This window comes from Methanobacterium bryantii (assembly GCF_002287175.1).
Taxonomy (GTDB): domain Archaea; phylum Methanobacteriota; class Methanobacteria; order Methanobacteriales; family Methanobacteriaceae; genus Methanobacterium_D; species Methanobacterium_D bryantii.
In genome coordinates this window covers 1-230,686 of the sequence record NZ_LMVM01000033.1, presented here as the reverse complement: position 1 = coordinate 230,686, position 230,686 = coordinate 1, and the positions used below count along the sequence as shown (strand labels likewise).

The 230,686-nt window shown below is 31.2% G+C and carries 205 protein-coding genes (1 of these 205 cut by a window edge); 107 read left to right on the top strand and 98 right to left on the bottom strand.

What is annotated here, in order from left to right:
* Positions 1–405 carry the 3' portion of a ribose-5-phosphate isomerase RpiA gene (gene rpiA, locus ASJ80_RS11665; RefSeq protein WP_069583734.1) on the top strand. 267 nt of this gene lie to the left of the window's left edge, so 405 of the gene's 672 nt are visible here — the last part of the coding sequence; the start codon falls outside the window, past its left edge; its stop codon occupies positions 403–405.
* A 71-nt stretch (positions 406–476) separates the two neighbouring features.
* On the opposite strand, the gene ASJ80_RS11660 is transcribed toward rpiA, so the two are convergent.
* Positions 477–1,868, bottom strand: a complete 1,392-nt coding sequence (locus ASJ80_RS11660; protein ID WP_095652087.1) for a cyclic 2,3-diphosphoglycerate synthase — start codon at positions 1,866–1,868, stop codon at positions 477–479.
* 109 nt (positions 1,869–1,977) lie between these two features.
* Positions 1,978–2,316, bottom strand: a complete 339-nt coding sequence (locus tag ASJ80_RS11655; RefSeq protein ID WP_048081157.1) for a UPF0058 family protein — start codon at positions 2,314–2,316, stop codon at positions 1,978–1,980.
* A 969-nt stretch (positions 2,317–3,285) separates the two neighbouring features.
* Between ASJ80_RS11655 and hisD the strand changes: the two genes are divergently transcribed.
* The 3 genes from hisD to aspS all read left to right on the top strand — a co-directional run bounded on the left by hisD (position 3,286) and on the right by aspS (position 6,253).
* Complete coding sequence (hisD, locus tag ASJ80_RS11650) at positions 3,286–4,563, top strand: histidinol dehydrogenase (protein ID WP_069583733.1); 1,278 nt, start codon at positions 3,286–3,288, stop codon at positions 4,561–4,563.
* Between the two features lie 79 nt (positions 4,564–4,642).
* Positions 4,643–4,813: a hypothetical protein gene (locus tag ASJ80_RS17120; protein ID WP_176720244.1), complete on the top strand. Its 171-nt coding sequence runs from the start codon at positions 4,643–4,645 to the stop codon at positions 4,811–4,813.
* Positions 4,814–4,933: 120 nt separating this feature from the next.
* Positions 4,934–6,253 (top strand): aspartate--tRNA(Asn) ligase, encoded by a 1,320-nt coding sequence (gene aspS / locus ASJ80_RS11645; RefSeq protein ID WP_069583732.1) that lies wholly within the window; start codon positions 4,934–4,936, stop codon positions 6,251–6,253.
* A 631-nt stretch (positions 6,254–6,884) separates the two neighbouring features.
* On the opposite strand, the gene ASJ80_RS11640 is transcribed toward aspS, so the two are convergent.
* Complete coding sequence (locus tag ASJ80_RS11640) at positions 6,885–9,308, bottom strand: STT3 domain-containing protein (protein ID WP_069583731.1); 2,424 nt, start codon at positions 9,306–9,308, stop codon at positions 6,885–6,887.
* A 666-nt stretch (positions 9,309–9,974) separates the two neighbouring features.
* Between ASJ80_RS11640 and ASJ80_RS11635 the strand changes: the two genes are divergently transcribed.
* Entirely contained in the window at positions 9,975–11,225 is a 1,251-nt protein-coding gene (locus ASJ80_RS11635; RefSeq protein ID WP_069583730.1) for a BaiN/RdsA family NAD(P)/FAD-dependent oxidoreductase, read from the top strand.
* A 25-nt stretch (positions 11,226–11,250) separates the two neighbouring features.
* On the opposite strand, the gene ASJ80_RS11630 is transcribed toward ASJ80_RS11635, so the two are convergent.
* The gene (locus tag ASJ80_RS11630) at positions 11,251–11,466 is read right to left on the bottom strand and encodes a PRC-barrel domain-containing protein (RefSeq protein ID WP_069583729.1); all 216 of its coding nucleotides are present in this window, start codon (positions 11,464–11,466) and stop codon (positions 11,251–11,253) included.
* Positions 11,467–12,368: 902 nt separating this feature from the next.
* A complete protein-coding gene (locus tag ASJ80_RS11625; protein ID WP_069583728.1) occupies positions 12,369–12,665 on the bottom strand; it encodes a hypothetical protein in 297 nt (98 codons plus the stop codon).
* A gap of 628 nt (positions 12,666–13,293) precedes the next feature.
* On the opposite strand from ASJ80_RS11625, the gene ASJ80_RS11620 reads away from it, so the two are divergent.
* Entirely contained in the window at positions 13,294–14,451 is a 1,158-nt protein-coding gene (locus tag ASJ80_RS11620; RefSeq protein WP_069583727.1) for a tyrosine-type recombinase/integrase, read from the top strand.
* 47 nt (positions 14,452–14,498) lie between these two features.
* Here ASJ80_RS11620 and ASJ80_RS11615 read toward each other — a convergent pair whose 3' ends face one another.
* The 3 genes from ASJ80_RS11615 to ASJ80_RS11605 form a co-directional block, all read right to left on the bottom strand.
* A complete protein-coding gene (locus ASJ80_RS11615; protein WP_069583726.1) occupies positions 14,499–14,816 on the bottom strand; it encodes a hypothetical protein in 318 nt (105 codons plus the stop codon).
* Positions 14,817–14,995: 179 nt separating this feature from the next.
* Entirely contained in the window at positions 14,996–15,730 is a 735-nt protein-coding gene (locus tag ASJ80_RS11610) for a hypothetical protein (RefSeq protein WP_069583725.1), read from the bottom strand.
* 102 nt (positions 15,731–15,832) lie between these two features.
* Positions 15,833–16,675 carry a hypothetical protein gene (locus tag ASJ80_RS11605; RefSeq protein ID WP_069583724.1) on the bottom strand — a complete coding sequence of 281 codons (843 nt, stop codon included), beginning with the start codon at positions 16,673–16,675 and terminating at the stop codon, positions 15,833–15,835.
* 758 nt (positions 16,676–17,433) lie between these two features.
* Between ASJ80_RS11605 and ASJ80_RS11600 the strand changes: the two genes are divergently transcribed.
* The 4 genes from ASJ80_RS11600 (at position 17,434) to ASJ80_RS11585 (ending at position 25,042) form a co-directional block, all read left to right on the top strand.
* Positions 17,434–17,673 carry a hypothetical protein gene (locus ASJ80_RS11600; RefSeq protein ID WP_176720243.1) on the top strand — a complete coding sequence of 80 codons (240 nt, stop codon included), beginning with the start codon at positions 17,434–17,436 and terminating at the stop codon, positions 17,671–17,673.
* Positions 17,674–18,381: 708 nt separating this feature from the next.
* Positions 18,382–19,764 carry an SIR2 family protein gene (locus ASJ80_RS11595; RefSeq protein ID WP_069583722.1) on the top strand — a complete coding sequence of 461 codons (1,383 nt, stop codon included), beginning with the start codon at positions 18,382–18,384 and terminating at the stop codon, positions 19,762–19,764.
* A 26-nt stretch (positions 19,765–19,790) separates the two neighbouring features.
* Positions 19,791–23,684 (top strand): P-loop NTPase, encoded by a 3,894-nt coding sequence (locus ASJ80_RS11590; protein ID WP_069583721.1) that lies wholly within the window; start codon positions 19,791–19,793, stop codon positions 23,682–23,684.
* Between the two features lie 251 nt (positions 23,685–23,935).
* Positions 23,936–25,042, top strand: a complete 1,107-nt coding sequence (locus ASJ80_RS11585; protein ID WP_141705181.1) for a HEPN domain-containing protein — start codon at positions 23,936–23,938, stop codon at positions 25,040–25,042.
* A gap of 186 nt (positions 25,043–25,228) precedes the next feature.
* Here the strand turns inward: ASJ80_RS11585 and ASJ80_RS11580 are convergent, their stop codons facing one another.
* From ASJ80_RS11580 to ASJ80_RS11570, 3 genes are all read right to left on the bottom strand, one after another.
* Positions 25,229–26,146, bottom strand: a complete 918-nt coding sequence (locus ASJ80_RS11580; RefSeq protein ID WP_069583719.1) for a hypothetical protein — start codon at positions 26,144–26,146, stop codon at positions 25,229–25,231.
* An 86-nt stretch (positions 26,147–26,232) separates the two neighbouring features.
* The gene (locus ASJ80_RS11575) at positions 26,233–26,526 is read right to left on the bottom strand and encodes a hypothetical protein (protein WP_069583718.1); all 294 of its coding nucleotides are present in this window, start codon (positions 26,524–26,526) and stop codon (positions 26,233–26,235) included.
* A gap of 651 nt (positions 26,527–27,177) precedes the next feature.
* On the bottom strand, positions 27,178–29,658 hold the full coding sequence (locus ASJ80_RS11570) for an HD domain-containing protein (protein WP_069583717.1): 2,481 nt from the start codon (positions 29,656–29,658) through the stop codon (positions 27,178–27,180).
* A 131-nt stretch (positions 29,659–29,789) separates the two neighbouring features.
* On the opposite strand from ASJ80_RS11570, the gene ASJ80_RS11565 reads away from it, so the two are divergent.
* Complete coding sequence (locus ASJ80_RS11565; protein ID WP_069583716.1) at positions 29,790–30,899, top strand: hypothetical protein; 1,110 nt, start codon at positions 29,790–29,792, stop codon at positions 30,897–30,899.
* Between the two features lie 158 nt (positions 30,900–31,057).
* Here the strand turns inward: ASJ80_RS11565 and ASJ80_RS11560 are convergent, their stop codons facing one another.
* Positions 31,058–31,789, bottom strand: coding sequence for a hypothetical protein (locus ASJ80_RS11560; protein ID WP_069583715.1), 732 nt, complete (start codon positions 31,787–31,789; stop codon positions 31,058–31,060).
* A gap of 608 nt (positions 31,790–32,397) precedes the next feature.
* On the opposite strand from ASJ80_RS11560, the gene ASJ80_RS11555 reads away from it, so the two are divergent.
* From ASJ80_RS11555 to cca, 6 genes are all read left to right on the top strand, one after another.
* Positions 32,398–32,928 (top strand): methyltransferase domain-containing protein, encoded by a 531-nt coding sequence (locus ASJ80_RS11555; RefSeq protein WP_069583714.1) that lies wholly within the window; start codon positions 32,398–32,400, stop codon positions 32,926–32,928.
* An 11-nt stretch (positions 32,929–32,939) separates the two neighbouring features.
* Positions 32,940–33,737 carry a 2-amino-3,7-dideoxy-D-threo-hept-6-ulosonate synthase gene (locus ASJ80_RS11550; RefSeq protein WP_069583713.1) on the top strand — a complete coding sequence of 266 codons (798 nt, stop codon included), beginning with the start codon at positions 32,940–32,942 and terminating at the stop codon, positions 33,735–33,737.
* A 33-nt stretch (positions 33,738–33,770) separates the two neighbouring features.
* Complete coding sequence (locus tag ASJ80_RS11545) at positions 33,771–34,895, top strand: 3-dehydroquinate synthase II (RefSeq protein WP_069583712.1); 1,125 nt, start codon at positions 33,771–33,773, stop codon at positions 34,893–34,895.
* 138 nt (positions 34,896–35,033) lie between these two features.
* On the top strand, positions 35,034–35,975 hold the full coding sequence (locus tag ASJ80_RS11540) for a phosphoenolpyruvate carboxykinase (ATP) (RefSeq protein ID WP_069583711.1): 942 nt from the start codon (positions 35,034–35,036) through the stop codon (positions 35,973–35,975).
* A 5-nt stretch (positions 35,976–35,980) separates the two neighbouring features.
* Complete coding sequence (thpR, locus tag ASJ80_RS11535) at positions 35,981–36,529, top strand: RNA 2',3'-cyclic phosphodiesterase (RefSeq protein ID WP_069583710.1); 549 nt, start codon at positions 35,981–35,983, stop codon at positions 36,527–36,529.
* A 61-nt stretch (positions 36,530–36,590) separates the two neighbouring features.
* Entirely contained in the window at positions 36,591–37,976 is a 1,386-nt protein-coding gene (gene cca / locus ASJ80_RS11530; RefSeq protein WP_083240953.1) for a CCA tRNA nucleotidyltransferase, read from the top strand.
* A gap of 1 nt (position 37,977) precedes the next feature.
* Here the strand turns inward: cca and priS are convergent, their stop codons facing one another.
* On the bottom strand, positions 37,978–38,970 hold the full coding sequence (priS, locus tag ASJ80_RS11525) for a DNA primase catalytic subunit PriS (RefSeq protein WP_069583709.1): 993 nt from the start codon (positions 38,968–38,970) through the stop codon (positions 37,978–37,980).
* Between the two features lie 90 nt (positions 38,971–39,060).
* Complete coding sequence (locus ASJ80_RS11520) at positions 39,061–40,353, bottom strand: DNA primase (RefSeq protein ID WP_245837567.1); 1,293 nt, start codon at positions 40,351–40,353, stop codon at positions 39,061–39,063.
* A 355-nt stretch (positions 40,354–40,708) separates the two neighbouring features.
* Between ASJ80_RS11520 and metG the strand changes: the two genes are divergently transcribed.
* From metG to ASJ80_RS11500, 5 genes are all read left to right on the top strand, one after another.
* Complete coding sequence (gene metG / locus ASJ80_RS11515) at positions 40,709–42,691, top strand: methionine--tRNA ligase (RefSeq protein ID WP_069583707.1); 1,983 nt, start codon at positions 40,709–40,711, stop codon at positions 42,689–42,691.
* 240 nt (positions 42,692–42,931) lie between these two features.
* A complete protein-coding gene (locus ASJ80_RS11510) occupies positions 42,932–44,503 on the top strand; it encodes a DUF530 domain-containing protein (RefSeq protein ID WP_069583706.1) in 1,572 nt (523 codons plus the stop codon).
* Between the two features lie 76 nt (positions 44,504–44,579).
* Entirely contained in the window at positions 44,580–45,050 is a 471-nt protein-coding gene (locus ASJ80_RS11505) for a helix-turn-helix domain-containing protein (protein WP_245837566.1), read from the top strand.
* A 96-nt stretch (positions 45,051–45,146) separates the two neighbouring features.
* Positions 45,147–45,305: a helix-turn-helix domain-containing protein gene (locus tag ASJ80_RS17115; RefSeq protein WP_176720242.1), complete on the top strand. Its 159-nt coding sequence runs from the start codon at positions 45,147–45,149 to the stop codon at positions 45,303–45,305.
* 60 nt (positions 45,306–45,365) lie between these two features.
* On the top strand, positions 45,366–46,337 hold the full coding sequence (locus ASJ80_RS11500) for an MraY family glycosyltransferase (protein ID WP_069583705.1): 972 nt from the start codon (positions 45,366–45,368) through the stop codon (positions 46,335–46,337).
* Positions 46,338–46,354: 17 nt separating this feature from the next.
* On the opposite strand, the gene ASJ80_RS11495 is transcribed toward ASJ80_RS11500, so the two are convergent.
* Positions 46,355–46,849 (bottom strand): hypothetical protein, encoded by a 495-nt coding sequence (locus tag ASJ80_RS11495; RefSeq protein ID WP_069583704.1) that lies wholly within the window; start codon positions 46,847–46,849, stop codon positions 46,355–46,357.
* Between the two features lie 45 nt (positions 46,850–46,894).
* On the bottom strand, positions 46,895–47,335 hold the full coding sequence (locus ASJ80_RS11490; RefSeq protein WP_069583703.1) for a hypothetical protein: 441 nt from the start codon (positions 47,333–47,335) through the stop codon (positions 46,895–46,897).
* A gap of 295 nt (positions 47,336–47,630) precedes the next feature.
* On the opposite strand from ASJ80_RS11490, the gene ASJ80_RS11485 reads away from it, so the two are divergent.
* From ASJ80_RS11485 to ASJ80_RS11475, 3 genes are all read left to right on the top strand, one after another.
* Positions 47,631–48,236, top strand: a complete 606-nt coding sequence (locus ASJ80_RS11485; RefSeq protein ID WP_069583702.1) for a THUMP domain-containing protein — start codon at positions 47,631–47,633, stop codon at positions 48,234–48,236.
* 11 nt (positions 48,237–48,247) lie between these two features.
* Positions 48,248–48,745: a methyl-coenzyme M reductase family protein gene (locus tag ASJ80_RS11480; RefSeq protein WP_069583701.1), complete on the top strand. Its 498-nt coding sequence runs from the start codon at positions 48,248–48,250 to the stop codon at positions 48,743–48,745.
* A 69-nt stretch (positions 48,746–48,814) separates the two neighbouring features.
* Positions 48,815–49,060, top strand: coding sequence for a TIGR00304 family membrane protein (locus ASJ80_RS11475; RefSeq protein WP_069583700.1), 246 nt, complete (start codon positions 48,815–48,817; stop codon positions 49,058–49,060).
* 316 nt (positions 49,061–49,376) lie between these two features.
* Here ASJ80_RS11475 and galE read toward each other — a convergent pair whose 3' ends face one another.
* Positions 49,377–50,345 (bottom strand): UDP-glucose 4-epimerase GalE, encoded by a 969-nt coding sequence (gene galE / locus ASJ80_RS11470; RefSeq protein WP_069583699.1) that lies wholly within the window; start codon positions 50,343–50,345, stop codon positions 49,377–49,379.
* Between the two features lie 860 nt (positions 50,346–51,205).
* On the opposite strand from galE, the gene ASJ80_RS17110 reads away from it, so the two are divergent.
* The 4 genes from ASJ80_RS17110 to ASJ80_RS17105 all read left to right on the top strand — a co-directional run bounded on the left by ASJ80_RS17110 (position 51,206) and on the right by ASJ80_RS17105 (position 54,018).
* Positions 51,206–51,481, top strand: coding sequence for a hypothetical protein (locus tag ASJ80_RS17110; protein WP_069583698.1), 276 nt, complete (start codon positions 51,206–51,208; stop codon positions 51,479–51,481).
* A 534-nt stretch (positions 51,482–52,015) separates the two neighbouring features.
* A complete protein-coding gene (locus ASJ80_RS11460) occupies positions 52,016–52,729 on the top strand; it encodes a hypothetical protein (RefSeq protein ID WP_069583697.1) in 714 nt (237 codons plus the stop codon).
* Positions 52,730–52,923: 194 nt separating this feature from the next.
* Positions 52,924–53,406, top strand: coding sequence for a thermonuclease family protein (locus ASJ80_RS11455; protein ID WP_083240952.1), 483 nt, complete (start codon positions 52,924–52,926; stop codon positions 53,404–53,406).
* A 450-nt stretch (positions 53,407–53,856) separates the two neighbouring features.
* Complete coding sequence (locus tag ASJ80_RS17105; protein WP_176720241.1) at positions 53,857–54,018, top strand: hypothetical protein; 162 nt, start codon at positions 53,857–53,859, stop codon at positions 54,016–54,018.
* A 341-nt stretch (positions 54,019–54,359) separates the two neighbouring features.
* Here ASJ80_RS17105 and ASJ80_RS17690 read toward each other — a convergent pair whose 3' ends face one another.
* The 3 genes from ASJ80_RS17690 to ASJ80_RS11445 all read right to left on the bottom strand — a co-directional run bounded on the left by ASJ80_RS17690 (position 54,360) and on the right by ASJ80_RS11445 (position 55,468).
* Positions 54,360–54,488, bottom strand: a complete 129-nt coding sequence (locus tag ASJ80_RS17690) for a hypothetical protein (protein ID WP_255360685.1) — start codon at positions 54,486–54,488, stop codon at positions 54,360–54,362.
* A 43-nt stretch (positions 54,489–54,531) separates the two neighbouring features.
* The gene (locus tag ASJ80_RS11450; protein ID WP_069583696.1) at positions 54,532–54,843 is read right to left on the bottom strand and encodes an Hsp20/alpha crystallin family protein; all 312 of its coding nucleotides are present in this window, start codon (positions 54,841–54,843) and stop codon (positions 54,532–54,534) included.
* Between the two features lie 166 nt (positions 54,844–55,009).
* Positions 55,010–55,468, bottom strand: coding sequence for a hypothetical protein (locus ASJ80_RS11445; protein ID WP_069583695.1), 459 nt, complete (start codon positions 55,466–55,468; stop codon positions 55,010–55,012).
* Between the two features lie 289 nt (positions 55,469–55,757).
* Between ASJ80_RS11445 and ASJ80_RS11440 the strand changes: the two genes are divergently transcribed.
* Complete coding sequence (locus ASJ80_RS11440) at positions 55,758–56,084, top strand: cupredoxin domain-containing protein (RefSeq protein ID WP_069583694.1); 327 nt, start codon at positions 55,758–55,760, stop codon at positions 56,082–56,084.
* 79 nt (positions 56,085–56,163) lie between these two features.
* On the opposite strand, the gene ASJ80_RS11435 is transcribed toward ASJ80_RS11440, so the two are convergent.
* The 7 genes from ASJ80_RS11435 to ASJ80_RS11405 all read right to left on the bottom strand — a co-directional run bounded on the left by ASJ80_RS11435 (position 56,164) and on the right by ASJ80_RS11405 (position 68,191).
* Positions 56,164–57,519 carry a DASS family sodium-coupled anion symporter gene (locus ASJ80_RS11435; RefSeq protein WP_069583773.1) on the bottom strand — a complete coding sequence of 452 codons (1,356 nt, stop codon included), beginning with the start codon at positions 57,517–57,519 and terminating at the stop codon, positions 56,164–56,166.
* A gap of 763 nt (positions 57,520–58,282) precedes the next feature.
* On the bottom strand, positions 58,283–60,733 hold the full coding sequence (locus ASJ80_RS11430; protein WP_069583693.1) for an AAA family ATPase: 2,451 nt from the start codon (positions 60,731–60,733) through the stop codon (positions 58,283–58,285).
* Positions 60,734–62,017: a DNA repair exonuclease gene (locus ASJ80_RS11425; RefSeq protein WP_069583692.1), complete on the bottom strand. Its 1,284-nt coding sequence runs from the start codon at positions 62,015–62,017 to the stop codon at positions 60,734–60,736.
* Positions 62,018–62,022: 5 nt separating this feature from the next.
* Positions 62,023–63,663, bottom strand: a complete 1,641-nt coding sequence (locus ASJ80_RS11420) for an ATP-binding protein (RefSeq protein WP_069583691.1) — start codon at positions 63,661–63,663, stop codon at positions 62,023–62,025.
* Positions 63,664–63,674: 11 nt separating this feature from the next.
* Positions 63,675–64,784, bottom strand: coding sequence for a DNA double-strand break repair nuclease NurA (locus tag ASJ80_RS11415; protein ID WP_069583690.1), 1,110 nt, complete (start codon positions 64,782–64,784; stop codon positions 63,675–63,677).
* A gap of 320 nt (positions 64,785–65,104) precedes the next feature.
* Positions 65,105–66,481, bottom strand: coding sequence for an MFS transporter (locus tag ASJ80_RS11410; protein WP_069583689.1), 1,377 nt, complete (start codon positions 66,479–66,481; stop codon positions 65,105–65,107).
* 171 nt (positions 66,482–66,652) lie between these two features.
* On the bottom strand, positions 66,653–68,191 hold the full coding sequence (locus tag ASJ80_RS11405) for an FAD-dependent oxidoreductase (RefSeq protein ID WP_069583688.1): 1,539 nt from the start codon (positions 68,189–68,191) through the stop codon (positions 66,653–66,655).
* Between the two features lie 477 nt (positions 68,192–68,668).
* On the opposite strand from ASJ80_RS11405, the gene rbr reads away from it, so the two are divergent.
* From rbr to ASJ80_RS11380, 5 genes are all read left to right on the top strand, one after another.
* Positions 68,669–69,256 (top strand): rubrerythrin, encoded by a 588-nt coding sequence (gene rbr, locus ASJ80_RS11400; RefSeq protein WP_069583687.1) that lies wholly within the window; start codon positions 68,669–68,671, stop codon positions 69,254–69,256.
* 14 nt (positions 69,257–69,270) lie between these two features.
* Complete coding sequence (locus ASJ80_RS11395; protein WP_069583686.1) at positions 69,271–69,657, top strand: desulfoferrodoxin; 387 nt, start codon at positions 69,271–69,273, stop codon at positions 69,655–69,657.
* Between the two features lie 447 nt (positions 69,658–70,104).
* On the top strand, positions 70,105–70,605 hold the full coding sequence (locus ASJ80_RS11390) for a hypothetical protein (protein ID WP_069583685.1): 501 nt from the start codon (positions 70,105–70,107) through the stop codon (positions 70,603–70,605).
* 380 nt (positions 70,606–70,985) lie between these two features.
* Positions 70,986–73,160: a DHH family phosphoesterase gene (locus ASJ80_RS11385; RefSeq protein WP_069583684.1), complete on the top strand. Its 2,175-nt coding sequence runs from the start codon at positions 70,986–70,988 to the stop codon at positions 73,158–73,160.
* 19 nt (positions 73,161–73,179) lie between these two features.
* Positions 73,180–73,722, top strand: coding sequence for a class I SAM-dependent methyltransferase (locus tag ASJ80_RS11380; RefSeq protein WP_069583683.1), 543 nt, complete (start codon positions 73,180–73,182; stop codon positions 73,720–73,722).
* Positions 73,723–73,925: 203 nt separating this feature from the next.
* Here the strand turns inward: ASJ80_RS11380 and ASJ80_RS11375 are convergent, their stop codons facing one another.
* Positions 73,926–74,453, bottom strand: coding sequence for a hypothetical protein (locus ASJ80_RS11375; RefSeq protein WP_069583682.1), 528 nt, complete (start codon positions 74,451–74,453; stop codon positions 73,926–73,928).
* Between the two features lie 445 nt (positions 74,454–74,898).
* Here ASJ80_RS11375 and ASJ80_RS11370 point away from each other — a divergent pair, with 445 nt between their 5' ends.
* Positions 74,899–75,273 carry a hypothetical protein gene (locus ASJ80_RS11370; RefSeq protein ID WP_069583681.1) on the top strand — a complete coding sequence of 125 codons (375 nt, stop codon included), beginning with the start codon at positions 74,899–74,901 and terminating at the stop codon, positions 75,271–75,273.
* 239 nt (positions 75,274–75,512) lie between these two features.
* Here ASJ80_RS11370 and ASJ80_RS11365 read toward each other — a convergent pair whose 3' ends face one another.
* Positions 75,513–76,163, bottom strand: coding sequence for a helix-turn-helix domain-containing protein (locus ASJ80_RS11365; RefSeq protein ID WP_069583680.1), 651 nt, complete (start codon positions 76,161–76,163; stop codon positions 75,513–75,515).
* A 132-nt stretch (positions 76,164–76,295) separates the two neighbouring features.
* Here ASJ80_RS11365 and ASJ80_RS11360 point away from each other — a divergent pair, with 132 nt between their 5' ends.
* Positions 76,296–76,892: a hypothetical protein gene (locus ASJ80_RS11360; RefSeq protein ID WP_069583679.1), complete on the top strand. Its 597-nt coding sequence runs from the start codon at positions 76,296–76,298 to the stop codon at positions 76,890–76,892.
* A gap of 201 nt (positions 76,893–77,093) precedes the next feature.
* Here the strand turns inward: ASJ80_RS11360 and ASJ80_RS11355 are convergent, their stop codons facing one another.
* From ASJ80_RS11355 to ASJ80_RS11330, 6 genes are all read right to left on the bottom strand, one after another.
* Positions 77,094–77,492: an FxLYD domain-containing protein gene (locus ASJ80_RS11355; protein WP_069583678.1), complete on the bottom strand. Its 399-nt coding sequence runs from the start codon at positions 77,490–77,492 to the stop codon at positions 77,094–77,096.
* Positions 77,493–77,840: 348 nt separating this feature from the next.
* A complete protein-coding gene (locus ASJ80_RS11350; protein WP_069583677.1) occupies positions 77,841–78,458 on the bottom strand; it encodes an endonuclease III domain-containing protein in 618 nt (205 codons plus the stop codon).
* 13 nt (positions 78,459–78,471) lie between these two features.
* Positions 78,472–79,380, bottom strand: coding sequence for an exonuclease V (locus ASJ80_RS11345; RefSeq protein ID WP_083240950.1), 909 nt, complete (start codon positions 79,378–79,380; stop codon positions 78,472–78,474).
* A gap of 35 nt (positions 79,381–79,415) precedes the next feature.
* Positions 79,416–79,898 (bottom strand): GTP-binding protein, encoded by a 483-nt coding sequence (locus tag ASJ80_RS11340; RefSeq protein WP_338036868.1) that lies wholly within the window; start codon positions 79,896–79,898, stop codon positions 79,416–79,418.
* Positions 79,899–80,054: 156 nt separating this feature from the next.
* A complete protein-coding gene (aroA, locus tag ASJ80_RS11335; RefSeq protein ID WP_069583675.1) occupies positions 80,055–81,329 on the bottom strand; it encodes a 3-phosphoshikimate 1-carboxyvinyltransferase in 1,275 nt (424 codons plus the stop codon).
* 66 nt (positions 81,330–81,395) lie between these two features.
* The gene (locus tag ASJ80_RS11330; RefSeq protein ID WP_069583674.1) at positions 81,396–84,068 is read right to left on the bottom strand and encodes a valine--tRNA ligase; all 2,673 of its coding nucleotides are present in this window, start codon (positions 84,066–84,068) and stop codon (positions 81,396–81,398) included.
* Between the two features lie 955 nt (positions 84,069–85,023).
* Between ASJ80_RS11330 and ASJ80_RS11325 the strand changes: the two genes are divergently transcribed.
* The gene (locus tag ASJ80_RS11325; RefSeq protein ID WP_218105052.1) at positions 85,024–85,470 is read left to right on the top strand and encodes a response regulator; all 447 of its coding nucleotides are present in this window, start codon (positions 85,024–85,026) and stop codon (positions 85,468–85,470) included.
* A 12-nt stretch (positions 85,471–85,482) separates the two neighbouring features.
* On the top strand, positions 85,483–86,595 hold the full coding sequence (locus ASJ80_RS11320) for a response regulator (protein ID WP_069583673.1): 1,113 nt from the start codon (positions 85,483–85,485) through the stop codon (positions 86,593–86,595).
* A 914-nt stretch (positions 86,596–87,509) separates the two neighbouring features.
* On the opposite strand, the gene ASJ80_RS11315 is transcribed toward ASJ80_RS11320, so the two are convergent.
* The 3 genes from ASJ80_RS11315 to ASJ80_RS11305 all read right to left on the bottom strand — a co-directional run bounded on the left by ASJ80_RS11315 (position 87,510) and on the right by ASJ80_RS11305 (position 90,175).
* Positions 87,510–88,313 carry a metal ABC transporter permease gene (locus ASJ80_RS11315; protein ID WP_069583672.1) on the bottom strand — a complete coding sequence of 268 codons (804 nt, stop codon included), beginning with the start codon at positions 88,311–88,313 and terminating at the stop codon, positions 87,510–87,512.
* A 20-nt stretch (positions 88,314–88,333) separates the two neighbouring features.
* The gene (locus ASJ80_RS11310) at positions 88,334–89,086 is read right to left on the bottom strand and encodes a metal ABC transporter ATP-binding protein (RefSeq protein WP_069583671.1); all 753 of its coding nucleotides are present in this window, start codon (positions 89,084–89,086) and stop codon (positions 88,334–88,336) included.
* A gap of 204 nt (positions 89,087–89,290) precedes the next feature.
* Positions 89,291–90,175: a metal ABC transporter solute-binding protein, Zn/Mn family gene (locus tag ASJ80_RS11305; protein WP_069583670.1), complete on the bottom strand. Its 885-nt coding sequence runs from the start codon at positions 90,173–90,175 to the stop codon at positions 89,291–89,293.
* 121 nt (positions 90,176–90,296) lie between these two features.
* Between ASJ80_RS11305 and ASJ80_RS11300 the strand changes: the two genes are divergently transcribed.
* The 5 genes from ASJ80_RS11300 (at position 90,297) to rfbB (ending at position 94,245) form a co-directional block, all read left to right on the top strand.
* On the top strand, positions 90,297–90,680 hold the full coding sequence (locus ASJ80_RS11300; protein WP_069583669.1) for a CopG family ribbon-helix-helix protein: 384 nt from the start codon (positions 90,297–90,299) through the stop codon (positions 90,678–90,680).
* Between the two features lie 204 nt (positions 90,681–90,884).
* Positions 90,885–91,721 (top strand): dTDP-4-dehydrorhamnose reductase, encoded by an 837-nt coding sequence (gene rfbD / locus ASJ80_RS11295; RefSeq protein ID WP_069583668.1) that lies wholly within the window; start codon positions 90,885–90,887, stop codon positions 91,719–91,721.
* 27 nt (positions 91,722–91,748) lie between these two features.
* A complete protein-coding gene (gene rfbA / locus ASJ80_RS11290) occupies positions 91,749–92,624 on the top strand; it encodes a glucose-1-phosphate thymidylyltransferase RfbA (protein WP_069583667.1) in 876 nt (291 codons plus the stop codon).
* 33 nt (positions 92,625–92,657) lie between these two features.
* Entirely contained in the window at positions 92,658–93,215 is a 558-nt protein-coding gene (gene rfbC / locus ASJ80_RS11285) for a dTDP-4-dehydrorhamnose 3,5-epimerase (RefSeq protein ID WP_069583666.1), read from the top strand.
* 22 nt (positions 93,216–93,237) lie between these two features.
* Positions 93,238–94,245, top strand: coding sequence for a dTDP-glucose 4,6-dehydratase (rfbB, locus tag ASJ80_RS11280; RefSeq protein WP_069583665.1), 1,008 nt, complete (start codon positions 93,238–93,240; stop codon positions 94,243–94,245).
* A 77-nt stretch (positions 94,246–94,322) separates the two neighbouring features.
* Here the strand turns inward: rfbB and ASJ80_RS11275 are convergent, their stop codons facing one another.
* The 6 genes from ASJ80_RS11275 to ASJ80_RS11250 all read right to left on the bottom strand — a co-directional run bounded on the left by ASJ80_RS11275 (position 94,323) and on the right by ASJ80_RS11250 (position 100,802).
* Positions 94,323–94,820: a MarR family winged helix-turn-helix transcriptional regulator gene (locus ASJ80_RS11275; RefSeq protein ID WP_069583664.1), complete on the bottom strand. Its 498-nt coding sequence runs from the start codon at positions 94,818–94,820 to the stop codon at positions 94,323–94,325.
* A 192-nt stretch (positions 94,821–95,012) separates the two neighbouring features.
* On the bottom strand, positions 95,013–96,257 hold the full coding sequence (locus tag ASJ80_RS11270; protein ID WP_069583663.1) for an Ig-like domain-containing protein: 1,245 nt from the start codon (positions 96,255–96,257) through the stop codon (positions 95,013–95,015).
* Between the two features lie 84 nt (positions 96,258–96,341).
* Positions 96,342–97,112, bottom strand: coding sequence for a precorrin-4 C(11)-methyltransferase (cobM, locus tag ASJ80_RS11265; protein ID WP_069583662.1), 771 nt, complete (start codon positions 97,110–97,112; stop codon positions 96,342–96,344).
* Position 97,113: 1 nt separating this feature from the next.
* The gene (locus ASJ80_RS11260) at positions 97,114–98,007 is read right to left on the bottom strand and encodes a DUF166 domain-containing protein (protein WP_069583661.1); all 894 of its coding nucleotides are present in this window, start codon (positions 98,005–98,007) and stop codon (positions 97,114–97,116) included.
* Positions 98,008–98,159: 152 nt separating this feature from the next.
* Positions 98,160–99,752 carry a hypothetical protein gene (locus tag ASJ80_RS11255; RefSeq protein WP_069583660.1) on the bottom strand — a complete coding sequence of 531 codons (1,593 nt, stop codon included), beginning with the start codon at positions 99,750–99,752 and terminating at the stop codon, positions 98,160–98,162.
* Positions 99,753–99,845: 93 nt separating this feature from the next.
* On the bottom strand, positions 99,846–100,802 hold the full coding sequence (locus ASJ80_RS11250; RefSeq protein ID WP_069583659.1) for a glycosyltransferase family 2 protein: 957 nt from the start codon (positions 100,800–100,802) through the stop codon (positions 99,846–99,848).
* A gap of 678 nt (positions 100,803–101,480) precedes the next feature.
* Here ASJ80_RS11250 and ASJ80_RS11245 point away from each other — a divergent pair.
* A complete protein-coding gene (locus tag ASJ80_RS11245) occupies positions 101,481–102,812 on the top strand; it encodes a tetratricopeptide repeat protein (protein WP_069583658.1) in 1,332 nt (443 codons plus the stop codon).
* 26 nt (positions 102,813–102,838) lie between these two features.
* Here ASJ80_RS11245 and ASJ80_RS11240 read toward each other — a convergent pair whose 3' ends face one another.
* The 4 genes from ASJ80_RS11240 to ASJ80_RS11225 form a co-directional block, all read right to left on the bottom strand.
* On the bottom strand, positions 102,839–103,591 hold the full coding sequence (locus ASJ80_RS11240) for a hypothetical protein (protein WP_083240949.1): 753 nt from the start codon (positions 103,589–103,591) through the stop codon (positions 102,839–102,841).
* A gap of 80 nt (positions 103,592–103,671) precedes the next feature.
* Positions 103,672–104,358 carry a fimbrial protein gene (locus tag ASJ80_RS11235; RefSeq protein WP_069583657.1) on the bottom strand — a complete coding sequence of 229 codons (687 nt, stop codon included), beginning with the start codon at positions 104,356–104,358 and terminating at the stop codon, positions 103,672–103,674.
* 12 nt (positions 104,359–104,370) lie between these two features.
* Complete coding sequence (locus ASJ80_RS11230; protein ID WP_069583656.1) at positions 104,371–104,607, bottom strand: hypothetical protein; 237 nt, start codon at positions 104,605–104,607, stop codon at positions 104,371–104,373.
* A 625-nt stretch (positions 104,608–105,232) separates the two neighbouring features.
* Positions 105,233–106,759, bottom strand: a complete 1,527-nt coding sequence (locus ASJ80_RS11225) for a DUF1616 domain-containing protein (RefSeq protein ID WP_083240948.1) — start codon at positions 106,757–106,759, stop codon at positions 105,233–105,235.
* Positions 106,760–107,385: 626 nt separating this feature from the next.
* Here ASJ80_RS11225 and ASJ80_RS11220 point away from each other — a divergent pair.
* From ASJ80_RS11220 to ASJ80_RS11170, 11 genes are all read left to right on the top strand, one after another.
* Positions 107,386–108,228 (top strand): DUF3473 domain-containing protein, encoded by an 843-nt coding sequence (locus ASJ80_RS11220; RefSeq protein WP_069583655.1) that lies wholly within the window; start codon positions 107,386–107,388, stop codon positions 108,226–108,228.
* Positions 108,225–109,388 (top strand): carboxylate--amine ligase, encoded by a 1,164-nt coding sequence (locus ASJ80_RS11215; protein WP_069583654.1) that lies wholly within the window; start codon positions 108,225–108,227, stop codon positions 109,386–109,388. The genes ASJ80_RS11220 and ASJ80_RS11215 overlap by 4 nt, the downstream gene beginning before the upstream one ends.
* 3 nt (positions 109,389–109,391) lie before the next feature.
* The gene (locus ASJ80_RS11210) at positions 109,392–110,012 is read left to right on the top strand and encodes a PHP domain-containing protein (RefSeq protein WP_069583653.1); all 621 of its coding nucleotides are present in this window, start codon (positions 109,392–109,394) and stop codon (positions 110,010–110,012) included.
* Positions 110,013–110,113: 101 nt separating this feature from the next.
* Complete coding sequence (locus tag ASJ80_RS11205; RefSeq protein WP_069583652.1) at positions 110,114–111,253, top strand: glycosyltransferase family 4 protein; 1,140 nt, start codon at positions 110,114–110,116, stop codon at positions 111,251–111,253.
* A 92-nt stretch (positions 111,254–111,345) separates the two neighbouring features.
* Positions 111,346–112,482, top strand: coding sequence for a glycosyltransferase (locus ASJ80_RS11200; RefSeq protein WP_176720240.1), 1,137 nt, complete (start codon positions 111,346–111,348; stop codon positions 112,480–112,482).
* Complete coding sequence (locus ASJ80_RS11195; protein ID WP_069583650.1) at positions 112,483–113,457, top strand: glycosyltransferase family 4 protein; 975 nt, start codon at positions 112,483–112,485, stop codon at positions 113,455–113,457.
* A 4-nt stretch (positions 113,458–113,461) separates the two neighbouring features.
* Positions 113,462–114,166 carry an NB-ARC domain-containing protein gene (locus ASJ80_RS11190; RefSeq protein WP_255360684.1) on the top strand — a complete coding sequence of 235 codons (705 nt, stop codon included), beginning with the start codon at positions 113,462–113,464 and terminating at the stop codon, positions 114,164–114,166.
* 1 nt (position 114,167) lies between these two features.
* Positions 114,168–115,676, top strand: a complete 1,509-nt coding sequence (locus ASJ80_RS11185; protein ID WP_069583648.1) for an alkaline phosphatase family protein — start codon at positions 114,168–114,170, stop codon at positions 115,674–115,676.
* Complete coding sequence (locus ASJ80_RS11180; protein ID WP_069583647.1) at positions 115,651–117,399, top strand: hypothetical protein; 1,749 nt, start codon at positions 115,651–115,653, stop codon at positions 117,397–117,399. The genes ASJ80_RS11185 and ASJ80_RS11180 overlap by 26 nt, the downstream gene beginning before the upstream one ends.
* A 409-nt stretch (positions 117,400–117,808) precedes the next feature.
* Positions 117,809–118,948 (top strand): glycosyltransferase family 4 protein, encoded by a 1,140-nt coding sequence (locus tag ASJ80_RS11175; protein ID WP_069583646.1) that lies wholly within the window; start codon positions 117,809–117,811, stop codon positions 118,946–118,948.
* 92 nt (positions 118,949–119,040) lie between these two features.
* Positions 119,041–119,604, top strand: coding sequence for a hypothetical protein (locus tag ASJ80_RS11170; RefSeq protein ID WP_069583645.1), 564 nt, complete (start codon positions 119,041–119,043; stop codon positions 119,602–119,604).
* Between the two features lie 56 nt (positions 119,605–119,660).
* On the opposite strand, the gene ASJ80_RS11165 is transcribed toward ASJ80_RS11170, so the two are convergent.
* From ASJ80_RS11165 to ASJ80_RS11120, 10 genes are all read right to left on the bottom strand, one after another.
* On the bottom strand, positions 119,661–120,779 hold the full coding sequence (locus tag ASJ80_RS11165) for a glycosyltransferase family 4 protein (protein ID WP_069583644.1): 1,119 nt from the start codon (positions 120,777–120,779) through the stop codon (positions 119,661–119,663).
* Between the two features lie 66 nt (positions 120,780–120,845).
* Positions 120,846–122,069: a polysaccharide pyruvyl transferase family protein gene (locus tag ASJ80_RS11160; protein WP_069583643.1), complete on the bottom strand. Its 1,224-nt coding sequence runs from the start codon at positions 122,067–122,069 to the stop codon at positions 120,846–120,848.
* A gap of 4 nt (positions 122,070–122,073) precedes the next feature.
* Positions 122,074–123,459 (bottom strand): Coenzyme F420 hydrogenase/dehydrogenase, beta subunit C-terminal domain, encoded by a 1,386-nt coding sequence (locus tag ASJ80_RS11155; protein ID WP_069583642.1) that lies wholly within the window; start codon positions 123,457–123,459, stop codon positions 122,074–122,076.
* 23 nt (positions 123,460–123,482) lie between these two features.
* Complete coding sequence (locus tag ASJ80_RS11150; RefSeq protein ID WP_069583641.1) at positions 123,483–124,976, bottom strand: oligosaccharide flippase family protein; 1,494 nt, start codon at positions 124,974–124,976, stop codon at positions 123,483–123,485.
* A 223-nt stretch (positions 124,977–125,199) separates the two neighbouring features.
* Positions 125,200–126,687: a CARDB domain-containing protein gene (locus ASJ80_RS11145; protein ID WP_095652086.1), complete on the bottom strand. Its 1,488-nt coding sequence runs from the start codon at positions 126,685–126,687 to the stop codon at positions 125,200–125,202.
* A gap of 497 nt (positions 126,688–127,184) precedes the next feature.
* Positions 127,185–127,679 carry a DUF1616 domain-containing protein gene (locus tag ASJ80_RS11140; RefSeq protein ID WP_069584086.1) on the bottom strand — a complete coding sequence of 165 codons (495 nt, stop codon included), beginning with the start codon at positions 127,677–127,679 and terminating at the stop codon, positions 127,185–127,187.
* Positions 127,680–128,735: 1,056 nt separating this feature from the next.
* Entirely contained in the window at positions 128,736–129,779 is a 1,044-nt protein-coding gene (locus ASJ80_RS11135) for a heparan-alpha-glucosaminide N-acetyltransferase domain-containing protein (RefSeq protein ID WP_176720267.1), read from the bottom strand.
* 468 nt (positions 129,780–130,247) lie between these two features.
* Positions 130,248–130,736 carry a metal-dependent hydrolase gene (locus ASJ80_RS11130; protein WP_069584088.1) on the bottom strand — a complete coding sequence of 163 codons (489 nt, stop codon included), beginning with the start codon at positions 130,734–130,736 and terminating at the stop codon, positions 130,248–130,250.
* A gap of 1 nt (position 130,737) precedes the next feature.
* On the bottom strand, positions 130,738–131,271 hold the full coding sequence (locus ASJ80_RS11125; protein WP_069584089.1) for a hypothetical protein: 534 nt from the start codon (positions 131,269–131,271) through the stop codon (positions 130,738–130,740).
* 324 nt (positions 131,272–131,595) lie between these two features.
* The gene (locus tag ASJ80_RS11120) at positions 131,596–132,051 is read right to left on the bottom strand and encodes an Hsp20/alpha crystallin family protein (RefSeq protein ID WP_069584090.1); all 456 of its coding nucleotides are present in this window, start codon (positions 132,049–132,051) and stop codon (positions 131,596–131,598) included.
* 730 nt (positions 132,052–132,781) lie between these two features.
* On the opposite strand from ASJ80_RS11120, the gene ASJ80_RS11115 reads away from it, so the two are divergent.
* Positions 132,782–133,045, top strand: coding sequence for an AbrB/MazE/SpoVT family DNA-binding domain-containing protein (locus tag ASJ80_RS11115; RefSeq protein ID WP_069584091.1), 264 nt, complete (start codon positions 132,782–132,784; stop codon positions 133,043–133,045).
* A 150-nt stretch (positions 133,046–133,195) separates the two neighbouring features.
* Positions 133,196–134,956 (top strand): MFS transporter, encoded by a 1,761-nt coding sequence (locus tag ASJ80_RS11110; RefSeq protein ID WP_069584092.1) that lies wholly within the window; start codon positions 133,196–133,198, stop codon positions 134,954–134,956.
* Positions 134,957–135,049: 93 nt separating this feature from the next.
* On the opposite strand, the gene ASJ80_RS11105 is transcribed toward ASJ80_RS11110, so the two are convergent.
* From ASJ80_RS11105 to ASJ80_RS11095, 3 genes are all read right to left on the bottom strand, one after another.
* Positions 135,050–135,661, bottom strand: coding sequence for a hypothetical protein (locus ASJ80_RS11105; protein ID WP_069584093.1), 612 nt, complete (start codon positions 135,659–135,661; stop codon positions 135,050–135,052).
* A 323-nt stretch (positions 135,662–135,984) separates the two neighbouring features.
* Positions 135,985–136,605 carry a hypothetical protein gene (locus tag ASJ80_RS11100; RefSeq protein ID WP_069584094.1) on the bottom strand — a complete coding sequence of 207 codons (621 nt, stop codon included), beginning with the start codon at positions 136,603–136,605 and terminating at the stop codon, positions 135,985–135,987.
* A 12-nt stretch (positions 136,606–136,617) separates the two neighbouring features.
* Positions 136,618–136,854, bottom strand: coding sequence for a hypothetical protein (locus ASJ80_RS11095; protein ID WP_069584095.1), 237 nt, complete (start codon positions 136,852–136,854; stop codon positions 136,618–136,620).
* Positions 136,855–137,968: 1,114 nt separating this feature from the next.
* On the opposite strand from ASJ80_RS11095, the gene ASJ80_RS11090 reads away from it, so the two are divergent.
* From ASJ80_RS11090 to ASJ80_RS11065, 6 genes are all read left to right on the top strand, one after another.
* On the top strand, positions 137,969–138,421 hold the full coding sequence (locus ASJ80_RS11090; RefSeq protein WP_069584096.1) for a hypothetical protein: 453 nt from the start codon (positions 137,969–137,971) through the stop codon (positions 138,419–138,421).
* A gap of 260 nt (positions 138,422–138,681) precedes the next feature.
* A complete protein-coding gene (locus ASJ80_RS11085) occupies positions 138,682–139,353 on the top strand; it encodes a glycosyltransferase family 2 protein (protein WP_069584097.1) in 672 nt (223 codons plus the stop codon).
* A 35-nt stretch (positions 139,354–139,388) separates the two neighbouring features.
* Positions 139,389–140,582, top strand: a complete 1,194-nt coding sequence (locus ASJ80_RS11080) for a DUF1972 domain-containing protein (RefSeq protein WP_069584098.1) — start codon at positions 139,389–139,391, stop codon at positions 140,580–140,582.
* 142 nt (positions 140,583–140,724) lie between these two features.
* Positions 140,725–141,549: a glycosyltransferase gene (locus ASJ80_RS11075; protein ID WP_069584099.1), complete on the top strand. Its 825-nt coding sequence runs from the start codon at positions 140,725–140,727 to the stop codon at positions 141,547–141,549.
* Between the two features lie 66 nt (positions 141,550–141,615).
* The gene (locus ASJ80_RS11070; protein WP_069584100.1) at positions 141,616–142,857 is read left to right on the top strand and encodes a glycosyltransferase family 4 protein; all 1,242 of its coding nucleotides are present in this window, start codon (positions 141,616–141,618) and stop codon (positions 142,855–142,857) included.
* A 257-nt stretch (positions 142,858–143,114) separates the two neighbouring features.
* Positions 143,115–145,325 (top strand): DUF2206 domain-containing protein, encoded by a 2,211-nt coding sequence (locus tag ASJ80_RS11065; protein WP_179288749.1) that lies wholly within the window; start codon positions 143,115–143,117, stop codon positions 145,323–145,325.
* On the opposite strand, the gene ASJ80_RS11060 is transcribed toward ASJ80_RS11065, so the two are convergent.
* Together ASJ80_RS11060 and ASJ80_RS11055 are read right to left on the bottom strand one after the other, a co-directional pair.
* Positions 145,306–146,331 (bottom strand): glycosyltransferase family 2 protein, encoded by a 1,026-nt coding sequence (locus ASJ80_RS11060; RefSeq protein ID WP_069584102.1) that lies wholly within the window; start codon positions 146,329–146,331, stop codon positions 145,306–145,308. The genes ASJ80_RS11065 and ASJ80_RS11060 overlap by 20 nt on opposite strands.
* Positions 146,332–146,333: 2 nt before the next feature.
* Positions 146,334–147,275: a class I SAM-dependent methyltransferase gene (locus ASJ80_RS11055; protein WP_069584103.1), complete on the bottom strand. Its 942-nt coding sequence runs from the start codon at positions 147,273–147,275 to the stop codon at positions 146,334–146,336.
* 720 nt (positions 147,276–147,995) lie between these two features.
* On the opposite strand from ASJ80_RS11055, the gene ASJ80_RS11050 reads away from it, so the two are divergent.
* The 3 genes from ASJ80_RS11050 to ASJ80_RS11040 are packed head-to-tail and all read left to right on the top strand — an operon-like array spanning position 147,996 to position 152,620.
* Positions 147,996–149,237 (top strand): glycosyltransferase, encoded by a 1,242-nt coding sequence (locus tag ASJ80_RS11050; RefSeq protein ID WP_069584105.1) that lies wholly within the window; start codon positions 147,996–147,998, stop codon positions 149,235–149,237.
* Between the two features lie 46 nt (positions 149,238–149,283).
* Positions 149,284–150,744, top strand: a complete 1,461-nt coding sequence (locus ASJ80_RS11045) for a flippase (protein ID WP_069584106.1) — start codon at positions 149,284–149,286, stop codon at positions 150,742–150,744.
* A gap of 4 nt (positions 150,745–150,748) precedes the next feature.
* Positions 150,749–152,620 (top strand): asparagine synthetase B family protein, encoded by a 1,872-nt coding sequence (locus ASJ80_RS11040; RefSeq protein ID WP_069584107.1) that lies wholly within the window; start codon positions 150,749–150,751, stop codon positions 152,618–152,620.
* A 92-nt stretch (positions 152,621–152,712) separates the two neighbouring features.
* On the opposite strand, the gene ASJ80_RS11035 is transcribed toward ASJ80_RS11040, so the two are convergent.
* From ASJ80_RS11035 to ASJ80_RS10985, 11 genes are all read right to left on the bottom strand, one after another.
* Positions 152,713–154,059 (bottom strand): flippase, encoded by a 1,347-nt coding sequence (locus tag ASJ80_RS11035; RefSeq protein ID WP_069584108.1) that lies wholly within the window; start codon positions 154,057–154,059, stop codon positions 152,713–152,715.
* Between the two features lie 132 nt (positions 154,060–154,191).
* A complete protein-coding gene (locus ASJ80_RS11030; RefSeq protein ID WP_083240983.1) occupies positions 154,192–154,746 on the bottom strand; it encodes an acyltransferase in 555 nt (184 codons plus the stop codon).
* 22 nt (positions 154,747–154,768) lie between these two features.
* Positions 154,769–155,308, bottom strand: a complete 540-nt coding sequence (locus ASJ80_RS11025; RefSeq protein WP_069584109.1) for an acyltransferase — start codon at positions 155,306–155,308, stop codon at positions 154,769–154,771.
* A 16-nt stretch (positions 155,309–155,324) separates the two neighbouring features.
* Positions 155,325–156,194, bottom strand: coding sequence for a methyltransferase domain-containing protein (locus tag ASJ80_RS11020; protein WP_069584110.1), 870 nt, complete (start codon positions 156,192–156,194; stop codon positions 155,325–155,327).
* Positions 156,131–157,198 carry an SDR family NAD(P)-dependent oxidoreductase gene (locus tag ASJ80_RS11015; RefSeq protein ID WP_069584111.1) on the bottom strand — a complete coding sequence of 356 codons (1,068 nt, stop codon included), beginning with the start codon at positions 157,196–157,198 and terminating at the stop codon, positions 156,131–156,133. The genes ASJ80_RS11020 and ASJ80_RS11015 overlap by 64 nt, the downstream gene beginning before the upstream one ends.
* Positions 157,198–158,325, bottom strand: a complete 1,128-nt coding sequence (locus ASJ80_RS11010) for a DegT/DnrJ/EryC1/StrS family aminotransferase (RefSeq protein ID WP_069584112.1) — start codon at positions 158,323–158,325, stop codon at positions 157,198–157,200. Before ASJ80_RS11010 ends, ASJ80_RS11015 begins: the two co-directional genes overlap by 1 nt.
* The gene (locus tag ASJ80_RS11005) at positions 158,285–159,466 is read right to left on the bottom strand and encodes a glycosyltransferase family 4 protein (RefSeq protein WP_069584113.1); all 1,182 of its coding nucleotides are present in this window, start codon (positions 159,464–159,466) and stop codon (positions 158,285–158,287) included. The genes ASJ80_RS11010 and ASJ80_RS11005 overlap by 41 nt, the downstream gene beginning before the upstream one ends.
* Positions 159,467–159,478: 12 nt before the next feature.
* Entirely contained in the window at positions 159,479–159,700 is a 222-nt protein-coding gene (locus ASJ80_RS11000) for a hypothetical protein (protein ID WP_069584114.1), read from the bottom strand.
* 11 nt (positions 159,701–159,711) lie between these two features.
* Positions 159,712–160,824, bottom strand: a complete 1,113-nt coding sequence (locus tag ASJ80_RS10995; protein ID WP_069584115.1) for a DegT/DnrJ/EryC1/StrS family aminotransferase — start codon at positions 160,822–160,824, stop codon at positions 159,712–159,714.
* A 12-nt stretch (positions 160,825–160,836) separates the two neighbouring features.
* Positions 160,837–162,432 carry a Gfo/Idh/MocA family oxidoreductase gene (locus ASJ80_RS10990; protein WP_069584116.1) on the bottom strand — a complete coding sequence of 532 codons (1,596 nt, stop codon included), beginning with the start codon at positions 162,430–162,432 and terminating at the stop codon, positions 160,837–160,839.
* A 37-nt stretch (positions 162,433–162,469) separates the two neighbouring features.
* Positions 162,470–163,849, bottom strand: a complete 1,380-nt coding sequence (locus tag ASJ80_RS10985) for a nucleotide sugar dehydrogenase (protein ID WP_069584117.1) — start codon at positions 163,847–163,849, stop codon at positions 162,470–162,472.
* A 610-nt stretch (positions 163,850–164,459) separates the two neighbouring features.
* Between ASJ80_RS10985 and ASJ80_RS10980 the strand changes: the two genes are divergently transcribed.
* The gene (locus ASJ80_RS10980) at positions 164,460–165,431 is read left to right on the top strand and encodes a CPBP family intramembrane glutamic endopeptidase (RefSeq protein WP_095652085.1); all 972 of its coding nucleotides are present in this window, start codon (positions 164,460–164,462) and stop codon (positions 165,429–165,431) included.
* A 49-nt stretch (positions 165,432–165,480) separates the two neighbouring features.
* On the opposite strand, the gene ASJ80_RS10975 is transcribed toward ASJ80_RS10980, so the two are convergent.
* The 5 genes from ASJ80_RS10975 to ASJ80_RS10955 all read right to left on the bottom strand — a co-directional run bounded on the left by ASJ80_RS10975 (position 165,481) and on the right by ASJ80_RS10955 (position 170,133).
* Positions 165,481–166,086 carry a hypothetical protein gene (locus tag ASJ80_RS10975; RefSeq protein WP_069584118.1) on the bottom strand — a complete coding sequence of 202 codons (606 nt, stop codon included), beginning with the start codon at positions 166,084–166,086 and terminating at the stop codon, positions 165,481–165,483.
* Between the two features lie 180 nt (positions 166,087–166,266).
* Entirely contained in the window at positions 166,267–166,971 is a 705-nt protein-coding gene (locus ASJ80_RS10970; protein WP_069584119.1) for a hypothetical protein, read from the bottom strand.
* A 12-nt stretch (positions 166,972–166,983) separates the two neighbouring features.
* Positions 166,984–167,220 (bottom strand): hypothetical protein, encoded by a 237-nt coding sequence (locus tag ASJ80_RS10965; protein ID WP_069584120.1) that lies wholly within the window; start codon positions 167,218–167,220, stop codon positions 166,984–166,986.
* Positions 167,221–167,549: 329 nt separating this feature from the next.
* Positions 167,550–168,551, bottom strand: a complete 1,002-nt coding sequence (locus ASJ80_RS10960; RefSeq protein ID WP_069584121.1) for a glycosyltransferase family 2 protein — start codon at positions 168,549–168,551, stop codon at positions 167,550–167,552.
* Positions 168,552–169,188: 637 nt separating this feature from the next.
* A complete protein-coding gene (locus tag ASJ80_RS10955; protein ID WP_069584122.1) occupies positions 169,189–170,133 on the bottom strand; it encodes an NAD-dependent epimerase/dehydratase family protein in 945 nt (314 codons plus the stop codon).
* A 195-nt stretch (positions 170,134–170,328) separates the two neighbouring features.
* Between ASJ80_RS10955 and ASJ80_RS10950 the strand changes: the two genes are divergently transcribed.
* The 13 genes from ASJ80_RS10950 to ASJ80_RS10890 all read left to right on the top strand — a co-directional run bounded on the left by ASJ80_RS10950 (position 170,329) and on the right by ASJ80_RS10890 (position 184,720).
* A complete protein-coding gene (locus tag ASJ80_RS10950; protein WP_083240984.1) occupies positions 170,329–171,399 on the top strand; it encodes an NAD-dependent epimerase/dehydratase family protein in 1,071 nt (356 codons plus the stop codon).
* 81 nt (positions 171,400–171,480) lie between these two features.
* Positions 171,481–172,530, top strand: coding sequence for a WD40/YVTN/BNR-like repeat-containing protein (locus ASJ80_RS10945; protein ID WP_143747729.1), 1,050 nt, complete (start codon positions 171,481–171,483; stop codon positions 172,528–172,530).
* 26 nt (positions 172,531–172,556) lie between these two features.
* Positions 172,557–173,411 carry a polysaccharide deacetylase family protein gene (locus ASJ80_RS10940; RefSeq protein ID WP_069584124.1) on the top strand — a complete coding sequence of 285 codons (855 nt, stop codon included), beginning with the start codon at positions 172,557–172,559 and terminating at the stop codon, positions 173,409–173,411.
* 13 nt (positions 173,412–173,424) lie between these two features.
* Positions 173,425–174,486 (top strand): GNAT family N-acetyltransferase, encoded by a 1,062-nt coding sequence (locus tag ASJ80_RS10935; protein ID WP_069584125.1) that lies wholly within the window; start codon positions 173,425–173,427, stop codon positions 174,484–174,486.
* A gap of 9 nt (positions 174,487–174,495) precedes the next feature.
* Positions 174,496–175,695: a glycosyltransferase gene (locus ASJ80_RS10930; protein ID WP_069584126.1), complete on the top strand. Its 1,200-nt coding sequence runs from the start codon at positions 174,496–174,498 to the stop codon at positions 175,693–175,695.
* Positions 175,670–176,416: a class I SAM-dependent methyltransferase gene (locus ASJ80_RS10925; protein ID WP_069584127.1), complete on the top strand. Its 747-nt coding sequence runs from the start codon at positions 175,670–175,672 to the stop codon at positions 176,414–176,416. The genes ASJ80_RS10930 and ASJ80_RS10925 overlap by 26 nt, the downstream gene beginning before the upstream one ends.
* 1 nt (position 176,417) lies before the next feature.
* The gene (locus tag ASJ80_RS10920) at positions 176,418–177,548 is read left to right on the top strand and encodes a polysaccharide pyruvyl transferase family protein (RefSeq protein ID WP_176720268.1); all 1,131 of its coding nucleotides are present in this window, start codon (positions 176,418–176,420) and stop codon (positions 177,546–177,548) included.
* Positions 177,548–178,726: a glycosyltransferase family 4 protein gene (locus ASJ80_RS10915; RefSeq protein WP_069584129.1), complete on the top strand. Its 1,179-nt coding sequence runs from the start codon at positions 177,548–177,550 to the stop codon at positions 178,724–178,726. The genes ASJ80_RS10920 and ASJ80_RS10915 overlap by 1 nt, the downstream gene beginning before the upstream one ends.
* Positions 178,723–179,811, top strand: coding sequence for a DegT/DnrJ/EryC1/StrS family aminotransferase (locus ASJ80_RS10910; RefSeq protein ID WP_218105064.1), 1,089 nt, complete (start codon positions 178,723–178,725; stop codon positions 179,809–179,811). Before ASJ80_RS10915 ends, ASJ80_RS10910 begins: the two co-directional genes overlap by 4 nt.
* Before the next feature lie 43 nt (positions 179,812–179,854).
* On the top strand, positions 179,855–180,865 hold the full coding sequence (locus ASJ80_RS10905; RefSeq protein WP_069584130.1) for an SDR family NAD(P)-dependent oxidoreductase: 1,011 nt from the start codon (positions 179,855–179,857) through the stop codon (positions 180,863–180,865).
* Positions 180,858–181,412, top strand: coding sequence for an acyltransferase (locus ASJ80_RS10900; protein WP_083240985.1), 555 nt, complete (start codon positions 180,858–180,860; stop codon positions 181,410–181,412). The genes ASJ80_RS10905 and ASJ80_RS10900 overlap by 8 nt, the downstream gene beginning before the upstream one ends.
* Complete coding sequence (locus ASJ80_RS10895; RefSeq protein WP_069584131.1) at positions 181,402–182,547, top strand: glycosyltransferase family 4 protein; 1,146 nt, start codon at positions 181,402–181,404, stop codon at positions 182,545–182,547. Before ASJ80_RS10900 ends, ASJ80_RS10895 begins: the two co-directional genes overlap by 11 nt.
* A gap of 37 nt (positions 182,548–182,584) precedes the next feature.
* Positions 182,585–184,720 carry a DUF2206 domain-containing protein gene (locus ASJ80_RS10890; RefSeq protein WP_069584132.1) on the top strand — a complete coding sequence of 712 codons (2,136 nt, stop codon included), beginning with the start codon at positions 182,585–182,587 and terminating at the stop codon, positions 184,718–184,720.
* A gap of 35 nt (positions 184,721–184,755) precedes the next feature.
* On the opposite strand, the gene ASJ80_RS10885 is transcribed toward ASJ80_RS10890, so the two are convergent.
* The 9 genes from ASJ80_RS10885 to ASJ80_RS10845 form a co-directional block, all read right to left on the bottom strand.
* Positions 184,756–185,994 (bottom strand): lipopolysaccharide biosynthesis protein, encoded by a 1,239-nt coding sequence (locus ASJ80_RS10885; RefSeq protein WP_069584133.1) that lies wholly within the window; start codon positions 185,992–185,994, stop codon positions 184,756–184,758.
* A 486-nt stretch (positions 185,995–186,480) separates the two neighbouring features.
* Positions 186,481–187,077: a molybdenum cofactor guanylyltransferase gene (gene mobA, locus ASJ80_RS10880; RefSeq protein ID WP_069584134.1), complete on the bottom strand. Its 597-nt coding sequence runs from the start codon at positions 187,075–187,077 to the stop codon at positions 186,481–186,483.
* Between the two features lie 73 nt (positions 187,078–187,150).
* Entirely contained in the window at positions 187,151–188,638 is a 1,488-nt protein-coding gene (gene guaB / locus ASJ80_RS10875; protein ID WP_069584135.1) for an IMP dehydrogenase, read from the bottom strand.
* Positions 188,639–188,832: 194 nt separating this feature from the next.
* Positions 188,833–189,546: a (5-formylfuran-3-yl)methyl phosphate synthase gene (locus tag ASJ80_RS10870; RefSeq protein ID WP_069584136.1), complete on the bottom strand. Its 714-nt coding sequence runs from the start codon at positions 189,544–189,546 to the stop codon at positions 188,833–188,835.
* Positions 189,547–189,716: 170 nt separating this feature from the next.
* Positions 189,717–190,928, bottom strand: coding sequence for an LUD domain-containing protein (locus ASJ80_RS10865; protein WP_069584137.1), 1,212 nt, complete (start codon positions 190,926–190,928; stop codon positions 189,717–189,719).
* 35 nt (positions 190,929–190,963) lie between these two features.
* On the bottom strand, positions 190,964–191,638 hold the full coding sequence (locus ASJ80_RS10860; protein ID WP_069584138.1) for a (Fe-S)-binding protein: 675 nt from the start codon (positions 191,636–191,638) through the stop codon (positions 190,964–190,966).
* 261 nt (positions 191,639–191,899) lie between these two features.
* Positions 191,900–192,178: a hypothetical protein gene (locus ASJ80_RS10855; protein ID WP_069584139.1), complete on the bottom strand. Its 279-nt coding sequence runs from the start codon at positions 192,176–192,178 to the stop codon at positions 191,900–191,902.
* A gap of 211 nt (positions 192,179–192,389) precedes the next feature.
* Positions 192,390–193,403 (bottom strand): glycosyltransferase, encoded by a 1,014-nt coding sequence (locus ASJ80_RS10850; protein WP_069584140.1) that lies wholly within the window; start codon positions 193,401–193,403, stop codon positions 192,390–192,392.
* A gap of 185 nt (positions 193,404–193,588) precedes the next feature.
* A complete protein-coding gene (locus ASJ80_RS10845; protein ID WP_069584141.1) occupies positions 193,589–194,695 on the bottom strand; it encodes a glycosyltransferase family 4 protein in 1,107 nt (368 codons plus the stop codon).
* Positions 194,696–195,040: 345 nt separating this feature from the next.
* Between ASJ80_RS10845 and ASJ80_RS10840 the strand changes: the two genes are divergently transcribed.
* The 3 genes from ASJ80_RS10840 to ASJ80_RS10830 are packed head-to-tail and all read left to right on the top strand — an operon-like array spanning position 195,041 to position 198,294.
* Positions 195,041–196,477, top strand: coding sequence for a flippase (locus ASJ80_RS10840; protein ID WP_069584142.1), 1,437 nt, complete (start codon positions 195,041–195,043; stop codon positions 196,475–196,477).
* A 59-nt stretch (positions 196,478–196,536) separates the two neighbouring features.
* Entirely contained in the window at positions 196,537–197,250 is a 714-nt protein-coding gene (locus ASJ80_RS10835; RefSeq protein ID WP_245837565.1) for a glycosyltransferase, read from the top strand.
* Between the two features lie 15 nt (positions 197,251–197,265).
* Positions 197,266–198,294: a glycosyltransferase family 2 protein gene (locus ASJ80_RS10830; RefSeq protein ID WP_069584144.1), complete on the top strand. Its 1,029-nt coding sequence runs from the start codon at positions 197,266–197,268 to the stop codon at positions 198,292–198,294.
* Positions 198,295–198,298: 4 nt separating this feature from the next.
* On the opposite strand, the gene ASJ80_RS10825 is transcribed toward ASJ80_RS10830, so the two are convergent.
* The 4 genes from ASJ80_RS10825 to ASJ80_RS10810 form a co-directional block, all read right to left on the bottom strand.
* On the bottom strand, positions 198,299–199,477 hold the full coding sequence (locus ASJ80_RS10825) for a glycosyltransferase family 4 protein (RefSeq protein WP_069584145.1): 1,179 nt from the start codon (positions 199,475–199,477) through the stop codon (positions 198,299–198,301).
* A gap of 61 nt (positions 199,478–199,538) precedes the next feature.
* Positions 199,539–199,937: a DUF2304 domain-containing protein gene (locus tag ASJ80_RS10820; protein ID WP_069584146.1), complete on the bottom strand. Its 399-nt coding sequence runs from the start codon at positions 199,935–199,937 to the stop codon at positions 199,539–199,541.
* A gap of 35 nt (positions 199,938–199,972) precedes the next feature.
* Entirely contained in the window at positions 199,973–200,746 is a 774-nt protein-coding gene (locus ASJ80_RS10815; RefSeq protein ID WP_338036867.1) for a glycosyltransferase family 2 protein, read from the bottom strand.
* A 196-nt stretch (positions 200,747–200,942) separates the two neighbouring features.
* Positions 200,943–201,533: a flavodoxin family protein gene (locus ASJ80_RS10810; RefSeq protein WP_069584147.1), complete on the bottom strand. Its 591-nt coding sequence runs from the start codon at positions 201,531–201,533 to the stop codon at positions 200,943–200,945.
* A 299-nt stretch (positions 201,534–201,832) separates the two neighbouring features.
* Here ASJ80_RS10810 and ASJ80_RS10805 point away from each other — a divergent pair, with 299 nt between their 5' ends.
* The 9 genes from ASJ80_RS10805 (at position 201,833) to argB (ending at position 211,678) form a co-directional block, all read left to right on the top strand.
* Positions 201,833–203,050, top strand: a complete 1,218-nt coding sequence (locus ASJ80_RS10805; RefSeq protein ID WP_069584148.1) for an MnmC family methyltransferase — start codon at positions 201,833–201,835, stop codon at positions 203,048–203,050.
* Between the two features lie 465 nt (positions 203,051–203,515).
* Positions 203,516–205,507: a tRNA guanosine(15) transglycosylase TgtA gene (gene tgtA, locus ASJ80_RS10800; protein WP_069584165.1), complete on the top strand. Its 1,992-nt coding sequence runs from the start codon at positions 203,516–203,518 to the stop codon at positions 205,505–205,507.
* Entirely contained in the window at positions 205,504–205,857 is a 354-nt protein-coding gene (locus ASJ80_RS10795) for a nascent polypeptide-associated complex protein (RefSeq protein ID WP_069584149.1), read from the top strand. Before tgtA ends, ASJ80_RS10795 begins: the two co-directional genes overlap by 4 nt.
* Positions 205,858–206,613, top strand: coding sequence for a metallophosphoesterase family protein (locus tag ASJ80_RS10790; RefSeq protein ID WP_069584150.1), 756 nt, complete (start codon positions 205,858–205,860; stop codon positions 206,611–206,613).
* The gene (locus ASJ80_RS10785; protein ID WP_069584151.1) at positions 206,610–207,638 is read left to right on the top strand and encodes an NYN domain-containing protein; all 1,029 of its coding nucleotides are present in this window, start codon (positions 206,610–206,612) and stop codon (positions 207,636–207,638) included. Before ASJ80_RS10790 ends, ASJ80_RS10785 begins: the two co-directional genes overlap by 4 nt.
* Positions 207,639–207,686: 48 nt before the next feature.
* The gene (locus ASJ80_RS10780; RefSeq protein ID WP_069584152.1) at positions 207,687–208,892 is read left to right on the top strand and encodes a hypothetical protein; all 1,206 of its coding nucleotides are present in this window, start codon (positions 207,687–207,689) and stop codon (positions 208,890–208,892) included.
* An 89-nt stretch (positions 208,893–208,981) separates the two neighbouring features.
* Positions 208,982–209,338, top strand: a complete 357-nt coding sequence (locus ASJ80_RS10775) for a hypothetical protein (RefSeq protein WP_069584153.1) — start codon at positions 208,982–208,984, stop codon at positions 209,336–209,338.
* A gap of 104 nt (positions 209,339–209,442) precedes the next feature.
* A complete protein-coding gene (gene argJ / locus ASJ80_RS10770) occupies positions 209,443–210,636 on the top strand; it encodes a bifunctional ornithine acetyltransferase/N-acetylglutamate synthase (protein ID WP_069584154.1) in 1,194 nt (397 codons plus the stop codon).
* Positions 210,637–210,796: 160 nt separating this feature from the next.
* Complete coding sequence (gene argB / locus ASJ80_RS10765) at positions 210,797–211,678, top strand: acetylglutamate kinase (RefSeq protein WP_069584155.1); 882 nt, start codon at positions 210,797–210,799, stop codon at positions 211,676–211,678.
* Between the two features lie 336 nt (positions 211,679–212,014).
* Here argB and ASJ80_RS17505 read toward each other — a convergent pair whose 3' ends face one another.
* Positions 212,015–213,319 carry a transglutaminase-like domain-containing protein gene (locus tag ASJ80_RS17505; protein WP_245837564.1) on the bottom strand — a complete coding sequence of 435 codons (1,305 nt, stop codon included), beginning with the start codon at positions 213,317–213,319 and terminating at the stop codon, positions 212,015–212,017.
* Positions 213,320–214,110: 791 nt separating this feature from the next.
* Between ASJ80_RS17505 and argC the strand changes: the two genes are divergently transcribed.
* The 5 genes from argC to ASJ80_RS10735 all read left to right on the top strand — a co-directional run bounded on the left by argC (position 214,111) and on the right by ASJ80_RS10735 (position 219,541).
* Complete coding sequence (argC, locus tag ASJ80_RS10755) at positions 214,111–215,121, top strand: N-acetyl-gamma-glutamyl-phosphate reductase (protein ID WP_069584157.1); 1,011 nt, start codon at positions 214,111–214,113, stop codon at positions 215,119–215,121.
* 228 nt (positions 215,122–215,349) lie between these two features.
* The gene (locus tag ASJ80_RS10750; RefSeq protein WP_069584158.1) at positions 215,350–215,844 is read left to right on the top strand and encodes a flavodoxin family protein; all 495 of its coding nucleotides are present in this window, start codon (positions 215,350–215,352) and stop codon (positions 215,842–215,844) included.
* 12 nt (positions 215,845–215,856) lie between these two features.
* On the top strand, positions 215,857–216,699 hold the full coding sequence (locus ASJ80_RS10745; protein WP_069584159.1) for a protein translocase subunit SecF: 843 nt from the start codon (positions 215,857–215,859) through the stop codon (positions 216,697–216,699).
* A complete protein-coding gene (locus ASJ80_RS10740) occupies positions 216,696–217,916 on the top strand; it encodes a preprotein translocase subunit SecD (protein ID WP_095652084.1) in 1,221 nt (406 codons plus the stop codon). Before ASJ80_RS10745 ends, ASJ80_RS10740 begins: the two co-directional genes overlap by 4 nt.
* A 404-nt stretch (positions 217,917–218,320) precedes the next feature.
* Positions 218,321–219,541, top strand: a complete 1,221-nt coding sequence (locus ASJ80_RS10735) for a preprotein translocase subunit SecD (protein WP_095652083.1) — start codon at positions 218,321–218,323, stop codon at positions 219,539–219,541.
* Between the two features lie 115 nt (positions 219,542–219,656).
* Here ASJ80_RS10735 and ASJ80_RS10730 read toward each other — a convergent pair whose 3' ends face one another.
* Entirely contained in the window at positions 219,657–220,019 is a 363-nt protein-coding gene (locus ASJ80_RS10730; protein ID WP_069585746.1) for a DUF5518 domain-containing protein, read from the bottom strand.
* 174 nt (positions 220,020–220,193) lie between these two features.
* Between ASJ80_RS10730 and ASJ80_RS10725 the strand changes: the two genes are divergently transcribed.
* Positions 220,194–220,823 carry a tetratricopeptide repeat protein gene (locus ASJ80_RS10725; RefSeq protein WP_069585745.1) on the top strand — a complete coding sequence of 210 codons (630 nt, stop codon included), beginning with the start codon at positions 220,194–220,196 and terminating at the stop codon, positions 220,821–220,823.
* A 263-nt stretch (positions 220,824–221,086) separates the two neighbouring features.
* Positions 221,087–221,506, top strand: a complete 420-nt coding sequence (locus ASJ80_RS10720) for a PepSY domain-containing protein (RefSeq protein ID WP_069585744.1) — start codon at positions 221,087–221,089, stop codon at positions 221,504–221,506.
* 87 nt (positions 221,507–221,593) lie between these two features.
* Here the strand turns inward: ASJ80_RS10720 and ASJ80_RS10715 are convergent, their stop codons facing one another.
* On the bottom strand, positions 221,594–221,959 hold the full coding sequence (locus tag ASJ80_RS10715) for a hypothetical protein (protein WP_095652082.1): 366 nt from the start codon (positions 221,957–221,959) through the stop codon (positions 221,594–221,596).
* Between the two features lie 364 nt (positions 221,960–222,323).
* Here ASJ80_RS10715 and ASJ80_RS10710 point away from each other — a divergent pair, with 364 nt between their 5' ends.
* The 6 genes from ASJ80_RS10710 to ASJ80_RS10685 all read left to right on the top strand — a co-directional run bounded on the left by ASJ80_RS10710 (position 222,324) and on the right by ASJ80_RS10685 (position 226,987).
* Complete coding sequence (locus tag ASJ80_RS10710) at positions 222,324–222,767, top strand: DUF2267 domain-containing protein (protein ID WP_069585742.1); 444 nt, start codon at positions 222,324–222,326, stop codon at positions 222,765–222,767.
* 36 nt (positions 222,768–222,803) lie between these two features.
* The gene (locus tag ASJ80_RS10705) at positions 222,804–223,766 is read left to right on the top strand and encodes a TIGR03885 family FMN-dependent LLM class oxidoreductase (RefSeq protein WP_069585741.1); all 963 of its coding nucleotides are present in this window, start codon (positions 222,804–222,806) and stop codon (positions 223,764–223,766) included.
* Positions 223,767–224,146: 380 nt separating this feature from the next.
* Entirely contained in the window at positions 224,147–224,611 is a 465-nt protein-coding gene (gene pyrI, locus ASJ80_RS10700) for an aspartate carbamoyltransferase regulatory subunit (RefSeq protein WP_069585740.1), read from the top strand.
* 33 nt (positions 224,612–224,644) lie between these two features.
* Positions 224,645–226,339 (top strand): cell wall-binding repeat-containing protein, encoded by a 1,695-nt coding sequence (locus ASJ80_RS10695; RefSeq protein WP_069585739.1) that lies wholly within the window; start codon positions 224,645–224,647, stop codon positions 226,337–226,339.
* A 24-nt stretch (positions 226,340–226,363) separates the two neighbouring features.
* The gene (locus tag ASJ80_RS10690; RefSeq protein ID WP_069585738.1) at positions 226,364–226,642 is read left to right on the top strand and encodes an ArsR/SmtB family transcription factor; all 279 of its coding nucleotides are present in this window, start codon (positions 226,364–226,366) and stop codon (positions 226,640–226,642) included.
* 18 nt (positions 226,643–226,660) lie between these two features.
* Positions 226,661–226,987 (top strand): hypothetical protein, encoded by a 327-nt coding sequence (locus ASJ80_RS10685; RefSeq protein ID WP_069585737.1) that lies wholly within the window; start codon positions 226,661–226,663, stop codon positions 226,985–226,987.
* Positions 226,988–227,052: 65 nt separating this feature from the next.
* Here ASJ80_RS10685 and ASJ80_RS10680 read toward each other — a convergent pair whose 3' ends face one another.
* Together ASJ80_RS10680 and ASJ80_RS10675 are read right to left on the bottom strand one after the other, a co-directional pair.
* Positions 227,053–227,349, bottom strand: coding sequence for a hypothetical protein (locus tag ASJ80_RS10680; protein WP_069585736.1), 297 nt, complete (start codon positions 227,347–227,349; stop codon positions 227,053–227,055).
* Positions 227,350–227,656: 307 nt separating this feature from the next.
* Positions 227,657–228,445, bottom strand: a complete 789-nt coding sequence (locus ASJ80_RS10675) for a succinylglutamate desuccinylase/aspartoacylase domain-containing protein (protein WP_245837563.1) — start codon at positions 228,443–228,445, stop codon at positions 227,657–227,659.
* A 746-nt stretch (positions 228,446–229,191) separates the two neighbouring features.
* Between ASJ80_RS10675 and ASJ80_RS10670 the strand changes: the two genes are divergently transcribed.
* The gene (locus ASJ80_RS10670; protein WP_069585735.1) at positions 229,192–229,506 is read left to right on the top strand and encodes a DUF3892 domain-containing protein; all 315 of its coding nucleotides are present in this window, start codon (positions 229,192–229,194) and stop codon (positions 229,504–229,506) included.
* A 151-nt stretch (positions 229,507–229,657) separates the two neighbouring features.
* On the opposite strand, the gene ASJ80_RS10665 is transcribed toward ASJ80_RS10670, so the two are convergent.
* Entirely contained in the window at positions 229,658–230,011 is a 354-nt protein-coding gene (locus ASJ80_RS10665) for a hypothetical protein (RefSeq protein WP_069585734.1), read from the bottom strand.
* Positions 230,012–230,686 lie beyond the last annotated feature (675 nt).

Genomic DNA, 230,686 nt, shown 5'->3' with positions numbered 1-230,686 from the left:
AATCTGATAAAAGGCGGCGGAGCAGCTCATACAATGGAAAAAATCGTTGACAGCGCTGCAGATAAATTCATAGTTATTGTAGATGATTCTAAAGTGGTCGATAAACTTGGAGCATTCCCTGTACCTGTTGAAGTCATTCCACAAGCCTGCAGAACAGTCAGTGATCATGTAAAGCAGTTTGGAGGAGTCCCTGCTCTGAGAATGGGTCAAAGAAAAGGTGGGCCGGTTATAACAGATAACGGTAATTTTGTCATTGATGTTAAGTTTGAAAGTATTGAAGATCCTGCATATCTTGAAAAAGAGCTTAATTATATCCCTGGAGTTGTAGAAAATGGAATATTTTTTGGAGTAACAGATGAAGTTCTTGTAGGGTCATCTGAAGGGATTAAGTCACTGAAAAAATAAAAATCCTTTTTTCTATATTTAACTTTATTAATACTTAATTTTTAGACCTTTAAAATAAATAGGGGATAGATTTATTCCCTGTTTGCTTTAAAATCAGCAATTGATTTTTCTACAACATTTATTATTGCATCTTGAAGCTCTTTCTGCTCTGCTTCTCCTCCACAAACCATAGGTATATTATCACAGTATACAACACCTAATCCTGCATTGAGGGCGTCCTTTGTTGCAACATCTACCGCCGCAGCTTTAAGTTCGGTGAGCATTATATCTGCTTCATCTATGTATTTTTCAATATCTTTCTGCAGCAACGGCCTGTTTGAAAGGTGGGAAGTAGTCCCTACCACTTTACAGCCGTAGTTATCTTCAAGATAAGTTACCAGCACATCCTTTATAGAATCTGGAGCTGTTGTAGCAAAAAGAATGTTTTTATCCTTTATATCTTCCAGTGGTTTTGGTCTAAAAACAGTTGAGATAATTTCAGCCTCTGGATTTATATCTTTTATGAATTTTTCAATCCTTTTAACCTTCTCAGGACTGGACATTGGTTCTTCACACATGGTTATGATTATTAAATCTGCTAATTTTATTCTAAATGGTCCGAAATATTCTTCCAGGTTTTGAATTGGCTGATTGGCACCCACTAATACAATATGGCGGTTGGTTTTAATAGGGGGTATGGCAGCTCCACTTCCTTCCATTATTACAAAATCAGCATCAACGCCATTTGCAAGTTCTGCACCCCTTTTCATGTTGGTTATAAAAACATCTCCAACCATTCCGCCGCCGCATCTTCTACATCCAATGGTTAAAATTCGGCTCATAAGGGCATCTTCCCAGTGATCAGAAGCAGCATGCACCCCTTTATTTGATTGTTCCATTAAATACTCGGGAGTTATCTTTATTAAATCACCGCGAACAATTTCAGGTTTTTCTGGTCCGCCTCTACCCATAGCAACGATACATGGGTTATATTTTTTATTATGGATTAATCGGGCGGCATATGCCGAAACTGCTGTTTTACCGATCCTTTTACCAGTACCCAGTATTTTAAGTGATGGTTTTTTTAAAACATCATGCTCGGTAAGGGGGTCAAATTTAAAATCAGGGCCTTCGTATGGAATCCCTCTCTCAAGTGCAACAGTTGCAAGTTTAAAACGTTTTGAATAATCAACTATTGGTTCATCACTTAAATCCATAACAACGTCAGCATCATATTTTTCGATCATTTCCCCTATTAATTCATAGGGAATTTTGTGATGATCCTCACCAAAATGAACAGGTCTTTCTAACTTTTCAGAGATTCCTTCTTCAGAGGTTTCCCTTAATTTTTCAGTTCCCCCAATAAAAATAACAGCAACAATTTCATTGTGCTCTAAACTATCTAGTAAATCTAGAGCAGACTTTGTAACAGGTAAATAATGTTCACCATCCACTAAACATATCATCTTCCTTAAACCTTTCATGGATATACTTACTTTTAATTTATATTAGGTATTTTTGAGTTTACGAGGTTAAATAATTTTAGTTTAAGGCAGTGAACCAAAATAATTTTATAGAATATAGCAGTATAAACTAAATCATTTCCATTTTCTTGTCTTTTTGATATTTAAGTGCATTGTCTTCATGCATCCGAATTAACTCTTTTTTGGACCTTTTTGCTAGTTCGGATAAACCATTTGCAATATTTGATGGTGCTGCACTATTATTTTTCTTAGCTATTAATTCAGAAATAGATTCAGATAATACAAAAATTGCATATTTGTGTTCTGCTTTTGTTCGGTGGATGTGGTGTGGACTTATGTTAAGGCGGAAATATTCCTCGCATTCCTCTTTAACTTCGTTTTCATCTTCTAAACTTTTTAAAACATATACCAAAAACTGATGTAGTTGTATAAGTTCGTCTTTATACATTATTACGAGCCCCTCCTTTATCACTCTTGAAATTTAATGACATGTTATTTATAGATTGTGTTGCAATATGAGAAAAGAAATGATAAAAACTTCGTTTAATAATTCTTTTATTATATTCTTAATATGATGATGGATAAAGTTTTGGTTGTTATGTGAATTTATTTTTAAAAGTATTTTAAAAATAAATTGTATTATATCAAAGATATTGTAAGTTTGATTAGATATTTTTTATAATGAGTTGATTTTACTATTATTTAATGTTAGTTTTATTGTGACAGATTTCACCATCACATTTTAAATTATTCACAGCTATGTATTTATGTATAATCACAAAGATGAGATTAAATGTTTATTTTTGTAAACAATGAGTTAATTTTTATTATTATTTATAAATTTAACATTGTAATCATTATTTAAATAATCAATATATTTATGTACATTATGAAATAGAAATAATTCCGAAATTAAAGTAAAAACCAGAAAAGTGAGAGCAGCTATTGGCAAATATATATCAATTCTCCCAGCTTTGGTATTGCTATACAAAGTCAAAGGATACTCTATTTTACAGGATATATCTGTTGTTAAAGGTTTCCAGTTAATTTAAGAATAGGTTACACTTTAGTTATTATGCTCATGTCCATGAGTCGTGTAATTAATGTAATTTTTCATGTCATGATGTGAACTGATTTATCAAATTACAATTTAACCATTAATAGGGCGAATTTTTAAATTAATAACTTAACACTTATTTCACATGGAATAGAAAGTTTTTATCCAGTAATTGATTTATCTTTAATCTTATTATTTTTAGGAAGTATTCCATTTAACGGCCAATATTTAATAGTCATTTTCAGTGTTATATATTCACTTTTTGATTAATTATTCTAAAATATTTTAAATTAGTAGATTAAAATAGTCCTCTTTAGTCAAATATTTAAATTCAATTTAACAAACTAAGTTTGTGATAGGATGGAGATAGTGAAACTTAAAAGCGCAGATAAAAATAAACTCATTAATCGTTCGCAAATCGATGCAGAAAGTGTGATTGAAATTGTAAGCGACATACTTCATAATGTCCGGAAGGACGGAGATATCTCTTTAAAATTTTATACTGAAAAGTTCGATAACGTTAAATTAGATGATTTTAAAGTCAGTGAAGCAGAAATCAAAGAGAGTTATGACAAAGTAGATGTTAAAATAGTAGATGCATTAAAAAAGGCTGCTAAAAACATTAAAAAATTTCATAAATCCCAAATTCCAGAAGAATGGTTTGAAGAAGTTGATAATGGAATTACTGCAGGCCAGATAATTCGGCCAATTGAAATTGTAGGTTGTTATGTTCCGGGGGGACGTGCTGTTTACCCTTCATCAGTTTTAATGACAATCATTCCTGCAAAAATTGCAGGTGTTAGTAAGGTAATCTGCTGTACACCTCCAATGCATGACGGCAGTGTAAATGAGGCTGTACTTGTTGCAGCAGATATAGCTGGTGCAGATGAAATTTATAAGATAGGTGGGGCTCAATCCATAGCTGCCATGGCATTTGGTACTCTAAGCGTTCCTAAAGTTGATAAGATAGTAGGTCCTGGAAATATATTTGTTACAGCTGCAAAAAAATTGGTATACGGTGATGTAGACATAGATTTCCCTGCAGGACCATCAGAAGTGCTTATAATAGCTGATGAAACCGCTAATGCAGAATTTATTGCTTATGATATGCTGGCTCAAGCTGAACACGACCCTAACGCTGCCTGTGCACTTGTTACAACATCAGAAAATATTGCAAGTAAGGTAAATGCTAATATTTTAGAAAAAATTAAATATATGCAGAGAAGTAAAATAATAGAAGAATCCCTTGAAAAGTATGGTAAAATAATAATTGCTGATTCTTTAAGTGAAGCTGTGGAGTTTGCAAACGATTATGCTCCAGAACACCTGATTATTATGACAGAAGACCCTGAGGATGTCCTAAAAGACATCAAAAATGCAGGTTCTATATTTTTAGGAGAATTAACTCCAGTTGCAGCTGGAGACTATGGTTCTGGAACAAATCATGTTCTTCCAACTTCAAAATGTGCAAGAATGTATTCTGGGCTTTCGGTGGATTCATTTATTAAAAAACCGACAGTGCAGAGGCTTTCAAAGGAAGGAGTCCGCAACTTAAAAGATGTTGTTATAACTCTTGCAGAACATGAAGGACTTTTTGCCCATGCTGAATCATTTAAAAAGCGATTAAGTGAGGATTGAATATTGAAAATAGTGTTTTGGTGGTTTTAGGTAATGTAAGTATTGCCCATGTGGAATCATTAAAGCGATTAAGTGAGGATTGAATATTGAAAATAGTGTTTTGGTGGTTTTAGATAATACAGCTATTGCTTATGTAAAATCATTAAAGCTAAATGAAATTGAATATCAAATATTGGAAGGAAAGTTTTTAGTGGCTTGGAGTAATGCAGCCATTGCTCATAAAGAATCATTAAAGCGATTAAACCATTAAATTTGATTTCATGTAAATATATTTTAATGTAACCATGATAAATTCCTAAATAGGGATTACAAATTTACAGACACGTTCAATAAAATTATTGATTATTTAACTATTTTAGAGGTGAATTACTTGACAGACTCATTGGGAGATTGGAGAAGAACTCATTATTCAAAAAGAATAAGCCCTGAACTAAGCGGAGAAAAAGTTACAGTTATGGGTTGGATTCATGAAATAAGAGACCTTGGAGGAATAATATTTGTCCTTCTAAGAGATAGGGATGGACTTATTCAAATTACTGCCCCAAGTAAAAAAATTACAAAGGAACTACTTGAGGAGATAAGAAAATTAAGGAGAGAATCAGTAATAGCAGTTAAGGGAACTGTGCAGGATTCTTCAAAAGCACCAGGCGGCTTTGAAATTATCCCTGCTGAAGTTAAACTACTCAACGAATCTAAATTACCTCTTCCACTGGACACAACAGAAAAAGTACATGCAGAAATAGATACACGTCTTGATTCAAGATATGTAGATCTCAGGAGAGCATCTGTAAGTGCTATATTTAAAATAAAAAGCAGAATGCTTCATTCTGTCAGGTCTTTCTTTGAAGAAGGGGAATTTATAGAAATAAACACTCCAAAACTTGGTGCATCTGCAACTGAAGGAGGAACAGAACTTTTTCCAATTACATACTTTGAAAGAGAGGCATTCCTCAGTCAAAGCCCTCAACTTTACAAACAGATGATGATGGCTTCTGGACTTGACAAAGTATACGAAATAGCACAGATATTTAGGGCTGAAGAACACGATACTTTAAGGCATTTAAACGAAGCTATTTCTATAGATGCAGAAGCATCTTTCTGTAATCATGAAGATATGATGAATGTTCTGGAAGGACTCGTACGTACAGCCATTAAAAATGTTAGAGAGCAGTGCGAAGATGAACTTAAAATTTTAGGAGTAGATCTGGAGGTACCAGAAGCTCCATTTGAAAGGGTCGATTATGATGATGTGGTTGACATCGTAAATTCCAAGGGTGTCAACATGAAGTATGGTGAAGACCTATCCCGAGCAGCTGAAAAAGCTATTGGAGAAAAAATGGATGACTACTACTTCATAACTGGCTGGCCAACTGATATTAAACCATTTTATGTAATGCCTGACAGTGAAAACCCAGGAAAAAGCTGTGCATTTGACCTGATGTATAAAGACCTGGAAATATCATCTGGTGCTCAAAGGCTCCATATACATGATATTTTAGTTGAAAGGATTAAAAAACAGGGTTTAAACCCGGCTTCATTTGAAAGGTACCTCGCAGCATTTGAATATGGAATGCCGCCACACGCTGGTTGGGGATTAGGTGCTGAAAGGTTTACAATGTGTATCACTGGAGCTAAAAACGTTAGGGAAACTGTTTTATTCCCAAGGGATAGACGAAGGTTAACTCCTTAAATCCAATTTTTTTGTAAGTTTGCTGCAGAAGATTACGGATCAAAATTTATGACCCTGATTACATTTTAGCTTAAAATTTATAATTTCAGTAGCATAAATCTATTTTTTCTTTTTTGAAAATATAACAAGGTTTTATCTTTTTATCTCATAACTTTAATTCTTTAATCTAATAGTTAGATCACTGGATCTTTTTTTATATTTTAGATGAACAATAACTTTTAAATTTCTTTTTAAGTATCCACATTAATTAATTTCCTACCTTTTTACCCATTACGCCGCCGGCTGCCGCTGGCGGCTCAAGTAGTAAGTTGAAGCAGTACTAAGAAGAATTTTAACATTAGTTTACCACTCACATTTTGTTCAGGTATATCAAATAAGTTATCTATCTGAATTAGAATATAAGACTAAAAATCTGTTATTTTGAATATAAAGTTGATTTTTAATATGCCACTCTGTGAAGTATGATTTAAAATAAACAGTTGATTCATATACTTGAACTTAGCCTAAAAACTGTTCTAAGAAAATTAGTTAAGGGGTTATAAAATTTAAAAAAATAAAACCCTCGAAAATTCATAGAATTTTCGGGGCACCAAAAACGAAGTTTTTGAGTGAAATAGATTCCGAATGGAATCTATGAGCTCACGTTCCAAACCTGGGTTCCGTATGGGTCCAGTGCTCCTCCTTCTGAATGTACAAGTTTAAACTGGCTTAAACCTGCACCATTTTCAAAGAACATCCTTGTGAACATGGAATCTTCCAGTTCTTTGTTCATTATAGCCATGATATACGTGTTATTCTGGTTTATAAGGATTATGCTGAACTCACTGTCATTTGAAACTACCTGGTTCAGTTTTACGCTGCCGTTTTGGACCACAATTAACTTGTGAGGCTCCATTACCTGGGTCTGATTATTTTGCTGGTACTGAAGGCCTGCAGCTATTTGAGTTCCATTTATCTGTGCAACAATAGCAGACGTATTTGAAAGTGCAGTTCCAACAACGGTTGTACCGTTAACCTGCTGGGTAACTCCCTGTCCTGCATAGTAACTGTAACCCTGTCCAGTGTTGTTTTGGAAGTTCCAGTTTCCAAAGTAGGACCACACACCTGCTTTGTTAACCATATCGGTACTTAATATAAGCTCGTGTGGAGCTGGATTATCTGGGTGTGTGTATTGTAACACATTTTGGGCCTGCTCAGCAGTAAAGCTGTACTGGCTTGTCAGTATGGTTTGAGCAGCGCTTTTCTCAACTGGTAAAATTTTATCCAGTATTTCTACACTTTTACTTGTATTTCCTGTATAATTTTCAACAGTTGTGTAACCCTGGTCACCGCTTGAAGTCAGCATCCTTAGTATTCCTACAGACAGGTTTTCATTACTCGTTGTTAATGCCTTTCCAATCCAATAGGAACGTGGCGTGTTTTGAGATATACCATCAGTAGTAACAGATCGATCTGCTATTGCTGCAAACAAGTGGCCGAAGTCCCACCATGATGTTAAGACTGTATTATTTGATGTGTTGTTTCCAATCCATGTTAATGAGTTGTACATTGAATCATCTGTACCTGGAACTACTGAATTTGAAGTGGTGTATGCTCCATATACTGGAGAATATACTACGGCTGCAATTACAATCGCAACTACCAGTGCATAGTATTTAACATTTTGTACATGTTTTTTGATGTAAGGTGTGATTAGACCTACAAAGACTCCTGCACCTAATGCTATTGGGAGTGAAAATTGTTCAAGGAATCTAGATCCTTGTGTTAAAGCGAAGCCCATAAGTGAAAGCCAAACTATAAATAAAACTGCATATAACAGATAGTGCTTCTTGTTTTCCAGTATTTGAGGATCTTTAATGGTATTGTTTTTGATATTTTCTGGGATAATTTCTGTTTTAGTTTTTTTGGCTTTTCTTCTTGGTTTACTTTTCCTTTTTGGTGCTTGTTGTATGTTATTTTCTTTTTTAGTTCCTTCTGGTTTTAATTTCCATAACAGTAGTGGAACCACTAAAATACCAAGCACAAATGGTACAATTCCTCCAACTTCACTTACAACTGAAGATAGGTCAGGTACATGCAGTTCTCCAACTGATACGTAGATATTAGGGTAAGAAGTACCTGTGACAGTAGCTTGTAATTGTGAGAAACCAATGGAACTTATTAAAGAACTTGCAAATCCTACAGGTCCCATGTAAATACTCATCAAGATAGAGCTTAAAACTATAAACATGATGAATGAAAATAGTGCCGGTTGCTCTAAAAGCCATTCCTTTTTGCTGGAAAATTCATTGAATGACCTGATGGTTTTCATTTTAAATAGATAATTTGAAACTAGAAGGTAAATTATTCCAGTACCAACTATTATATAAAACATGTACCACCATCCTTCCCAGGCTATTGAATAAACCAGTAATGAGATAGCAGATAAGGCTACATAAATCGATCTAGTTTTTATGTCTTTTGTAAGCATGCTCAAGATAAAGAATCCCGCAACTATGATTGGAAAGATCATGTTAAACATATCTGTATCGAAGAATCCAGCAAATGTGTGCATGAAATATGCGGGTGCTAGACCAACTAAAATTCCTGCAGCAATTCCTCCATAATCATTGGTTAATCTTCTTACGAAGAGGTAAGCTGGAATAACTGCAAGTGAAGCTACAAATGGCGCTAACCAGATACATACTTCATTTAGAGGTATGTTGCCAAATGAATTTGCCAACTTATAGGTAAATGCTGTCATATAAGCAAGTAATGGTGTAGACATAGCGGTTCTACCTGATGGATAATATCCATGCAGGTCCCAGTTGGTGCCATTTATTATGGTGTCTCCCACATAACCATGGTCCAGAACATCTTGAGTCATCCTGTAATTGTAGTAGGAGTCCATTTCACTGAAGTATGGAAGCCCGTTGGAATCTTCAAATAATGAAGTATAATTTTGAGGCACTCCATTTATATTAATTGCATCAGCCCTTAGGCTAAATGCTAGAATAAACAATAAAACTATGATTATTATAGGTTTAGCTTTAGATAATAGTATTTTTGTATTCATGTTGATCCTCATAAGTTTAATTAGTTTAATTGATATTACAATACGGTTACTCATCAGGGCATTGATATCATGCATGATTTGTAATATACTATGTATCAAATTTGATACTGTAGTTTTAGATGTATTGCAATACGGTTGAGTCATATGTACATGGGTATTGGTGTTACCCTGGTGCAAAACAACAATCCAATGAATTAGTGATTTATTTTCATATTATATAAGATGATGCCAAAATTTGACCATAATATGTTATGATAGTATTAAAATTTAAATGGAGAGGTATTCTTCATAATATGAATAACTAATTAAAAGTGTGATAAAGTATAGAAAATATTTAAATAAATTCTATTTTGAGTTTAAAAGTAGAATTATATTATTTTTAGCATAATTATTCTAAAAAGACGTTATTACTACTATTTAAGTATAACTAATTCATTTGTATGATATTCCCACATTTACAGTTATAATTACATGATTTACCATCATTTTCAAACGATATGGATATATTAGCAATTCGTAGTTCCAAATTTTAAATCTGGTGAGTGTTTTATCAACTTTTTCATCAAATGTTTTATGGGTGTGTTGATATATGATTGGATAGAAAGAAATTATTGCAGAAAATTATCAACTAATTTTTAATTTAACTTGAATAACTGGAGAAATCTTATGAAACTTTATGATATAGTGGTAGTCGGTGCGGGACCTGCAGGGATGATGGCAGCGATAAGGGCTGGACAGCTTGGCAAAAATGTGATGTTAATAGAAAAAAACGATACTATAGGTGAAAAACTTAAAATAACAGGCAGCAGCAGGTGCAATATTACAAATACTGCATCGTTAGATACATTTATGGGAAAATTTGGTAAAAAAGGTGCTTTTTTCAGATCCGCTTTTGCTGCTCTTTCTAACAGGAGACTGATGTCATTTTTTGAGGTAAAGGGACTTAAATTTAAAATTGAAGAAAGTGGAAGAGTTTTTCCAGTTACAGACAAATCAAGGTCAGTTATAAAGGTTTTAAAGGAATACCTATCACAAAGTAGAGTTAAAATAAACTACAACACCCGACTTGTAAGAATTAAAAAGAAGAAAGATTATTTCAGTCTGGATCTTGGAAATGATAATTACATGGCTACAAAAAAGGTTATACTGGCTACTGGGGGTATTTCATATCCAGCAACAGGTTCTACGGGGGATGGATTTGAGGTTGCCCAGAAAGTCGGCCATAAAGTTACACCGCTCAGGCCGGGAATTGTACCTTTAAAAGTCGTTGAAACTTATGTCAAAGAACTGCAGGGGATATCCATTGAAAATGCACGGCTTACTTTTAAGTATGGGAAGAGAAAACTGGTTTCAGACACTGGAAACATGATTTTTACACACTTTGGAATATCAGGACCTTTAGTTTTAGATTTAAGCAGTCAGATAGTTCAAATTCTTGAGAAAAATGAAACAGTGGACCTTTTCATTGATCTTAAGCCTGAAATGACAGATCAGGAACTGCAGAAAAAAATAATGGATGAGTTTGAAAAGAGGAGCAAAACTGAGTTCAAAAACCTTATGAAACTTTTCATGCCCAACCGGATGATTCCAATAGTTGCAGAGTTATTAGATATAGATCCAAAGAAAAAAGTGAACCAGATTAAAAAAGGGGAACGAAATGGGGTTGTAAACTTGCTCAAGGCATTTCCTTTAACAGTAACAGGATCGCTCTCCATTGAAAAGGCTATGGTTACCTGTGGAGGAGTATCAAGAAAAGAAATCGATCCTCAGACAATGGAATCAAAAGTAGTAAATGGAATCTATTTTGCAGGAGAAATTATAGATTTCTGTGCCCCAAGTGGAGGATATAACTTACAGGAAGCCTTTTCAACAGGTTACCTTGCCGGTGAGATGGCTGCAAATAGTTTAGATAATTAAAAATAAAATAAAGTTAGTACAGGTTTTACTGTCCTGTTTTTTCAATTTTTAAAGTGACGTAGTCGCCTATTTTTCCAACATCTTCAATTGGAACCCTTAAATCTGACCCTAAAATTCCTGAAGATATGTATATTGCTTCTATAGTCCATTTTTCAGCATCTAAATCTAAATCAGAAACTTTTCCAACTTCAAATGCATTTTTATCAATGACTTTTTTTCCTAAAACGTCTGTAGCTTTCATATAAATTTTTCTCCATTTTTATATGTATTTAGATAAAACGGCCCTTTTCTCTTTATAATATGCCCTTTAAAATATTTAAACATTCACCTGCTTGTTTTAAATTCTAAATATAATTTTTATTTGTTGATTTTATGTAGTATCTCCTGTTAACTAAACAATTAAAGTTTTAGTCCATGGTTTGAAAAATAGCAGGTAAATATACAAAATAGTCCATGGGTTTAAAATATTTTGTATATTAACTGAAAGTCATTTAGTATAAGCACATGGCATGTCCATGAAATAAGATTTATTTAAAGTAACGTAACTTTAAAAAGAACAATTGTTTTCAAATTTACTTGATAATTATTAAAATAAAATGGAAATATTTATATGTGTTAAACCTACCACATTAGTTTGCAAATAAACCCTATTTGTCAATAAAAAAATCTAATGTTGGAACCTCTCTGAGATCACACAATACGACCACTCCATTTCAGAAGGTTCCTCCATTTTAATATTTGAACGAAGTCAAACATGTCCATAAACAAACACCTTATCCCTACATTAGGGATTTAAGGTGGATGTTTTCACGGGTTAAAGATACACCAAGTAGTAAAAAAATCAAGCTAGATAAAGAGCATGTATATCTTGAAATGACATTAACATTAAAATTATATGCTAGTAATATTTGCGCAATACCCCAGATATGAGCGTTTTGTTTTAATTTATATAGGTAATAAACAAGGTGGCCAGCCATGAAAAATAACTTTTTTTACTGTATTGAAATTTGCTAATTTAATATAAATTATAAGAAGCAGCCTTCCATTTCATAAAAACGCCTTAAAAATCATTATTTAAATTTTAACTGGGATAATTTACATTGAACTGCAAACAACCCATAAAAAATAATAATAAATTGAAAATTACAATTTTGAAAGGGTGTATACTGCTGGATCTCTATAGTACCATCCAGAATCTTCCATACGTTTTAAGACATCTTTTTTGTTATTATCGTTTATTAATTTGTAATCCTGCAGGTAAATAGTTAGGTATTCATCTAAAATGTTGAATTTTCTACTTTCTACTTTAAAATGAAGACCATTATCGGCTATTACGTCCCCTATATTTGGGATAAAACTTAATTCTAATTCTTTTTCTACGCAAAATAGATCCCAGTCACTATTTTCCAGTTCTAAAGTAATTTTAAAATTAATTTTCATTTATGATAATCTCCTTTTTGGGTTATTCATTAATTTCAAATATATTATAATATAGAAAGTTATATTTCAAGTTTACTTGATATTTATTCAACTAAAATGGAAATATTTATATAGGAATACACCTAAATATTTCAATTGTACCTTCAGTTATTTGGAGGCGGTACAACTAATGGAACCTCTATGTGATAACATTATGCATCACATCTCACCACTAGGAGGTTCCATCATAATTCTCCCTTTTATAATGCATTATAAAATTAAAGCATGTTTTTTAGATGTGTTATGTTGTATGATAATCAAATAAGATATCTGAAAGAAGTACATTTTCAAACAATTCCATTAAAATTAACCCTATTTTTCACATGTTCAATTTATCAAGAGTTACTCGTGAAATACTCTTTTTAAATCATTTAAATAAGATTTTTGATTATAGCTGGGACAAATTAAAAGTTTAATATAATAATTAAAATGAGATGTTTTTATTGATATTATTTTTATTTAAATTTTATGAGATATGGCACTGATAAAAATTAATTCTTATCTTTAAACCTAACACCTACCTTAAATTAAATATATTAATGGATTAAATCGTTAGGTTTTTAAGAGATAATATATTAAAGTAAAATTCATGTCCAATAAAAAAGTGATGCCAGTCGAAGATGAATCACTATTTATAGAATTCTGTGATAACAGAGGGTTATCTAAAGGAAGTATTCTAGCTTATAGAACCAGTCTACAGAAATACAGTGATTTTACTAACATGAGTTTAGAAGAACTTATACAACAAGCAGAAGATGAAGAAGAAGAGCAAATAAGAATGAAGAGGAGAAAGATTCGTTCTTATTTAATGGATTTCCGTAAATATCTAAATGAACAAAAATTTGCTAGTAATTATGTTAGTCAAGTAATCAGCCAAGTAAGAACATTTTATAGTGAATATGAAGTCGAATTACCTAAAAAATTCCGTAGACAATCCAGAAGAGATAAAGTTCAAGAGACGTTTGAGGATATACCAACTATGGATGATGTTAAAAAGTCATTAGATTATTCAAGCCCTACTTATCGAGCTATAACTTTATTATGTGTTTCATCTGGAATGAGCAGAGCTGAAGTATGTAGTTTGACATTTAAAGATTTTTATAAAGCTGTTGGTTTACGTGAGGACTTAATGAAAACTATACCTGACTTAATAGAAAAAATTAAAGAGATAGATGATTTAATTCCAATGTGGAAAATTCATAGAATTAAGACCGGTAAAGCTTATTTTACTTTTAACAGCCCTGAAACCACAGATGCTATTCTTGATTATTTAGATCAACATTACAGAGATTATGCTTGGCAACCAAAACCTGAAGACCAATTATTTAGACAATATAATAAACCAATCACTCCAGATTCTGTAACAGTCCAATATCAACGTATCAATAAACGGGCAGGATTTCCAAAAATTAATGGACGAGTGCATATCAGACCTCACAGTTTAAGGAAAGTTTTTGCTACAACATTAGAGAAGAATAGAATGCCTCATTTAATGAGTAGATGGATGTTAGGTCATACAATTGAAGGAACTACAAATGCATATTTTAAAGCTGATCCAGAATCGATTAAAGAAGAATATATTGAAATTGTTGATAAGTTATCTACAAGTAAAGTCAAAGTTAAAATTATTAGAACTGGCTATGATGAAGTTCAATCTAAACTTGAAGATATGAGATTAAGACAAACATTATATGAAAGACAAATGAGGGCATTAAAAGAGGATAAAGAATTAAAATCTAACGATTAATTCTTTATTTTGTTTTTTGATGTCGAAAAAATATAAATTGGGTTTGGTTATAGTCCTATCTTTTCTATTTGACTTAAAACTTCACTTTTATAACCAATTTCAACCCAAATCTTATTATAATTATTCATGAAACTCTTTATACTGATTAAAGATAATTTACTGAACAGTATTCTATAAAAATCTGCAAATTCCTTTAAAACATCTATTCCTCCATCATAATTAAATTTATATCTACATTCTAATGCGTCAGAATTACATTTCAATTCATTGTTATCAACTTGAAATCTTTCAGCTAAATAATCTTCAATTAAGTCAAGATCATGATACATTAAACTCTTTTCTTTATCCTCTCTAATTAAAGCCATATAATACCTCAAATTTGCTTAAACAAAAAATTGGAGCTTTATAAAATATAATAAGCTAATTTCTTGTTTTTTCGAGGCGCTTTTCCAATTTAGCTACATTAATAGTTTAAGCAATTAATTTGAGTGTTATTTTACATTTAAATTTAAAAAATATTAAATTTATAAATTTTAAATAAATTTCAAGAAGAACCATTTTCCTGTTCTTTTTTGATTATATGTAAATATTTACTAGTAATCAATTTCTCAGGATTTTTAAAAGTGTTACTTAATAACCTCTTATTGATTCCTGTTGCTCTCCTTATATCTGATAGTAACTGATGTTCGAATTCATCATAATTATTTCTTAATTCCTTTGTAATTGCTTGTCTAATTTGATAATAAAGATTACTTTGTTTGTTTATGTGCTTGTACGCTGTATTAACAGTGTCTAATGTTATTTCTTTAGTTAAATTATCAATTGTAATGTAATAGTAGTTATCTTTGCAAGAAAATGGTATTAAAGCCATGTTTGATGATAAACCAACCTTTTTACATTCAGTTAAAAAATTCTTAATTGATTCATCTTCTTCATTGAAATAACTTTCATCGTTCAAATAGAACGGAGATTGAAATTTCACAGTATAATCAATCACATTCGCAATATTAGTATTAGTATCATTTGTACTGACAGGAACATCGTAAATTATCCTATATTGGCCTGTATTAACGCATTTTAAATCATTTCTGTACTTTACTGCCAAATCATAGTATGATCTATACGTCTTTTTAGTATTTAAAGTACCTTTATAGCCTTTACTCTTTTCTGTGTCGATATATTTGTTTACAGCTTCAAAATAATCTTGCATTCCTTCTTCATTACGTATTTGATCTTTTCTTTTAAGCATATCTATATCTTCTTCAGTAAGTTTAAACACTTTATCACCTCTTATCTAAATTAAAGTAGAAATTTCAACTAAATCTCAAAAATAGTTGATTTAATTCCTTTCAATGTGTTAAAAATTTATTATAAAATCCTGTCATCGTTTAATTAACATTTGACTTCTGTAAAAGTTACCAATCTTACCTTTGAATATTGATTTCATGATACTATTGTTATTATATGCCATTTTAGGGGCTTCATCTATTAAATCATCTATAAATAACTGTGCTCTTCCTTTTGAATACAAATTATTGAGTAATTTGTGTAAACTGTTTCTACGTTCTAAATATCTAAAATCATTTACCGTGTATAAATATATCTCTTGTAAACTGTTATCTATGAGGATATAATGATTATATACTCCTTTTTTCTTTCCTCTTGAGATTTTACGTAATATGGGTACTAAAAATAATTCTTCAGTGATTAATATCTTTTCAGATTTGATCAAAAACTTATAAAAGTGGGTATTATACTCTTTAAAGAACCAATTAGTTCTTATTATACTTTCTTTGTCATTTATTTCATCGAAACGAAGAATATAACTGTATAATCCTTCTTTACTTTCAATTAAGTTATATTTCTTAGATAAAATATCAAAGGCTTGAATAAGAGTAATATTCCTGATACCCTGTCTACTAAATTGTTTACGCCTAATATTGCGTTCATATTCATCTTTTTGAATCATTTCTTCTCTAATTTTTAATAGTTCATTCTCTATTCGAACCACTTCAAAATCTAAGAGTGAAATAGGGAATTTTCGTAAGTTATCATATTCTTCATCTATAATCTCCTTAATTTCACCATAATTCACAAATAAATTGTATAAATCAGATGATTTTAATTTACTTGGCCCAATATGATGTCTATAAACTCCAAATTCATCGTAAATTTCATTCTTTAACTTTAAGAATACTTCCATTCGTAATTCTTTTTCATTCAAGTTACTCACCCTTAGCTCTAATTCACTCTGGTTCTGCTCAACTTAACTCAACTTAGCTCACCGCTTAATGGACTTTAAATCCAATTTAATTTAATATAATATATCTGAATTCTCTGAATTGGAGCATATAATTTACTAAATTTATTTTAACTAATTATTTGTAGTTCATTCTAAATTTAAGTTAATATGATCAGGATTTAAGAACACATTTTTCGCATACTATTCTTTAACGAACACTTCATGAAATTATAGTACTCCTAAGTTGATGATACCCCCCCCCTCTATATATGAGATATTAAAAGAGAGAAAGAGAATTACTATTTATTATATCTTGATATTTTGATTCAATTTCAACCTCACTATTACATCTAATAAATAAATGGTAACGGAAATGTACCTGAGCTTGAAGATTAATTAAATCTCAAAATTATCTCTTCTTCACTATATGGCTACGATCTATTTTTGGTAACGTTTTTACATAATTTAAGGATAAAATCATCTCAAAATTTTTTTAAACCACTTAAAATACAAAAAAATGAATTTATTACACATTTTTACGGCAATGAAACTAAAAAAGTAATTATTTTAAATTAACTTGGATAAATGTTATTTAATCCCCCTACTTGGGATTATTTCGGTGGTTGTGGTTTGTTATCTATTAAAAGATCAGATTATATCTTATTCGTTACCAAAAAAATATTGAACTTTTTAATTAGTAAACGAAAGGTTTTTAAGGTGTTTTAATTAATAAAATGTATATGGTTAATAGAAGATTATCAAAGGAACTTCAGGAATCTGAAGAATACAAGAAATGGACAGAAAAAGTGAATGAAATACTTGCAATAATGAGTAGAGACATTAGTAAGGGTAGGAAACAAGAATTACTTGATAGTTTAACTATTGATCTTTTATTTATAAGCATTATTTTAGGAACTGTTTATCCTATGAGTGAACTAATGGAAAATTGGGATAGATCAGTCATTAAACTTATAAAATGATTAAACTTGTTTTGAATAAAATATACTTTTTTTAAGAGTTTTAAAAGGATATATGGTATGAAAATTAGAAAAAACAAGATTTACAATTATTTTTTTTATTAAAATGGAATGATTTTTGTGTACTTCGTTATAGGTCTCTATGACGAAATAAAATAATGATCTAAAGTATCTATTTCAATTTTAGAGTCATAGAACATTATTTATTATATGGATGAAACGATTTCAAAATATGTTTTATATAATTGCTCTTATTTAGAAGAATAAATGATTAAAATATATAGAATTATGTCTTGAAACGTCTTTTATATTTAATATATATGTTGATTTAACAAATAATGATTTAATATTGCATATTATAAGAAATGTATGGATTTTACTAATTTTTTAAAAAGTGATAAATGTTAAAAGTGTTTCATAACCTATCAGAATTTTCATTGAATTTATTGAAGAAATGAATATTGTTTGTAATGTCAAAAAAATTCAATAAAATAAAAAATGCTGTTCGAAGGGAGTGTAATCTTAGATTTTTATTACAATTTTTATTATTTTATACATAATTTTTATTATATTAGTTTTAATTAGCTTAGATATCAAAAAAGGGGATTATATATTTAAAACGGACTTTGAATAAATTATTTTATTAACTAAATAATACTAATAACTGTTATAAAACGATAGGATTATAAAAACTTAATCAAAGTGAATTAAATGAAAAAAAATGGATATAATGCTTCGATAGAGGGTAAAACCTTTGAAACATATGTTACAGCACTCTTAAGAGCTTTAGCAGATAAAGAAAAAAGAGAATTTATATCTCAATATAGTCCCGAAAATAAATGGATGATTATGGATGGATATGCTCCAAGAGGTATTAATGATATAGAAGGCCCATTAGCTATTGAAATTAAATACAGCACACAACGTTCATTAATAATTAAAACAATAAATCACCTTTTAGAACAAATGCCTGATTACAATATTCTTATTATAACTCCTATAAAATCTAAAAAAACAATTAGAGATATTGGCCCGAATGTAACTATATGGGATTTAAATGATATTCAAGATTTGGGTCATAAATTTTCACAAATACGATATCGATTTTTAGATAAAGTTATTCCTGAAGTACCCGATTATATTCTAGATTCATCTTATATATGGAAAATAGTCGATGACTCGACTAAAGAAGCTAAATATATAGAATTAAATACAAATAAAGATAATTATATGGCGAATATTAAAAAAGCCTATGAAGATGGAAATTTAGTATTATTTTTAGGTTCTGGAGTTTCTAAGCCAAGACTGCCAAATTGGAAGGAATTAATCGAAAAATTAATAATTGAGTTATTAGCCGGTCATGGAGAACATATTAAGTCCTTAGATATTGATGATAATGAATTTAAGTCGCTTCCATATATAACTTTAGGTAGATATATAAAAAGAGGATTTGGCACTAAATTTGCAAAAAAACTTAAAAATGCATTATATGAAGGATATGGTCATAAAGAAGATCTTTCATCTATTATTAACAGTATTGCAGAACTTTGTGTCTCTAAAAGGATTTATTCGATTGTAACTTACAACTATGATGATATTTTAGAATATTATCTAGATATTAAACATGTTAAATACGATGAAATATATCATTCTTTACAAAACCCTTCATCTACTTCATTACCAATATATCATGTACATGGGTATATTCCTCTAAGGGGACATCTTATAGACGAGATGGGCAATTCAATTGTTTTTGCAGAGGAAGAGTATCATTTACAATATAAAGAATCATTTTCTTGGCAGAATTTAAAACAGTTAAACCTATTAAAAGAAAAAACTGTTCTTTTCATTGGTTTAGGCATGAATGATCCTAATCTTAGAAGATTATTAGATTTAGCGAAAGAGTTTTCCCCAATAGGACCTAAACATTATGCAATTCTTGAGGATCATTGGGATTCAAAAGTAGGGGAAGTTTCTAATATTTTTAGGGTTAGAGAAGAGGATGTATTTGATGATCTTAGAATTGGAGTTATATGGTACGAATATGGAAAACATTCAGAAATTAAAGAAATTCTTGATTCTATAAGTAAATAATTTAATATGATTTATGAGTTGATATAATGCTTGATTGGAGTAAAATAGACAATGATAAAGATTTTCAACGCTTAATAAATCATTTATTTGCTTTAGAATGTAATTCGCCAGGATTTATCCCAAGTAGCCCCTATATTGGGGCTGATGGGGGATGGGATGGATATTTTAAAGGTATTTATCCTCCAGAAGGTAGTGATGGTATTTGGTCGATTCAGGCTAAATGGACAAAATATTCTCTTGATGATGCATTTAAAGCTATTAAGCCCCGTATTAAAGAAGAACTAAAAAAAGCTGTAGAAAATAATGTTGAACATATTAGGATAGTTACAAATGCAGAATTAAGAGTAGGTCATATAACGGAATTAGAAGAATTAGTACACACTGAAGAAATAATTGAAGAATTAAAAGGATTAATAAATAATGCAAAAATACATACTTTAAAAATTTGGGCTAGAGAAGATTTGAATCAAAGAATAGAATTACAACCATATTTGAGACATCTTTTTTTTGATTTGTATCAGTATCCTAAGTTTGTGCCTCCAAATTTTAGTAAATTTACGAAAGGGCTTGAATTATCCAATTTAAATTCTAATTTTGATAAATATTTAGAAAAAGCAGAAAAATTTGTTAGTGAAAAGGGTAAAAGTGTTTTAATAATTCATTCATCGGGAGATTATGGAAAAACTTATCTTATAAATGAAATAGCTAAAAATGTCCATAAAATTAATTCTGAATTACAATGTTGGATGGTTAATCCAGGTTATAGGGAAATGAAATCTGCTTTACAAGATGAAATTGTCAGTGAAAGGAAATATCTTCTTATTTTTGATGATGCTGACAGATATTTGGAAGAAATTTCACCGCTTTTATCTTTTTGTAAACATCATAATGAGCACATTAAAGTTATTTTAGCTTGTAGAGAAGCAGGATTGAAATACATTTGTGATGTAATTAAAAATGAACAAATTCAAGACTTTTATGAGAGTTTAAAGATTCAACGATGGGCAAAAAATGATTTAATTCAACTTTTAAAGGAAATTACTGAAGAAGACAGACTTGAGTTTGAAGAAATAGCAGTTAGATACTCTTCACCATCTTTAATGGTTTTTATAGGAAATCGAATTAGAAATAAAGCTAATTGCGACTTTGATAAATTTGAAGAGAAATACGTTGATAAATTAACTTGTGATGCAAAAAGATGTTTAGAAGATTTTATTGATCCTCAAGAAGTTAAAGATTTCTTGCTAAACATTGCATGTATAATTCCATTTTCAGAAGAAGATAATATAGTATTAGAAAAAATAACTAATGAATTCAATCTCAAAGAATTAGAAGTAAAAGAAATGATTAGAAATTTAAAGGATGGAGGAGTATTAAGGAACGTTGGAGGTTATATACGGTTTGATCCGGATTTAAAAGGTGATTTATTCCTTGCATATGAACTTAAAAAACTATCAAATGAGAAAATTGAGAATTTGATAAATACGTGGCTCCTTATATGTGCAGATAGAGTTTTTATCAACTTAGAAGAAGCTTTTGCATATGAACAGATTGATTCACTTAAAGATATTCTTTCTGAAATGATTAATAATTGGATTATAAATGCTTTAAAAACTGATGGATATTCAAGAATACAAAATTTAAATTTATTGAAAGAAATGTGCATTATTGTTCCTGAAAATTGCTTAGATATAATGAATGTTTATTTAGATGCTGAAGCCCCAATTTCAAAGGATCCTACTGCTAAATTTTGGGGTATGGAAAATCGATCTCCTAGAACCGGTAATTATTCACCTATAATTCTTAAACTTATGAATTTCGATAAATTAAGAAAAGATTTAGTTATATTAATAGAGAAGATAACATCTAAGAACTTTGACTTCCCTTTTTTTAATTCTACATCCTCGCAGTTAATTAAAAGATTTGTTGATCCAACTGAAAATAGTATAAACTCGATAATTGAAACTTTAGATGTTTTTGATGAATGGCTAGATAACCCCAATGAAGTTAGAATTGAATTAATATCAACTGCATTATCTGAAGTTTTATTAGGGGCTCATGATCAAAAAGTCTTAATCCAGATGAGAATATATTGGTGGGAAGTACCTCAACCTAGAACAAATAAAATTATTGAAATGCGAAAGAAAGCTTTAGATGTTTTAAAAAGGATGACAAGTTACTCATCAGGTAAATATCTAAAAAAGAGTATTGAAGTAGCAAATAATATAGGGCGAACTACAAAAGTTGAAGAAGATTTACCGATATCAGATATAATATTACATGAAAATGAAGAATTTATTGATACAGTTGGACAGTTAATTACTGATGAAACTGATTTTGAAGTTTTAATTGAGATTGAAGGTTTATTTTTAGATTGGTGGGCTCGAAAAAAAGTACATCCACATAAAATCCAAAAATATCTATCTAAAATCTCTAAAAACATAGAATATGTTACATTTAAATATTTTGAGGGTAATTTTGTAGTTGAAGATTTTGATTCATTTTTTGAAGCCTTTGAAAGAGAATCAGCAGTAGAAGATGGATGGAAATGGTTTTTGGATAAAAAAGTTGAATATAGAAAAAACACATATAAACCCGCTCACTACAAGAATTTTGTTAGTAAATTAAATAAAATATATAAAACTGAAAATCAAGTTCTAATCCTTTTGCTAGATTTAGAGAAACGTCTTAAGGATAGTAGGGTTAATGCTCCCATAATTAATTGTTGGGTTAAATTTAATTCTGGTTTATTCTTGAGCATTAGAAATGAGAATAACGTTTGGAATAGAGTTCCAAAAAGATTTAAAAGAGAAATTGATATAGCTTTAAGTGAAATTGATGTGAATCATATTAAAATATTATCTAAAGAAGTTTTACCTAATATAACATCTGAATTTTATTTTGAGATAGAAACATTTCTTATATCTATGGGTAACACTGATAATCTTAAGACTATAAATTTATGGATATTAGAACTTTTAAATAAGGGTAATTCCAAAATTAGATGGCTAGTTATTTCATATATTGATCTAATTTTTAGAGATAAATTGGTTCATGATTGTAGAATTAGGTACTTAATATTAGCTATTTCAAAAGAAAATGAATTAAGTGATGAAATGGTTGATCGAATAGACCTTGAAATTCTTTTTTTGAATGGAAAATTAAATTTTATCAATCCGAATGTACTCAATTGCTTTAAGAAGGATTTAATTAAAAAAATGAAAGATGTTCCTGATATTACTGAAAAACAAGAAATATTAAATTTTATTTTAGATGATATTGATTTAGTTATTGAATTCATAGATTATCGTCTTAATAAATATAAAGATATTAGAAAGTTAGAAGTAAGGCCGGAATACAATCCCCTCCCTTTTGATGGTATTCAAAGTATTAAAAAATGCATTAATTCATTTGAAGACTTTGAAAAATTTATGAATAAAATCATAGAATGGGATGAAAATATAAAATGGGGAAAACGTTTTTTGATAGATATTAAATCTAATATATTAATCTGTAAAAAAGAATCAGGAAAACTATTTATTGAAGAATATATTGAAAATAAGGCTAAAAATGGCGAAATTGAAAGTGTAATTGAATCACTTAATTTTTTACCATTTGAAGAGGAAAGAATTCCATTTATAATTAATATTTCAGAAGATATTATAAAATCTAAGGCTTTAAATGCCAATAAAATAGAAAAACTATTTTATAGAAAATCAAGGCTTGAAGATGGATATAGCACCATAGCTGGTGAAGTTCCTAAAGAATTACTTGAAAAAAAAGCATTATTTGAGAAAATACAAGAAAAAGCAAAGCCGGGTAGATTAAGAAGCATTATAAATAATTGTATAAAACGTATAGATCAAGAAATTGAATGGCATGTAAAACGGGATGAAGAAACACTAAATCCTCGAAGATAATTATTTATTAACAAAAACTTCTTCAGAAATAATTGCTCTTCCTAAACAATATTTAACTTTTGTAGAGGCATAGAATGGATGATAAAACGAAAATTGAAATAATAAATAAGATAATTAATATTTCAGAAGATTATGTTTCACTTTTTAGGGAATCACATAGTTCAAAGTTTGTTCGAACTAAGGGGCTGTGTTTCTATGTTAAAAATGCTAATTATCATTACAATCCTGTAGTTGGAGATATATTTAGACATATGGGATTAAAAAAGAATTTTTCTAGTGATTATGTAAGAGACTTTATTGATGAGTTAATTTCAGATACTTTAAAAGAAGGGGTTGAAAATGTTAAAGATAATCCCTTAATTATTGATACTTTTGATGATGTTTTTCATGAAGTAACGGTATATATTCCCCTTTCAGGAATTAGAATGATTAAAGAGGAGCTAAAAATAGGTAAAATTATAATTAAAAAAATGACCGATGAAATAGTTAACGAGATAACAAATAATTTGTATTTACTTCTTCGTGGAAATCCATATTTTTCCCCTAACGATAAAGAAAAAGGTATTCAGAGCATAGTAAATCGTTATAACACGTTTAAAGGCAAGGTTTGTGCAGAATTTAAAATGTTTGGTGAAGAAAGTATAGTGTTAAAAGTTGCCAAAGAAGAATGTGAAAATTCTTTAGACCTATTAAGACTTTCAAGTATTTATTTACAACATAAGAATCACAATATTAACATCACTTTAGAAGGTGAACTTGCAAGAGGCTATCAAAATACACTTTTTTTTAAATCAAACTTTAAATATTATAAATTAAGTAACGAATTAAAAGGCCATATTGTTGATTTTAATATTTCAGATAGTGAAATAAAATACATGAAAGAATTTGGAATATTTATTTTATCAAAAATATTAGAAAAGCCTGATAGAGAATTAACTGATTTTGAAAGAACTCTTTTAATGGGAGTACATTGGTTTGCTAATTTCCCAAGCCAAAAGGAGATTGAGAATCAATATTTAAGTTTGATGGTGTCTTTAGAAATATTTTTAACTCCAAAAGCAGGATCTGGAGAACCTATATCTAATTATATTGCTGAAGGTGCTTCAATAATCAATGAGATAGGTATTGATAATAGAAAAAAGCTTAAAAGTAAAATTAAAGATTTATACAAAAAAAGAAGTTCCATTGTTCATGGAAGTATGAATAACATTCCTACTGAAAAGGATATTGTGACTTTAAAGAATATTCTTTTAACTTTAATTTGGTGGATGATTCAAAATTCACATAGATTTGATAATAAAGATGACCTGTTAGATTTCATAGAAGATCATAAATTTGCTTGTGATATTTTAACTTAATTCATTGATATCTGATTTAATTACGATAGTTGATATAATTGATTAAAAATGTAAAACATTATATAAATGATTAATCCATTGAAAAATAGGTAATAACTCTGGAAATCCAATGAAAGCCATGATTCAGGTGTAACACCAGCTTATAAAGATTACTAATTATTTATAAAACTCATACTTAGCAGTGATTCATTTTTTAAATGTAGGTCTTAAGCCTAATTCTTTGAATATACGATTAATGTCATCTCTTTCAGCTTCATTGGTTTCTTTTCTTTCAGCACTGACCGGAATAGTTCCTTTACCAGTATTATATTGATTCATTAAGCTACCATGTTCTTTGTAAGCCTTATTCTTAGATTCTTGCCTTAATTCTCTTTCTTTTTTCCTTCTTTTTCTTTTATATTCTCTTTGATAATCGGTATTTTTATATTTTTTACATTGAGGATGATACTTTGTTTGTGGTTTTTTGTTAATTACTAAAGCTTTTTTAATCTTATTTAATTCTTCTTCTGGTAAAACCTGTTTTACTGCCCAATCATCTAAACACTCTTTAAATAGACCTCTGGATTTTTCAGTTAATGGTTTTAATGTGATTAAAGGTTCACCACAGATGATGCAAGATTTATGATAGATAGGCCCTATAAAATCCGCAAAAATTGATTTGCTTAACCTAAGGTCAACCATTATAATAGCATCATTAATTATTCTTAAATAATTTAAAGATATTTTTTGAACAATTTCGCTTGTTAATCCATTAAGGCAATCTTTGACTACACCTTTTCTCAAAGCCTCAAAATAGGCAGCGGCTTTCGTTGCCCTATAATGAATTATAGCATTGTAATCTAATGTCAATGCTTGATTGATAAAAAAAAGTTCGAATGAAATGTCATTTTGCTGTTCGAAAGAAGATAAAAGAGGGTTTTTAATATCACCATAATCATATATAGGTTCTCTATTCCTTTTTAAATCTCTATACATGGGTACAAAATGTTTTTGACATGTTTCACAATACTTTTGATTTTTTTTGGGAATATATTGACGACCACATAGATCACATACTTTGGAGTTATTTTTTGGTTGTAATCTAAGATCTTCTTCATTATTCAATTCTTTCCATTTTTTAGCTAAAGATCGTATTAATGATTCAGATGTCTCTCTATTTAATTTGTTATCATTTTTAAGTGCTTGTTGTATTAAATCTTTTTAAGATCTTCTGCAGTATTGTTTAAATATTTAATCATAGGTTGCTTTAGAGATTCAAATATTATTTTATCCTCTTTTTCGATATTTTTTTGACTGTGGTTCTTATTGCTATGTTCTTGTTCTTTTGATTCTTTCACTAACTTGTTTATGGATAATATTATATATGTTCTCATTTCTTTATTCATTTCCACAGTGCTTTCGCCTGTAGATTTTATTAAAGGTTCATTTACATTAATATCCATAATTGTCGTTAAGTTTTGATTACTATTTAATTTTTTTCTCATTTTAAATTGTACAACACTGCTTGACACATACTATTGAAAATGTAAAAGGGTGTTACTTAATGAGAAAATATTTAATGATATACAGACTTAGATAAAGAATTCAAAGATACAAAAACTGAAAATAGATCTATAAATAACTTAGAACATGGACTGAATCTTTTCAAAATCAATAATATTGTTAGAAAAGATATCAACGCAAATCACGTAAAAAATAGAAACATAAAGAATAAAAATGCATTATCAGCTTCAAGTTATTATTTTCTAGTTTTAGGTATTATATCATTTACTTCTAATGAACTTTATAGTAACTTCATTGTGCATAGTCTATTATTTCTTTTAGAAACATTGATTCTATATAAATCTTATAAATTATATAATATGCTAATGAATGAGAAAAAACCTTCATTAGAGGTTTCAATTCTTCTTTTTATATGTATAATTTTAGCAACGTTACTGATAGCTGTTATACTCCAAATGCTATTTAAAAATAATTTAGAATTATTTCCTTTATTATTGGTGATAACTGTCTTAATAATAATATTTGGAGTTTTAATCTTCAAGGTATCTATTGTAAAGACAAAACTTGAGTTTAAGACTAAAACACATTAAAAGACGTCTATTTCATTTTGATTAACGTCTAAAGCTTATCATTTAAGAAATTGGGCTTTCTGAAGAATATTTATCAAGAAGTATAGTAACTTTTTCATCTTTAGTACAAATTTTTATAGGTAAAATGTCTTCATCATTATATTCTTCTATATTCAATTCTGTTCCATTTTCGTCAATAAGTTCAATGTCATCCATACGCAATGTAACAGGCCCTAGATTTATTTCTTCCTCGAGTAAAAGTACCTTAAAGTCCAATGATTTAAAGAATATAGGTTCATTTTCAGCTTTGGCTTTAATCATTTTTTTTATTTCTTTTACTGTTGCTGAAGGTTTAATTATTTCATTAGAATTAACTTCAACTTTCCCATCATTAATAATTTTTATAATATTATCAATATCGGCCTTATCGTTCACATTAAGACCTTTTAAAAGTTTAATTTCATGATTTGTACGTTCTTGGACTTTTACTAATTTTTTGAGATATTCATATGATGAATCATTCCTAACATGTATTTCTTTTTGTGTAGGAACTTTTAGTTCATTGAATATTTGATTATTTTCAGATTTTATTAAGGTAATCGTCCTTTCTTGGTTTAAAGCTCTTAAAAATTCTTCCCATTTTAAAAGTTGTTTTACATTGGTGTTAGGATCAATTTCGAAATGAACACTTTGAGTTTTATCTTTTTCATCATAACTAAACTCAAATTTAAATGGCAAATTCCTTGATTCTGTAGAATATTTTATTATTTCATTTATTTTCCAAAATCTAAATTCAAGATTTTCGAGCTTAAAATCCGTATTTTTTACTTTTAGTATGTAAGGGATTGGTGTTCCTGGAGATATTTCTATAGCTGTAACTTTATCCATATGAACTGGCTCATTTTCCTCTTTAAGTATAAAATCTGATATCCGACTTCCAGTTACAACTATTCGAGTTCCAGTTTTCATTGCTGCACTTAACATTGCCAGAAAAGTTGGTTCTTCAGATAATTCTGGAAAATTAAATTTAATGTTAAATGAATATTTTCTTTCTTCGTTGTCATTCTTTTCATTTATTAACTCATTAAAAAGTTCAGAATCATCTTTTTTAGAATTTTTTTGTACTTCCTCATAGAGATTTGATAATTCTGGAATTCTTTGACCGCTATTTTTTGTTAAAGATTCTACAATTTCCTTAATTTCTAAATTATTTGTAATTGGATATTTAAATATATCATAAGAAAGTCCCAATAGCAAAATTTGATCTAAAATAACATCACCTTGAACCAGACTTAAATCTAAATAGGGGTTATTAAGTAGTTTTTTACCTTTTAGAGATAAATATATGGCAGTTGGAGAGTTTTTAAGTATTTCTACGCGTTCTCTTAATTCATTACCTATGTAAATTATATTATAATTATATTGGAGATGTGCAATAAGATTAGTTTCTACCATTTTTTGGGAATAGTTTGATTTAACAAACTTCCAATTACGTTTATCTCCTGTAAAACGTTTAATTAGCTCTTCAAAATTACTAATATCTTCAGTTAAATTGTATAAACCAGATTCATCTATTTGAATAGTTCTATTGGCTTTGAGTTCATCTAAATTCCTTTTTACTTCCCATTGAGATTCTTCAATCTCTAAAATAATTTTATCAAGTTTTCTTTTTTTTCCATCCAATAATTTTGAAATTATATTTTTTTTAATTAGTTCGTCCCTGTCAAGCTCTAAAACTACAGAATCTAATCGAAGTTTATTTTCTTCAAATATTCTTTTTACTGTATTAAGCTCTTTTTCAATATCATTCTTTAATCCGCCCAATATATCTTCATCATTTTCTGATTTTACTGTAGCATGTATCCTTATTTTGTTATCTTCATTTTCATTAAATAGTATGCCTTTAATCAACCTGTGTTTTTTGAAATGTTGTTCAAATTCCCAAGAGGTTGAATTAATTGTTTTAAAAAATAATTCTGAAACTCTATCATCTGTTACATGGCATTCGTCAGCTACTCTTAATAATGCTCCAAGAAATTTCAAGTGAATTCGATCATTATTATGTATAGGTTCTCTTAATTCATTTTGAATATCTATTTTTCTATGTGCTCTTGAGATATCAGCTATTGCTGCTGCTTCTTCTTCTTTTAAATTTAGATCAGATGCATTTTTTTTAATATAGTTGCTGCTTCTTATGTGATGTTGATCTCTTATTTTATCTCGTAATTTTCCTCTTCCGTCTTCATCTAGACTATTAAACTTTTTCTCTTCTTCTTCACCAATTAATTTCATTCCAACATCATGAAATAAAGTTGCAACAAGCAAATAGAAAATTTCCGCAGGTTTTAAATTTTCCTTTATGGAATTCGGGATCATCTCATTGAGTAGTTGTTCAATACCCTTTGTATGTGCAATATCATGATTAGTGTATTTTGGGAAAACTAATCTAACATCAGGTAAAATACCTTCAGCTTCTTTTTCGATAAATTTTATGCGATTATAATAATCTGAAGATTCTTCTTTTAAAATATTGCGCAGTTCCATATTCTCACTTTTTAAAATTATGTAAATTAGTAGATGTAATAAAATATATAAACATTTTTAACTAATTATTCATTATAATTTAATCTATTAATAAGATATAGATAAATTTGTAATATTTAAAAAGTGATAAGATGACAAAAAAAGAAATGAATAGGCATTTGCTTAAAAAACATAATTTATGGGATGTATATTATGTATTGTTACATTGTCACATTCTTAAACCAATTTATATTGATAAAAATACTTTATTAGTTCCTTTTGAAGAAATGGCTTATAATGATTTTTTGGAAATTGTAGAGAAATTAACAGAATCTTCTAACAGTTCTAGTTCTAACTCAGAAAAATGTTGGAAACGTATTAAAGAAAAAATAAACACGTCACATAAAGAAAAAAACCCAGTAGCATTACTTATTTTCAAAAATATCGAAGCTGAGAATACAAAAGAAGCTCATGAAAAAACAAGGGGTCTTGCTCAAGACATTATTGTAACTGTAGGAGTTTTAACTAATTCTTCTATTGAACTTAAGGGATGGATATTTGAAAATAATAAAGGAATAATTCCAGATATACATTTCCCATATTATAAACCTGTTTATATAGATTCTAATGCCTTAGAAGAAATTTCTAAAAAAATTGTAAATAAAATGAACGATAATCATTTGGTTAAATTAGCATTAAGATATGAAAATGAGGCCCTAGCTGAAACTGAAGCAGATTTTAGCCTTCTTAAAAGGTGGACTGCTTTAGAATTTATTGGGGAAGAATATTCAAGGTTTTTAGATAAAGAAAAATTGTTATCTAAGGCACAAATTAAAACAATTACAAAACTTATAATTAAAAATGTTATTACAGAAGAAAATGAGGAAATTAAGAATAAAATTCAAAATAGTTTAGGTCATATAAACCATCGAAATGCTAAAGACAAAATTCGTGATCTATTAAATTGGTTAGATTATTCTCTTGAAAATTTTGATAATAAAAAAGATATTTTGGACGTTATATATCAAAATAGAAACTGTATAACTCATAATGGGGGATGTTACAAATATAAAGAAGCTAAAGAAGAATGTGAAGGTCCTGCATATTGTAGAAATTCTAATTTGGATTTAAAAGATTTAAATAAAGAATTAAGCTGTATATTAGTACATTTCATTGGAAAATTAGTTGGTTTTTCATTGGAATATAATCCGATTCCTGAAGATCTAAGTGAATTAAAAAAAATCAATGAAAAATTATATTAAATCATTCGTTAAATGAAAAGAATAGCTCTTTTATCTTTTACTTGATAATTTTGATTGGCATCAATCTAATAACATAAAATTTACCTTTATTACAATAAAACCTTATTTTTTCAATTACACTCATTAAACGAATTATTCTTCCTTATTTAAAATTCAATCTAATTTTTATTATCTTTTTCTTCTTTTTTAACGGATATTTCTATTCTGAAAATATGTCGAACTTTAACTAAATCATCTGTCCCTCGAACTATATTTAATACCGATTCATCTGTATCTCCCCACCAATTTCCAATGAAATCATACAAGAAGAAATTAGAGAATTTGCGGGAAAATGACTTTATGTTCTTGGGAGAAATTGATTTTTTTCCTGTTTTATTCAATATATTTTTAACATAAGATGCAGGAATTACTCTAATTTTAACATCAGTCTTATTAAGTCCATACAAAAAATAAACTGAAAAAGGTGATCTACACATTAAAACACTAAGTTGAGGACGATTAATTTCCCATAATTGTTCACTATCATCAGATTTAAATCGAGGGTTTTTGGCTTGAACCAAGAGCCCACGTTCACTATAAAGATGATCATCAATATTTATTATAAGATGGAATCCAAAATCTGCACCATAATCTTTCTCTAATCCTTTAGATGCTATATCTTCATAGTCTAAATTAACTATGGCATTACCTTTAAATTCTTTCGCAGCCCATTCTTCGATTTCTCTTTTTAATGGTTCTAATTGATACTTTAATATAATTATAAAGCTACCTGTTAAAGGTACTTCATGAGACCCATAGTCCTCTAAAAAGCGTGAAGTATCATCTTCTACATTCACTAAAGCATTGAGGATATTTCTTTCTATTTTTGAATCATTTATCCATATACTCATAGTTTGAGTTATTATAATTATCCTATTTAGGTTTTTTCTTTTTATTATGGCTGAATATAAAGGATTAGGTTCATATTTCCCAAGAGTTTTAATGTAATTTAAATGTCATTTAAATTATAATTTTTTAGCAAAAAAATAGGTATTAAATGCTAACTTGATCATTTCAAAAGTATTATATTGACTTAATATACAATTAATGATTATAAACTCCTTTAAGTTATAAAAAATAGAATGTTAAAATTATTAGATTAATTAAAAAAATTTGATTAATTAAGATTAGATAATGAAAATCTAATAAAATTTTAACAAAAAATTAATTCTTTTTTTAATGGATTATCTTTACTAAACCAAACAATTACATTAAGAAATTAAATATATCTAAGATAAAACATAATAACTTAGTTTAAATGAATTAATTAATAGTTTGTAGTGAAACTATGCCCGGATAAAGCATAACATGGATAATTTGAAGGTATTAATTAACATTAAAGAGTAATCAGTAAATTTACAGAATTAATTAATAGTTTATAGTGCATTATACATAGATAAAACATAACATGGACTGTTAAAAGATATTAATAAACAGTAAAGAGTAATCAGTGAATTTTATGATAAAAGTAGTGTATGATATTAAAGTTTATAGGGAAGCTTTGAAAGATATTATAAAAGCAGACGATGTTGTGGTGGAACTCGGGTGCCATGTTGGAAATTCCACCAAAATTCTCTCTGAACTCGCGCCAGAAGGCAAGATTTTTGCCCTGGACAACAGTCCTGAATCTGTAGAAAGCATGGGAAAGCTGTGCAACGAGTATAAAAACGTAGAGTTTAAAAAAGCTGATGTGAGGCTTCACGAAACACTTGAATATGTTATAAAAAAGATCAAAACGTGTGATGTGCTGTCTGTAGACCTTGGAGGGGGTTACCACCCTGACACAACTTTCAAGGTCTTTTTCATATGGTCATCAAGTTTAAAACCTCGAGATACCATAATAAGAAATAGAGGTCTTCTTGACTTCATACATTCATCAAAAACAGAAGAAATGATAAAATCTGAACATGGTTGGTTGGAATCATCCGGTAAAGATGGTGTCCCGCCAAGGTTAAAAGAATTTACACTCTGGTCATCTAAAATTAAGTAGGAGGACATCTAATGATTGGTAAAAAGATTAGAATTGAGAGAATAATAAACAGAAAGACAGGAAGAACGGTAATAGTGCCCATGGACCACGGTGTTTCCATAGGGCCGGTGGCAGGTATCGGCAACATGTGTGAAACCATTGACGAAGTTGCAAGCGGGGGAGCAAATGCTGTTTTAATGCATAAAGGAATGGTTGGAACTGGTCACAGGGGATACGGACGTGATATTGGTCTTATAATCCATTTATCAGCCAGTACTTCATTAAGCCCTGACCCAGATCATAAAGTACTGGTCACAACAGTTGAAAAAGCCTTAAAAATAGGTGCTGATGCTGTATCTGTCCATGTAAATGTGGGATCTGATATGGAACCAGAAATGCTCGAAACACTTGGAATAACCTCTGAAATTTGTGATGAATGGGGAATGCCTCTTATTGCTATGATGTACCCAAGGGGAGAAAAAATCGACAGCGAACACGATGTCGATGTTGTAAAACTTGCAGCAAGAGCTGGAGCAGAACTTGGAGCAGATATAATAAAAACAAATTATACTGGAAACCCAGATACCTTCAGGGAAGTTGTCGGCGGATGTCCTGTCCCTGTGGTAATAGCTGGAGGACCTAAAGTTGAAACAAACGAACAGCTCCTTCAAATGGTGAAAGATTCTGTAAATGTAGGTGGAGCAGGTGTTGCAATTGGAAGAAATGTGTTCCAGGCAGAATCACCTAGAAAAACTACAAGGGCTATTGCAGAAATTGTTCACAACAACATGGAAGTTGAAGAGGCCCTGAAAATAATTGAAGGTAAATAGAAATTAAATTTTAAGATTACGGATGGTTTATTTATGAAATTTGCATGGATCATGGCAGAATACCCCAGCTGGGACGAAAAGAAAGGTATCATTACCACAGCACTGGAGTCCGGGATAAACCACGTTGTTGACTTTGATGACGTTGAAAGCATAAAGAAATTGGGAAACATCAAGATAGTTTCAGACAACAAAGAAGCTGATATAGTCCTGGTAGGTAGAAAAGGTGAAGGGGACGGCACTATCCCACTTCCAGATAGTTTATCTGAATCAAAAGATTTGGCAGCTATAGGTGAATTGAAAAGTAAAGGGAAAACAGTTGCAGCATATATTGAAATTACAAGCAAAAGACTTGAAGAACTCGCATCTGAAGCTGGAAGAACTGCAGATTATGTGATCCTTGTAGGAAAAGATTGGAAAATCATTCCTTTAGAAAACATTATAGCAGACTTGCAAAGGGAAAATGTTAAAATAATTGCAGCTGTACCTGATTATGAGGAAGCAAGACTTGCTCTTGAAACATTAGAGCATGGTACAGATGGAGTACTGCTCTATACTTCAGATATATCTCAAATTAAAAAAGTTGCATCGTTAATTGAAAGGATTGAATCTGAACATTACAACCTCGTGCCCGCTACAGTGACCCTTGTAAAACCTGTAGGTTCTGGGGATAGGGTCTGTGTTGATACCAGTTCCATGATGTCAATTGGGGAAGGAATGCTCATTGGATCTTATTCCAGGGGATTGTTCCTTGTGCACAGTGAATCAATGGAAAGTGAATATGTAGCTTCACGTCCGTTTAGGGTAAATGCAGGTCCAGTACACGCATACGTGATGACTCCCAACAATAGAACCAGATACCTTTCAGAAATTGAAACTGGAGATGAAGTTTTAACTGTAGATAAAGAAGGTAACACTAAAACTGCTGTTGTTGGTAGGGTTAAAATTGAAAAACGGCCTTTAATGCTTATTGAAGCAGAATATGAAGATGTTAAAATAAGGACACTGCTTCAAAATGCTGAAACCATAAGGCTTGTAAACGAAGAAGGAGAACCAGTATCAGTTGCAGATATTAAATCAGGCGATAAAGTTATGGTTTATTTAGATAAAGGCGCAAGACACTTTGGAATGTCCATTGAAGAGACCATAATTGAAAAATAGACAGCGCTTAGATAATAGGGGATAAAACTCAAGATTATCCCTTTCTAAGCTTAAATAGACATCGAATTCCTTTTTTTAAAATCCATTAAATTTTTGCATAGTTAAATGAAAAAAATTTATGATTAGGGGAGGAATAAAATGTCGGATTATGAAGTTGAATTAATTACTCCTGAGGCAAAAGATAGGCTGGCTGATGAACTGGCCAGTGAAATAAGGTTTGAAAGAAAAGCAAATATTCATGGAGCATGCGTAAAGCTTTTGACTGATAATGAAAGCTTTAAAGATGAATGGGAAGACAATTTCAGGTTTATGAATGAAGATGTGCGGCCCCATGCAAAGATATTTTCCATAGAAGATGGTGGAGATCTGCAGGTAATGTACGATCCAACTGCCAAAGTAGCCATAGTGAGAAACTGTGATTACTACGGCTGGATTAAAAGTATAGCACTTGCCGTAATATCAGATTTTTTTGAAGATTATCATTCAATACACAGAAGATATTCTGTTCATGGTTCTGCTGTGGACTATATGGGACATGCTATTGCAATAATTGGACCTCCCGGAACTGGAAAAACAACTTTGACCTATGGACTGCTGCAGAATGAAAACTGCAACTACATTTCAGATGACTGGTTCTTCACCCGTTTGTTCAGCAATGCTGCAGTGATTTATTCTTCAGAAAAAAATTCCTATATCCGTGATGATCTGGCAGATGTCTGGAAAACTTTTGCAGAGGAAGTTAAAAGGGTTAAACTTGATGTAAAATGTAGAGGAATCGCGGATGTGAGTACATTATTCGATGGGCGTATTCGAGAAACTTCAACACTTAAAACGATGGTACTCCTGGAGAGGGATGAGAAAAATCAACCATTCAGGCAGTTAAATCCTGATGAAGCATTGGATTACATGATAAATCAGGATTTTTGTAACCCTCACCAGATGATAAGAGATGCGAGGAAATTTAATTTAAGGGTGAACTTTTTTAAGGAATTATTTACACAAAATGATGTATACATGCTGAACACAGTAGAAACTCCTCAAGAGAGTCTTGACAGGATAGTTGCTCTTGCGGAAAGGTGATTTTTATGAGGGCATTTTTAGCTGCAGAAATTGATGAAGAACTTAAAGATAAAATAGCTGAAGTACAAAAACAATTAAAGGAAGCTGATGCGCCAGTAAAGTTTGTAGAACCTCATAATCTGCATTTTACCTTCAAATTTTTTGGTGAAATAGATGATGAGAAGTCTGAAGAGATTGTAAGTGCAGTGGAAGCTAAAGTGCAGAGTTATTCTCCATTTGAAATTTCTATTAATGGTGTTGGTTTATTTCCAAATCCAAGATATATAAGGGTAGTTTGGCTTGGGGTGGAAGATGCAGGTCCTTTTTCAAGGCTACAGATGGCAATGGATGAAGATTTCCAGAAAATGGGATTTAAAAAAGAGAGAAGCTACGTACCTCACCTTACAATGGGACGGGTTAGAGGCGCTAAAAATAAAGACGCCCTTTTATCTAAGATTGATGAGCTGAAAGATATAGAAATTGGAAAAATGAAAATTGAAAAACTCCTACTTAAAGAAAGCGTGCTCAAGCGTGATGGACCAGTATATACCACTGTAAACGAATTTGTTCTTTAAATTAAAAGATCAATTCAGAAGTCCTTTTTATTTTAATTATTTAATTAACCTGGTGAATATCTTGGAAAATATCGATTTTAACAACATACTGAAGGTAATAAAACCTACACAAGAAGAAAATGAAAAAGTAAAGCTGTTATCAGATAAACTGATTGATATTATAAACAAAATTGCAAGAGAAAATAACATTAATGCAGAAGCAACACTTGTAGGTTCGGTAGCAAAAGGTACATGGCTTTCTGGAAAAGCTGATGTTGATATTTTCATGAAATTCCCTTTAAGTACTTCAGAAGATGATTTAAAAAAATATGGATTGAAATTAGGAGATAAATGTATCAAGGAGATGCATGGTGACCATGAATTAAGATATGCTTCTCATCCATATATTACTGGATTTATTGAAGGGTTTGAAATAGATTTTGTGCCTTGTTACATTATTAAAAATGCTGAAGAGCTTAAATCAGCAGTGGACAGGACTATACTGCACACAGAATACGTGCTTGCAAATTTGGGAGAAAAACAGAAAGGTGAAGTCCTCCTTCTTAAAAAATTCATGGGGTCCATCCATACATACGGCGCAGAATTCAAAGTCGGCGGATTTTCAGGATACCTGTGTGAACTACTTATTATCCATTATGGATCGTTTTTAAATGTCTTAAATGCTGCAAGCAGTGAATGGAGACCTAATTATAAAATAGATATTGAAGATTATGGAACTGGTGAGCTTTTCAGCGAACCACTTGTAGTTATTGACCCGACTGATAAAAACAGGAATGTTGCGGCAGCTTTAAAGCTTCAAAAGATGTCTGAATTTATTGTTGCATCACGAAATTTCTTGAGTAATCCAAAAGAAGAATATTTCTTTGATAAAGAGATAGATCTAAGTAAAAGTGAAATAAAAACTGAATTTGAAAGCAGGGAAACTAAAACATTTTTAATCAGGTTTAAGCCGCCTGAAATCCCTGCTGATGCCCTTTATCCTCAAATTAAAAAGACTGAAAATTCCTTAAATGGAGTTTTAGAAAGGGAAGATTTCAAAGTATTTAATGCAGATTCATGGACCGATGAATCTCAAAACGTTATAATACTCATTGAAATGGAAATATGGAAACTTCCGAGGATTAAAAAACATTTAGGTCCTTTCGTATGGTCAAAGGGTCACCAAGTTAAGTTTATGGAAAAGTATGGAAACAAGGCATATGTGGAAGAAAATCGGTGGGTTGCAGAGGTTGAAAGGAAATATAAAGAGGTTAAACCATTCCTTGATAATATTTTAGTTGAAAACAAGATAGGATTTCTTAAATTTGGGAAACATATCAAAGCTGAAATTTTAAAGAAATATGAACTAGTGGATATTTTGGAATTTATGGGGTCTGACAAGTGCAGTGAAGATATGCTGCTGTTCTTTTATGAGTATTTAAATAAAAATGTGTACTTGTGGAGATAGTTCAATCCTTTCTTTCCCACACAAATTTAGGAACGGCGTCCTTAAACGGGTCAAAAGTATCAATATTTTTAACTTCGGTACATCTCATACTAACCTTAGAATGCAAAGATGAAGGGAGTCTAAGGATCCTTTTGAGGTCAATTGAAACTTTTCCATCGACTAAACTCATGTTCAATGATGCTATACTATTTATAAGTTTATTATAATTTCTAGCACCTGTTTTTGGGTGATTAGGGTCTAGTTTATTTAAAAAATCACCCCATTGATTTTCTTCTATAAATTTTCTATTTTCAAGGGTTTTATTGAGCAGGTTTTTGCTGATGCCCTCAATTTTAGAGTCTTTAGTTAAATGAAGTATTGAATATTTGATCCTGTCTGTAAATACCTTTGGATATCCAAAAGGAATAGAATAAGGCCTGAGGGTATAAATTTGGCCTCTATTTTCGTACTTATCATTAGGAACATCTGCCCCCACAACGTATTTTAAAACTTGAGACCTCACATCACTGTCCATTTCCATAACAGACTCGTCGAGAACACGTATGTGGTACCCTCTACCAGAATAGCTCAGGTGAATATTTTTTAAACCTAAATCGCTTTTTAAAGTGTCTATAATGTTTCCTACAATTTCTTTAGCTTCATTTAAACATATTTCACAAACATTATCACAGTTGCATGTCCTGATGGGGATGTCTTTAGCGTCGACGTCAAAAACAAGTTCAGCATGCATCCATCCCTCTCTTTTCCGTGGTTTTTCATAAAATGCAACTGAACAGTAGGCTGCAAAGGGAGTTTTAGATCTCATAAATCGTTTAAGATATTCAGGGGAATTAAAAGTTTTGTACCTGTCGTTGGGACCTCTTCCAAAGTGGTCAAACCCAAATTCACGATTTTCAAGCTGGCCCAATATGAAATTAGGGACCTGATTAACATCCCATTCTTCTCTGTAATAGATCTTGCGCTCTTCGGGAGTGGCCTGTTTAAAAAATTCCATGAGTTTACCCTTTTTTAATTATTTAATTCAGCTATGTTTTTATCATTTTGTTAGATTTATCGTGGCCTGCTCAAATTAGTATATTCAATTTCATTTCTCCCTCATTTTTCTGTTGTAATAAGAGAGGGGGTTGGTTATGCCTTTACATGTCTTATCTGGTCTGCACAAGTTAGGCATGTTCAATTTAACCTTTTCACAGCTCATTGGAGTGTACCACGTTGTTTCTCCTTCATGCTGGAGGTTCAGGTTATCATTCATTCCAAAGCCAAGTTTTGCATTGATGTTGATCTTTTCTTGAGGCTGGTCATCGAAAAGGGGAGGGCTGCACCTGTCTGCAGCGTCGTAGATCATTGGCAGGATTTCATTTTGTGTGATTTTGAGGTCTGCATCAACATCAGATACCTTTAAAGTTGTGTTCCTGCTGAAAACTGAAGGATATAATCGGGCATAAGATAAAAAAGGCGTTAAAAACAGGACAATGACTTCATTTCTCCCACCTGACTTGATCCCATCTAAAGATTTTCTAATACACGGCGGGAACTTTTCAATATTTAACGGCGAAGCTTTAACTTCTCCCCCGCTATCTCCACCTCCATAATATCTTATTTCTTTTGATAAGGCATCAGCTACTTCTTCTGCAATCTTTAAAAGTGTAGCATTGGGTTCTACTTCACGCCCTGCAATTTCATGCACGTTTTTTATGTAGTTTTCAGTGTTCTGCATGATCATCTTGATCATGATGAGTTCCTTAATCCTGTTTCCAATGAACACGTTGTACATTCTTTCGGGCTGTTGGAGTTTTACAACATCCTTAAAGTATTCCATGAAATCTTCCCGGTCCAGTATAACGTTTCCATCTTTTAAAACTAAATCTTGAAGGTTAATTTTCTTTGAACTTAAAAGATCAGCAAGTGATGTCCATTTAATTCTATCTTGAACAATGAGGATGTTCATTATTTTATCTACAATTTCTAACCGGTCCCTTTCATAAAGTTCTTCAAGCCTGTTTTCAATGATCTGTCCCTGCAGTTCTGATACTGCGCGACTTTCTCTGGAATTAGGGCCATATTTAATCCCAATGGCCTGACAAAGGATATAAAATGCAATTACGTCGAATTTTGCTATTTCTGGATAAAATAAGAAAGCATATTTTTTGTGATTATATTTGGGATCGCTTTTTTTGTCAACGTACCATTCTACTCTTTTAATCACCAGATCAACATAGCTTTTGGGTATATAAGCATCATCTGATATTTCTTGAGCTGTAATTGAATTAACTGCATCTATAATATCATCATTTTCGTCAAATATCCTGTCTAAATCCCCTCCGTCTTCCCTGACTATTTGTTTTCCTTCATCAGATAAAGGATTTATAAAGGACATTGGTATCATACGATTAATGCTTTCTGATTCTCTTCATTATAAATAGTTACTGTATAGCTACCTCTATGTAGTATAAATTTCACAAAAGGAGTACCATCATATAAGAATACATAAATATGACACGTGATGTAAATAAATATTTTAAAGGGTTCCACTTAAAAAAAGATAGGTGACTTTTATATTTTAAATTAATAGGAAAATAGAAAAATAATATATATTTAAATTTAGAAATTTTATATAAAACATATTGATTATTATTTCAGCTTTTAAGGGCTTTTATATCTTATTATAATTTAAATCATGAATTTCAAGGTCTAAAGGCTTTGTTGTTCATTTTAATAAAGGAGGAACAAATTTGAGTAAAGTATTTATTACCAGCGCGCTGCCCTATGCAAATGGGCCCTGCCATTTAGGACATTTGAGATCGACATATATTCCAGCAGATATCTACGCACGTTATAATCGGATGAATGATGTTGATGTCCTGTTTGTTTGTGCAAGCGACGAACATGGAACGCCTATTGCAGTTAGGGCAGAGCAAATAGGAAAATCTCCTAAAGAAATTGCAGATAAGTTTCATAAAATGATAAAGCGTGACCTTGAGCTATGCAATATTTCTTTTGATAACTTTTCAAGGACCACTGATCCCCTTCATTACGAAATTTCACAGAATTTTTTCTTAAAACTTTACGAAAAGGGTTATATTTATGAACAGGTCATTAAACAGCCTTACTGTAACACATGTAAAAGGTTTTTACCTGACAGGTATGTAGAGGGAATTTGTCCCCACTGTAAAGGGGAAGGGGCAAGGGGAGACCACTGTGAAACATGTGGGAGGCATTTGGACCCAATTCAGCTTGAAGAACCAACATGCCTTATATGTAGTTCTACTCCTGAAATTAAGGAGTCAAAACAGTACTTCTTTAAATTAAGTCACTTCCAGGATGATTTAGGGGAATGGATAGAAGGAAATGATGAATTACCTCCAAATGTTAAAAATTATGCCATTCAGTGGATAAAAGAAGGTTTAAAAGATTGGATACTTACAAGAGATATGGAATGGGGAATTCCCGTCCCACTTGAAGATGCTGAAGGCAAAATAATTTATGTGTGGGGTGAAGCTTTCCTTGGATACATATCGTCTGCTGCACAGTGGAGCCGGAGAGAAAATAAACCATGGGAAGATTACTGGAACGATAAAGCAATTCACTTTATAGGAAAAGATATCATATACCATCACTCTATATTCTGGCCTGCATTACTTATGGGCTATGGATGTAAACTACCGGATAATGTTGTTGCAGGGGCATATCTTTCACTTGAAGGCCGAAAGATGTCAACAAGCAAAAACTGGGTTATATGGGCATCGCAGTTCCTTGAAAAATTTGATTCAGATATTGTAAGATATTACTTAACTGTAAATGCGCCCCTTGGCCGCGATACTGATTTTTCATGGGATGACTTCCAGCGCCGTGTAAACGATGAACTTGCAGACGTGCTTGGAAATTTCATGCACCGAACTTTCACATTTACAAACAGGTTCTTTGACGGGAGTATACCGGAGCCGTCGGAATTTGACGAGTACGATGAAGAATTTAAAAACAGGATATTGAGCATTCCCGATATAGTCTCAGAAAATATTGAGCATTTTAAATTCAGAGAAGGTCTTATTGAAATAATTAGACTTGCAAAGTTCGGTAACAAATATTTCAATGACAAGGAACCGTGGAAAGCTGTAAAAGAAAATCCTGAAGGGGCAGCAAATTGTATTTACCTGTGTAACCAGCTTGCAAAAGTTCTTTCTGTTATTTTAGCTCCTTATATACCAGTCAGAGCTTCTAAAATAATGGAAATTATGAATTTAGATGTAGAAGAAACAACCAGCTGGAAAACTGCAGGTGAATTTGTTCCAGCAGGCCATAAAATTGGTAAACCAAAACCATTATTTTCTAAAATTGATGATAACATAATTAAAAAAGAAAAAGAAACACTTTATGATAATTTAGAGGAAACTGAAACTATGAAAGATATTATAAGTATAGATGATTTTGCAAAAATGGATTTAAGAATTTCTGAAATAATTGGAGCAGAACGTGTTGAAGGCTCTGAAAACTTATTAAAATTAATAGTCGACACTGGTGAGAAAAAAATACAGGTTGTCGCAGGTCTTGCTAAAAAATACGCTCCAGAAGAGATAAAAGGCCAGAAAGTTGTTGTGTTGGTTAATTTAAAACCAGCGAAATTATTCGGAATAAAATCTGAAGGTATGATACTTGCAACTTCTGATAGTTTAAGCGTTTTAAGTGCAGATGCCCACGTTGGTGAGAAAATAAAATAAACCTTACAAAATTTACAATTTTGTATGTTCCAAAATCACGATTTTGGACAGCTTGCAAAATTTACAATTTTGTACGCCTGAAATCAAAGATTTCGAGAGCTTGCAAAATTCTACGAATTTTGTACGCCAGAAATCAAAGATTTCGAGAGCTTGCAAAATTCTACGAATTTTGTATGCTCAGGCCCTCGAAAAAACGACTTTCGAGTGCTATTTTTTATAAAAGTATAGTTTGGGAACGAAATGAATGAATCTGTTTTAATTGCACGGGCTGAGAAATTTCTTGATAAAATAAAACGTCAAAGGATACAAGTAGAAGAACTTAGGGATTTCGAAAGCTTTATTACAGTTTATCATTACTTAAAGGAAAATTTAGACGAGCTGTATGAACTTAGAGATACCATGGAGATCAAGGGTTATAAAGCCCCCTACAGGTCTTTAATTAGATCTTCTCGTTCCTCAATTACTGAATTAAAAGCTGAAGAAATACATGATGTTTCAAGGCAGACTCAATACTTCAGAATGAAAGCTGCTGCCAAGAAAAATATATTAGATAGAGTTAAATCGTCTATTGCGTCTCATAAAATTGTAATCGGGCATCTTGAAGAACTTGCAACTATAACATGCAGTGCATGTAAAAAGAAGTTTAAACGGCATGAAATTGAATTTGTGGAATCTGGAACATGCAGCTGTGGAGCTAAAGATCTGATATTAGAAAAAAATGACCAGGGTGTTTACAGGTTAGGTACACTTAAGTATTTGCCTTTATCAGGGGAATATATGGTGAGGATGTCTGATTTATCACCTATGGGAAGGGAAGCATTTCGCAGCATCGTTAGAGTCCTGAAACATGAAAAAAGAGGGATAGTTAAAACTGTTTCTTTGGTGGTTAAAGTACTGGAAGACGGCAGGTGGATTAGAAAAAGAGTCAATATGGATATGGACGATGAAATGAACTATGAAAGGGAAATTCGAAAGAAATACGGCCGTAATGCACGTATCGAATTTCTGCAATTTCACAGAAAAAAACCAGCTATTATAAATGATAAACAGGTTCAAACCGCTCTTTCAATTGCATATGTAAAATTTGCAAAGGAAATAGTGGATGAAATTATGGATAATGTTATGGATAAATTTTTAAAAAATAGAAATAATGTTGAAATTTATGATAATGCTCTTAAAGCGGCATCAGATGTTGCAGGTTCAATAACCTCAGATATTGAAGATGAAGAAGATATAAAGAATGAAAAATTAAATGAAATTCTTAAAGAAAACAACCTCATGGATGATAACGATATTATAAATAGACAGCTTGAGCGTGATCTTCAAACAAGAAACAAAATTAAAAGAAAGCTTTTTGTTGAAGTACCAAGAGTTTTTATTTTATGGGATATTGTTAGATATTATTTAACCACTTCTTACGATAGAAGGAATAAATACTCGGGACCATTCCCAAACCTTCGCCCAAATCTGGATACTAACCAGTTGAAAGCATTTGTAGATTTTGATAAGCAGGTAGTGGGGATTTTGAAGGAATATACCGATGAAAAAATTGAGTATATGGAAGACATGAAAGAAGTAATAGCAAAAAAATTTGAGATCGAAAATAAAATAAAGGGTCTCCATGTTAAGTCAAATCCGCCTGCAGTTGGGGCTGCAATTCTAAATATTACAGGAAAATTATCTATTGAAGTTGCATCTGATATTTTTTCAGTTGATCCGGAGAATGTAAAAGCAGAAAAAGAAAAAATTGAGACATTTGGAAAGCCTACATCTAAACGTGCTCAAAAGTTCCTGGAAATGATTAAAAAGTGACTGTGGAAAATTTATGAATTTTTAATCAGTAAATTTTAACTTAAGTATTTAGAAAATTATAACATACGGTGGTAGTTTGGGTGAAGATGAAAATAATGAAATTTATGTAAAAAGAGCATTATCTTCACAGGTGATCATGGAGCTTCTGGATAGATATCCCAATCTTAAAAAGATTAAAGTTCCAAGCAGCTTATACCCTAGAACCTCAAAAAAATATTTAGATGCACTTTCTGAACTGGGAATTGAAGTTGAACCAGTTATCAAAAGGGGTAGGCCCAAGAAATATGGTAGCAATGAAGCTGAACTCGTTCAAAAAATGATTGATGAAGGTGTTAGCCCAAAAGATATATCTGATGAGCTTGAAATTCCTTTAAAAACAGTTTACTATCTCAAAGGTACTAAACTAAAAAGAGGTAGAAAACCAAAATATTCTAAAGAGACGGAAGAGGAAATTAAAAAGTTACGTGATGAAGGTCTTAGAGCAAAGGATATATCTGAAAAGCTAAGTATTCCTCTTAGAACAGTATACTGTCTTATAAAAAGATAATCATGTGGTGAATGTTTTTCAAATGATTATATTTGAGAAGTTGATATTTATTAGAACAATATACTGTCTTATAAAAAGATAATAAATTACGTTTGAATGTTTTTTAAAGGATTATATTTAAAAGAATACTATCTTAAAATAGTGTACTGTCTTACGGTGATGGATAGATTATGTGATGGTCTTAAAGAGGATATATCTGAAAAGCTAAGTATTTCTCTTAGAACAGTGTACTGTCATATGGCGATGGATTATTGACATAAATAAACTTAATTTATACTTTCAGAAAAAACAAGTGATATAAAACACGGTGGTTCAATGGCAAATATGTTTTTTGGCGATTATCAGATGTTACTATTAATTTCAGGTATTTGCGGCTTAGTTGCATTCTTAATAACTTTTTTAACTATGCCTAGATTGATAAACAAATTAAAAGATGCAGAAATAGTTGGTAAGGATATTCATAAACCTGCGAAGCCTATTGTGGCAGAGATGGGTGGTATTGGTATCTTATTTGGTTTTGTAATTGCAATGTTTGTTGGAATTTGGCTATATCCGGCTTATCATTATCAATTTTTAATAACATTAATTGTAATTCTTTTGGTAGGTCTTGTAGGCATGGTTGATGACCTTGTAGTTTTATCATCCAAAGAAAAATTGATTTTACTCTGGCTTGCCGGACTACCGATCATGTGGATTGCCCCTCCTAACGTGGGAATCATTTACATGTTATCTATGCCTATAGCAGTTTCTATTGGTGCTAATTTAACAAATATGCTGGCCGGACTAAATGGAGTTGAATCCGGGCTTGGTGCAATAGCAATGATCTCTCTTACCATTTCTGTTATTATAATGGGCAAATATAACGTTGCTATAATAACTATGGCTATGTTAGGGGCTCTTCTTGCATTTTTATTCTATAACAGGCACCCTTCACGTGTTTTTCCAGGAGACGTGGGGACCCTTATTATAGGTGCATGTATTGTACTTGTGGCGTTTATAGGACGTGTAAAAATCATAGCCCTTATTGTACTTCTCCCAAATATAATTGATGCAGCACTCAAATTTTACAGTGCGGGAGTTGTTGAAAGACATCACCATGCTCCAACTGAAGTAGGCGATGATGGAAAACTGGTAGCTCCTGACGGCGGTTTTAATTCCCTTATACGATCTGTTTTAAGGAGGCCGATGCCTGAAAAGAATGTAGTTGCAATTGTATGGTTTATTGGGATAATTTTTGGAGCTATTGGGATAATTTTAGCATACACGCTTAATTCGATGATTATTTAAGTTAAATACCTGCTAAATCATATCCATATAACATCGGTAGTTGTAATTACGTATCTATTTGAAAAAGCAGGATTAAACAGGTCATTAGTTTGATTAGACGTGCTAAATGATCCACATATACTTTTGCGCACGTAAAAATTCACACGGTCTCCTAAAACGTTTCTATCGCTGATATCTGTAACAGAAGGTGCTGATGCAGAGATTCTAAGCTGTATTTTTGTTTTGTTATATTTTTCATCAAATCCATGGTTTGTGTAGTCTATTTTTATTATTTTCACGCTACTTGGACTCAAAAGCCGCTTATGTTCTATGGTGTAATTTTTAAATGTTTCTTCGGGGTAAATCGCAAAACTGTCTGTATTTGCCCCTTCTATTGCCCCACTTCTTGCTGCAGACATGACCTGATTCAATTCATTGTCAGTTCCTAGAAATGAAGCAATTCCTAAAATTAATATCAGGATAAATCCAATTATCAGGATAAGTTCAAGGGATGCTTGGCCTTTAATTTCCATAAAATCTGATTTATTATTAATACATATATAATAGTTTGTCTTAAATTAAGATCCTGTAATTATTATCCAGTTGTACCCTTCAGAGCCATTTACATTTTTGATAATATATGTTGAGCCGCAGTACATGGTGATTTGTGATTCATCCATTAAATAAGAATTTGAAACTTTTTTGGGGATGATATATGATTTGCCTGTCATTCCACCTACTGTAACATAAACACCTGATGAATTAACGTTTATATAATATTTTTCACCTTTAATGTCATTTGGCAAACTGATGTTGGCTGAATGACCTGTTCCGCTGGAATAAACCTTGTTAATTGCTTCTGCAACATTATCTGCAGTCATCCTTGCTTTGGATAGTTCTTCAGTTTGTGAAGTGGTATCCATGCGGTTTGATACAACGGTTACTATGCTTCCAGCTACAATAATAATTAAGAGTGTTGCAAATATCAGGTCAACAGTCATTACTCCTCTGTCATTCATAGTTTCACTATATTACTAATTATATATATAGTAATAGTTCATAGATGGGAAGATCTACTCGAAGTTAAATATTTTGTTTTTAAAATGGATACTATGGATAAATATCAATTAGATATGTAAAAAAGGTGTTTAATTAAGTTTTTATTAATTATTTGTATTTTGTAGGTGCTTTATGAAACTAATTAACAATAATGTAGTTTATATTTGAGCAAAAATTGATTTAATGAATTAATAATTATTTTTAGGATATAATAATTAAAATTGCTCCAAATATGGGCTTAAAAGTTCTTATTCCATGATTATCCATAATTTTAATATATTAATAATTACATATAATAGTAATAGTTTTCTTTTAGGAGGTGGACGTATCAAGCCAATAGACGGCTTTAATCTTCTGGTAACTCTTCAAGGCCATAAAGATGCACATGCAGGTGAAGAATTAGTGGGAATAGAAGAACTAGAACTAGCACTTTCAAGCTACGAGCCCGTTCTTTATATTAAAGAATCACAGTACCCAAATGTTGTTTTGGTGGAATTGACTATGGATCCTGAAGAAGCAGTAGCAATATTAAGTGAAGCTCCAACAACAGTAGTATCTAAGGTTGTTCCAATTGATGCAGTTGTTAAAACGAGAATGGATTCTATTTGGGAGAGAGCACTGCTAATTGCAAGAGAAAAGATGAATTCAGATGATTCATTTGTAGTGAGGTGCGATTTAAGGGGTAGAGAATACATAGAATCAAAGAATGAACTTATTGAAACAGTAACCAATGAGCTGCTTAATAATATAGATATTATGGCGGACGAAATAAATCCTGGTTGGATTGTTCAAATCGAAGTAGTTGGCGAAGATACTGGAGTCAGCGTTTTAAAGCCACATCAAATTTTAAAAAAGATTTAGAGATTTTTTTTATGTATGAGATTTTCTATTTTAGAGGCGGTCTATACAAATTTGATGAACTGGTTGAGTACATAGAAGATATAGGGGGAATGGTACTCCGCAAAGATCGCTTTGAGCTAATTCGTGGTGAATATTTCCTTGCAAACGAAGTTCATGTACTTCTTGTAGTACCAGAAGAAGAAGTTGAAAATACTAAAATGTTAATTGGGGAGATCAAAGGAACAGCCCATGATGTGGAAATTACAGAAGAACAAAAAAGGACACTACTTGCATATCTTTCCATATATGATTCGCTAAACAGGACAGATAAATGGACTGAAGAAGAAAATATAAAGGATGCCATTACATGTCCGTGTTATGCATTATTATGCAACCAACTTGAAGATGAAGAATGTCAACTGGATGCTGACTTAAAACAGATACTCTCAGAAATGTGTACAAACGGCGTCATTGAATACAAAATATCTGCTGAGGGAAAATATGAATATCGTCTTAAAAAGACGGATTAAACCTAATTCTGTAACTTATTTATATTAAATAGATAAAAGTTAATTCTATAAAAAATTTAAGGGATACCCATGAATGCTTCTACCATTGTAATTACTGGAATTATCGTTATTTTCATTGGGATCGTTCTTATACTTATTGGAACAGCTCTACAATCTACATCTCAAAATGAGGAGGTCCATACCGGGGGAGTAATTTTAATAGGTCCTATTCCAATCATATTTGGTAATGATAAAAGCTTAATTGTAGGGGCAATGATCTTTGCTGTTGTAATTATAATCTTGTGGTATTTACTGATTTACAGGGGTTTAATCTGATTTAATTTTATTTTTTTTTAAAATTTGTATTCGAACTTAAAAATATCAATTTAATTATTTCATTTTATATTGAATTGTTGCATGGAATTATTGTAATTTAACCAGTATAAACTTGTTTTGCAGGTGTCTATGATCTAAATAATGACACATTTTTTAATTTGTGGAGATATTACATTTTGTGATACACATGTACGGAAATAAAAATAGTAATTATTCAATTATGGTTAAAATTTTAGCTGTAAAGCTAAAAATAAATGTGATAGTTTAAAATTTAAACCTTTTAATTTATGGCCTAAAATTATGTCAACATTTTGAACTATTTTAATTTTTTATGCCAGTTCCAGGCAGTTTCTATAATTGTAGACAGTTCATCATATTTAGGCTTCCAGTTCAACTTTTCTTTTGCTTTATCGGAACTTCCGACTAGAACTGGAGGATCTCCTGCTCTTCTTTCTGCTTCAACTGCCCTGATATCTTTACCTGTGACTTCTTCTGCTGTTTCTATAACCTCTTTTACTGAAAATCCATTTCCATTTCCAAGGTTAAAAAAGTCGCTTTCGCCTCCGTTTTGAAGATATTCAAGAGCTAAAATGTGCGCTTCTGCTAGGTCAGTGACATGTATGTAGTCTCTAATGCAGGTACCGTCTGGAGTATCATAATCGGTTCCAAATATTTTAATATCTTCCCTTCTTCCAGCTGCAACATCAAGGATAAGTGGTATTAAATGAGTTTCAGGGTTATGCAGTTCACCAACTTCGCCTTCTGGATCAGCACCTGCGGCATTGAAATACCGCAGCGATGCATATTTTAATCCATATGCGTCACTATAATCTTTTAAGACTGTTTCTACCATTAATTTACCCTTTCCATAGGGATTAATTGGGTTTTGTGGATGGTTTTCAGTTATTGGGATTTCAACAGGATTTCCATATGTTGCACATGTTGAAGAGAACACGAAGTACTTTACATTTTCCTCAAGCATTACCTGAAGTAGATTTAAAGTATTTTTAACGTTATTTGTGTAATATTTTTGTGGATCTTCTACAGATTCTCCAACATATGTAAATGCAGCAAAATGCATCACTGCTTCAATTGGGTACTTCTTGAAAACAGCACGTATATCGTCTATGTTACCTAAATCTCCCCTTTCAAATGTTCCCCATTTTACAAAGTCTCTGTGACCATAGCTTAAATTATCGAATATAACAGTTTCAATTCCTTTTTTGTTGATTTCTTTGTTTAAATGAGATCCTATGTATCCTGCTCCACCTACAATTAATATCATTTATTTAACTCCTATTTATGATTTTTTTAGTTATATATCATTTAAAATGAACTATATATCTGCATTTAGTTACTATTAATTAACTTGTAATTTAATAGTATACCAAAATTTGATTTTCAGTTAGTGTTTTCACTTTATTTTTACTTTTTATCCCTAAATATTTAATTTAAATATTGTATTACAATTTAATGATTTAATATGATTTCAATCACATAAATCGGGATTTTTTAGAACTTAATTGAAAATTGTTATCATAGTTTATACAAGTATATGTGCAATTTGTAGAGGTTCTTTTTTGAAATTATGCTTTATATGATGATAATATATGAACCGGCCATATCGGTCATGCGATAAGCTGGTTTAAAGGTAAGTGCATATTTTATAAAAACATTCTTCCTTGTTAATTTTTAGAAATAGGGTTTTAAATGAGCCGTTTTACTTAAAATAAGAATCGAAAAATTTCGCCCATGGAGAGTTATTATAAAAGCTTTTAATATTGCTTTAAATCTAAAAAAGAGATATGAAGGGGCCTTTTTTTCGATTTAAAAACAAAAGGTTTATATATGATCTTGACTTATTATTAGCTTTGTACTAAAAGACGTCCTAAATGACTAATTTAACATATAGGACACGGAGGCGGTACAATTACGTGGAAATTTAAGAGTGCGTTACTATTTGCGGTAGTAGCAGCAGTCATCTTTTTACCTTCAGTTGAAGGGCTACAAATTCAAAATACATTAAATGGGAGCGAAAAAACCAATTTAAATCAACATAATGGTATTTTAGAAGTAAATGCAGCTTCTAAAACAACTAAAAGCAGTGTTGCTGCATATAATGTGAAAGTAACTTCAAAATATGTCATGGCTACTGGTAAATGTACCTGTAGTTTATACACCGATTATAAGTACCACACCAGGGTCTTTAAAAATTATGACCCATCATCGCATAAATGGGGAGTTTTGGCCTATGAAGTAGGTTCTGGAAAGAACAACCCTGAAGGTATGTGGTACAGTACAGTAACTGACATGGACTTTTGTTTGGTTCATGGAAAATCCCATGATAACAGGGGAAAATATTTAATCCCTTATAATGGGACAATTAATGGTAAAAAAGTAGTTAACGGATATTTTGTGTAAATGTTTAATAACTGCTATTTAAAAAAACTGGATTAACGCAAATCCAGATTTTTTTATTTTTAAATGATCTATATGATCTAAAAATTTGGTTAATTAAGTTTTAACTGACTATTTTTAAAAGCATATGTCTGAATACATTTATTTTCTTAATTTATAATCATTATTTGCTGTATTATTAATTAAATTCCGCAGGTTAATTTGGATATAGTTTTAAATGATAATGTCTTTTAATTAATACATTGTTCCATAATTTACTCATTAATATTACTCTGCTATTTTAGGAATAGTTTAAAAATTAATTGAAGTGAGTTGATTGGAAATGGCTTTCGTAAATAAATTCTAATAGAGCTTTAAATATTAAAATAGATTTTAATGGCTTCTTTTTTGTCGAATTAAATAAAAAAATTTATATGTCATATAAAATTGATTATTATCCAGGTGCGTAATGTCCTATGTAGGTGTATTAATAATTTAGGACTAGGAGGCGATATAATTAAGCGACAATATTTGATCGCAGTTCTATTAGTGGCATTTATGCTAGCGTTCATTTTTCCTTCAGTAGGTGCACAGTCTACTTCGAATGAAGGTGCTAAAATTAGTTTAAATGATAATAGCAGCGTTTTAAAAGTGAATGCAGCGTCCACTACAAAAACTAAAATATGGTACAAATATTATTATAAAAAATGGTATAAGCACTGGTATAAATCGTGGTATAAACAGTGGTATAAGCACTGGTACAAAAGCAACGGAAAATGGAAATACACATGGAAATATACCTGGAAGTACAAATGGAAATATTCGTTGAAATATACATGGAAATGGTGTTGGAAATATAAATCTGTAGCTACCGTGTCTAAATGCGGCGTGGGAGCGTATAACGTGGTTGTAACCAGTAAATACGTTTATGCAACTGGAAGGTGCAGCTGCAGTTTGTATACAAATTATAAGTATCATACACGTGTTTTTTACAATTATAATCCTGCAACACATCACTGGGGAGTTTTATATTTTGAACAAGGCCCGGCACAATTGACATCTCCTGAAGGACTGTGGGTTGCTGGTGATACTGATATGGACTTCTGTTTGGTCCATGGAAAATCCCATGACCGCCGTGGAGTTTATTTAGTTCCTTACAATGGCGTTATTAATGGCAGAAAAGTTGTAAATGGATATTTCACCAATATAATTGTTAAAACAACTACGACAACTAACACTACAAAAACGACAAACAGTACCAATAAAACCTGATGTGCATAACTGGCAATAGTAAATACAATTTAAAACAGGATTATGTTAATACCTCCTTTTTTTATTTTTGATCTGTTAAATGGGATGAATGGAAAATGCACAGCTTATTTTTAAATTTATATATTGAATTTTACAAATCATTGAACTAGTTTTTCGGTGAAAGGCTTTTAAAATAATTAAATTTTGAGGCTTAAATGAAATCAAAAATAGTTTTAATTGGATTTATCGTACTCGTAGTTACCATTTCGGGATGTATTGGAAGTAATGGACTAAATGACAGTAATTCAAATTTAGAAGATAATATATCTACTAACCTTAATCTGGAGATATCAAATAATTCTTCACACTATGACGCAAATGGCCTCTGTTACCATGTTGTAGATGGGGACACAATAGATATTGATACTGTTGGGAGAATACGACTTGTAGGCATAAATACACCTGAAAAAAACCAGCCAGGATATCAGCAAGCTAAAAATTTTGTAAAAAAGGCGTGTCTTGGAAAAGAGGTTTATCTGGATATAGATAATGCAAAGCATTATGATAAATACGGTAGAGTTCTTGCTGTAGTTTATGTAAATGGTGTTAATATAAATAAGGCACTTTTAAAAGGGGGATATGCAGATATAATGTATATACGGCCATCAGAATTTAATCCTTACTCGTGGACAACTTAAATTGGAAATGAGTTATTATTGTATTTTATTTAAAAAAAGAAGTAAATTTAATTAATTTTTGATGGATTCTATGATTAAATACAAGTATATGCAGTAGCACTTCATCTTTGTAAAATTCGATAAATTCCTGCTGTTTTGGACCAATTTGATGCATGCATATATGGTCGTAACCAGCGTCAGCATATCTTTTTATTTTATTTATATGATCCTCTGGATCACTACTGCAGACTATTTTTTCAGCAACTGATTTTTCATAGCTAATCTTTCAAATGTGTAGTTGTTGGAAGGTCAACGTTTATTTGAACATCATTTAATTTAATGGGCCAATATTTAAGGGCATTTTTTCGAGTTTCTTCTTTGTTTTCATCCCAGCACACTGTAGCTTCACTATAGCAGGGTTTATTTTCCCCTTCCCATATTTTTGAAAATTGTTGCTACATTTTCATTGGTATGCAAGCTGCTGCTGCAGCCTGGGCTATAATTGCAGGGTGTGTCCTGAATGTAGGGCATTTTACTCCAGTTACAGTGGACAACCTTTCAGTTACATGGGATATGTCTCTAATTGTACTCCAGACAAATGGAATTTACCCTGTTTGTGAAATCCATGGATGATAATGGTCCGAAATCATGGCAAAGTCGAACCCTTCGGAAATTATTGGAATTATAGATTTCGATAATTTAAGAGTTCTCAAAATCATAGATATAGAAAAATGCATGCATTTTTCTATCTCACAAAAATCCCTCAAAAATTCTGTCAAATCTACGATTTTTATAGGCTTTGAATTTTTAGGGCCCTCTAAACTGTCAAAATTTTCAATTTTGACGCAGCAAAAAACCATGGTTTTTTTGCATGACTTGTTTTCGGGGCCGAGGAAACTTTCAAAATCTTCGATTTTGACGCATCGAAAATTTTTAATTTTCGAATGCTACGTTTCCTACGGCATGTGAAAATTTTATAAAATTTTCGAAAGCTTAGATTTTTGTTGATTTTGAAGACCTGCATCTCCTGCTTGTTTAGCAAAACATACAAGATCAAGAGGGCCAAATTCTTCGATGGAAGGTTTATATCCAATTTTTACCATTATTTAACTCTCCTAAAAAAAATAGAAAAGATTTAATTTATATTTACATTACATCTATTTCCCTGCTTGGCTTTTCCCTTTCTTCAGTTAAAGGCATTCTAATGGTTAATAATCCGTTTTCATATTGTGCACTGCCTTTATCTGGATCAAAATCGTGAGCAAGTACCCAGCATCCGTTATATTCTGTATTTCTTCTTGGGGCTCTAACACAAAATGTATTTTCAGTCACGTTAATGTTTATATCTTCTTTTTTCACGCCTGGAAGCTCTACTTCCATTATGTATTCATCTTCAGTGTGATATACAAATGTTGCAGGGGAAACAGGTATTTTTTCAGTATTTCCTTCTTCAGCCATAAGATCACCATGTAATACTTTTATTAAAATTAGTATTTAAATATTTTTATATGGATTATCAAAGCTTAAACATAAAAATAACTATTTTTTAAACTATTTATAGTATTTAAACCCTTAATTAAGTTTTAATATTAAAATTAAAAAAAATATATTACAAATTTAAAATTTACAGGGAATAATACTCCCCATCTTTCTTTTGAATTTTTTTGATTAAACCCTTATTTTCAAGGGATACGATAATCTGGTACATCTGGAGGTTATTCAATTTTAAATCACCATAAAGAAGATTTCCTTCTAAAAAATGCCTTGAAATAAACCCATCAGTGGCTAAATTTGTGATAAGTTCAAATGTTTTTTTCTCTGTCTGATTAAGGTCTTCTCTTAAAACGTCTGCCCTTGATTCTACTGCATTAATCTTTGCATCGACTGCATTAGCTTTAATATAATTATCATTTCTGGATATGAGGTCCTTATTTTCTAAATTTGTTAGTATATCTTTAAATTCAGTTTCTGACATGGAAAGATCTAACTTTAAAATATTGGAAGGTACTCCGTTACTGTATTCTGCCTGAAAATATTTAATCTGGTTTAAAACTAGATTTTCTTTTTGGGTAATGGTAATCATTTAATCACATCTTTTAATGTTTAGAGATATTTTCACATATTTTTGATGATATCAGTTTTAAATAATGAAATTCACTATATAACTTTCTGATTCAACATACTAATAGTTTTCAATGGTTTAAAAGGGTAAATTGTATGGTGATTTATAATGTAATCCTGATGTGTTGGTATTGAAAATTAAAAATAGAAGCTAGATTCTTTTATGTATATTTTAGATACTGTATACTGAACTCCATTTATAATATAATATTTAGTTAAATTATTATCTAACCGGGAATACTAATTAAATCATGAACTCAGCTCTTATAAGAATTGGAATAATTTTTATGGTTATCGGAGTAATTTCAGTATCTGTCTGTACGCAGAAAAGCAAACTAATACAATTATTATTGGAAATTCTACATTTAAACCAACCAATGCATGTTACGTTAGGAACAATGGTTAGATGGACTAATCAGGATAATACTCCCTGTAAAATAGTAAATGATACTGGAAACTTTGAGAGTCCAACTTTAAACAAAGGAGATACATTCACATATACCTTTGATAAAGAAGGGAAATATAATTACTATGATGGATTAAATTCATCAATAAGAGGCAGAGTTATTGTAGAATGAAAAAAAATTACGTAATTAAAACTGGTTTTATGTTTAAAAAAATAATAAAATGTAGAATATAAAAATTCTACTAACAATTTTATCCTATAATATGGAATGGTATGGCTATTGTCAAGAGCATAGCTAGGGTAAGTATAACTCCTATTACAATTAACGGTACTCCTGCTTTGAGTATCTCTTTGATGTTTACATATTTTGTACCGTAAGCCATTGCTACTGTTGGGTCTGCCATTGGTAACATGAACGATAGTGAACATGCAATTGCAACTGGTATTGCATAAACTCCTATTGGTTGTCCCTGTGCTTGTGCTAATGTCACTGATAATGGTATCAAAATAGCGGATAATGCTATATTTGACATTACCTGGGTGATAATTACGCCTATAATCATAAGTACCAGCATTATCAGCATTGTTGATGGGTTGCTTCCTAACATGGCTACGATATCTTTTATTAACCATGAAGCGGCTCCAGTGTTGAGTAATGCTGCTCCTAGTGAGAGTGCACCTCCAAAGAAGATAATTAATCCCCAATCAACGTTGGTTTGGGCGTCTTTCCAGTCAACAACACCAAATATGAAGTAGAGAACTGCACCGATAAGTGCAACAGAGTAACTGTTTATGCCTGTGAAACTTGCTGTAACCCATAGCAGTATGGTAAATAGCAGTATTCCAAGAGTTATTTTCTCTGTTTTTGTTATGGAACCTAATGATTCCATTTTTGTAGCAATAGTTTCTTTTCCGCCTATTATTCCTTTAACTTCAAATGGGAACATGAAACCAAGGAATTTCCATATGATAAGCATTAGTGCTATTGCCAGTGGAAATCCGAATATCATCCAGTTTAAAAATGGTAGATGAGTATATGCTGCTGCCATCAGGTTGGGAGCGGTTCCTATCTCTGTACCTAATCCACCGGCCAGAGAACCGTAGGAGGCTCCGAGAACCATAGCTTTTGCAAAATTACTTTTTCCTTTTTCAGCATCGTTAATACCCATTAAAGGTATAATTTCCTTAATGATAGGTAACAGCATGGCGAATGCTACCACATTTTCAATCCACGCTGAAAGAATTCCAGTTGAGAAAACTGCCACAAAAAGGCTTCTTCCAGGACTTGTACCTAACTTATTGAGCATTGCATAGGTTAACCGCTGTGCAAGTCCGCTTTTACGGATTGCTTCTGCTATGATGAACCCCCCAATCATCAAGAATATGATTGGATTTGCAAAACCAATTACTGCATTATCAAAACTTTCTACTCCAATTAGGGGCTGTATGAAAAGTATAATTAAAGAAGTAACTGCTAAATGTACAGACTCAGTCGCCCACATTATTATGGCGAATACAAGCAGTGCAATTGCAGCATGACCCTGATAACTCAGACCATTTAAAGGAATTAGCATAACCACTATAAATGCAATTATGGCCAAAGGCATGCCTAAATTCTTTAAATTTATATTCGTTTTAAAGCCTCCAAAAATCTTTGATTTTTGGGGTTCCAAAAATTCAGAATGAATTTTTGAGAACCTCCAAATATTTCATATTTGTGGTTCAGAAACGCTACGCGTTTCTTCAACCTCCAAAATTTTTGTTAACAAAAATTTTGGGGTTCAGGAAATTCATTCTGAATTTCCTTCAACCTCCAAAAAATTTTTATTTTTATGGGGTTCCAAACACATCGTGTTTGATAACCTCCAAAAATTTCCCTCAAAATTCTACGAATTTATCACATTTGCGAAGCATAATTTACAAATATTTTATATTTGTGTTCCAAAAATCCTATAGATTCTTGAGAACTTCGCAAACATGTGAAAATCTATCGAAATTTATAATTTTATGCATCAAAAATTACGTTTTTGATAGTTTTTACTTGTTTTAATTTTCATAATTAAGGAGCTATGTTCCCTAAACGTTGAAAATCTTCGATTTTTGATAGTTTCAATATTTTGGAGTTCAGAAAAAACATAGTTTTCCTTAAACCCCTTAATTTTAACAGATTATTTACGGAACATCATATAATATAAATATATTTCATAATGATTAATAATGTGAATTATCTGGCCGTATGTTTATTAGGGCCGTTTAGAGTTAATTCATAGTATATATTATAGAAATAATAATACAAAAATTATGGGGTAAGCTCTTGATATTATCTCTTAAAATAAATTAATTTGAATAAAATAAAATTTAAAATGAAAATTATCCGCTTAAAGTAACGCAGGAATTTCCATCGATTTTTTCCACTTTAAACACATTGTCTGCAAAGCTTCCAAGTTCTCTTTCATGAGACACAATGATAACCTGTGGGCAGTCCAGTTCATTTAAAATTTCCCTGACCTTGTACAGCTGTTCCCTGCTGAACCCATCGGTTGGTTCGTCTAATATCAATAAATTGGATTTCATTCCTGTAGAAACTTTCTGAACGATATTATTTAAAGCTAAACGGTAGGCTAATGCCACACTGGTCTTTTCGCCGCCGCTTAAATAATTAATATCCTGTTCAAACCCGTCCTGTTCTACAATCGGCGTGAATTCTTCGTCAATTTTAGCTGTTTTTGAAATGTCTTCAATAAGGATGCTGAACCATTTCTGGAAATCACAGTTAAACTCTTCGTACCTTTTCTGCATCACATGTTTTTCTATCAAGCTGAGTGTAGGAATCAAATAGTCGTTGAGCCAGATATGATAATCATTGAACTTATCCAACTGTTTCTTGAGACTTTCCTTTTTGTTGATTTCATCTTTAACTTTTGATATATCCTCTTCCAATTTTTCTACAATAGTTTTTGTCTCAACAATTTTTTCTTTCACTGCCTGAAACTCTTCCTCTGTTTTCTGGTAGTTGAATTTTACCTCGGCAATCTCATTAGGTATATTTTTTAATTCATCTAACTTTGTCTGGAAAGTGACTAAATCCTGTTTTAATGAATTAATTTCTGCAGTTAAAACAACAATATTTCCCTCATTTTCTTTTATTTTATCAAAATTCTTTTTAAATTGATATTTGACGTTCTCTAAATCCTTCTGGCTCTGGTTGTACTCTTTGAGTTTATCAAGCAGGGTTTCAAAATGAGTTATATATTTATCAGTTTCATTAAATTCAACAGAACCATCTATTATTGATTTTAAATCTGTATCAAAACTGTTTAATTTCGTATAAATGGAATTAATCTTATTCTTTAAATCATCTAAACGCGATACTTTATCTATTACTAATTTTAAGTCATTTAAATTATTTTCCAGGGTTTTTATTTCTATTTCTTCTGATTCTAACTGTTTTTTTCCTTTTAACTCTACCTGGCTTAATATTTTGGATTCTGAATTTATTTTCCTGATTTTTTCGTCGCTTTCAGCTTTTAAATTCTTTTTATGTTCTTCATTTAGTGTACTGCCGCATATTGGGCATAAATCTCCAAGGCCATCTACATTGTCCAGTTTTTTAATAATTTCTGATTTTTCCACATCTAACTTGTATATTTTTTCAGTAATTTTTTGCAGCTGTTCCTTATCTAACTTGAATGCATCGTATTTTTCCTTTATTGTGAGAATTAAAGCATCTTTTTCTCTTAAAAGTCCTTCAGAAGTTTTATTTTTATTTTCTCCCAGTTCATTTTCAGTTGACTGTTTGCTGTCATTTAGAAGAGCTAAATTAGATTTTAAACTGTCGTGTTCTTTGATAATTTTTCTAATAGCAACTAGTTTACTGCTTAAATTTTCCTCAGTTTCAGAGGTGGGCTGTTCAATCTTTTCTAGGGCTTCAATTTGAGGGATAAATTTCAGCTTATTTTCTTCTTCACAAGTTTTAACTTCATTTTGGTACGTAATAGTCAGCTTTTCTTTTTCACTAATTTGCTTTTCTAAATGTGGAATTTCAGTCTGTATCTTTTTAAGTTCCAATTCTGATTCTTGAAGTTTTTCAAGTGTTTCCTTCTGTTTTTTCTGTAAAATATCCAGTTCTTCCCCGCGTGCCTGAGATTTCGTATTTTTAGTTTTATTTGCGTCTAAGTTGCCTTTTAAAACAAACAGTTCCTGTTTTTTATCATCAAGATCTTTTGTTTCAGTTTTCAGTTCAATGAGTTTATCTTTAATTGACCTGGACAGTATATTTGCATTTTCAGCGGCAATTTTGTAGTCCTCTATACCAAAAGCTTTTCTTAGAGTTTGGAGCCTTTCATCGGGTTTTTGGGAGAGTATATATTTCATCTCTTCTTGGGGTGTATAAACCGCGTATCTGAATATAACACTTTGAGCTCGTGGATTGAGGGGTTCCTTAAAATTGAGGATTTTTAAAATTTTTTCTTTGATTTCAGAAGGTGATAACTCAATTTTTCCCCCATTCATGCCTAAAATTCCTTTTTCCTGCCTAACGGGCCCGTCATTTTCTTTCCGTATTAGAGATCGTTGAACTAAATAATTGTCATCACCAACACCAAATTCTAAGGTTACCGATCCTTTTTTTGACCCTTTTCGAAGCAGAGAATCACCTTTCTGATTTCCAAGACCAAAAAGAGCAAACTCGATAGCCATCAAGAGTGTAGACTTTCCAGAACCTATATCCCCCTCAAAAAGAGATGTTCCGATAGGAAAATTTATAGGTTCACTATTTTTATAGCTCCTTATGTTGTTTAGTAATAGTGACTTAAAAATCATTTATTGACTCTCCAAATCTAATATTTCTAATGATTCACTTAAAATTCTATTTTTATAATCAGTCTTCTTTTCGTTAGGTTTAGGACTTTTTCGCAGTGCTTTTAGTAAATTAACAGCGAGTTTAGCCCCTTCTTTCTTATTAAGTTCGTCCTGCCCCACTTCGATGTTACGAATGTTTTCTAGAAGTAAATTTTCCTCTATTTCCTCAGTGGTTTCTCCCTTAACGCGGATTTTTGTAAATTCCTTTGAAACAAGCCCATGATGGTTAATACTTACATGTAAAGCTCCTGCTTCATTAAGAATTCTCTTTATTTCCTGGAAATTGATGTCCGATGTTTTACCTCCCGATAATTCTCCTTTTACCTTTAAGATAACTATTTTTTCATTAACGTATTCCTGCTTTATTTTTTCTATAATCTCATCGTAGAGCTGGTTTGAGTTTTTATCATCTGCTTTAAATGATAAAAAGTCATATTTAGCTAGATCCACTTCGTGAAAATAATCTTTGCAGAAATTAACGCTTTTAATTTTTTCATCAAATTCAACAATGAAAAAACCTCTTTTTTCGCCTTTAGCGCTTATTTCAAGATCTTTAGGAGATCCTGCAAAAGGAGGACCGGGATAAGTAATGATATTGTAACCTTCTAACTGGGTTTCGCATATCCTTTGGTGTATATGCCCTCCAGCGTAGTAATCAAATTTTTTGGGGAGTTTTTTTATGTCAATTCCATCCATTTTGGATAAAAAATCAGGGAGTAAATTTTTAATGGATGTGTGGAAGACGAAAATCTTAAAGCCGTCTTCCTCTTCTAAACTTTTTTTATCAAGCATATTGTAATAAGAATCATCCAATCCCATTTTCCGCCCGGATATTCCTGTTAGTTTAGCCCCTGTCTTTTTATCAGTGAGGAACTTCAATTTCAGTTTTTCTTCTCCAGCTTCATTTTCAACAATGTAACCGTTGAATAGTTTTTTTAATAACCCGCTTTCTGTAATTACGTCGATGATTGAAGTTTCATTTGGGCTGAAATCATGGCTGCCGTAGTTAATATAAACTGGAATTCCTTTGTCTGATACTTCTTTTAGTTTTCCAACAGCCTGTTTAACAATGCTCATGTCGGGGAGATTTGAGTGAAATAAATCTCCGGCGATGATAATAAAATCAACTTTTTCTTTCATGCATGTATCTAAACATGTGTTAAAAGCTTTAATTTCTAATTCTTTTAATTCTGAATATTTTTGGGCTCCTAAATGGCAGTCTGCAATGTGAGCAAATTTGTACATCTTTATCAACCTATGACCATAGTTTTAAGGTCTTTTGTTTTGTCTTGTGGTATTTCATCTAAATATTCTTTAACATATTTTTTAAATTCAGGGGTATAAATAGGAATGGCAAATCTGGTAAAAACGCTGCTAACGATAGCTTCACCTTTATCCAGGCTGGCAATAATTCTTTCATCATCTGATAAATCCTGTGATGCGCTGTTAATTATTGCAGATCTCTCTGGTGACATTTCATTTCCTAAAATAATTTTAGTATTCATGTTGGCTAAAATCGCTCTAGGGATAACACTTGATAATTGAGTAATTGCAATTAAACCTATTTTGAACTTTCTGCCTTCTCTTGCAATTGTACCGTAGATATTTCCACCGTGACTTTCTATTGCGTCCTGGCCCAAAACTCGCGGTGCTTCTTCGATTACAATACTGATAACTGGTTTATTTTTCAGTTCTTTGGAATTGTATCTTTTATATTTACTGAATATATTGCTGGTTATGATACTACCTATAAACAGTTCTTCAAAGTCGCTTAATTTGGAACTATCAATAATAACAATTTTTTCCTCTTCCAATGCCCTAACAATGTCTTCTACTGTCGACAATCCGTAGTCCCCGCCGACAAAGAGATTACTGTTAAATATGCATTTTTTTCCCTTTGTGGGATCACCTTCTTCAACAGCAACCGCAGATACTCCTAATTTTGTTTCCATTTTTCTCTTTAAAACTTCAGCAGTCCCTTCATGAACTCCCATTTCTTTCAGGACATCCCTATCTATTCCTTTAGCAATTTTAGTTATCCAATTTGATCTATATTTATTATAAATTGTTCTTATGGCTTCAGTTTGGGCTGAAGAAAATCCTCCAATACCGCTGAAATGATATGGCCGTATTTTTTTCACATTTATAGCTAATGTGACTGCATCATCATTGTCTTTATCTGGAGAATAGTACTCAAGTTTTTCATCTTTTTTAGGGTGGTAACGCAGGCCAATTTTAATACTGTCTCCATAATATTCATCATGAGGATCTAAAACAAGTATACCTGCTCCTTCCGTATCTAAAATACTCCAGAGCATTACTTTAACTAAATTACTTTTTCCCCTACCTGTTGTAGCAGGGATTAAAATGTGATGTGTTAATGATTTAATCAGGTCAATATAAACTTTAATTCCTTCTTCTACAGTTGATCCACTTCTAATATCACCTAAATAAATTGAATTTTCGAGATTTTTTGGTTCTAAAAATTTTAAATCGGATTCTTCAATGGATTTAATGGGGCTGAAAAAATTAGGCAGTCTTTTTGGACTTTTGGTGATATATTCTCTTTCACTGCCCGTTATCTTTTCTTGAACATAGAGTAACGACTTAGCTCGTCCTAAATTGTAATTGGTCAACTCAGGTTCCATAAACTCAAGATCAGGGTCATAACCTTCTAATTTCATACCTGAAAGCAGTTCATGGGTGGATTGATGGGCCTGGCTTTTATATTCAATATCTTTAACTTGAAGGATAGTATAATTCCTTTCATTTGATTGGGAGGCATTTTCTACAATTAAAAGTTCACCAAGTTCTAAATTTTCGCCATTTTTTTCTCTTATGATAATATCTTTTAGTCCGCCGCCTATAATTTGGCCTCTTTCATTAGTCATTTAAACCTACCTCATTGCCCATCTAATTTTTCATGTGTATTTACAATTTTGATTAGTGGATTAACCTGTTTCCAGGTCCCCATTCTTGAAAGTTCAGAATATAATTTTGCTTTATAACCTTCCATTTCTTCATTCTTAACTCTGGCCCATAAATCTGCATCAATAAGCCCATATGGATATCCTGGTACTTTAATATCTTTAGAATTATCTGCAATGCATGAAACTAGTTCACATATTTCCTTATCACTCATAGTTTCAGCTTGTTCTTTGAATATTTCAAACCTAAATGCGGTGTGGGCATGTTTATTTAATTTTACAACCATAATTACAGCTTTATGCTCACGGTTAGTATCTTTACTCCATGCAACTGGATAATAACACCATTTATCATATTTAATCTCTGAATCATCCGCTAGTCTTTGAATAGAATCAATAAGTGAAACTCTTGTATCAGTAGCTAACCTGCATGTTTTAGATAACCCTGTGATAATTACATCATTGTCCATTGCTTTTCTAAAAACATCTTCTTCATATTTATATTCGCGTTGATGGCCAGTTTGAAGAGATCCATCTCTTACCATAATATCTCCAGGTTCTAGTTCTGATTCTATAACGTGTCCTGTAATTTTCCATTCAGCAAATCTTCGGGCCATGGATGCCATTCTATCCATTCCTACTTGTGTTCCTGCTTCCACGTTTTCTTTACGGGCATTTGCTTGAAGATCTCTTTCATCAGGTAAATATGGGTTAAATTTATCTTTTACTGGCCTTATTTTTGTTTCAAAATTGATATCGTGACCTTCTAACTGAGAATATGTGTAAGAAAGAAATTCTATCCTTTGGGGAATCCCTGATCTAATTGGAACCCGTTTATTATTTTTAAATATGCTGAAATAAACACGGTTTAACTGTACTGAATAAACTGGTGATGGTAAAAGTTCCTGGTTTCCACCATCCACAAATGCAATCTTCCTATCAGTTTCAGCGGAGTTAATTTCATGAAAATATTCTTTATTAAGTGGGCATGACCTGTAATCAGAATCATTAAAATAAGGATCTCCTAATTCTCTTTGAGACAAATCCCTGCTCAAAATTTCAGCAATTTCTTTTATACTCTTCATTGTGAAGTCACTCTTTTACGTCTAATCAATTGTTCTGTAATGTTGATTGTACTACTTATATTTTATCCTGTTTTGATAAATAAGTACACAAATTACAGAGAAATAGAAAATACTGATTATAATAAATCTATATGAATTAGCTTTAATAATTAATTATTTACTAATTTGCACCTTTTAATTTTCCAGATCATATTTAAAAATAATTTAAATGGACACATCAAGAAATATTCTTTTATTAAATATTTTATTTAAAAAATGAAATGAATTAAAGTTATTTAAAGATTATAAAATAAAATTTAGGTTTTATTGGTGTATTTGAACTACTGCTTGACTGCACCGCTTTTAGCCAGTGAAGCAAATATACCAACAAAACAAAGCACCGTGAACACGATAAAGGCGATCTGAACACTCAACAGAAGTGCAGGATACTCAGAAGGCATGATCTGAACATTTCCTATGTACAGGGCGAAAATAATCAGGACTGTTCCCATACTAAGTGTCTGCCCGATTAACCTCATTGTCCCAACCGATTCAGATGCCACCCCGTAAAATCTCTTTTCAACAGACCCCATAATTGCATTGGTATTTGGAGATGAAAAGAGTCCAAACCCTGCGCCGAGTATAACTAAACCTGCTATTATAAACTCGTAGCTTGTGTTTGCATTTAAAAAGACGAATAACAGAAGGCCTACTGTTGTAAACGCCATACCGAGAGATGCGATTAAGCGAGGGTTGTATCTATCTGAAAGCCTGCCTGCAATAGGGGCCAGAACAGCCATGACAACAGGTTGGGCTATTAAAATCAGCCCGGCATTTCCTGGGCTTAAACCTTTTATGTATTGTAAATACAGGCTCAGGAGGAAAACCACTGCAAATGTGGCGCTGTAACTGATCAGCGCAGCTAAATTGGAAAATGCGAAAGTTGCATTTTTAAACAGTTTAATCTCAAATACTGGGCTTTGAGTTTTTAATTCCAATATAATAAAGCCTATTATTCCAATTATCCCTAAAATTGTGCTTATTGCACCTGTAATTTCTGGAAGTAATGAAAATCCATATATAATCAGGAAGAGGGATATACTGTAAATCATAGAACCTGGTAAATCGAATTTTTCTCCCTTACATAATGCCCATTCTTCCTTTAATTTCCAGAAAGTGAGTATAAGAACTATTAAGCCCACGGGTATCATTAAAAGGAAAAGGCTTCTCCAGCCTAAAACCTGTGTCATTATTCCTCCTAAGACAGGGCCCAGTGCTAAACTCATGTATACCGATGTTATTGTTATTCCAAGGGCTTTACCTCTCTCCTTTGGTGGAAATACATGGGTTACAATTGCTATGCTTGTAACGAATATCATTGCAGATCCAATTCCCTGAAGGACCAGAAATGCAAGGAGAAACATTGATGAAGGTGCAGCTGCACATAAAAATGATGAAATGGTAAAAGTGATAATTCCATAGGTAAAAATACGTTTCATCCCGAATATGTCTGCTAATCTCCCAAATGGAACTGCAAACATGGCTGATGCAAGTAAAAATGATGTGGGTATCCAGCTTAATAAAATAGCGTTTGTTTGAAACTCTGATCCAATTGCAGGAAGCGCGATATTAATTGCTGCTGCAATAAATGGTGAAACAAAGGACGCGAGTGTTGCAATAATTAAAGCTGTTAATTTAATATTGTTGTTATTTTCCATAAAATTCTCCTTTATAGTATCCAGTGTAAGAGAACATTTTATTATATTTATGGATAAATATCTTTTGATATTACCTTAAAAAAGGGATTAGTTAAAATAAAGCTTTAATATATGTAAATATTGAATTATTGAGATTAGGTATTAAAAATAAGTAAATAGGGATAGTAAAATTTATTTTTCTAAATCTTTGTATTCTGGAAGATCTCCCAGTGCAGGGGCGTGGATAACTTTTCCATCATAAGTGTAACGTGAGCCGTGACATGGGCAATCCCAAGTTTTTTCAGCATTGTTCCAGACTACCTGACAGCCTAAATGCACGCAGGCAGAAGATACGGCACATATATTTCCATTTCCGTCTTTATATGCTGCTACTTTTTTACCATTTACTTTTATTATTCTCCCTTCACCATTTTCAAGTTCAGACGGTTTCATTGATTTAGGTCTTGAAAAACGTCCGGATAATAATTCTTTAGCAACATCCAGGTTGGTACCAATGAATTCTTTTGTAGATTCAAGTTTAGGCATTGATCTAGATGGGTCAAAGAAGGAACTCCATTTGTTTTCATTTCCTAGAATTAAATCTGATATAATCATGGCTGCAACTGTTCCGTTTGTCATTCCCCACTTCATAAATCCAGTCGCTACATAAACTCCTTTTGAGTTAGGTTCTATTTTACCAATATAGGGGATATTATCTATGGTGATGTTGTCCTGTGTAGACCAGTGGTAATCAATTGATTTAACATCAAAGTGATCACGGGCGTGTTTTTCTAATTTTTTGTAAAATGCAATTGTGTCGGGTTCATGCCCTACTTTATGATTTGCTCCACTAACTATCACGATATCTCCTTTATTTGATGGGGATGAACGGTACGTCACAGTGGGCTGTGTGCTTACATACACCCCCTTAGGAAAGGGCTTGTTTAGGTATAAACCAAGAGCATATGACATGTTTGGGTACATTTTAGCAAATAAATGGCTTGGGTCATAAATTGGAAAATGAGTTGCAACTATTACATTTTTGGCCTTAATCGAGCCTTTATCTGTGATAACCTCATTTATATTTCCCTCTTTCACATTAAGTGCCCTTGTATTTTCAAATATATAACTGCCATCACCTGGAATACTTTCAATTAAATTCAGAAGGTATTTTCTTGGGTGGAACTCTGCTTGATTTTCATATTGTACTGCTCCTGCAATTTCAAAAGGTAGTGGCGAGGTTTCTGTATATGTGGCTTGAAGCCCTGCATCTGCAGCAGCTTCAGCTTCTTTTTTAAGCATGTCTCTTTCATCTGGATTTTCACTGTAAATATAACATGGTAAGCGCCTGAAATCACAGTCTATATTTCTTTCTTTTATAATAGACTCAATTTTATCTATGGATTTTTGATTAGCTTCTGCGTAAATACGTGCTCCTTCTTTACTAAAGTGAGATTCAAGATTAGAATAAATGATATTGTGGGCAGCAGTGACTTTTGCTGTTGTATTTGCAGTTACGTCTTTGATAACCTGTTTGGCTTCAATTAATGCTACTGATAATCCTGCTTCTTTTAAAAGTAAAGCAGATGTAATTCCAACAATACCTGCGCCTAAAATCGCTACATCAACTGATAATTCTTTTTCTAATGGATTAAAATTAGTATCAGGAGTATTTATAATCCAGAATGATTTTAGTTCTCCCATATTTTCAAGATATTTACTTTTTTTCATAATATTACCACCAGAAATATTATAATTATTACTAATTTTTAAATTTTTATTAATATAAAATTTAGGAAACCATTAAACTGATTTATTACTAATTATAAAATAAGTATGATAAATATGATGATGACATTTGATTTTTTAACTGCATGGATCTCAAACATATATTATATTCTTTTAATATTTGTGCCTGTATTTTTAGTATTCAACGCTTTTAAATTGATAATAAGATCAATAACCGCTAAAAATAATGGTAAATAATTATTTAAATGGAATTATATGAATAAAATGGAATTGAGATAATGTATAATCCAGTAAATGGATTAAGTAGTTTAATAGTTAATAATATGTATTATAATTGCTTAAATTTTAGTTAGATACGTTAAAATGTTTTAAATTATTAGATTTGATGTAAATTACTATTTTTCTAATCCGATAAAAATTTATAGAAAAGAACCTATAAATAAAACAAGGTGATATCTTATGCAAAAAACAATGGAAAATTTAGCAAAAGCCTTTATTGGTGAAAGTCAAGCAAGAAATAGATACACATTATATTCTAAAGTTGCAAAAAAAGAGGGGTATGAACAACTAGCTGAAATTTTCCTCATTACTGCAGATAATGAAAGAGAGCATGCTAAATGGTTAATGAAAATGATCCAGGGTTTAAAAGCAGAAGGTGGGGAACCTCTTGAAGAAATTGTAGTTGAATCCGCTGCCGCACCTGCTATCTACGGGACAACAGTAGAAAACCTTAAATCAGCAATTGCAGGAGAACATTATGAAAATTCTGAAATGTATCCTGAATTTGCAAATACAGCAGAAAAAGAAGGGTTTATAGACATAAGCGACAGGTTATTTGCAATTGGTTATGCAGAAGTACATCACGAAGAAAGATATCGAAAATTTTTAGAACAAATAGAAGCAGGTACCCTTTACAAGAAAGATAAGGAAGTAGAATGGAGCTGTAGAAAATGTGGACATGTATATGTTGGAACAGAACCTCCAGAAAAATGCCCATCATGTGACCATCCAGCAAAATACTTTGAAATTAAGTGTGAGCAGTATTAAAAGAGGGACCATAAATGACCGAACAAAATCAGGTTTATAGATGCAACATATGTGGAAACATTGTTAATGTCCTTCATACAGGTTTAGGAAAACTTGTATGTTGCGGCCAGGAAATGCAGTTACTTGAAGAAAAAACAACTGATTCTGGGTCTGAAAAACATGTTCCAGTAGTTGAAAAAACAGATAATGGAATTAAAGTTAAAATAGGTTCAATTCCACACCCTATGGAAGAAAATCATTTTATAGAATGGATAGAAATAGCTGCAGATGGCAGGGTTTATAGAAAAATGCTTAAACCAGGTGATAAACCAGAAACTGAATTTGAAATTGATTTAGAATATATAAATGTAATCAATGCCAGGGAATACTGCAGTATCCATGGATTATGGAAATCAGTTTAGGATTATTTTTCAACTGATATTGGCGGTAAATACACACCTTTAATCTTTTTTTATAATTTAATTTTTTTTAGTTTAAAACTTCAATTGCATTGCCTAAACTATATGTTTTTACATTTTAAGTGCCGGATAACCATACAATAGAGGCACTGTTTTAAAAGTAGGGCTAGTTGATATGCTGTTATTAGATTTAGGAATATTTGTAAGGTGAGTAATCTAATTTTAAATAAGTGAAATTAGTCAACTTAAAATAAAGGTAGAAAGTTACTAAGTAACATAATTTTTTGAATATAAAATAGAAAATTTCTATATTGAACTCCATTAAATCTGAATGATTTGAAGTGAACTCAAAGAGTTGCTAGTTTCAATTTCACAACTAAAAATTTCATTAAAACAGTAAAATTTTATACTTTGAAAATAAATGTCTATTAACTTAAAAAAGTGAATTATATGAAAAATAAAATTATCCCATTGGTACTTGTAACATTTATGATGGCCATAGTTGCTATATCTGGATGTATTCAGTCAGATGTAAGCGGTATAAATGGAATTTCTTCCACCATAAGTAATCATATTAAAAATGGGGACAGTTACTATAATACTGCAGTGACAAATGCGAACAAGTATTCACTTGATACTGCAAGTTCAAATGCTGATAGCGCATTATCTGAATTTAATTCAGCGAAAACTTCGGCTCAAAATGCTTTAAGTTACGCTCAAAACTCTAAAGATAGTGTATTTACACAATATATGCAGAACCTTATGGTACAAATAGATGCCAGGATTAATGCAACTTCAGAGCTTCAACAGGCTGTTACTTACTTTAAACAGAAGGATAGTACAAATGGAAATTCTCACGTAACCCTTGCAAACAGCTACATGGACAGATCAATCCAGTATCAAACAGCAAATAAAAATTTAGTAAGCCAAAATCCATCTAAATTTAAATAATCTTACTTATAATTAGTATTGATTTATTATTTTACAGGAATTACTCTATTTTAGTAAGCTAACAAAAAAAAACACTGGTAATTAAACGTAGGATATAACTTCATTAAAAATGAAACATGAATGTATTTAAATGGGAAAGACGAATTAGTAAATAACGATTTAAATTTAATAATACTAGTGAATAATTCAAAATTTAAAATTGAATTTAACAGTTTTTATTTTTTGTATAAAAATACGGAGTAAAAATGCAAAAACATGGATTTTTGTATTTTTCGTATTTTATCAAGTCACAAAACCATTTTGGTAGGTCAATATTTTAAATTTTGATGGTTTTTATATAAGCTATATTTTTAGACCTAAATTCAGAGTTGAGGTATTTTATGATTAAAACTTGTTTAAAATGTAAAGGTAAAGGACATAAAGTCTTAAGTTACAAAGTTTGTGAAAGCTGCCATGGAAGCGGCGTAAAAAGTGAAGTAGATGTTAAAAAGCATGTTAAAGGTATTTCAAAAGGGGCTATGGAACGTTTTGATTTAGGAGAAGAACATGAAGTCCCATGCGATGTATGTAAAGGTAAAGGGGAAGTTGAAGTAACAGAAACATGCGAAGAATGCGGGGGTAAAGGCGAAATTAATGTCTGTAAAAAGTGCGGTAAAAAGATAGAATCTGGTGATTACTGCAAAGGCTGTGAAGTTAGAGAGAAGGTATATGATTTACACCCTTCATGTGATATAAATGATCTTGAACTTGGTTCTCATTATAAAGGAAAAGTTACACGAGTCGAAGATTGGGGAATATTTGTAAGCCTCTCAAAAAAGGGTTATGGTCTAGTTAGAGGACGAATGTTAGGCCATGATGTTGGTGACGAGGTTATTGTTAAAGTAATTGACATTAAAAAGGCTAAAGGAGAGGTTGACCTTACATTATCAAATCTTAAGGGAAAATATGAGCTTGTTAAACTCAGGAAAAATATTGCAAGAACTCCTATTGGTGAAATCACTAAAAAATCAGTTAAAAGATCGGTAAGGATAGTTGGAGAGGTAATTCAGATTCAACAGACTTCTGGACCGACCATTTTTACAATTTCAGATGAAACCTCCACTACATGGGTAGCTGCATTTGATGAGCCTGGAATTAGAGTATATCCTCACATAAACATTGGGGATATTGTTGAAGTACTTGGTGAAGTCTCCATTCACAGCGGTAAGATACAGATAGAATCGGAATCCATTGAGAAACTACACGGTAACGAGTCACTTGAAGCAAGGAGGCTTATTGATGAAGCAATTGATGAGAAAGCCATGCCTGAAACAACAGAAATCCTGATTGAAAGTGAAGTCCTGAATAAGCTCAGGGGAAGAATGGCTAATGCTGCAAAAGCAATAAGAAGAGCTATTTTCGATGGTAGATCTATCCTTGTAAGACACCATGCAGATGCAGATGGGATATGTGCAGGGGTTGCAATTGAAAAGGCAGTAATTCCTTTAATAAGGGAAATAAACCCTGGCAGTGATGCAGAATGGCATTTCTTCAAGAGAGCCCCAAGTAAAGCTCCTTTTTATGAGATAGAAGATGTAGTAAAGGACCTTTCATTTTCCCTTGAAGATATGGAAAGACACGGCCAAAAATTACCTTTAATAGTTCTCCTTGATAATGGATCAACTGAAGAAGATATTGTGGCACTTATAAAAGCTAAAATCTACGATATTGAAATTGTGGTTGTTGACCACCATTATCCTGGTGAAGTGGAAAATGAAAGGGTAGCTGTGGATGATTATGTGGACGTACACGTGAATCCTTACCTTGTTGGTGGTAACTCTGAGATAACAGCGGGGGCACTTGCATATGAAGTGGCAAAAATGATAAATCCTGAAGTTAAGGAAAGTTTAATGCATTTACCAGGTATTGCTGCAGTTGGAGACCATGCAAGCTCAGAGGAAGCTGAAAAGTATATAGAACTTGCTGGTGAAAAAGGTTATACAAGGGAAGATCTTGATAAAATTGCAACATGTGTCGATTTTGAGGCATTTTATCTGAGGTTCATGAACGGTAGAGGTATTATAGATACAATTTTAGGCCTTGGAAATTATGATAAACATGTAAAGCTCATAGGGGCACTTTACAATGAATCTCAAAAGAGAGTTAAAAATCAGCTGAGGGCTGCACTTCCAAATCTTAAAACTCAAAAACTCCCTAATGGGGTAATATTCAATGTTTTAGATGTTGAGAAATATGCCCATAAATTCACATATCCTGCTCCGGGTAAAACCACTGGTTATGTCCATGATACAATGGTTAAAAAGTATGGAGAAGAAACTCCAATTATAACCCTTTCATTTGGCCCTGATTTTGGAGTCATAAGGGCAACAGATGCTGTAAATGAAAAATTTGGATTTAATTTAAACACCATTGTAACAAAACTTGCAGAGGGAATTCCTGAAGCTGGAATAGACGGCGGCGGCCACGAATGTGCTGGATCACTCAAGTATGTTGAGGGATTATCTAAAAAAGTGCTGGGTGCATTTGCAGAAGAAGTCGCTGACCTCGGTAACTAAATTTAATGCAGTGACTTGTATGGTAAAAAATGAAAAAATGTCAGATAGTTCCTTTAAATTCATGAATTTTACATTTAAGATCATGGATTTAATTTATCCCTCGGCTAAAAAAAGGTCTAAAACGTTTGGTATATCTGAAGGCATAACTGTAATTGATTATGGCTGTGGGCCTGGTAGGTACACAATAGAGTTTGCTAAACTTGTTGGAGAAAATGGAAAGGTATATGCTGCTGATATTCATGAAATGGCAGCTGAAGAAGTAAATAAAAGGATAAAAAAACTGGGGCTGAAAAACACAGAAACTGTTCTTGTTGATGGATATAATTGTCCTCTTCCAGATAAGACAGCAGATGTTATCTGTGCCATTGACATGTTTTTTATGATAAAAGACCCAACAACATTTCTGGGGGAACTTAATAGGCTCATTAAAGATAATGGAACTTTGATTATTGATGAAGGACACCAAAAAAGGGATACTGCTAAAGATAAAATAGAAAAATCAGGATACTGGAAAATTTATCACGAGACCAAGGATCATTTAAAATGTAAACCTGTAAAATAGCCTATAATTTATGTTAGGAATAAACAGCTTTACACTTAATCCTGTTTATAGTGAATGACCAAATATTTTTGACACAGTGAAAATCCTTCAAAATTCGTAGAATTTTGAATCACAAAAAAAACATTTGGTTTTTTGTGAGCTTCGATTTTGGAATACCTAAAAATTTATATGTTTAAAAAGTTACGTCATTTACTGTAAATATTTTATTCAGTAAATGAATTTTTTAATTCAATACATGTTTCACAGTATTCATCGCCATTACACATTGCTTTGGTAAATTTTTTCGTGTATTTTGGGTTTAAATTACTAACAAATGTTTCATGATAAGCATTACAGTTCTCAAAAAGAGTTTTACTTTCTAAACCTATCTCTTTAGCTCTATTTAGAAATGGGCAGCTTATTATTTGGCTTTTTGCATGATCTCCAACGGTATAAACTATTTTATATTTTATTTCGGGCCCATAAAGAATTTCTGAGATTAATTCATTGGTTTTCTCAATTTCTTCTGCAGTTTTAGCTGGAAGCCCTAGATATTTTGATAGGATACTTGCATTTTTTCCATCCTGGATCCATGATATGTAATTAATTGTATCCATTAATGGTTGAATTTTTTTGTAATCTGGACCTAAAATATCTTTATATACTTTTTCATGGGTTAATAGCAGTGAACTTGCAGATTGGGCAGCAATTTTCCATCTTAATTCTACTGGAAAATTATCAATATTGATCACAGTTTCATCCCCCTTTAATATAATAAGTAATATTATTATGTTATTTGATATTAATTTATTTTACGAATTAATTAATAGAACAAAATAAATATGAAAATCAAAAATTATTATAAATGAAATTTTAACCTGCTATTACTTAAATAAGGTATATCATCTGGGCGTCGATATCTAACTCTAAAAATTCTGATTTTGCTGTAATAATGTTTAGAAATTGTAAAAGTCCTAAATTCTATTTTTCGTGATAGGCTGTTGATTGCATCTGATTAAAATAATTAAAACAACAAAAATAAAATATAATCCAACTAAAATCGATGTTAAATGTTAATAGATTAAATTAAATTTTAGCTTAAACAAAATATGGCATGATTAAATGAAATTGGAGCTGATCTGAATTATTAGGATTCTACCGGATATATGCATTCTAATCTCCCATACGCTCTCAAGAGTGGTAGAACTGGGATTTTTAGATTGCTTTGAGATATTAATTCCTGATTTTGTTGAAGAAATAGTTTTAATTTTATGTGAAGGAAAATTAAAGGCAGGGTTTTACAATGAAATAAATAAGTTAAAGGAGTTAGAAGCTGAAAGAAAAATAGATATCATTTATTGTAATTATGGAATAGATTGGCCGGAAAATAGGAATAAACTTATAAATACTGAAGATGACATGATTCTGGAAGTTGCTGTCGCCACAGATTCAATTCTTTTTACTGCAGATAAAGGTTTGAGGGATAAAGCTGTTTCAATTAAACAGCCTGTTATTTATATCTCTCCCAAGTTCCAAAAAGGGATCAAAAAGCTTGCTGAAAGGTTTGAATAAATATAGTTCTATTATAATTATTTTAAGTTCCCTGGATTAGATTTCAACAGATTAAATGAACTTTTATAATATTTAATTGGTTTATTAAATAAATTAAGGCTTAGAATAATTTTTAATAATCTAATTACTATTATAAAAATGTTGTTTTTCTTTTAAAAATAGAAACTAATTTTAAAGATTAAATTATCATACATTATGATTTCATTAGGTCACGAATATAATACTGATTATATTTTAGATTAGATGATGTAGTTTACAATTTTATTTTCAGCATTTTTTAGATGCTCAAGCAGGGTTGATTTGGAACAACCCATCTTTTCAGCTAATTCTTTAGATGTTATCTTTCTGGGAGAGTTGTAATATCCCCAGTCTTTTGCACAACGCATTACTTCAAGCTGTCTGCTGGTTAAAATTTGTTGTATTCCTTTTTGTTCAATACATGAATGAAAATAACTCAACTTTGCATTTTTAAAGGTTTCAAAGTCACCTATATCTTGTATAATCTTATTTAAACTTTTTTCATCACCTATACAGGTTAAACTAATGGCATTTTCATTCATATAGGTGGGGGATTTCCAGATGATATTATCTTTGAAAAATTTCTTTAGTACAGGGATAAATACTTTGTTAAAATGAACCTTCATCAAACAGGTATATGTTCCATTATCTGAATTTAATATATCCAAAATTGCAGCATTTTCTGGTAATTTCAGTTGTTTTAGATCTGTTCCATCCTTAACCACAATTTTAACAATTATTAATTTAAAATTATCCTGTGTATCTATTTTGAGGCATTCCAGGAGGTCTATACTCTTTACAGATTTAAAAAATAAAGAACCAGTCAGTTTATATAAAATAGACCTTTCTAAATTAATTTTCAACATTCGCATGATCTAATTATTGAACTATATAATTTATAATATTTTCCAGATATGTCTGGAGGTAATTATAAAAATTAAGATATCTAAGATTTGTTAATATACATCGAAGATTTTTAAAGATTTAGAACGGGGTACATTTTTATGGACAAAATAAACACCACTACAAATAAAATGTATACTTTCCTTAGAAAATACTTTGGATTATTATTATTTGCATCTTTAAGTGTTCTTTTATGGGTATTACTAATGACAAATACAGGATTTGCTAACTGGTACTTCAGCAGGCACGCTAATGTATTAAGCTGGTTAATTAGGCCAGTATTTATGATAGGATTTTGTTATTTTGCACTTAAAAGAAATGCAACCCTTGCCGCAGCTATGATTTTTCTAACACTTTTAAGTTCTGTTTTTTTCCAGGCACCAGATGTGGTGAACCCCACAGTAGAAGAATTCCTTGCTAATGAGAAAGAGTGGATATTAGGCCCTTTATCAGTTGTGAAATTAACTGAATTTGGAGCATTAATTGCAGGAATTTTCTTGCTGGGTTATGCCTTCTGGAAACGATCATTAAAATGGGGTATAATCCTGTTGTTTATTATAATTTTCTTAAAAATACTGTGGAGTATCATTTATGGGGGAGAAAGTGCTGTTACTTTAGTGTATGTGGCTGTATTTACAGGGATTGTGACAATGATCTGGATAATTCTTTACAGAAGGCGTTCTCTAAAAAAGGAATAATTTACAATTTCAATAAGATCAGTAAAAACTATGATTTATTTATATTATGTCTAAAATTAGGTGCAAGGGCATATCTGAGCTAATTGTAATTGAGAATAATTAGTATGCAATGGATTTTGTCCGCTGTAAATCATATCCTGCAAAAATGTTGTAATCATCTCTTAACTGAGTATTATTTCTCCAAAATTAAAAATTTAATGTTTATTTAAGTAAAGTTGGCCCAACTTTTACGCTGTAAGAATAGGGCGTACCTGATTTTCGATAGGGAACTTCAAAATTCCATGTTTCACCTGGATTAATGTAGCTTTTAGCATCAAAACTGGAATATAATAAATGTCCGCGTTTATCATAAAAATTGACGGTTATAGAAACATATCTCAGTTTGTACTGCCCTGTATTTTGTGCCTGCCCGTTGATAACATATTTATCTAGCCCAGTTAGTACCATCTGTTCATTTAAAATTTTTATATCATCGTGGGGGTCAATTGTTTGTGCAGTATTTTCATAGGCATTGCTTTTGGTAAAATAATCGTTTACATTAACCATACTCAAGGCGCCAGCTAAAGTAAGAACGATTAACGTGAATGATGCAATGTACATAATATTTCCCACGCATATCCGACCTTCAATACCAGTAATTTTAGTAAGAAAAGTATTACTTATTATATGGTCAATATTATTTAATAATTTCTAAAAATGAACTTTAATGAAATATTTCTGTTTTTTGAGAGTGGTTAAAAGATTGTTTTACATAAAAATAACAAAGATTGCACGAAATAAAAAAAGAGTTAATGAAATAATATTGTAAATAAATCAAGAAAAGTGTATATTAGCACATTAATTTTTAAAAGTAGGAGACAATAATACATAAAATAGCATGGAAGAATAATCAGATGTATAAATTGAAAGAAGTAAGAATTAGTTAATTGATTTTATTTTTTAAGAGGATTACTTCTTCATATCCCTGTAAAAATCACACAGGTCATTAATCGGACACTCTTCATGCTTAGGGCCAATAGGTCTGCAGATATCCTGCCCAAACCTCACAAAACTCTCATTTAAATCAAGCCAGTAGTCTTCAGGAACAATTTTCATGAGCTCCATTTCAGTTTCTTCTGGAGATTTTGTTTCTACAAGCCCTAACCGGTTTGATATCCGATGTACATGTACATCTACGGGAATTGCATTTAATCTAAACCCATAAACTAGAACACAGTTTGCTGTTTTCCTTCCCACTCCTGGAAGAGCCAGAAGTTCATTTATATCATCAGGAACGACATCTTTGTAGTCTTCATGGATTATTCTTGAAACTTCCTTTACCCGTTTTGTTTTTACTCTGAAAAAACCTGCTTTTTTGATCAATTTTTCTACTTCTTCAGTGGGAGCGTTGGCGATTTGTTCTGGTGTTTTGTATACTGCAAAAAGGGTAGCTGCTGCTTCATCTGTATTTTCATCCCGTGTTCTCTGGGATAAAATAGTTGTAATCAGGACCCTGAATGGATTTGGATTTTTCACAGGTATTTTAACGTATTTATGAAGCCTGTCCATTATTTCTTTGATTTTCATTTGAGTTTGAATTTCAATCACCTTGTTTCCATTTCTTGTGGATAGCAGGGCAGAGAGTGTAATAGCCGCAGAAGTTGCATTTCCAGTTGTTTGCTTCTCCAACAGAGGTAGGGCTCCGTTTTCCAGACCAGTACTCAAGTGCCCATTCCATTCCGCGGGTAAAAAACCTTTCGTCGAACCTGTATTTTTCCCTGTGGACTTCTGTAAGTGTTTTTTGATTTATATAAATAATTTCTATGGTTTTAGATAGTTCTGGGAGTTCTTTAAATTTCTGGATAACTTCAGTTATAAGTGTTCCAATCCCCAGTAAGGTACCAACTTCTTTTTGTTCATTTTCAGGAATTTGAAGGCTTTCCATATATTCCTCACTTAAAATAATTTCATTAAAATCAGGTTCAATTAAATCAACACCGTAAGCAGACCAGAAATCTCCCATTTCAGTCTTTCCATTTATCATGGCGTTGAGCACGTACCAGTAAATCATGCCCTGCATTTTATCTTTAATTATCTGCTGGGATGATGGTGGATTCTGGCTTTTTCGAGTCTTCATCTCAATTATTTGAGTTCTTTTATGTGTTTTTAGGCCTTCAACTTCTTCTACAACTTTAATCTCGTCAATAATACCTTTTATCAGCGCATTTCTAAATTTAGATAAAATAGGTAGTTCACGGGTTAAACCTTCTTTCTGGTATAGATCAAGTTCTACATTCATGTTATGAACATTAGAATGAAGTTTATCGGCAGGAGTCTTTATTTCAACCACTATTTCTTCTAAAATCTCGAGAAATCTGTCTTTATGAATTTCGCTGCCTTTTTCTTTCTCGGGTGTTTGAACTTCACCATACTGACGCCTCAAGTCCACTGCCATTTCACACCAGAACTGGCTTGCGATGGTTGATGGTCCTAAAATAATTGAATACATATTATCAATAAAAGAAAATTAAAATTATTAAGGTTTTATACTAAGTTTAAGAGAACTTCTAATCCTTCTTGAATTCCTTCTCCTGTTGTTGCAGTGGTTGGAATTAGTGGAGTATGGGGTTTTATATATTCGGATTCAAGATCTCCAGGAGCAATATCCTGTTTATTTACAAAAATTACATATGGAATGTTTCCACTGTTTAGTGTTTCCAGTATTCTGATATCCATGTCTGTGACGCCTACAGAATTATCAACTACTACAATTGCACCGCTTAAATTGGTAGTTAATATTTCCCGCATGAATTTGAACCTTTCCTGACCTGGAGTGCCGAAAATATGGACTTTTTCACCGTTAATAACAGTGTTTCCGTAATCAAGTGAAACTGTTGTACCGTTACATTCTATTTTGGTTACTTTTTCTTCTCTTCTATTTAAAAGAGTTTCTATAACAGTTGTTTTTCCTGAATCAGCTGACCCAAGGATTACGATTTTGGTTACTTTTTTTCTTGTCATGTCCATCTGGTTCCCCTTTTTGTAATAAAAATACTATATTTTCAGTAATTAAATAGATTACCATGTAGTTGGAGTACTAAAGGTATTTGCTTTTTTGTGGGAAAATTTTTTGTAGTAGTGTACATTGTAGTTAAAGGATTAAATAAAATTTAGTTAATGGTTCTATTTTGTTTTTATATTACATCCAAGTCTTTTCATAGCCTCTGGGAAATTAGGGAACGATACATCATAAACTGACGCGTTTTCTATGGTTAAACCACCTGTTTTTAATCCAACAAGCGAGAGCGCCATCACAAGGCGGTGGTCTCCATGAGATTTAACTATTCCCCCTTTAGCTCCTCCTTTAATTACAAGCCCATCTTTTTTTTCTGTAACCTTTACGCCAAGTTTTGAGAGTTCAAGGGCACAGGTATGAATCCTGTCTGTTTCCTTAAAACGGGCGTGTTCTACATTCCCAATAGTTGTAACGCCGTTTGATACGGCTCCAAGTGCTGCTACAGTGGGCAGCAGATCTGGAGCATTTTCCAGGTTTACATGCGTACCGTTAAGTTCTCCCTGTCCAATTATTGTAACTTCATCTTTTTTAACTTTAACTTCAGCACCCATATCCTTGACAATATCTAATATTTGTTTATCGCCCTGTTTTGAGTCTTTAAAAACATTTCTCACCGTAACTTTACCGTTAAGTGCTGCGGCCGCTCCTATTATATAAGAAACTGAGGAATAATCTCCTTCAACTGTATAATCCCTGCTTTTGTAGGTTTGGGGATCTATATGGAATGATCCCTGTTTTTTGTTGTAGTCCAGGCTAACTCCAAATTTCTCCATGATGTCTGTTGTCATATCTACATAAGGTTTGGAAATGAAATCACCATCCACGTTAATATCAACAGAATTCTGGGCATAGGGAGATGCGATAAGAAGAGATGAAATAAACTGAGAGCTTACATCACCTTTTATACCTGTTTTGCCTCCTTTAAACCCTCCTTTGATACATATTGGTGGTTTCCCATTTCCTCGAGATGAAAATGCCGTAACTCCCAGATTTTTAAGGGCATCTAATAAATCCTGCATGGGCCTTGTTCTAAGTGAGCTGTCGCCTGTTAAAACAGTATAATTTGAAGCAAGAGCCGAGACGCTGGTCATTATTCTAAGTGTTGTCCCTGAATTTTTAAGGTCTACAACATCTTCTGGTGTTTCTAAAACTCCTCCAGTACCATTAACGATGCATCTGTCATTTTCTTTTTTAATTTCGCATCCAAGTGCCCGGCATGCATTTAAAGATGCAAGTGTGTCCTCAGAGTACAGGGGGTCATTGAGTATAGATTTCCCCTCTGCAAGTGATGAAATTATAATAGCCCTGTGGGTGTAACTTTTGGAAGGAGGAGCTTTTATAACCCCTTCAATCTTATCAGTTTTTTGAATTTCCAGTTCCATTGAATCACGTAAATTTTTAAAAATTTTCTATTTTTAAGCGGTGTAAACTCTTTCGAAATTTTTAGGTTAAACAATTACCTCTAAGATTACATCTAAATTAGCTGCGTGAATTACTTCTACCTTCTCTCCAGTCTTACCAACCGCCACTTTCTTGGCTTCAATATGGTCCCATGTCAGTTTGTTGCCTTCAATTGTGATTTCTCCTTTATCCTCAAGAGTTGCTACAATTTCATCCATATTTTCGGACTGTAAATAGTTTACAATCTTAGGAGCGTCTCCTTTAAATTCAGGACCTATTTTTGCCATGACTGGGGTGATTTCAACTACTTTTTCTTTAATATCTGGTTTTCCCGTCATCACATCTAAACTTTCTATTCTCATGGTGCCTTTTATATCTTCTTTCAGGTTTTCGATCTGGCCAATTAAAGCAGTATCAGGAGTGTATATGTTTAGAGTTTTAATCTTTGCATTTAAAGGCATTTTCTTGGATGCTTTGAATCTCCTGATCTCTCCTATAAGTTCTACTCCGATTTCTCCAGTTTCTTCTGCCGCATCATCAATTAATTCAAAGTTTACATCTGGCCACAGAGTTTTGTGGATGCTTATACCCGTATCAGAAACATACTGGTAAATTTCATCTGCAAAGTGAGGAGTCAACGGTGCCAGCATGATTAGTGAAGTCGATATAACCGCTTGAAGTGTATACTGGGAGGCTTCTTTTGACATCTCGAGTTCTGGAGAATCATTGTAAAGCCTGTATTTTACAGCTTCAATGTATTCATCGCAGAAATCATGCCAGATAAATGCCTGAATACTGTTTACTACATTGGCAAAATTATATGATTCTATTGAACCCATTACATCAGCAAGCAGCCTGTTTAATTTTGATAATATCCATTTATCCATAGGATCTAAGTTTTTCTGGATTTCTTCTTCACTTACGCTTAGTTTAAAGTCCTGTATATGCATATTTATAAATCTAAATGCATTCCAGAATTTTCTAATGAATTTATATCCATATTTTACATCTTTCCATGCAAAAGGAACATCAGAACCTGGGACACTGTTTGCAGCCCAAAGCCTGAGTGCATCTGCACCGTATTCTTCAAGCACTTCTTCTGGCGATATGGTGTTGCCCCTTGATTTACTCATTTTATGGCCGTCTTCACCAGATACCATTCCGTTGACGACTATTTCATCAAATGGTTTTTCTCCTGTAAGTGCTTTACACCGGAGTATTGTGTAAAATGCCCATGTCCTTATGATATCATGCCCCTGCGGCCTGAGTGATGCAGGGTAATATTTTTTAAAATCCTCGTCAGGCCAGCCTGTAATAGAAAGAGGGCTTATTGAACTGTCCATCCATGTATCGAGTACGTCTGTTTCTCCGATGAATTCATCGTTACCGCATTCACATTTTCCTTCTAGTTTGTCCTGTGTTGGATCTACTGGGAGCATATCTGGAGTTGCAAGATGTACTTTTCCACACTTGCTGCAGTACCATACTGGAACAGGAGTTGCAAATATCCTTTGACGGGATATACACCAGTCCCAGTCCATTGAACCGGTCCAGTTCAAAAGACGTGTTTCCATATGCTCTGGAGTCCACTTCATTTCAGCGCTGGCTTCTCTTACGTCGGGTATGAGGTCTTTTACTGCTACAAACCACTGATTTTTAACCAGTATTTCTATTGGAGTTTTACACCTCCAGCATAATCCAACGTTCTGGTCTACTTTTTCCTGTTTTTTGAGGTACCCTTCATTTTTCAGGTCTTCAATGATCTGTTTTTTACAGTCCTGGGTATTCATACCTGCATATTTGCATGAAACATCTTTCATTACACCTTTTTCGTCAAGTGCTTCTATTATGTCCAGATTATATTTGTTTACCCATAAAACGTCAGTTTTATCACCGAAGGTACATATCATAACTGCTCCGGTACCAAATTCTGGATCAACTTCTTCATCCGTTATTATTTCAACGTTACGCCCAAATAAAGGTATTTCTACTTTTTTCCCCGCCATTTCTTTATATCTTTCATCTTCAGGGTGTACAACGACAGCTACACAAGCTGATAAAAGTTCAGGTCTGGTTGTTGCTATCATGAGACCTTTTTCACTTTCTTCAACTGGAAATTCCAGATAATTCAGGTAGGTTTCATTTTCATGGTATTCTACTTCTGCAAAAGCTATCGCAGTTTCACATCTTGGACACCAGTTTACAGGGTGAATTCCTCTGTAAATCAAACCCTGTTCATACATTTTTAAAAAGGACAGCTGCGTCCTTTTCATATATTCTGGAGTCATGGTCACAAATTCTCTGGACCAGTCCTGTGAAAAACCCATTGACAGCATCTGGGATTTCATCTGTTTGATGTTTGTACGTGTAAGATCTACACACATTTCCCTGAATTTAGCCCTTGCAACATCTCCTTTTTTGATATTGTGGGTTTCTTCTACTTTAACTTCTGTAGGGAGTCCGTGGCAGTCCCATCCCTGTGGGAAAAGGACATCATAGCCCTGCATTCTTTTAAATCTTGCTATTATGTCTATGTATGTCCAGTTTAAGACGTGCCCCATATGGGTAGCACCTGTAGGATATGGTGGAGGTGTATCAATTATGTAATTTGGCCTTGTTCCGTCACCTATGAACTTATATGTATCGTCTCTTTGCCATTTATCCTGCCATAAGGCTTCTTTTTTATGATCATAGTCCTTTGGAATATTGTCGTTGGTCATCTCACTTCTCCTTTATGTAAATTTAAGAATAGTTAATTTAATGTTTACTAATTTAATTTAATTAACTTCATGGTTTAAAAGGGATATGGAAATTAATTCTAATAGAATATATGATAAAATTATAATTTAAATGTAGCCTTAAAACTTTAAATAAAATTAACATCCATGACTATTCTCATTATATATAATGGGATTTGAATATATTTATTAAAATTATTTTGTTTAAAAGAAATTAATATTTATAACGTCCTGTTAAGTATTTATCTAAAGTTACAAGTCTAAATACGATAATAAACCATATATAAGTTTTTTCTCATTTATCTAATTTACTATTATTGGATATCATGTAATTACAATGCTTAAGTAATTATAGCTCATTATATCTATGAGCTAGTTACTGTATGTAAAATCCATTTTTCTAGTCTTGGATATAACAATTATCTCGTTACTATTTCTATCATAAAATACTTTAAAATCATGTGAGAAAAATCTTTTTTAATATTTAAATATTCCAATACAGATAAATTCAATAATACTTGTATAATATTCCCCTGTAGGGGCATGGGTGATGTTATACAGTTACTTATTCCTATAGAATCTGTAGTAAAAAACTGGAGTTCCATTAACATATATGATACGATTATAATTGGAATATAACTTTGTAAGTTATATCTCAAATTTAAATAATAGAATATGCTCTATATTTTTAGAATTCTTATTTTTCACAGTTTTCTAAGTTAAAATTAAAATTTAATGCTATATTTTTATCTAATTATATTTTAAACTTATAAATTAGTTTGTTTAAGTTAACCGGCGGGTTAAAATATTTTAACATTGTTTAAAATAATTGAGTACTCACTGCACAATTTATTAAATAGTCAGAAAAGATATAATACTTTAAATTAATATATGGAATTTGTGCTTTTAAAAAGTATACTTCATAGGAGGGAATACAATGATGACCAATCCAATAAATATCTTACTGGTTGAAGATAATCCCGCAGATGCACGACTCATAAAAGAAGTCTTCAAAGATACAAAAACTAAAAATAGATTGTACGTGGTAAAGGATGGTGTAGAGGCAATGGCCTTTTTAAATCAAGAATTGGAGTATGCAGACATACCGAGACCTGATGTTATTTTGCTTGATCTAAATTTGCCCCGTAAAGACGGTCGTGAAGTTTTAAAAGAATTGAAGGAAGATGATTCATTAAAACGCGTGCCAATTGTCATTTTAACTACTTCAAGTGCTGAAGAAGACATAATTAAAACTTATAATAATCATGCAAATTGTTATATCACCAAACCTGTGGATTTTGACCAGTTTCTTAAAGTTATAAACTCTATTGAAGATTTTTGGCTTTCAGTTGTTAAATTACCTTCTAATTTAAATGGAGATTGATGGGGTTAAGATATGGAGGATAAGCTTATCAAAGTTTTAATAATTGAAGATAATCCTGAAGATTTCAGATTAATAGAGGAAATGTTGAAAGAAGTTAAAAGTCCGGTATTTGAACTGCACCATTCTAAAAGACTTTCTGATGGGCTTCGGTGTCTTGTTAGGAATGATTTTGATATTTTACTGCTTGATTTGAGTCTTCCTGATAGTGTTGGGCTTGATACATTCTTCAGCGTATATGAACAGGCCCCTGAGATACCTATTGTAATATTGAGCGGGTTCAATGATGAAGAAACAGCCATTAAAGCTGTAAGCGAAGGGGCACAGGATTATCTTGTAAAAGGACAGGTTAACAGTCTTTTATTGTCTCGATCTATATCTTATGCTATTGAACGTAAATTAATTGAAGATGAATTAATCAGGCACAGATATTATCTAAATGAACTGGTTGAAAAAAGAACAGAAGAGCTAGAAAGAGCCAATAAATATCTTCAAGAAGAAATAAAGGAAAAAGAAACGCTCATAGATGAAATATATGGGCGTATTCAGTTTACTCTTGAATTGATCTCAATTATAATAACTATAGATGCCTCTGTAATTAAAGAAGAAGATTCAGCTGATTTCTATATTAAAAGCCAGACTCGTATAAATGCTATTATGATGCTTAATGAAATACTAGATCAGTCCGAAGATTTTGCAATGGTTAATTTTAATACATATACTGCTCTCCTCATAAATTATCTACTGGATGTATATGCTGTTGATAAAGATCTTGTTAAACTAAATTTAGATATTGGTGGAGTTTTAATTGATATAAATACTGCAATTATCCTTGGATTAATTCTAAATGAGCTTATATCAGATAAATTAAAATATGAATTTATTGAAGGTAACTACTTTGAATCAGATGAGGATAAATGTGAGTTAAACATTAGTTTAAAATCTTATGATGGGACTGTTAAACTGGTCATGGATTATGGTGATTTTGGAGAAGATATTAATGGATCTAAAAAATCTAAATCAATGTTAAAATTTATAATGACAATATTAGAACATTTTAATGGTTCAATTGAGTTCATGGAAGATAAAAAGAAAATTTGTCTTATTTTAAGTGAAATTAAAGTTTAAACAGTATTTGAATTTTATTTTTTTATTTTGAGATTATTTATATTAAATTTTTGAATCTATAATTTAATTGATATAACATCTAAAAATGGTTTAAAACAGATATGTTATCTATAATCACGGATCATTGTATAAATTTAATTATTTTTGAATATTCAAGCTTTCAATTTTAATTAATGTAATTAACTTGATTAACTAGTTCTATGTATTTTCAATTAAATTTATTAGAGAAATTTTAAATTGGATGATATATTCAATATTGGGAATGTACAATATACTGATTATTAGGTTGATAAGTTGATAATATCAAATAATGGAAAGTATTATTAATAAGTAATAATATATTAACTAATTGAAAACTAGTGCATGTAAATATAGATAGTTGCCTAGTTATCGCCTCCACGCATACATTTGCAGACCAATTTATAATTATATTTTGGTCTGCATATAAAACTTATTTTTTAAAAATTGCTAAAATTCTCAAAATTCAAAGAATTTAAGGCGATAAGAACTGTTAAAATCCCCAAAAAAATCTGTCAAAGATTTATCATCTTTAACACTTGCTAAATTTAAAATTTCGCAACACTCTCAATTTCAAATTCATAAAATTAAAAATTTCAACATAAATTTCTTATTTTAATGTCTGGTGTATAAAATTTCAAAATCAGAAGGCATAAAGGAGGTGAAAAGAATGGAAAAAATAACAAGAAGGATGATTTTATCCATACTTTTCACCAGGACTTGTTCGGCCCTTGATTTAAAGTAATTATCACAAATAAATAAAATTTTGTCCATTAAAATGTGAATTATTTCACATGTGATATTATCTGTGCATAAAATCTTAAGAAAAAGAAGTTTAGAATGGCAAATTCCATTTTTAATCCTTTTATTTGATGTATAACCTGGATTATAATGAATTACCAGTATTTTTTTACCAGCGAAACTACTGTGAAAGTTATTCCTAAAACTAAAATAATAGTTGCTCCTGAAGCTAAATTGAATATGTATGAAAGCAGCAGGCCAATCACAGTTAAAATAGCACCGGTTATAATGGAAAATACCATTAATTTTTTGATATTATAGGTAAACTGTTTGCTTATGGCAGCAGGAATGCTTAAAAGGGCAATTATAAGGATAACTCCAACTACTTTAATAAGAACTACAACACTTAAAGCCACTAGGGACAGGAGAAGCATGTAAATAAATTCTGTAGGAACTCCCAGTACCTTTGAAAATTCTTCATCGAATGATATAACCAGAAATTCTCTCTGGAACAGGAAAACTGTTGCTATAATTATTAGATCTAAAATGAACATTATAAAAAGATCAGAGTTGTCTATGGTTAGTATGCTTCCAAAAAGGTAACTAAAGAGGTCTGGAGCGTTTCCTGGAGTTAAATTTATGAAAATTATACCAATAGCCATACCTACACTCCATAATATTCCAATAGCTGTATCTTCACTAACTTTAACCCGATCTCTAATTGCGCCTATTCCCATTGCAGATAAAATACTGAATGGAATAGCTGCCAGTACTGGATTTACACCTAAAAAGTAGCCAAGACCTACACCACCAAAAGCAGCATGGGATATTGCTCCACTTAGAGAGACTATTCTTTTTATAACTACGTAGGTTCCAACGATTCCGCATGCGATACTCACAAGCACCGCTGCTATGAACGCTCTCTGCATGAACTGATACTGAAGTATATTTTCAATCATCAATAATCTCCTTTATTGTATTATTTTTCATGTTTTCCCAGAACTCTGTGGGGAATACCATGGCTTATAAGTTCAAGAGGACATTTATAAACCTCTTCTAATCCTTTTGCAGAACCTTCCACTGAACCGTGATAAAATAATTCACGGTTAAGACATGCTATTTTATCAACATGGGCCGAAACTGCCCCTACATCATGACTTATTAAGATTATAGTCATTTTATCATTCAAACGGGATAATAATTTGTAGAACGAATTTTGCATTTCAGGATCTATACTGGCCATGGGTTCATCCATAAGGAGAAGTTTAGGCTCTCTTACAATGGAACGAGCTATAAAAACCCTCTGCATTTGTCCCCCTGAGATTTCATTTATTTGTCTATCTCTTAATTTGTAAATTTCCACGTTTTTTAAAGCTTTTTTGACTGCTTTTTCATCGCTTTTTTTGTAACCTTTAAATAATCCGTGATATCTGCCGGAAAGTACTGTGTCAAAAACGTTTATAGGAAAATCAGGATCAAAAGCAACATGCTGCGGTAGATATCCCATTAATTTTCTGGATTTTTTAGGTTCCCTGTCGAAGATTTTGACTTCACCGGTGTCTGGTGTCAGGATCCCCATGATGATTTTAATGAGAGTACTTTTTCCACCTCCGTTTGGGCCTATTATTGCCATTAAATCTTTTTCATTTACAATGAGGTTAATATCATGAAGAACTGATAATTTGCCAAATTTTTTTGAAACATTGCTAATTTCAACTACTTTTGAAGCCATAATTTAACCTTCGTTTTTTTTTATTGTTGTTAGACTTATGGGGTTAACATATTTTTCAGCTTATATTGCTGGTTTCAACGATGTAATATCCATAATTTAACATTCAATTTATATAATTAACTGTTAAATAAAAAAAATCAGCAGTATATTTCTGTTATATTGCTGATCATAAATGATAATACAAATAACTTAAAATTAATTTTTTTAAGACCCTGCAAATGCTTTAGCGACATTTTCCATGTTTTGCAGGTAATTTTCATCAAGATCATTTACAAATACAACTCTACCTCCTATTTGGGAGGCCACTGACTGCATATATTTGGGGTTGTACTGTGGCTCTGTAAATACCACTTTTATATTATTTTTTTTGGCAGTATCCACCATCATTGCGATTCGCTGTGGTGATGGTTCTTCATCGTTGATCATAGCTGCAATCATGGTAAGATTGTAGGCTTTGGCATAATAACCGAAAGCAGGGTGAAATACCAGTATAATAGAAGTATTTTTCTCTTTAAATGTTTTTGTCGTGTTTTTATCTAATTCATCAAGTTTCTGTAAATACTGGTCACGGTTTTTTTGATAGTAATCTTTATTGGCAGGGTCTATCTGAACTAATCCATGACATATATTTTCAACCATTATCTTAGCATTTTTAGGGCTTGTCCAAACGTGGGGGTCCACTTCATCAGATTCATTTTCTGCAGTATTAGGCATTAATTCTATCCCTTTTGAACAGTTTACAATAAGCATATCTGGATTAATGCTTTTTATTTTGGACATGTAATTTGTTTCAAATTCTACAGATGACCCTACTTCTGCATACATTCTTGCTTTTGAGATGTTGGTTAATTGCTCAGGTAACGGCTCGTAGGTATGCGGGTCTGATCCAGAGGGCACCATTAAAATTACATTTACTTTATCTCCCCCTACAGCTTTAACAAACTCAACTTGCGGACCTATACTCACTGCTACGTTTAATTTACTGTTATCTGATTCTTCTTGACCGCTTGCAGCAAAATAAATGAATAATCCTGCTGTTAAAATGAATATTAAAAGTAATGATACTATTATTATTCTTCTCTTTTCCATTCATAGCCCCCCAAGCTATTAAACTTTGTATGCTTTATTATTAGTTCTTATTAATATTTAAATATAATGTTAATAAAATTTAGCATAATCTTTATAATAGCTTATTAACTTATAATACAACATGCCAATTGTCAGTATATCATTGAACGAAAAGTTGCTTGAAGAAATAGATAGAATAAAAGATGAAGTCGGTTTTTCTGGAAGATCTGATGTAATTAGAGCAAGCGCGAGGATGTTAATAGCAGATAATAAGGAAAAAGAGGCTTTAGAAGGTCAAATTAATGCGATACTTGTTTTAATTCATAAACAGGAAGTTGAAGACAGGGTAACTGAAATAAAACATGATTTTGAAGATATTGTCAACACACAAATTCACAGCCACCTTAAAGACAGCACATGTCTTGAAATATTTATTTTAGATGGTTCAGCAGATAGAATTAAAAAGATCGCTAAAATGTTCCAGATAAGCCGTAAAATTGATTATATTAAGTTAATTGTAGTATAAATTTTCACTATTCCTGATTGATTATTCATCAAATAACAACTGAATTAAAGTTATGTATATCTCTATTTTATGTAATAATCCATTTCATTAAATTTCACGTATATGTTATTTATAATAAGTAATATAAACCTAAAACAAATTATAAATTTAAATAAAACATAAGTTTGATGTATATTAATTTAATTACTAATAGGATTTGAAAAAATGAAAGTATTAATCATTGGTTCTGAAGGTATGCTGGGTCATGATTTAGTGGATAGTTTATCTGCAGAAAATGAAATCAGTACCACTACAATTGACACTTTAGATATTACAGATATTAATAAGACAATCAAAACAGTAAAGGAGATTAATCCTGATGTTGTGGTGAATGCCGCGGCATTTACCAATGTGAATGAATGTGAATCCAAATTTGATTTAGCATACAAAGTAAACGTGCTGGGAACAAGGAACGTTGCTGCTGCATGCAGGGAAGCTGATAGTGCCCTTGTTTATATATCTACAGACTATGTTTTTGATGGTACTAAGGGCAGTTCATATTATGAATATGATCAAACCAACCCATTAAGTGCTTATGGCAAAACTAAGTATTTAGGTGAAGTTTATACCCGTGACATTTTAGACAAATTTTATATAGTTAGAACTGCATGGTTATACGGCTACCACGGCCCTAATTTTGTTACTACAATGCTTAATTTAGCTAAAACAAATGATACTATTTCCGTTGTTAATGACCAGGTAGGTTCTCCCACTTATACTGTAGATCTCGCAAATGCCATTACGCAACTTATTAAAAAACCAGCCTACGGCATCTATCATGTTACAAATAGTGAATACTGTTCATGGTATGAATATGCCAGAGAAATTTTTGATATAGCTGGAATTGACATTGAAGTAAAACCAGTTACTACAGAAGAGTTTCCTACTCCTGCTTTAAGACCCGAATATTCAGTTCTTGAAAATTATAACTGGAAAATGGAAGGTTTTCCAGAAATTCGAAGTTATAAAGAGGCTTTAAGGGAGTATATGGGCTTATTATAAATGGGCTGCATAAAGGAGGGATAACAAATGAAAGGAATAGTTCTGGCAGGTGGATCTGGTACAAGACTTTACCCGATTACAAAATCTGTTTCAAAGCAGTTACTACCTATTTACGACAAACCAATGGTTTATTACCCATTATCTGTTCTTATGCTTGCAGGTATCAGGGAAATACTAATCATTTCCACTCCTCGAGATTTGCCTCTTTATAAAGAGTTATTAGGGGACGGCAGTGATCTGGGGGTTTCTTTTTCGTACGCAGTGCAAGATGAACCCCGGGGGCTTGCAGAAGCATTTATAGTTGGAGAAGATTTCATTGGCGATGATAGTGTGGCTTTAGTACTTGGAGATAATATATTTCACGGTCACAGGTTCAGTGAAATATTAAAAAGGGCTGCAGTACTGAAAAAGGGTGCAGTTATTTTTGGATATTATGTTAAAAATCCAAGGGCTTTTGGTGTAGTTGAATTTGATGAGGATGGTAATGTACTTTCTCTTGAAGAGAAACCAGAGAATCCGAAATCAAAATATGTTATTCCTGGACTTTATTTCTATGATAATGATGTAATTGAAATAGCTAAAAACGTAAAGCCTTCTGCTCGGGGAGAACTTGAGATTACATCTGTTAATGAGGTTTACTTGAAGCGGAAGCAATTAAAAGTGGAATTGTTAGGTCGTGGAATGGCATGGCTAGATACAGGAACACATGATGGGCTTTTAGAGGCCAGCAACTTTGTTGAGGCTATACAGAAAAGGCAGGGATTTTTTATAGCATGTTTAGAAGAAATTGCTTATCATAATAGATGGATAAATGCTGAAAAAGTCCTTAAACTGGCGAAAACTTTAGAAAAAACTGAATACGGCAATTATCTTACTGAGCTAGTCAATAACAATCGATTTTAAGATTCAAATTTAGAAAATATGTGGAGAGTTAATATGGGTAAATTTAAATTTATAAAAACAGCTATTGATGGTGTTTATGTCATAGAACCTACAGTGTTTGGAGATGAAAGGGGTTACTTCATGGAGACTTACCATGCAGAAGAATTTAGGGAAGCAGGATTAGATTTTAACTTTGTTCAGGATAACCAGTCCAAATCCAAAAAAGGGGTTTTAAGGGGGCTCCATTTTCAGTATACCAAACCTCAGGGTAAACTGGTCCGGGTTATAAAAGGGGAAGTATTTGATGTGGCGGTTGATTTAAGAAAGGATTCACCAACATATGGTAAATGGGAAGGAGCCGTTCTCTCTGATGAAAATAAAAAACAGTTTTATGTACCTGAAGGATTTGCACATGGTTTTTTAGTACTTTCAGATGAAGCAGAATTTACCTACAAGTGCACCAACTTTTATGATCCTCATGATGAAGGAGGAATACTCTGGAACGACCCTGATATAAACGTTGAATGGCCAATTGGTCAAGATATGGAAATTATGCTCTCTGAAAAGGACATGAAGTGGAAAACATTTATAGAAACTGGTACTGATTTTTAAATAATGCTGTGGAGAACAAATAATGACAAAGATACTGATTACTGGGGGAGCAGGGTTTATAGGAAGCAATTTTGTAAGATATATGCTTGATAAATATGGGGACTATGAACTTGTCAATTTAGACTCCCTTACATACTGCGGGAATCTGGAGAATTTGAGGGGGATTGAAGATAATCCTAATTATACCTTTTGTAAAGGAGATATAACCGATAAAGATTTAGTTTTTAAAATCACATCTGATGCGGACTACATCGTAAACTTTGCAGCAGAATCTCATGTAGACCGCAGTATTGAAGATCCTGAAATATTTATAAAGTCAAATGTACTTGGGACTCAGGTTCTTTTAGACGCTGCCAAAGAATATGGTATTAAAAAGTATCTGCAGGTATCAACTGATGAAGTTTATGGTTCATTGGGAAAAACAGGTTATTTCAGGGAAAATACTCCTCTAGCTCCTAATAGTCCTTATTCTGCAAGTAAAGCCAGCGCAGATTTAATGGTCAGGGCTTATAATAAAACGTTTGATCTGCCGGTAAACATAACCAGATGCTCCAATAATTACGGACCATATCAGTTCCCTGAGAAATTAATCCCTTTAATGATATCCAACGCCCTTGAAAACAAGCCGCTGCCGGTATACGGTGATGGGCTGAACGTAAGAGATTGGCTGCATGTTTATGACCACTGTTCTGCTATAGATCTTGTCCTTCATAGGGGCAAAATTGGAGAAATCTATAATATAGGTGGAAACAACGAGAAAAAGAATATAGATATAGTAAAGTTAATTCTTCAAAATTTAAATAAGCCTGAATCTCTTATCAACTTTGTAAAAGATAGATTAGGTCATGATAGGAGATATGCTATAGACTCCAGCAAAATACAAAGTGAATTGGGCTGGACACCAAAATATACCTTTGAAACAGGTATAGCTGAAACTATACAGTGGTATTTAGATAACAAAGAGTGGTGGGAACGGATAAAAAGCGGTGAATACTTGGCTTATTATGAAAGAATGTACAGTAACCGATGAGCTAGAAAAGGATGGATAAATCGATAATCTATCCTAAAACTTTTAATATATTTGGATAATGGCTTAAAACATTCAGTTTACTTTTTTGCATTTTTAGCTTCATTATACAGGTTTCCTGATATTTTTTCCAGTTTCATTACAATATTGAATAATGAACTTATTTCTTCATCCTCCAATCCTTTAAATAGAGAAATTATAGATTTAGCATCTTCAGGACTCCTTTTTTCCCAGTACCTTCTGCATTCATCTGTAGTTCTCAGTCTTAAAATACGCCTGTTATGGAGATCTCGTTCTATCTTCATAAAGCCCCTTGATTCTAATCTGACTGCCAGCTGTTTTACATTTTGATGGCTAGTACTTAATGCATCTGCAACTTCCTGCATAGATGGGTCGTGGTCAAATGCGTTTTCTATAACAATCATCATTAACCATTGTTTAGTTGTTATTTTATCATCTGCAAGTTCTTTATTGATTATATAACCCCAGCGCTGCTCTATCAAAAATATGAATACCAGTATATATTGTTCCATTTCGAATCTATTTGAATGTCCTTTTAGGTTTGAATTCTGTTCCATTTTTACCAGCCAAAAGTTGTTATTTAGATCTGTCAGTCTTTCATATAGGTAATATATTACGTGTTTATGATATTTTTACCTGCAGATTATATAAACTTTGTGTTCATGTTTAAAAAATGAGTTTAAAATATTTTAAAGAAAATGAAGAATTAAAAAGTAACATCCTCAAGTAATTTCAATTAATTTTAAAAATTATGTAATCTTAAAGCTGTTTACTGTTTGTTCAATTAAATAATCGTTCTTTTCGTAGTAATCATTGAAAACCATTAATTGCAGTTCATATACACTTACATTATCTTTTGTAAGAGTTGTCCTGTCTATATAAAACGGTGCAGCTATGTCATTGGAAAATACAGGATTATTTTGACATTTATATATAGTTCTAAATCCAGTCATCCCATCTTTGTTGATATCCTGCTCAAAAACTTCAGTTCCACCCCACCATGTACGTATGTGAACATCCTGGGTGTTTTTATAGTCTTCAAGAGAGTTTCCAAATTCATTACCAATTTTACCATACCATACTATGGCTTCAACACTATTTCCATAGATTAAATCTAATCTTGCATCTTTTCCGGCATTTTTATATGATTGTCTTTCCCAGACTGCAGGATAAGTTATTGAAAATCCTTTTCCAGTGATGTTTTTCATTTTGACACTGTTTGAAAGATAGCTGCTGTTAAAGATTGACATAATTGAGGGGAATATATCATAATCACGGGTGACATTTTGAATTTGAGTACTGTCCCTTTTACCTGTAGATGCGGCAGTTACATTAAAGTAAGCTGATGTGGAATTTAAAGGAACATGGAAATCCTGTTTAAAATAGCCGTTGGAATCTGCCTTTAAAGTAATATTGTTGATCACCGGGTCATTAAAAGCGGTATCTACATAACTTTGGAGGTTAAGGTTACTTCTCAGGGTCATATTTGAAATAATATGAATAGTAGCGCCAGGATCGCTTTTACCTTCCAGTACAAGACTTTTATTCCCATAACTAAGTTCTTGCATAGGTTTAATTGAAAGAAATGTTAATGGGCGCTGTATTTCAATATCTTGAGAGACCTCATATTTCCCATGTACCTGTGAAACTACAGAAACTTTGGTGTCGGTGATGCTAAGTGGAATGTTAAGGTTGTAACTAAAATTACCGTTGTTATCTACTTTAACAGGCACTTTATTTAAGTTTAAATCTGCATCATACAGAAAAATTTGGGCATTTGGTTCTGAGGAACCTGTTATAGTATATTCAAGAGTGCTATTATCTATTTGAGCATTAGGTGTCTCTAAAGATAAATAAGTAATATCTGGAACCAGTATTCCTGCCATTACAATAAATATTATAGAACCTATACAAAATAGGCTTAATCCCAGCACTGCTTTGTTGGTATTGCTCTGCCTGTTGAACCATTCTTTTAGTTTATTTATATAACTCAAGTTTCTTACTTCCAAAGTTTTAGATTAAAAAAAGTTAAGTAAGTGTATAAATATTATGATATTTATTTTATCTGTTAAATTTTATTATTTGTTTTTGCGCCCTTCCCTGTATTCATGTGTAAATTCCGCATCATAAAGTTTGGATGGAGTAATATCACCTGGATTAAGAACGTTACCTACTACTATAATCGCGGTCTTTTCAATTCCAGCTTCTTTAACTCTGGAGGCAATATCTTCTAAAGTACCTTTAACTATCAACTGGTCTTTCCATGAGGCCTTCTTAACAACTGCAACTGGAGTGTCTTTAGGGTAGTGAGTTAAAAGATCAGAGACGACATTTTCAATCATTTGAATTCCTAAAAAGATGCACATGGTGGCATTATGCTTTGCAAGTCCTTTGATAGATTCTGATTCTGGTTTAGGAGTTCTACCTTCAGGCCGTGTTATAATAACTGTCTGTGACACTTCAGGCAGTGTTAATTCAGATTCAAGTGCGGCTGCAGTTGCAAATAAAGAGCTGACACCGGGTATAATTTCAAAGTTAATATTATTGTGCCTCAAAAATTCGATCTGTTCTCCTATTGCCCCATATATGGCTGGGTCTCCTGTATGTACTCTTGCAATGATTTTTCCCTGTTTTGTTCTTGTATCCATTATTTCCAAAATTTCATCAAGGTTCATAGAAGCGCTGTTGTATATTTCAGCTGTTTTTTTAGCGACACTTAAAACTTCTTTATTTACAAGTGACCCTGCATAAATTATAATATCTGCATTTTTTAATGCATTCTGGCCTTTAACGGTTAAAAGTTCAGGATCTCCAGGTCCTGCACCTATAAATATTACTTTTCCTTCCATTTTATTCACTTCTTTTTAAGTTTACGTTATTTTTAATTGTAATAGCTTCAAGTGGACATTTTTGGACGCAAATGGAACAGTGTCCGCATGAATTTGCATCAATTTCCACTTTACCGTTTTCTTTGATCTTAACAGTTTCATCCCCTATGGGACATACCTCATAGCAGATATGGCTGCAGTTATCTCCACCCTGGCATATTTCTTCACAAACGACCGCAGATTTTGCAGCAAACCCAAGCTCTCTCTTTACAGCTTCCTTGATCCTGTAACCTGCAACGTGCAATAATGTATCTCCAATTTGAGGATCAATATCCATGGAGGCTAAACATGGGTAATTATGGTATCTGCCTCCCGCCTCAAATTCAGCTTCAGCAACAGGTACATTTTTCAATTTCTCTGCTACAAACAATGTCGAACCGCAGGGCGCGCCTCTTTTAACTTCAACATGTCTTATTAGGTCATCAGCTTTGATCTCAAGTTCCGGCTTTCCAAAGGATTCTACAAATTTATCTATATATTTATCTCCAACGGGCTCAAGCGAACAAAATGGTTTTGGAAACACTATTCTGGCATCACGAGCCTCGCTTTCTATTTCCATCTGGAGACCTGCGGGAATTTGTTTGGGGTCATGTATTGGTACAATTATAGACTTTGCTCCAGTTTTACATGCAACGAAAGGTATAACCATATTTATGTCCCCGTATAATCCAATTGAAAGGACCAGATCTGCTTCAGGAAGATTATCTGGAACATACCTGCTGACATCATCTATAAATTCGGGTAAATCTCCCGGAACTTCATATATCCCTATTATGGAAGATGCCAGCCCCATTTTGGATATATGGTTTATAATCCTTGAACCATACTTTCCCGATGTTAGTATAAAGATATTCATTTTAATACCCGCTGAAATTTAAAAATGATCGGATGTATTCCTTTTAAATATGTTTAATTGTTTTATAAATTAGGATAATTTATACATAATTAAAAGAGAGAAGTTGGTTAATGTATGGTTATTTTTGTATAAAAATATAATCGTGGTGTATTCTATGTTTTTGCAGTTTGAACCTTGCATACTATAAAGTCGTTGTTTTCGTATACTATTTTTGCATATTCTGGTATAACCTGGTGAATATCTCTGCTGAAATACAGCAGCCCTCCAGGTTCGGTACGGTAAGTCTTATTACCTGAAGAGAACTTTAACCTTTTATCATATACAAGGTAACCTATATCTTTCTTAATAAGTGTTGATTGATTGACTTTACCAATGAGCACACGGTTATAACGTGAGAGAGGCTGCCCTGTATCAGCTACTAAAAACATCCCGGAATAATAATTGGAAATCACTACCCTTTTATCTTTATCTCCATTTTTTCTAAACCAGTCGGCTAAATCTATTTCAGATGCAGAGGGCGGTGCTATACTTATGGTTCCAAGCTCTGTTTGGGCCCCAAAAGTAGCTATTTTAGGGTTACTTGCTATTAAAACTCCATTTATGGTTGCAAGTAAGAATATTATCCCTAAAATCAAATGTCCTACTGGTAAATTTGATATTTTCTTTTGTTTTCCCCAATTGTACACTTGATACAGGCCAAAACCGCCTAATATTGAAAGGGGTATCAGTATATAAATAAGAACCCTGTAAGATATCATATTAAGTCCAAACCAGTTAATTTTGCTGAATATGAACATTACTGCTATCCATACTATTAAAAGGGCAGATTTATCTTTCACAGCTTTAGGCAGGTCTAATTTATAGGATGCCACAGCACCTATAAGTGCAAACAATAAAGCCATGATTCCTAACTGCCATACATAACGAATTAAGTTTAAAGGCTGGTTGTAGTTGTATGAGATTGAGTCTTTGTAACCAGTTACAGCACCTATCCCATTTTGTAGTATATTATGTATTAGACTAGTGTCTAGAATTAGAACAGCTGTTAATGCTATAACTGCTGCACAAACAGGAGGTAGTATCCACACAATATACTTTTTAAAAACATATATATCTCTGCTTAAAATAGATTTAACAATAATAAATGAGGTTATTGTTAAAAATAATAAAAATGCAGCTGATTGGTGGATTGATACCATTAAAATAAACAATAATCCGGATATTAAAGCATATTTATATGTATCTGTATCTCTTTTCAGGGATATGTAAAATAAATACACTGCAATTGGGAATATGATCAATGCTATATTTTCAGGAATAGGTAAAACTATCCTGTTAACAAGGTTGCTTGATAATATTAGAAAGCCAGCAGAAACACCTGCTGTTAAACCATAAAATTTATATCCCACGTATGAAACTGAAAATACTATGCCTGCTGCAATTAAAGGCTGTAAACAGCGTGCTATCTGGAAGTAATTAATTTTTGTGATATAACCTATAGCTGCAATAAATAAGTGGAATAATGGGACGTATCCTATTTTTTGCGGCCCATTTTGTAAACTTATCAGCGGATCTGTAAGTGTAAACCCGTACTGTGCATATACTTCTGCAATATGTACGTGGTGGATGATGTCCCAGCTTAAAGGCCAACCGTATTGTAATGTTGGGATAATTCCTATGAAAAATGCTATGATTGAAGGAATAATAATTAAAAGATTTTTGTTAACAATTTTATGGTTAAACATTACAATAAATATGCTATTCAACTGTTAAAAACATGTCGGGTAGTACTGCAATCTTATTAATTAAAAAATGTTCCAGATGACTAAATATGTATTTTATTTGCCCCTTTGTTTGAATTTAAATTGGGAATTACTGGAAGCATCAGTAGGAAAAGTATAGGTAGGGTTGTTTACAACATGATTTATCATTCGGGCTATGGAATCTAAAATTATGCCTGTAAATGCTAAAAATCCTCCTGCTAGGGTTGCGATTATTGCAAGAACTGTAGGAAGTAAACTTCTAGATCCGCCTCCTAAATAATCTCCAAAGAACATAAGGCCCAATATCACTCCTGTTATAATTATTATAACTCCAGGCAATGTAAAATAGTACAGGGGTCTTTGAAATTCAAGATCGTTTATTACCCTCATGAGTACACCTACTCCGTGAGTTACAGGATTTTTAGTGGAACCATCAACGTCGTATCTAACGCTAATTTCAACTTCTTTAACTCTTAGCCCTGCATTGGCCGCGTCCATTAACATTTCACTTTCAATGCCGAAACTAGCGCAGCTAAATCTGAAAGCCGGTATTGTATGTCTTGCAAATGCCCTAAAACCGCTTTGGCTATCTGTAATATTAAGATCTCCATTTAAATTAGTGGCCTTATCAAGCACTGTCTGGCCAATACGCCTGTATGATGGCGTATCTTTCTTATCTCCATTGATATATCGGCTGCCATTAACCATATCTGCTTCGTCATTAATTATAGGGGTAACAAGTTTTGGTATTTCTTTTGGATTGTGTTGTCCATCTGAATCTATGGTAATTATGATATCGGATGATTTAGCAGCTTCAAAACCAGTTTTTAATGCTGCACCTTTGCCTATATTGAAGGGATGATTTATTACTTCAGCCCCTGCCAGTTTGGCGATCTCTGAAGTATTGTCAGCACTGCCGTCATCAATAACAAACACGTTGTCTACATATTTTAGTGTACTTATCACAATGCTTCCAATGGATACTTCTTCATTGTAGGCCGGTAATATGGCTGTTATTTTTATTTTAGTCATTTTGTCCCCTTTACCCAAACACTGATTTTTGATTAACAGCTTAAAACGCTAAATACTAATTAATTTATATTTTACATATAAATAATTTATTATATTGGTTAATACTGTTTTATGAGTTAGTATATCCAGTAATAACCTGTTTTAAACTGTTTTAGATTTGTGTATTACAGTTATAATTCATTTATTTGTGGAATTAATGCTATAACATGTCTTAATGTACTTATTAAGTAGTATGATATCTTTATTAAGTTATAATGTATTATTTTTTTTAATTTAATGATTAAAAACTTAAATATGGTTTTAATCCTTTTATATAAAACTATTATATTTTTTTATTATATATAAGTTCACATTTTTTTTTATATATCAATATAAAGATGTTATAAGGTTCACAAAAGTAATTTATTGTTTTATATGTGCATAAAAAGATTTAATGTAAATAGGATAATCCTATGTTAAAAATTAATGATTTGTAATTTGTTATATCATGTAATACTTATATTTAATTTTTTATATACTATAATAAAGTTTATTTATCTTATATTACATAATCCTGTTTATGATTACCTTTTCTATGAATTAATATGAATTATTATTAAGTTTTTGATAGGTAACTTTATATATGCAACAATCAAATTAAAACAGAAACTATTTTTTGGAAATAGTATGGGTGAATCAATGGACAAAACAGATGCTAAAGGCGCGCTTGAATTAGGATCAAGCTTTTATAATCATGGAAAACTTGAAGAAGCGGTTCTATACTATAAAAAAGCATTATATTTATTTGAAATGACAAATGATCTTAAAAAAGAAGCAGATACCCTTCTTGAGATAGGGGATTTGTATCTTGAATTAGATAATCTTGAAGAAGCGCGAAAACATTATAAGTATGCATTAAATTGTTACAGTGAAGTTAAAGACAGAAAAGGAGAGGGTTACTCTCTTACTGGATTAGGGATTATTTTTGAAAAATATGGCGATTATGAAGAGACCAGGGACTACTATGAAAAAGCCATAAGAAAGTTTAAGAAAGTAAAGGATTTTAAAAGAGCAGGATTGGTTTCAAATCTTGTGGCAAATACTTTTAAGCAACAAAATGCAATAGAAGATGCTGTAATAGATTACAAGTGTTCCTTAGAGTTATTTAAAAAAGTCAAAGATTATAAAAGAGAAGTGCGTGTTAAACAAAAGATGACGAATCTTGAATCTATGCGATCTAAAGTTAAATCGTCTAAAAAAGAGATATTGGCACTGATTATCTATTTTATTATTATTTCCATAGCCGAGGTTTTAGTTGCATATAATAATATAGAATTAGGCTTAATTTTAGAGTTTATTATACTCTTTGCACTTTTAGTTACTTCATCTATCTCTGAGTCTTATAATTTTTCAAATCTTTTAAGGGCAATGATGATTTTACCACTTATTAGGATATTAAGGCTTGCTCTTCCAGTTACACAGGCAAATCTTCTTTATTTATTTTTTATAATATCAGTTCTGCTGTTTATCACTTCAGTTACTATAATAAAAGTCCAAAAATTTAACAGAAAGAAAGTAGGTTTAGTTTTGGGTAATATTCCAGTTCAACTTATTATAGCTTTAAGTGGTTTCCTTTTAGGATTTATTGAATACCTGATATTAATGCCCCAACCTTTAATCCCATCTTTTACTTTAGAAAGAGTTTTACTTGCAAGTATAGTCCTTGTGATATCCACTGGGTTTGCAGAAGAATTACTATTTAGAGGAATACTTCAAAAAAATGCAGAGAATGTACTTGGAAATATATATGGAGTTATATATGCTTCTCTATTATTTATGGTCTTTCACATTGGCTGGTACTCTAGTTTAGATGTTTTATTTGTATTTGGAGTATCAATGTTTTATGGATACATATTTCAGAAGACAAGAAGTTTATTGGGAATTACGTTGTCTCACGGTATATGCAATTCTGTTTTATATTTGGTTATGCCATTTGTTTTCCCAAGTGTTATCCATTACTTAATGTTTTGAAAAAAAATATCTTTAAAATATAGTGTTCACATATATATTATATCATAAGCTGGTTGAGCCTTATCTTTTTGGCCATTAGGGTAATGTACATAGTCCATTCTTAAAAGGAGCCTATTGTTTTCATTCATAATTTTAAACGTTCCATCCCAATCAGTTATTGCTCCATCTAATTTGAAAGTTCCATTTATTTTCCCATTTTCACTTGAGAATGCGCTTATCCCAGTCCATGCCGCGCATGACATATTTAAATTACCTGAAAATCTAGTTTCAACCATGGCTTTCCTAAAATCACCTGAAAGAAGTGCTTGTATTGTATTAAATGTGATTACAATATTGTCTATTTTTCCAACGCCATTAAGGCCTTCTTTTGTGTAATCAAGAGGACTTTCTGCTTTTTCAGCTCCTGGAAGCTTTATAAAAAAGGTAAAATCACGTCCTTGCCCATAAATATTATAATAACCTGCTAAAGACCCACTACTTGTAGATTTTGGAGGTATCCATATATTTGAAGTGTAATTGTATGGAATCATATCAAATAAAACCCCTTCTAAATCATATCCATAAGCTATAAATCCCGATATAATAATTAATGCTGCCATTAAAGGCAATATAATATTCTTATTTTTTAATTTTTTAGTTTCCTGTTGAAGTTCCTTATATTCTAGATTGCCACCACATTTACAGCTTTCAAAGTCATCTAATGATTCTCCTTCTTTAAGTTTATAGATACCTTTGCATTTTTTACATATTATAATATCTGGATTTCGTGATTTCTTCATTTGGAAGCACCATATTTAATTTAGCTTATCTTTTCTAATAATTATTGCTAAAAATGGAAAAAAAAGTTTGTTTAATGTTTTTAAGTCGTTGTTTTCATAAGTGTTGTCTTGAATGGATCTATTATAACAACATTACATAGTTCAGGAATTTCTAAGAAAATCATTCTAACTCTTCCATCTGAATCCACTATTAGTAGTATTTGTTCATGTGCGGAATAATCCCCATCTAAAAACATCTGAAGTTTATTAATATCATCTCCAATATACAAATTATTGTCATTCATAAAATTGGGGAGATTGTACACTGTTAAGTTGGGATATTTCATAATATAATATCTGTCATTGGGTTGGGGGTTACTTGTAGTGGACCATCCCTGTATTGTCTGTTCTAAAGTTGCAGTAGGGGCATTAATGGTCCCGTTTACGAGTTCTTTCCATGTTAAAATATTAATTTTGGTCCCTGAAGGTAACCTTTGATTTCCATAACCTGCCATATTACTTAAGTCAACTGTTACAGAACTTTTTGGTTTTATATAGATGTTAGAATAGAAGGTTTTTACTTCCCCATTTTTGAGGGTCACATTTTCATAAATAACATTCATATGAACCCATGTTGTGCCATTATTGTAGTATGCTATTTTGGTAGCTGCTGCAACTTGAGTACCTGTAGCAACCTGATTTTGAGTACCATAATAAATTGTTAATAATAGAGCCCCTAAAATAATCAATATAATCAATGAAGCTGCTAATTTTCTATTTTTTTGCATATATGACCAATCCTAACTTATTGTTATAACCCTATAAGCTACCATGACTAGAAATACTAAAATAAGGGGTACTATTACAATATTAGATCCACTGACAAATGATTTCATTCGTTTATTTTTATCTGATTCTGCACCTACAATTTCTTTAAGGGCTAAAAATATAATCAGTGCAGCTATTACGATTATACTATAATCCATAATTTGTGGGGGGGTTATAGTTGTAGTCATAGCTGTCAAAGTCGAGATCATTTATTACCTCCAAATAATATACATATCTATTGTAATTAATATATAATACTTGTTATTTTTTATTTTAACAAATTATAATCCTATTAATTAGTGGTTACGTGTAATTATACAGCCATATATTAATAAATTTATTTAGTAATATATGAATTATAAATTCTATAGTTAATTAATATGGTTTAACATAAATGGTCGCTGTGAAGTATGATTTAAATTAAATTTTTTATTTAATGGCTTTAATTTAAGTAAGTAATTGATAGAGAGAATGTTTTGGTGTATCCCATGTGATTTTTTCACATAACTATACAGTATTATCTGTATTATTGGAAGAATTGTTTTAATTTATATCTTCAGTATCTTTTTATACAATAATAACAATTGCAATACTTCATTATCACAATCTTCTAAATTAATTCATTTAGAATTGATCTGTACTTTTTAGCACATCCCGAGCACAATTAAATTTATAAGATATATTTACAAAATAACTATTTTAAAAAGATTATAGCCCCTTAAAAATCTTGAACTTAACTAATTTTATATTATCATTGTTTGAATTATAAATTAATAGTTAAATATTAAAATAGCGTTCTTTAAGTATAATTAAATTCCCAATAAATCTTAGTTACTATTTAGTATTTATCCATAAATGTAGAGAACGATAAATATTAGTATTATCTGGTAATTTATATAAAAGGAATTCTAGCTCCTGCTTTTGACCCAAACTAGATGCAGCGAATTTAAACGGTTTTTCATATGATTGATTGTTATATAAAATGATAGTTTCATTGTCTATTGTTTGATTATTTAATTTAATTACAATAGTGTAATTAACATCAGCATACTCATGGTTAATTATGCCAATTGTAACATTTCCATCTTGTCCAACTGTTAAATTAATTGGATAATCGCTTGCCTTTCCATTTGGCCCTAAGATATAAAATTCTGTGAACTTTTCACCTTCCTTTGGGATCATCATATAAGCGGTAGCAGAAAATGCAAGAATAATAGAAATTACAAGTATAATTGATAAGATCTTATCTGTCCCTGATTCTTTTCGGAATGATTCCTTTATTCTATTAAAATAACAATTAAAGTCAATAGTGAATCTTTCATTTTCAGGTGTCTTTAACCTTCGGATATAAGCAATAATGCTCATTAAGATTGTGAAAAGTGATAAAGATATGGATATAGGTCCTAATTTAATTCCAAAGGGAGTATAGTTTAATAAAAGACCAATAATGGGGGCAATTACTATACTTATGCCAAAACTAAGTGCAATTCGTTCAGTACCTTTTAGATCATAGTCTTTGGGGAATAATGCTGCTATTGATGAATATCCTGGTGCAAATAAGATTAGTATAAGACTAAAGATAATCCTAAAAGGAGTATTATTTATGGGAGTTAAAACAAAAATCATGCATAAAAAGGTGAGTAACAACATTAATACAATATCTATGGACATAAATCCGTGTTTTTCATTCAATTTATAATATTTTTTAGCATATTTGAGCTCACCACCGCATTGACATGATTTAAAATCTTCTAAAGACTCTCCTTTTTTAAGTTTATAATGGCCCCCGCAGTTTTCACATATTATATAGTTACTAACAAAAATCTTAGATTTTTTAGAGGTTTTCTCATTTGTAGATTTTTTTCTTTTTAGATTATCCGATGTCAATATATTTTCAACATATTTTAATTTACCCCCACAGCGACATATGTCCACTTCTTCTAAAGACTTTCCTTCTTTAAGTTTATAATAATTTCCACAGCTTTCACAGAATAAGTATTCCTTTGATTCTTTAGATGCTCTAAATCTTTTGATGTATCCTACTGCTGCAAAAAATATAGTTACTATAGTTAGGATAATCGCTATGTTTTTAGATGTGATGTTAATGTAATGAGTAACTAGAATTAATAAAAATAGGATAACTATGCTTATTAGAATGCTTATTAGACTTTTACTGATTATTCCTTTATTTTTAGTAGATAAAGTTATTAAAATTGAGTATCCGGGTAAAAAGAATATCGAAAGCATATATGGGATTATAATTTCGATATGCATGTTTAAAGATGGAGTTATGATGCAAACAATGGATATTATTGCAAGTAAAATCACTGAAATGACGTCAATGTTATTTATTTTATTCATTTGATGCCTCTAGATGTGTGATCATGGTTAAATTTAGGGTAAGTATTAATTACTTGATAAAATATTATATTTATCCTATTTAAAAGTTGATTTATGAATAAAAAATTCAGTATAAATATTATTTCTTTTAATAATACTTTGATATTATTTAATGTGCTGAAAATGTAATTTAAATATCTTTTTACAACCATTGGGTGATTAAATGGTCTTTTTACTTAAAATTTTGTAATATAAATCTAATAACTACTCTTTATTCTATTTGTTTTATCTAGTAATGAATTATCTCAAAATTAAAAAATAACTGAATTTAAAGTTTTTAAAATAATTTGAATTTTAATTAACTTGAATTTTATGGAAAGATTACATAAAATTTTTTGAAATTTCTTTCATTGTAGTTATATTCTGAAATCACATTTTTACGTTTATAATATCTTTTTTTCCTATTAAAAATAAGTAATTAAAAATTATTATTGTGATTTAGGTATTATATTTATATTAATTTAGTATTAACTTTATTTTTTCCAAATAAATTAATATTAAGTTAATTTAGTTTCTTAATTTTAAGATTAAGCTTATATAATAAGATAAATAATATAATCTCGACATTACTTAAGTGGTGTATCTAAATGCTCAAAAATCAAATTCATATAACTGTTGATGTAGAAGAATGGTTTCATTCAAACTGGTTTGATGTCTCTGAATGTATAAAAAAACATTATGATGGAATATACCCTGAAAGTGATGTTTTAACGACCACAGAAAAATTAGTGGAAATGTTTAATAATTATAATGCTAGAGCTACATTTTTTGTATTGGGTGAAACTGCAGAGAAATATCCCGAAATTATGGAGATTTTAACTGCAAATGATCATGAAATAGCTTCTCACGGATGGTTTCACAATAAAAAATATGTGGATATTATAGATTTTAAAAATGACATTTTAAGGTTTAAAGAGGAAATTTATCAGGATGTAAATGGATTTAGATTTCCTAATTTTGGCTATTCAACTGAAAAATTTAAATTTTTAATTAAAAACGGCTTTAAATATGATTCATCTATTGTTCCGTGTTTAAAAATTCCAGGATGGTATGGTAATTCAAAAGCACCTATAATTCCTTATGATCTAAATTTAGATGGTGGAATGGCCATAAAAGAATTTCCTATGACTGTACTTCCTTATTTAAGGTTACCTGGTGCTGGAGGATGGTTTTTAAGAAATGCAGGTTACCACTGGACCAAAAATGTGGTTAAATTTTCGTTAAAAAGGACAGGTTATGGTATGATTTATATTCATCCATGGGAAATAAGCGACTCAAATCCATGTATTAAAGATATTCAATTCCATGTTTTTAGAAATACTGGTCAAAAAACCTTTGAAAATCTTGAAAGATTGATAAAAACATTTTCAGAATATAATTTTTCAACGATCTCAGATAGTCTAAGTTTAAACAGTGGAAATGCAAAATGAACAGAAATGTACTTGTCACAGATGCGCAAATGAGAAGTTCTCTTGCAGTTATACGTTCTTTAGGGAAAAAAGGCTTTAATATAACTGCTGGTGAAGAAACAAGGTTTACCACGGGGTTTTTCTCAAAATATTGTGGCAAGAAAATTATTTACCCCAATCCTATAAAAGAAGAGGAAAAATTCGTTGAAAGCCTTTTAGCCACGGTTAAAAATAATGATTACGACATTTTATTTCCTGTTGCTGATAACTGTCTGAAACCTATAATTGAAAATAGGGCAGAATTTGATAAATATACAAAAATAGCTCTTCCTGATAATGATACATTTATGAAAGCTTATGATAAAGGAAATACTTTGAAAATTGCTATAGAAAATGATATTCCATGCCCTAAAACTTATTTTAGTATTGATGAACTCTATGAAAATCAGGAAAAACTGACTTATCCATTGATTATAAAACCAAGGATAAGTTCTGGAAGCAGAGGGTTTAAAACATGTCATTCATTTAATGATCTTATTTCTAATTACAAAGAACTTCAAGAAGAATTCGGCGCATTACTGGTTCAAGAATATATACCTTACGGTGGAGAGATGGGTGTTTACACATTATTTAACTTTGAATCAGAACCTAGAGCAGTTACTGTACATCAAAGAATAAGGTCATATCCTGTTTCGGGAGGACCGAGTACCCTCAGAAAAACTATCAAAAATGAAATTTCAGAAGAGGCCGTTAAAATTGGATTTGAACTTTTAAAGATTATGAAATGGTCAGGAGTAGGAATGGTAGAATTTCGAATCGATGGAAGAGATGGATCTTTGAAGTTAATGGAGGTTAATTCCAGATTCTGGGGATCTCTGCAGCTTTCTATTTTATCCGGTGTGGATTTTCCTTACATGCTTTACAGATTATTTATGAATGGAGATGTTGAACCTGTCTTGGATTACAAGGAAGGAATTTACTGCAGGTGGCTTCTGCCTGGAGATATCTTATGGTTTTTAAATGCTCCTAACAAGTCTCAAAACATTAAAAAATTTTTAAAATGGGACACACCTGACGATATAATATCTAAAGATGATATTGGACCTACTTTTGGGTTCATTGTTGCTACTTTAAGGTATATTTTTGATATAGAAATGTGGAAATTTGTATTGAGGAGATAACAAATGATATATGATTTACACATACATTCCAAATACTCTCCAGATTCTTTGCTCAAACCCGAGAAAATAATAAAGACTGCAAAAAATAAAGGTTTAGATGGAGTAGCTATAACTGATCATAATACTTTAAAAGGCGGAATTGAGGCTTTAAAGATCAATAAAGACCCTGATTTCGAGATTATCACTGGTTCAGAAATAAGAACTGAATATGGTGATGTATTAGGATTTTTTTTAAATGAAGAAATTGAGGATCGTATCTTTGAGAATGTTATTGATGAAATAAAATCTCAAGGTGGAATAAGTGTTTTAGCACATCCTTATCGCCATTATAATGCTCCTGAAGAGATAATTGATAAAGTTAATTTGGTTGAAGGTTTTAATGCTCGATCCAAGTCAGTTTATAATATGAAATCTCTTGCGCTGGCAACTAAATTTAATAAATCTTTAACTGCAGGAAGCGATGCTCATCTGTATTTTGAAATAGGTAATGGAACAATTAGTACTGAAAAAAATATAGAAAAATCATTAAAAAACGGAAAAACGAAAATTGATGGTAATGAATCAAATTATTACTTGGTTCACGGATTAAGTGTTCTGATAGAAAAAATAAAATGGCTTAAATGAAGCCATATACTAAAAAAATTTGTGATTCTAATATTTATAAAAAAATAATTGATATTTTTTCCAATAAGTTAATAAGTAGAAAAAAAACGTAAGGGGTTAATATGAAAATTTTAATTACATCCACTGTTGATCTTCACAAGTCTCAACATAACCGACCACATCAATTTGTGAGATATTTATCACAGAATCATGATGTAACTGTGTTAACAGTTAATGATTGGTGGAAGGGGAAACAGGCTGATCTAGAATCTTATTCCTCACATTTTAATGAGTTTTTTAATGGAGTAGATTTTCATTATTTGACTGATAGAAAAATTTCACCTGTTATTCAAGAGGTTCTTTTCACTAAGAAAATTAGAGAATTATCAAAAGAAGATTTTGATGTTCATTTAAGTATGGCGGGTTTAGCAACCGGTTATAGAGTTTCAAAACATTTTAAAACAGTTTTTGATCTTGGTGATGATGTTCCAGAGATGATTGAAATTTCTACACAAATACCTGGTTTTTTAAAACCTGTAGGTAAATTTCTGGGTAATTATTACATAGGTAAAACTATTAAAGCTGCAAAAAAAGTTACATTAACAACTGAATCATTGATAGATGTATTTAAAGTTCCTCTAGATAAAGTTGAATTGATATCAAATGGAGTAGATACAAATGCTTTTAGATATGAACATAATGCCAAGAAAGAATTAGGATTAGATGGGTTTATAGTTGGTTATGTGGGTGTTTTAAGGGAATGGATTGATTTGAAACCTGTTTTTGAATCTTTAAAGCATTTAAATGAAGATATTCGATTATTAATAGTTGGAAGTGAAGGTTTATTTGAAGAAAATAAACTGCTGGCAAAAGAGATGGGTGTATCTGATAGAGTTATATTCACAGGAATGGTTCCATATTCACTTGTACCTAAATATATTTCTGCAATGGATGTGGGTATAATTCCATTCAAATTAAACAGTGTTTCTCATAATGCGCTGCCGCTTAAACTATTTGAGTATTTTGCATGTGGAAAGCCAGTTATATCTAGTAAAATAGGCCCTATAGAATCAAATTTCTCAGAGTGTGTATTGTTTGCATCTAATTTTAAGGATTATATTAATAATATTAACGTTCTTTATGAAAATGAACAGTTAAGAACAGAATTAGGGAAAAAATGCAGATTAATATCTGAAAAATATTCATGGGAAGAAATTACAAAGAAACTAAATGAAATACTTATTGGTGTAGCTTCTGAATAATATTAATGAGTTTTCTGCCAGATTTACGAGAAAATGGAATCTTCAAGACAATAAATAGGAAGTGTGTATAAATGAAGATATTAGTGACATCATTGCCAGATCTATCAAAATTAAATCCTCAAAGGCCTCATCATTTACTTAATCATCTTTCAAAAAAACATGAAATTAATTTATTTTGTGGAAATGCATGGTGGTTAGAAGATTCAAGTGATCAATATTTAAAAGACACACTTAAAGATATTAAAATTGATTATTTTTCTCAAAAAAAGAGAAATTCGATTATTCAAGAAATTTTAGCAAAAAAAAATCTGGATAAATTGAATTTAGATTTAAATTCTTTTGATATCCATATAAATTTCAATAGTTTTATTGCAGGTTACAATGTAGCAAAAAAAATTGAAGCTCCAACAGTGTTTGATATTTGTGATGACTTAATTGACTGGATTTCAATTTCCCCTCAAATACCCTATTTAATTAAACCTTTAGGAAAAATAATCGGCTCTTCTATGCTAAAAAGAAATATTAATATTAGTAGCCAAATTACATCTTCTTTAGATATCTTAAATGACCTTTATGAAATTCCAAAGAATAAAAGAAATATAATCCTTAATGGTGTGGATACAGTGCATTTTAAGAATAGGGGAGGAGAATATATCCGTGAAAAACTTAACATTCCTGAAGACACGTTTTTGTTAGTCTTTGTCGGATATTTGGGGAACTGGATTGAATTAGAACCAACATTTAAGGCTATAAAACACTTAAAAAGTAAATATAAAATTAAATTGTTAGTAGTTGGAGATGGAGATAGGTTAAATAGGTTTAAATACTTATCAAAAGAATTTGGAATTGAATCTAGTGTGATGTTTACCGGAAATATCAATTATTCTGATGTTCCAGAATATATATCTGCAGCAGATGTTTGTTTACTACCTTTTGATAATAGTAATGTATCTCAAGGGGCATTACCTTTAAAATTATTTGAGTATATGTCATGTGAAAAGCCTGTTATTTCTTCTCCTTTAATAAATGTTAAAAAAATTGTAAATGATCACGTGATCTTTGCAGGAAATGATGAGATAGAAAAGAATATAATTGAACTTTATAATGATGAGGAATTAAGGCGTTATTTGGGGAAAAAAGGACGAGAATTTGTAATAAAAGGGTATAGTTGGGATTTTATCTCTGATAAATTTGAAAAGACATTAATTAAAACTATAGGGGAAAATTAAGTGAGAGTATGTGTAGTGGGACATTTCAAAGACAATTTAGATGAAGGGGTAAGAATTGTTGGAAGAAGCATATTTAAAATGCTTGAAAATGAGGACATAGACCTTAAAAAGGTTGATATAAATTCAATTTCAAACTGGAAAGATATAATTAAATTTAATCCAGATATAATTCATTTTATTCTGGCTCCGACAGTAAATGGATTGATTATTGCAAAATTAATTTCAATTTTATCTTTAAAATCAAAAATTATTATTTCTGCAGTTCAACCTGCAGTTCCTCAATGGAATATACTTAAAGTTATGAGACCTGATTTAATGTTAGTTCAATCCTCCAAAAGTGAACTTATTTTCAAATCTATTAACTTTAAAACGAAGTTCATGTATAATGGGATAGATACCGAGAAATTTAAACCTGTAAATACTAAAGAAAAAAAAAGATTAAGGGAAAAATATAAAGTTCCTTTAGATAAGTTTGTGGTTTTACATTTAGCTTCACTAAAAAGGGAAAGAAATTTGGATATTTTTAAGGAAATTCAAAAAGAACAAGATAATCATGTTATAATCATTGGAAGAGAAAATGAAAATACGGATGAAGAACTTACACATGAATTGGAAGAAAGCGGATGTGAAGTATGGATTAAACACTTTCAAAACATAGAAGATATTTATAACTTATCAGATTGTTATATTTTCCCAACGGTGGATAATAGGGCCTGTATAGAAACACCTCTCTCTGTTTTAGAGTCAATGGCGTGTAATTTACCTGTTATCACTACAAAATTTGGAGCAATTCCCGATTTATTTGATGAGGGTAATGGATTATTTTATATAAATAGGGAAAATGAAATATCTTCCTTTATTGACAAATTTAGAAATAAAAATGTTGAAATAAAAACTAGGAGTGGCGCTTTAACATATTCTATGGAAAATATGGCCAATAGTTTAATGGATATTTATAATGATTTATTAAACTAAACTTTTGAATAAATTAATGAAAAGTGAAACAATGAAGAAAATTACCATAATATGTTTTTTAGGCGTTGATGGTTCTGGAAAAAGCACGCTTTCTAATTACTTATTCAACGAAATAGAAAAGAGTTATAATGTTTCATATACTTGGTGGTTAGAGGCAGAAAATTCTATAATAAGAAAATTAATCAGAAAAATCGGAAATTCGCCAAATTCAAGTTCAAAAGCCACAGATTATCATAAAAAAATAAATAACAAAGATAATCTGAAAAATAAACTATATAAAACGATTTACCCGCAAATTGTATTGTTAGACTATATTATTTTTGGTATTAAGAAGACATGGATCCCTTATATCAGTAATAAAAATAAAATATTGATTTTTGACCGATATTATTATGACGTAATTTTAGCTTTATCTGAAGAGTTTGATTTTAGCAAGAAAACTAAATTGAATGTATACAAATTGTTTAAAAGGTTATTCCCGGATCCTGATATTACATTTGTAATTGAAGTACCTCCAGAAATAACTTATCTAAGAAAAGAAGATGAAATAAAATCTATTAAGAATGCGGAATTAATAAAAGCTAAATATGATAAAATCTATTCTCTACTAAGTCCTAGAAAAACTATTAAAATAGATAATACAAAAGAACTTGATTATGTAAAGTCAAAAATCATGAAAATTACATTGAATAACATAGGTGAAGTTTAAAATGAAAAAAAAGATGGCAATTGTAGGTATTGATTCATTAGACCCTCATATCCTGTTAAAGTATAAAGAGGAGTTACCAAATTTTTCTAAAATTATTGATAGGAGTCCTACATTATTTTCTGAGTCTATATTTCCTGTAGATACTATTCCTGCATGGGGAAGCATTTATACAGGACTTAAACCTGAAAATCATGGAGTGATGTATGTTTATGATATATTTGACCCTAATTTAAGTGATTTAAATAAAATTGATATAAATAGAATTAAAGGAAAAACTTTCTGGGATTACGGTAGTTTAGAAGGTTATAAATCTGCTATAGTTTATCCTATGTTAATGTATCCTCCATGGGAAATAAATGGGCTTATGATCAGTAAATCCCCATTTGATAAGAGAATTAACTGGCTTGAAACTGAAATTGACATCGGCACTTTTCCAGAAAATATTAAAAACAAATACGATATTCCTGATAAGCTTAAAAGCTTATGGGGAGGATTCCCCGGGCAAAGTAATTTGGAAAAATGGTCACAAATTGGTAAAGAAGTGGTTAAAACAGAGCAAAACATTGGAATGAATATTTTTGAAAATCAGGATTGGGATTTATTTTATATTTACTTTTCTCTTCTGGATATTATTCAGCACAGGTTTTGGAGATTTTTTGATGAAAAAGACCCGACTTATCCTGGTAAAACAGATTTGAACATGATTATTCTGGATTACTACAAGTTATTTGATGATTTCATTGGTGAAATTATGGAAAAACGCCCGGAAATTGCTTTAATGGTGATGAGTGATCACGGACATAAGATAAGGCCAATTAAATCATTTAATATTAATGAGTATTTAAGAAAAAAGGGATATTTAAAATCTAAAAGCAAAAATAGGGCATTAATGAATGTAGTTAGAGAAAATGTTTTAAATATTGCAAATAAATTAAATATAGAACACTTGTTAATTAAAATGATAGTTAAAAATCCAAGACTCACTCAAATGAGTAAATCTGTATATTCCTCTTCTGGATCTATTGATAAAGATAATAGTTTAGTATCACTTTCTAATTTTGCAGGTATTAAATCTTATTCATACGGAGGTATTGAGATTAACAGAGACTTAGTGTCAGATAATGAATATGAAAATGTTGCAAATACTATAATTAACGATTTATCCCAATTAAAAACTCCTGATGGAAACGAAAAACTATTGAACTTCATAAAAAGAAGGGAAGAAATGTTAAATGGAGAATTTAGCGAAAGTATATTCCCAGATATAGTATTTGAATTAAAAAATGATTATGGAGTTGGATGGGATTTACATTCCGATATTTTTGGTAATGCCTATGATCATAAAGTGGCTTCAGGAGGACATGGAAAAGATGCAGTTCTTCTAATTAACAACATTAATCGAGATATACAGGACAGGAAAATAAATTTAATTGATATTGCACCTACTATATTGGATTATTTCAGTATTTCAAGGGGATCCCACTTTGACGGAAAGAGTATTCTTAAATAAAAATAGGTTCTTTGATAAAAACATAATCAAAGTATTATTGTTAATATCATCAATATTAACAATTTTTGCTCTTTTATCATTAGAAAGCACTCTTCCTGTAACTAATTATGAAATATCAATTTATTCAGCAGCTCCACTATTCTGGTTTCTAATTATATTATCTAATTTGATATTAATTTCCTGCATGATACTTCAGGCTCAAAATGAAAATTATAATTATTTTTGGCTTTCATTTTCTTTGTTGTTACTTAATAACTTTATTATTCTTTCCCAACCTTTAATGAGAGGGTATTTTGCATATGGATCAACTGATCCATGGAATCATTTTCAGTCTGCTATAGCAATAACTGAAAGTGGAAACATGGGAGATGATTATTATCCTATAACTCATATATTGTTAGCAGAATTAAATCAATTGACAAGTTTAAATGTGGAAATATTTACAAAATTTTTGCCTGCATATTTTTCTATGATTTATATGGTTTTTACTTATTTTTTAGGTAAAGAAGTTTTTAAAAATAAGAGATATGCTGTTATACTGGCAGCTGTAAGCAGTACTTTCCTACTTACATATTATCATGTTGTTATATATCCTCAAGGTCTTTCAATTCTAATTTTACCCTTATTTTTTTACCTGTTTTTCAAATCGGATCAATCAATCAGTTATAACATACTAATTGTTTTATTATTGTTTTTAATGCCGTTTTTCCACCCTTTTGTAGAGATAACACTTATTGGATGCTTAATTGCAGCAGAAATAATTAGATATGTATTGGATAAAGGATCAATCAGTATAAACAAATCAATGGTTTCAATTGTTATGTTTTTTGCATGGTGGTCTTCATTTGCAGTGTTTGCTAATGGAATCAAAAAAATAAATTCATGGCTATTTGGAGAGGTTAGCAGCGTACCTAGAACTAATGAATTATCATTTACACACTCTATGAGCCTTTTAGATACAATGCTGCTGTTTTTAAAATGTTATGGTTCACAGCTGATTTACATGTCCATAGCATTAATTGCAATTATTTTAATCCTTTGGAAATACAAAAAAGGGGATAAATATCTAAATAAAATGATAATTTTGTCTGGATTATTTATTACTTCATTAGTTACATATTTCATGACTTTTTTAACTCAAGGAAATACATCTATTGGGCGGCTTTTGGGCTCAAATATAGCAGTTTGGGCGATCCCTGTACTGGTTTCATTTCTATTATTTTTGATTTTGAAGAATTTTAATAAAAAGAAGCTGGCATTCTTAATTATATTTATTATTATTTCGTCTTCATTTACAGTAAGTGTATTAGGTATTTATCGATCTCCTTGGATAGACCAACCAAATTGGCATTTCACATATTCTGATGCATCGGCTATTACTTGGAAAACAAATTATGATACATACACTAAAACATTGTATCTAGCAGTTCCAGTTAATGGAAAAATAAATTTTGATAATATAAAAGGTAAAGGTTTTAATTATTATAACCATACCAGTTTGGCAGAGTTATTCCCTGAAAATATAATATTCCTATGTGGAAAGAGCAGGCAAAATATGATAATGGACAACGCTAATTTAAACCAAAGTTCTCTTATAAAACCTTGGGCGGATCCTGATTTAAAAGAGGATACTATCAATAAAATTGGAATTGATCCATATATAATAACTATATACTCTAATGGGGAAGATGATATCTATTTGATAGAGGGAGCTAATGGATAATTATTTTTGATATTGAATCTTATAGTTGATTAAATTATATCCAAGAGGAAATAGAGTAATGAATCTTTAAAGAAAAGTTCTAAAAACTGCAAAATGCTTAAACAATTGTAATTAAGATATAATTAAAAAGTCTATAATTATTGTATTCATATATGTTAACAAAAAATTTGGTATTAAATGATGTTTTATGATGTATTGTATTGAATATTTGATTTCAGATGTTATAGATGGAGTAAAATAAGATAAATTATAGAGTAGTCTCAAGAGAACATGAAAAAGATATGATACTATAATAGCATAATGACTATAAATACGAGAAGAAAAATAAATTTAATAGATTCTCTTCTGAATTTTAAATATCAGAAATTTACTATAAAAACTTGAAATAAAAAATAAATTTTGTGATTAAATGAAACCAAAAATTGCAATAATCTCATTTCCTTGGCATTCAAATGGCCCTTATACTTTTATTTCAGACGTACTAAAAATAGTCAATGAATTATGTGAAACTATTTATGTAATAAATGGAAATACTAAAAAGATTTCATTCGAATCAGATAATGTTTTATTAAAAGATATAAAAATAGAAATGCATTTGCTAAATGACGTTCAACCTAAATTTTATTCAGCAATTTTATGGATAATAAAATGTTTAATTGTACAAATTAAACAGAGTATAATGTTAATAAAATTAAGAGATGAGATAGATGTTGCTATTTTTTATATGGCATATCCCTATTATTTAATTCCTCTTCTAGTTTCTAAAATCTTAAAGATGAGAACAATTGAGGTTTTAACTAGAAGTAAACCGAATTTTTTAAGCGCAAGAGCTTTAGGTTTACAAGATAAGATCCTTTTCAATTTATTAGATTGCATTTCTCCCGAGTCTTTCTCAATAATAACTGATTTAAATTTAGAAAAATATTCTGATAAAATTAGTGAAGAAGGAGCAAGATTTATTGATACTGCTAAATTTTATAGATTTAAAGATATTGGCGAAAGAGATAAAATAGGATTTATAGGCCGTCTTTCATATGAAAAAGGTGTTTTAGAATTTTTAGATGCAATTAAATTACTAAATCCGCATGAAAAATTGAAATTTTTAGTTATTGGCGATGGTAAATTAAAAAATGATGTAAAACTGAAAATTCATGAAGATAATTTAGATAATGTAGAATTTATGGAATGGGTTCCAAACGAAAATCTTCATTATTATTTGAACCAACTTAAATTAATTGTTTTACCAACAAAACATGCTGAAGGATTACCAACAATAATTTTAGAATCAATAGCATGTGGAACTCCTGTTTTGTCAACATGTATGGGTGGAATTCCAGATATAATAAAAAACTGTGAGACAGGTTTTATAATGGAAAATAATTCCGCTGAAGACATAGCTAAAAATATAAAAAAAGCAATTAATTATCCTGATTTAGAAGAAATAACTAATAATGCTTTAAGTGTTTTTAAAAGTAAATATACGCTAAATAATGCAAAGAAAAGATGGAAAAATATTTTAATGTGTAAAAAGAAACCAAAAAATCAATAATAATGTATCTGTGGACATTTTTAGATGCCTATTAAAATATGCATTTCATTGGTTAAACTAAGAATTAAACTATATACTTAAAAGGGAAATACATGATCTCAAAACGCCATATAACCATTTTAGGATTACTTCTAATTTTTATTATATCTGGATATATGCTTTATAATTCTCATGCTACTCCAAAATTTTATTCTAAAGACGATTTGAAAAATATTAAACCCGGTCATGGTATAGTAGGTAATTCTGAATTCGAATTAGAATCAGGATGGTATCAAAAGTCAGTATCTAATTTTTCAAATTCTGCACTTTTTGGTTCAAATAGATTTTCTAATGCACAAGCTGCTTTAATGGGAGTTTCTCAGTATATGGATAAAAATAAATATAATGATACTTACACTTCTACAAGTAATAAAGCAGCCAAATGGCATGTTATATCTAATGGAGCCCTAACTATAGAAAATGTGACGGTAAAAACAATATTATTAGGTAGAATTGATAATACTGAAACTATTAAATATTATTTCTTTGAGAAAAATGGTAAATATTATCAGATATTTATGGATATTTGTGATACTAGTGGATCAATGCAATATTTTAATGAACATCGAAATTACATGGATAAAACTATAGAAAGAATAGTGAAAACAATTCATTGATTATATTTTATAATTATAATCAATGAAAATATTTTAGGAAATTTTTATTTTTAAGTTCATATTTTATTTAAAATATTATCCAATTTAATTGCAATTTTTTTCAAATCAAATTCTTTTTCAGCTAATTCCCTTGAATTTTTACTCATTATATCTGACTGTTTTTTGGATAAATTCAGAAATTCATTGATTCCATCAACAATATTTTTAGGAGAATCCCCTTTTGTGACAATTCCACATTCATATTTCTTAACAAGATTTGCGGCGTCTCCAACATTAGTTGTGAGGACTGGTTTTCCCATTGCAGTATATTCTGCAAATTTTGTTGGTGCTGCAACTTCAGTCGAGATGTGGTGTGGTCTAGGAAGAGTTAGAACATCACAAATTGAATAATAATCTGTAATTTGAGAATAGGGTACTTTTGGAACATAAACAATATTATTTTTTCTTTCTGATTTTTCCCATCCAACGATAAGAAATACTACATTTTTATCATTAATCTCTCCTGCAGCATCTATAAAACGGTCTATTCCTTGCCATTTATCTAAAGCGCCAATATATCCAAAAATAAACTTATTTTCAATTTTTAATGTCTTTTTTAAATCCAAATTTTTGTTTTTTGATGGTTTAAAGAGATCTAAATCAATCCCATTTGTAATATAAGACATTTTTTCTAAGGGTATACCTTTAGTTGAGTTCAAATTATTAATCATTTTATTTGAAACTGTTATTATATGGTTAGATAAACGTAATGAAATGGAGTTAATGAGTTTCTTATAGATTAATTTAGGTATAAATGAGGAAAGTAGTGAAAACTTGTTCTCTATTAAAAATTCTTCTACTATATCTCCGTGCATATCAAATAAAATGGGCACTTTAGTTAATTTCCCAAGTAAAGAAATAAAAGCACTGGATGCGGTGTTTCCATAAACTATGTCATAATTGCCATTTATTAAAATTTTAAGATGTGTAATGTGAACTGTTAAAGGAGATACTACTATGAATGAATGATTTTTTAAATTATCACGATTTTTTATTTCATTATAAGATCTTTTTCTAATATAATGGACAAAATGAACATCATGACCTTTAGATTCTAATATCTCTCCGATTTTAGATATGCGTAACCACATTGAATTATTTCCCGGAATAGATGTACAAACACTGAGTATCTTCATATTATTCTCCTATTGATATGATAAAACATTTATAGATTATTTAACTCATTACAATTTATAGTTTGACTAAAATAAGTTTTCAATATAATTAAGGGGAATATATGCTTCATTTTTAATATTTACCATTCTTTTATTGATAAATTTATTGATATCTTTTTCAATTATATATTCTATCAAATTAATTGTCTTTTCAGAGTTCATAAACTCATTTAATGGAATAACCATATTTGTGTTCCCATAAACATATTCAGCCATTCCAAAAGCTTTTTGACTATAAGCTAAAAAGATAGTAGGGATACCTGAAGCTAATGAATTTATAGCACAGTGCATTCTTGCAGCTATTACGACATCACACTCGGATAAAACTTCTTTTGTCTTTATAAAACCAATATCATCAGTTATGAGATCAACGTTGTTCCTTAAATTTTCAGAAATTTTTGATTTCACATGTTTTAAATAGTGTAAATCATCGTCATTTTCATTAAAAGTACATACTACATGGGGAATTAAAATTATATTTGCATTGAATTTTTTAATTAATAATTCTATTATTTTTGCTTGCTTTTCAATGATTTCATTTTTTTGTTCGGGTTGAAATGAGAAAAATGATGAAAGTGGACTTAAATTTATTCCAATAGTTATTTTTTCGTTACTATTTTCTTTTATTTTTGGTGATGGAACCAGATAAGCAGGATCAGCACATTCAATAACATTATTTAAACCATTACCTTTTAGATAATTGGTAGTTATATGCTCTCGGGATGTAATCAAATCAACTTCCTGCAAGTGTTTTATAAAATACTTTTTTGTTTTGGGCCACCCTTCAAATGGTCCGACAGATGCTCCCCATATTACAAGTGGCATTCCTTTTGATTTTACGATATCACCAAAATGGATAAGGGGATTATAATATCTTTTTATTTTATGATCTTTATGATGGGGGTGAAGTGTATATAGATCACCTCCAATTGAAAATATCATATCACAACCTTTTAACCAATCTAGATCCTCCCTATATGGTGTTTTAAGGTGTAATCCTGTAACTGTAGCTAACATTCTATTTATTCCAGGGATGGATGATCTTGGAAAAAGTTTCCGAGGTACTATTTCAACATTACATCCATCAAGTCTCTTTTTATCATCATCTGGGCGTGAAGAAGCATATTTAATATGTGCATCCGGCCATTTTTTGTGAATTATCATTTCTGTTCCGCGTATAATGGCTTCACAGCCGTAATTATAAACTCCGGCAATTCCATAGAGTCCAATTGTATAATTATCTTTAGTCATGAGATTAACTTCCGCTAATTTTTTTAAAAAATTTTTTAGGTTTTGTCATCAAATTTTTTATCCTTATTTTTCTTTCGTATTTCGCGATTTTTGACTCTAAAGGTTTTAATTCGTTCCAGAATTCTGCAGTTGATTTATCTAAACGATATTTGGGCCATAATTCTTTACTTAAATCTTGTATTTCAGTTGTTAAATCTATAAATTCCCTGTTTTCATTATATACGTTAAAATCGGGTTTTACTCTTTTTTCTGGATAAAATGAATTGGAACTTTCGCTTTTATAAAGTTTGCCCTTTAAAAGCGTTCTTTTTTTCTGAATAAGTCCCATTTGACTTTCAATTACGCTGTTAACAGATATTTCTTTTAAATTATATTCATGGGAATTTTCTAATAATTTAAGGGCAAGAGGAGTCCGAGATATAATCAAAGAGGTCCCTCTGTAATTATCTATATATTCAGGAAGCCATGCATCCATAAAAGTAACATCTGCAACTTCTCCAAATATATCATCACAAAAATTACATGCATTCTGCTTGAAGTATTGATAATGCCATAAATGGGATGGTAATTCTTGATTAGCTTGAGGAATACCTTCATTTCCATTTTTATCAGTAGCAACTTGCATATAATTGATGGCAGAATTATTTTCTGATTTCTGTCTGAAATTCATTTTTGCAAGTTCATTAACTTTAATTCCAGATTCTAATGATAATAATTCTGTGCAAAAACGGTTTTGAAGCTGTCCGCACGTTAATGATGCAATAATTTTGATTTTCTTTTTAAGTTTGGGTATTTTATCTATTGCCAACCTTAAAGCATAAGCTACACAGGGTAATGCGATAACTGCATATTCAAATTCTTCTTTTTCTTTAATAATCTCCTTTAAAATCCTTGAAATTTCAACAGGATAATAAGCAGATCCTGCGCAAGAATATACTTCATTAGAATTATTTAAAATTTTAAAATTAAACATCCTGTTATTATCTTCAGAGATCCCAACTGCAATAATTCTATCTACAATATTTTCCTTAATTAATGAAGCTAAAAATGAAGTAGCTAACCCTCCTGAAGCACTTTTTAATCTTTTTACAGTATCTTTTCTAAAACCAACATAACAATTTAGATAGTAGCCTGTATACTCATTATATTTTATATTACGGGTTTTAGAAAACAATGAATTAGTAATAGCGTCTTGATTAATTTTGTGATTGTTAAATGGGCAAATATCAAGACAAATAGAGCATTTATCATTACAAAGATTATTTGTATGGGGAATTAGCTCCCCTCGAGGTGACCAATCTATATAGAGATTGTTTGATGGACATACACCTGCACAGACTCCACAACCAATGCAGTAATCATTTTTAACCGTAAGATCTGTTACGTTCATATTAACACCAGTTGATTCCCCAGCTAAGATTTTAGATTTGAATTCCATATTCTATAAAATGATGATATTAAGATTATAATTGAAATAATTAAACTTATAAGTCTTATCAATATGTTAACGTTTAAAAGAGTCATAATAGTTTCAATAACCAGAACAAGCCATATAAGAAAAACTTCTAAGGATATTAACAAATTTGCAGGGACTAATTTTCTTGAAAGATAGAATGGCACGAAAATTACGGTATTTACTGCATAAGAAATAAAATAGGATAAAGATAAACCTAAAGATCCAAGATTTTTAAATAACATGACAAAAACAATAAATAATATTCCCCAGATCATATTACTTAAAAATCCCCACCACATGAGATTTTTTGCAATTAATTTACGCCCAATTCCTTCTTTATATGATGTTATACAGCTTACTAACATCATTAGGGATATTGACTGTAAAAATATTATTGAAGAATAATCCTGTCCGTAAAAAAATGCTATAATTTCTGGAAATGAAATTAAAGGTAAAGCAATTATTATGACAACAATCCAGCTTGCAAACACATTAACGGTTTCTAATGCTTTATTTTCTTTATTAATATTGGCTGAAACCAGGGGGAGCAGTACTCCTCCTATAACTACAGGTAAAAAGTTTAATACAGATTTCCATTGATTTGCAGCATTAAAGAGCCCTAATTGGGCGTAACCACCCGGATTATTTATAATTATAACATTTGCAATCCATACAACTGGACCAACCATAACTTGTGAAAGCATGGTAGGTAGTGATAATTCCCAGATAGTATCTTTTTCTTTCCATGATTTTAAATAATTAACTTTGATTTTAAATTCTTTAATAAGATTTCTTATGCTAATCCTGTATAAAATTAGATTTACAGCACTGTTTATGACTAATGCGGTAATTGCACCTGTTAATCCAAAGAAATAGACTCCTGTTATTGTTAAAACGGAGGCTATTATTCCCTGTATTATTGCAATTCTGGCAAGATTTTTAAAGGCTCCAAAACCAGCTATTGTACCTGATTGAATACCTAATAATGTATTAAATAGTAATAAAAGAGATACTATATGTAATCCAGTTGTTAACTCTGGTGCTGCTAACATATTTGCTGCAAGCCAGGGAGCAATTATGAAAAGTATTATACTCATTGAAGCCCCCGAGATTAATCCGAAAAGATTTGTAAGTCCCATGATACGCCCAGTTCGCTCAGGATCTGTATGATGAAGCTGTGCTATGTATTTTGTGGCTGTTGTTCCAAGTCCAAGACCTGCAAATGTTGAAAATAGAACTATTGTACTGGTTATCATCCCTAATTGGCCGTATCCGTAAGTTCCTAACAATCTTGCAGTTATAATGGTGGCAATTAAAGGAAATCCTTGAGAAGCCACTGCACTTATAAAGTTCCAGAAAAAACCATAAGTTAATTTACCCTTCAAACTTTTTTTGTCGTTCCCTGTAATTTTGTTGAGAATATCTTTAAATTCAGTTTTGAGCTTATTCATGCTGTCACATGTAACTAGATTATTGTATATGATTTAATTTAATCATATAAAAACTTTTCACTAACTTTCAGTTTATTCATTGCCTGTGATTAATTGCACACTGAATTTTGTGGGATAAGCGCTATACTAAAAGTTATATATTTCAATAAAGGAATATAGTAAATTATTTTTTTTGGATATATTGAAATATAATTAATTCAAAAAAATTAAAAAAAGAGATGTTTTATGTTATAGTTATTGTTCCTACTGTTGCTAATACATTATTTAATTCATTGTATTCATCTATGGTGTTGTATCTGTCGATGTAACATAGTATGTAATAATTTCCTGCAGGTATCACTTTGGAAGTATATTCTGTTGCTGTTGTAGGTATTGTGAATGTGTTTGTTAATGTAAGACTTTCTCCAGCAGCCAGACTGTCAATTGTTATGTCTCCGAGCCAGTAATCATTTCCAAATTTGGTATCAGTTGAAAGTAAATACCTTACAACGAAATTAGTTGCTGCTGCGCCTCCCTGATTTTTTATAGTGTTGTCTACTGAAATTTCATCGCCTTTACTCATTGAAGTTTCTTCACTCTTTGTATTAGTAGTAGATTCACTAACAGAATTAACTATTAAATCTGGTGCTTCTGTTATTGTTACTGTTTTTGTTGAAGCTAATATATTATTTGATTCATCAATTTCATCTTCAACGTTGTATCTGTCAATGTAGCATAAGATATAGTAATTTCCAGCATACAATACTTTAGGAGTATAGGCTGTTGCTGTTGTAGGTATTGTGAATGTGTTTGTTGATGTAAGACTTGTTCCATTAGTTATACTGCCTATTGTTACGTCTCCGAGCCAGTAATCATTTCCAAATTTGGTATCAGTTGAAAGTAAATACCTTACAACGAAATTAGTTGCTATTGAGTCTCCCTGATTTTTTATGGTGCTGTCTATTGAAATCTGTTTACCTTTTACTCCAGTAGATGGTCCACTAACAGAAGTAACTGTTAAATCTGGTGCATTTGTTATTTTTATTGTCTCTGTTGAAGTTAATATATTGTTTAATTCGTTATATTCATCTACTGTGTTGGTTCTGTCAATGTAACATAATATATAGTAATTTCCAGCATACAATACTTTAGAAGTATATTCTGTCGCTGTTCTAGGTATTGTGAATGTGTTTGTTGATGTAAGACTTGCTCCAGCATCTAAACTGTTTATAGTCACGTCTCCAAGCCAGTAATCTCCACCAAATTTGGCATCAGTTGAAAGTAAATACCTTACAACGAAATTACTTGCTGTAGATCCTCCCTGGTTTTTTATGGTACTGCTTATTGAAATTTGTTTACCTTTTGTTCCATTGGTGGGACCGCTAACAGAAGAAACGTTTAGATCCGCTTTTTCTTTTACAGTTATATAATCTGTTTTTATTTCATCATCAGTTCCCGCGTCATTGGTAACGGTTTGGGTTACAGTGTATGTCCCTGATGTTTTGTAAGTGTGTTTGGGGTTCTGTTCTGTTGAGGTGGTACCGTCTCCGAAGTCCCATGCATAACTTGTTGGGCTTCCTGTGGATTGGTCAGTAAACTGCACGCTTAACGGTGCTGTGCCGCTTGTCACGTTTGAAGAAAAATCGGCTGTAGGTGTATCGGCAGCAGCTGCACTTCCGCATAAAAAAAGAGATACAATGCACATTAGTCCCAAAAATATATATTTTCTCACTTTTTCACCTCCTTTATACCTTTTGTAATGAAAAGTGATAGTAAAAAATTATTTTTAACATATTAATTGTTAGAATTATTGACTATAAAAGCTTTTTGATAATTTTGGTGACATATTTCACAAAAAACCATAAATATGAGCTATATTAAAATTAATCATAAAAATTAGAAGATTAATAATGTATATAAATATATTATTGAAATTTTAGGGCATCTATTTTTAATAAAGTAGTTTAAGACAAATATTAATAATAAATTAAGTGATTATAGTCAATATAAATAAAATTAAATCATTTAAATAACTGTGATTTCATGTATACTACTTTAAATCTAAAATATATCTATTTAAATTAATTTATGCATTTAAAAAATAATATATGAATTAAAGTTTTGTGAATATAGATCTTTCAAGCTTATGTTTTTTGAAGCACTGTGAAATATTGCTATAACTGATATAATTTAAAGTACAGAATTAGTAATCAGAATTAGAGGATATAATTATTTTTCAGGTTTAAAATATTTAGGTGCATATTTTAACTCGCCGCCGCACCTGCAGGCCCCAAAATCATCTAGTGATTCATCTTCTTTAAGTTTATAATAGCCGCCGCAGCTTTTACATGTAATATATCTGTTTTCTTTATTTTTAAAACCTGAAAATTCACGTATGTATGCAACAACTGCAAAAAATAGTGTGATTTCAGCGAGTGTCTGTATCAATGATTTCATGTGAATTTTGTTGGGATTTGTAGTTGAAGTCAGTAAGGCCAGTATGACAATGCTCAGCACAATACCTACTACAATTTTTGCCGCATACCCTGTTTTTTTAGGATATGCTGCTCTAAAGATAGCATACCCTGGTAAAAAGAACATAAGAACAACAAAGGGGATTACTACTTCAATATATTTACCTGAACCCTTAATTAAAGTGAGTATTAATGGAATAAGGGCAAGTAAAATCACGAATATTATGTCCTTCTGGAAAAGTTTGTTCATGTTATCCCATCTAAATGTAATTAAAAGTGATTTGTGAGTTTATGTAATTATGATATCACTTTAGTGGTCCACCTATATAATATTTAATCTATATCTCTTCATAAATTTATTTAATTTCATAATAAATTATAAATTCATCTTTAAAAGAGTATAATTCTACTATTTGTACTTATTCTTCTTAAATATATTTTACACCAATAATAATGCGTTTAAAAGTGAATTTATTCAAATATTTTAGCAATTTATGGTTTTAAAAGTTATAAAAATTAATTTAAAAATATTTAATCCATTTATTTATAAATTAAACATTTAAAAGCTTAAAGTATTGAATTTAGCCCTAAAAATAAAATATATTAAATTTTAAGCTTATCATTTCTTTAAACCGATGAAATAAAATAAACCACCACAGCAGGACCCACGGCAAGCGAGGTGATATAGTACTCATTCATCATGTACAATATTAACTGCCCATTCATCCAAAATGGGGGTAACATAACTATGCTTCGGTTTAAATTAATAATGAGCATGTAAATAGCGTAATGGGTTTTAACTCCTCTCTAAAAGTGATAAAATTGATTTTTTATTAAAAAAACAATGTGAAAAATGAGGCAGTTACAATGGGGCCTATGGAGATGAAATAGCATAAAGAGGTTCTCTGCATGCATGTCCAACCAGAAAAATGTTTATATCAATTATTACATTATTCCAGATGAAAATATACCATAAACGAATGCCGGTCTTTTATATTCTTGCTAAATTGTTCTTCCAGAAACTTTGCTGTGCCTTCAGTTTTTTAATATAATATTTTTAAGTTATAAACGTCATTTTTCTCAGTATAATATTTTGGCTCTGTAGAAACCATCGAAACTGAAAATTTGGGGGGGGGTAATGAAATACCATTTCACTTATTGAACGGTTTTTTTATTCATCTTGTGGTGAAACTTTTGGGTTATGTTTTAGATCCTTTATAACTTTTGTAAACTCAATTGTTATTTATGTAAGAGGGTGCTCTTTTAAATGGAAAGAAGCTGTTATTTCATTAGTGTTCATGAAGACCTAAACTCTCCTATTTTTTACCTGAAGTTGAATTTTCCCTATTTTTTCTGTAAATCTTACTCCCATATTTGTCCCTCTTCTTAAAAGCCATTCAAAGCCTAAAATATATTTATGTGGTCGCCATAGTTTTTCAAGTAATATTAAAGCTATTACTGCAAAAATGAAAAAACTCAGATTGAGGATGATGGGATTTGTTTTTAAAATAAAAAAACCTGTTACAACAAAACTAACATAAGAAACATAATACCCTGTTAAAGATATTCTTCCCAGGTTTCTTACGGGTTTAAATATTTTATTAAACCTGTTTTCAATATCTATGGTCCTTAAAAGTAAGAATGTAATAAAAGTCATAATGCTTGATATGGTTAAAAACTCTAGGAAAAAATCACGCCCTTGAATTGTAAAATTATATGGAATTAAATATAATATCCCCAAATTTACTGCTATAAATACTGCTGCATATGCTAAAAATTTGTTACTGGTTTTTAAATTTAAATTCTTGTTTTTGTAGGCTTCAAATGCAATTTGGCCAACAATGAAATAACAAACTCCAGGTAATATTTGTATACTTCCAGTCAAAAATAATAAAGACTGGATATGGTAACTGGTAATTATAAATGTCAATAAATAAATTAGGAGGATTGTAATCACTTTCAGCTTGATACTATTTTTAATAAGTAGCCCTATAATATAACCAACTGCTATTATTAGAAAAATATCACCAATAAATATAGATACATCTCTAGAAAGGAATAGATTCCCTATTAACGTCACTGAAGCTGTTAATAAAAATAATAATACAGCTCTCCATAATACTTCTAAGTAAATGGAGGATCTTACTTTATTTTGCCTTGACTGAATTAATAATTGATAACTTACCCCTGATATGAAAATAAATGAGGGTGCTGCAAATAAATATGCCCATTGTGATAAAACTGGCACAATAAATCTAATATGGGCTTCTACCATTAAAAGGACTGCAATTCCCCGTGCAATGTCTAAAGACATAAACCGTTTTGGAATTTTATTGTTTATTAATTCCATAATACTAAATTGGTAGATTATCATAATAAATATTTCTATTTTATGTGAAAATTTCCTTCAATTCTTTATCATGCCCCTAATATAAAATACAATTAATAAATCTATAAGTCCAGTTCTGTATTTAATGCCCTATTTTATAGTTAATGCTTTATTCCCAATTATTCCTCTTTTTAAATCCGACAAACAAAGTAAACAAATGCACTGAGCCATATTACAAGCACTGTAATATTTAAATCATTCATGTATGGCATGCTCATTTTTCCCATGAAAGGGGGATAACCTGGTTATACATCCTCTATTATTAGTTAAAAGCAGATAAAACACGTAGGGGTGGGCGGCTATTTCCGACACTATTTTTTTTTCTCTTTAAGGGGGAGGGTGAATATTTTCAAAGTGAACAAAAATTGTATTCAATTGTATAACAAATTTATTCAAACACAGAAATCAGAATTTGAATTGAAAAAGTGATTAAATTTTACCTGAACCACTCCTTCTTCTAACCCAGGAACTAACAACATAAACAACCATGGTAAGCCCTACTGCAAGTATGGTGATATTTAAATCATCGTCGGGTATAATGTTAAGGGTCCATTTAGTCCATGACAAGGGGAACAGCAGTGCCATACCTCCGCCTAAATTAATTAGGAGTAGGTCAAGTGCGTAATGGGTCATAACCCCCAGCACCAGAAGCGACAGGACTAATTTTCTATTTTCCTTAAAAAAGAGGGTGAATATGCATGCAATGATCAGGGAACCTATTGGCAGGTGAACTGGCATTAAATAATTTTCCATTTTAAAGCCCATAAATCCCAGGGGTATCACCACTTTGAACAGGTCAGGTATGAGAGCCCCTGCCATGCACACCACAGTATAAGCAGGGTTAATCTGCTTGTATTTAAAGCTCAGGATCGTGCAGATCATCCATGCAGCCAGCAGGTGTGTAATCCAGTCCGGCATTTTACTGCCTCCTGATGAATTCAATCCGTTTAAAGTCAAACTTCCAGTACCATAAAAATATTAAAATAAAGACAATTAAAGCAAGTGCAGACCTGAATATTATAAATTCATAACCCTGGTTTGTTTCAGCATATATTTCAGTGCTGTTAATAGTATAATTGTGTCCCAGTATCCCGAGCAGCTGTATATAATCTATTGGTTGAACCTTTTTGTTGGATGTTACATTGTAAACTATATCCAGGTTATTGCCGTCTCTAAGATTGAACCCATTTTTAGTAGGCTTGGTTACACTTCCAGTGATGTATACCAGCGAGCCTTCAGGGTAATGTGATTCAATGGCTTCTGTAGATGGATATTTCAGGTTATCATCATAATAATTATGGTAATAGAGACACAAACCCAGTAAAATAAATGCTAATAATGACACTGAGGCAGTCCGTTTAAGATCCATAACTACTAATTGATTTTCATGGTTAATAGTTATTACTATTTTAGCATATGTGTATAATATCCTTTCTGGAATTAGGATTTTCAAAAAAAATCTTTTTTTAATGTATTTTCCACATAGTTCGCTATACAGTAATATAACGAAATAAATATCTCCCTTTCAAATCCAGATATCCAAATTAGATCTATTGAGAAATTACCATAAATAGACAGCCACATGTATACTGGTCATGTCATTTATGTACATTTTGGGAATTAATCGCATAATATGAATTAATGGGAAATAATGATTAAGTTTTGGATAGTTAATTAAGAAATAGGAGTGATTATATTATTTTTAATAATAGTAATTTTTATGTTCTAGAATTTGATCTCTAAATAAAAAATAGTAAAATTAAATAAAATTCTTTTGTTATTTAATTTTCACGCTGAAACTTTCTTCTTTTTCTAATTTTGGAGCTTCAACAGTTAAAACACCATGTTCAAAAGTAGCTTCCGCTTCATTAGGTATCACCTTTTTAGGGAACCTCACAGTCCTCCTCATGACACCAGATTTCCTATCATGGAGGGTTATATAATTTCCATGTTCCACTTCAAGTTCAATATTGAAGTCTGCTTTAACTTTCAATTTGGTTTCAGTCAGGTTTAATTCGATATCTTCTTTATTGATGCCTGGCAGGTCCACATGTACAATTACACTTTCGTCAGTTTCAATTATATCCTTCCCTGGGACGAATGTGTAATCAACAACTGACCTTTCAAGGTCCTGCTTCATACTGTCAATTGTTCGGGATGTGTCTTCAAGCATTCTTTCAATTAAACCTTTCCTATCTAAAATAGTCCTTTTTCTATATCTTCTATCATGCATTTTATCGGCCTCATTTTTTGAGTCAGTATTATATTTGGTTTGTAAACTATAAATATTTACTTCTAGATGAATGATAGGAAAATACGGTTTTATAATGGGGATTAACCTTTGGAAATTAAATATTTAGGGATCATAAAATTTAGGATATATAATTTGGATATGCAGTTTTACTTAATGAAAACGGTATTTATAATGGTTTTTAGGTATTATATTTCATTATTAACATAATTAAGGCTAAATTAACTTGAAAAAAAATAAAATGACCTCAAATTTTCAGGTTAATTTTACAAGTATCGGACAGCCGATAGATTTATATAGCAATAAAAACAATTTTTTAAACAGAGCCTTAATTGTTATTTTAGTATTATGGTACTTTATCGGTTCTGTTTTTAGATATGACTGTAAAATTTTATTTTAAGGATTTATAATGGATCTGGATAATAATTGAATGGGACATACTGTCATTTTAAATAAAACATAGTATGTCTTTAAAACCATTTTTAATAGGTAAAAATTCGCTGTTTAAGTAAAATATTATTTTAAACGGCTTTTTTTTAATATTTAGTAATTGTATTTGCTTTATAAGTTCTAATTAGTTATAGGATATTTTTATTTGAAGTACATAGATTGATCTATATGATCTTCACTTCAATACATTTAAATATAATCTATCGCATAAATGTGATAAGTACGATAAATATGATTTACATGAATTTTCAAGTGGTTAAAAATGAATCATAAAAGTAACAGAAAATGTGTTCTCAGCACGGCTAAAGTAGGTGAACGGGGTCAAATCGTAATTCCCAAATGTATTAGGGAATTATTCGATATACAAAGCGGAGATACTCTAGTTGTGCGGGGACTTGAAGGCAAAGGAATCTTAATTATGAAAGCGGAAGATTTGCTTGCAAAAGCAGATACAATGAAAGATATCGCCCTTCAAATAGTTGAAAATAAAGATTATGGAGATATAGATAATAAAAAAGATGAATAGGTTATAATTTTAAAATTTTATTTTAATAATAAATCAACATTTAAATAAAACGTATTAAACTTAATTTTACGTAATACAGCATCTCAACGTATTTTAAATAAATATTAGCTCCAGAGAGAATGCTATTTCATTTAATTAACAGGTGATCAGTTGAACAGTACAGTTTCAGGCAAAAGTATAGGAAAAAAACGTGGGCTTGATTATAAATGGGTCGTAATGATCAACGTTATAATGTCAGGGTTAATGAGCTCAATTAATGGAAGTATAACTTTAATTTCATTACCTGCCATTTTCAATGGTATTCATATTGACCCCCTCAATTCATTCCAGTATCTCCTGTGGATACTGATGGGATACAGTCTGGTAACAGCAACATTAATGCTTGGTTTCGGGCGTTTGTCGGATATTTATGGTAGGGTAAAGCTGTTTAAGATTGGATTTTTAATATTTACAGTTGGTTCTATCCTTCTCTATTTAACTCCAGGAACAGGTGACATTGGCGCTATAGAAATTATTGCATTCAGGATTATTCAGGCAATAGGCGCTGCATTCTTAATGGCGAATGGTTCAGCATTATTAACTGATGCCTTCCCTGTCAGCGAGAGAGGTAAAGCATTGGGTATCAACATGGTTGCATTCATGTCAGGACAGTTTATTGGGCTGCTGCTTGGCGGTATTCTTGCAATATATGACTGGAGATTTGTTTTCCTGGTCAGCGTGCCCTTTGGACTATTGGGTACCATCTGGTCGTTCCTTAAACTTAAGGAGATATCATACAGGGATCCAAATACAAAAATCGATATTGTAGGTAATATAGTCTTTGTTGCCTCAATAACAAGCATATTACTTGGAATAACCTATGGTTTAATGCCTTATGGTAATGACGCTATGGGCTGGCATAATCCATGGGTAATTGTATCAATGATTATAGGATTTGCACTGCTTGCGGTGTTCCCATTCATTGAAAACCGTGCAGAAAACCCAATGTTTAGAATGGACCTCTTCAAAATAAAGATGTTCAGCTATGCTAATATAGCTGGTTTCCTGAATGCTATGGGTAGAGGAGGAATGATGTTCATGTTGATTATCCTTTTACAGGGTATTTGGCTGCCTCTTCATGGCTACAGCTATGAATCAACTCCGTTTTGGGCTGGTGTGTACATGCTGCCTCTTACTTTGGGAGTTGTAGTAATGGGGCCTATTTCTGGAATGCTCTCTGATAAATACGGCCCAAGGTGGATTGCAACTTTTGGAATGGTTATTTCAGCAGCTGCATTTTTGGTACTTGCAGCACTTCCATATGACTTCGGTTACCTTGAATTTGGCGCAGCAATATTCATGATGGGTATAGGACAGGGAATGTTTAGTTCACCAAACACTGCATCCATAATGAATTCTGTATCACCAAAAGACAGGGGAGTTGCCTCAGGTATGATAACAACGGTAATAATGACTGCATTTACTGCAAGTATGGCTATGTTCTTCACCATAGTTATTGTAGGAATCACTCAGAAGTTCCCTGGTGCTATGACATCTTCACTGGCAAGTATTGGTGCAGTACAGCTAGCTCCAGTTTTAAGCAGCATTCCACCGACAGGTGCTCTGTTTTCAGCATTCCTGGGTTTTAACCCTGTAAGCACAATACTCAGCGCATTGCCAACTCAGTTTGTATCTTCCATACCTCAAAGTACTTTGACGATACTTACAGGCACTACATGGTTCCCACAAACACTTGCAGAGGCATTTATGCCTGCTCTTAGAATGTCATTTTATATAGGTGCAGCATTCTGTGCTATAGGGGCTGTATTATCCGGGCTCCGTGGAGCCAATTATGTGCATAAAATGCAGGTAGTTGATGTAGAGTCTAATTTGGGCCTAGAGCCAGATGTAATGGATATTGAAGAAAAATAGTTTTTAAAAATAAATATTGAGAAATTGAAGCGTTTTAATTTCTCTTTAAATTTCTTTTTTTGTAAATATTGTTCATTTAAGGAACAAAGTTAGCTACAGATAATAGATTTTTTTAACTTCTTTAATGTTATTTGAAGTTTTGTTGTCGTGTGGATAGAATATATAGTCTGTTTTTAAGCTTATTTGATTATTTTCAGGAACTAACTGGAATGTTCCTTCCCAGTCTGTCATTACTCCGTCTATTTTGAAGTTTCCCAGGAAATTTTGGCCGTTATTTGTGAATTTACCGTAACCTGTCCATGCGGCACATGCCATGGTGTAATTACCATTGATTTTAGTGTTGAAAAGGGCATTTTTAAAATTACCTGATAAAAGTGATGTAATAGTGCCGTAAGTTATGCTTATATCATTTATTTTACCAGTACCGTTAAGCCCATCTGCTGTATAATCAAGGGGACTTTCCTGGCCTTCAGCTCCTGGAAGGACTATGTGGAAATTAAAATTACGCCCCTTTCCGTATAATTTATAATAGCCATCGATAGAAGCAGCATCAGGGGAGTTTGAGGGTATTGAAAGATAAGACGTGTAGTTGTAGGGTATTTGGTCAAATAAAAAACCTTCAATGGCACTGCTTGCAATTCCAAAAACTAAAATTCCAGATATAATAACTGCAGTGAATATGTATAGTTTTCTTTTTTCTGTCATTATATCACTCGAGTATATAATTTTAAATTCTTATTTTTCCAGCTTTGGCTTTGAATAAAACAAGCCTCAAACATTAAAATTTGTAAACTATGTTTACAACCGCAAAAATCAAAGATTTTTACCGTTAATTATTTAGAAATTTGGGATTTTTAAAGCAAAAATAAGAGTTTTTGCTTGTTTATATGTATTTTAATTGAATAAATGTAAAGAATCTTTAATTTTAAGAGTTTTTGGTAATGTTTGAGGAGATTAACAATCTATTGAGATAAATTTATTATTTATCTGGTTTGGTTTTTTACATTTTAGTTATTTCATGTTCTGGTCTAAATGAGAAGACGTAGCCATGATCCTTGGATTATCTGGCTGTTTCCGTTCGATGGTAGCGTAATAGTTGATCCTCCAGTGTTTACACACAGTGGTCCTGATATTATCACTTTTATAATGATAATTTTCACTTTTATAATGAGTGATGTACTGCTGGTTATGATCTTTCTTGAACTACTTATTGCTGTGATTGAGGCTAAAAATTGCCCCCCTAAGGTTGGATCTGCGGTTGTGGTTATTCTACTATCTGTAATTCCATTAGGGAGTTGGGAAACAGGGACATTAGGGTCTTTGTATGTATTCATTTTTATTTTAGTTCCTTTGGGGAGTGGTTGATTTCCATAGCCTAAGGCACGGCTTAAATCTACATTTGCAGTTCCTCTTGGTTTAATCCATAAGTCAGAGTAGATTTTTTTCTTACTTCCATCGGTTTTGGTTATGTCAAATGCAGCTACTACGTGTTTCCATGTTGTTGCATTGTTTTGAAATTCGACATTAGTGGCGTTTCCAGAGACGGCTGTATTTTGTTGGGATCCAGTTTGAGGAATATTTGCATATGCAATTCCTCCCATTACTACGGCAACCATTAGGATTATGGCTAATACGATTTTTTTATCCATCCAAAATACCTCCTAAATAACTGTCACCACTTTGTAGCCTACAACAGATACAAATACCATCAGCAATGGAACTATTGCAACGTTGGCTCCTTCGATAAATGTTTGTATTCGTTCATTTTTGCGTACTTCTGTGCTTAGAATTTCTTTAAATGCTAGAAATGTTATTAGTGCTATCACTGCTATTATACTGTAAGTCATGACCTGTGTTAAGGTCACTGCTGTCGTGGTGGTTGTTACGGTCGATATCATATAACACCTCCGTTATTACAATACATTTATTTATTATTACTTCCTTATAAAGTTTGGTATTAATTTGGTACTATCAGAATATTTTATTTATATTTTAGAATTGTTCAAAATGTATGAATAAGTTTAAAAATTCTATTAACATATCTCTTTAATAAAATTGTATTAATAGGACACATAAATCTAAATTAATTGAGGTTAACACTCTTAAAAATAATAAAACTGTAAAAACTGTTATATGTACTAATAAAATTATTAAATATTACACTGTATTTATTATAGAACTAGTACCATTTTTAAGTTATTTTATATTTTCGATGATCTGGCATTACTTATTCTTTAATTTTTAATTTTTTTACATGTTGATTTACAGTTTAAAAAGGAGTAGAAACCTTTTAACATGGTAAATATATAATATTATTAATGGTTACTCCTTATGATGATGTTATATGTATTAATGTTATATCTGGAGAGTTAATACAACAAAAAAAATCCATTATTGATTTTTACCTTTTTAAGAAGCATTATATAAACGATAAATTAATATTGTCATTCTAATGTTCCTTAAATTGAACTGTTAAATTAATAATTTATTGGATTATATTTGCCTTTCAATGTCTTCTAGAATTCTCTAGATGAACGAATTTATTGTAATGTTTACAATAATTTTTATAATATATTAAAATAGTTTATTACCATTTTGAAATCTACTGCAAACAGTGAAATTTTGTTAATAAAGTGGAGTATGTATATTTTAAAACTATTTTTTTATGATGTCCTTAATTTTTGATATCAATTCTCATAATCAGTTTTATTGCCTTATATAATTCAATACTGCGCTTTTTTTCATCTGTTTTTTAATTAATTCATAAATCCTGTTTTTATAAACATTATTCATTTTTTAATGGATATTTTTTGGGTTTTTATTACTATCTTTAATTTATAACAGGTAAATTATCAATTTTCATCATTTGGTGGTTAAAGTTCACCTATCCTTTTTTTTATTAATATAATAATAGTTAGTATTAAATAGTACTTATAATAAGAATATTATTATCAATAAAATGTACAGTTCAAAATTTATAGTATATTTCAGACTATCTGGAGAAGGAATCCCATGAATATATTAAATAAAAATGAAGCTATGTTAATACTAAAAGTAAATGATTATATAATAACTAATCTTTCTTCTGGATTATCTGAATTAAACTCGGAAATGGTAACAAAAGCTCATAAATTTCATATTTATTATTATATTACTAAAATGCTTGCTGGACTTTGTAATAACTATTTTTGCAATTTATACCACTTTCCTGTTGTAATTGTCCAATTTTTAAATGTTAAATGCGGTAAATTGCTTGAAGAATACATAAACATGATTTTAAATTCCTTTTGTTGGGCTGTGGCTGATGATACTCTCCAAATAGATGTTTCAAAGATATTAAAATTTATATCAGATAATATGGAGCTATATCCTGCGTTAAATGCGCTAAATATGCTTAATGTATATTATGACGTTAATTGTGTACCTTGTATGAACTTCAAAAATAAGATTATTTTCATTCATTGAAAAATAAGGGAATTTGCTAAAGTAATTTGCTGGAGTTTAAACGGTTAAAATGAGTATGCTGCTATTTTATAAATAAATAGCGGTAGTATTGAAAGAATCGCAGAATTTAACAATGAAACAGAGGTAAAACAGGTGATCAAATGAGATTCCCTTGGATATATTGTTATTTGAAAGTGTGGAGGATTAAAAAAGCGTTCAAGGAATTATAGAAATTCGATGAATGGAGTAATACGAAATTTCAAAAATAAGGGGAGAACGTAATGGAAGATGTAACATTTTTAATTCCTGCATATAATGAAGAAAAATCAATTGGGACTCTTTTGAATAATATCAAGATATTATATCCAAATTCAAAAATATTAGTAGTTGATAATAATTCGGAGGATAAAACTCCGGAAATTGCAAAGAAAGCTGGTGTAACAGTAATTAACGAAAAAAAGCAGGGAAAAGGTAATGCAATAAGAAAAGGTTTTGAAAAAGTTAATTCGGATTATGTTGTAATGATGGATGCAGATAATACATATGATCCTAAAGATGCTTCAAATCTTATAAAACGGTTAGTAGAAGATAAAGCAGATTTAGTTCTCGGGTCTCGGTTGAATGGTGAAAGAAAAGATGGTTCTATTAGTAAACTTAATTTAGTTGGTAATCATATCCTGAGTTTCGTTGCAAGTTTATTTTATATTAACATATCAGATGTCTGTACTGGATACTGGGCTTTTAAAAGAAAAGTTATAGAATATCTGTTGCAAACAGGTATAGATTCTAATGGATTTGAATTGGAGGCTGAAATGCTTGCAAAAGTTTCTAAAGTGAATTTTAGAGTTTTTGAAGTCCCTATTAATTACAACTGTAGGATAGATGAACCAAAATTGAACTCAGTAAAGGATGGATGGAGAATATTCAGGACGTTATTATTTTACAGGAGTTAACTGGGGTATAATATCGTTTTAAAATAGGTGCCAATATGAAAATTGCAATTGTAGGTTCAAGAGGTATACCTGCCAAATATGGGGGATTTGAAACATTTGCACAGGGATTAACTGAAAATCTGGTAGAAAGAGGATATGAAGTTTCGGTAAGCTGTGAATATGAATCCCATCACTCACGTAAAAATAGTTATAAGGGCGCAGCACTGGAATACTTTCCAATAAAACCACCTGAAAATTATTTTTTAAGGAAATTTTATGAGAATCTTTCGGATATATACTTTCTGATAAAATTAAGCCGAAAACATGAACTGATTTACTTCCTGGGTATAGAAGTAGGTATGTTTTTTTTCATTCCGTTGATTCTCAGTAGGAAGTCAAAGCTTATTGTAAACATAGATGGAGTCATGTGGAAGAGGAGTAAGTTCAATCTATTGGAGAGATGGCTTCTGAAATTAAATCATATTATGGCCACCATATTCGCGCATAAAATAATTGTCGATTCTCAAGAGATGAAAAATTATGTAAATAAAAAATATCTGGACAAAACAGTTTATATTTCATATGGGATCGACACGTATGGCCGTATTGTCAGGGACAACGACTTTAAAGAGCAGATTAAAAGGTATACTTCCTTGAAAATAACTCCTGGGAATTATTTTTTGGTAGTAGCCCGTATGGAGCCCGAAAACAATATTCAAACCATAATTGAGGCTTTTTCCCAGATGAATGATAGCATCCCTCTTTTGGTAGTGGGGGATTTCACCAGTTCCCAATATCGGGAAAAAATTGAGTCTATAACTGTCGATATGCCCTCGGATGTAATATTTATGGGGTCAATCTATGATCAAAAATTTTTAAACATGCTCAGGCAGAATTGTAGGGCTTATATTCACGGTCATTCGGTTGGGGGAACTAATCCTTCCCTTTTAGAGGCAGCAGTTTCTCGTAATATAATTATAGCCCATGATAATCCATTTAACCGTGAAGTTTGTGGGAAATCTGCATTTTATTTTAAAAACAGTTCTGAGCTTGCAAGAAAACTTGAACTCGTATATAACTATCCTGAAACATGTCAATATCTTAAGAATGAAGTCTATCAGCGCGTGTTAAATGATTACTCATGGGATAAGATCACCGAAAATTACATTTCCCTTTTCAAGCAAATTTCTCAGGAAGATAATGAATTAATCACAACTTTGGAGATGGATTATGAGCGAAAAAGAGTATGATCATCTGGATTTATATTGTTCTGTAAATATTCCTTGTTATATGTATGATCCAGGTATTATACTTTTATATGATCCTTTAAACTTACTAAAATTTCTAAATCATGTTTGAATGGATATTATACATTGGATTGGGAGTATGTAAATGAAAAAAGAAAAAATTTCCACTGATCCGCTGGTATCGATTGTTATACCTTCCCTAAATTCAGAAAAAACCATTGAAAAATGTTTAAATGGTATTAAAAATCAGACCTACGGCAACATTGAGGTTATAATAGTTGATGCGGGATCGGATGACAGGACAGTTGAAATAGCTAATAAATGGGATGTTAATGTGAGTGAAGGTAATATCAAAAACAGGTCAAAACAAACCAATATTGGTGTAGAAATGTCTAAAGGAGAATATATTTATAGATTAGACTCTGATGTAGTTTTATCCAGTAATGTGGTTCAAGAATGTGTGGAAAAATGTGAAAACGGTGGTTGTGATGCAGTATCAACTTATTGGGGTCCGGATCCAAGCATAAGCTTCTGGGCTAAAATTAGGAAATTTGAAAAAGATTGTTATAAATATGATTCCAGCAGGAATGTTTCCAGGTTTTATAAGAAAAAAGTGTTTGAGGAGATAGGTGGATGCAACGAAAATATGATTTTTGGCGAAGATTATGACATACAAAACCGAATAAAAACTCGAAATTATAAAATCGGTTTTGTAGAAGCTGAAGGTTTGCATTTAGGCGAACCCAGGACTCTGAAGGAAGTCATATCAAAACAGTACTATTACGGCCAGACAATGAAAGAATTTTTGAAAGAGAACAAATCTAGGGGATTAGTTCAGGTTTCCCCCATTAGAACATCATTTCTTATTAACTGGAAAAAATTTGTGAAAAATCCATTTTTAACCCTATCATTCCTTTTTTATGAGATAGTTTATTATTCTAGCACTGTGGCAGGTTATTTAAGAACATAATGGTAAAAATTTGTCTTAAATTTTATTATAATCTTCTATGGGGCACAACTAAAAATTGGTAATATCATGATGCAAAAACCACCAAAGATGGAAAATCAAGATCAGGTAATTATTAAAAAAAATATTGGCTGTGATTTGGAGGCAATGCCCTCTGAGGGGGTACATGACTTTAAAGATATTCATGGAATTAAAAGGAGTACCCCGAAAGAAAATAAAATTTTAATGGCAATATCTTATCCAGATACCCGTTTAAAAAAGGAACTAGAGAGTCTTAAGAAAAGTGGATATAAAGTCAGTCTTATTATTTGGGAGAGAAGCTGGCCTTTTATTTTAGATGATGATGTAGAAGTAAAAAGTTTGAAATTAGATGTTCCAGTGGGTCATGTTAAAACATTGTTCTATTTTCCTGTTTGGTGGATTTTTCTTTTATTTTGGCTATTAGTTATGAAATGGGATGTTTTGCATGCGGTTAATTTTGATACATATCTCTTTTCCATTATAGTTGCTAAAATAAAGCGAAAACCAGTTGTATATGATATTTTTGATTTTTATGGTGATGTAATGGAAGGATTTTTAAGACCACTCATTTCGAACCTGGATAACTTTACAATGAAGTTTGCTGACGTCATCATAATTGCTGATGATTCCAGAATTTATCAAATTGGTCAAAACATTAAAAATAAGATTATAACAATAAATAATGCTCCTGAAGAGAGCTTATTTTGGAAAAATAGAAAAAATAAAGAGGATAATGAATTTAAAATATTTTTAGGCGGTAAAATAACAGGGCAAAGATGCACAGATCTAATTATTTCGGCTATAAAAGACATTGAAAATGTTCAATTAATTATTAAAGGGTACTGCGGCGAAAAAAATTATATAAATAAGTTATTAGCGTTGACTAATGATATGAAAAATGTAAGTATGGACTTAAGCGGTGTTTTATATGATGAAATAATTCAAAACACGCTTGACGCTGATCTGACTTTAGCATTATATGATCCAGGTATTCCTAACAATGTGTACGCTAGTCCAAATAAACTTTTTGAGGCAATGGCATCAGGAATACCTATAATTGTGAATGAAAATACATCAATGGCGAATATTGTACAAAAAGAGAATTGTGGAGTAGTAATACCTTATGGGGATAAAGAATCTTTAATAGGGGCGATATCATGTTTAAAAGATAATGAAGGTTTGCGGAAAAGATTAGGATACAATGGTAGGAAAGCTTATGAAAATAAGTATAACTGGAAAATTATGGAGAATCGATTGAACAGTATCTATCATCAAGTTCTTAAAGGTTAGAAGTTATTTAAAAAATATTTTCACATGAAACTGAATAAGGAGGGGTTATTTGTCACAAGGAGAATTTAATGGTGAGTATTATTAATAAAAATGTGTTTAAATTTTTTTCTTAAGGATGCAAATATCCTACTGTATGGCAGCTTATAAAAAGTTATAGGAATTTAATATCACTTTTAATATGAAATAAAACTGTTTAATGGTATGATAGTATGGATGGCGTATTTCAAATAAATAACTGGAAAATTAAAAATTTCATTATGGTCATTTTATTAATTCAGATTGGATTTCTTGGTTTAACATTTTTAGATTATGCTGGCATAAATATGCCTATAATTAAAGAATTTATGGCTGTTATTTATATTTTATTTGTACCTGGAATGCTGATTTTGCGAATTATGGGATTATCTGAAATTAAAAGTAACATTGAAAATGTTTTATTTGTTACAGGCTTAAGTGTAATGGCAGCAATGTTTATAGGACTATTTGTGAATATGATATACCCTATACTTGGTATATTACAGCCACTTTCAAAAGAATGTTTGATCTGTACTTTTTTAGTTTTTACAACTGCATTATGTATCTTATGTATTTTAAAAGATAAAAATCATTATAAAACAGATAATACAAAGAAAAAACCTTCGTTAAACGTATTTAACATGTTATTTTTTATACCGTTTACAAACATTAGGATGTACTTTAGAAATTTCAGCTATAATGATAATTTAGACTATATAAGCAAAAAATATTTATTAAATCCATCTGCACTATTTTTAATTCTTTTACCATTTATAAGCGTTTTTGGAACGTATTTAATGAATTTTTATAATAATAATATTATTTTAATTTCATTAATAATTATAATCTGCTCCATATTGTTATTGGTAAGCTTTAATAAAGGATTTTCGCTAGATTTATATCCTTTAGCAATTTTTAGCATTTCAATTTCTCTTTTATTACATCAATCACTAATTTCAATGTATATATGGGGATGGGATATTAATGTAGAATATTACACAGCGAATATTGTACTTCATAATTTGATATGGAATACTACAGTCCAGAGCAATATAAATTCAATATTAAGTGTTTCTATTCTGGCTCCAGTATTATCAAATATCAGCGGTATTTCACTTGTCTGGATATATAAGGTTGTTTATCCTTTTTTATTTTCATTAGTTCCTTTAGGTTTATATCAGATATTCCAGAAACAAACCAGCAATAAAATCTCTTTTTTAGCTACTTTCTTTTTTATGGCAACATTCACTTTTTATACAGAAATTGTTTCCATAACAAAACAAGAAATTGCTGAATTATTTCTTGTATTGATCCTGTTAATACTAATAAATAAAGATCTACGCAATACTAAAGGTTCACTGTTATTAATTTTATTCAGTTTTTCTTTGGTAGTTTCTCATTATGGGTTATCATATATTTTGTGTTTGTTGTTTGTAGCCTATTTGGTGATATTTTATGCTGTAAATTATATAAAAAGATTTAGAAATCCGAATACAACTATTTCGTCTGGTTATAATACCAAATTAACTGCAACATTTGTAATATTTTTCATCAGTTCTGTTCTGTCGTGGTATATGTACAGTTCTGGGTCCTCTTGTTTTGTATCTCTGGTGCAAATAGGAAATCAAATTACTTCTAATCTTTTAAGTATTATAGAACCCAATACATCTCAAGGATTAAGTGTAGTTATAACTCAACAAGCATTTTTTTTAGCTGAAATAAATAAGTTACTATACTTAATTATTCAATTTTCAATTGCTGTAGGTGTACTGGCAACTTTATTTAAAGATAAAATGAATTTTACTAAAGAATACCTGTTAATAAGTGCTGCTGTTTTAGGAATGCTTATTGCAGGAGTTGTTGTTCCTTATTTTTCCAATCAACTTAATACATCTCGATTGTTCCATATTGGTATTATTTTTTTAGCCCCATTTGCCATAATTGGATTCTTGAAATTATTAGACTTATTTAATTTTTTAAAGGTCAAAATAAAAAATGAAAATAAATTAAAAATAATATCCCTTTTTTTGGTCATATTTTTATTTTTTGATTCAGGGTTAGCTTACTACATTGGTGGAGAAGAACATTCCTCTTCAATATCGATACAACAATCCTATGATTCCCCTGTATTTAATAATATGGAGTTAAGTGGTACTGAATGGATTAATAATTATAGAAATAGAGGTCATATAGTATATGCAGATGTAATTAGAATTTATTTACTTTATAGTATACTAAATAATGTTGGACAAGTCCCATTTTATCTGGATTTAATTAATAAAAACTCATATGTATTTTTAGGGTCATATAACCTTAAAGAAAAACGTATACGTGTTAACCAAATGGAAGGAGCCAATATAGTTACTAACCAAAGATACTTGCCTCTAAATGTAATTACTTCAAGTTATAATAAGATTTATGATAATGGCGGATCTAATGTTTATTTTGGATGAATAGTCCTTCTTTAACTCCTTTAAAAAAACAGAATAATAAATTTATATTTTTATAATATAAGATATATGCCCCTATTTTAAACCAGAATCTAAATCCAAAAAAGTAAAGTATGAATATGCCGAATTGGGACGTGTTAGTATATTGTTTCATAAATAGGAATGTATTTCTGGTAAAATAATAATCCATAACTTTGTTTGCAGAGCTGGATTCCTTATGCCATATTTTTGCCTGTGGGATACAACATACCTTAAAACCATTTTTACGCGCCCGAATGCACCAATCAGTTTCTTCCCAGTATAAAAAATATGTTCCATTTAAAAGTCCAATTTTGTCAATTACCATACTTTTTATTAGGAGTGCACATCCAGAAACATAATTAACATCTAATATTCCATTAAATTGTCCTGAATCTATTTGATTCCTGCCTAAAATATACTGTTTTCCAGTTTTAAAGGATAAGTTTGCACCAGCAGATTGGATCATATTTCTATTGTTGTACCAGTATATTGCAGATCCAAGAATTCCAATTTCAGGGTTATTATTTCCTGTATTTACCATTTTTCTTAAAAATTCTTTGTCCACTACAGTATCATTGTTTAAAAGTAAGATATAATCTGAATTTAACTTATCAAGTGCAAATCTTATTCCAATATTATTACCTTCCGTAAAACCGTAATTTTTATCATTTTTTATTAAAGTTAGTTTAGTACAAGATAAATTCTGAAAATTTTCATCTAATTTGTCTACGGATTTAAGTTTGTTATTAGTGTACTCTGTAATGGTTATAGGTTTATTTTCTGGATTATACTGGAAGAAAGGGGATTCTACTTTTATGTTACCTGCGCAGTATTCTCTGATCTTTGTTATAGAATTATCACTGGAATTGTTATCGATGAGAATTACTTCATAATTAGGGTAATCTATTTGATAAAGAGATTCTAAACATTCTATAGTATCTTTCCATCCGTTCCAGTTAAGGATGATAATGGACACTTTTGAGCTCATATTCATTGCTCCAAAATAAAAATTGCCTGATCCCCTGAATTTCTTTTATTTAAATTATCTGCATTATCTTTGAATTCTTTGATTTGTTTTCCTGTAAAAATACTTCCTTTAGGGTTATTTGCATAGGAATTTTCAGCTTCTAAATGAATATTCCTTTTATACTGTTCACTACCCCAAAATAAAAATTCGTTAGAGTTAAATTCTACACTTTTTACATTCAAATTGGCATTTTTTATTATTGTACTAAAACTTTTAAAGCTGTGAATAAGGATATGGCGTGGAGCATCTATCTGGACCCAATTAGTGCCGTATAAATCCCAGATGTAATCTGTTTTTAGGGGCATACTAACGATGCAGTAACCTCCATCATTTAAAATATTTGAAATTTTTTGTATTATCTCGGCGTGTTTGTCCATATGTTCTAGTGAATGGCTGAATATAATTAAATCAAATTTTTCAGACATCTCTTGAATCTCTTTTTTAACGATTTTAAGACGGGGAGATGTAATTTCTTTTTTCAAATAAGGATCAATACCAACTAAATTTCCAAATCCTGCATTTTTTAAGGAGTATAAAAGGTTACCTGAGCCACAACCGACATCTAATATTTTTGAATCATATTTTAGGTTACATTTGCCAATGTTAAACAATAAATCGTGGGGATATCTCTTATAAAGTAGTTTACCTAAAAAATTTTTTTTAAATAACGCATATTCATCTCTTTTGGTGGTTAGTGTGTGTTTCAAAAATTTGTTATAATTTCTTTTGAATGAATAATATTTTCCAGAATAGTATTTTTCTATATTTGGTGGCACATGAGTTATTTGGAGGCAACCACAGTGTGAACATTCTAAATACTCGAAAGATTCTCCTGAGTTGAACATCATCTCTTTAATTTTGTAAATTTTATTATTTTGAGAATTATTACATATTTTACAATTCATTTTATCAACTTTATACTCTCGAGGTATCATTATAAATTTTAGAATTATGTATTTTTTAAATTTTGACTATTTTAAGTTTATACTAGATTTAAGAGTTTTATTTATTTTTTTAAATTGTTTTAATCCCATATTAACAGCTTATAACGTTTTTAGTGATTTTATGGCAGTTTTAATGTCTAAAATTGCAATTTTAATGATTTTTATAATAATTCTTCCTATGGGATGACTGTAAATCTATTTTTTAATTATTATTAATAGTTATTATTATATTATTAGTATATTAAAATATATAAATTTTTTTAATATAAAAAAAAGAATATTTTTTTTAATTAGGTGTAAATTTAAATAATTTAATTCAATTTAAAAACTTAAAAAGCGTTAAATTTTAATTCACGTTGTATAAAAATAAATATAATTATAATTTAACTTTATAAAACTTAAAAAAATAAATCTATGTTTAATTAAGAATATAATTGTTTATTTATCCCTCTTAGTTATTTAATTATATCAATTACTTATTTTTGGATTGTATATATATTTTAGAATGTAATTTAAGGTTATATAGTCTAATTTTACATTGTTAATTTAAATTTTTGCATTTTTTAGGTGATTTAACTGATATTTCTAATTTTTAGTCATATACTTCGAATAAATTAGCTTAAATATATTATTATATTAAATTACCATAATAATTTATGTCATGATTGATAAAATACTAATATGAAAGTTTTAATAATCCATTATAAGCACGGTGCCGTTGTAGGTACAATTCGGATGGGAGGACTTATTAAATATTTGCCTTATTTTGGATGGGAACCTATTGTATTGACAAATAAACCATCTCCAGAATTAAATAAATTTAAGGTAGTAACTGTGCCTTATGATGATAGTTACTATATAAAAAAATTACCTGGCCTACTTAAGAATGTAAATGAGAACAGTAATTTAGTTATAAAGATTATCCGATATCTATGGGATGCATTTTTTTTATATCCTGATATACAAAAGTACTGGTATTATCCAGCGATGCAGGCCGCAGATGATCTGCTGAAAAATCAAGATGTGGATGTAATAGTTAGCTCTTTTCCTCCAGTAACTCCCCATTCAATTGCTAAAAGTTTAAAAGAAAAGCATGGAATCCCATGGGTAGCAGATATGCGTGATTTATGGACACAATATAGTTATTATAGTTATAGTAATTTTTTTCCACGCAAATTATTGGAAAAACGGCTAGAAATAAAAACATTAACCAAAGCCAATTGTTTAATAATAGTTTCTAAACCTTTAGCTAAAATTTTGAGAAAGTTACATAAAGCTCATGAAGATATATTTATAATTCCAAATGGTTTTGATCCAGAGAATGTCAATCCAGGAATTCCTTTAACAGAAAAATTCAGTATAACTTATGCTGGAGGCTTATGGAATGGCAAAAGAGATCCTGGAATTCTATTTGATGCAATTAAGCAATTAAATCTGGAAAATAAGATAAATATAACTGATTTTGAAATTAATTTTTTTGGGCCTGATGAGGATCTGCTTAGGGAAATGGTAGAAAAGCATGATATAGTGGATATAGTTAATATACATGGGCCTATTCCAAGAGATGAAGTAATTAAAAGGGAATGGAGATCTCAAATGTTGTTATTATTGATGTGGGATAATCCCCATGAAGAAGGAGTTTTTACAGGTAAAATTTTTGAATATCTTGCTTCAAAAAGGCCAATAATTTCTATAGGTTACAAAGGGGGAGTAGTCGATGAATTACTTGCAAAAACTAGTGCAGGTACTAGTTTAAATGATATAGATGAAATAAAAGAAGAAATATTTAGGGCATATTCTGAATTTAAATCCAGTGGAAAAGTTAGTTATAATGGAATTTCTGAAGAAATAGATAAATACAGTCATAAGGAGATGGCCAAAAGGTTTTCGGATGTTTTTAATATTATTATTAAAAAAAACTAAGTTTGCAAGCTTAAAATGAATTTTAGTGATATTAAATTGTGATTAAATGAATGAAACAAAAAAATTTGTTTTTGATGTCGGTGTAACCTTCCTTGCAACCATGCTTATAACTATAATAGGTTTTGTATTATCAATCTTTTTAGCTAGATATCTTGGACCTGGTGATTTAGGAGTATATAGAGAAGCATTAACATTCAATTCCATTGCCACACTGATTTGTGCAATTGGTATTCCTCCTGCAATGATAAAATATTTGGCCGAATACAAAGATGATAAATTTAAAATTGATCAGTACACATCTTCAAGTATAATAACCTGTATAATTCTGGGAATAATTTTTATCTTTCTATTTTATTTTTCTTCAGGATTAATTGCTTATGTATTTAAAATGCCAAAACTGGAGATTTTGATAAAAATACTGGTGTTTTCATTTCCATTTACTCTTTTAAATAATGTTTTATTGTCCTTTTTAAATGGTTTGAGAAAAATGAAATTGTATGGCATTGGCATCATTGTTCAAAATATTGCCATGACCATCATAACTGTATTTTTTGTTTACAACGGGTGGGGAAGTACAGGTGCAGTAATTGGAATTTTAGTATCTTCTATTATTTTAAGTATTTTTTTAATCACCTGCTGTAGAAACTATTTTGAATTTACATTTAAACTATATAAAGAGACAACAAAAATATTGTTGAATTACGGTGCTAGAATTTTGTCAACAAGTGCATTAAATGAAATAAACAATCAGATGGACATTATTTTAGTGGGGATTCTTTTAATTTCATCATCTGTAGGTTTTTATAGTGTAGCTGTTGGTTTGAGCAATTTCTTTTGGATAATTCCTCTATCTATACAAAAAATAACTTATCCTGCCACATCTGAATATTGGGGAAAGAACAATAAAACCGCAATTAATACGATGATGGATAAAACTATGAAATATTCTACAGTTATTTTAGTATTTTTAGGATTAATGGTTGGATTTTTTGCAACGGATATAATAAATATATTGTATAAATCTAACTATCTTTATGCCGTCATTCCTTTGCAGATATTACTTATAGGGACGGTAATAAGGGGGAGTATTGCTCAACCGATAAGTGGGGCATTAATTAGTATAGGAAAAGCAAATTTAACCTTTAAGATAACCGCTTTAATGATGTCAATAAATGTTATTTTAGATATTATACTGATTCCTCACTTTGATATAATGGGGGCAGCGATATCATCTATGATATCTTTGTCAGGCGGCGCTTTTCTTAATCTATTTTTCACTGTTAAACATTTATCAATTAAAGTAGATGTCAACTGGTTTTTGAAGATGATGGGGGTAGTTATTTTTGCTTTAATATTATTTAAAGCAGGGACATTATTTTTAAGTACAGTTATAGTAGGCTCTATAATTTTGACACTTTATTTAATAGGGATATTTAAAATTTTTATTACAGAAGAAGATGTCTATATATTTAAATCATTAATAAATTCGGCGATATACCGCAGGTGAGAATATGCCGGGATTACTGGGTTTCATCCATAAAAATTCTATAAAAGAAACAAATGAAAACATCATAGAAAAAATGATAGATTCAATAATGCATGAAAGCTTTTATAAGGTAGATAAGTACATTAATTCCTCTTTTGAGTTAGCTAGAGTACATCTTGATACTTTCAATCCAGAAAAACAACCTGTTTTTAACAGTGATGGTTCTTTATGCATTTTTTTTGATGGAAAAATATATGATTACAATGAAGATATGGAAAAGTTAGAATATGATGGATACCGGTTTAAATACAAAAATGATGCTGAATACTGTTTATATTCTTTTGAAAAATATGGTAAAGAATTCGTTAAAAAATTGAATGGATCATTTGTTTTTATTATATTAGATCTTAAAAAAGAGAAATTATTTATTTTTAATGATAGATATGGTCTTAGGCCGTTATATTATTTCTTTAGGGAAACTTTTATCTTTGCCTCTGAGGTAAAAGCAATACTGGAATATCCTCAACTTAAAAAGAAATTAAAATATGAATCTGTAATTGACTGGTTTAATTTTAGCACTATTTTAGGTGATAGAACATTTTTTGAAGATATTTATCTTTTACCCCCTGCATCAATTATGGTTTATGATGGTAAAGACTTATCCATTGATCAATACTGGGACTATGATTATGAACCGGATTACAGTAAATCTGAAGATGAATTTATTGAAGAACTTATATCAACCATGAAGAATGCTGTTGAAACCCGAATGGAAAATGATTATAGTTACGGTTTATCTTTAAGTGGAGGATTAGATTCAAGGGTTATTTTGGCTGCAATGGACATAGATAAACGAAAGGAAGTTATACTCTTTACATTTGGCCCTGAAGATTGTGATGAGGCTAAAATCGCAAAAAAGGTTTCTAAAAAAGTAGGCTTAAACATCAATACATTAGATATTACTCCTGAGATGATTATCGAAAATGCTCAAAATATGGTATATTACTCTGATGGGCTGGTTTATATAGGTTACAGTTATATTATTCCTCTTTTTAAGATTATGAAAGATAAGATTGATGTAATATTTGATGGTCTTGCTTTAGATTTAACTTTAGGGGGAAGTTATTTAGGATCTCTTCTGGATAAAAAAATGATTAATAGTGAAAGCAACGTGAACATATTAAATCTATTGGTTGAAATAACAACACTCTTCAATGATCATGAACTAGATGAACTGTTAATTAAAGGTTATAATGATTATAAAAGCTTAGACAGTTTTAAAAAAGAATTTAACAGGATTAATGAAAAGGATAAAGCAAACCATTCGGATATATTCCTCCTTAAAAATCGAGTTAGGAGATATGTTTTAATGTCTCATGTACTAATTAGGACCATAATGGAAAATTCTGTACCTACATATGATAATAATCTGATGGAATTAATATCAAAAATACCTCCTGAATCACGTTTTTATCACAGGTTATACCGTAAATTTTTAATTAAACTTTCACCTGAATTGTCTAAAATTCATTATAATTTAACAATGGTCCGGGCGGATTACCCCTTAATTTTATGGGCATTGGGAAGTTACTATCACCTAAAAAAAGAAGGGTTGAAGATGCTAATTAATAGATTATTCCCTGGAAAAATTTTCCTTCCAAATAAAAGAGGTTACCTTAATTTTAGCCAGTGGTTTAGAGTCAATGAAAATTGGAAAAATTATTTTAAAGAATTGTTACTGACTGAAAAAACAGTCTCAAAAAAATATTTAAATCAAAAATATATTCAAAAGTTAATATCTGAGCATGAAAAAGGAGAAGGGGACAATGCTTTGAAAATACTTCATATTGCATCATTTGAGATCTTTTTAAGGCTCTTTTTTGGAGAGGGTAGTTGATATATTAATACCTTATTTATATTTAAAATTGTGTAAATGTTTTTAACAGTGAATAAGAAAAATGCTTGGTTATTTATCATCACGAAGAAAAATTAAATAAAATAAGAATTAATATTTTGAAATAATTTTTTAAATCTAATTTGGACAACTTCTCCTATTTTCAATAAAAATTCATTATAAAGCTTAATGTCCTGTTTTTTTATAATTAATGTTTCCGAAATTGTGCTATTTGATATTTTAATGAATTTTGCTAAAACTATTAATGTAGCAGCAGTGTAAGATATGCTGGAAGCTAAAGCAGACCCTGTAATTCCCATTTGTGGGATAAAAATTATATTCAGGGGAATATTAACAATTAAAGATATAACAGATGCATAAGTAATTATTAATGGCTTTCCACGACCTGTTATTTCATTGCTCAAAACTTTACAGATACTTAAAGCAATTATTCCTGGAATAAGTGCCCATAAAGGTGTAAGTGCTGGCAAATATTGCAAACCAAACAAAATTAATATTATATATTTCCCGGTAAAAAATAGAACTGTAGCAAGTATTATAGTTACAAACAATGTGTTACGGCAAACTTGAGGAGTTGATTTATTCCTTTCTTTTTCACTTAAACCAGGAGTTCTTGCAAATACCATGGTACCTACAGCACTGGGCAAGTACCATAATGATTCTGCAAGCCCGACTGATATAGAATAGTAACCGACACTTGTAAAGTTTAATAGTATCTCAATTAAGAACATGTCTATCCTGTAATTAAAAAACTGGATTACATTACCCAAATAGCTTTGTAAACCAAATTTCACGCTTTTACTGAAAAGGTTTAAATTAAAATGTAATTTAAATTTCGTAGATCTATAAACCAGTATTACAGGTATAATGGATGCAGTTACATAGGATACAGTCCATGAAGCAATTACTGCCCCTAAATCTCCATGTACAACTAAAATGAGTATAACAATCAGTGATAGGTAGATGATGCTTTGGGTGATATTTGTAAAGTTGTACTCTTCTATCCTGTTTTGACCCAATAAAATATTTTGGAAATATAACATTAAAAGGATGAAAGGCATCGTTATCGAAGCTATTAATAAAAGACCTGGATCGAGGTTTTCAAATGGTGATGGATTGAAATAATAAAATAGTAAAAGGGCTGCTAGAATGATTATTCCAAGCAAAAATGATGATATCAATGAGTTTGAAGCTATTTCACTCCAGGTATATCTTTTTTTTACACCATAATATGTATTGGATATAGCAATTCCAAGGTTTCCAAATGTACTTAAAAGTGTGAATATCAGTATGACTATTGAATATATCCCTACTTTTTCTGGTCCAAGCGTTCTAGCTAAAATGACTGAAATAATTATTCCCAAGATCACTGCTATTAACTGGACAGAAAATGTTAAAAGGACGTTTTTTATAAATTTCATTTAGTTCGCCTAATAATTATTTATAAATACAGAATGGTTTTATCAATTACTATTTAATCTATAAACAGTTTAAATTCCATATTTTAATATATAAATACTTATATTAGCTTAGAAATTGATATAATTAAATTTTTATTGGTTTACTATGTTTTTAACATATTTCCTAAACTTTATTACTTCTTGATCGTTACTTAGTTTTGGAGAGTCAACTATGATGATTTCGGTATTATGGTGTATTTCAGGTTTGTGTTTATCCAAAAATTCGTCAATAGTGCATATATGCCTTGCGGGCGCTCCTGCTACAACTGAATCTGGAGGAACTGTCTTTGTAATGACCGAGTTAGCTCCAATTATAACATTTGGCCCAATTTCAACACCAGGCATTATAACGGCGTCCATTCCGATGAATACGTTATCATGAATTGTAACTTTACCTACCTTGTATTGATTTGTGAATAGACTCAAAGAAGCATCATGGGCTAATATTTTAGTTCCTCCTGTTATTATACAGTTATTTCCTATTTCAACTAGAAATGGAAATAGGCTGTCTATTGAAACCTCATACATATCCACATTTTTTCCAATTTTTACGCCCATTTTTTTGAAATTGTCTATGTAACTTTCTAATCTTTCGGCTCGATCGGGTATCTTACCCATATAACGAAGGAATAATGTTTTTAAATTCATGATACCATTCTACAAATGTAAGTTATATATCTTCAACAGTAACATCAGGCCTGTATCCTATCTTTTTACAGGGGACTCCAACGTTAATACTCCATGGTTCAATATCTTTAGTTACAAGGCTGCAACTGCCAATTACTGCCCCTTCTCCAATCTTCACATTGGGATGAATAACTGCATTGGTCCCAACGAATGCATCCTTTTTTATTTCAACTTTACCTCTAATTACATTTCTTTGTTCAAGTGGCAATGCTGTAGACATTCTTTTTCCCCCGTGATATGTATCAGTTCCAGTCAATATTCTAGAACCGCATGCTAAAACAGTATAATCACCTAGTTTTAGTTCTCCACCACCAATAATACTTACAAAAGATGCAATATGGACATATTTGCCAATTTTAATCCTTTTACCTCCATTTATGAAGCTAAAATCATCAATCATTGAATTATTTCCTATTTCTATGACTTCGGGCCTTATAATCTTTGAAAGAGGGTATATTTTAACGTTGTTTCCACACTTCTTTAGTTTATCTTTTAAATTTTCACATGTGTTTTCGTTTGTCAATATTTATCCTCCATATTCACTCTTTTTTACAAACAAAAAAGACACAATGCCCCATCTTTTCTGGATTTATAAATGCATCTGCGAACTTTCTCCAGAATTTATTGGAAAGGCCTGGAAGATGGTTATCAGTTCGTTTCTGGACAATTATTTGATAACCAATCGTTTCTAATTTATTACGTAACCATACTTCATTGCTGGGTATGTCAACAACGCCTTCTGGAGTTTTTAAATTTATTTTATCTCTAAACAGGTATTTGATTCTGTTTGTTACATGGCCCAAATAAGGAATCCAAAACCAGATAGATTTTTTATAAGATTCAATCCATTCTGTTCGTGGTGTATTTAAAATAAATATTCCTCCAGGTTTTAACACCCTGTATGTTTCCTCAAGGTATTTTACTTTGTTATACACGTGTTCAAGTACATCGCCGCTTACTATATTATCAAAAATAGCATCCTTGAATGGTAATTCTTCTCCTTTTCCGACAGATTTTAAATGGCTGGTATCATAATTCAGTATTTCATAGCTGTACTCCATATTGTAATATGTATTTTCCTTTCCAAGAAATTCTTTTAAATAACCATACCCCCCTCCATCATCTAAAACTGATCCTTTTTCTAAGTACTTTACAATTTCTTTATTTATTTTTCCCTTTCTCCAGGCAGCATAATCTATATTATGCCCAAATGGATGTTTATGAAAGTCGATTTGATTATATAAATTGTCATATGCTGATTTTTCATTTGTAAATAAGGGTATACCATTGATGATTTGGAACAATTTTCCACAGTCATTACACTGAAGCATGTTTAATTCGTCACTTAATAAATCTCCGTTGCATGTTGGACAACATATTTTTTGGAGTAATTTGTTAGATATTCCCATAATTTCTCCCTCATACTGTCTTTTTTAAAGTAATTAATTACAATCTTCTCTATTTCGCTTTTTGAAATTAAATCCACCTCATTGGAAGTGTATTTAAATGAATTTATTTTTCTTGTATCTTCATATTTTAGGGCTTTTTCTTTGTCTTTTAAAATTACATAAGTGTTGTTTAGCTCGAAGAGAAATTGGGATTCTGTACTGTTAACCAAACCTTCATGAAGTTTCTCACCATCAACCAGACCAATCATATTTACTTTAATATTTTCCTCGGGTATATTCAATCTTGGAGCGATCTTATGCAAAATTACATCTAGCAAGTCTCCTAGTTTAAATGCCTTCATTTTTAGAATAAATAGGTCTCCACCCTGAGCATATTTGGTAGCTTCCATTACAAGATTGACTGCATCCGGAATTTCCATAATAAATCGGGTTGCATTGGGATTAGTTATGTTTATTGGTTTCCCGTTTAAAAGATTCTCTAGGAGGATGGGAATTACTGAACCATGAGAGTTAGCAACATTACCAAATCTAACACAAGAAAAATTTGCATTAAGTACGATTCTTTCTGCAATAAATTTAGTTGCACCCATCACGTTAACAGGATACGCTGATTTATCTGTGCTGATGTTGATCATCTTTGGGATTCCGTACTTTGTTGCCAGGTCTACCATATTTTGTGTTCCTAAAACATTAGTTCGGACACTTTCTATTGGAAAATCTTCGCATACAACAACGTGTTTCATTGCAGCTGCATGGTAAATGAGGTCGATATCAAAATCATTAAATACTCGCTGAACGCTACGATAGTCTCTTACATCTCCAATGACGGTTTCAAGTCGATCATCTGTTAAATTTTTCTTTAATGAAAAGTGTTTTATTTCATCTCTGCTGAAAACTATGACTTTGGATGCATCATAACTTAGAACTTGTTTGACTATCTCTGTACCTATTGATCCTGTTCCACCAGTAACTAAAACAGTCTTTTTCCTTAATTTGTCCTTCATTATTTTACCTTCAAAAATTTTTCAATATTTTCGGCAATATAATCCATTTCTCTTTTTGTCAATGTGGGATACATTGGCAAAGACAGTACTTGATTGGATACCTTCTCAGTAACAGGCAAATCTCCAATTTTATATCCCAACTTTTTTTGATAAAAATGAGTTAAATGAACTGGAGAAAAATATACTTTAGTCATTATACCTTTATTTGACATATATTCCATTAACTCATCCCTTTGTTCTTCAATCCTTATTGTAAATAGTTGATGAACATTATAATAATCTGATGGACTTTTTGGTATAGTTATGCCATTTTTTGACAATTTTTTTGTTAAATAGGATGAATTACTCCTTCTCATTTTAATTATAGAGTCTATTTTCTTTAGCTGTGATAAACCCAGTGCTGCACACATGGTAGGCATTCTAAAATTGTATCCCAAAGTTATGTAATCCATGTAATTGGTTGAAGAGAAGTAATCTTGAGCATCTAACCTTCCGTGTGATCTTATTAATTTTAATTTGTCATAGATTTCTTTTGAATCTGTTACAACTGCCCCTCCTTCACCTGTAGAAATTACTTTATTCTGGCAAAAACTAAGTATGGCGGAATCTCCAAAGCTCCCTAATTTTTTATCTTTTATTTTTGCCCCAAGTGATTCTGCAGTATCTTCTATGAGTAAAACATTATAATCATCAGCAATCTCTTTTAATTCACGTATTAAACAGGGGCTACCCCCATAATGAATAGGGATAATTGCTTTAGTTTTGGGATTAATTTTTTCTTTAACATCTTCAGGATCTAATCCATATGTTTTATCTTCAATTTCTGCAAAAACAGGTTTTGCTTTAACAAAAAGAGGAGCATTAGCCGTTGAGATAAATGTAAAAGATGGAACTATTATTTCATCGTTATTTTTAATACCATGAGCTAAAAGGAGAGTATGCAGAGCTGAAGTTCCAGAATTAAATGTCACAGCGTATTTTCTTCCAAGATACTGGGAAATTTCATTTTCAAATAGCTGGATTTCTCTTCCATCTGCCCAATGAGAACCATTCTTGATAATATTTGTTACACTTTGGATATCATCATCATCCTGATATATTTTGAACAATGGGATTTTCCATTTCATCTTTAACTTCTCCTTCTTTTAGCATTTCTTCATATAATTTTTCCATCTTTCGAGCATTTTTATCCCAATTTTCATGTTTTTCAATGATTTCTTTGTTTATTTTATAAAAATTCTCCTTTATTTCAGGATTATTAATACAATAAATTATTTTTTCCGCTAAATCCTGTGGATTATCTGGATTAACAAATAGTGCATTACTATTATCTGATAGATATTGGTGGTAAACATTAATATTACTTACAATAGGGACCAATCCACATGCCATTCCTTCCATAATGCTACTTGCAAATTGATCTGTTTTTGTTATTGAAATGAACATGTTGGAAATGTTAAGATAGGTAGCCATTTCTTTAGGTGTTATATTCTTTGAAATAAAACGAATGTTGTTTGTGATATTTAATTTTCGAGCCTTCAATCTCATTTTTTTTTCAAAATTAGTGGTACCGTAACCCTTTATAAACACAAAAACAGTATTGGAATTTGATTTTAGAACATAAGGGATAGCTTCAATAATTTTATCAATATTATATTGTGGGGCCATGCTCCTGTTGCTGATAACAACTGTTTCAGCATCTCCTATTTCTAAATATTCTTTTAATTCTTTTTCTTTAGAACTGTACCTTTGATAAAAAATGTTGGTATTTATTCCCCATGGAATTCTAATGATTTTTTCTTTTGCTAGTTTAAAGTTATCAAATAGGTGATCTCTCATAAATTCAGCAGTAGTAGTGATCTTATCTGCACCTTTAAGAGTATAACGAATTATGTACTTTGCTATTATGGACTCATCTGGCACTTTTAAAACATCGCTACCCCAAACAGATATGATTAAAGGATGAAAAGAAGTTAAAACTCCATAAAACCCGTAGTATATAACATAATGTGCATGGAGAATGTCTGGCTTAATACTCTTTATTAGATAATTAACATATACAATATTGATTATCAAGGTTATATAGAACGTCACCGTGTTTCTATTTGAATTGATATTTTTAAGTTGATGGAATATTACGTTTTCAATGTTAATTTTATCATTGGAACTATCTGATATTATGTGTACTTCATGACCGGTATCTGTGAAATATTTAATCCATCGTTGAATGTGGATACTTTCTGAATTTGCAAGAAAACATATTTTCATATTATTACCTCTTTAGTAAACTTTATAGCAGAAAGAATCATTTTTGGAGTTCATCTGGCATTTCAAAATTATATTCATGTGGGGAATCTGATTAAAAGGGATATCTATGATTTCTGCATTACACTGCTGCCCAGTAGAAATAGTAATCTCCGGGTTTTTTTTTCTTAATTCTTTAGATAATAATGCAGCTTTGATAAATTGGGGTCTATCTCTTAATATTGTAACAATTTTCATTTTGATCTCCATTATTTATCATTGAAAAATTCAGAAATACTGTCAATTGTATATTCAATCTCTTCTTTTTCTAATTCTGGAAAAACAGGCAACGAAAGGACTTCTTTACTTGCCAGTTCAGCATTTGTAAAATCTCCTTTTTTGCAGTTTAATGAAGAAAAGCAGGGCTGTAAATGTAATGGTAAAGGATAATATACTGCAGTGTTTATGCCCTTGTTTTGCAGGAAATCTTTAAGGTTGTCCCTTAAACCCTTTTTTACCTTAATTGTGTACTGGTTAAATGAATGTTTCTCATTATTTGATATTTGGGGTAATTCTAAATTTTCAACATGTTTTAAAGCGTTATTATAAGTTTTGGCATTATTAATCCTTTTTTGAACCCATTTATCCAGATATTTTAACTTCACGTTTAAAACAGCTGCATGAATAGCATCTAATCTGCTGTTATAACCAATAACATGGTGATAATATTTTGGTTTTGCTCCATGAACTCGGAGTGTCCTTATTTTTTCTGATAGTTCGTCATCATTAGTTGTTATTAACCCACCATCTCCAAATCCCCCGAGATTCTTGGAAGGGAAGAAACTGAAGCATGCTGTTCCTGTAGATCCAACTTTTTTCCCCCTATACTCGGCACCGAGTGTCTGAGCTGCATCTTCTATCACTGTTAAATCATTATCTTCTGTTATTTCCATAATTTCATTCATTTCAGCAGGTTTACCAAAAAGATGTACTGGCAAAACTGCTTTTATACTTTCATCATCCTGGAGGTTTTTTCTTATTTTTTCAGGGTCCACATTGAATGTTTCAGGTTTTATATCTGCAAATTTAGGGTTTGCACCAGAATTATGTATTGCTCCAGCTGTTGCAAAAAAGGTGAATGTGGATGTTAGCACGCTTCCAGAAATATCATGGGCCCTAATGGATAGAAGTAATGCATCAGTACCACTTGCAACGCTTATTGCATCCTTGCATTTGCAGTATTTTCTCATATTATCTTCGAATTCTTCAACTTCTTCTCCAAGAATGAATTTTTGTGAATCTAATACAGTTCCAATAGACTCATTTACCTCTCCTTTTATTGTATTATATTGCCTTTTCAGGTCTAAAAATGGAATTTTCATCTTAACTTTGCCTCACATTGTTTTCTCTTTTTTATTCTCTTTTACAACTTCAGAGAGAAATTTCATTTTTTTAATATTATCCTCTATTTTTTCATACCTGCTTCCACAACTGCAGACTGCCTTGTTATTAAAAAAGTTTAATTTAAGTCCGCATTCACAAATCCAACCTGTGATTCTAGCAGGATTTCCGACAGCAAGCGCATAATCGGGTATATTTTTAGTCACAACTGCCCCTGCTCCAATAAAAGCATAATTACCAATGGTATTTCCACATACAATGGTAGCATTAGCACCAATGGATGCACCCTCTCCTACTAATGTTTCTTTAAATTCATTTTTTCGAGATATAAAACTCCGAGGATTTTTAACATTTGTAAAAACCATAGATGGTCCAAGAAAAGCATTATTATTTATTTTAACGCCAGTATAAACTGAAACATTATTTTGTATTTTAACATCATTCCCGATAACTACATCTGGAGCAATCATCACATTCTGTCCAATGTTACAGTTATCCCCTATTTTTGCTCCAGTCATTACATGTGAAAAGTGCCAGATTTTCGTTCCTTTACCTATGTTGCAGGGTTGATCTACAATGGAAGTAGAGTGGGAAAAATAAGAATTTTCATGGATTAATACGGTTTTACCATTATTTTCAAGTGATTTCTGGCTGGCTTCTAAAATTTCAAGTACTTGAAGACCTTCTCTTCCACTTGTTTTTGGATCATTTCTGGATTTTATGCATTCTATAAAATGTTTACATTCTTCCTTTAATGGTTCGCTCATTTTTGTTTTTACTACCATTGCATCTTTCATCCGAGGCACAGGGATCCTATTTATCCATTCTATCTCATGGGGATATAAAATGAGTTTTTCGTCTGAAACATCATTAAATACAGCCATTTTTTTACTGCCAACCACCACCAGTTTCTGTTCCTTATAAGGGTGGAGCCAGCTTACAAAAATATGAGCTTTTACACCGCTGTGAAATTCCATGGTGGTAAAAGTAACGTCTGCTATATCTTTACTTAAATAAGCACCTGCATGTGATGTTAAGCTTTTAGGCATTTCATTTAAAAACATTAAGATTACAGAAATGTCATGGGGCGCAAAACTCCATAATATGTTCTCTTCTGTCCTGAATTTACCTAAGTTCAAACGATTGGAATAGATATACTGAATTTTACCTAATTCGCCGTTTTTTATCATTTCATAAAGTTTAAGGACGGCTGGGTGGTACTGTAGAATATGTCCAACCATCAGGATATTACCTTTACTTTCTGCAGTTTTAACCAGTTCTTTACCTTCATTTACATTTAAAGAAAGTGGTTTTTCTACAAATACATCTTTTCCATAATTTAAAGCTTCCTTTACCATTTTATAATGTAAAGCTGCAGGAGTAGAGACCACAATTCCCTTTATATCTTGATCTTCTATAACTTCCTGAAAAGAAGTTGTAATATGAACTTCGGGGTGCTGTTTTTTAAAATCATTTAATACATCTTTATTCAAATCGCAAATTGTTTTAAGGACACCAAGTTCAGAGAAATTCCTAACTAAATTTTTACCCCAATAGCCGCTTCCAATAATTGCTATGTTTTTTACCATTTTAATCCTCTTTTTAGATTGAATAAAAAATTTACAATTATAATTTTATGTAATATGGATTCTCTGATGGAATATTTTCAATATTTGAATCAATTATATTCGTTGTATTAACAAGAGACATTTGCTGTTCTTTGATCGAATCTAATATATTTCGTGTATCGACAATGATGGTCTGCTGATCTTTAATAATGTTTAGTAATTCTCCATTCTGCTTAAATTCTTCATGATCAGTTACTATTATAATACAGTCAGCCCAGTTTAAGCTCTCTTTAAAGTTATTTTCTGAATAATAATTTCCAAATCGTGTTTTTATTGAATCTGAATGGGGATCATAGACTTTGAATTTTGCCCCGATTTCAACGAGTTCTTCAATAATTTGAATTGCTGGAGATTCTCGTGTATCACTAATATTTGCTTTGTAGGCTAAACCCAAGATTAGTACATTGGAATCTCTAATTCTTTTTCCTGATTTTTCAAGTGCGTTTTTTGCTAAGTTTATGGTATGTATGGGCATGAAATCATTGATTTCTCCTGCTGTTTCTATAAATCTTGGAATAATACCGAACTGCTTTGCTCTATATGAAAGATAATAAGGATCAAGAGGTATACAGTGTCCACCAACTCCTGGACCTGGATAAAAAGGTGTAAAACCATATGGTTTGGTCTTGGCAGCTTCAATAGTTTCCCAAATGTCAATTTCCATTTTTTCAAAAATTAGTGCTAGTTCGTTAACGAGGGCAATATTAACATTTCTATAAATGTTCTCAATCATTTTTACTGCTTCAGCTGTTTTACAATTTTCTACTTTAATAATATCTCCAGTGATGCCTTCAAATAACATTGCACATATTTCAGTAAATTCAGGGGTCAAACCACCAACTATATTAGGAGTATTTTCAATTCGATATTCTTTATTTCCGGGATCTACTCTTTCTGGAGAATATGCTATCCCAAAATCGGTTGTAACATTTAAATTACTTTTTTCCTCAAGAATGGGACACAAAAAGTCTTCTGTAGTTCCAGGATATGTGGTGCTTTTTAAGACTACAAATTGCCCTTTTTTAAGTATTTTTCCAATTTCTTCACCTGCTTGTTTTATATAAGATAAATCTGGGCTTTTATCTTTATTTAATGGTGTTGGAACTGCAATAATGATAAAATCAGTATTTTTTAGATCTTTATAATTGTTTGTTGGATATAGATTTTTTAAATTAATTTCATTGTTTTTAACATCTTCTATGTATGATTTTCCATTTTTTAATAATTCTGTTTTCTTTTTGTTCTTGTTATAAGCTATAACCTTGAATTTTTTTGAAAATGTAACTGCAAGAGGTAATCCTACATATCCAAGTCCTACAATGCCAACAACTGCTGAATTATTTCTAATTTTCAATTTTAAGTTATTTATCCAGTTCATTAAATCACCAGACTTCCATGAATCATAATTTTTTATTATTACTACATACTAACATATTAGAGTTTTGTAAATATGTTATTATGTTTAATATATTAAATTATTATTATATTATTAGTATATTAAACTATATAAATTTTTTATTATCCAAAATTTGGTAGAATATTATACTAACTTTTTAATATTTAAAAATAGACTATTTTTAAGGAAATATAACTTAAAAAATGAATATTATTTCTAAAAATCTATAAAAAAAGTTTAGTTTAATTTTTGATTATTTTAAACTTCTAAAAAAGTTAATAAGTACAAAAATTCTTTGAAAATTCTAAATTATTTAAAAAAATCTGTTTAAAACATTATATTTATCAAATGTGTTTATTTTAGACATTCGATTTTAAATGAGAACTTTATAATTTAATTTATTTTTGGATAAATACAATTTGAATACTTTTAATCTTGGTAAAATTAAAAAAACCAATTTATAAATATGCAAAGTTTAAAATTTTGACAGAATTCTGTATAAGTTCATTATTAAATAATACTTTTAAGGTAAACTTTATATACATAGTAATTAAAAATATAATAAAAGTATTATTATCATATAGGTGAATTAATGGTTAAAAAAGAAGCTAATACAACTTTTGGTGTAAAAATAAACTCATATGATTCAAAAAAACATGAAAATCTTCCTAATTACAAAAAAGGATTGAAAATGTTCGATGTTGAGAACCATGAAAGAGAGATCAGGGTTAAAAAAGTTATAGGTGACATTGAAGATAGACAAGTTCGATTTGTGTCCTTTAAAAAAGACATTGTCTTACTTAGCATGTATTTAATGTTTATTATTGCTGCAGAGATCGTAACTGCACATTACAGCGTGGAATATGGTTTAATAATGCATACTCTTATTCTTTTTGCTCTTCTAATTAATTCTTCTCTTACTCAGTCCACTAAATTTTCTTATCTCCTCCGGTCTATGATGATTTTGCCAATGATTAGAATTATAGGCCTTACAATACCGCTCATGCAGGTAACTGAACTTTACTGGTTCCCTGTAATAGCAGTTCCATTGTTTGCAGCATCATTTGTACTTATGAGATCTCAAAGACTTAACCGGAAAAAAGTAGGATTGGTTTTAGGTAACATTCCCCTTCAACTGACAATAGCTTTAAGTGGAGTTGTTTTAGGGTTTATTGAATATTTGATATTGAAGCCAAAACCTCTGATTTATTCTTTAAATTTAGAAACAGTTCTATTTGCAGGTATAATCCTTGTAATATCTACTGGATTTGCAGAAGAGCTCCTGTTTCGAGGGATACTTCAAAAAAATGCAGAAAAGATACTTGGAAGACTATGGGGATTACTGTATGTTTCAATACTCTTTACAGCCCTTCACATAGGCTGGAATTCAACTTTAGATCTTCTGTTTGTGTTCAGTGTAGCTCTGTTCTATGGTTATGCTTTCCAGAAAACAGGAAGCCTATTTGGTATTACACTTTCACACGGAATTTCTAACTCATTTCTGTTCCTGATCATGCCGTTTATATTTCCAATTTTAATGCAGTATATAAATGCGATTCTATAATTGTTAAAATAAAAACATTGAGTTCATTTTAATTTTTAAAAATAGGACTTTACATATAATACGTCTTTTTAACTACTCTAATGCTGCCGTCGTTTTTATTAGCATGGTGGTACCATATGTAGTCTGCTTTCAGTGCCATTCTGTTGTTTTCCGGGACTAGGTTGAATGTTCCTTCCCAGTCTGTTTTTATCCCGTTTATTTTGAAGTTTCCGAGGAAATTTTGGCCGTTAGTTGTGAAGTTACCGTGACCCGTCCATGCAGCACATGCCATACTGTAATTACCTGATAGCTTTGTGTTGAAAAGGGCATTTTTAAAATCACCCGATAAAAGGGATACAAGGGTTCCGTAAGTTATACTTATATTGTTTATTTTACCAGTACCGTTAAGCCCGTCTGCAGTGTAATCAAGCGGACTTTCCTGATTTTCCGCTCCTGGAAGGACTATATGGAAATTAAAATCACGTCCTTTTCCATATATTTTATAATAGCCACCTATATGCGATTCATTAGGATGATTAGGGGGCATTGAAATGTAAGATGTGTAATTATAGGGTATTTGGTCAAATAACATACTTTCGATGGTATTGATTCCAAGCCCTAAAATTAAAAATCCAGATATAAAAGCAGTAATAATTATGTATGCTTTTGGGTTCATGATATCACAGATCCATTAATTTAATTAAATTTTCTATCGAATAAAAAAACGCCCCAAACATAATAGTTGGGGCTACAAAACTTTATTGGTACTCAAACTGAAGTTTGGTAAAAACTATTTTTTGATTATTCTATTTTCGACATTTCCATATGTTTTTGCGTCAAATCCATATCTCTGGCTTTAAAGTGGTAGTACTATGCGTAATCTAGGAGTACTTGCAATAACAGGCCCATTTAGCGGCGCTAAAGCGGTTACTCCCGGCGTGGTTGCGACAGCTGTGCCGTTTGTAGGTGCTTGAGCACTTGCTCCTCCAGCATTTGCACAAAGTGGTACTGCTGCTGTTCCACTCAATGAGACTCCTCCACCAGTAGTTATGCTGAATGCTGTATCATTGACTATTACTGTGTTTCTTGGTGTAACAACAACTGGATCGGCTGCACTGGTACTTGGTGTAAGTGCTGCTAAATATTTTCCACCCTGAGATGGATCTGCGGTTGCGGTCACTTTGTTATCTGTTACATCCTGTGGAACCTGAGCGGTAGGTACATTAGGAGCAGTGTATGTTTTTAAATTTACATTAGTTCCTTGTGGGAGCGGTTGGTTATTTAGACCTGTAAGACTGCTTAGATCAACAGTTGCAGTGCTCTGTGGTTTAATCCATAGATCAGCAAATATCTTTTTTACGGATCCATCTACATCAGTTATATCAAATGCTGCAACAACATGTTTCCATGAGTTTCCATTATTTTCAAATGCAACGCTTGTGGCTCCAGAGGGTACGACGGTATTTTGTTGGGTTCCAGTTTGGGGGATATTTGCATATACAAATCCTCCCATTATTACTACAACCATCATCATAATGGTTAGTCCTATTTTTTTTTCCATACAAGATACCTCCTAAATGACCGTCACCACTTTATAGCCTACAATGGATACAAATACTAAAAGCAGTGGAACTATTGCAACATTTGTTCCGTCAACAAATGATTTTATGCGTTCATTTTTACTGGATTCTGTATTTAGGATTTCTTTAAGGGCTAAAATTGTTACGAGTGCAATTACTGCTATTATGCTGTAAGTCATGACTTGGGTCATAGCTACTATGGTCGTTGTGGCTGTTACGGTAGATATCATATAACACCTCCGTTATTACAGTAATACTATTTATTATTATAACTTTATATACTTTAGTGTTTACTTACTAACAAGCTAGTATTTTACAGTGATTTTGGAACTATTTATTATAATTTAATGAATTTAAAACTATTATTAACCAACTTTTGTACTAAACTTGTACTAATATCAAATAGGAATATAAATTAATACTTATTAAGTTTTTAATTTTCTACAAAGCCAGAAAAATTAATTAATAAATTAAAAGGATATATTTAGCAAATAAATAGCTTAATTTACTTAATAAAGATATTTTTAAATAATATATATTTTAAATAATGGATTTAATCTTATTTGCCCTTCATTTCTGTGTCTTTTGTTTTATTAAATTTTATATATTCTGCAGATTTAGAAATATTAGCTTCATTTTGAGATCTAATTAAAATTTGATCTATCATTTTTCCCATTGAATCTAAAAGAATACCAGTTAATACTAAAAATCCCCCGATTACTGTCATCATTATTGCAAGGATTGTGGGGATGAGGCTGTAAGATACTGAAGGTGCAATGTTGTTTGCAATATTACTGGATGATGTCATCATATAATCTCCAAAAAACATGAGACATAAAATTATACCGGCTAAAGTAACTACGGTGCCGGGTAATGCAAAGTAAAACAGCGGCCTTTGGAACTGTAAATCATTTATAATTTTAATTAAAACACCTACACCGTGGCTCACTGGGTTTTTTGTAGAACTATCGATATCATATCTAACTCCTATTTCGACTTCTTTGACCCTCAGCCCAACATTTGAGGCATCTGTTAACATTTCACTCTCGATACCAAAACCAGTGCAGTTGAACCTGAAAGCAGGTATGGTATATCTTGCAAAGGCTCTAAACCCACTTTGACTGTCAGTACTATTAAGCCCGCTACCTAGATTAGTGATTTTATCAAGTATTGACTGGCCTATTCGTCTGTAGGATGGTGTATCTTTTTTATTTCCGTTAATATATCTGCTGCCGTTTACTATGTCTGCCTCCCCATTTATGATGGGATTTATTAATTTTGGTATTTCTTTGGGGTTATGCTGGCCGTCTGAGTCTAAAGTTACTATGATTTCGGATTCTTTAACTGCTTCAAAACCAGTTTTTAATGCTGCACCTTTCCCTTTATTAGAAAAATGGCTTATTACTTGGGCTCCTGCTAGTTTAGCTATATTTGCAGTATTATCTGTACTGCCGTCATCAACAACAATTACTTTATCTACGTATTTTTTAGAACAGAGAATTACACTGCTTATGCATAATTCTTCGTTATAGGCTGGTAATATTGCTGTTATTTTTGCCATAATATCTACTCATTTTTTTGACTCGCTCAAAAATTCTATGAATTTTTGGTGCTCACAAAAACGAAGTTTTTGTGGCCGTAAAAAATCAGAGATTTTTCACATGTTTGCGAAACAAGTTTCGCAACCGTAAAAACCAATGGTTTTTACATGTTTACAAATCAAAGCTGGAGAAAAATGCTAAGCATTTTTCTATGCCGGAGGAAATAAATTTCCTCGGCCGCAAAAACAAAGGTTTTTGCAGGCGTCAAAAATCTTCGATTTTTGACAGTTTTGATACTGTGAAAATTTAAAATTTTCACACGCCCCTAAAATCAAAATTTTGACTTTAAAGGGATTATATTAATCTGAATAACACATTTCGTTTTGTATGAATTTTGTGTTAGTGTGTAGTTTCATACTTTACTATATTATTTTATTATTATTTCCTATTAAATCTTTAGGTTTTATGAAAATGGTGATACGTAATATAAATTTTAAGAGGCAATTTTATTAATTGAAAAATAACATTTTTTAAATTGATAAATGGTTAATATACAAAAAAAGGGAATATGTGGATTTTAATTAAAATTTATTTGTAAATTGATATCTTTGAGTGATTTGGATCCACACTATTTAATACTAATTTTAAAATATAATTTTACTGGCCTATTCGATAATACCATTTCATCCAGTCAACAGTTTTTTTTATTCCTTCTTCTGGTGAAACTTTAGGGTCGTGTTTTAGATCTTTTATTGCTTTTGAAAAATCAATTGTTTTCACTTTTGTGGTGAATGCTTCGGCTTTTTTATAGGTTACTATTGAATCGTCACGCCCAACAGCGTTTAAAACCATGTCTGAATATTCTTTGATGTCGTGTTCCCATTCCTGTTTACTTCCCACGTTGTAAACCTCTCCAGGTTTGAAATTGTCCACGATGTTTGCAAATGTTCTTGCAGTATCTTCCACGTAATCAATTATCCTTTTATGGCCCTTGTAAACGGTATATGGTTTGTTGAATAATGAATGGTATATGAATAGCGGTATGAACCCTTTATATGGGTGGAATTGTTCATGAGGGCCGTAACAATTTACAGGTCTCACCCGGACCGTTTCTGTATCAAACATTGCAGCGGAGTTCATGCACATCAACTCCCCCGCCCATTTGGTTATTGCATAATCGTTCATTTGATACGTGTCTTTAATGGGGTTGTTTTCCATTACATCTTCGCTCATAACCCCTGTATAATCACCATAAACTTCAGCAGATGAGAAAAATATCATTCTAAAGCCTAATTGTTCCTGTAATTTGATCATGTGTTTTGTTCCAATAATATTGGTTTCCCAGAGATTTTCATAGTGATTTTCACCGTTCCAACGGCCATATTCGGCAGCAAGATGGTAAACATAGTCAAATTTGTCATTATCTTCAAAAACCTGTTCAAGCTGCCTGTAATTTTTAACATCTGCCCTTACATAATTATTTCTATCATTATGTAAGAGATCGAGTGTGGTAACTTCATGTCCTCTGTTTTTTAATTCATTCACAAGATTTGTTCCTATAAATCCAGCTCCACCTGTAACTAATATTTTTTCTGTTTCCATTACTATTTGCCCTCCATTATACCATGGTCATTGATTTTTTGGATTGACCGGTTCAGGTTTAATTATTATTTTCAATGTAAGTAAGTAAGTAGTTAATATTATATATTACTTATGCACAATATAGTAATATCAGTCAAATGAGCCTTTTTAATTTAAAAGTAGATTTCAGGTGTTAACTTTGAAGAAGGGATTTTAATGAGTGTATCAAATGAGTATGAAGATGAAATAGTGTTAATAACTGGAGGAGCCGGCTGTGTTGGGAGTAACCTTTCCCGTGAATTGGCCGAGTTAAATGCAGAGAAGGTAATAATACTGGATAATCTTTCATCTGCTTACAGGTGGAATATTCCGAAGTACGAAAATATTGAGTTTATAAAGGGTGATATATTGGATGATGAAGTATTAAAAAGGGTTTTTAAAGAAAAACCCGATTATGTATTCCATTTAGCTGCTCATTTTGCCAATCAAAATTCTGTAGACAATCCTGAAAAAGATTTAATGGTAAATGGAATTGGAATATTAAAGGTTCTGCAGTATGCTCAACTTACTGGAGTTAAGAGGTTTGTATATTCTTCTTCAGGCTGTGGTGTTTATGGATTAGATTCTAAAATGCCATTTAAAGAACATGATATTTCTATAAGGCTGCACACTCCATACCAGGTTACAAAATTACTCGGTGAACTTTATACTAACTATTTTTACAATTTATATGGACTTCCAATTGTAAATGCGAGGTTTTTTAATCTTTTTGGCCCAGGAGAAGTGCCTGGAAAATACAGAAATGTGATCCCTAACTTCTTCTACTGGGCAATGACTGGAAATCCTTTGCCAATAACTGGAGATGGTTCAGAAACAAGGGACTGGACCTATGTTGAGGATATAGTGAGAGGCATACTTGCCATGGGGATAGAAGAAGAAGCTATTGGAGAAGCAATAAATCTTGGATCAGGAAAAGATAACCGAGTTATAGACATGGCAAAAACTGTAAACGAACTTACAGGAAATGAAAACGGTATTAAATATGTTCCACGTAGAAATTGGGATGCAAAAACAAAATTACTTTCCTCTATTGAAAAAGCAAGGGATTTGATCAATTATGCTCCGAAAATGAAATTTAAAAAGGGTTTAAAAATGACTCATAGCTGGTTCCTTGAAAATTGGGAGGATATTGAAAGAAGTGCTGAATTTGACGTGAAAACTGACGTATTAGTTAATGGAAAATATGAAATTGGTTCTGAGGAAGGTAGCAGTTGTTCAAAAGTTTGAGCAAGTTACATAATAAAATATCAACTGAAAGCTTGAGATTGTGAATTTTCATTATGTAAGCTTAATCGATAAAGGAGGCTTGTGAAAATAATGTACTTAAAGATTCAGGAAAAAATACCAAACTTTGTTATCCAGCATATGGATGGTGAAGAGATACTGGCATCTTCAAACTACACTATTTTTCGAAGTCGAAATGGGGGCCATACATTTAAAAGAATTATAAGTTTACCTGTACCTTTTTATTCTAGATTTATGGGGGAATGTACGTTATTTTCAAGAGCTTTGCGTTTAGGTATTAAAACTATTATAAAACTGGCAAATGGTACAATTCTAGCGGTTGCTAGTAAACAGATATTCCATATTAAAGATGGTGAAGTCAGTATTGTGCATACATTTTATAAAGGATTTGGTCCTTTAAGAAAAGGGTGGTGTGAAGACGGTAATGGCAACTGCTATTTTGGAGAGTATTTTTTAAACAATAAACGTGATTCAAAGATTAGATTATTTAAATCAACTGATGATGGACGTTTTTGGAATGTAATATGCTCATTAAATAATATCAGACATATCCATTCTGTACAATTTGATCCATACTCCAAGAATGTGTGGTTATGTACCGGTGATAAAGATAGCGAGAGTAAAATCATGTTTTCTGAAGATGGAGGAGAAACATGGACTAATATCGCTTCTGGTAGCCAGATGTTTCGCACATTAAGTCTAACATTTACTAAAAAGCATATTTACTGGGGAACTGATATTCCTACCCGTCAGAACTATATTTGCAGGTATGTGCGAGGTGATGGAAGTATTGAGAAGTTAACGCAGGTTGATGGTCCAGTTCATTATTCGACCACAGCAGGAGATAAATTTAAGGTGTTTGCCACTACTGTAGAAGGCAACAGTGAAGGTATTAGTTCTCAATGGGATGAAAATGCACATATATGGGCTTCAAAAGATGGAATCAATTGGCATGACATTATAAGCTGGAAGAAAGATTTATGGCCATATGTTTTAGGTTATGGCCGAGTAATTTTCCCAAATGGGGAAAATAAAACTAATGATTTATATTTTACTACACAAGCACTGCAATCTTTTGGTAATACGTTGATAAAAGCTAGGATTTGCACTTAAATTAAGAGAATTTATGGGGGTTTTATATGAAATATAGCTTCATTGATCTGGAAAAATTAAAAGGTTCTCAGATAGCATGCATAACACTTGATTTGGAACAAGATCATGGAGGTCTTCTTAAAGAACCATCACATGAAGCATTTTTATTAGCTGATGATTTAATAAATTATTTTAAAGAAAAATCTATTCCATTAACATGCTTTGTTCAGGGTTCTCTCTTTGAAACACATCCTGAAATTGTGGAAGATTTTTCGTCACAATTAAACATAGAATTTGAACTGCATACGTATTCACATCCTGAATTAAGGGAGATTAACCATAAATATGAAATAAAAAATGGTAAAAACGCTTTTTACAATTTTTTTGGTAATTATCCTAAGGGATACCGCTCTCAAGCAGGTATTTTTAATCAGGAATTATTTTCAAGTTTATCATATGATGGTTTCAAATTTGATTCTAGTATAATTCCATCTTTAAGACCTGGCTTTTATAATGGTTTAAATTTACCATCTATACCTCACCGTTTATCTGATTTTAATTTAAATGAATTTCCAATTACTACATTCTCTAAACTTCTCAGAATTCCGGTTTCTTTAAGTTATTTAAAACTTTTAGGCAAACCCTATACTGCTCTTTTAAATATAAGCAAGCTGCCTAATTTTGTTAATTTTAGTTTTCATTTACATGACTTAAAGAACTTAAATTCATCCAAAAAAATCCAATTTGATAAAATATCTCCAATTTATGGTCCAATACTTAAAAGAACCTATAAAAACGACAAGGGGATGGAAATACTTGATAAATTTATAAATATTCTTTTAAAACGCAATTATAACTTCTTAAAGTTAGAAGATTTTTACAATATGTTAATTTTAAAATAGCTGGGGGCAGAAAATGAATTCGAGTTTCATTGTTAAGGAGTATACAGATAAATACAAAGAAAAAGTATTTAGACTTCGAAAAGCAGTTTATAATGAAACTTTTAATGAAGATGAATGGAACTGGAAATTTAGATCAGGTAAAATCTTGATTGCAGTAAATCATGAAGATGAAGTTATAAGTTTAAGGCCTACAATTCCGATCAGGCTAAAATTCAGGGATAAAACTATAAAATCTGGGATGAACGTAGATGTAATGACCCATCCAGATTATAGGAGAATGGGTTTATTTTCAACCCTTGTTAATGAATCTTTCAAAATGTTAAATGGATTAGGAATCTTTATTGTCTATACTTTTCCCAATAATTTTTCATTTCCAGGATATAAAAAAAGGATAAAATGGAAATACGTTGATTCATTACCTCTTTTGGTAAAGGTTTTAAAACCAAGAAACGTCGTTAAAAAGTATATAAAAAATAAAAATGTTCAGAAATGTCTTTATCCACTTGCTGATGTCTTTGCCAGTTTAATTTTTATTTCTAAAACTAAATCAGAAAATAGGAATTTATCAATTAATCAGATCTATTTTTTCAGTGGAGATTTTGATTTATTATGGCAGAAACTCTCAAATCAATTTGAAATTGCTGTAATACGTGATAGTAAATATCTTAATTGGAGATATGTCCAACGGCCGGGTTATGATTATAAAATATTTTCTGCCGTTGAAGAGGGGGTTTTAAAGGGTTACATAGTTTTAAGAGAAGATAATATGTTTGACCTTAAATTAGGACTTGTTGTGGATATTCTTACCTTTGATGAGGATACTGCTTGTTCTTTACTTTTACACGCTTATAACGTTTTTAAAGATAATGATATGGACATTATGGGCTGTTTAATGTTTGACACGTCCATGTATTTTGATGTACTTAAAAAAGCTGGATTTTTGAAGCTGCCTAAAAAATATTCTCCTAAAGAATTTTTTTTCGTGGTAAAAGCTGATGATGAGATTATATCGTCAGATATTGCATATTCTTCAAAAAACTGGTTTTTAACATTTGGAGACATTGATATTGCGTAGGTAATTAAGATGAAAATACTGCTGGTTCAAAATACAGATTATATTAAGAGAAATCCGGGTCAACAGCATCATTTATCTGAGTTGATTTCCCTTAGGGGGCATGAAATCAGGGTAATCGATTTTGAAATACTGTGGAGAAGTGAAGGCCGGAGAGAATTCAAATCTAAAAGAGAAATTTTTAGGGGAGTATCTAAAATTCATAAGTGCGCAGAGGTCACAGTTATACGTCCTGGAATCCTTAAGATTCCATTTTTAGATTATCTATCTCTTTTTTATAGTCAAAAAAAAGAAATTGAAAGGCAAATTAAAGAATTTAAACCAGATATAATATTAAGTTTGGGGATTGTGGCTTATTTGGCAGGTAAAGCGGCTAAAAAGCATGATATACCTTTTATTTATTACTGGATCGATGTGAGCCATAGACTCATTCCTGCTAAATTTCTTCATCCTATCGGATGGATAATAGAGCGAATAGCTCTTAAAAAAGCGGATAAAGTACTTACTATTAATTATAGACTTAAAGATTATGTTATTAATCTTGGATCTTCTCCAGAGGAGACTAAAGTCATCAGTGCAGGAGTTAATCTTGAAAATTTTGATCCAAATATCAGCGGTAATGCTGTAAGGGAGAAATATGGGATAAATGGTGATGATATAGTTGTATTTTTTATGGGGTGGTTATACCAGTTTTCAGGGCTTAAAGAAGTTGCTTTAGAACTTTCTAAAATTAAAGGAAGTTATTCACACCTTAAACTTTTAATTGTAGGCGACGGTGACGCTTATAATGAAATAAAAGATATAAAAGAAAAATATGGTTTAAATAATCGACTTATTTTGACGGGTAAGGTTTCATATGAAAAGATACCTGAATTTATAGCTTCATCAGATATATGCATACTTCCTGCTTATCCTGATGAGAAGATCATGAAGGAAATTGTCCCTATAAAGATTTACGAGTACATGGCCATGAAAAAGCCTGTTGTAACTACTCATCTTCCAGGAATTATGAGGGAGTTTGGAGATAATAATGGAATTTTGTACGCGGATAAACCAGAAAATGTGCTCAAAACCGTAATCAGTATGATTGAAAATAATAACGCAGAAATAGAGGGAAATAAAGGGAGAAAACTGGTTGAAAACTATGGATGGGACTGTATAGCTGATAAATTTGAGGGGGTACTCAATGAAGTGCAGCAAAGAAGTAAATGAGTTCCTTAAATTAGAAAATGGAAGGGTTAAAATCGAAAATAAATTTAAAAAACAGATCTATAATGCAATTCCACAGTCATATAAAACACATATGGGAATAGGGCCTTATTTTATTCCTCTATTTAATATAATGTACTGGAAACGGCTGGAAGTTGCTCTTGAACTTTCTAGAAAATATTTTCATCGTCAAAAATTGAAAATATGTGATTTTGGATGTGGATTGGGAGTTCTGGTGTGCCTGTTAAGTAATATTTATAGTGAATCCCAGATTTGTGGGATTGATATATATCCTGATGAACTGCTTAAGATCGCAGCCAGTATCAGCGATCAGGTTTCACAGGATAAAAACTACTCTTTTTCCCAAAATAACATAGAAAATCCATCTTCTATAGAAAAATTTGATCTTATTTTTTGTCTAGATGTACTTGAGCATGTGAACAATGTTTATGGTGCTTTAAATAACTTAAAATGCTTTTTAAGCGAAGAATCTATTTTAATCCTGGCTGTACCAGTTGAAGATTGGTACTTAAAATTATTAAGAGAAATTTATACCTTTAACGGACGTTTTGGGACAAATGATCCCCACTGGCACGGTGATGTAAAGGATTATAAGCATTTTGAAAAAATGCTTAAAGAAAACTATAATATTTTAGAAAGTGTTTATGTACCTAATCGGCTTTTAGCTTATGATAAAATCTTTGTTTGCAAAAATAAGGGATAATATGAAAGAAAAAATTTTCATGTTTGGTTACTACGGCTGGAAAAACACCGGAGATGATGCTATGATCTATGTATTAATACAGGAGTTTTTCAGGAAATATCCTCTTTTGGAATTTGTAATAGTTTCACAAGAATCATTGGAGATTCCCGTGGGAACAGAAAATTTTGTCAGGTTCATAGAAATGAATCCATTTGTTATATTAAAAGAAATTTTATCTTCATCAACAGTTTTGTGGGGTGGTGGGACCTTTATGTATGATCACACTAATACACAAAGACAGTTTGTGAATTTATCCATGATACTCGCTCTAATTGTTCTTTCAAAATTACTGAAAAAAGAAGTTTATCTTCTAAGTATTGGGGTTGAGCCGCTTACCACAAGGATAGGTAAGTTTTTGTCTAAAAGTATATGTAGATTATCTGGATTTGTAAGTGTAAGAGATAGTATTTCCTTGAACACACTGGAAAACTTAGGTTTAAATGAAATCAAACTTTCCTTTGATCTTTCGGCCCTCCTTGAGCCACGTAAATGTCATAAGAAAACGGAAAATAAAATTTTAGGCATGTCAATTCTTCCCTTCTTCAGTATTTACCATAATGATCCAGAAAAGGACATGCTGATGGTTTATGAAATAGCTAAAGCACTTAAAAAATGGTTTTTAAAGGATAAAGGGAATATAATATACTTATTTACATTTAAAGGTAAATCTAAGGATGATGATGTTGAAATTACTAAAATTTTGGAGGAAAAATTAGATCAAAAGGACAGGGTAATGATTATTCCGTACAAAAAAGATCCTTTAGACAGTTTAGCACTGTTTTCTTGCTGCGATGCATTTGTGGGTATGAGATACCATTCCTGTGTTTTTGCTTACCTTTCAGATATTCCCCTGCTTATTATTAACTATTTCCAGAAATGCGGGTCACTTGCAGAGGATACTGGAATGATGTCTGCTGCTTTGATATCTCCTGAAGACATATTAGAAGGAAAATTTGGAGGTTATCTTGAAAATTTCATGAGAAAACCTGAAGATTTTAAAGCTAAGCTCCCCACGTTAGAAGCAAGATCTATGGCAAAAGAAGGATTACCCTTTTCATCAGATGTTAGGGGGTTTAAGGGAGGAATTATTTAATGAAAATTCTTGTTGTAAGTCTTACTTTTCCTCCAAGAAAATTTGGGGGAGTTACTGAAGCATCGTTTAATCTTTCTAAGAATTTAGTGGCTATGGGGCATGATGTTAGTGTTTATACAACTGATGCTGGTAATGCTCCTGGTTCAAGACTATTAATTGAAGATGTTGTTAATTTGGAGGGAATTAAAGTTCGGTACTTTAAAAATATTAGTAATTTTCTAGCTTTTAAGCATCAAATCTATCTTCCTAAAGATATGGTTTACATTATAAAGAAGGAACTGCAAGATTTTGATATAATTCATTTTCAAGACTTTAGAAGTCTTATGCATGTAGCGATATGGTACTACGCACAAAAATTTAGTATACCTTATGTTCTTCAAAGTTATGGATACCTTGGGCATAAATTTGAGAGAGTTGGATTGAAAAAAATTTTTGATTATCTTTTTGGATATAAGATTCTATCTGGTGCGCAAATAGTTATTTCTGGAAAACTTGATCTTGATGAATATAAACAAATGGGAATTGATCCAGAAAAAATCAGAGTGTTAACAAACCCTTTATATAATGTAGATTCATTTAGATGCCATAAATCAATTAATTCTGATAATTTTAAGTTTAATAAGCATTTTATTTTATTCCTTGGAAGGTTGCATAAAATAAAAGGAATAGAATTTCTGTTACAAGGATTTAATTCCCTTTGCAATGATCGAGATGATGTTATACTTTTAATTGCTGGCCCTGATGAGGGCTATAAATCTGTATTAGATCAGCAGATTTCTAAGTTTGGTATCAACGATAAAATTATTTTCACAGGAATTTTAACTGGTGATGATAAAATTGCAGCTTTAAGTGAAGCAGATATGCTTGTTCAGACATCTATTTATGAAAGAGGTCCTGGATCGCCTTTTGAAGCAGTTTTGTGCGGTACTCCTGTTGTTGTGACCAGAAATACTGGAGCTGGAGATATTGTAAGAAAAATAGATGCTGGTTTTTTGGTAGATTATGGCGATGTTGAGGGTCTTAAAAAAGCCATGGAGGAAATACTTGATAAACCTGAAAAAGCTTTAAAAAAAGTTGAATATGCTAAAAAGTATATAATTAACAATTTAAGTTGGAATAATGGGATTAAAGAGTATGAAAATGTATATAAAGAAATTATGGCTAAGTGTTACGAATGATATCTAAAATACCTTTATTTGAGATATGCTGGGATGAAGAAGATATAAAAAGTGTAAATGATGTTATTAGAAGGGGAAATTACTGGGCAACAGGTCCTGAGATAGAGAAATTTGAGAAGAGAATCTCAAACTATGTTGAGGCTAAACATGCGGTAACATTTAATTCAGGTACTTCTGCTCTTCATGCTATTCTTATTGCATATAATATTAATAAGGGACATGAGGTAATAGTTCCTTCATTTACATTTACATCCACCGCTAACGCGCCGTTATTTGTTGGCGCAAAACCGGTTTTTGCTGAAATAGAAGATAAATCGTATGGTTTGGATCCAGAAGACGTCAAAGAAAGAATTACTTCAAAAACAAAGGTTATAATGCCTATGCATTATGGTGGATGCCCCTGTATGATAGAAGATCTCGCTGAAATTGCACAAGACCATAAATTATTGCTTATAGAAGATGCTGCAGAGGCTTTAGGGTCTAAAATTAATGATAAGCTGGTGGGAAATTTTGGAAATGCTTCTATGTTCAGTTTCTGTCAAAATAAGGTAATATCTACTGGTGAAGGGGGGTGTATTGTAACAGATTCTGACAGTATTTACAGGAAGTTAAAGCTTATACGATCTCATGGAAGGATTGAAACTCGAAATTATTTCTCTTCGAGTGAGATTATGGACTATATGATGTTAGGCTATAACTTCAGGATGTCTACTATGACAGCTGCGCTGGGAATATCTCAGATTGCTAAAATAAACAAAATTATTGATATACGAAGGAATATTGCAGATATAATGACTCAGAAATTATCTAAAATCGATGAAATTAATGTCATAAGTCCGCCCCCTGGCCACTTCAGTATATACCAGATGTACACAATAAGGGTGGAAGAAGGTATAAGGAATGAATTAATGCAATATCTTATGGATAGAGGTATTGCAAGTAAAGTTTATTTTCCCTCAATTCATTTGACCTCTTTTTATAAAGAAAAATTTGGGTATAGGGAAGGAGATTTCCCAGTAAGTGAAAGAATATCTAATCAGGTGCTTTCATTACCTATACACCCAATTGAAGATGGAACATATTGATTATATTACCAGTAGTGTTTTGGGCTTTTGGAAGTGACATTTTATGCAAGATTTAAGAAATAAGACGGTTTTAGTAACTGGAGGAACTGGATCAATTGGAAATGAACTAGTAAAACAGATTCTAGATCAGGGTGTGTTAAGAATTATTATATTCAGCAGAGATGAAACAAAACACTTTATTGTTAAAAAGAGATTGGCTGATGAGAGACTTGAGACAGTGGTAGGGGATATAAGAGACTATGGGAGTATAAAACGAATTTTTGAACAATTTGATGTGGATATGATCTATCATGCTTCTGCTATGAAGCATGTGACCATGTGTGAGCATTTTCCTTTAGAGGGAGTTAAGACTAATATAATAGGAACTCAGAATCTCATGGATTTGGCTAACCGTTATAACATCCCAAAACTCATAACAATTAGTACAGACAAGTCTACTAACCCTGTTAATGTAATGGGTGCTACTAAGTTCATTGCTGAACGGATTACTATGAATGCAGGTTTTTCATGTGTAAGATTTGGAAATGTTGCAAACTCCCGTGGTTCTGTAATTCCTACATTTATAGATAATTTATTAAATCGAAAGCCGCTCCATGTTTCTGATTTAAATGTAACTCGTTTTATTATGAGAATTCCAGATGCAGTTAATTTAGTACTTAAAGCGAGTGAATATGCTCAAGGAGGTGAAATATTTATTTTAAAGATGAATGCTTTCCGTTTAGAAGATCTCATTGATGTAATCTTGAATAGAATTGCACCTAAATTAGGTATATCTGAAGATATCCGGGTAAATACAATGGGATTGGTCAGAGGGGAGAAAGTTCATGAGGAACTTATAAGCAGTGTTGAATCATTCTCAACTTACGAATTAAATGGAATGTACATGGTTTTACAGGAAGATATGGATATATCAAATTATGTTAGTGCAAAAAAAGCATTTATACATGATTACAGCTCCAAAAATGCTAAAATGCTATCAAAATCTGATCTAGAGACTATAATTATGGATTATTTAAAAAATAACTTGATTAGTGGGGGTTTTGGCCATGGATAATATGAAATTTAATAGTATGGGAGAACATGTGAAAAAACTGTTGAGAGAATGTGGAGATAATGTAACTATTTACCCATTAGCAAAGATTGTAAAGCCTGAAGTGATTGATATAGGCAGTAATTCCATGATCGATGACTTTTCTTTCATATATGGGGGTAAAGGAATAAAAATAGGAAAATATGCACATTTGGAATCATTTGTAAGTATAATTGGCGGTGGAAAATTAGTTGTTGGAGATTATGCTGTAATAGCAACTGGTTCTAGAATTTTAACTGGAACGGATACTTACTATGGTGGTAAAAGAATGTCTACGGCATTACCTGAAGAAAAAAGGAATGTTATTAGGGGAAAAGTTGTTATTGAAAAGGACGGCTTTGTAGGTACTAACTCGGTAATTCATCCTAATGTAACAATAGGTGAAGGTGCAATTATTGGGAGTAACTCATTAGTCTTGAGGGATGTAGAACCGTGGAGTATAAATGTTGGAACTCCTTCTCGTAAAATTGGTGAAAGACCTAAAGTAAAAGAGGAATTAAATGAGCTTTAATACATGTATTATTACTTCAGCCCTTCCCCCAAATATCAAAGGGGTGCAGATATTGGTGGATAATTTCATTGAGATCATGGAACCCATTAGCGATACCATTTATTTAATTGCAGGAAATTATCATGATGACATATCTGAACATAAGTTTAATCTCATTAATTTAAAAATGGACGATAAAAAACAAACTATAATTTTTAGAATACCGAAATTTATATTTATTCAGTTAAAAATGGGTTATATGCTTTTAAAAATTAGGAAAAAAATAGATTTCACGGTATTTTTTATAAGCACTCCTTTTATCATCCCTCTATTGACTTCAAAGCTTCTTAATAAGAGAATTATTATGATAGCTACTGGATCCAGTTCTAAGGGGGCAAGACAGCATTATAAAAGTTCTATTTTGGGAATGGGATTAATAATTCCCGAAATTTTAAAGTTATTGGAACGAATTAATTACTATTTTTCAGACCGAATTGTGGTTTTATCAAAGGGATTGATGCATGATCTTGATTTAACAAAATATCAGGACAAGATAGACTATGCATGTGCAACTTTTGTAGACACAAACCATTTTTGTGTTAAAACTGACCTTCAAAATAGGGACATCATTATTGGTTTTATAGGTAGACTTACAGAAACTAAAGGAATAATGCAATTTGTTCAATCTATTAAACTTCTTTCTAAAAATGGTGATTTGAGCTTTTTTATTGGGGGAGATGGCCATCTTCGTGATAAAATTATGAAAGAACTTTTAAAAGACGATTTAAAACATTCAGTTACTTTTAAAGGGTGGATATCTCATGATGACCTTCCAGAATATTTAAATTTACTTAAACTGATTGTAGTTCCTTCTTATACTGAGGCATTTCCAGCTATTGGCTTAGAGGCCATGGCTTGTGGGACTCCTGTTTTAATAAATTCAGTTGGAGGAGTACCGGACATTATAAAAGATGGAGAAAATGGATTTATAATGGAAAATAATTCTCCTGAGTCTATAGCAGCTAATGTGCAAAGAATTTTAAATCGTACAGATCTGGAAAATATTGCCAAAAATGCCAGAAAATCTTTAGAAAATGATTTTTCATATGAGAATATAATCGAAAAGTACGAAAAGGTTGTTAAAAATTGTTATTAAAACTAAATAAAGCAATTTAACTATTTTGAGGTTTGATATGAATTATAAAATAAATTATATATATTTGGTGATCGCTATTATTGTGGTAACCAATATTTCAATATTTTTAGATATTAGATTTTTAAGGGAAATTTCATCCTTTTTATTCTTGACTATTTTACCAGGATTTTTGATATTAAAATCTTTAAAAATTGATAATATAAACATTACAGAGACTGTAGTTCTTTCTGTGGGTACCAGTATTGGTTTTATAATGGTATACGGGCTAATTTGCAATTATTTATTATTTGAATTAGGCATAATAACACCTCTTTCAACTGTCCCTCTTTTAATATATCTTGATTTAGCTTTATTAGTATTTATTGCAATTATATATAAACTAGATCTGGATTTAAGTTTCCATTTTCCAGAAATTGGCCTGAATAATTATGAACAAATAATTTTAATTATAGCTATTTTTTTCCCGATATTAACTATTATAGGAACAAATGTCGTTAATATGTCCGGCAGTAACATTTTTTTAATGAGTTTACTTTTGATAATTCCAGCAACAGTACTGGTAATATGTCATAAAAAAATTTCAAATAAAATTTATCCATTTATTATCTTTTTAATAAGTATTTCCTTAGTTTTAATGGCAGCATTAAGATCACAACACATTTTGGGTGTAGATTCGCATAATGAATATTACTTTTTCTTTAATACACTACAGAATTTGCACTGGTCACTGGAATGGAGTCAATTTTTCAAATCACCATTAGACGCATGTGTTAGTATATCATTGCTTCCAGCGGTATATCAATCATTAATGAAAATTAATCCTGAAATGTTATTTAAAATATTGTATCCACTTTTATATTCAGTTTCCCCATTAGCAGTATATTTAATTTCAAGAAAATATGTAGGAGATTTATATGCATTTATAGCTGCTTTCTTTTTTATGTCACAGATAAATTTTTTATGGACAACATCAAATGCCAGAACAAACATAGCTATCCTGTTTTTTTCTATGATGTTACTGCTTTTAATAGATAATAAAATTAAGCCTTTACAAAGAAGTATTTTAATGGTTCTCTTTGTTATATCAATTGTTTTATCGCACTATTCAACATCATTTTTAGTTATGGGAATACTTTTAGGCTCTTTTATTGCAGGTTGGATATTTTCAAAATTTTACTTAAGACGGGGGGTGGAGTTAAATACAGCTGTAACTTCAAGTTTGATAATGTTGTTTTTTGCTTTTGCATTTTTATGGTATTCCCAGATTACAGGATTTGCTTTTAATTCTATTACTGGATTTCTAGTAAAGAAGGTTGTTATGTTTAATTCCTTTTTTATAATAGAATACAAAGATGTAGGTGTTAGTGCAGTGCTTGGGGAGGGTTTACTTCAAAAAAGTTTACCTTCACAGGTAAATTTTGCTTTTCTCTGGCTTATAATTTTAAGTATTGCATCTTCTGTATTTACTTTAATTTTAAAGTATAAAAAGATGGCATTTCCAGATATTAGTCCTAAAAAATTTACTTTTATCTTCCAAAAGTTTGAAAGTGACTTCTTCTTTTTAACATTATTTAGCTTCATGCTTTTGGGAGTTACATTAATTCTTCCATTTTTAATGATAGGTTACAATGTAGATAGAGTGTTTTCAATGTCTATAGTTATGCTTGCGACATCTTTTGCTTTGAGTGGTTTAATAATTTCAAAGGTGTTCTCAAAAATTAAGGTTGTAAAGCCTTATTTAATATTATTAATAATACTTATTCCATATTTCTTATCAGTTTCGGGCTTTACATATCAGTTAATGGGAGATCCAAACTCTGCAATTCTGAATTCATATGGAAATCAATACAACTTATTGTATGTGCATGATTCTGAATCTGAAGGTGCTAAATGGCTAGAAGAGTACCATATAACTGGGCAAATAATATTAACAGATTTTTATGGGGATAGAAGACTTTTGAGTCAGGGTAACATGCGTTCAACTGATAATATTAACTGGATTTTACAGAAAGAAGCTCATGGTTATATTTATCTTAGATATCAAAATATCATTTATGGTGAATTAGTAGATTATAATAACCATATCTATGAAATGAACGATTTTAAAGGAATATTAAATAACAGTAACAAAATTTATGATGGTGGTTACTCTCAGATTTTTTTAACTTCTTGAATTAAGTTCTAATTTAAACGTGATTTAATTTAAAGTTAAATCCATCTATTTTTCCAGATTATTATTAGAATTATAATTGTACACAAACCGTATCCTGTGAACCATGCATACCCTATCCCTATTAATCCAAATATATGCATAAATAAATAACTAAGTCCTATTGTAAACACAAAAATTAGCCCTCCCAAAAGAATCAAACTTTTAACATCCTTTTGAATTTTTTTTAGAGAGATATATGTTGAGCATACTGCCACAAAGAAGCTGGATAATGATAAAATTTTTAAAAGACTTAAACCTTCTAAATAATTTTTTCCAAGAAATTCTAAAAAAAATGCCCCAAAGAAATAAAAAAATAGAACCATAGGGATTAAAATTGAAAACATCCCTAAAAGAGATTTCAATGTTTTTTTATGGAGTGGTTCGCCATGACTTCCTTCCACAAAAAGAGAAGAACTAAAAGAATAAGGAATCATAAATAGTAACGAAGATATGGAATATGCCATAAAATAGTCTGCTGTGAGTTTAGCTCCCAATACGTTGAGCGTTATTAGAGAAATTATTTGACTTGGAGTTGTCATTAACAAGTTTGTTATATAACTTCCAGATGAAAAATAAATAGATTCTTTTAGAAAACTGACGTCAATATTTAATGGTTTCATGTTGAATTTAAATGGAAGAAAAAGTAGAAAAATAGTACTTATTAAAAAGGGTAATGCAAATGAAATAAATAATCCCATATACCCTAAAAATACTAAAGGAACAAGTAATAATATCTTTGAACCCAATAACAATGTTTCTAAGAAGTAGAAATTAGCTTTTCTTGAAGCAATAAAGGTTATACCTATTAACGACGATAATGTATTTGCTGAAATGAACAAAATAAATAAGGGTGTATATTCAATTATTATAATGAGTTTTGGTGACCAAATATTTATACCTGCTAAAAAGATGATTGCAAACATAATAGAGCTAATTATGGATGTTAGTATAATGGTATTAAAAATACTGTTTTTATCTCTTTCAGGGAAAAATCTTATCAATGATTGATCGAGACCAACACCAGATAAGATTACAATTAGTGTCATGGATGATATTAATGCGGTTGTAATGCCAATGTCTTCTTGAGGATACATTTTAGCCGCTATTATCCAGAATACAAAGCCAATAGCCCCATTTGAAATTGAAGAGAGTAATAAAAAAAATGAATTTTTATATAGAGGGTCTTTAAGATATAATTTAAATTTTTTAATTTTAAAATCTAAATTGATATTCATAAAATCGGCCCAAATTAGAGAGTCTAATTGTTAAGTTTAACCAGGATAACTATTTTTATTCTTTTATTTCAGTTAATACGTTATCTATTTCTTTAATAATTGTACTATATCTTTAAGAACGTTATTTGATCTAATTGGATTTTATTACTGTTTATTTCACTGGTAACTTGGTTAACAATACATATGGAAGTTATTAATTACTATCATTTTATATCCTTTGATAGTAATAATATTTTCGTTTATTTTAATTAATATTAATTAAATTTTTAGTTTGTTGGTTTAATGAACATATTTTATTATAAAAATTAATATAGGAAATTAAATAGGGAATTTAATCTTAAAATATTCAGTTTTAATCTAATTTATATTTATTAAAATTTATATATTCTTTTTAAAGTTGTGTTAAGTGTTTTTTTTCATTTTTAATTGAATATTTTGGGAATTTGGAACTTAAGGACAATGTATGAAATAATTAGAACTATGCATTCAAAGATCTTCAACACGATTCAAATTCCTGAAACTCATGGTACTCTCATCAAGTTCATCAACATCAACATATTTAACTTTTAAACTCTCAATAAGTGATTTAACAGTCCTCTTTTTATTTTCAATCAGATCCATGATAACAATTGCAGTATCTTTTTTATAAATAGAATGCAATGGCTCAATATGTCCATCATCCCATATGGGGACAAATGCATCAAATTTTTTAGCTCCTGCAATCTCAAACATCTTTAAAACAAATGATTTAGAAATAAATGGAGAATCACACGGTAAAATTTGAGCAAATTCGGAGTTAATATGTAAAAGGCCTGTCAAAATTCCAATTAATGGGCCTTGGTCTTTTTTTTCGTCTGTAACGACTTTAACTGAGGGATATATATCTTTCAAAATAGGTTTGTATTTATCAATTTGTTCCTGATCCCTTAAAACCAGCACAATTTCGTCAACAATGTCTTTAACTGTATCTAAGACATGTAAAATCATTGGTTTACCGTTTAAAATAAGAGAACCCTTGTCTTTTCCCATTCTTCGGCTTCTACCACCGCATAAAATTATAATGGATTTCATAAGAGACCTCATTTAAAATAAAAAAATAAAAGATTGGAGGAATCAGCACTTCATTTTGATTCTTAAACAAAAATATCAAATTTGTTTACATCAAACGGGTTGTAGGATAATTGGGACTTTCATTGGTTATTGTAATATCGTGTGGATGACTTTCTGTCATACCACTTGCTGTGATCTTTACAAACCTTGCTTTCTCTTTCATTGCTGAAATGTCTTCTGCACCACAGTAACCCATAGAAGACTTAAGTCCTCCTATTAACTGGAATAAAACTTCATTTACAGGGCCTTTGTATGGTACAACTCCTTCTATTCCTTCAGGAACAAGTTTAGCATGCTTCATTGGTCCTTTTACTTCCTGGAAGTAGCGGTCTGTTCCTGCACCAGCTCCACCAGTCATGGCTCCAAGTGAACCCATACCTCTGTACTGTTTGAATTTTCTTCCATTCATAATTACAACATCGCCAGGAGCTTCGTGTGTCCCTGCAAGTAAACTTCCAAGCATTACTGCATCAGCACCTACTGCTATAGCTTTTGCAATATCTCCTGAGAATCTTAAACCTCCATCTGCTATAACTGGAATTCCAGATTCTCTTGCAATATCTGCCACGTCTGACACTGCTGTAAGCTGTGGAACACCCACACCAGCAACTATTCTTGTTGTACATATAGATCCTGGTCCAATACCAACTTTAAGTCCGTCGACCTCTTTTGCTATTAATGCTTCTGCAGCCTTGGCTGTTGCAATATTACCAACAAGTAAATCTGCATCGATGTTGTCCTTAATTGTTTTGATATAATCTACAACATGTAAATTATGTGCATGAGAGACGTCTATTGCTATAATATCTGCCCCTGCATCATCGAGAGCCATGGCACGTTCTAAATCAAAAGGTCCTGTTGCTGCAGCCACCATAAATTTCCCTTTTTTATCTCTTGATGCATTAGGGAATTTCTTCCGCTCTAAGATATCACGTATAGTTACAATTCCCATTATTTTGCCGTTTCGAACTACAGGTAACCTTTCAACTTTGTTTTCATAGGCAATATCCAGTGCTTCATCAGGAGTAGTTGATTCAGGGATAGTCAGGACTTCTTCTGTCATTATATCCTTAACTTTCTTTTTAGAACCCTTGTTAATGATAGGTTTAATATCTCTCCTACTTATTATTCCTACAACAATTTCATCTTCTACAACAGGAAGTCCGCTTACTTCTTCTATATCCATTATTTCATTTGCTTCTGCTATGGATGCATCTGGACTTATTGTTATTACATCGCGTATAGTAAGGTCACTGGATTGTTTTACTTTTTTGACTTCATTTACTTGCTCACTTATAGTCATATTCCTGTGTATGATTCCCAGTCCACCTTCCTGGGCAAGTGTTATTGCCATTTTGGATTCTGTAACTGTATCCATTGCAGAACTTATAATAGGAATATTAATACGATAATTTCTTGAAATTTGTGTTTCAACTTTAACATCTTTTGGTTCTACAGAAGAAGCATTAGGTATTAATAAAAAATCATCGAATGTATACCCGTTTGGAGCTTCTTTTAGTTTTTTAGAGTACATAAATACCTCCATTTAATCTTTAATGAAATAGTTATCATCAAAACTTGGTTTTGATGTTATGCTTAGAAAATCTTTAAACAAAACGTAATTTAAGAAAATACGTTTTGTAAATATGGAATAGGATCCAGATTTAATACAAATTGTAAGTTAAAGAATTTTACAATTTGTTTTTTTTATATTTGCTTTTTAATTAACTAGAATTGATCTATCATCTTCTTCAATTCACTTACAGCACTTCGGTGAATTTTACCGGAATTTCTATCTCCACCAATGCATGCTGCTCCCCTTATGCCTACTACATCACATCCAGTTTGATGTAAGGTTAAAAGCTGATCTTTTTTTACTGAGCCTGCAAGGGCTGATTTTAATCCGTAATCGTGAATTTCGTCGTTGAATTTAGTTAATTTTTCAGTGTCCATAAAATCAAATAATGTTTTTCCGTCTTTAACTGCAGTATCTACCATTGCAATATCTGCACCTGCACTTGCGGTTACCTTTGGTATTTCCATAGGATCAACTGCGCCAACTCGATGAGCATCTGCATATCCAGCTGCAACTATTGTTGCATCTTCTCTGTAATCTCTTACTGTCTTTACAACATTTTTCATTACTTCAAGTGCTTCATCGTAGTTTTTTGTGCCATATAATCCTACTTTGATGTAATCTGCTCCAGAAACTGCAGCACCGAGGGCTGCAAGTGATACTGTGCCGGGTTTATATGGAACATCGCCTAGTGTAGCGCTTACAAGTGTATCTTTGGGTGTCATTTCCCGTATACTTTTAATGACCCATGGAAAATTTGCGCCGAGTGAACCTTCTTTTGGATTTTTGACATCGACTATATCTGCACCGCCTTCAATAGATTCAAGTGCTTCTTCGGTGTTTATTGGGCTTATTAAGAGAAGCAAATTTTATACCTCCGTTTTCAATCAAATCAATTTTTTATATTATTTTTATGACTAAGTATCATAAAATGTCCATTTTATCGCAACTTTTTAGAACATTATATATATCTTTATATAATTTCTATTTAAGTTCTTATTGAATTAATTTTTATATCATAAGTGTTTTTTGATATTTAAAAAGGTGATCCCTGTTTTTTGATCTTCTCAGTAGTTCCGTGATGCTGGTCTGGACAAACTCCTGATTGCACTGATAGTTCCCTTAATTTTTCAATCATTTCATTTGTCTTTATGTTAACTGGGCATTCAAGGGTACATAGACCACATAATGTACATTTAAAGAGTCCTGAATCGAAACATATTTTATTATCCGTTATAAAATTACTTAAAACTATTCCTCTGCCACCTAAATATCCCCTGTATCCAAAATCAGACCCTGTAACATTATAAACAGGACATGAAACAATACAACTGCCGCATCCAATACATAACAAACATTCTTTACTTTGTTTAAGTGCTTCACTCCTTCCGTTATCTAGAAGAATCACTATCACTCGTTTTGCACCGTACATATCTTTCAAGAGCACCTGTTCAATATCTGCTGTTTTGGATGGTGATGTGATGACATTCATGTATGCGGGGATTTTTTTTCCAGTTGCAAATATTGTTTCAAGTTTTACAACACTTACTGCATCTTCTACTGTCCTTACAAGTTTATCAATTCCCACTACAACTATATGGGTATCTTTCATGGATACTAAACTGATATTACCTTCGTTATGAACCATAACTAATGCGCCGTCTTCTGCAGCTACACTGTTTGCTCCAGTTATACCTACATTGCAATTTGCAAGCCTTTCTATAATATCTGCTTTAAATATATCTAAGATAGATTTAGGTTCAGGCTTTACTTCCACGCCGAATTTTTTTGATGCAATTTGGGCTATTTTTTCCATATCTAAATGTGCAGCTGGACCTATTGGGTGAGAAGGGCCGTAACTTTCAGGATCCATTTGAACTATTCTATCTCCAAGATCAGTTTCAACAATTTCTATCCCTTTGCTCCCTAGAAATGCAGAAAGCCCTATTTCGTTTACGTTGTTTGATTTAGATTTTGCTATAATGGATTCATCTTTAATTATTTTATAAATTTCATCCAGGGCTACCTGTGAATTTTCTGCAAAGACAACTTCCATTCCATTTTCTAAAAATCTGGCTTTTACAGTTTCTATGAGTTCTTCAAGGTTTTCAATACTGTATTTTCTTATTTCTTTTACATTTTCTTGAAGCTTACCTATGCGATCATTTTCATCCTCTAAAAGCTTCTTTTTTCTGGTTTCGATTATGCTAAATGATCTTCGCATTGCACCTAATTTGGTTTCATCCATTTTATAGAACTCCGGTTTTAAAATTGTGATGAAATTTATTTGAACATAATTATTTCAGATAAATCGAGTACTTTTTTATCATCCTTAGATGCGGATTTAAGATTTAAAAGACAAAAAGGGCATGAAGTTACAAGAATTTCAGCTTCAACATCTTCTGCATCTTTTATTCTCATTTTAGCTATATTTTCAGTTATTTCTGGAAATGCAGCTCTAACACCCCCGCCTGCACCGCAGCATCTTGATTTTTCCTTATTCCGTTCCATTTCAACTAGATTAGAAATATTATCTAAAATTTCTCTGGGGGCATTATATTCCCCAAGATGCCTGCCTAAATGGCAGGGATCATGATATGTAACTATTTTATCTAAAAATAGAGGTTTAAGTTTTCCTTTTTTAATTAAACCATTAAAAAGTTGAGATGTATGTACAACATCCAGTTCAACACCTAAGATCTCTTTATAATCTTTTTTAAAAGTTTTATAACAGCCAGCACAGGAAGTAATTATCTTTTCTTCCCCAATTTCTTTTAATGTATTTTTCATTACTTCTTTTGCATCACTGACGAATCCGGTTCTAAGTAAAAAGGATCCACAGCACGTTTCATTTTCCAGTAGTTTATAATCAATGCCTGTATGTTTTAGTATTTTTTCTGTGGCATCTGCTATGTTATTAAGTTTTTCTCTTGCAACGCAGCCTCTAAAGTATATCATTTTACTCACGATGTTCTTAGCATTAATCTTGGTATAAAATCAGTAGGGAGCTATTATTATATTTTTGTTAGTGTATAGTCATTAGGTGATCATTGATTAAATAATTATTGAAGGAAAAAAATATTGTAAATGATCAAAATTTTTATTGTTTTTTTAAACATATTTTAGATTTAAAGACTTTATTTAACAGCGTCATCTAATTAATTAAATTAAATGATTTTTTTTTAATTAATAATAGTTTTTTAGGAACTAATTATATTTTCAGTTGAAAATATCAATAAATTTTAAATTTAAGTCCCCTACTATCCTTTTTGAATCAGCTAACTGTTTTTTAATAAGGGCATAATTCTTGGGGTTGTCTTCCACAAATTCGGCATATATCTCTCTTTTTAGGAAATCAACTGTAATTATCAATGAATTTTCTATTTCAAATATTTCAGCAAGCCGTTCCTTTTCTCTCATTGATATAACTCCTCCAGTTAGGTTGATAACCTTTTGATATGCATCATCAAAATTTTCATCTTCAAAAATTCTTTCCATAAGTTTCCCTCTATTAGCGTATTTTTTGTTTTATTAAGTTCATTTTCTTTGAAGTTAAAGATAAGAAATATTATCCTGTGTATGTTTTATATTTAATCCATTATTTTTTCACACAATACATTAAGAATTATAAATTATTCTTCATGGGATATACTGAAGCTTGTCCTAAATTAAAAGGATATGAATAAGTTTTAAATGAATATTTTAGAACTTAATTGCTGTTTCTACGCACGGGTCTAACAAACAAGAAATTATAGATCATTCCATATGCATATGAGACGTGCTGAACTGGCAGTAAAACAAAAATTATCAAAGAGTAAATGGTTTTTGTTTTGTAAATAATTTCTGCAAATATCATGACTGCAAATATGAAATAGAGTATAAGTGGAATTAAAATAATCAACCCTACTACTAAATATAATGGGACTAAAAAAATAAGGTATAACAAGAATATTAAGGATATAAAAGGTTTAATTTTAAATAATCTATGTTTTTTTATGGTATTTGTTATATTTACACCATAATTCCTCATATTTTTTCCAAATTCAATTATGGAATTTGTTTCGCGGTGGTAGACTTCAGCGTCTCCAGCGTAAATAAAATTGTACCCCTCTTTTTTAAGCCTTAAATTTAATTCATTATCGTCTGAGATGATTAGACTGTCGTCATATCTAAATCTGGATATTATATTCTTTTTGTAAATTGAATTGTAGTTGGGAATACTGTCTAAATATGCAACATTTTTTTTAGAAAAAGCTGGATTTCCTCCAGATGCAATATTTGAGGTTAAAAAATTGTTTATTACAAGTTCTTTTTTATCTTCTGTTGGGGCTACCAGTCTTGGGCCTCCAGCGCCTGCAGTGTCGTCTCCACTTTTCTCGATATGCTGGTACAGCATTTTAAGCCAGTTTTTATCTACAATACAGTCTGCATCTGTATAAGCAATATATTTGGTGGTTTTGCTTGAATTATCAATTACAAGATTTCTTGAAAAACACAGGCCGTAGAAACCGAAATCTTTCTCATTTAAAACTTTATACTTTACATTTGACATGCTTAAAATATTTTCTGCAATTTCACGTGTTCTATCAGAGGAATCGCCGTCTACAACAATTATTTCAATTAAGGAAGTATCTATACTCTGGTTTATGATGCCTCTTAAGGTTTCTTCTATATATTTTTCCTCATTTTTGGCAACTATTCCCACGGTTATTAAAATTGACATTGTATTCACTATATTATTGGATATTGTTATTTGTAATTTAATTTATATATTAAATCCACTGGATTGGTAAATATATAATAAGAATTCTCTTAAATAATTTGTATTGAATTATTTGCTTATAAATCAACTAAAAATAGATTGTATTTAAATTATTAGAATATTTTACTGTTATTAAATAAATTTGATTAACTACATTGTTTTAAAATATTTTCCATTCTCCTGCTGTAAGCTTCCCACGAATAGTTTTTTCTGACCATTTTTGAAGTTTTAACTGTTTTATATTTGTATTCATGGTAGTTATCTTTAATTTCTATTATTTTGTCTGCTAATTGTCTTATGTTTCCAGTTTCTACAACAGGATTGTCATCTGGTAAAATATCTTTTATTCCACATTGATCCGATATTATAGTTGGTATACCTCCTAATATAGTTTCTAATGGGAATATTCCCCATGGTTCTGCTTCAGATACGAAAATAGAGATATCTGCAATGTTATAAAGTTCATATAATTTATCATTTGGAACTGAACCATAGAATATAGTTTCAATATCATTTTTTGCAGCGTATTTTATCATTTCATTTTTCATTCTTTTAGAAATTAAACTGGTCGTATTTCCAACAAAATGTAACCTTACATTTTCTATATTTTTGCAGGTTGAAGAAAATGCTTTTATTATATCAAAAGGGCGTTTTTGGGGCTGTATAGGCCCTACGAATATGGCGTCAAAATATTCATTAGTTTCATGTTTAACTTCATGATCCAGGTCTGCACCAGAGTAGCTGATGTTCACTTTTTTATCAGGATATCTCATTTTGATGAGCTCTTTTATCCCGTTACTCAATGACAATATTAATTTAGTGCTCCTTGTTAGTCTTCTGTCTATTAAACTGTGGGCAGAATACATTTTTTTCATATAACTGGAAATATTGTGTTGATATGGTTCATTACAGGTCCATACTGTTGGTATATCTGTATATTTTGATATCCATTGAGCAGGATGGTTGTGTGCATTTATAATATCATGTTCTTTAATTTTTTTGCTTAGTTTCTTAATTAGACTGTGCCATCTAACTAGATTATAGCTGTAGAATGGACCCGAGATCCATTTTTCATTTAATGAAATAATTTTTATATTTTCAAGTAATGAATTAAAAACACAGTTTTCTTTCTTTTCAAATGTATATATCGTAACATCGTGCCCCATTTTATTTAGATAGTAACTTAATTTGCATACCTGTTTTTCTGCACCGCGGGGATAGATTAATTCGGGGTGAACTATTCCAATATCCATGATTTACACCAAGTATAATTTATTAATGTTATTAAGTAGTTACTTAATATTATTATTTTATTTTTTTTTTTAATTATCCTTGGATAAATCCAGTTAACTTATTAAGAATACTTGAATTAATTGGGAGAAAAAAAACAAAAACTAAGTGAATTTAAATGGATATTAACTAATATAACTTTCAATGGAGTTGAATAATTTTATAATGCCTTAAAAATTATAATATCATTGCTCAGATAAATCATAAATAACAGATTTTTACTAAAGTTTAGTAATTTATATGTGATAAAATCAAATTTAATATTTTAATTTGCAGGTCTATAACTAAATTAAAAAGAGAGATTAAATATGAGTAAAGCCCGTAAAATAGCTAAAAATACTGTATTTTTATTTATTTCTCAAATTATAAGTTATATACTTGCATTTTTTTATATGATCTATATAGCCCGTTATCTGGGGGCTGATGGCTTTGGAATTCTATCATTTGCACTTGCATTTACGGGTATATTCAGTATACTGGCAGATTTAGGTTTAAACACTTTAACAGTTAGAGAAATAGCGCGGGATAAATCATTAACTGGTAAATACTTCGGCAATATAATATTAATCAAGATAATTTTAGCAGCTTTAACATTCGGACTTGTGGCAGTAGCTATAAATTTAATGGGTTATCCTCAGGAAGTTAAAATTGTTGTTTACTTTGTTGCATTGTACAGCATATTAACTTCATTTTATGGAATTTTTAATTCTATATTCCAGGCTTATGAGGAAATAGAATATCAATCAATTGGACAGGTAATAAGTAATGTCTTATTATTTGCAGGTGTTATCATTGGAATATACTATGGGTTCAGTGTTTTAGGATTTGCTTTTATATTTTTTATATCCAGTGTAATTAGTTTGATCTATATTTTTCTTGTTTATATCTGGAAATTTCCACCTTACAAAATGCAACTTAACTGGAGTTTTTGGAAATCTGCAATAAAAGAAGCATTACCCTTTGGATTAACAGGAATTTCGGGCATGGTATATACATATATAGACTCGGTTATGCTCTCATTATTTCAAGGGAACGAGGTAGTAGGCTGGTATAATGCAGCGTACAGGTTGATTCTTGCTTTGTTGTATGTCCCAATTACCATTAATACTACTCTTTTCCCATCAATGTCGCAATTTCATCTCTCTTCACGAGATTCATTGAACTTAATCACTGAAAAATATTTTAAATTAATGGTTGTAACTGGAATTCCAATGGGAGCAGCGGTTACAATTTTAGCGGATAATATTATAATTTTAATATTTGGCTATGGATATCAAAGATCAATCATTGCTCTGCAGATACTTATATGGACCACAGTTTTTACTTTCATTGGGGCAGCATTTATTAGGTTATTAGAGGCTACAAACAGGCAGTTAATAGTTACCAAGATTTCAGCAGTATGTGTAGTTGTAAATATTGCACTTAATTTAATTTTAATTCCAACGCTTAGTTATGTGGGGGCCAGTATTGCAACAGTAGTGACCGAGGCCATTCTTGTGGGCAGTGTTATTATGATAGGGTATAAATTTGGTTTTGGAGTATCTAAAAATAGAATTAATGAAATATTATTAAAAGTAACAGTCAGTACTCTTGTTATGAGCGTACTTCTTATATATTTCAAGATCATTAATTTGTTAATTTTAGCACCTTTTGCTGTTTTAGCATATCTGGCAGTATTATACTTAATTAAAGGAATTGATGATATGGATAGGTACTTATTTAAACAAATTATAAAAAGGAGATAAACAATTAAATTGATTTTGTATAATCATTTTGAGGTGGAATAATTTTTTCAATAGTTTGCGTGTACAATAATGAAGAAATTTTAAATGATTATTTACTCAAAAGCCTGAATAGTCAAACTACTAATTATGAACTGATATTAATTAATAACACTCAAAAAAAGTTTAAATCGGCTGCAGAAGCATTTAATCAAGAAGGTAAAAAAGCAAAGGGTAAATATATAATTTTTACACATCAAGATGTAGATCTATCTTCTAACACGTTTTTAAATGATTTAGAACTAATTTTAGATTCTATATCAAATTTGGGTATTGCAGGAGCCGCAGGAAAATCTAAAGAAAAGGTAATTATAAGTAATATCAAAGAAGGAATACCTCCAAAGTTTGCTGGAAAAATACAAATCGAGACGCCTGTTAAAGTGCAAACACTTGATGAATGTCTGTTTATAATACCAAAAAATGTTTTTGATATGGTTCCATTCGACGAAAAAGTATGTAATGGCTGGCATTTATATGCTGTAGATTACAGTTTAAGCATTAATGAGAATGGACGGGATGTTTATGTAGTTCCAGCTTCGATATATCATAAATCTGCAGGAGACTCCTTTTCAAAGGAATATTATAGTATATTAAAAAAATTATTGAATAAACATAGAAAAAACTATAAAATAGTTTATACTACCATGGGAAACTGGGATTCAGAATATCCTTTAAGTATACAAAAAATTTTTCAAAGATCGATTTTTTACTGGACAAAGTTTAAAAAGAAATTTTAAAATGGAAAGCATATTATGAATTATCCTCACGTTTCTATTGTCATTCTTAACTGGAATGGATGGAAAGATACATTAGAATGTTTAGAATCAGTTTACAAAATTAAGTATCCCAATTATAATATCATTCTCCTTGACAATGCATCAAATGATGAATCTTTAGAAAAGATCAAAGGATATTTAAAGGGTAAAATAAAAGTAAACTCTCCCTTTTTTGATTATAGCGAAAATAAGCCAATTAAGTTTAAAGAATATCTAAAACATGAAATAGAATCCATGAAGGATGAACACTATATGAACAAGGAACTGATTCTCATCGAAAATGATAAAAATTATGGATTTACTGAGGGGAACAATATTGGAATTAGGTATGCTTTAGATATTTTAAATTCAGGTTATATTTTGCTTTTAAACAATGATACTGTTGTTGATAATTGTTTTTTAAATGAATTAGTAAAAGTTGCAGAAGATGATTCTCAAATTGGGTTTGTAGGGCCAAAAGTTTATTATTATGATTACAAAGGAAGAAAAGATATTATAAATTTCGCTGGAGGAAAACAGAATTTATGGAAATTCAAACCAAGCCATATTGGTTACAAAAAAATTGATAAAGGACAATATGATACAAATAAAGAGGTTGACTACATCCATGGGTGCTGTTTACTTGCAAGGGCGCGAATGCTTAGAGATATAGGCCTATTAGATAAAGAATATGTTTCTTATAGAGAAGAGAATGATTGGGCTATAAGGGGTTATATCAGCGGTTGGAAATCGGTTTATGCTTTTAAATCAAAAATGTGGCATAAAATAGGCGGTTCCACTAATAGAAACACCAATTTGTTTGTTGACTATCTAGAAACTAAAAATAGGTTTTTATTTGTTAAAAAATATAGCAATAACTTGCAAACTTTATCATTCTTATTATATTTCTTTGTTTTTGACTTCTGGATTATCAGTGCTATTGATTTGATATATTTTAAAAATTTAAGACGTTATAAATCATTTTTAAATGCAACTAAAGATGGAATTAAAATTCTGAGAGCATAACCATTTAAATTAACCTTTCATAAATCATTTGTGTTTTTCCTGCTATCTTTTTCCAGGAATATTCTTCAACCTTCTTTTTCCCGTTATCGCCCATTTTTCTAGCAATATCCTCATTTTCAAGTAAAAACATTAGGGACTCTGCCAGTGTTTCTACATCTTCAGGGTTAACAAGAAGTCCTGTTTCTCTATCAACGACAACATCTGGAATTCCTCCAAGTTTAGAAGATATAACAGGAATACCACAAGCCATAGCTTCTAAATTTACAATTCCAAATGCTTCAGCCATGGTGATTGAAGGAAGGCAGAATATGTCTGCACATTTGTAATAAAATGGTTTCAGCCCTTCATCCACGTATCCTGTAAAAATGATATCATTTGTTATACTTAGATCTGCAGCTAATTTTTTAAGTTCTTCCTGCATCTCACCCCTACCTGCAAAAACCAGCTTTACATCTTTAAATTGAGATTTAACCTTTATAAAAGCTTTTAATAGGATATGGGGGCCTTTATATGCTACAATATTCCCAAAAAATAGTATTATTTTTTTATCACGCGGAAGATCTAGTTTATCTCTGCATTCTGCTTTCCCGAGCTTAATATCAAATTCTTCCAGGTTTATTCCATTAGGAATTACTTCAATTTTATCCATGTAATCTCCTAAAAACTTAGATTCATCTATATATGACTTTGATGTGGCAATTATTACATCTGCGCCATTTAAAACATTTTTAAGTAGAGATCTATTGTAGATCTTTTGCGCCCAGTTGCGGACAAAGTTTCCTCCACTATCCTGCGCATCAGCATGGTAAGTAACTACAAATGGTACTTTATTTTTTTTTGCATATCTCAGTGCAGAATAGTCAGAGTAAGGCATGTTGTAATGAGCATGGGCAATATCAATTTTACAGTTTAAAGGTTTGTATAAAATTTTAAATGATAAATTAGCGCTTGCAATTTTTAAAACAGTGCCGTAGCGGTGTATCAACATGTTTTCTGAATTTTCATGTGAATCTTTAAAATCGATGGATGTTGTAAAAATCTCTACATCATCTATTTCTGCTATATTGCGCGCTAACTGGTAAGCAGCGATTTCAGTACCTCCATGAGCATATTCTTTGTTATAATTTGCGTCATTGACGAGGTCTACGTATGGAAAATGGCTGATGAAGTATCCTATTTTCATAATATTCTCTCTGGTTGATTAAATCTGTAAAGAATTAATTGGATTTCTAAAATAAATGAGTTTATTTTGATTTAGTTTTACTCTTTTCATCTGATGGATCTAGATCTTTTGAGCATTCATTATCTATTTTTTCCTTTAAATCTCCTCTTTGAAGTGCAATTTCCCTCACAAGTAATGTTATTTCTTTATCCATATTTTCTATCATGCCATACATTTTGAAAATGAGATAATAACTTAAAATAAGTCCAAATATTAGTACTGCATCTAAACCTCTCCCTATTCCAGTTAATCCTGCAAGTAAGTTTGTTGATTCGGGGAATAATGAAATCCATATTATAACTAACCAGATTATAGTCCAGAGTAAAGCCATTCCAAGGGACATTTTACCATTTTTTAACCTTAAAATGCCTATAATTATGGCAATTATTCCTATAAGAGCTCCTAGATCGTTATATATCATTTATGCACCGCCTGTAAATTATTTAAACTTTAATATTATTTTAGGATATTTATTATTAATTTAGCAAGTATTTTGAGACCCACTATTAAATTTGTACCTTTCTTCATGGAATAATCAGTATAAATAGTTTCGATTTCAACTTCTTCTACTTTTAAGTCATATTTTTTAATTTCACCTATTATCTCAGAAGATACCCCATAACCTCTTGAGGTTATATCTAAAACTTTAGCAGCTTTCCTGTTGAAAGCTCGTAAACCTGATTGAGAGTCATTTACATGAATTCCATAAAAAATACGCGTTATTATGTTCATAACTGTATTTCCAAATTTTTTAGAAGCAGGCATTTCATTAAAATTTCTTGTTCCTATTACAACGTCTGCTCTCTTTTCCATGATTGGTTTGCATACAGGAATTATATCATCGGGATTATGCTGTCCATCTGCATCGAATGTTACTATTATATCTGCATTCTTTGCCAGCGCTGCTTTTATTCCAGTTTCAAGTGCAGCACCTAATCCTCTATTTATCACATGTCTGTAAATGAACCCATGGTCATAAACAGAATTTTCCGCTATTTTATATGTTTTGTCATGAGATCCATCGTCTATAATGACCATGTTTAAATTTCTTTGTTTAAGATCTTCTATAACATTTTTTATAGTCTTACTTTCATTATATGCAGGCATAACCACATATATATTCCAATTATTAAGGAAATTATTGGATTTTTTTGAATTTTGATCCATTTTATCTTCCAAATTTCTATTTAAAGGGGATAAATTTTTTATCTGAAGATCATTCAATGTCATTGCAGTTTTCTCCAATGAAGATATTGCCATTTGGTCGTTTGTTGGTCATAAATATATGATAAAAATAATATTATATGCACTAATAAATAAAATGAGTGGTTGATTTGGGTGAAATATTTCCTTTTTCTAGACAATTTTTGCATCTTTTAAAAAAAAATAGTAATAAAATTGAACAGTTCACTAATTTATTTGATATTTAATTAATATTGTTAATTTTTTTGGCAAGTTCAGTTACTCTTTTCCCTAAATTTTTTGATGTTTCTATACCATATTCATCATTTTGCGCATCGCCAGCAGCTCCTGCAGCTCCAGCACCGCCATAGTGTGCAAGAGGTGCACCATCACCTACAATTACAGCGTCCTGAATAAGCATGAAATTATGTATGGCCGAACATGTAGTTTCCTGTCCTCCGTTTCTGGATGCTCCCACAGTTATTGCCCCACTTACTTTGTCTTTAAGTTTAAAATCAGCTCGAAGTGGCCTTGACCTATCCATAAGTATTTTAAGCTGTGCTGTTACAGTTCCAAAGTAAACTGGGCTTCCAATGATTATTCCATGGGCTTCCTGAAGTTTTGAAAGAATTTCATTTACATCATCATCTTTTGGGCATTCACCTGTCAATTTACATATATCACATGCATTACAGGGTTCCATTTTCATATTTCCCAAGTATAAACTTTCAACATCGGCTCCTGATTCTTTTGCAGCTTCCAATGCTTTTTCAACTAAATATGCGGTGTTCCCATTTTTCCGCGGGCTACCTATAACTCCAATAACTTTTACCACTTATTTGCCTCCAATATACTGTTTTATACTAGTGTGAATCTAGCTTTATTTAATGAATTAAAATAGTAAATTCAATTTTTAATTTTTCAAATATAAATATTGTATCATAAATATTTTTAAATGTTCATGATTGAATGTGGTGCATTGTTTAAATTTTATAAATCATTGATTTAATAAATTAAAGTTTTTATACAAATTCAATTTAGATTAATTCAACATAGAATGCGCAAAACATTTATACTGAATCTGCACGTTCTAAATTAATTTGTTACTATTTAATAAATAAAATTTGGATTACCATGAAAACAAAAAGCAATTATCAAGCATTAACTGCAACAGACGATGCTCTAAAAATTATCAGAGAATGCTTCACAGAAGAACATAAAGGGAATAAATGCGCAAGAAACAAGACAAAAAACCTTTTAAAGGAGTATTTTATAGAAACTGCAGATGGATCCTATACCTTAAAATCTAACAATGTAAATGACAAGTCTGAGACGATGCATACTCACCACGGGGCAATTTCGGAATCAATGGAGAAATTTGTTAAACCTGCAAAGCTTGAAGGAAAGAAAAAAGTTAAGATACTGGATATATGCAGCGGACTGGGTTATAATGCTGCTTCATGTATTGAATTTTTAGGTGATGATGTTGATATTGAAATTGATATGATTGAAATATCAAGAGAGACCCTTGCATCATCTCTTTTTATAGAAGACCCCATTAAGTCTTATAGTATCATAAAGAGCGCAGTGGAGAATAAATTATATGATGATGGAACTCTTGGTTTTAAATTCAATAAAGATGAGATACCAGATAGAATCAAGATTAATATATATTTGAGTGATGCTAGATATGTAATTAAAGAAATTGATAAGAAATATGATGCAGTATTTCTGGATCCATTTTCACCACTCAAATCCCCTGAATTGTATACCATTGATTTTTTCCTTATTTTGAAAAATATACTTAAAGATGAGGGGATTATTCTTACTTATACATCTGCAGCACCTGTCAGGTCTGCAATGGTACATGCAGGGTTTCATGTAGGTGAAAGTCCATTATTTGGGCGGAAAAGCGGGGGCACAGTGGCATCTAAAGTTCCTGAAGTAATCGAAAAATCACTCCCAGATAATGATGAGAGAATGATAGCACTCAGTGATGCAGGGGTCCCGTTTAGGGATCCGGAACTCAATGCGTCTAATGATGAAATAAGGGAAAGAAGAGAAAAGGAACGAAAATCTTTAAGGGGAATAAAAAAATTTGCATCGACTGTAAAAACTCCAATATACCTGGGTAAAGATGTTAATGACGCTCGACTTAAGAGGAGGCTCCTTAGAAATATTAATACGCTTGGAATCGCTGATTTAAAATCAAAAGAAGCATATTATATAATTTGCCCTCAATTTGATGAATGTATCTGTGGTTGTAAAGCTTCAAAATTAGATAATTCTTCCAGCAGGATAAATGAAATGATAAAAAGATTAACAAATGTAATGGAAGAAAATAAAGTATAAAATGATCTAAAACTTATAAAATTTAAAATTACACTCGTGTTTGGAGTATTGTACAATATTTAAATTATCATATATTTTGATTTAAATAAATGGAATTTTTTAAAACAAGTCAACTTAAATTAACAAGTATGACATAATAATGAAGTATAAAGTCTACACATGATAATGGAAATTAACGTAAAATTTAATTTAATTATGCTTTAATTGATATTCTATTAAATCTAAATGATTTTAACCATGAAATTTGATGAATGTTTAATAGTTATATTCTGAAAAATTAGAATTCTCTGATAATTCAAATTAATCAAAACTCTAAAAGATTTATTTAAAAAGATAACTAATATGAAAAATTGAATTTGAATAAATAGTTCATTTGAACAATTAAATTTACAATCTAAAAGATATATTTAATAATATAATGATATAGGTGAAAAATTGAACTTTGAAATTAAATATAAGGATGCAATGGGTAGAATTGGTATACTGAAGACTCCCCATGGAAATGTGAAAACACCAGCTTTGATGCCTGTAATCCATCCTGGAAAACAAACCATTGATGTTAAAAAGTATGGGGCAGACATCGTCATAACTAACTCTTATATAATCTATAAAAATGAAGAATTGAAGAAAAAAGCTCTTGAAGAGGGCATACACAGTTTGATAAATTTTGAGGGCCCAATTGTCACTGATTCCGGTTCTTTTCAGCTTTCAGTGTATGGAGATATTGATGTAACTAATAAAGAAATAATCGAGTTTCAAGAGAATATAGGCACTGATATTGGTACTTCCCTTGATATTCCAACACCCCCCTATGTAAAGAGGGAAAGGGCGGAAAAAGAACTTGAAATAACTCTTGAAAGGGCAAAAGAAGCGTTAGATGCAAGAAAAAATTTAATGCTGAACTCTGTTGTGCAGGGCTCTACTTTCCCGGACTTGAGGGCAAAATGTGCCGAAGCAATTGGTCAGATGGATTTTGAAGTTTATCCTATAGGGGCAGTAGTTCCTTTACTTGAAAATTATAAATACAAAGATGTTGTGGATATTGTAATGGCATCCGTGGCTAATTTACCTCCATCGAGACCAAGACACCTTATGGGTGCAGGCCATCCTATGGTATTTGCTTTAGCTGTTGCTATGGGATGTGATTTGTTTGATTCAGCTGCTTATATTCTTTATGCCCAGGATGATCGCCTGATGATGCCTAATGGAACTTATAAATTACAGGATCTTTTGGAAATGCCGTGTTCATGTGAAGTATGTACTAAATATACTCCTAATGATTTAAGGAGTATGAAAAAAGAACAGAGGATGAAACTAATTGCACAGCATAACCTTCATGTCAGTTTTGCAGAAATCAGAAAAATAAGACAGGCTATTGTCGATGGAAATTTACTTGAATTAGTTGAGCAGAGATGCAGGGCTCACCCTTATCTTTTAGATGCGCTGCGAAACCTTAAAAATTACACGGAATTAATGGAAGAGTACGACCCGGAGTATAAAAATTCTGCATTTTTCTACACTGGCCCCGAATCGTTAAATAGGCCTGAAATATTTAGATACTTAAGCCGAATTTCAAGAATTCCTCAAAAAAACAGAGTACTGTTACTGCCGTCATTTAAAAAACCATACTCCAAAAATATTCAGAATATATTAACCAATTTTGGCAGAGATAAACCTGATTTAGAAAAACTTGGAAATTTCTACCGGATTAAGGGCTTGAAATCAGAAAATAGCTCCCATATAGATGAACAATTACAGGTTGTTGTTGTAGATGTTCCATTTGGAGTTATTCCCCTTGAGATTGATGAAATTTACCCTTTAGCTCAGAATGAGTCTCCAAGTTTATTAGATGGTGATTCTAAAATATTCGTTAAAAATATTATAAATGAGTATATAAATAATTTCAATGAAGTTATAATCAGTGAAAGTCTTATTAAAAAGTTTGATCTTGATTTTGAGCTTGAAAATTTCAATATTAATGAATTAAGATTGCAGTTTGATGATAAAGAAAAAATAAAATATATTGCAGATTATCAATTTGGTACAGGTGCTGGAAAAGCTCTGTTTGGTACCAATGTAGATATAGTTAAAAGTAGAAAAACTGGTAAAATAAGACATGTTTATGACGGCGAAGATCTGATTGCAACGCTTCGTGCAAGTGATGGGATATTCGTTTTAAGTATGCTTGGAGCGGAGAGACTTCACGAGTTTCTTGAATACCCTAAAAGTAGAGTGGTTGTAAACAGTGATGCTGAACCATTTGCAAGAGAAGGAAAAAGTATATTTGCTAAATTCGTTATAGACATTGATATAAATATTAGGGCGAATGAAGAAGTATTAATTGTAAATGAAAATGATGATTTACTGGCTTTTGGTAAGTCAATTTTAAACGCTCATGAAATAAAAGATTTAAAAACTGGTCAAGCTGTAAAGACAAGAAAAGGAGGTAAATTATGATACCGGGTGCAGGGATGAACCCAAAACAACTTAAACAAATGCAAAGAGCTATGAAACAAATGGGCATGGACATGAAGGATGTCAAAGGTGCCACAGAAGTCATAATAAAGTTTAAAGATAAAGAAGTAGTGATAAAAAATCCAAAAATAAATATAATGGATTTTATGGGGCAGAAAACATACCAGATAACTGGTAAACCTAAAGAGAAAAAATTAGAAATAGAATTAGAAATTCCTGATGAAGATGTAGAGCTTGTATCTGCTCAAACAGGTGCAAGTAAAGAAGATGCTATTAAAGCATTAAAAGATACAAATGGAGATCTTGCAGAAGCAATTATGAGGTTAAGTTAGATGGCATTTATTGCTCACCTATCAGATATGCATATCGGTGCAATCAATTTCAAAGAGGAGCTTTTACTTCGGGCCATAAATAAAGTTAATGACCTTAATCCAAATTTAGTGATTGTAACTGGAGATATAACCAACAATGGTTATTATGCAGAATTTGAAAGAGCAGCAGAGTTCATGGAACTTTTTGAAAGTCCACTACTTGTAGTTCCTGGAAATCACGATGCACGGCATATCGGAAACGAGTGTTTTGAGGAACTTATAAAGAAGTATTGTGGTACTCTAAATGTTAAAACTCCTGAAATTAGCGCTATAGGGTTAGATAGCAGCGAGCCAGATATAGATTATGGGAAAATAGGTAGGTCACAGCAAGCTTCAATGGAAGCGGAACTTAAAAATGCTGGAGAAAATAATTTATATAAAATAATAGCCCTTCATCATCATATAATTCCTGTTCCCAAAACAGGACGTGAAAGAAATATATTGACTGATGCTGGTGACATTCTAAAATCTATAATTGATGGAGGGGCAGATATCGTATTATCAGGACATAAGCACGTGCCTTATGTATGGTTCGTTGGTAATACAACATTTGTCACTGCGGGAACAGTTTCTTCACTTAAACTTCGAGGAAAAGATGTTTGTTCTTTTAATACAATTGATATCAAACCAGATACTGTTGAAGTAGTCCTAAATCAGGCGGATGGAAAATCTAAGTGTCTTGCAAAATTTGAAAATAGATGTAAGGTGATTGATTGAAAGTAATTATTGATGCATCCAACGTGGCTCACTTTGGAAAAGGAAAAGACGGACAGCCAAGTCTTAATAACATATTAAATGCAATGGAAGCGTTGAAAGGATTAGGTTATGAACCGTTTGCAATAGCGGATGCACCCCTTAGACATGAAATTGACAACAAGGAAGAGTTCAACAAACTTCTTGAAGAAGAAAAAGTTCAGCAGGTCCCATCTGGTACAACGGCAGATCATTTTATTTTAAAAATTGCATATGAAGAAAATGCAAAAATATTATCAAATGATATGTTTAGAGATTACAACGACGAATTTAAAGATATTGCAAGTAAAAGAATTCCTTATGGTATTAAAAATGGTGAAATCTCCATTGGAACATCTTCTAAGCCTAAAAAAGTTAAAAATATACTGCAAAAAATATGTACATATTCCCTTAACGAATTTGAAAGAAAGGGACTAGATGCATATAAAGTTAAAAAAAGCAAGAAAATAAGCGGTATTGCAATTGCAAAAGAAGCAATTGATAGGATAACTAAAACCCGGGAAAATGCACTGGACTCTAAAATAGAAGATATATTCCAGAAGATTCCTCTTTTTGGTAAAGTAATGAACCTGGTTGAAGAGGCAGAATCAACGAGCGACTTCATTATTTTTGTTCTTGTAAGCCCAAGGGACTATAAAGATGCTGTTAGATATGCTGGAAATATTGCAGTTACTGTTGGAGACAGACTTAAACTTGAACACGCGCCCCTTGTTGCTGTAAGAAATGATCTTTTCACAAAACCTGGTAGTTTTGAGCTTAATATTCTTTATTCGGATGAGGTAGTTGAGGAATCTAAATATAATATAAATATAACCATTAATGATCACGATTACTCATTTGTAAAGAAAAACTCTAGAAATATCGCAAGTACAGTGGCTGCAAGGATTGGAACATGGAAATTTCCTATTGTATCCGTTAAACCAAGTATGTTAATGGAAAAACCAGGACAATTTGAGATTGTTTTAGAAAAAGGAGAAAGTAAAGGGTAGTAATATCTAACGAAATCTCATTTCGCTCTATAAGGAGGAAAAAGTTAAATGGTCATGGATTATCTAATGAGAGGACTTTTTGGACTTTTTATAAAGTCCAAGGTCTTAAGCATAGGCACAAAATATTACCCAACCAACGACAGGGAAAGAGAATACGTAGAGATGATAAATTACACTAAAACGATGCTATTGGAACTTGATCGTGCACATATTACAACTCAAAATATTTTCCATAACCTTGTTAAAGAAATAGGTACAGCAAACATCCCTGAAGGTAGAAAATTCATAGAATTAAAGCCTGCAGAAAATAAAGTTGATGAATATGCCCTTTTAAGTAATATAATTATGGGTAGTGACAGGTATCTGTATGTAGAGGTCTTTGAAAAAGATCCGATTATTAAAGAATTTGTAAGCATCATTGAAAAGGAAAGGGGTACAATTGTTGAAGAAAGCAGTACTGAGATTGTAGCAAGGATGCTTTCCAAAAATGATGCAATAAGAGTCGGAATTGAAATTATAAGCCGCGGTCTGGAAAAAGATATCCACGTAAGGGCAGCATCAGGAATGACTGGGGCCGCATCTATTGAAAGGGCTATTAATTTAAACAAACAGATCGGTGAATCATCAGGAGTAGGGTTTACTAAATTAGGGGGAGAATATGCAATTGTATTTTCAGGTAAAACTGGAAAATTAAAAGGTGCCCCTGCAGTTTATGATAATTATCTATTTATTGATATGATAGATTCCACTAAATTTATATCAGAAAATGGGCGTGACAAACTCGTTGAAATAATGACAGATATTAAAAATTTCATCGAGAATGAATGTAATGGAAAAATTGAAGGATACAGGGAAGGAGGTGATGATTTTGTCGCTAATTTCCCAACAAAACATGCAGCATTACAGGCAGGTATTGATTCTGCATGGCATGCTTTAAATCATGGTGCAATGCTAAGGGCAGGTATAGGAAAAAGCAGAAGAGAATCTGGAGAAAGAGCTCAGATAGCTGATGAAGTTAAAATATGGAATAACAGCCCTGTTATGGTTTTTGATATTGCAGATGGAACATACGCATATTATATTCCTTCAGAATTCTCAAGATCTATCCTGGATTTCTTAATGCATGGGAAATCTAAAGCTGTAATAATATTTATCTTCGTGTTTGTAGCTACATTCATAGGATGGAGCATTGGATACTGGGAATTTGGTATCGTGTCAATATTCATTGCTCTTTTATACGCAATTGCAACATAGTTTAATTTAGCTGATATTTAAACACAGAGAATAAGTGAAACCATTATATTTATTAATAAAAACTTACAATAGAAAACTAGAGTGGTATTATGAAGCCAGAAACTGAAGCAAAAGCCATAATCGGATTGATTATATCATTAATAGCTTTTGGATTTGGATCAGGAGCAGGAATAGTAATGGGTTTGGATCAAAACAATACTCAAAACACTACACAGGTCTCAACTAATCAGGATATACAGGTCCCATCCACAAAAAATGTTAACATTAATACAGAACCTAAAACCAGCGTAAATAGTACAGATGAAAACTCAGAATCTACTTATACTGACAATAGTGATAGTAGCGGTAGCAAGAGTAATAGCAACAGTAAAAACAATGGTGGTAGTGTAAATAACGACGATAATGATGAGGATAATAGTGACAGTAATAATGATACTGGCACATAATGATGGCTAATATGAAAATATTCAGGTAGTGGAATAGCAAATCACTATTTTCTAATTTTATTGGGTTAACCTTGACTTTAAAATAATATTAATGGAGAATTTTTATGAAAATAATAAAAGGAGGAATATGTGCTGTAGATGGTGTTCTAGCTTCAGGTTCTCGTAAAGGGAAATATGGAGTGTCTGTAATAGTTAGTAAAGAAAATACAGCGTCTGCAGTTTTTACCTCAAATAAAGTAGTTGCAGCACCAGTTATTGTTACAAAAGACGTACTTAAAGATGGTAAATTATCCGCAATCGTTGCAAACAGTGGGAATGCCAACTGTTTTACAGCTGAAGAAGGTATCGCTAGTGCAAGGGAAATGACAAAAAGGGTTGCAGATAAATTAAACATTGAACTAAATGATGTTGCCGTTGCATCCACAGGCATAATTGGAAGGAAACTGCCTTTAGACATTATAAATGCACTTATAGATGAGTCATTGAATACCCTTGAAAATTCTCCTGAAGCTTCATTTGCAGCAGCAGAAGCTATAATGACTACCGATACGTTTTCAAAGGAATTTGCTGTTCAAACTACCCTTAAAGATGGAAGTATCGTTAAAATTGGCGGTATAACTAAGGGTTCTGGAATGATAGCGCCAAATATGGGTACAATGCTATGTTTTATTACCACTGATGTTAAAGCATCAGCTGAAGAACTAAATGACGCGCTTAAAAAAGCAGTGGATAAATCATTCAACATGGTTGTTGTAGACGGTGATGAAAGTACCAATGATACTGTTATACTGATGTCAAATGGAAGTTCAGGGAAAATAGACGAAAATTTCCATGAAGCGCTTGGGTATGTATGTACTGAACTTGCAAAGATGATGGCAAAGGACGGCGAAGGGGAAACTAAATATATGGAAGTTCATGTAAATGGCGCTGCATCTTCTAGTGATGCAAAATCTGCATCAAAAGCTATCGTTGGATCATCACTTGTAAAAACAGCATTATTCGGAGCTGACCCTAATTGGGGTAGGGTAGTTGCAGCTGTAGGATATTCGGGGGCTGAAATGGATGAAAAAATTGTAGATATAACATTTAAGTCAGATAATGAAACTGTTAAAATTGTGGAAAAAGGTTCTATTCTAGCTTTTGATGGGACTGATGAACTTAAAACTGCAGAAAAAATAATGCAGAATGATGAAATTGAAATAATTGTTGATCTTAATCTAGGAGATCATTCTGCAGCTGCATACGGGTGCGATTTATCATATGACTATGTGAAGATTAATTCAGAGTACAGTACATAACTGATTTACTAATTTTCACTGAATTTATATCTCAAAACCAAAGTATTTTAAGGGTTTGAACTGATTAGTAAATAAAAAAATTAAAATAATTTATTCATTATCACAAAATTTATTGAATTTAAAGAAAGTTTAACTATCACATAACTAAAACTGGGATAAAATGGAAACCGTTAACATTTTAATAGAGGCATTGCCTTACATAAAGAAATTTCATAAAAAGAAGATTCTTATAAAATACGGCGGACATGCCATGGTCGATGAAAAGGCTATGGATTCCACCGCAAGGGATACAGTGCTCTTGAAGTACGTGGGCATGAATCCAATTGTTGTGCATGGTGGAGGACCTGAAATCTCAAGAGCCATGGATAAAATTGGAAAAGAACCAAAATTTATTGAAGGGCTTCGAATAACAGACAGGGAAACCATGGACATAGTTAAAATGGTCCTTGTAGGTAAGATAAACACTGAAATTGTGTCAAGAATAGGTTGGCACGGTGGAAATGGAGTAGGAATATCTGGAAAAGACAGCAAACTTATAGAAGCCGTCAGAAAAGCTCCTCATGAGGTAATAAATAATGTAACTGGTGAAAAGAAAATTGTGGATCTGGGGCTTGTAGGTGAAATTAGGTCTATAAACCCTGAGATAGTAAATGTGCTCACCAAAAATGATTATATCCCAATAATTTCACCTATTGGTGTTGCCGATAATGGAGAAACCCTGAATTTAAATGCAGATACCGTTGCAGGGGACATGGCTTCTGAAATGGATGCAGAAAAGTTGATTATACTGACAGATGTTCCTGGAATACTTGCAGATCCAAAGGATCCTGAGTCACTTATTCGAAAAATCAAAATTGATGAGATTGAAGAGTTAATCCTGGATGGAACCATAACTGAAGGAATGCTGCCTAAAACAATGACCTGTATTAAAGCTATTGAAGATGGTGTTTCATCTGCCCATATCATTGACGGCAGAGTTAAACATTCTGTCTTACTTGAGATATTTACTAAAAAAGGAATTGGGACTATGATTAAATCGTAAGTTCCATTATTTACTTATTTTTTGATATACAAAATGAAATTCAATTTTATTAATTATTGAAAGTTTATTTTTAACTAATTTAAAAAAATAAAGAAAAAGGTAAATAATTTTACCGTTTTAAAATGGTAATGATGTATATTCACCTCAAACGCTCAAAAATTCGTAGGATTTTTGGCGCCCCGAAAATCCGGAGGATTTTCGAGGGCTTTTTAGAAAAAAGCTGACAAAATTTTTAATTTTGTCGCATGGAAAAACTAAATGTTTTTCCGGTTGCGAAAATATATTTCGCAAACATCAAAAATCATAGATTTTTAAAAGTTTGATCAAAAACTCATTTTAAAATGGTAATGATGCATATTTACCTTTTATTACAGCTCTACTCCAGTTTTTAATAACACCAAATGAATTCCTGGAACTGGTAGCATCTGCTTTGTACCATTTACCGTTTACGTATACTCCAGCCCAAACGTGACCGTACCTTTTACCGCTTCTAAATTTAGCTTTACCATGGATGTATCTAGCTGGAATTCCTGCTGCCCTTTCAAGAGCTATTAACAGGTGTGCAGTATCTACACAATTTCCGCTTCGGGCATTTAATGTACCTACTGCTCCTTTTCGTGTATTGTAATAGAATTTGTAACCTATTTTGTTTCGTACCCAGTTGAATATTGCCACTGCTTTGGCTTTCTGTGTCTTTTTTCCTCTGGTTATCTGTTTTGACAGTGATTTGATTCTTGCGTTGTTTACCTGACAGTTTTTAGTAGCTTTAACGTATTTTTTCAAAGATGCAGGTATTTTCACTGTAGATACACCTGTAGTTCCAGATGTACTCCACTTTTTCACTGCTACATGGCCAGGTAGTCTCTTATGTGTTTTGTAAAAAGCAGGTATCTTGGAAAATGTGTAAATTAATGATTTATAATTCATTTTACCGAGATTGCTGGTGGTTTGTTTAGGTGCAACACCGTTTTTATTTATAAATGTATCAACTCTTTTAGCAAGCCCTAAATAGCCAGATTTATTAATTTTTCCGCTTTTAAAGCTTTCTGTTGTTTTTGATGGAGTTTTTACATTCTTAAGTTTTATTGGTGTAGTTTTACCATTATTTAATTGTATTATGTCTGCAGTGAGTAATTTTAAAAAAGCAGGCATTTTAACTTGAGATGTACCAATGGTTACATACTTTGGAAGTCTGTGTTTATTTTCAATGTACTTGTTGACTCTTGCTGATGCACTGTTGATTTGGCTTACAGTGAAATTTTTTGAAGTTACTGCTGATTTTACTGCGGCTTTACTTGAAGAATTTTTGATATTTTTTGTTTCTCCAGCTGCTGCATATAATTCACTGGTTTTTGTTAAGTTTTTACTGTGTATCCAATGCTTCTTGTGTACTTTCTGTTTCACTGTGTTCTTATTTGGTGTTTTTATTTGTTTATTTTTGACTGTTTTTTTAATATATTTTACAGCCTTATCGGATTTATTTTGTTTTATATTCGATTTGTTTGTACCTTTTATATCAATTATGTTATAATTAACTTTTTCAGATACGATGTGGGAATTATTAAGTTTAGTTTCTGTATGTCCCACATTTGCTGCGCTTACGCCAGCAATACCAGTTAGTAACATAGCTGTCACTAACATAACTGCGAATAACAGCTTACTAGTAATTATACCGCCTCCGATTCCCAACATAAGAATACACTTAAAATGTATTCTTCTGGGTGGCACTACTTAAGTATCGCACCATATAAATCTTTCGAAAAAAAAGTGTAAACAAAGCGTTCTAAAAAGTTTAATTTTAATTTAAAGTGATTTAAATGCTTTTTTTAAAAACCATAAAATACTGTGAAGATGTACTTAAATCATATGGAAGTTAAAATACACTGAAAGTGAAATAATAAGATTTAAAAACTTAGGAAAAAGTTAAGATAATATTAACATGTTGTGATCAAAAAAATAAATATGATAGATATATCAGTACAAAAATTGCTTAATAATACAAAATTTTTCTTTTTAAAGAAAAATGATTTAGGAGTATGTGAAGAATATAAAATTTTGCCAGGAATATTTATATTTTAAAGATTTATAATTTAAAGAAATATCTAATAATTAAAGATTTGAGCTTTGTTATGTTTAATATATTTAAATTTTATTTTAAATTTGATATAAATTATTATTTAAAATCAATATTCTTTGATTATAATTATTTTCAATATTTGTCAAATTAGCTGTTATTTTAGATTCAAAAATTTTGATTTTTAACAGTTTATAAAACGTTTTGTAATGCTTTGGGAAAATATATTTCTTTCAACTCCAAATACATAATTTATATCAAGGTTTTTTTTATAGTGAATGGACAAATATTATGTCATTCACTATAATCGTAATTTATAATATAAACATTAAACTAAAATCATTTAGGTGAAGATAATATGATTGATGTAGGCATCATAGGAGCAAGTGGATATACAGGAGGAGAACTCCTGAGATTTTTAAAATATCATGATAATGTAAATGTAATTGCTGCAACATCCCGACAATATGCAGGAATTAATGTATCAAAAGTACATCCTCATTTAAGGGGAGAAAATATTAAATTTAAAGATATCCCTGCAGAAAAAGTAGATGCGGATCTTGTTTTTACTGCTACTCCTCATGGGGCATCTATGGACATAGTTCCAGAGTTAATAGAAAGAGGCATTAAAGTTGTGGATTTAAGTGGAGATTACCGTTTTGATGATATAGCTGTTTATGAGAAATGGTATGGTATCGAACATTCCGCTCCACTCGATGCAGTCTATGGGCTTCCAGAAGTGTACAGGGAGGAAATAAAGAAATCCAAACTTGTTGCAAATCCTGGATGTTTCCCAACAGGCGGTATTTTAGCATCATTGCCTCTTGCAAAAGAAAAACTTATAGATGCAATTATACTTGACTCTAAATCGGGGGTAAGTGGAGCTGGAATTAAACCTACAGGGGCTACCCATTATCCAAATATCAGTGATAATATTGTTCCTTATGCAGTTACAACCCACAGACACATGCCTGAAATTCAACAGGAAGTATCTAAATTTGGGGATGTTAAGGTTTCATTTACACCACACCTTGTTCCAGTAATAAGAGGTATTTTAACAACTGCACATGCATTTTTAAAAGAAGATGTAACCTCTGAGCATGTAAAAGAGATTTATGACGCGTTTTATGAATCAGAACCATTTGTGAGGGTTGTTGATATGGATGAGATTCCAAGATTAAGTGCAGTTAGAGGATCTAATTATTGTGACATTGGATGTTTCCAGATAGATCCAAATGGACGAATTATTATAGTATCAGCTATTGATAATTTAGTTAAAGGTGCATCTGGACAGGCAATTCAAAATATGAATATAATGTTTGGATTTGATGAGAAAAAGTCGCTGGATGTTACAGGATTACATCCATAAACTTTTTAAGTCAAGATAATAAATTAAATAACTTAAGTTTTAGTTATTATAACATTATATTATCCTGATCAATTATTATTATACTTGAAATTAATAACAAATCATTGATTAATTTAATTATATAAATAATGGCTTTTATTAAGTTAAAAAATATTAAGTGAACTAATAATACGAAAATAATATTAAGTTAACTATGTAAAATAATATTGATATAAGAGAGTGTCCTGAATGAAAACTATTATTTTATATTATTCCAGAACTAAAAAGACAGCAAGGGTTGCTAATACTCTTGCAAAAGAAGTTTCAGCAGATATTGTTGAAATTGAAGATTTAAAAAAGAGGTCGGGGCCTCTAAATTATATAAATGCATCAGTAGATGCTGTGAGAGAAAATAAAACAAATATTAAGCCACAGACGGTTGATTTAAGTGAATATGGTCTGGTATATATTGGAACTCCAGTATGGGCAGGAAAACCTGCTCCGGCTATAATTACCCTTATTGATAAGTGTGATTTTCAGGGTAAAGATGTAATTTTATTTGCTACTCTTGGAGGGTCAGGAGGTAGAAACACTATTTTGAGGATGAAAGAGAAAATTGAAGTTAGAGGCGGAAGAATGATAACATCCTTCTTAATTAAAACTGCCGGTAAAAAAACATATGAAATAGAAGATGAAATGAAAAAAACGGTTGAAGAGATGGATTTAAAAATTTATGGAGCATAATGGGGAGGTTCAATGAAAATAGAAACATTGATGGAATCATATAAACCATTAATAGCGGTTCCTATAATTATTACAATAATTGCATTGGCGATTTTTTTAACAAATGGTTTAAACGAAAGTGTAGATTTAAAAGGTGGTACTATAACCACTTTGCAGCTTCAAAAGTCCATAAGTCAGGATGAATTGAAAAGCATGATAGAGACTGGGCTGAATACGAGTGATGTGAATGTAAACTCGTTCAGCAACAATCAAGCTACTGTAACTATTGGTACAGAAGCGGATGCAAATACATTTACAAATATCCTGAATGGAACGGCCACTATATTAAGTTATAGATCTGTTGGGGCAGTACTTAGCTCAGCAGCTCTAACACAGATAATATACACGCTCATATTTGCATTTCTTTTCATGTCTGTAACTGTATTTATAGTGTTCAGGAGTGTTGTACCTTCTATGGCGGTTATTCTTGCTGCACTGTCTGATATAATTATAGCCGTTGGTGGAATGTCCCTGTTTGGAATACCGCTTTCACTTGCATCAGTAGGTGCATTACTCCTGCTTATTGGGTATAGTGTGGATACAGATATTTTGCTTACCACACGTGTACTGAAGCGTAGGGAAGGAACAATTACAGAAAGAGCTATAAATGCTATGAAAACAGGATTTACGATGACTGCAGCAGCTATAGGTTCCATGGTAGCATTATATGTCATAGTTTTATTCTTCATACCATCTGCAGCGACTCTGCAGAATATTGCTGAAGTTCTGATGATAGGGCTTGTTGCCGATGTTTTGGCTACATGGCTTATGAACCTTGGAATCCTTAGATGGTACATGGAGAGTGGCCGTAAATGAGTGACATAATTGACTTTATAAAAGATTACCGTGTAATTGTACTGGTCGTTCTTTTAATAGGAAGCCTAGCTTCAATTTCACTATATGGAGTGCCTCAAGGGTTAGATTTAAAAGGTGGTTCTCTTGTTCAAATACACCTGGAACATCCAGTTGATACAACTACCATGGGTACGGTTACCACTGTTCTGGATAAGCGTCTTAATGCTTTTGGTGTTTCAGACATTAAGGTTAGGGCCAGTGGAGACCAGGACGTTATTGTAGAAATTGCTAATGTTCAGCCAGATCAAGTTGCAAAGCTTATTGGAACACCTGGTAAATTTGAGGCCAAAATTAACAACCAGACCGTAATTACAGGTTCAGACATAGTAAGTGTCAAAACATACAGTGTTACAGGAAACAACTGGGAAGTACCGTTTACATTATCTGTAGATGGGGCTAAAAAATTCGCTGTAGCAGCACAGGGTAAAACAGGGCAGCCTGTAGATTTCTACCTTGATAATCAATTAATCAGTTCACCAGAAATAGGTGCAGACGTTGCTAACGGCGTGCCAACAACAGATGTACAAATAACTGGTAGTAACAGCACAAAAGATGCTGCAGTTAATGAAGCAAAAGGTATTCAAGCAGTACTACAGTCTGGTTCACTGCCTGTATCAGTTAGTATTGCTGGAATTCAGGGCATATCTGCTGATCTTGGAGATCAGTTTAGAACTGGAGCGTTAATGGCGGGTCTACTGGCATTAATTGTAGTGGCCCTTATAGTATTTGTCAGATATAAAAGGCCTATACTGGTACTGCCTATTGTCTTCACCAGTGTTGCAGAGCTCGTCATTATTTTAGGTGTGATGTCTATATCACATAGTGTAGAGCTAGATTTAGCTGCCATAGCAGGTATTATCGCGGCGATAGGTACGGGAGTAGATGACCAGATCATTATAACCGACGAAGTTCTTAAGAGGGGTAAAGTTTCAAAAAGAAGAAGAACAGGACTTAATCTCAAAATAAAAGGAGCGTTCTTTATTATATATGCTTCAGCAGCCACTTTAATTGCTGCAATGATCCCACTATTTTATGTAGGGATAACAAGAGGTTTAACTGGAATTGGGCTTCTTTCTAACTTCGCAATTACTACAATCCTTGGTGTTTTAATTGGAATTTTTGTAACAAGGCCTGTATATGCTAAGTTTATGGAGAAATTCGTCGTAAAAGATGAATAAATATTTTTTTTCTTTTTTTATTTTTTTAAATATTTTAACTTAATTTAATGAGATATAGTTATAATTTAAATAAAACATATTTATGGATTTAATACTTTCAAAATATCTAAAATATTTTTAGAATTGACTATAAATCTTTATTATTACTTCTGTTTAAAATAGTCCCTGCTAAATAAATGGAAACATTTATAACCTATAAAATAATATTTTCATAAAGATTAGTGTGTTAAAATAACTCAGGGAAAGATAAACAGGAGATATAATTGAAAATTCATGGAAATATACAGTTAAATGGGTGATTTTTTTCTGTTTGCAAAATTATGGGGAATATAAATCATTTCTTGGCACTAATAAATGAATTATAGATTGTATCCTCAAATTATAACTATTAAGGAAGTGCATGAATGAGCAATATTACAGATTTTTTAAAGGATTACCGTGTAATTATATTAATTATTCTTTTAATTGGAAGTTTAGCTTCGATTTCAATCTATGGAGTGCCTCAAGGACTTGATTTAAAAGGTGGTTCACTTGTTCAAATACACTTGGAACATCCAGTTGACACTAATACAATGAGTACGGTCACAACTGTTCTGGATAAGCGTCTTAACGTTTTTGGAGTGTCAGACATTAAAGTTAGGGCTAGTGGAGATCAGGATGTTATCGTTGAAATTGCTAATGTTCAGCCTGATCAGGTTGCAAAGCTTATTGGAAAGCCAGGTAAATTTGAAGCAAAAATAGACAACCAGACAGTAATTACAGGTTCAGACATAACTAGTGTCAAAACATATGAAATCATAGGAAATACTGCATATGTTCCATTTACTCTGTCAACTGATGGTGCTAAGAAATTTGCAGCAGCAGCAAATGGCAAAGCTGGTCAACCTGTAGATTTTTACTTGGATGATCAGCTGATTAGTTCACCAGAAATAAATCCTGATGTTGCTAATGGTGTAGCTCAACCCGATGTACAGGTACAAATTCCTGCAAATTCAAAATCAGATGCAGAAAATCAGGCAAAAGAAATTTATGCTGTATTACAGTCTGGTTCATTGCCGGTGTCTGTTAATATTGCAGGGATACAGGGCATATCTGCAGATTTAGGAGATCAGTTTAGAACTGGAGCGTTAATGGCAGGAGTACTTGCGTTAATTGTAGTCGCAGTTATAGTCTTCATTAGATATAGAAGACCTATTTTAGTATTGCCTATTGTCTTCACCAGTGTTGCAGAGCTCATCATTATTTTAGGTGTGATGTCTATATCACATAGTGTAGAGTTAGATTTGGCGGCTATTGCAGGTATTATTGCGGCGATAGGTACGGGAGTAGACGACCAGATCATTATAACAGATGAAGTTCTTAAGAGGGGTAAAGTCTCAAAAAGAAGAAGAACAGGACTTAATCTTAAAATAAAAGGTGCGTTCTTTATTATATATGCTTCAGCAGCCACTTTAATTGCTGCAATGATCCCACTATTTTATGTAGGGATAACAAGAGGTTTAACTGGAATTGGGCTTCTTTCTAACTTCGCAATTACTACAATCCTTGGTGTTTTAATTGGAATTTTTGTAACAAGGCCTGTATATGCTAAGTTTATGGAGAAATTCGTCGTAAAAGATGAATAAATATTTTTTTTCTTTTTTTAGCTTAATCTAACTGCAATACAATTAAAGAAAACTGTTTTATATTTTATTTGGTATTTAACTATTTATTTTAGTTTGAAAATAAGAAATAATTAATTTAATATGTATTTCCTCTAATTACAGACCCGATTACACCGCCAATTACAGCAATTATCACATGAATTATGGTAAGCACTAAAACCACAATGACACCAAGAGCTGCAACAAGCAGTCCAATGATCCCTGCAAAGGCCGCACCTAATATGATGATGATTATTGATTCTATTAATCCACCTAAAAGGCCCATAATAGCACTATTTACAGCGCCGTTAGTTAAATTAATGTTAACCATGTAACCAACAATTATACCTGCAACAAGTGATGAAATAAGCCCGCCCACAACAGGAATAACAAAGCTAAGCAGTGTTCCAAGGACAAGAGACACCAAAAATCCGATAATAACGGCTTTCCAATCAATCATAGTTCTATCTCCACTATTTTATTTGTAGTTTATGATAAATATTTTTTTAGCTCATATTGCAGGTATGATAAATGACATGAAAATTTTTAAGCAATAATTTGATTAACTCCAATTATGCTCAATTAGTATTTAATGATTAAAATTTAAGTTAAATAAAGATCAAAAAGATGATCAATGACAAATTTAGAAAATGGAGATATTAGGGATTTAAAGGCATTTGAATCATGGGTTAACGAAGGAGATAGACTTTTAATGCAAAAAGAATATGTTGCAGCATTAATATGTTATGATTCTGCATTAGAATTAAATAAAGATGATGTGAAAGTATGGGACAACAGGGGAGTTGCCCTTTCAGGTGCTGGAAGGTATTCTGATGCTATAGAGAGTTTTGAAATATCTCTTGATTTGAAACCTGACGATTTTCAGGCATGGTCCAACATGGGAGTTTCAATGGCAGCCCTTAAAAGATTTGAAGAGGCTATAAACTGTTTTGACAGGGCACTAGATATTAAACCTGAAGATAGCAATACTTGGGATAATCGGGGAACTGTCCTTTTCAGCCTTACTAGATATGAAGAAGCACTAGAATCTTTTAATGAATCTTTAAAAGTGAATCCAGATGATGCTAAAGCATGGGCAGGTAAAGGGTCTGTTCTTAAATTTATGGGTAATTATGAAGAGGCTATAAAATGTCTGGAAAAATTTATAGAACTTGCATCTGGAGATATTTCTTCACAGGTTGAAGAAGCATGGGCCATGATTTTTGATCTTAAACTGCTTTTAAGCCAGAAAAAAGATGAATAATAATTTATTTATTTTTTTATCTTTTAAGTGCAAATGAGCTTTAATTAAGTAAAAATTGAATTTATTTTATATTTAACGTAATCATTTTATTTTTTAGTAATTTTCTAAATTGAATTATTTCAAGTTAATTAAGATTAATTTAAAAACTTAATTAGTCTCTTTTATTCAAATATTTATTTTATGGTCTGATATAAACTAGAATTATCATCAATACTTTTTTATATATATGAAAATAAAATATTAAATGATAAAGAGGTGAAATAGTGAATAGCAAGGGAATTGTGATTGCAATTGTAGTTATAATGATAGTAGCCATTGCAGGAATATATTTAGCAGCACAAAATGCAGGTTTTAGTGATAGTAACTCTAATGTGTCCACCAACCCTCCAGAAAATGCATCACAGCAGAATAACACCACAATGGTGAATAATGGGACTAATTCTACAAACTCCACAAATTCTACAAACAGCACTAATAATACCAATACTACTGTATCATCAAAACAGGCACAAAAAATTGCTCAAGCTTATATTTTAGAATCTGGTGCATATCCAGGTACTCCAACGCTTAATACATGGTCAGATGGAAGACTAGTATGGAATGTACCAATTATTAATTCGGCTGGCGAAAAAGAAGGAGTTAGTATTTATATAGATGCTCAAACTGGTGCAAGACTGGGATGAACTGAAACATATATGATAAATTTATTAATTGGGGATATGTTAACCAGATACAGGCCTTGAAAATAGGTTTTACGCATCTTTAAAGATTTAAAACTTTTTTTTTTTTTTTTTTTTTCTTAAATTTTCTTCCTTTAGGGGTAAAACAATTCTTTTTCCATTATAAATAAAAATAAATCTGGAAGATGGGCCAAATTCAACATTTTCAATTTTGTTTAGACTATATTTATTTACTTTTCCAGTTCGATTATCCCCCCAAAAAGTTTTTCTGTATTCTATAATGGCATCTTTACTAATTTCTAAATCAAAAGAGTCATCTTCTAAAAATGCAACAGTATCTTCAAGATTTTTACCACATACAAGGCAATTTTTAGATCCCTTTGAATTTCCAACACCGCATTCTGGGCAGATTAAATCAAATTGATTTTTTACTTTCTTTTCTTTGCTATCTTCCATTTTTATGCCTCCATTAATCTTTAATTTGATTTAAAGTATAAATATTATGAATTTACTTATCTTTTTATTAATTTAACAGAATATTTTATTACATTTAAATTAAAAATATTAATAATACCTTCTTGATTTGAAATTTTAACTATCGAAAATTGTAAATTTTCGATGTTTGCAAAACCAAAGGTCTTTCAAAATTTCTGATTTTGAGACCTCAGAAACAAAGCATTCGAAAATCATAGATTTTCGATGCGTCAAATCGAATATTTGACAGTTTCTGAAGGTTTTGCAACCGTGAAAAATCATAGATTTTTCACATGTCTCAAAAATTCATAGAATTTTTGAAGAAAATAATTAGGAGTGATAATAAATGGTTAAGACTGCATTTTCATCAATAGAAAAGTCTACACAGAAAACAAAGGAATGGCTGCATGAAATGCAAGATGATCTGGGGTGGGAAGACGAAAACATGGTTTATATAGCTTTTAGATCTGTAATTCAAACATTAAGAGATCGATTACCCCTTGAAGAAGCTATAGAACTTGGAGATGAGCTTCCAATGGTTATGAAGGGAATTTATTATGAGGGATACAGTACAAGACACAAGCCTGATAAAATAAAAAATAGGGAAGAATTTTTCCAGAAAGTACAGGAAAAAACACCTAAAAGGCCAATAAAAACTGAAGAAGCTACTAGAGCTGTATTTCACTTATTAGAAAATAGACTTGGTGGTGCTGGAGAAATAAAACAGGTAAGATCTAATCTTCCCAAAGATATCCAGAACCTATGGAAATCTTCAACTTCAAAAAAATGATTAAAAATAATTAAACCATTTTAGTATGTGAAAAATATGAAAATTGGTTTTCATGCATCCCATGAGCAATTTAAACCAAGTAAATTATTAAATTTGGTTCAATTAGCTGAAAAAACAGGGTTTAACATAGCAATGTGCTCAGATCATTTCCATCCCTGGGGCAAAAATCAAGGAGAATGTGGATTTGCATGGACATGGCTGGGGGCAGCGTTAAACTCTACATCACTGCCATTTGGGGTAGTGACTTCTCCAGGGCAAAGATATCATCCAGCTATAATTGCCCAGGCAGCAGCTACACTTGGTGAAATGTTTCCAGACCGGTTCTGGATAGCAGTGGGGAGCGGACAGTTGTTAAATGAGGGCATAACCGGTGAAAGATGGCCCACAAAAACTGAAAGAAATGAACGTTTAAAAGAGTCTGCAGCTATTATGAAAGCTCTTTGGTCAGGAGGGACTGTAACATATCGAGGATATATAAATATTGAGGATGCCACTCTTTATACGCGGCCTAAAAAGTCTCCTCTTTTAATAGGGGCAGCAATCTCAGTTGAAACTGCAGAATGGATTGGAGGATGGGCAGATGGGTTAATTACAACTTCAAAGCCTAAAAAAGAACTTCAAAATATTATAAAAGCATTCCATAGAGGCGGTGGAAAGGGAAACCCTGTATACCTTAAGGCACAGTTATCTTATGCTAAAACGGAAGAAGAAGCATTAAACGGCGCATGGGAGCAGTGGAAAACCAATGCATTTAAAAATCGTGTTCAAACAGAATTAAAGATACCTGAACAATTTGATGATGCATCTGAACTTGTTAAACCTGAGGATATACATGAAAAAGTGTATATTTCAGCAGATATTGAAGATCACATAAAAAAGCTGGAAGAGTATAATAAACTTGGATTTGAACATATCTATCTTCATAATGTAAACCGAAGCCAAAAAGAGTTCATTGAAGATTTTGGCCGGCAAGTGATCCCTGCTTTGCAGATCAGATAGTTGTAACATTAAACTAATTTACTTCAATGCTCATGTCCACGAGATTGTGTAAATAAAGTTCCATGCATATATCTGAAGTAAATTACATGTTTTTAAGATAATTACCATAAAAATTGAAATATAACTAATGACATGTCACAGACATGAACGTACTTTAATTAAATAGGTCTAAGTATGGAATTTTTTATAAAAACCAAAATTTATAAGCAAAAGGGTACTATTTTTATTAGATATAGATAATTAAGAAGGTTCATATCAATTTATTATAACATCAATTAAGCATTGAATAAATGTTATTATAATTTTTTTATAATATATATGACTTAAACGTGTCTTCAATTGGATATGAGCTTTAAAATAAAAATTACTGCAGGTATAACATGAAAACGCCAAAAGAACTTAAGGTTAAGCCAATAAAGAATGGTACAGTTATAGACCATATAACCTCAAATAGAGCTTTAAGTGTTCTTAAAATACTTGAATTACCAAATGAAAAAACTACAGTAACTGTTGCTATGAATGTATTATCATCACAGATGGGCAGTAAAGATATAGTTAAAATAGAAGGACGAGAACTGGCCCCTAAAGAAGTTGATAAAATAGCATTAATAGCACCTTCTGCTACAATCAATATAATCCGAGACTATGAAATTGTAGAAAAAAGTAAAGTGCATCTTTTAGATAAAGTGAAAGATATACTAAAATGCCCTAATCCAAACTGTATAACAAATACAGATGAGCCAGTGCAAATAAAATTCTTTGTGACAGGCAAAAAACCAGTGGTTTTAAGATGCTATTACTGTGAACGGATCATGGAAGAAGACGAAATTGAAGCTCAATTTTAACTATCTATTTCTCTATTTTTGCAGGTGTTTTTAATGAATAAGGTTATACTGTTATTTGTAACTATTTTTATTTTGCTTGCCCCGGCATCAGCAAATGTATTCGTGAGCGAACCATCAAATGAGATAATAACAGCTCCTGCAGCATCATTTACAAATAGTCAACTTATTTTAAGTGATAAAAATCCAAGTCAAGCTGTTTTAAATTATTTAAATGGTAAAACTGCCACTGTTTTTGGGGATATCTCATTAAGTGGGGAAAAGATTACTGCAGATTCAGTTAGTATTTCCAGCAAATACTGGACAACAAGCGATGTTGTCGTGCTTGGAACAGGTCAGGATGTATCTGCAGCATTGGTTGCAATAAAAAATAACGCCCCCCTTTTAGTAGTAGGTAATACCATTCCAGATAATGTAAATGCTGAAATTCAGAAATTAGCACCTAAAAAGATAATTGTTTGTGCTTCCCCTTCTTCAATACCTGATTCTGTACTTAGTCAATATTCTAATATTCAAACAGATAGGATATGGAACGGCAACGATGAAAATACATTAACCAGCATTCAAAGTGGAAATACAAAAATTAAAGCACCTTCAAGTCTTTTACCAGTGGCAATGACCCTGTGGAAAGATGCAAGCTTCAGTGTAGACAAAAACGTTACTGTAAATGATAAAGTGACTTTATGGTCTTCCAATGATATCACAACCAGCATTGTAATGAACAGTTATGTAAATAACAACCTTCCTGTAGTTTACATAGCCTGTGATAACCTGATATCAGAAAGTACTGATAAAGATATGCTTAATAAAATAAAAGAGACTATATGTGGCTCGGCTAATGTAGAAATAGATGATCAATCTCCTAAACCTGGAGAAGCGCCAAGAACTATCAAAAACGCACCTGGAGGAATTGCAGCTTATATCGCAGCAGTGGATCCGGGATCTATGGTGGACTTAATTGAAGGTATCAAAGAGGGTTATCTTAAAAAATATGCCCAAAATCTGGATGGAATTGTTTTTGTAAACTATGGTAAGCTTGATTTAGATAATATGAGTTATTTGCCCAGAGCGTGGGACGATAATTATTCCAGTGTTTATTTTGCAGGTTTATACGACCCTTCTAAATTTTTAGAGAGCGGAGGGGTGGAATTGATTCAGCCGAACGTGGGAACATCTTCACAGGATGAAGAGATCAATAAGATAGCTTCTGGATTAATTGACGCGGCATATTCTTCAAATGCAAATTTATCCAGTTCAAGCTATGATTCAAATCTAATTGGAATTCATAAAATAGATCCTGAAGTAGTTGCATACGGCTCTCAAAGTATTTTAGATGGTAAAAAACCTAGATTAGGTACTTTAAAATGGTTATATCTAGCTTCACAATATGTAAGCGGTTATCCTATTCAAAATACATCTCTGAGTTTTTCAGGCAATATATCTGGAGAAAGCACCTATTTTGGAGTTCTTACAATTGATGAATACAGGGAAGCTGGAAAAGACGTCTTTGATTATATGGAAGCTAATAAAAGTGTCCCTGATTCAGTAATAGTAGACGGTAAAAAATTAAATAAGGCAGATATGAAATATATCTTTGCAGAATTAACTTATGATCATACAAGCAAGGCAAATATGACATTTCCAAAATATATTTTTGTGAATAAGGCCAGTGAACCCTTTGATATTATATTTAAGTTTATAAAGAGTTTATTTTATCAGATATTCAGTTAATGTAGAATTTAAAAGGGATAAATCATGAAAAAAGTGCTTTGGTGGCTTTTTGCAAGTAGGGGTGGTGTTAACCGGGCCAAAATAATTGACAAACTGCATACCAGGCCATATAATGCCCATCAACTTGCAGATGAATTAAAACTTGATTACACAACCATCAGGCATCATCTTAAAGTTCTGGAGGAAAACAACGTTGTTACTTCGACTGGGGAAAAATATAACATAATGTATTTCCTTTCAGATAAAATGGAAGAAAATTATAATGTTTTTAAAGAAATATGGGAGTCATTAAGGAATAAATAATATAAAGAGGAGAGCTATATGGGATTACAGCAGGGATTTAGAGGGGGTATTGGTCATTATAATACAGAGCTGGTTTCTGTAGCAGGAATAATTGGAATTTTCAATATTTCGATTTTATTAGTGCTGCTATATGTTTACTGGAACAGTTATAAAGAATTTAAATCTAGATTTATAATGGGCATCCTGATATTTATAGTACTCCTTTTAATCCAGAATATTCTGTTTACTGGATTCATATTTTTAATAAGCGGGTTTAAAGGTCAGGGAATGGGAATACCTCTATTTATTACAAATATAATTCAATTTGTAGGTTTATCTATATTTTTAAAGATATCCTGGGAATAAATCCTTAAAATAATGGGAATAAGATGAAAATATCTTATTCTTTTTATATTAATAAATCTCTAATTTCAGGAAGTACAGTTTCTAGTAAAGTTATATGAATTTTTGTTTAAGTAGCTGTACTTATGCTGATTTTCAGTACAGTTCTGGGTGCAGTTAATGGTTTGGCAGTGTACTTTATTCTGATTTGAATTAACCTGTTTATCACTGTCATTTAGTCCATGTTGATATTTGTACTGGTGTTTCATGTGCTGATTTAAGGTTGTTGTGGAAGTGCATGTATCAGCCGCAAAAATTGGTACCATGCTGACCATCATCACTGCAGCACAAACAATTGCTGCTTTTTTAAGGGATACTTTCTTCATGTTTCTCACCCCCATTGTACTTTTGATAATATAAAGATGTAAAGCATGCTAAAAGTAATTTTGCCGAATTTAATCCGATTTTTATCCTAATTTTCTACCAAATTAATCCAAAGTTATTCCAAAATAGGTGCTTTGAGTTATAATTTGGTAAAAATTGAAAAAATGGAAAAGTCCAGATTTTTAAAAAAAGCTAATTTAAAATGAGATAATGACTTGAGTTTAAAAAGAATATTATCCATTTTTTATAAAAAAGTAATGATGTAATGATTTAAGGAGTTTAAAAGATTAATATGGTATAATATTGAGATTAGGTTACTTCAGGCGCTTTTTTGAGTACTTTATGAAATTTTAAAAATGCATACATTTGTTCTAAGGATGCATCAACGCTTCCAGGCATAACTGTTCCATGTGGTGACATTGATTCTCCTGTTACTGCAGGAATTCCAGCTAAATTAAATACATCTTCCAGAGCTCCAGGATATATTGATCCTGCCTTTGTAAATGACAACAGTGTGGATTTGGTTTCTTTTTCTATAAAATCAGCCATCTGGAAACTTAAAAGGCAGGGAATTTCTGAACAGAGTACACTTAGTTTTCCGGGATATCCCCCAGGTCTAGTAGAGTGAAAATCACCAAGGTATTTAACTCTATTCCTCTTTGAATATGCCAGTATGTTGTTGGTGGGAGTTCCATATAAATTTGCAGTCCTGTTTGGATCTTGGCCTTTCCATGATCTAAGGCTTCTTTCAGTTGAAAAGGGTATAGCAAAAGGAATCACGCGGACTGTTACATTTAATTCTTCTACAGCTAATCTATTTATAAGCTTAACCGCAGCTATTTGGGCAGGATACTCATTGCCATGAACTCCCGCTAAAATCATAATTCCTGGTTTATTTTTTCTTCCGAAGGTTACAATAGGAGTACCTTTTTTTGCAGCAAGAAATAATTGATTGGTAAGGGATGTTTTAGGGATATGCTGCATTATTAATCTATTTTTTGTAATGTCCCCCGCTGCAAATTTATTTAAAACTTCTATTTGTAGTTTATAGGCTGAAGGTGCAAGCAATGCCTTTTCTATTTTAGTTTTATTTTGCATCAATATATTATATGTCACATCCTTATTTTTAGTATTATCTAAAAAATTGAAGTTTAGCTTAAAATGGATCATGATTTCAAGAAGACGTGATCAAACAGGAATTATCCAAATATATACCACAGTTTTAGGAGCTATATTCGTTCATTATTTAAAAAGTGAGATAAAAAGACATTTATAAACATTGACAGAATTAAGGTATGTTCCAAACATCTAAAATTTATTTCTATTTAAAAGTAGCTATTTTCAGAGCCTCCGCAGTGTTTTGAAAAATGACTCAAAAGGTTTAAAAATTAGTTAGAGATGCTTAATGTACTTTGTTTATTTGATGAGTATATAAAGTAATACGTTTAACACTTTAAGTTTGATTTAAAAGAAAAATAGTCTAATAGTTGTTAACGGTGCTTTTGGTTATGGTAAGCATGGTTCTAGTCACTTTATAACATATAATAACTTTAAAAATTTAAATAGATTACTAGTATGATATTCTTCCTGCTTTATTTTGTTGTCATTATCTAAAAATTAGTTAGTACTGGTTAAAGCCAGCTTATTCTTATAATTAAACTTAAAAGAAGGTTTGGAAATTACTAATTAACTGTAATATTAATCTATTTCTAATAATATACCTTAATCTTTTCTATTTAGCCCAAATAGGAAACAATAAATATCATTTGCTAACTGATACAAGATCATATTGGTCAGAATATATTTCAGATTCAATAAATTTTTTAATAAAAAGAGGAGATTCCATGGAAAAATGGGCAGATTATTGTATATCCGCCGTTAAATTCAACGGTGAAGGAAATTGTATAGATCAGGCAAGAGTTCATAAAGATAAAGGAAATGCAATGGGAGACGCTGAAATATGGTCTCGAGATGAAGTAGTTACAGCTTTAGAAAGTAATTATACATTCATAACGATTCTTAATGGTAATCAGGGTGTTTGGGACGAAGGTCAGAAAGTTAATATTATCCAGGTTAATGGAAATAAATACCTCAGAACAGATGGAGACCACGACCCTTCAGATAATCTTAATAATCTTCCTGCTGTTTCATTTCTATAATTGTATCTTTACCTGATTATTTTTTTATTTTTTTAGTTAAAATTAAAAATAGATTCAGTCTTGATAAAGAAATATTTAAAAAAATTATTTAAAAATAGAAAATTTATGCCTAATTTGTTTAATTAGGTCTTTAAGTTATATTATGGAATGTTTATACAAAATATCCGTTAACTACTTTTTTTCCATGAATGTTTCCATTATATGGAATTAAATAAACATTACGGTGATCATGGGATTTTCCATGAACTAAACACCAGTCCATATCTGTTTTTTTATCATACCAAAGTCCTTCTGGACTTGTGCCTTGATTTCTACCATAATATGTTCCCTGCTCGAATTTTAATGTTCCCCATGCATGTTTTTGTGGGTTGTAATTATAAAAAACCCTTGTATGATATTTATAATCTGATGATATTGAACAGCTATGTTTTGCAGTTGCCATTACATATTTTGGTGTTACAACCACATGTTTTGCACCGACACTACCTGCAGATACTGCAGGCATTCCTGCAATCAGCAGGACTACAAGAAATCCAAAAATCTTAAATAAACTACTTCGATTAATTATACTGCCTCCACGTCCTTAAATATTAAGTTAGGACATTTAAGTACAACCATAATAATATGGAATCATATATAAATCTTTTGGTTTAAAATCAAAGACATTCATATAACTCTTTTTAGAATTTAAAGCCTTTTTAAAACTATTTTGAGAAATCAATAATTGGTGTCATTAAGGGGCACATATAACTCAATTCTTTGAACAAGGCTTATTCCTACAAAACGGCTATTTTAAAGTTTTAATATGAAAATTTTATTTTAAAATAGAAGATATATATTATGCTGATAATGTGTATTTAATAGATAAAATAGGAATAATTATCTGGATAATATTATATTAAATTGAACTAAATAATCTTTATTTTTAAAAAAAAGTGAAATAAAAAGTTTTAATGTTTTATTTCACTTAAATTTTATTTTAAAGTCGCTCATGCACAGAATGTTGTGTAAATAATATCGCTTCACTCGTGTGTCTGGGTAAGTAAATTATATTTTTTTTAAGATAAATCCCATATAATCAATTAAAAATTACAATTTAACATAAAGTATAACTCATGCACAGGATCATGGACATGTAAAAATCTCTCAAAAAACCGAAGGTTTTTTGGGCTGCAAAATT

Coding starts and splice junctions, on each gene's coding strand:
- ASJ80_RS11660 (WP_095652087.1), bottom strand. CDS start 1,868: ATGAAAGGTTTAAGGAAGATGATATGTTTAGTGGATGGTGAACATTAT.
- ASJ80_RS11655 (WP_048081157.1), bottom strand. CDS start 2,316: ATGTATAAAGACGAACTTATACAACTACATCAGTTTTTGGTATATGTT.
- hisD (WP_069583733.1), top strand. CDS start 3,286: ATGGAGATAGTGAAACTTAAAAGCGCAGATAAAAATAAACTCATTAAT.
- ASJ80_RS11640 (WP_069583731.1), bottom strand. CDS start 9,308: ATGAATACAAAAATACTATTATCTAAAGCTAAACCTATAATAATCATA.
- ASJ80_RS11635 (WP_069583730.1), top strand. CDS start 9,975: ATGAAACTTTATGATATAGTGGTAGTCGGTGCGGGACCTGCAGGGATG.
- ASJ80_RS11630 (WP_069583729.1), bottom strand. CDS start 11,466: ATGAAAGCTACAGACGTTTTAGGAAAAAAAGTCATTGATAAAAATGCA.
- ASJ80_RS11625 (WP_069583728.1), bottom strand. CDS start 12,665: ATGAAAATTAATTTTAAAATTACTTTAGAACTGGAAAATAGTGACTGG.
- ASJ80_RS11620 (WP_069583727.1), top strand. CDS start 13,294: ATGTCCAATAAAAAAGTGATGCCAGTCGAAGATGAATCACTATTTATA.
- ASJ80_RS11615 (WP_069583726.1), bottom strand. CDS start 14,816: ATGGCTTTAATTAGAGAGGATAAAGAAAAGAGTTTAATGTATCATGAT.
- ASJ80_RS11600 (WP_176720243.1), top strand. CDS start 17,434: ATGGTTAATAGAAGATTATCAAAGGAACTTCAGGAATCTGAAGAATAC.
- ASJ80_RS11595 (WP_069583722.1), top strand. CDS start 18,382: ATGAAAAAAAATGGATATAATGCTTCGATAGAGGGTAAAACCTTTGAA.
- ASJ80_RS11590 (WP_069583721.1), top strand. CDS start 19,791: ATGCTTGATTGGAGTAAAATAGACAATGATAAAGATTTTCAACGCTTA.
- ASJ80_RS11585 (WP_141705181.1), top strand. CDS start 23,936: ATGGGATTAAAAAAGAATTTTTCTAGTGATTATGTAAGAGACTTTATT.
- ASJ80_RS11575 (WP_069583718.1), bottom strand. CDS start 26,526: ATGAGAAAAAAATTAAATAGTAATCAAAACTTAACGACAATTATGGAT.
- ASJ80_RS11570 (WP_069583717.1), bottom strand. CDS start 29,658: ATGGAACTGCGCAATATTTTAAAAGAAGAATCTTCAGATTATTATAAT.
- ASJ80_RS11565 (WP_069583716.1), top strand. CDS start 29,790: ATGACAAAAAAAGAAATGAATAGGCATTTGCTTAAAAAACATAATTTA.
- ASJ80_RS11560 (WP_069583715.1), bottom strand. CDS start 31,789: ATGAGTATATGGATAAATGATTCAAAAATAGAAAGAAATATCCTCAAT.
- ASJ80_RS11555 (WP_069583714.1), top strand. CDS start 32,398: ATGATAAAAGTAGTGTATGATATTAAAGTTTATAGGGAAGCTTTGAAA.
- ASJ80_RS11550 (WP_069583713.1), top strand. CDS start 32,940: ATGATTGGTAAAAAGATTAGAATTGAGAGAATAATAAACAGAAAGACA.
- ASJ80_RS11545 (WP_069583712.1), top strand. CDS start 33,771: ATGAAATTTGCATGGATCATGGCAGAATACCCCAGCTGGGACGAAAAG.
- ASJ80_RS11540 (WP_069583711.1), top strand. CDS start 35,034: ATGTCGGATTATGAAGTTGAATTAATTACTCCTGAGGCAAAAGATAGG.
- thpR (WP_069583710.1), top strand. CDS start 35,981: ATGAGGGCATTTTTAGCTGCAGAAATTGATGAAGAACTTAAAGATAAA.
- priS (WP_069583709.1), bottom strand. CDS start 38,970: ATGGAATTTTTTAAACAGGCCACTCCCGAAGAGCGCAAGATCTATTAC.
- ASJ80_RS11520 (WP_245837567.1), bottom strand. CDS start 40,353: ATGTCCTTTATAAATCCTTTATCTGATGAAGGAAAACAAATAGTCAGG.
- ASJ80_RS11510 (WP_069583706.1), top strand. CDS start 42,932: ATGAATGAATCTGTTTTAATTGCACGGGCTGAGAAATTTCTTGATAAA.
- ASJ80_RS17115 (WP_176720242.1), top strand. CDS start 45,147: ATGTTTTTTAAAGGATTATATTTAAAAGAATACTATCTTAAAATAGTG.
- ASJ80_RS11500 (WP_069583705.1), top strand. CDS start 45,366: ATGGCAAATATGTTTTTTGGCGATTATCAGATGTTACTATTAATTTCA.
- ASJ80_RS11495 (WP_069583704.1), bottom strand. CDS start 46,849: ATGGAAATTAAAGGCCAAGCATCCCTTGAACTTATCCTGATAATTGGA.
- ASJ80_RS11490 (WP_069583703.1), bottom strand. CDS start 47,335: ATGAATGACAGAGGAGTAATGACTGTTGACCTGATATTTGCAACACTC.
- ASJ80_RS11485 (WP_069583702.1), top strand. CDS start 47,631: ATGATTATCCATAATTTTAATATATTAATAATTACATATAATAGTAAT.
- ASJ80_RS11480 (WP_069583701.1), top strand. CDS start 48,248: ATGTATGAGATTTTCTATTTTAGAGGCGGTCTATACAAATTTGATGAA.
- ASJ80_RS11475 (WP_069583700.1), top strand. CDS start 48,815: ATGAATGCTTCTACCATTGTAATTACTGGAATTATCGTTATTTTCATT.
- galE (WP_069583699.1), bottom strand. CDS start 50,345: ATGATATTAATTGTAGGTGGAGCAGGATACATAGGATCTCATTTAAAC.
- ASJ80_RS17110 (WP_069583698.1), top strand. CDS start 51,206: ATGGCTACTGGTAAATGTACCTGTAGTTTATACACCGATTATAAGTAC.
- ASJ80_RS11460 (WP_069583697.1), top strand. CDS start 52,016: ATGCTAGCGTTCATTTTTCCTTCAGTAGGTGCACAGTCTACTTCGAAT.
- ASJ80_RS11455 (WP_083240952.1), top strand. CDS start 52,924: ATGAAATCAAAAATAGTTTTAATTGGATTTATCGTACTCGTAGTTACC.
- ASJ80_RS17105 (WP_176720241.1), top strand. CDS start 53,857: ATGCAAGCTGCTGCTGCAGCCTGGGCTATAATTGCAGGGTGTGTCCTG.
- ASJ80_RS17690 (WP_255360685.1), bottom strand. CDS start 54,488: ATGGTAAAAATTGGATATAAACCTTCCATCGAAGAATTTGGCCCTCTT.
- ASJ80_RS11450 (WP_069583696.1), bottom strand. CDS start 54,843: ATGGCTGAAGAAGGAAATACTGAAAAAATACCTGTTTCCCCTGCAACA.
- ASJ80_RS11445 (WP_069583695.1), bottom strand. CDS start 55,468: ATGATTACCATTACCCAAAAAGAAAATCTAGTTTTAAACCAGATTAAA.
- ASJ80_RS11440 (WP_069583694.1), top strand. CDS start 55,758: ATGAACTCAGCTCTTATAAGAATTGGAATAATTTTTATGGTTATCGGA.
- ASJ80_RS11435 (WP_069583773.1), bottom strand. CDS start 57,519: ATGCCTTTGGCCATAATTGCATTTATAGTGGTTATGCTAATTCCTTTA.
- ASJ80_RS11430 (WP_069583693.1), bottom strand. CDS start 60,733: ATGATTTTTAAGTCACTATTACTAAACAACATAAGGAGCTATAAAAAT.
- ASJ80_RS11425 (WP_069583692.1), bottom strand. CDS start 62,017: ATGTACAAATTTGCTCACATTGCAGACTGCCATTTAGGAGCCCAAAAA.
- ASJ80_RS11420 (WP_069583691.1), bottom strand. CDS start 63,663: ATGACTAATGAAAGAGGCCAAATTATAGGCGGCGGACTAAAAGATATT.
- ASJ80_RS11415 (WP_069583690.1), bottom strand. CDS start 64,784: ATGAAGAGTATAAAAGAAATTGCTGAAATTTTGAGCAGGGATTTGTCT.
- ASJ80_RS11410 (WP_069583689.1), bottom strand. CDS start 66,481: ATGGAAAATAACAACAATATTAAATTAACAGCTTTAATTATTGCAACA.
- ASJ80_RS11405 (WP_069583688.1), bottom strand. CDS start 68,191: ATGAAAAAAAGTAAATATCTTGAAAATATGGGAGAACTAAAATCATTC.
- rbr (WP_069583687.1), top strand. CDS start 68,669: ATGCAAAAAACAATGGAAAATTTAGCAAAAGCCTTTATTGGTGAAAGT.
- ASJ80_RS11395 (WP_069583686.1), top strand. CDS start 69,271: ATGACCGAACAAAATCAGGTTTATAGATGCAACATATGTGGAAACATT.
- ASJ80_RS11390 (WP_069583685.1), top strand. CDS start 70,105: ATGAAAAATAAAATTATCCCATTGGTACTTGTAACATTTATGATGGCC.
- ASJ80_RS11385 (WP_069583684.1), top strand. CDS start 70,986: ATGATTAAAACTTGTTTAAAATGTAAAGGTAAAGGACATAAAGTCTTA.
- ASJ80_RS11380 (WP_069583683.1), top strand. CDS start 73,180: ATGGTAAAAAATGAAAAAATGTCAGATAGTTCCTTTAAATTCATGAAT.
- ASJ80_RS11365 (WP_069583680.1), bottom strand. CDS start 76,163: ATGCGAATGTTGAAAATTAATTTAGAAAGGTCTATTTTATATAAACTG.
- ASJ80_RS11360 (WP_069583679.1), top strand. CDS start 76,296: ATGGACAAAATAAACACCACTACAAATAAAATGTATACTTTCCTTAGA.
- ASJ80_RS11355 (WP_069583678.1), bottom strand. CDS start 77,492: ATGTACATTGCATCATTCACGTTAATCGTTCTTACTTTAGCTGGCGCC.
- ASJ80_RS11350 (WP_069583677.1), bottom strand. CDS start 78,458: ATGAAAATCAAAGAAATAATGGACAGGCTTCATAAATACGTTAAAATA.
- ASJ80_RS11345 (WP_083240950.1), bottom strand. CDS start 79,380: ATGTATTCAATTATTTTAGGACCATCAACCATCGCAAGCCAGTTCTGG.
- ASJ80_RS11340 (WP_338036868.1), bottom strand. CDS start 79,898: ATGGACATGACAAGAAAAAAAGTAACCAAAATCGTAATCCTTGGGTCA.
- aroA (WP_069583675.1), bottom strand. CDS start 81,329: ATGGAACTGGAAATTCAAAAAACTGATAAGATTGAAGGGGTTATAAAA.
- ASJ80_RS11330 (WP_069583674.1), bottom strand. CDS start 84,068: ATGACCAACGACAATATTCCAAAGGACTATGATCATAAAAAAGAAGCC.
- ASJ80_RS11325 (WP_218105052.1), top strand. CDS start 85,024: ATGATGACCAATCCAATAAATATCTTACTGGTTGAAGATAATCCCGCA.
- ASJ80_RS11320 (WP_069583673.1), top strand. CDS start 85,483: ATGGAGGATAAGCTTATCAAAGTTTTAATAATTGAAGATAATCCTGAA.
- ASJ80_RS11315 (WP_069583672.1), bottom strand. CDS start 88,313: ATGATTGAAAATATACTTCAGTATCAGTTCATGCAGAGAGCGTTCATA.
- ASJ80_RS11310 (WP_069583671.1), bottom strand. CDS start 89,086: ATGGCTTCAAAAGTAGTTGAAATTAGCAATGTTTCAAAAAAATTTGGC.
- ASJ80_RS11305 (WP_069583670.1), bottom strand. CDS start 90,175: ATGGAAAAGAGAAGAATAATAATAGTATCATTACTTTTAATATTCATT.
- ASJ80_RS11300 (WP_069583669.1), top strand. CDS start 90,297: ATGCCAATTGTCAGTATATCATTGAACGAAAAGTTGCTTGAAGAAATA.
- rfbD (WP_069583668.1), top strand. CDS start 90,885: ATGAAAGTATTAATCATTGGTTCTGAAGGTATGCTGGGTCATGATTTA.
- rfbA (WP_069583667.1), top strand. CDS start 91,749: ATGAAAGGAATAGTTCTGGCAGGTGGATCTGGTACAAGACTTTACCCG.
- rfbC (WP_069583666.1), top strand. CDS start 92,658: ATGGGTAAATTTAAATTTATAAAAACAGCTATTGATGGTGTTTATGTC.
- rfbB (WP_069583665.1), top strand. CDS start 93,238: ATGACAAAGATACTGATTACTGGGGGAGCAGGGTTTATAGGAAGCAAT.
- ASJ80_RS11275 (WP_069583664.1), bottom strand. CDS start 94,820: ATGGAACAGAATTCAAACCTAAAAGGACATTCAAATAGATTCGAAATG.
- cobM (WP_069583662.1), bottom strand. CDS start 97,112: ATGGAAGGAAAAGTAATATTTATAGGTGCAGGACCTGGAGATCCTGAA.
- ASJ80_RS11260 (WP_069583661.1), bottom strand. CDS start 98,007: ATGAATATCTTTATACTAACATCGGGAAAGTATGGTTCAAGGATTATA.
- ASJ80_RS11255 (WP_069583660.1), bottom strand. CDS start 99,752: ATGTTTAACCATAAAATTGTTAACAAAAATCTTTTAATTATTATTCCT.
- ASJ80_RS11250 (WP_069583659.1), bottom strand. CDS start 100,802: ATGACTAAAATAAAAATAACAGCCATATTACCGGCCTACAATGAAGAA.
- ASJ80_RS11245 (WP_069583658.1), top strand. CDS start 101,481: ATGGACAAAACAGATGCTAAAGGCGCGCTTGAATTAGGATCAAGCTTT.
- ASJ80_RS11240 (WP_083240949.1), bottom strand. CDS start 103,591: ATGAAGAAATCACGAAATCCAGATATTATAATATGTAAAAAATGCAAA.
- ASJ80_RS11235 (WP_069583657.1), bottom strand. CDS start 104,358: ATGCAAAAAAATAGAAAATTAGCAGCTTCATTGATTATATTGATTATT.
- ASJ80_RS11230 (WP_069583656.1), bottom strand. CDS start 104,607: ATGATCTCGACTTTGACAGCTATGACTACAACTATAACCCCCCCACAA.
- ASJ80_RS11225 (WP_083240948.1), bottom strand. CDS start 106,759: ATGAATAAAATAAATAACATTGACGTCATTTCAGTGATTTTACTTGCA.
- ASJ80_RS11220 (WP_069583655.1), top strand. CDS start 107,386: ATGCTCAAAAATCAAATTCATATAACTGTTGATGTAGAAGAATGGTTT.
- ASJ80_RS11215 (WP_069583654.1), top strand. CDS start 108,225: ATGAACAGAAATGTACTTGTCACAGATGCGCAAATGAGAAGTTCTCTT.
- ASJ80_RS11210 (WP_069583653.1), top strand. CDS start 109,392: ATGATATATGATTTACACATACATTCCAAATACTCTCCAGATTCTTTG.
- ASJ80_RS11205 (WP_069583652.1), top strand. CDS start 110,114: ATGAAAATTTTAATTACATCCACTGTTGATCTTCACAAGTCTCAACAT.
- ASJ80_RS11185 (WP_069583648.1), top strand. CDS start 114,168: ATGAAAAAAAAGATGGCAATTGTAGGTATTGATTCATTAGACCCTCAT.
- ASJ80_RS11175 (WP_069583646.1), top strand. CDS start 117,809: ATGAAACCAAAAATTGCAATAATCTCATTTCCTTGGCATTCAAATGGC.
- ASJ80_RS11170 (WP_069583645.1), top strand. CDS start 119,041: ATGATCTCAAAACGCCATATAACCATTTTAGGATTACTTCTAATTTTT.
- ASJ80_RS11165 (WP_069583644.1), bottom strand. CDS start 120,779: ATGAAGATACTCAGTGTTTGTACATCTATTCCGGGAAATAATTCAATG.
- ASJ80_RS11160 (WP_069583643.1), bottom strand. CDS start 122,069: ATGACTAAAGATAATTATACAATTGGACTCTATGGAATTGCCGGAGTT.
- ASJ80_RS11155 (WP_069583642.1), bottom strand. CDS start 123,459: ATGAACGTAACAGATCTTACGGTTAAAAATGATTACTGCATTGGTTGT.
- ASJ80_RS11150 (WP_069583641.1), bottom strand. CDS start 124,976: ATGAATAAGCTCAAAACTGAATTTAAAGATATTCTCAACAAAATTACA.
- ASJ80_RS11140 (WP_069584086.1), bottom strand. CDS start 127,679: ATGAACAAACTTTTCCAGAAGGACATAATATTCGTGATTTTACTTGCC.
- ASJ80_RS11135 (WP_176720267.1), bottom strand. CDS start 129,779: ATGGAATTAATAAACAATAAAATTCCAAAACGGTTTATGTCTTTAGAC.
- ASJ80_RS11130 (WP_069584088.1), bottom strand. CDS start 130,736: ATGCCGGACTGGATTACACACCTGCTGGCTGCATGGATGATCTGCACG.
- ASJ80_RS11120 (WP_069584090.1), bottom strand. CDS start 132,051: ATGCATGATAGAAGATATAGAAAAAGGACTATTTTAGATAGGAAAGGT.
- ASJ80_RS11115 (WP_069584091.1), top strand. CDS start 132,782: ATGAATCATAAAAGTAACAGAAAATGTGTTCTCAGCACGGCTAAAGTA.
- ASJ80_RS11105 (WP_069584093.1), bottom strand. CDS start 135,661: ATGACAGAAAAAAGAAAACTATACATATTCACTGCAGTTATTATATCT.
- ASJ80_RS11100 (WP_069584094.1), bottom strand. CDS start 136,605: ATGGATAAAAAAATCGTATTAGCCATAATCCTAATGGTTGCCGTAGTA.
- ASJ80_RS11095 (WP_069584095.1), bottom strand. CDS start 136,854: ATGATATCGACCGTAACAACCACCACGACAGCAGTGACCTTAACACAG.
- ASJ80_RS11090 (WP_069584096.1), top strand. CDS start 137,969: ATGAATATATTAAATAAAAATGAAGCTATGTTAATACTAAAAGTAAAT.
- ASJ80_RS11085 (WP_069584097.1), top strand. CDS start 138,682: ATGGAAGATGTAACATTTTTAATTCCTGCATATAATGAAGAAAAATCA.
- ASJ80_RS11080 (WP_069584098.1), top strand. CDS start 139,389: ATGAAAATTGCAATTGTAGGTTCAAGAGGTATACCTGCCAAATATGGG.
- ASJ80_RS11075 (WP_069584099.1), top strand. CDS start 140,725: ATGAAAAAAGAAAAAATTTCCACTGATCCGCTGGTATCGATTGTTATA.
- ASJ80_RS11070 (WP_069584100.1), top strand. CDS start 141,616: ATGATGCAAAAACCACCAAAGATGGAAAATCAAGATCAGGTAATTATT.
- ASJ80_RS11065 (WP_179288749.1), top strand. CDS start 143,115: ATGGTCATTTTATTAATTCAGATTGGATTTCTTGGTTTAACATTTTTA.
- ASJ80_RS11060 (WP_069584102.1), bottom strand. CDS start 146,331: ATGAGCTCAAAAGTGTCCATTATCATCCTTAACTGGAACGGATGGAAA.
- ASJ80_RS11055 (WP_069584103.1), bottom strand. CDS start 147,275: ATGAATTGTAAAATATGTAATAATTCTCAAAATAATAAAATTTACAAA.
- ASJ80_RS11050 (WP_069584105.1), top strand. CDS start 147,996: ATGAAAGTTTTAATAATCCATTATAAGCACGGTGCCGTTGTAGGTACA.
- ASJ80_RS11045 (WP_069584106.1), top strand. CDS start 149,284: ATGAATGAAACAAAAAAATTTGTTTTTGATGTCGGTGTAACCTTCCTT.
- ASJ80_RS11040 (WP_069584107.1), top strand. CDS start 150,749: ATGCCGGGATTACTGGGTTTCATCCATAAAAATTCTATAAAAGAAACA.
- ASJ80_RS11035 (WP_069584108.1), bottom strand. CDS start 154,059: ATGAAATTTATAAAAAACGTCCTTTTAACATTTTCTGTCCAGTTAATA.
- ASJ80_RS11030 (WP_083240983.1), bottom strand. CDS start 154,746: ATGAATTTAAAAACATTATTCCTTCGTTATATGGGTAAGATACCCGAT.
- ASJ80_RS11020 (WP_069584110.1), bottom strand. CDS start 156,194: ATGGGAATATCTAACAAATTACTCCAAAAAATATGTTGTCCAACATGC.
- ASJ80_RS11015 (WP_069584111.1), bottom strand. CDS start 157,198: ATGAAGGACAAATTAAGGAAAAAGACTGTTTTAGTTACTGGTGGAACA.
- ASJ80_RS11010 (WP_069584112.1), bottom strand. CDS start 158,325: ATGAAATGGAAAATCCCATTGTTCAAAATATATCAGGATGATGATGAT.
- ASJ80_RS11005 (WP_069584113.1), bottom strand. CDS start 159,466: ATGAAAATATGTTTTCTTGCAAATTCAGAAAGTATCCACATTCAACGA.
- ASJ80_RS11000 (WP_069584114.1), bottom strand. CDS start 159,700: ATGAAAATTGTTACAATATTAAGAGATAGACCCCAATTTATCAAAGCT.
- ASJ80_RS10995 (WP_069584115.1), bottom strand. CDS start 160,824: ATGAAAATTCCATTTTTAGACCTGAAAAGGCAATATAATACAATAAAA.
- ASJ80_RS10990 (WP_069584116.1), bottom strand. CDS start 162,432: ATGGTAAAAAACATAGCAATTATTGGAAGCGGCTATTGGGGTAAAAAT.
- ASJ80_RS10985 (WP_069584117.1), bottom strand. CDS start 163,849: ATGAACTGGATAAATAACTTAAAATTGAAAATTAGAAATAATTCAGCA.
- ASJ80_RS10980 (WP_095652085.1), top strand. CDS start 164,460: ATGGTTAAAAAAGAAGCTAATACAACTTTTGGTGTAAAAATAAACTCA.
- ASJ80_RS10975 (WP_069584118.1), bottom strand. CDS start 166,086: ATGAACCCAAAAGCATACATAATTATTACTGCTTTTATATCTGGATTT.
- ASJ80_RS10970 (WP_069584119.1), bottom strand. CDS start 166,971: ATGGAAAAAAAAATAGGACTAACCATTATGATGATGGTTGTAGTAATA.
- ASJ80_RS10965 (WP_069584120.1), bottom strand. CDS start 167,220: ATGATATCTACCGTAACAGCCACAACGACCATAGTAGCTATGACCCAA.
- ASJ80_RS10960 (WP_069584121.1), bottom strand. CDS start 168,551: ATGGCAAAAATAACAGCAATATTACCAGCCTATAACGAAGAATTATGC.
- ASJ80_RS10955 (WP_069584122.1), bottom strand. CDS start 170,133: ATGGAAACAGAAAAAATATTAGTTACAGGTGGAGCTGGATTTATAGGA.
- ASJ80_RS10950 (WP_083240984.1), top strand. CDS start 170,329: ATGAGTGTATCAAATGAGTATGAAGATGAAATAGTGTTAATAACTGGA.
- ASJ80_RS10940 (WP_069584124.1), top strand. CDS start 172,557: ATGAAATATAGCTTCATTGATCTGGAAAAATTAAAAGGTTCTCAGATA.
- ASJ80_RS10935 (WP_069584125.1), top strand. CDS start 173,425: ATGAATTCGAGTTTCATTGTTAAGGAGTATACAGATAAATACAAAGAA.
- ASJ80_RS10930 (WP_069584126.1), top strand. CDS start 174,496: ATGAAAATACTGCTGGTTCAAAATACAGATTATATTAAGAGAAATCCG.
- ASJ80_RS10925 (WP_069584127.1), top strand. CDS start 175,670: ATGAAGTGCAGCAAAGAAGTAAATGAGTTCCTTAAATTAGAAAATGGA.
- ASJ80_RS10920 (WP_176720268.1), top strand. CDS start 176,418: ATGAAAGAAAAAATTTTCATGTTTGGTTACTACGGCTGGAAAAACACC.
- ASJ80_RS10915 (WP_069584129.1), top strand. CDS start 177,548: ATGAAAATTCTTGTTGTAAGTCTTACTTTTCCTCCAAGAAAATTTGGG.
- ASJ80_RS10910 (WP_218105064.1), top strand. CDS start 178,723: ATGATATCTAAAATACCTTTATTTGAGATATGCTGGGATGAAGAAGAT.
- ASJ80_RS10905 (WP_069584130.1), top strand. CDS start 179,855: ATGCAAGATTTAAGAAATAAGACGGTTTTAGTAACTGGAGGAACTGGA.
- ASJ80_RS10900 (WP_083240985.1), top strand. CDS start 180,858: ATGGATAATATGAAATTTAATAGTATGGGAGAACATGTGAAAAAACTG.
- ASJ80_RS10895 (WP_069584131.1), top strand. CDS start 181,402: ATGAGCTTTAATACATGTATTATTACTTCAGCCCTTCCCCCAAATATC.
- ASJ80_RS10890 (WP_069584132.1), top strand. CDS start 182,585: ATGAATTATAAAATAAATTATATATATTTGGTGATCGCTATTATTGTG.
- ASJ80_RS10885 (WP_069584133.1), bottom strand. CDS start 185,994: ATGAATATCAATTTAGATTTTAAAATTAAAAAATTTAAATTATATCTT.
- mobA (WP_069584134.1), bottom strand. CDS start 187,077: ATGAGGTCTCTTATGAAATCCATTATAATTTTATGCGGTGGTAGAAGC.
- guaB (WP_069584135.1), bottom strand. CDS start 188,638: ATGTACTCTAAAAAACTAAAAGAAGCTCCAAACGGGTATACATTCGAT.
- ASJ80_RS10865 (WP_069584137.1), bottom strand. CDS start 190,928: ATGGATGAAACCAAATTAGGTGCAATGCGAAGATCATTTAGCATAATC.
- ASJ80_RS10860 (WP_069584138.1), bottom strand. CDS start 191,638: ATGATATACTTTAGAGGCTGCGTTGCAAGAGAAAAACTTAATAACATA.
- ASJ80_RS10855 (WP_069584139.1), bottom strand. CDS start 192,178: ATGGAAAGAATTTTTGAAGATGAAAATTTTGATGATGCATATCAAAAG.
- ASJ80_RS10850 (WP_069584140.1), bottom strand. CDS start 193,403: ATGTCAATTTTAATAACCGTGGGAATAGTTGCCAAAAATGAGGAAAAA.
- ASJ80_RS10845 (WP_069584141.1), bottom strand. CDS start 194,695: ATGGATATTGGAATAGTTCACCCCGAATTAATCTATCCCCGCGGTGCA.
- ASJ80_RS10840 (WP_069584142.1), top strand. CDS start 195,041: ATGAGTAAAGCCCGTAAAATAGCTAAAAATACTGTATTTTTATTTATT.
- ASJ80_RS10830 (WP_069584144.1), top strand. CDS start 197,266: ATGAATTATCCTCACGTTTCTATTGTCATTCTTAACTGGAATGGATGG.
- ASJ80_RS10825 (WP_069584145.1), bottom strand. CDS start 199,477: ATGAAAATAGGATACTTCATCAGCCATTTTCCATACGTAGACCTCGTC.
- ASJ80_RS10820 (WP_069584146.1), bottom strand. CDS start 199,937: ATGATATATAACGATCTAGGAGCTCTTATAGGAATAATTGCCATAATT.
- ASJ80_RS10815 (WP_338036867.1), bottom strand. CDS start 200,746: ATGACATTGAATGATCTTCAGATAAAAAATTTATCCCCTTTAAATAGA.
- ASJ80_RS10805 (WP_069584148.1), top strand. CDS start 201,833: ATGAAAACAAAAAGCAATTATCAAGCATTAACTGCAACAGACGATGCT.
- tgtA (WP_069584165.1), top strand. CDS start 203,516: ATGGGTAGAATTGGTATACTGAAGACTCCCCATGGAAATGTGAAAACA.
- ASJ80_RS10795 (WP_069584149.1), top strand. CDS start 205,504: ATGATACCGGGTGCAGGGATGAACCCAAAACAACTTAAACAAATGCAA.
- ASJ80_RS10790 (WP_069584150.1), top strand. CDS start 205,858: ATGGCATTTATTGCTCACCTATCAGATATGCATATCGGTGCAATCAAT.
- ASJ80_RS10780 (WP_069584152.1), top strand. CDS start 207,687: ATGGTCATGGATTATCTAATGAGAGGACTTTTTGGACTTTTTATAAAG.
- ASJ80_RS10775 (WP_069584153.1), top strand. CDS start 208,982: ATGAAGCCAGAAACTGAAGCAAAAGCCATAATCGGATTGATTATATCA.
- argJ (WP_069584154.1), top strand. CDS start 209,443: ATGAAAATAATAAAAGGAGGAATATGTGCTGTAGATGGTGTTCTAGCT.
- argB (WP_069584155.1), top strand. CDS start 210,797: ATGGAAACCGTTAACATTTTAATAGAGGCATTGCCTTACATAAAGAAA.
- ASJ80_RS17505 (WP_245837564.1), bottom strand. CDS start 213,319: ATGTTAGTGACAGCTATGTTACTAACTGGTATTGCTGGCGTAAGCGCA.
- argC (WP_069584157.1), top strand. CDS start 214,111: ATGATTGATGTAGGCATCATAGGAGCAAGTGGATATACAGGAGGAGAA.
- ASJ80_RS10750 (WP_069584158.1), top strand. CDS start 215,350: ATGAAAACTATTATTTTATATTATTCCAGAACTAAAAAGACAGCAAGG.
- ASJ80_RS10745 (WP_069584159.1), top strand. CDS start 215,857: ATGAAAATAGAAACATTGATGGAATCATATAAACCATTAATAGCGGTT.
- ASJ80_RS10740 (WP_095652084.1), top strand. CDS start 216,696: ATGAGTGACATAATTGACTTTATAAAAGATTACCGTGTAATTGTACTG.
- ASJ80_RS10735 (WP_095652083.1), top strand. CDS start 218,321: ATGAGCAATATTACAGATTTTTTAAAGGATTACCGTGTAATTATATTA.
- ASJ80_RS10730 (WP_069585746.1), bottom strand. CDS start 220,019: ATGATTGATTGGAAAGCCGTTATTATCGGATTTTTGGTGTCTCTTGTC.
- ASJ80_RS10725 (WP_069585745.1), top strand. CDS start 220,194: ATGACAAATTTAGAAAATGGAGATATTAGGGATTTAAAGGCATTTGAA.
- ASJ80_RS10715 (WP_095652082.1), bottom strand. CDS start 221,959: ATGGAAGATAGCAAAGAAAAGAAAGTAAAAAATCAATTTGATTTAATC.
- ASJ80_RS10710 (WP_069585742.1), top strand. CDS start 222,324: ATGGTTAAGACTGCATTTTCATCAATAGAAAAGTCTACACAGAAAACA.
- ASJ80_RS10705 (WP_069585741.1), top strand. CDS start 222,804: ATGAAAATTGGTTTTCATGCATCCCATGAGCAATTTAAACCAAGTAAA.
- pyrI (WP_069585740.1), top strand. CDS start 224,147: ATGAAAACGCCAAAAGAACTTAAGGTTAAGCCAATAAAGAATGGTACA.
- ASJ80_RS10695 (WP_069585739.1), top strand. CDS start 224,645: ATGAATAAGGTTATACTGTTATTTGTAACTATTTTTATTTTGCTTGCC.
- ASJ80_RS10690 (WP_069585738.1), top strand. CDS start 226,364: ATGAAAAAAGTGCTTTGGTGGCTTTTTGCAAGTAGGGGTGGTGTTAAC.
- ASJ80_RS10685 (WP_069585737.1), top strand. CDS start 226,661: ATGGGATTACAGCAGGGATTTAGAGGGGGTATTGGTCATTATAATACA.
- ASJ80_RS10680 (WP_069585736.1), bottom strand. CDS start 227,349: ATGAAGAAAGTATCCCTTAAAAAAGCAGCAATTGTTTGTGCTGCAGTG.
- ASJ80_RS10675 (WP_245837563.1), bottom strand. CDS start 228,445: ATGCAAAATAAAACTAAAATAGAAAAGGCATTGCTTGCACCTTCAGCC.
- ASJ80_RS10670 (WP_069585735.1), top strand. CDS start 229,192: ATGGAAAAATGGGCAGATTATTGTATATCCGCCGTTAAATTCAACGGT.
- ASJ80_RS10665 (WP_069585734.1), bottom strand. CDS start 230,011: ATGCCTGCAGTATCTGCAGGTAGTGTCGGTGCAAAACATGTGGTTGTA.